This window comes from Streptomyces sp. NBC_01166, assembly GCF_045039765.1.
GTDB lineage: Bacteria > Actinomycetota > Actinomycetes > Streptomycetales > Streptomycetaceae > Streptomyces.
On sequence record NZ_CP108613.1, the window covers coordinates 2,510,377 to 2,732,135 of the forward strand.

Genomic DNA, 221,759 nt, shown 5'->3' on the forward strand with positions numbered 1-221,759 from the left:
GCCTGGGCGGCGACCGGCAGGACTATCTGAACTACCTGATCCCCGGCCTGATGGCGATGATGGGCATGAACATCGCCATGGCGGTCGGTTCGGGTGTCAACGACGACTTCCGCAAGGGAGTCATGGACCGGTTCCGCACCATGCCGATCGCCCGCTCCTCGGTGCTCATCGCCAAGATCGTGGTCGAGCTCGGCCGGATGACGGTCGCCACGCTGATCCTGCTGGGCATGGGCTTCGCCCTCGGCATGGAGCTCCAGGGATCGGTGCTCGGGCTGATCGGGGCGATCGCTCTGGCGGCCGCGTTCGGCGCCGCCATCATGTGGATCTTCATCCTGCTCGGGCTGAGCATGAAGACGGCCCAGGCCGTTCAGGGAATGGGGATGATCGTGATGATGCCGCTCCAGTTCGGTTCCTCCATCTTCGCCCCGACGCAGACGATGCCCGGCTGGCTCCAGACGTTCACCGACTACAACCCGCTGTCCAACCTGGCGGACTCCGCGCGCGGACTGATGATGGGCGGCCCGCTCGGCAACTCGGTCTGGCTGACGCTCGGCTGGACCGTGGTCATCACCGTGGTGATGGCCCCGCTCGCGGTGTCCAAGTTCCGCAAGAAGTCCTGACCTCCACTCAGTCCGCGGACGCGTCGACGAGGGCGTTGGCCTCCTCCAGGGAGAGGCCGACGCCCTCGGCGTACGCCGCCTCGTAGGCGGCGTCCCCGAGGACGCCGCGGACCACTTCCTCGGCCGCGGTGTAGTTGTCCCGCTCCATCGACGTCGGCACGTGCCCGTTCGGCAGCAGCGTCCTTCCGGCGGCCAGCAGCCGGGCTCCGTGGGCGGCCCGGCGCTCCCCGCCGAGCCCGCCCAGCGCCCGCGCCACGGTGACCAGGTAGTGCACGTTCATCTGCGGCGCCACCATCTGCGACAGCCGGTCGTCGGCCCGCGCCAGCGCCTCCCGGCTCCGGGCCAGGGCGTCCGCGTACAGCCCCTCCTGGCTGTCCAGCCAGGCCAGCCCGCCCAGCACGAACGCCTGGAAGAACTCCACCGAGGACTCGACGGCGAACTCACCCTGCAGCGTGACGAGTTGTTCACGGGCCTCGACGGTGCGCCCGGACGCCCCCAGCCACATGGCCAGGAAGAACCGGGCGAACGCCGTCCCCTCGTGGCCCGCGTGCCGCCCCTCGACGAGCACCTCCCGGAAGATCACCTCGGCCTCCGGGCCGCGGTCCAGCTCCACCAGCGCGGCGGCGTACCTGGTGCGGAGCACCAGCACCTGGGACTTGGCACCGAGCTTCTCCGCATAACCGATCGCGGCCTGGTAGTCCTCGGCCGCACGGGCGAAGTCGCCCTTCTTCTCGTTGGCCTCGCCGCGCGAGGAGAGCGCCTCCGCCGCGCCCCAGTCGTCCCCGAGACGGCCGAAGATCTCCAGGCTCTCGTCGGCGTCCGCATGGGCCTCGCCCGCCCAGTCGGGCCGGTTGGCCAGCACGTTGGCCCGCACCTGGAGCGCTGAGGCCAGCTCCCACTCGTATCCGAATTCCCGGGAGGCGCGGACCCTCTCGTTCAGCAGTTCGCGCAGGTCCGAGATGTCCCCGGTGAACATGACGGCGAAGAACCAGAGCGAACCCGGGCTGCGGCAGGTCTGCGGCTGCCCGGGCCGGTAGGTGGCGGCGATGACGCGCAGGCGATCCATGCCTCCCGCGTTCATCCAGGCGTCCATCGCGTCGTCCATGCCGGCCAGCTGGACCAGCGCCACCTGACGCCGCGCCTCCTCCAGCAGCTCGGGGCCCATCGGCGGGGGCGCGTCGGTGCAGCGCTCGTGGAGGGAGGGTGCGGGGCGGGCGGGCCCGGCGAAGGGGTCGGGGCCCAGCTCGGCGGCGGCCTCGGCCCACTGCAGGGCGTCGCTGCGCAGATCGCGCATCTGCCAGTACCAGGCGAGCGAGAGCACCATGCAGAACGATTCCTGCTCGTCGCGGGCGGCGATGGCGCGCCGCAGGGCGGTGCGCAGATTCTCGTAGTCGCGCTGGATCAGTTCGAGAGCGGCGAGCTGTCCGGCGCCCCGGAGTTCGGGGTCGGTCGTACGGGCCAGCTCCCGGAAGAACACGAGGTGCCTGCGTTCGACCAGGTCCCGCTCCCCCGCCTCGTCGAGCCGCTCGGCCGCGTACTCACCGACGGTCTCCAGGAGTCGGTAGCGCATCCGTCCGTCCGCGGCGGGGGCGGCGACGACGAGGGACTTGTCGACGAGCGAGCCGAGCACCTCCGCGACGTCGTACGCGTCCTCCGGCCGGTCCGCGCAGACCGCCTCGGCGGCGGCGAGCGTGCAGCCGCCGGAGAAGACCGACAGCCGGCGCAGGGCGGTGCGTTCGTCTTGGTCCAGGAGGTCCCAGGACCAGTCGACGACGGCCCGAAGGGTCTGCTGGCGCGGCAGTACGGTGCGGCTGCCGCTGGTCAGCAGACGGAAGCGGTCGTCGAGGCGGTCGGCGATCTGACGGGGGGTGAGCATGCGCAGCCGGGCGGCGGCGAGTTCGATCGCGAGCGGGAGACCGTCGAGGCGGTGGCAGATCTCGGCGCAGGCCGCCGCCGTCCGCTCGTCCGCGTCGACCCGGAAGCCGGACAGCGCGGCGGCGCCCCGCTCGGCGAGCAGGCGCAGCGCCATCGGGTCGGGCAGCGGGTCGACCGGCCGGACGAACTCGCCCGGTACGCCGAGGGGTTCGCGGCTGGTCGCGAGGACGGTGAGCCCCGGGCAGCGGGCCAGCAGATGGTCGGCGAGGGCCGCGGCCGCCTCGATGAGGTGCTCACAGTTGTCCAGGAGCAGCAGCATGCGCCGCCCGGAACAGTGATCGGTGAGGCGGGCGAGCGGTTCTCCCGCGCCGCGCTCCGCGGCCCGGAGCTCCTCGGCGCCCGCGCCGCGCAGCACGGTCTCGCGGCCGCCGAGCGCGGTGAGGACCGCCTCCGGCACCGCTTCGGGGTCGGCGACCGGCGCGAGCTCGGCCAGCCAGACGCCGTCCGGCCAGGCGGCGGGGTCGACGGATTCGGCGGCCTCCTGGGACAGCCTGGTCTTGCCGGCGCCGCCGGGGCCCAGGAGGGTGACCAGCCGGGCCCGGGTCAGGTCCTCGCGCAGGCCGGCGATGTCCGCGTCCCGGCCCACGAAGCTCGTGAGCCTGGCCCGCAGATTGCCCGGTCGCGCGGCGAGGGGGGCGGCGGGAGCGGGGGCCGGGGCGGGCGGGTCCTGGTGCAGCAGCCCGTCGTGCAGGGCGCGCAGTGCGGGGCCCGGGTCGGTGCCGAGCCGGTCGGCGAACAGGGTGCGCACCTCGTCGTACGCCGAGAGCGCCTGCGCGGTACGTCCGGCGTCCCGCAGCGCCCTGATCCGGAGGGCCTGCAGCGGCTCGTCCAGCGGGTGGTCGGCGCAGAGCCCGGCGAGTTCCGGCAGGGTCTCGTCGGCACGGCCCTGCGCGAGGACGGCCCCGATGCGGGCCCGGCGCGCGTCCAGCCGCCTGGCCTCCCAGCGTGCCGCCGCCACGGCGCGGTCCGGCAGGTCGGCGAGGGCGGGCCCGTGCCACAGGGCGAGCGCCTCGTCGAGGACGGTGGCGGCCTTCGCCGCGTCGCCGTCCTGCAGCGCCCGGGCGCCCTCGCCCGTGAGCCGCTCGAAGCGGTGCAGGTCGACGGCGTCCGGATCGGCGGCGAGGCGGTAGCCGTTCGCCGCCGATTCGACCGCGTCCCGGCCCAGCGTTCGCCGGAGCCGGCCCACGAGTGCCTGAAGGGCGCCGGGGGCGTCGGCGGGCGGGTCGCCGTCCCAGACCTCGTCGACGAGCACCCCGGCCGGGACCGTCCGGCCGGGACTGAGGGCGAGCACGGTGAGCAGGGCGCGCAGCCGCGCCCCGCCGAGGGCGACGGGAGTGCCGTCGGGGCGGAGAGCGCGGGTGGTACCGAGGATGCCGTAGTGCACGCGCCCATTGTCCGTGAAGGCCCCGTCCTCCGGGGAACTGCCACCCACCCGTGAGACGTTCTCGCGGTGTCACCCGTACTCTCGGGGGCTCCAGCCGCCGTCCAGCCCCCCAGGAGTGCCGCCGATGACCACCGCGTTCCGCCGACCCAGCGACCGGCGGGTCAGCCCGATCTTCCTCGGGATCGTCGCCGTCATGGCCGTCTCGGGCTGGGCGGTGTGGACGGGCTTCGCGGAGCAGACCGGCTTCGCGGTCTTCCTCTTCGTCACCGCGGCCTGGATCGTCTCGCTCTGCCTCCACGAGTACGCGCACGCGCGCACCGCACTGCACAGCGGCGACATCTCGATCGGGGCGAAGGGCTATCTGACGCTCAACCCGCTCAAGTACACCCACGCCCTGCTGAGCATCGTGCTGCCCGTGCTGTTCGTGATCATGGGCGGCATCGGCCTGCCGGGCGGGGCCGTCTACATCGAGCGGGGCCGCATCAGCGGGCGCTGGAAACACAGCCTGATCTCGGCGGCCGGCCCCCTGACGAACGTGCTGTTCGCCATCGTCTGCACGGCGCCGTTCTGGCTGGGCGCCCTGGACGGTGTTCCGCTGTCCTTCCGGCTCGCGCTGGCGTTCCTCGCGCTCCTCCAGGTGACGGCGGCGATCCTGAACTCCCTGCCGGTCCCGGGCCTCGACGGCTACGGCGTGATCGAGCCCTGGCTCTCGTACAGGATCCGGCGCCAGGTGGAGCCGTTCGCGCCCTTCGGCCTGATCGCGGTCTTCGCGCTCCTGTGGATCCCGGAGGTCAACGGATTCTTCTTCGACGCCGTGGACGCGCTGCTGCGGGGCCTGGGCGTCAGCGAGGTCGAGACCTACTGCGGGCTCGACACCTACCGCTTCTGGCAGGAGTGGTTCGGTGACCAGGACCCGGGCTGCGCGCTGATCCGCTAGGCGGTCTCGGCGTGGGACTCCGCCTTGTGCCTGCGCAGGTAGAACCACGCCATGTTCGACGAGAGGCCGGCCAGCAGCACCCATACGACGCCGAGCAGGATGCTGCCCTGGACGAAGGAGACCACGGCCGCGGCGACGGCGAGGACGCAGACGATGCTGGCGTAGAGAGCGAGGCGGGGCATGAGGGCTGGTGCTCCTGTCCGGGGATGGTGCGCGGTCCCGTCCAGTGTCCCTCATGCCCGATTCGGCTCCGGGCAGGGCCTCACACGTCGGTGGTGCGCAGCCCCGCGTGTGCCTTGTAGCGGCGGTTGACGGAGATCAGGTTCGCCACCAGCGACTCGACCTGGTGCGCGTTGCGCAGCCGGCCGGCGAAGATGCCGCGCATGCCGGGGATACGGCCCGCCAGCGCCTGCACGGTGTCGGTGTCGGCGCGCGCCTCCCCCAGCACCAGCACATCGGTGTCGATCTCGTCGATCGTCTCGTCCTGGAGGAGCACCGCCGACAGGTGGTGGAAGGCGGCGGTGACCCGGGAGTCGGGCAGCAGGGCGGCGGCCTGCTCGGCGGCGCTGCCCTCCTCGGGCTTCAGGGCGTAGGCGCCCTTCTTGTCGAAACCGAGCGGGTTGACGCAGTCGACGACGAGCTTCCCGGCGAGCTCCTCCCGCAGCGACTCCAGCGTCTTGGCGTGGCCGTCCCACGGCACGGCGACGATCACGACGTCGCTGCGGCGCGCGCACTCCGCGTTGTCCGCGCCCTCGACGCCGTGGCCCAGCTCTGCTGCGGCGGCCTCGGCACGGTCGGCGGCACGCGAGCCGATGACGACCTTCTGCCCGGCGCGGGCGAAGCGGTAGGCGAGGCCGCGGCCCTGGGGGCCGGTCCCGCCGAGCACTCCCACGGTCAGTCCCGACACATCGGGGAGGTCCCAGGGGTCCTTGGCGGGGGGCTTGGGGGCGCTGCCGGCGTCATTCGTAGTCATGGCGCCGACCCTACTGCCAGGTAGCGAGGCGGGACCCTCACCCCGCGTCTGTGCGACGCGCATCACGGCGGGAGGTTCCCGTTCGGGTGGATCGCACGCGATCGGGCGACCGAGAGGCCGGGAGCGCGGCATGATGCCGGGCCATGGATGCCGTACGTGTCGCGTTGCTGCGTGAGGTGCTCGCCGGGACGGAGTGGCCGGCCGCGGCCCGGGGGTTCGCCCGGACCCTGCGGGCGTCGGTCGTGCCGCAGGGTGGCGGGCTGCTGCTGGTGGGGACCGAGGTCTACGAGCCGTGGCACATGGCCGCGCACCTGGTGGACGAGTCAACGTGGTCGGGTCTGCCGCAGCTGAGGCCCACGCTCGTACGCCACCGGGTGGAGCCGGACGACCCGGTGCACCTGGCCGTCGGTCTGGGCCGGATCGAGAGGGCCGGGCGCGGCGAGACGCTGCTCGTGGTGGCGCCCGAGCAGCCGGACGGCGGCCTGCTGGAGCGGGTGCACGACGCGCGGCGCGCGGGGGCGACGGTGCTCGCGCTGGACGGCGGCGACCCGGAGGTGCGGGGCCTCGCCCATGAGGCGCTGACGGTCTCTGACGGCGACGACGTCGACCTGGACACGGTCCAGCACCTGGTCAGCGCGGCCGCGGGAGAGAACGGCGCCCCGTCCCCCCGGGGCCGCCGCACGTTCCGCGACCGTCTCTCCCGCCTGGCCGACCAGCTGACGGCCCCGCCCCCGGCCCGCTGGTGAGGGGCCTGCCCCCACCGCGGCGGAAATGGGTTGCCCGAAGGGCCGTGGGCGGCAGAGCATGATCCCCCGTGACCCCTCGCCTGCTGCCCGATCTGTCCCCCTGGCGTTCCTCCGCCGACTTCCGGCTGCTGTGGATCCAGGGGCTGATCACCTACTTCGGCAGCTTCATGGCCCTGATCGCACTGCCGCTGCAGATCAAGGACCTCACGGGGTCACCGCTCGCCGTCGGGGCCATGGGCGCCGTGGAGCTCGTGCCCCTGGTGGTCTTCGGGCTGTACGGAGGGGCGCTCGCCGACTCCGCCGACCGGCGCAAGGTCATCCTCGCCACGGAGGCCGGGCTCGGCCTGCTGGCCGTCGTGCTGCTGGCGAACGCCCTCGCACCCGAACCGGCGCTCTGGCCGCTGTACGTGGTGGCCGGCGGGGTCTCCGCGCTGGCGGGGCTGCAGCGGCCCGCGCTGGACTCGCTGATGGCCAGGATCGTCCCGCACGGCCAGCAGACAGCCGCCGCCGCGCTGAACTCCCTGCGCTGGCAGGTCGGCGCGATCGCGGGCCCTTCGCTGGCCGGCGTGGTGGTGGCCTACGCGGGGCACGCCACCGCGTACGGCGTCACCGTCGTCACGTTCGGCGTCTCGGTGCTGCTCTGCCTGAGGCTTTCGTCGGCGCCGCCCGCCCATGACGCCGAGAAGCCGTCGCTGCGCGGGATCGCCGAGGGTGCGCGGTACGCCTGGAGCCGCCCGGTGCTGCTGGGGACGTACGCGATCGACCTCGCCGCGATGTTCTTCGCCTTCCCGAACGCGATCTTCCCGTTCCTGGCGGACGAGCTGGACGCGGAGTGGTCCCTGGGCCTGATGTATGCGGCCGGGTCCGTGGGGTCGCTGCTGCTGGGTCTCACCAGCGGCTGGACCTCGCGGGTGCGCCGGCACGGGCTCTTCGTCGTGGGCGGCGCCGCGGTGTGGGGCCTGGCGATCGCGGCGGCGGGATGGTTCGGGAACATCTGGCTGGTGCTGTGCTGCCTGGGGGTCGCGGGCGCGGGCGACATGCTGAGCGGGCTCGGACGCTCCACGATCTGGAACCAGACCATCCCCGACGAGCTGCGGGGCAGGCTCGCCGGGATCGAGGTCCTCTCCTACAGCGTCGGCCCTCAGCTCGGCCAGGTCAGGGCGGGCGCGATGGCCGGCTGGACGGGCACGAGGGCAGCGGTCTGGTCGGGCGGCGTGGCGTGTGTCGCCTCGGTCGCGCTGCTGGCCGTCGCGCTGCCGAAGCTCCTCACGTACGACTCCGAGACGGACGAGGACGCCGCACGGCGGCGTGCCGTGGGCGTCCACCCGGAAGAGACTCCGACGGCCTAGTCGGGCGGCCTAGTCGGGCGCCTCGCCCGTCGGCCGGTCCGTGCGGTCGTGCCACTTCGGGTCGGTCTCCCACTCCAGGTTCCGCTCACGCGCCGTGTCCATCGCGCGCTGGGCCTCCCCCGGGGTGGCGTACGGGCCGAAGCGGTCCTTGCCGGGGCACTCGGGGCCCTCCTCGACCTTCTTGTGTTCCAGGCAGTAGTACCATTCGCCCGGTTTGCCCACCGTGCGCTTCTTGAACAGGGCCATCGCAGGATCCTTTCCTCTTTGCCATGGTGCCCCGAGGGCGCTGGTTAGACTCGCTGACATGTCTGGCCAGTCGCTCCTCGTACCAGGGGAGATCACTCCCGTCCGTTCCGTACCCGGAAAGATCCGGCGCCCCGAGTACGTGGGGAAGCCCGCCCCCACGCCGTACACCGGGCCGGAGATCCAGGACTCCGACACCGTGGAGCGCATGCGGATCGCGGGCCGTATCGCGGCGCAGGCGATGGAGGAGGCGGCGAAGCTCATCGCGCCGGGGGTCACCACCGACGAACTCGACCGGGTCGCCCATGAGTTCATGGTGGACCACGGGGCGTACCCGTCGACCCTCGGTTACCGGGGCTTCCCGAAGTCGCTCTGCACCTCGCTCAACGAGGTCATCTGCCACGGCATCCCCGACTCCACCGTGCTGCGGGACGGCGACATCGTGAACCTCGACGTCACGGCGTACATCGGCGGCGTGCACGGCGACAACAACGCCACCTACCTCTGCGGCGACGTCGACGAGGAGTCGCGGCTGCTGGTGGAGCGCACCCGGGAGTCGCTGAACCGCGCCATCAAGGCGGTGCGGCCCGGCCGGCAGATCAATGTGATCGGCCGCGTCATCGAGTCGTACGCGAAGCGGTTCGGCTACGGGGTGGTGCGCGACTTCACGGGGCACGGGATCAATTCCTCGTTCCACTCCGGTCTGATCATCCCGCACTACGACAGCCCGCACGCGACGACCGTGATGCAGCCCGGGATGACCTTCACCATCGAGCCGATGCTCACGCTCGGCACCCATGACTACGAGATGTGGGACGACGGCTGGACCGTGGTGACGAAGGACCGGAAGCGGACCGCACAGTTCGAGCACACACTGGTGGTGACCGAGACCGGAGCGGAGATCCTCACCCTTCCGTAGCGCGCCGCTTTTACCGACAGGCGGTCGGGAACCTGTTGACTTAGGTAAACCTAAGCAGGAGGATCTGCGTATCGGTGCGCGGCGGCGTGCACAGCCGCTACCGGTTCATACGTTTCTGTCCGGACTTCCCGTCCCCCTCGGTCCCCGGAGGCCCGCCTTGGACTCGACCGCCACCGCCACGCCCTTCTCGACTCTCATCCGCACCGCTTCGCACGAGCAGCACACGGAGGCCGAGTCCTCGACCTTCATGAGCGACATGCTCGGCGGACGGCTCGGGGTGGACGCCTACACGCGCTACACCGAGCAGCTGTGGTTCGTCTACCGGGCGCTGGAGGACGGCGCGGAGGCCCTGCGCGAGGACCCGGTCGCCGGGCCCTTCGTCCAGCCGGAGCTGATGCGCACGGCCGCGCTGGAGCGCGACCTCACCCACCTGCGGGGCGAGGGGTGGCGCGAAGGGCTGGAGCCGCTGCCCGCCACCGCCGCGTACGCCGCGCGGGTCGCCGAGTGCGCCCGCGAGTGGCCCGCCGGGTACATCGCGCACCACTACACCCGCTACCTCGGGGACCTCTCGGGCGGCCAGATCATCCGTGGCACCGCGGAGAAGACCTGGGGCTTCGACCGCAAGGGTGACGGGGTGCGGTTCTACGTGTTCGAGCAGATCTCCAACCCGGCCGCCTTCAAGCGGGAGTACCGGGAGCTGCTGGACGCGGTGAACGCCGACGACCTGGAGAAGCAGCGCATCATCGACGAGTGCAAGCGCGCCTTCGCGCTGAACACCGCTGTCTTCCGTGAGCTCGGCGAGGTCTTCCCGCTCAGCGCGTAGTCAGGACGCGGACACGAGAAGGACGCGGCCGCCGATCTCCATCGTGCCGTCCGGCGCGGGTGCGGTGAGGATCTGGGAGCCGCGCCCTTGTGTGATGTTGAGGGCCCGGCCGAGCTCGGCGCTCAGCAGCATGGCCGCCGCACCGGTCGCCTCGTCCTCGTCGATGTTGTCGTCCCGGCGCGGGAAGGCCCGTGCCCGTACGCGCCCGGCGGCCTCGTCCTCCCAGGCCCAGACGTAGAGCCAGCCCTCGCCGGGCGGCGGGCCCGTCAGCGCCTCGACCTCGGCGACGGACGCGTAGCGCTCCAGCGTCCTCGGCGGCGCCCATTCCGGGCGGGCCGTGATCCAGGTGAACTCGCCGTCCTGGCGGGCCGTCACGTCCCCGACGGGCAGCTCCAGCACCTCCAGGTCGAGCAGCCAGGCCGCGCCGACGAGCGGATGCCCCGCGAACGGCAGCCGCAGCCCGGGGGTGCGGATGTCGACGGTGCCGCGCTCCGGGTCGTCCACGAAGACCGTCTCGCTGAAGCCGAGCTTCCCCGCGAGCGCCTGCCGGGACTCGTTGCCGGGATACCTGCGCCCGTCACGCACGACGCCCAGCGCGTTGCCGTGGCGGCCGTCCGGGCCGCAGAACACACGCAGTACGTCGATGCCGTCGGGTACCTCGAAGTCGTTCACCTCCGCATTCAAGCACCGTGCACGGCCCACCGGCCCCGGGCGACGAGGCCGCCCGCGGCTCGGGGGGTCCCCCGGCCCACGGGCCGGAGCGCCGCTCGCCGCACCGAAAAGGCTTGCTTGACCCGCCCTTGACCCTCCTGTGGGCTTCCCATGAGAGTGCCGTGATCGGGGCGTTTCCGGTCCGGATGAGTGAGACCTGAATCACGCGACCTGGGGGGACGGGCGAGGTAAGGCCCGGTTAAGTTAGGCCCGCCTCACCTACTATTCGTCCGCACCACTTCCCGCTCTTTCACCCTTGTGGAGCCCCGCATGCGAGCCGTTCGTTCCTCTGTCGTCACCGCTGTCGCCACGGTGGCCGCACTGACCGCCGTCACGGGCTGCGCCGAGAAGAGCGACGGCAAGGGCGACGCCGCCGTCCAGGTGGTCGCCAAGGACGACTCCTGCGAGGTCTCTTCGAAGAAGATCCCGGCCGGCCACGTCGAACTCGCCGTCGAGAACAAGGGATCCAAGGTCACCGAGGTCTACGTCCTCTTCCCGGACGACCGGATCGTCACCGAGCGCGAGAACATCGGCCCGGGCACCAAGGCGAAGATCACCGCGGAGATCAAGGCCGGGACGTACGAGATCGCCTGCAAGCCCGGCATGAAGGGCGAGGGCATCCGTCAGACGGTCGAGGTCACCGGAGGGAAGGCCGCCGCGCGCAGCCCCGAGATGGACCGGGCCGTGGCCGGCTACCGCACCTATGTGCAGGCGCAGGCCGACGAGACGCTGCCCAAGGTGAAGGTCTTCACCGACGCCGTCGCCGCGGGTGACATCGAGGCGGCGAAGAAGGCGTACGCCGGCTCCAGGATCGGCTGGGAGCGTACCGAGCCGGTCGCCGAGTCCTTCGGTGACATCGACCCGAAGGTCGACGTCCGCGAGGACGGCCTGGAGGACGGACAGAAGTGGACCGGCTGGCACCGCCTGGAGAAGGCGCTGTGGCAGGACGGGAAGCTGGGCGCCGAGGAGAAGGCGCTCGCGCCCACTCTCCACGAGGACCTGCTGGACTGGCAGAAGCGGGTCGGCCGGGCGGACATCACCCCGACCTCGATGGCCAACGGCGCCAAGGAGCTCCTCGACGAGGTCGCCACCGGCAAGGTCACCGGCGAGGAGGAGCGCTACAGCCACACCGACCTCGTCGACTTCAAGGCGAACGTCGAGGGCGCGGAGCAGTCCTACGAGCTCCTCAAGCCGATCGCGTCCAAGAACGACGCGGCGCTGACCGCCTCCCTGGACAAGCAGTTCGCGGCGCTGAACACCCTGCTGGACAAGTACCGCACGGACAAGACCTCCTACGACTTCACCTCGTACGACAAGGTCGGCAAGGCGGACCGCAAGGAGCTCTCCGACGCCGTCAACGCGCTCGCGGAGCCGCTGTCCAAGCTGGCCGCCGCGGTCACGAAGTGAGCGGGGGCCCGATCATGACCGGGGACGAGGACTCCGACGGCGCCGCCGCCCCGTCGCGACGCGCGCTGCTCGGCTGGGGCGGTGCCGGGCTGGCGCTCGGCGCCGTGGCGGCGGGCGGTGCCGTCGCATCGGTGCGCTCCGACGGGGGCACGGATCCGGCCTCGGACAGCGGCGCGGCGGTGCCCTTCCACGGGGCTCACCAGGCGGGGATCGCCACCGCCGTCCAGGACCGGCTGCATTTCGCCTCCTTCGACGTGACGACGGAGGACCGGGCCGAACTGATCGCCCTCCTCAAGGAATGGACCCGGGCCGCGGAGCGGATGACAGCCGGGCGGGCCGTCGGCGAGGGGGCGTACGGGGGGCCGGCGGAGGCCCCGCCGGACGACACGGGCGAGGCGCTGGGCCTCAGGCCGTCCCGGCTGACGCTCACGCTCGGTTTCGGCCCGTCCCTGTTCGACAGGGGTCGCTTCGGCATCGAGGGCCGGCGGCCCGAAGCGCTGGTGGATCTGCCGAAGTTCCCCGGTGACAACCTGGACGCCGCCCGCAGCGGCGGGGACCTGTGCGTCCAGGCGTGCGCGGACGACCCGCAGGTCGCCGTGCACGCCATCCGGAACCTCGCCAGGATCGGGATGGGACGCACCGCCATCCGCTGGTCGCAGCTGGGGTTCGGCAAGACGTCCTCGACGACGCCCGGAGCACAGACTCCGCGCAACATGATGGGGTTCAAGGACGGCACCCGGAACATCTCCGGCACGGACGACGCCGCGCTGAAGAAGCACGTGTGGGCGGACGGGACGGGCGACGCCGGGTGGATGGCCGGGGGCTCCTATCTGGTGGCCCGGCGCATCCGCATGCACATCGAGACGTGGGACCGGGCTCCCCTGCAGGAGCAGGAGGACATCTTCGGCCGCGACAAGGGTGAGGGCGCCCCCGTCGGCAAGGCCAAGGAGCGCGACGAGCCGTTCCTGAAGGCGATGCTGCCGACCGCGCACGTGCGCCTGGCGCACCCGGACACCAACAACGGGGCGACGATCCTGCGTCGCGGCTACTCCTTCACCGACGGTACGGACGGTCTGGGCAGGCTCGACGCAGGGCTCTTCTTCCTGGCCTACCAGCGGGACGTCCGCACGGGCTTCATCCCGGTGCAGCGCAGTCTCGCGGCCTCGGACGCGCTCAACGAGTACATCCAGCACGTGGGTTCGGCGGTCTTCGCCGTTCCGCCCGGTGTCCGCGACCCGGACGACTGGTGGGGCCGGGCGCTGTTCTCATGACCGACACCGTGGAAGGACCGGCATGTTCGGCAACTATCTGATCGGTCTGCGCGAGGGGCTCGAGGCCGGCCTGGTCGTCTGCATCCTCATCGCCTACCTGGTCAAGTCCGGCCGCCGTGACGCACTGCGGCCGGTGTGGATCGGCATCGCCATCGCCTGCACCATCTCGCTGGGCTTCGGCGCCGCCCTCGAATTCGGCTCCCAGGAGCTGACGTTCGAGGCGCAGGAGATGCTCGGGGGGTCGCTGTCGATCATCGCCGTGGGGCTCGTGACGTGGATGGTGTTCTGGATGCGGCGTACCGCGCGGCATCTGAAGAAGGAGCTGCACGGCAAGCTCGACACCGCACTCGCGATGGGCACAGGTGCCCTGGTGGCCACCGCCTTCCTCGCGGTGGGCCGTGAGGGCCTGGAGACCGCCCTGTTCGTGTGGGCGTCGGTGCGGGCGAGCGGGGAGGGCTCCTCGTCGCCGCTGATCGGGGTGCTGCTCGGCATCGCGACCGCGATCGTGCTGAGCTGGCTGTTCTACCGGGGCGCCCTGAGGATCAACCTGTCGACGTTCTTCACGTGGACCGGCGGCATGCTCGTGGTGGTGGCGGCCGGTGTGCTCGCCTACGGCGTGCACGACCTGCAGGAGGCCCGTTTCCTCGGCGGCCTCGAGAACAAGGCGTTCGACATCACGACCACGATTCCGCCGGACAGCTGGTACGGCACCCTGCTCAAGGGGGTCTTCAACTTCCAGGCCGATCCGACCGTTCTTCAGGTCACGGTGTGGGCGCTGTACCTCATCCCGACGCTCGTGCTGTTCCTCGCCCCGGTAGGGTTCAGGCCGTCGGTGCGGATGACGGAGCAGAAGGCGCAGAAGGCGACGGATGACAAGGCTGGGGCGGCTGGCGGCGGGGCTCGCGACGACGACGGTACTGGTCGTGACGGCGAGCGGCTGCGTGACGGTGCACGGTGAACTGGAAGTCGTGCCGGGAGCGACGAAGTCCGAGGCCGCGAAGGCCCTGGAGGACTTCCTCGTCGCGTACAACGAGGCGGACAAGGCGTACGATCCGGCGCTCGACGAGGACCGGGTGACCGGTTCGCTCGGCGCGATCAACCAGGCAGGTCTGACCGCACGGCAGAAGACCAGCCCGGAGGGGAACCCGGACCACAAGCCTCTGGAGCTGACCGACGCCTCCTACGTCATTCCCAAGAAGGCCGGCTGGCCGCGCTGGTTCGTCGCGGACACGGACTCCAACCGCGACCAGGACAGCGGGAAGCAGGACACCCGCTGGCTGCTGACGTTCGTCCGCAGCTCGCCGGACGCGGTGTGGAAGGTCTCCTATCTGGCGGTCGCCTCCGCGTCCGAGATCCCGAAGTTCCGCAAGGACGCCGACGGCTGGGCGGAGCCCGTGCCCTCGGCGGACACGGACGCGGCGCTTGCGACCCCGCCGGCGGAGCTGAGCACCACGTACACGGGCTACCTCAAGGACGGTGCGCCGGACGTGTTCGCCCCGGGATCGATGACCTCGGGCTGGCGGGAGGCGCGGAAGAACACCCGCAGGGCGGGCTTCTCCTACCAGTACGTCGACCAGGCGCTGGATTCCGGGACGTTCGCGCCGTTGGGCCTGACGACGGAGGACGGCGGGGCGCTGGTCTTCTTCAGCAGCAAGCACTTCGAGCGGCAGACGGCGGCGGAGGGCCTGCGGCCGACCGTCACCGAGGACGTGGAGGCGCTGCTGACCGGCGAGGTGAAGAGCACCCTCACCAAGGAACGGGTCTCCAGCCAGCTGGTCTACGTGCCCAGGAAGGGCGCCGGCGGCGCGGACGGCAAGGTGCGCGTGCTGAACCGGCTGCCCGGTCTGATCGCGGCGCAGGGCTCCTGACCCCCGCGGCTGCGCTCACGCCCGGGGCGGATCCCGCCGGGCCGAGTCGCTGAGCCGTTCGGCGAAGGCTTCGACGAGGCCGCGGAGCTCGTCCGGGCGTTCGATGACGAACGGCCGGTCGAGCGAGGCGAGCACGGCGGGCAGCCAGTCGAGCCGTTCCACGCGCAGCTCGACCCGGGACCAGTGCTCGGTCCCCGTGTCCCCGTCTCCCGGGGACGGCGGTTCCTCCACGATCGCGATGCCGGCGGGAAGCCGTGCGTGGATGTGCTCGGCCGTGTCCTGGACGCGGAGGGTCACCTCGTGCCGGTACGGCGCCGTGGCGAGCGCCGTCAGTACGCGCTTCGCCGGGTCGAGTCCCTCGGGTGGCTCGAACGAGCCCGGCAGGGTCCTCACATCCGTGATCCGGTCCAGCCGGAACGTCCGGTCCTCGCCCGCCGTGAGATCCGCGGCCGTCACGTACCACTTGCCCGAGTGGGCGACGAGTCCATGAGGGTGCAGCGTGCGTTCGCTGCGGCGGCCGTCCGACGAGGTGTAGCGGATCGAGACCGGCCGGTGGTGGTTCACCGCGTCGGCCACCGGGAGCAGGACCCCGGAGTCCGGGGCGAGCGCTTCGCCGGGCGGAGCGGTGAAGGCGAGGGCGCCGAGCACGGCGTCGAGCCTGAGGCGCAGCCGCTCGGGCAGTACCCGCCGGATCTTGGCCGTCGCCGTGTCGCTCGCCGTGCCCGTGGTGGAGGTCAGTCCGGCCCGTCGCCCCGCGACGAGGCCGAGCAGCACGGCGAGTGCCTCGTCGTCGCTCAGCATGAGCGGGGGCAGGCGGTGACCGGGGGCGAGCCGGTAGCCGCCGTAGCGGCCGCGCACCGACTCGACGGGCACGTCGAGGTCGGTGAGGTGGCCGACGTAGTGCCGCACCGTGCGTTCGTCGACGCCGAGCCGGCCGGCGAGTTCGGAGGCGGTCCGGACGCCTCCGGACTGCAGGAGTTCCAGCAGGGTGAGCACGCGGGCGACTGGACGGGGCATGCCAGGAAGTCTCCCCCATATACCGGGCGGGTTCCGCCCGGTATCGGTCGTAGCGTTCGGTCAGAAGCACCGAACGACCAGGAGAGCACCCATGAACTTCGTCTCTGTCCGCATCATCACGGGCGACATCGTCCGCCTCGTCGACTTCTACGAGCGTGCCACCGGAGTGGCCGCCGACTGGTCCACCGAGGACTTCGCCGAGATCAGGACCGCCTCGGCCACCCTCGCGATCGGCAGCACACGCACGGTCCCGCTGTTCTCACCCGGTTCCGCCGGTCCGGCCGACAACCGGAGCGTCATCCTCGAATTCCTCGTCGACGACGTGGACGGCGTGCACGAGAACCTGACCGGGGTCGTGGAGGAGTTCGTCAAGGAGCCCACCACGATGCCGTGGGGCAACCGCTCGCTCCTGTTCCGCGACCCCGACGGCAACCTCGTGAACTTCTTCACCCCGGTCACGCCCGCCGCCGTCGAGAAGTTCGCCCGCTGAGGGCAGGGCGTCAGCGGCTGAGCGGCCAGGCCACCGCGTCGTGGTCGAGGTCGCTCGCGTCGGCCGTGTCCGCGTACTGCGCGCAGGCGTCGGTGAGCGTCTCGAGCAGGGTCAGCGGATCGGGGAGCGGGTTCTCCGGGCCACGGATCCAGTGCACGTCCAGCTCACCGGGAAGCCGCGCGGGCGGCAGGAGCACATAGCTGCCGCGGCAGTGCCAGCGGAGCCCGGGATGCTCGTCCATGGTCTCGGGGTGACAGTCCAGCTCGCAGGGCCACCACTCGTCCTCGTCGTCGGGGGTGCCGCGGGTGGCGGTGAAGAAGAGCATCCGGTCGCTGCCCGACTGGGCCACCGGGCCGACGTCGATACCCGCGGCGACGAGCCGGTCGAGGGCGGCGCGCCCCGCCGTGAGGGGCACGTCGAGGACGTCGTGGATCAGGCCCGTCGCGGTGATGAAGTTGGCCAGCGGCTGGTTGGCGGCCCAGCGCTCGATCTGGGCGCGGTCCGTCGTGGACTGCGTCTGCCAGGCGAAGGAGAGGGGGTGCCGCGCGGGGGTCGGACAGCCGATGCGCTCGCACGAACATCGGTATCCGGACGGGTGCGCTGCGGGTGAGATGGGCATTCCCGCTTCGGCGACGGCCAGGAGCAGCGCCAGCCGCGCCGCGTCGTCGGCTTCCGGCTGTGGTTTCGGCCGCCTGCGCAGCCACTGGGAAATCCTGCCCTCTGTGCCGCGATAGCGGCCGGAATCGGCGCCCATCTATCCCCTCACCTCAGCGGTTACCTCTCCATGGTCCCACCATCCTGCTCCTCGGGTGGCCAGAGTTCCGAAGCGGGGTGCTCGGGCGGTTGCGCAGGGGTCGGCGCGCTCGTACGGAATGTCATGGAATGCACCGCCGGGCTCACGGCTGGACCAGGAGCCCCCGCAGGGTGAGGTCGACGACCTGGTCCGCGTACGCGTGGGTGAGCGGAAGGGTCCTGAGCAGCCAGCGGTGGGTGAGCGGGGCGATCAGGAGCTCCAGCGCGATCCGCGGATCGATGTCCGCGCGCACCTGTCCGGCCTCCTGGGCGGCTCGCAGGCGTGTGACGTACAACTGGAGCTGCGGTTCGAGCAGATTTCCGACGAATTGTGCGCCGAGTGCGGGGTCGATGATCCCCTCGGCGGCCAGGGCCCGGGTGGGTGCCGCGCTCACCGGGTCGTTCAGCCCGTCGACCGTGGCCCGCAGGACCAGCTTGAGGTCGGCCGCCAGATCGCCGGTGTCGGGGATTCCGTACGCACCGTCCTCGCCGGCCTCGCCCAGCTCCTCCGAGCGGCGGGCGCTCTCCTCGAGGAACGCCTCCAGGAGTACGGCCGCCTTCGACGGCCACCAGCGGTAGATCGTCTGCTTGCCGACCCCTGCACGGGCGGCGATACCCTCGATCGTCGTCCTGGCGTAACCGATCTCGCCGACGAGTGCGAGCGCGGCGTCACAGATCGCTCGGTGGGAGCGGTCGCTGCGACGGCTGGAGTCCGGGGGCTTCTGAGCTGCCATCCGGCCATCCTAGAGCCGGACGGTCCGATACGTATCGTCTTGCCTGCGAAGGTCTTCTCCCGGCTGGGCGCGCGTCACCACGCGTGGCCCCGCCCGCGCGAACCACCCGAACGGATCACAGCGCATCGGCCCGGCACGGCGCACCATGAACTCACGCACACACCCGTGCGCATCCCACCGTTCCGCGGCCGAACGCCGCCGTTCGCGAGGAGCCTGCATTGACCCGTGACGCCACCCCTCGTCGCTATCTGATGTGCGCCCCGTCCCACTTCGAGGTCACGTACTCCATCAATCCGTGGATGGATCCGTCGAAACCCGTGGATCTGCCCCTGGCCACCACCCAGTGGGAGGACCTGCGCGACCGCTACCGGGCCCTCGGCCACACCGTGGAGCTCCTCACCCCCCGCCCCGACCTGCCCGACATGGTGTTCGCCGCCAACGGAGCCACCGTGATCGACGGCAGGGTGCTCGGCGCCCTGTTCGCCTACCGGGAGCGGTACGCGGAGGCCGAGGCGCACCGGGAGTGGTTCCGGGCCAACGGCTTCACGGAGATCCACGAGCCGGCCCATGTCAACGAGGGCGAGGGCGACTTCGCCGTGACCGCCTCGTACCTGCTGGCCGGGCGGGGCTTCCGGTCCAGTCCGCTCTCCCACGACGAGGCACAGGAGTTCTTCGGGCGCCCGGTGATCGGCCTCGATCTGGTGGACCCGCGCTACTACCACCTGGACACCGCGCTGTGCGTACTGGACGACGCGGCGGACGAGATCATGTACTACCCCGGGGCCTTCTCGCCGGGCAGCCGGTCCGTGCTGGCCCGGCTCTTCCCCGACGCGCTGCTGGCCGAGGAGGCGGACGCCGCCGCACTGGGCCTCAACGCGGTCAGCGACGGGCGCCATGTGCTGCTGCCGCAGGCCGCGACCGGGCTCTTCGACCCGCTGCGGGACCGGGGCTTCGACCCGGTCCCGATGGATCTGGGCGAGCTGCTCAAGGGCGGCGGCAGCGTGAAGTGCTGCACCCAGGAGCTGAGGCCCTAGCCCTCCTCGGGCGGCGGCCAGGCGTCGCCCCACGCGGTGTCCCGGGCGGCACGGTAGAGCGCACCGTGCCGCTTGGTGACCGTGGCGCGGCTCAGGCCCTCGTCCCTGGTGCAGAGCTCCAGGAGCACCTGCCCCTTGCGGATCTGCGGCCTTCGGATGACCCGTGCGCCGACCGGGTCGGTGGCGAACCTGGTCGCCACGACGTAGCTGAACTTCTCGTCCTCGTGGCTGAGCGAGCCGCCCTTGACCTGCCGGTGCAGCGAGGAGCGGCTGACCCGCGCCGAGAAGTGGCACCAGTCCGTGCCGCGCTCGATGGGGCACGCGTCGTCGTGCGGGCAGGGCGCCGCGACGCTCAGTCCCGCGGCGATCAGCCGGTCACGGGCCTCGATGATCCGGTCGTAGCCGTCGGGGGTGCCGGGCTCCACGATCACCACGGCCTGCGCCGCACCGGCGACGGCGTCCACCAGAGCGGACCGGTCGGCGGGGGTGAGCTCCTTGAGTACGTAGCTGACGGTCGCCAGGTCCGTGGGGGCAGGCTCCAGCGCCGTCCCGATCCTCGCCCGCTCCCAGGCGGCGTCCCGCAGCGCGGGGATGCCGGAGGCCTCGGCCAGCTCACGGCCGAGCGCGAGGGCCGGTTCGGACCAGTCCAGGACCGTCGTCCGCGGCCCGTCCCAGGCCCCGGCGACCGCCCAGCTCGCCGCGCCCGTGCCGCCCCCGAAGTCGGTGTGGGTGACGGGCGTCCAGTCCGGCGCGGCCTCACGGAGTGCGGCGAGGCAGGACCGTACGGCCTCGAACGTCGCGGGCATCCGGTAGGCGGCGTAGGCGGCGACGTCCGAGCGGTCCCGCAGGATCGGGGCGTCGGTCGGGGTGGTCCCGCGGTAGCTGGCGATCAGCCGGTCGACGGCCTGCGCGGCCTGCGTCGGGGGCAGCCCGTCGAGCAGGGCGGCCAGCGCGGCACGCAGGGCTTCCGCGGTGGGGAGGGTGGCGTTCACCGCCGAATTGTAGGCGCAGTGGACCCGTCCTCCGCAGTCCGGTGGTCCGGCACGGAACCGGGACGTAACGGGTACAGAACCGAACTGCTCTTCGCCCGGGGCCCGTTGCTACGCTGACCGCGCCGCGTCGGGAATCGCTCAGGGATCGGCCGGCTCATCGGGGGGACCTTGAGGCAGAGAATCGTGCGTCTGGCGCTGGTGGGCGGGGTGCTCGTGCTCGCCCTGCTCCTTCTGACGGCCACCTGCCGGGGTGGCGGGGCCGGCACCGAGGGAGACGACGGGCCGGAGAAGCCCGTGAAGAGGAGCACCGGCCCGGCGACACGGCTGGACGTCCCCGCGGAGTACACGACGGGGCGCGGCTGGGAGGTCGTCGGCGCCGGACCCGACTACGCCGTCTCGCACACGACGGGCCGGCTGGCCTATCTGGTGGAGGCGCCCGGGCACCGTTACCGGCTGCGGACCCTGGACACGGAGACCGGCCGGGCCGGCTGGAGCGGCGAGGCCTGGCGGCCGCCGGACCCGCTGAATTTCCCCGAGCTGCTCACCGTCGCCAAGGACGACCGCCAGTTCTTCGTGGCCTGGTCCTACGGGAAGACGGGCGACGGACCCGCACCCGAGGGGAGCCTCGTCTCCCTCGACGTGTACGACGTGGTGGACGGGGAACGCCGGCGCGTCGAGGTGCCCTGGACCGGGGCGCCGACCGTCACGGCGACCGGGCCCGGTGTGCTGATCAGCGACGGCCGGGCCAACAGCGCGGTCGTGGATCCGGTCAGCGGTGAGGTGTCGGAGATCGCCGCGTCCGCGGTGGCGTACCCGAAGGGCTGCACGGCCTGCAAGCGGCTCACCGAGGTGCGCGGGCAGACGGCGAAGGGCCTGCTGCTGAGCGGGGTACGCGAATTCTGGGTGCGGGGCGGCTGGTTCAGCAGGAGGACCGCGCCGAAGGGAGCGGACTCGGCGACCGGGGTGCCGACCTCCGTGGCACCGGGCCTGATCCTTGCGCGGTGGCAGCTCGCCGAGGGGGCGAAGCGGGCCGGCACCCACCAGTTGTGGGCGGTCCACGACGCGGTGAGCGGGAAGCCGGTCGCCTCCGTCGAGTGCCACGCGCCGGCCATGGAGCCGGGGCGTTATCCACGGGCCGTCGTCTCACCGTCGGGCGGCTACCTGGTCGCGGGGAACCTGGCCTTCGACCTGGAGGCGAAGAAGGGTTTCTGCTTCGAGGAGGCGGACGGTTCGGCGCGGCTGACGTTCGCCTCGGTGACGGACGGCGGCAGCGCCTACGGGGCGACGACCGCACGGGACGCGGACGAGGCGCTGGAGGGCGACGGGACCGGCCCGGTCACGATGAGCTTCGCGACCTGGTCCGTCGAGGCGCTGCCCCCGAGCACCCGGCTGCCGGAGATGGAGACCTCGGGCGTCGGCGTCTTCCGCTGGACGGACCGCAAGGACCGGCTGCACCTTCTGGGCTACCCGCGCGTGGGCTGAGCCGGCCGGGCCTCCGTGCGGCCTGCCGCCCCCTACTCGTACGGCCGGCGCCGCGAGGTCCTCGCCGGGTGCTCAGCCGAGCAGGGCACGGAGCCACTGGTCCTCGTGCCGCTCGGTGTATTCGGCGTCGCTCCGCCAGGCGTCCCCGTGGCCTTCCGCCCAGTGCCTCGCCCACGGCTGGTTGCCCAGGGCGGCCTGGTCGCGCAGGAAGTCGTGCATGGCGCGCGTACGACGGCCCAGCAGGGGGACCAGTCCGCGCCGTCCGGGCTCGTCCAGGCCGTACGCGTCGGCGAAGGCGCGCAGGCGATCCGCTGCGTCGGCGCGCTGCCAGTGGGGGTGCCCGGACAGCGGGACGAAGCCATGAGCGGCGTAGGCAAGGTCCCAGAGGCGCGTGCCGGGCGCGGCGTTGTCCCAGTCGATGAAGGCCCAGGCCTCTTCGCCGTCGGCGACGAGGTTCCACGGCGCCAGGTCGTGGTGGGCGATGATGTCGGCTCCGTCGGCCGGCACGAGCGCGTTCCAGCGGGCGTCCGACGGAGGCGTGAAACCGGCTACGGCGTCGTGGAAGTCCCGGATGAGACGCGCGACGCGTGCCAGCCCTTCCGAGGGGTCCACCAGGGCGAACCTGTCGGGCCAGATGATCTCGCCCCTCACGAAGCTCAGGACCTCCCGGCCCCGGTCGTCGATGCCCAGCGGGCGAGGGGCCGCCCGGAAGCCGGCCTCGTGGAGATGGGTGAGCAGTGCGTGCACCGCCGGCGTCCAAGGCCCTGCGGGGCGGCGTACGGTGTCGCCGACGCGGACGACGCCTTCGCTGACGTTCCCGCCGGACAACGGTTGTTCCTCTTCCTGGTACATCGCCGCAGTCTGGCCGTTCACCCCTGCGACAACAACAGAGTTGCCGCCCACCCGGGCATGAGAATGCCCGGGTGGGCGGCCCACCCGGGCATTCTCGTGCGGTCCGTCCCGCCGGGGATCCGGTCAGCGCTTGACCAGCCGCTCCCGCGCGGCGCGCGTGTTCTGCCACGGCCGGCACAGCAGCAGGAAGCACAGCGCCGCGGACAGGGCGCAGACCACCTGGACCACGGCCATCGGCACGGCGGTCTTCTCACCGGCGATCCCGACGAGGGGCGAGGCGATGGCGCCGATCAGGAACTGGGACGTCCCCAGCAGCGCGGAGGCGGAGCCGGCCGCGTGCCTGGTGCGCATCAGCGCCTGGGTGTTGGTGTTCGGCATCGCGAGGCCCATCGCGGACATGAGCACGAACAGCCCGACGGCCACCGGTACCAGGCCGACCTCGCCGAAGACCCCGGACGTCATCAGCAGCAGCGCGACCGCCGCGACCGAGATGACGGCGAGGCCGAAGCCGAGCGCCTTGTCCAGGCTGACCCTTCCGACGAGCAGCTTGCCGTTGATCTGGCCGACGGCGATCAGCCCGACGGAGTTGATCCCGAAGAGCAGGCTGAAGGTCTGCGGGGACGCGCCGTAGATCTCCTGGACGACGAACGGGGACGCGCTCACATAGGCGAAGAGCGCGGCGAACGCGAGGCTGCCCGCGACCATGTAGCCGGTGAACACCCGGTCGGCCAGCAGCCCGCGCATGGTGCGCAGCGCGTCGCCGACACCGCCGGTGTGGCGCTGTGCCGCCGGCAGTGTCTCGTGGAGCCACTTCCAGACGACGAGGGTGAGCAGCACGCCGATGAAGGTGAGGACGACGAAGATGCCGCGCCAGTCGGTGAACTGCAGCACCTGGCCGCCGATCACGGGCGCGATGACCGGCGCGACTCCCGAGATCAGCATCAGGGTGGAGAAGAACCGGGCCATCTCGTCGCCGTCGTACAGGTCGCGTACGACGGCCCGGGAGATCACGATGCCGGCGGCGCCCGCCAGGCCCTGGAGGAGGCGGAAGCCGATGAGGAGTTCCGCGGTGGGGGCGACGGCGCAGATCGCGGTCGCGAGGACGTAGACGACCATGCCGAGGAGCAGCGGCTTGCGCCGTCCCCAGCGGTCGCTCATCGGTCCGACGACGAGCTGGCCGAGCGCCATGCCGGTGAGGCAGGCCGTCAGGGTGAGCTGGACCGTCGCGGCGGGTGCGTGCAGCGCGTCGGTGACCTCCGGGAGTGCCGGGAGGTACATGTCCATCGAGAGGGGCGGCAGTGCGGTGAGCCCGCCCAGCACGAGGGTGACCAGGAGTCCGGCCCGTCGTGCGGTGGTCGTCGAGGCGGCCGGGAGTCCCGGCGCGGTGGTCGTGGAAATGGCCGGGACACCCGCAGCGGTGGGGGTGGCGGTGGCCTGGGCGCTGAGTGCGGCGCCCTTGCTGCTCGTCGGTATGTGCTCGTCTTCTTGCTGGGCCCGGCTCACGCCGTTGTCCGGCATCCTCGTCTCCGCTTCGTTGAATCCACATCTATGCTCTCAGCTCATCCGTAGTGGTCGATACCTTTTTGCGTGGGAGCGGGCGGGCATGAGTGGGACTGTGCGTTGGGGTGTACTGGCGACGGGCGGCATAGCCGCGACCTTCACCGGGGATCTGCTGGCGATGGAGGACTCCGGGGCCGAGGTCGTGGCCGTCGCGTCCCGGAGCGAGGCCTCCGCGAAGGCGTTCGCCGACCGGTTCGGGATCGAGCGGGCGTACGGCAGCTGGGCGGAGCTGGTCGCCGACGACACCGTCGACGTCGTCTACGTCGCCACCCCGCACTCGGCGCACCGGGAGGCGGCCGGGCTCGCTCTGCGGGCCGGCAAGCACGTGCTGTGCGAGAAGGCGTTCACGCTCAACGAGCGTGAGGCGCGGGAGCTGGTGGATCTGGCCCGGGAGCGCGGTCTGTTCCTGATGGAAGCCATGTGGACGTACTGCAATCCGCTCATCCGCCGGATGACCGAGCTGGTGGCGGACGGCGCGATCGGCGAGATCCGCACGGTGCAGGCCGACTTCGGCTTCGCGGGCGACTTCGGCGCCGAACACCGGCTGCGCGATCCGGCGCTGGGCGGCGGCGCGCTGCTGGACCTCGGGGTCTACCCGGTGTCGTTCGCGCAGCTGCTGCTGGGCGAGCCGGACCGGGTGCAGGCGGACGCTCTGCTGTCCCCGGAGGGCGTCGACCTGAACACCGGGATGCTGCTGGGCTGGGACTCGGGTGCCACGGCGCTGCTGAGCTGCTCGATCGTGGGGAACCTGCCGACCACCGCGTCGGTCACCGGCACGGCGGGACGCATCGACTTCCCGCAGGGCTTCTTCCACCCGGAGCACTTCCTCCTCCACCGGGCGGGCCGGGAGCCCGAGAAGGTCGCCACGGGTCCGGGCCCCAAGGGCCTGACGGGCATGCAGTACGAGGCGGCCGAGGTGACGCGCGCGCTGCTGGCCGGCGAGAAGGAGTCCCCGCTGGTGCCCCTCGAGGGCTCCCTCGCCGTGATGCGGACGCTCGACGCGGTACGTGACCGTGTCGGCGTCCGCTACCCCGCGGACGAGCGCGCCTGACCTCGTGCGGGGCCGGGGCCGGGTTACGCGGGGGTGAGCCCCGGGTTCCCGGCCTCGGTCACGAAGGAGGCGGCCGTGGTGACCGGCGCGCCGGGCGTGGTGACCGCCGACACCGTACGGAAGTCGGCACGCGCCTGCTCCGTGCCGAGGGTGACCAGCGCGTAGCCGCGGCGGCCGTTGTAGAACTTCATGTGCGGGTTGGCCTGGGTCAGGTTGTTCCAGTTGGCCGGCTTCTCGGAGCCGTCCTTGCCGCTGGCGATCGAGGTGGCCACGACCTCCGTGCCGACGGTCCGGGACGCCGGGTCGTCGAAGTCCTTCTTGAGGTCGAAGGCGTAACCGACGTGCACGTCGCCGGTCAGGACCATCAGGTTCTCGATCCCGGCGGCCTCCGCACCGTCCATGACGCGCTGCCGGGAGGCCGGGTAGCCGTCCCACGAGTCCATGGACAGCTTGTAGGCGTCGGTCGGCACGTCACGCCGCTGGGCGAAGGTGACCTGCTGCGGCACGACGTTCCACCGGGCGTCCGAGGTCTTCCAGCCGTCGAGCAGCCAGCGCTCCTGGGCGGCTCCCGTCATGGTGCGCGACGGGTCCTCGGACTCCGGTCCGGGGACCTTCCAGCCGTCGCCGTACGCCTGGTTGCTGCGGTACTGACGGGTGTCGAGGATGTCGAACTGGGCGAGCCGCCCGAAGCGCAGCCGGCGGTAGAGCCGCATGTCGGGGCCGGTGGGGCGCTGCGGCGTGCGCAGCGGCTGGTTCTCCCAGTACGCGCGGTAGGCGGCGGCCCTGCGCAGCAGGAACTCCTCCGGGGGGACGCTGTTCTCCGGGGTGTCGCCCGCGTAGTTGTTCTCGGTCTCGTGGTCGTCCCAGGTGACGACGAAGGGGTGCGCGGCGTGGGCGGCGCGCAGGTCCGGGTCGGACTTGTAGAGGCCGTACCGCATGCGGTAGTCCTCCAGCGTCAGCGTCTCCCGGTTGTAGTGGTCCGGCAGGACGCGGTCGGTGTAGTTGCGGGCGCCGCCGACGGCGGTGACGGCGTACTCGTAGAGGTAGTCGCCGAGGTGGAAGACCACGTCGACGTCCTCGTCCGCGAGGTGCTGGTAGGCGGTGAAGTAGCCGTCGTGGTAGGCCTGGCAGGAGACGGCGGCCAGGGTCAGGGAGCTGTTGCGGGCGCCCCGGGCGGGTGCGGTGCGGGTGCGGCCGGTGGGGCTGGTCCAGCTGCCGGCACGGAAGCGGTAGTAGAAGTTCCGGTCGGAGTCGAGGCCGTCCACGTCCACATGGACGCTGTGCCCGAATTCCGGGTGGGCGGTGGCGGCTCCCCGCCTGACGACCCGCCGGAAGCGCTCGTCGCGGGCGATCTCCCAGCGGACCTCGACGCGCCGGGCCGGCAGCCCGCCGTCGGCCTCGTACGGGCGGGGCGCGAGTCTCGTCCACAGGAGGACGGATTCCGGCAGCGGGTCCCCGGACGCCACCCCCAGGCTGAACGGGTCCTCCGTGATCCTCCGCGCGTCGAGCTCGGCCGCCGCCGCCGTGCCCGCACCGGGCAGGTCGACCGCGAAGGCCAGTGCCGCGGCGGCACCGGTGACGGTGAGGAAACGGCGGCGGCCCACACCGGATCCGAGCCGCTGCGCGGCGAGGCGCAGTTCGGCGGAATGGCCGTGCTGGCCGGGCGTCCTGCTGATCTGTGCGGGTGTCATATGCCCCTCCCCTGCCGGATGTTGTCAGAGGCATTGGAGTGCTGGGCGACGACCGGCCGTTGGCGGGTACACAACATCCTTATGGCGGTGTGATGAGCACCGGGTGCCGGCCGCCGCGAAACCTCCCGTACGCTGCCGGGCCATGAACGCTGAGCAGAGAATCGCTGTCGTCACAGGTGCGGGATCGGGGATCGGCAGGGCCGTCGCTGTCACCCTTACGGGTGCGGGCTGGACGGTGGCCCTGGCGGGCCGGCGGGCCGCCGCCCTGGAGGAGACCGCCGCCGCGGCCGGCCCGGGCGCCACGGTGTGCCTGCCCACCGACGTGAGCGACCCGGACGGGGTGGCGGCGCTCTTCGCCTCCGTACGCGACCGCTTCGGCAGGCTGGACCTGCTCTTCAACAACGCGGGCACGTTCGGGCCGCGCGCGACGCCCGTCGAGGACCTCGCGTACGAGGACTGGCGGACGGTGGTGGACGTCAATCTGACGGGGACGTTCCTGTGCGCACAGGCGGCGTACCGCCTGATGAGGGAGCAGGACCCGCAGGGCGGCCGGATCATCAACAACGGCTCGATCTCGGCCCACGCGCCGCGCCCGCACTCCATCGCCTACACGGCGACGAAGCACGCGGTGACCGGCCTGACGAAGTCGCTCTCGCTGGACGGACGGCCCTACCGGATCGCCTGCGGGCAGATCGACATCGGCAACGCGGCCACCGACATGACGGAGCGGATGAGCACGGGGATCCTCCAGGCCAACGGCGAGGTCGCCGCCGAGCCGGTCATGGCGGCGGACGACGTGGCCCGGACGGTCCTTCACATGGCGGAGCTCCCGCTGGAGGCCAATGTGCAGTTCGCGACGGTACTGGCGACGGCGATGCCGTACGTCGGCCGAGGCTGATCCACTCAGGTCCACCCGAATCCACGCTTGCCCGGACCGCGCCGGAACTCGCTCCCGAATGACAGAGTTTGCGAGTTTCCCTCTCCGCGTCCGGGCAAGCGCGTGCTGCACGTATGCTGCTGACCTTCACCGGATGCACACAGAAGGACCACAAAGCATGCGCATACGCACCGCCGCGCCCCTCGCCCTGGCCGCCGCCACCGCCCTGGCCGGCTCGCTCCTCGCCACGGCCCCGGCCTCGGCGGCCTCCCACCAGGGCGGTCTGCACCTCGGCAAGATCCAGTACGACAGCCCCGGCAAGGACACCCGGACGAACACGTCCCTGGTCGCCGAGTACGTGGACATCCACAACAACGGCAAGTCCAAGCTGCAGCTCAAGGGCTACAAGCTGAAGGACAACACCGGCTACACGTACACCTTCCCGAGCTTCAGCGTCGCCGCCGGGAAGACGGTCCGGGTCCACACCGGCAAGGGCAAGAACTCCGCGGCCCACGTGTACTGGAACCGTGGCTCGTACGTCTGGAACAACACCGGCGACAAGGCCCGGCTGATCAAGCCGAGCGGTGCGCTCCTGGACTCCTGCTCCTGGGGGAAGGGCACCGGCGTGAAGGTCTGCCACTGACCACAGTGAAGAAGGGGTCGCCGCGGCCGGGGGGTCCGCCGAGCGGCCGGGGGTGGCGGTCCGGGGGGTCAGGACCCCGGGCCGCCACCCCGTGGAACCGTGTGCAGGCGCTTCGACGGCCGCCGGCGGGAATGCGCGGCCGCGTCCCCGGGTTGAGGTGCGGCATGAGTTCACACACCGCCGCCGACGTCCTCCGCTACACCGCGTTCTCCGCCGATCCCGGCGGAGGCAACCCGGCAGGGATCGTCCTGGACGCCTCCGCGCTCGACGACGCGGCGATGCTCGCGGTGGCGGCGGAGCTGGGCTACAGCGAGTCGGCGTTCCTCACCTCGCCGGACGGCCGCGGCGGGTACACCGTCCGCTACTTCAGCCCGAAGGCCGAAGTCCCCTTCTGCGGCCATGCCACGGTGGCCGCCGCCATCGCGCTCGCCGAGCGGGACGGCCCGGGCGATCTGGTGTTCTCCACCCCCGCCGGCACGGTCCCGGTCACCGTCGTCCGCGAGGGCGACGAGCTTCGCGCCACCCTCACCAGCGTCGAGCCGCACACCACGGACGCCGCCCCCGAGGACGTGGCGGAGGCCCTGGCCGCCCTGGACTGGTCCGTCGCCGAGCTGGACGCCGCGCTGCCGGCCCGCATCGCCTACGCGGGCGCCCGCCACCTGGTGCTGGCCGCCGCGACCCGGGAGCGGCTGGCGGAGCTCTCGTACGACTTCGCCCGGCTGGAAGCCCTCATGCAGCGGCTCGATCTGACGACGGTTCAGCTGGTGTGGCGGGAGTCCGCCACGGTCTTCCACGTCCGCGACCCGTTCCCGGTCGGCGGCGTCGTCGAGGACCCGGCCACCGGTGCGGCGGCCGCGGCGTTCGGTGCGTACGCCCGCGAGCTCGGCCTCGTCCCGCACGACGCCGTCCTCACCCTGCATCAGGGCGCCGACATGGGCCGCCCCGGCACCCTCACCGTCGAACTGAGGCCGGGCGACGCACGGATCAGGGTGTCCGGGACGGGGACCCGTATCGGCTGAGTCCCTGAGCGGGGCTCAGCTCACGTACACGCCCGCCCGCGCCGCCACCACCGCCGCCTCGGCCGCACGGTCGGCGACCGCCTCGTCGAGGGGGTCGCCGCTGGCCAGCAACCGGTAGTAGAGGGGCGCCGACACCGCCCGGATCACCTCGCGGGCGTCGGTGCCCCGGGGCAGTTCACCCCGCTCGACCGCCGCGTCGACGCAGCCGGCCCACTCCTCGATGCGTACGGCGTAGAAGCGGTGCAGGGCCTCGGCCGTCCGGGCGTCGCACGTCGCCGCCGCGACGACGGCGGTGAAGAGGGGGCCCTGGCGCGCGTCGGTCAGCGTGCGCAGCACCAGCCGTGCGTTGGACCGGAGGTCCTCGTCCAGGGAGCCCGTGTCCGTACGCGGGACCGACTGCTCCGCCATCTCCGTCAGCAGGTCGGCGACCAGTCCCGCCGTGGTGGACCAGCGCCGGTAGACCGTCGTCTTGCCGACCTCGGCGCGGCGGGCCACGTCCGCGAGGTCGAGCCCGTCGAAGCCGTGCTCGACCAGCGCGTCACCGGCCGCGCGCAGCACGGCCTCCCGCACCCGGGCCGTACGACCGCCGGGTCTGACCGTGCCCGGCTCCACATCTCCTGCGTCCACGAAAGGCCTCCACTTCCGTCACCGGCCCGCGCCAGAAGACAGTACACACTAACGGGAACACAGGGCCGTTAGCCATCGGAGGTCCGCCGGGTGAGTCGGGCCCGGGTGGCGGGACGCGGGCGCGGCAGGATGACGGCATGGCACCACCGCTGACCGTTCCCAGCATGACCGCCGGAGCCGACTTCGTCCTGCGCCCCTGGGAGATGAGCGATCTGCCCCTCGTCCGGGAGGCGGCGGAGGACGACTACATCCCGCTGGTCACCACGATCCCCACGCCGTACTCCGACGAGGCGGCCGAGGCCTACGTCAGGCGTCAGTGGGACCGGGCAGCCGACGGGGAGGGATATCCGTTCACCATCGCGCGCACCCGGGACAGGCGGCCGGTCGGCTCCATCGGGCTCTGGCTCGCGGACGCGGACGCGGGCCGGGCGACCCTCGGCTACTGGATGACTGCCCCGGGCCGTGGCCAGGGCGTCGCGGGAGCGGCCCTGCGCACGGTCACCACCTGGGCCCTGCACGAGCTGGGCATCCCCCGGGTGCAGCTTCTCATCGAACCCTGGAACTCGGCCTCGGTGCGGACCGCCGAGAGCGCCGGCTACCGGCGCGAGGGTCTGCTGCGCGGCTGGCAGGAGATCGGGGGCCGGCGCCGGGACATGCTGATGTACGCCCGGCTGAACGGCGACCGCCCTTCCGATGACCGGTCACCCACCGCGAGCTGAACACGAGACGTTACGATCACGGGCACCGCGGCGGTGCCGCGATACCGCAAGCCACCGACGTCCCCGGGAGAGCCGAGCCTTGTCCGAACCGCGTATCGGCGTATCCATCGTGACCATGGGAGACCGCCCGCAGCAGGTCGAGGCGCTGCTGGCTTCGGTGGCCATGCAGGACGCGCGCCCCTCCCGCGTGGTCGTCGTGGGCAACGGCTCGCCGCTCCCCGACTACAGCTCCTTCCCCGGTCTGACGGGGCTGGCCGGCGGCGTGACCATGCTCGAACTCGACGAGAACCTCGGCTGCCCCGGCGGCCGCAACGAGGCCCTGGAGGCGCTCGCCGCCTTCGGCGACGTGGACGTGGTCATCGAGCTGGACGACGACGGCCTCCTGGTGGACAAGGACGTGTTCCGCAGGGTCCAGGAGCTGTACGCCGCGGACCCGCGTCTCGGGATCGTCGGCTTCCGCATCGCCGACGAACACGGCGAGACCCAGCGCCGGCACGTGCCGCGTCTCCGCGCCAAGGACCCGATGCGCCGCGGCCAGGTCACCGCCTTCCTCGGCGGCGGCCACGCGCTCTCCATGAAGATGCTCGCCGAGACCGGCCCCTGGCCGGCCGAGTTCTTCTTCACCCACGAGGAGACGGACCTGTCGTGGCGGGCGCTCGACGCGGGCTGGAAGATCCTCTACGAGCCCGGACTGCTGCTCCAGCACCCCAAGACGTCCCCGGCCCGCCACGCGGTCTACTACCGCATGACCGCCCGCAACCGCGTCTGGCTGGCCCGCCGCAACCTGCCCCTGCCCCTGGTCCCCGCCTACCTCGGCACCTGGATCCTGCTCACCGCGGCCCGCACCCGCTCGGCGAGCGGCCTGCGCGCCTGGGCGGCCGGCTTCGCCGAGGGGGTGCGCACCGAGTGCGGCGAACGGAACCCGATGCACTGGCGCACGGTGTGGCGGATGACGCGCCTGGGCCGCCCGCCCCTCGTCTGACCGCTCGGCCCCGGCCGGCCGCCGCTCAGCCGACGGCCGTCCACCGGTACAGCACGTCCGGCTCGTTCTCCTCGTTGCGTGCGCCGTCGTCGTACGCCTCGGCGACGAAACCGTGCCGCTCGTAGAAGGCACGCGCGGCGGAGTTGCGCTGGAAGGTGTACAGACTGAGCACGCCGCGCGAGGCCTCCTTCACCCGTTCCAGAAGCAGCGTCCCGACGCCGCGCCGCAGGATGTCGGGCCGCAGATAGAGCTGGTCGAGCTCGTCCCCGTCCAGCGAGGCGAATCCGAGCAGCTCCCCCTCCTCCCCCTCGGCCACCCACGCCCTGCAGCCGGGCAGCACGACATGGGTGATCCACGCGAGCGTGTCCTCGTCGCTGTGCACCCGCGGCAGGTACGGCAGCTCGGCGGCCCGTGAGGCCAGGAAGACCCGGGTCATCGCCTCCGCGTCCCCGGCGGTCGCCGCCCGCAGCCGTACGGATGTGTTCTGGTCCATGCTCCGCTCCCCCGTATCGGTGAACGCACAGATATAGCAGGGGTGTCGGCCGGAACGGCGGGTTCCGCCGCCGCACCGGGGCAAGCGTTGCATAATGCCGCCTTGAGGCACCACCAACCGCCCTACCGAGGAGTCCAGCCATGGCTTTGACCCGCACCGAGCGTGAACAGTTCCTGGCCGAACCTCATATCGGCGCCCTGGCCGTGGACGCGGCCGAGGAGGGGCGGGCCCCGCTCACCGTGCCGATCTGGTACCAGTACGCACCCGGCGGCGACCTGTGGATCATGACCGGGCGCGACTCCCGCAAGGGGGCCGCCATCGCCCGGGCGGGCCGCTTCAGCATCATGGCGGACCGCCTCACGCCGACCATCCGCTACGTCTCCGTCGAAGGCCCGGTCGTCGCCACGCTCCCCGCCACCCGCGAGCAGCTGGTGGAGATGTCCTCGCGTTACCTCCCGGCCGAGAAGGTCGAGGGTTACGTCGACTTCGCCTGGAAGGAGCACGGCGCACAGGTGGTCATCCACATGCGCCCCCAGCACTGGCTCAGCTCGGATCTGGGCCAGGTCTGAGCCTGCGGCGCACGGGCGTGGAGGCGATCGTTCCGGAAGATCTCCTTCGAAGCGATCTTGCGGCATAGATCGTTTAGGGTCTGGGCAGCATGAGGGCGCACATGATGAGCCATCAATTTGTGGCTCAAAACGTGCACTTCAAGTCAATGGGCGTCATTTTCGATCGCCCGGTCACGGGGCGGGGGCCTGTGAACTGTCTCAAGAGAGGACCCGCCACATGCCGCAGGACGTCACATTCGACCTCCCCTTCAAGACGCCGGTGAGCGAACACCTGGCGTACGCGCGGGAGCACCACCTGCGCTGGGTGTGGGAGATGGGCCTGGTGCGCAGCCAGGCCGGCTTCGAGGAGTACCAGTCCTGGGACCTGCCGCAGGCGGCGGCGCGTACGTACCCCTACGCCTCGGCCGAGGACATGGTCGTCCTGATGAACTGGTTCTCCCTGGCCTTTCTCTTCGACGACCAGTTCGACTCCGGGAGCCCGGACCGCGCCGACCGCATAGCGGAGGTCGCGCGGGAGCTGATAGCCACACCACTGCGCCCCGCCGGGACGCCTCCCCGCGTGCTCTGCCCCATCACCCTGGCCTGGGCCCAGGTGTGGGCCCGTCTTTCGGACGGCATGTCCCTGACCTGGCGGACGCGGTTCGCCGCCTCCTGGGGGCGCTTCCTCGTGGCCCACACCGAGGAGGTCGACCTGGCGGCCGAAGGCCGTGCGGGAACACTCGGGATCGAGGAGTACGCGGAGTTCCGCCGTCGCACGGTGGGCATCCACCACAGCATCGACGCGGGTGAGCGCAGCCGCGGCTTCGAGGTGCCGGCGCAGGTGCAGGCGCACCCGCTGATGGTCAGGATGCGGGACCTCGCCGCGGACACGATCGGCTTCATGAACGACATCCACTCCTTCGAGCGCGAGAAGCGCCGGGGGGACGGTCACAACCTCATCGCCGTCCTGCACCGGGAGCGCGGCTGCACCTGGGAGGAGGCCGCCGCCGAGGCGTACCGGATGACGAGGGCGTGCCTCGACGAGTACCTCGCGCTCGAGACGCATGTCCCGGGGATGTGTGAGGCGCTCAGCCTCCGCCCCGAGGAGCGGGCCCAGGTCCGGATGGGCGTGGAAGCCATCCAGCACTGGATCAACGGCAACTACGAGTGGGCGCTGACCTCGGGCCGGTACGCCGCCGCGAAGGAGGGTCCGGCCGCCACGGCGGAGCTGGCGGGCCGGGGATCGCTGGACGATCTGCTCACCGTCTGACACACGCGTACCGCCCGGCCGGAGGATCCGGCCGGGCGGTACGCGGGGCGCGGTCAGACCGCGGTGAACTCGACCGGGAGGGTGTCCAGACGCGCTTCCCAGGTGGAGGCGGTCGAGGTGAGTTCGTCGGCGGGTACGGACAGACGCAGTCCGGGCAGCCGGTGCAGCAGGGTGTCGACGGCGGTCTCGATGATCGCCTGGCCGATGTTCTGGGCGGGGCATTCGTGCGGACCGCCGCTGAACGCGAGGTGCGACTGGTTGCCGTGTACGGAGACACCCGAGTCGGGACGGATGTCCGGGTCGAGGTTGCCCGCGGCCAGCCCGAGCACCAGCAGGTCGCCCTCCTTGATCTGCGTACCGCCCAGCTCGACGTCCGCGGTGGCGAAACGCCCCGGGAGGACCGCCAGCGGCGGGGTGCTCCACATGACTTCCTCGACGACCTCGGAGACGGCCCGCTGGCCGCTGACGAGCCCCGAGAGACGGGCGGGGTCGGTGAAGACCGCCTCCAGCACCCGGGCCAGCAGGTTGCTGGTCGTGGTGTGCGCGGTGATCAGCACCAGACGCAGATGGCTGAGGATCTCGCCCTCGTCGAGTCCGGCGTCGTGCGCGAGCAGCCCGGTGGTGAAGTCGGGCCCGGGTTCGAGGCGCTTGCGCTCGGCCAGCTCTCCCAGGATCTCCATGATGCGGTCGTTGTGCGCGAGCGCGTCCGGACCGCCCTTGATGACCTGGGCACAGGAGACCGCCAGGCTGCGGCCCTCGGCGGCCGGGAGCCCGAACAGCCGCGTGAGCACGAGCATCGGCAGGTACTCGGCGTACTCACCCACCAGGTCGGCACTGCCCTTCCCGGCGAACGCGTCGATCTGCTTGTTCGCGAAGTGCGTGACATGGCGCCGGATACCGCGCCCCGCCAGGGTGTCCAGGTTGTCGGTGACGGCCCTGCGCAGCCTGCGGTGCGGTTCACCGTCCTGGGAGACGCAGTCCGGACGCCAGCCGAGCATCTGCATAAGCGGCGAGGTGTCCTCGACCTCCCCCTCCTTCCAGTCCCGCCAGATGCGCGAGTCCCGGCTGAACTGGAGGGGGTTGTCGAGCACGCGCCGGCTCTCGCGGTAGCCGAGGACCAGCCAGGCGCGGACGTCCCCCTCCAGGAGCACCGGCGCCACGGCTCCGTGTTCCTTGCGCAGCCGTCCGTAGATGCCCTGCGGGTCGATCGCCGCGTCCGGACCGTACAGCCGGGTCAGGTCGTCGGCGCCGCCGTGCATGACGGGGCAGCCCCGGGCGGATTCCCCGTCGGCCGGGTGGTCGGTCATCGGGGCTCCAGAGCGACGGCGGAGCGTGCCTTGAGGTGACGTATCAGCGCGATCAGCACGTCCCGGCTGGAGTTCCGGTCACGGGCGTCGCAGGTCACGACCGGCGTGTGCTCCGGAATGTCCAGGGCGTCCCGTATCTCCTCGACCGGATGGTCCTTGGAGTCGGGGAACACGTTCAGGGCGATGACGAAGGGCACGTCCTGCCGCTCCATCTCCTCGATGGCACGGAAGCTGGAGGCGAGCCGGCGGGTGTCCACCAGGACGACCGCCCCGAGGGCGCCCTTGAACAGGCCGTTCCACAGGAACCAGAACCGCTCCTGTCCCGGGGTCCCGAACAGGTACAGCACCAGCTCCTCGTTGATGCCGATCTTGCCGAAGTCGAGGCTGACGGTGGTCTCCTGCTTGTCCGCCACCCCGATCAGGTCGTCGACGTCCACGCTGGCCTGGGTCAGCGTCTCCTCGGTGGTGAGGGGCTTGATGTCGCTGACCGAGCGCACCAGGGTGGTTTTCCCGGTGCCGAAACCACCGGCGATCATCACCTTCACCGAGCGGGTGCCGCCTCCCGCCGTCTGCCGGTCGGGATGGTCAAAGCCTTTGAAGTCCACTGAGTACCTCCTCAAGGAGCGCGAGGTCGGGCCCGCGGCCGGCTCCTGACGCCGGGATGGGATCACGGGCTTCGACGCGGCCTGCGTCCAGCAGATCGGCCAGGAGCACCGCGAGAATGTTGAAGGGCAGTCCGAGGTGGGCGCCGAGTTCGGCCACCGACAGCGGATCGCGGCAGCGCCGGAGTATCTCCTCGTGCTCGTGCTGCAGACCGGTCCCGGCTGCGGCACGGGAGATGATGAGTGTCGCCACGTCCAGGGTCGACGCCGAACCACCCGGTCCGCTGCGCCCCCCGGTGAGGACGTAGTAGCGCTCGAGACCGGGCGGGTCCGTGGGCCGGCGGGGACCACTCATCCAGGATTCTCCTCCAGGCGCGGACTCGTGCCGAGGAGCTCACCCATCCTCCGCGCCAGATCCCTCATCTGATGGCCGAGCAGGCCCTGGTCGAGCCCTTCCCTGGCCAGCACCCCGAGGTACGTCTCCACACCGGCCCGCACCACGAAGAGATGGCCGCCGTCGACCTCGATCATCGCCAGGCGGAGCTGTCCCGCGTACGTGGGGAATTGCTCGGCCACCGGCTGCGCGAGCGCCTGCAGCCCCGCGACCACGGCGGCGAAGCGGTCCACGTCGTCGGGGTCGTCGGCGCCGTAGGAGGTGATGGCCTTGCCGTCGCTGGAGGCCACGAGGGCGAAACGTATCTCCCGGATGCTCTCCGTGAGATCGCGGAGCGCCCAGCTCACGTCTGTTCCCTGTTGCGTCATGTGGACTAGTCGCTCTCTTCAGTGCGGTTGGACTCACGGCCGGCAGTCGTCTCGCGGGCGCCCGGGTCGGCATCCGCGGTCGTCGCCCCTGGTGGCGCGCTTTCGCGCCCGGCCGTGGCGAAGGCGGCGAGGCCGGCGAACGAGGCGTCCGGCGGCACCGCGACCACGGACTCCGTGGTCCGGTCGGTTCCGCCCGGCCTGGCCGTCGGCGTGTCCGCCCGCCTGCTCCTGCGGCGCGGCAGGCCGCCGGGCGTGGTCTCCATGGCGTCGATGGCTTCGGTGCTTTCCACGGGCACGGCGGCCCGGGCCGGCTCGGGGACCGGCTCGGCCCTCTCCACGGCGGGCCTGGCCGGCTCGGTGACGGGGGCGGACAGATGGCTGAAGTACTTGTGGGGAACCACCACGACCACCGAGGTACCGAGCCACGGCGAGTCCGCGAAGGTGACCCGGATGCCGTAGCGGCGCGCGAGGGCGCCCACCACGCGCAGGCCGAGGTTGGCGTCCTCCGAGATGCCGCCCAGGCCGGGACCCTGCGAGGTACCCGCGATGGCCTGCTCCGCCTCGCGCTTGCGCTCGTCGCTCAGGCCCTTGCCCGCGTCCTGGATCTCGATGCCGACGCCGTTGGGCACCTCCTTGCCGGAGACGACCACGGGCTCGGTGGGCGGCGAGTAGCGCGCCGCGTTGTCGAGGAGGTGCGCGAAGATCAGCGTGAGGTGGTCCACCAGACCGCCGTCGACGCCGAGTTCGGGCAGATGACGCACCTGGATGCGGTTGAAGTCCTTGATGCGTCCGATGCCGCCGCGGACCACGCTGAGCAGTCGCTGCGGCTCCTGCCACTGGCGTCCGGGCCGGTCCGATCCACCGAGTACGCCGATGCTGGCGGCGAGACAGTCGGCGGGGCCGATCTCCTGGTCCAGCTCCATGAGGCCCTGGGCCACGGCGGGCAGCCGCCCGTGTTCGCCCTGCATCTCGTGGAGCCTGCCGCGCAGCCGGCCTGTCAGCACGTGGATACGGCTGCCGATGCCGACCACGGCCTGCTCGGCCGACGTGGAGCGGTTCAGCTCCTCCTCCACGGCGAGCAGCGCGGTCCGCTGGACCTTGCGCAGTGCGGCGCGCATCTCCGGGCTCGCGTCGGCCTCCTGTGCGGCCTCGGCCAGGATGTCGTCGATGGCCTCGCCGTCCCGGAGCCGCGCGACGGCTTCGGGGAGGTGGCTGTCGCCGAGCCTGACGACGACGGCCTGCTGGAGCGCGAGCCGCTCCTCCGTCGCGCGGGCCCGGTCGGCGATGCCGGCCTCGTACGCCTGGGTGTGCTCCGCGAGCCGGGCCTCGAAGGTGGCCGCCTGCTCGCCCAGCTGCGCCTCCAGGGCGGAGCGCTCGGCCGCGAATCTCTGTTCCCGGCCCCGCACATCCGCGTACAGCTGCTGGGAGTGCTCGGCCTGGGCCGAGCGGAATTCGTCGTTCGCGCGGCCGAGCCGGGCCCGGGTCCGCACGAGGAGCCGTACACAGACCGCGCCGGCGACGGTGACCGCGGCACCCGCGAACGTCGCGGGTATCTGGACCTCATCGGGTCCCGCCACTGCGGTGACGACGGTTCCGGCTCCTAAGGCCAGCGGCATCAGCCACCAGCCGTACCAGGCGACCGGTGTACGTGCCACCGGGGGTGGAGTGGCAAGTTCCATCTGCATCCTTCGAGAGCAAAACAATCGAACAGGGGGGAGTCGCGCACACGCCGCAACGCCGCACGCGGAGCGGGCAGCGCGGCGGCGGCCGAGTGAGTTCGAGTCAACTCGCCGCGCCGCAGGGGAGCCTATCGGGTTACGGACGCAAGTGATCAACTCCCCTCCGCATACCGGAAGGTATGAGATCGGCCTCTGGCCGGAAGACGACTGCGACCGTGACGCCGGTGCGGATGAAGGCGTCGGCAAGGGGTACGAAGCGGAGGAGGCGCGGACGGGTCCGCCCCGGGTGGGAAAGCCGCCGAATGACCGGAAAGGGCCTCAGGTGCCGGACGGCGGCTCTTCAGCCGTTCCACGGACGGGAGTTCGGGAGGGCAGACGGGCGGGGAAGAAGGGGCAGATTCCCCGCACCCCTCCGGGCATCCGGTCTGCCCCTGGGCCTGCTGACACGGGAACGGCCACGGCCCTACCGTCAACTGGTGGATCTATGGACTTCTTTGGAACCCGCGTCGACCACGGTGGATCCGGGCAGCAGTACGACCGTCCGGCTGCGGCTGCGGAACACCGGCGACGTCGTCGACGAGTACCGCTTCGAGCCCGTAGGCGGCATCGCCCCCTGGATGACCGTGGAACCGCAGACGGTCCGGCTCTATCCGGGTACGACCGCGACGGTGGAGCTGACGATCGCGCCGCCCCGCACTCCCGACGCGACGGCCGGGGCGAATCCGTACGCGGTGCGGATCACACCGACCGAGCACCCTGAGGCCACCACGGTCCCCGAGGGCAACGTCACGATCACCCCGTTCACCGAGCTCAGGGCCGAACTGGTCCCTCCCACGGTCAAGGGGCGTTTCCGGGCACGGCCCAAGCTGGCCGTCGACAACCTCGGGAACACCAAGCTCACCGCGTCGGTCAGCGGGAGCGACAACGGGGACTCCCTCTCGTACGACATCCGTCCGGGCAGCATCCAGGTCGAGCCGGGCCGTGCCGTCTTCGTCGACGCGACGCTGAAGCCCCGGCAGATCACCTGGTTCGGGTCGAAGGAACAACGGCCCTACACGCTGGCCGTCCAGAGGTCCGGGGCGCAGCCGGTCGATGTGGACGGCACCTACGTCCAGCGAGGGTTCCTGCCGGGGTGGCTCGCCACGGCACTCGGTATCGCCCTGGCCCTCGCCATCACGTTCGTCGTCATCTGGCTCGCCTACAAGCCGCAGGTACGCAGTCTCGCCACGGAGAAGGTCGCCGACTCCCCGGTCAGCGCCCTGCCGCCGTCCGCACCGCCCCCGGCCCAGCCGTCGACGCAGGCCGAATCCAAGGCGCCTTCTCCGGATCCCACACCGGAGAAGGAGGACTCCGGCGCGGGCGCGACGGAGGAGCCTCCCGCCGGCGGCGGCGCGGAGACCGAGCAACCGCCCGCCCCGGCCCCGGGTTCCCACATCATCAGCAAGTCCGCCGGCCTCTGCATCGAAGCCACGGGCCAGGTGAACGGCGAGGCCAGGGACGGCACGCATCTGACGGTCTGGAACTGCAAGGAGAGGGCCAACCAGAAGTGGGAGTTCCTCGGCGACGGCACCGTTCGCTCACTCGGCATGTGCATGGACGTGGCCTGGGGTGCCAAGGAGGACGGCACCGTGATCCAGCTCGCCCGGTGCAGCGGCAACCCGGCCCAGCAGTTCGTGCTGAGCGGCGAGGGGGACCTGGTCAATCCGCAGGCGAACAAGTGCGTGGACGCGAAGGACGGCGGCCGCGCCGACGGGGACGTACTGCGGCTGTGGACGTGCGCCGGAGTGCCTCATCAGAAGTGGCGGACCGAGGGCTGACCCGCGCGGCCCGCACCGCCCCGTCGCATGAACGGCGGTGCGGTGCGGGGCGGTTGCCGCCGGGTCACCAGTTCTTGTGCTGGACCTCGCCGAGGTCGCAGAAGGTGCAGCCGGGGCTCAGGAAGTCCTGCGTGCGGCGGAATTCCTCGTCGGCCAGGTGCCATCGGAGCCAGGCCGTGATGATGTGCTGGCCGTTGCGCGTGGCGAGGATGTGGTCGGTGCCGTCGAGGACGTCGAGCCACACCGGCACATCGGTGTTGGTGTAGTCGCGTCGTACGTTCTCGGTGGCGAAGTCCTCGTCACCGCCGATGTACAGGGCCGGATTGCGGAGGCTGTCGGGGCCGTTGCCGTCGAAGGAGCCGCCGGCCACGTGGACGGTCGTTTCCAGCCGCGGCTCGTCGGCCACGTCGAACGTGCCGATCGATCCGCGGGAATGGCCCCCGAAGGCCACCTCGGACAGGTCGAGGTGTGTGTACAGCGGACTGCTCGGGGCGGCGTTCTGGTCCTCCAGCCAGTCGAGGGCGTCGACCATGTAGTCACCGCTGCTGGACGAGACCTCGCTGTAGACGACGAATCCGTGCGAGGCCCACTGGCGCAGCATGTCCTCGTAGTCGGCGGGGTCGGATCCCGCGCCCGGGCCCCAGACGAAGACCGGGTGGCCCACACCGTCCCGTCCGGCGTCGGCCGGCCGGACCAGCCATCCGTCGTCGCCCGGGCCCGCGGATTCGTCGACGGTCACCGCGTACGGACCGGGCTCGGTGACGTCGTCCACCGGAGGCAGGGATCCGGCCGGAGGTTCGGTCGGGCCTCCGCCGTTCTCGGCTTCGACGAGCACGTCGTCCACGGTCAGCGTCTCCAGGAGACTGTTGGCGTTCAGTGAGAACCGAAGCCGCAGGTCACCGCCGTCGACCGCTGCCGGCAGGGGGAACGACACCGCGCCCGTGGCGGTGCGCGCCGATTCCAGTGCGGTGAACGGGGCGCCGTCGACGGAGTAGGCCACGGTGAAGGCCTCCCCGAGGTCCAGTCCTGAGGCCGCCCGGGTGTAGGACAGCGTCACGTCGCTCTGCCCGGTCAGGTCGACGGGCGCGGACACCAGGGCCGGACCGGAACCCGGCGACCCGCTCAGCCGGGCGCCGTAGGTGCCGGTCCTGACGGAACCGGAGGCGGTGAAGGTGCCGAGCCCGTCGGAGAAGTCCTCGCTGTAGACCGCGGTGGCGGCGGACGCGGGAGCCGCGGCCATACCCGTGGTCACGGTCAGGACGCCGACGGCCGCGACGCCGATCAACCGCAGGTGCCCTCTGGTACGAGACATGGATGGATCCCTTCTGGCCGCGCCGGCCGGCTGCGTCGGCGCACCCGTGTCGGTCGGGCGGGTGATGCCTGGTTCCGATGACCGAAGTGCGTACCGGCATCGGCTCATGCCGATTGAAGCGGGCATCGGGAAGGAAGGAATCCGTGAAATCACCGGGCCGGCCCACCGCCTGGGACCGGAAAGGGCCTCCGACGCGAGTCGGAGGCCCTTTCCACGGCGATGCCGAAGCTGCCGGCAGACGAGTCGGGCTGTACGCCGGGTTCTGTCGCCCGGTCGCCTCGCGGCGGCCGGGGAGACGGCCATCCATCTAGGACCGGCATTGCTGCCGGTCTCGTGCGGTCTACCCGCGAACTCGGGCGGGCAGCCCTCGGACGTTCGCGCAGGAGCACCGGGGTGCTCCCTCTTGACCTTGCTCCGGGTGGGGTTTACCTAGCCGCCTGAGTCGCCTCAGACGCTGGTGGTCTCTTACACCACCGTTTCACCCTTACCGAGGACCGAGGTCCCCGGCGGTCTGTTTTCTGTGGCACTGTCCCGCGGGTCACCCCGGGTGGCCGTTAGCCATCACCCTGCCCTGTGGAGCCCGGACGTTCCTCGGGAGGATCCGGGGATCCTCACGCGGCCGTCCGCCCGGCTCGTCTGCCGTGGTGACCATGCTACCCGGCGGGGCCGGCGGTGAAGGCCGCGATGCCGGCCTCCCAGGCCGCCGAGAGGTCGGCGCCCGGGGGGAAGCGGCCGTTGAGCTCCAGGACCACCATTCCGTGGGCGAAGGCCCAGGCCGCCCGGGCCCGGTCCTCGTCGCCCCCGGCGGCACGGAACAGCGGGGCCGCCGCAGCGTCCGCCGCCCCCGTGGCGGGGAGGGTGCGGCCCATGGTGAGGAGGTAGAGGTGCGGGTGGGCCAGGGCGTAGGTGCGGTAGGCGGTGGCGAGCGCGGAGAAGGAGCCCGGGGCCGCCGCCTCGGCTGCCGCCAGGACCCCGGCGGTCTCCCGGAGCATCTCGGTGGCCAGGGCCCCGACCACGGAGGACTTGTCCGGGAAGTGCTTGTACAGGGACGGCGCCTTGACGCCCACCCGGTCCGCCAGCCGGCGCATGGTGAGCGCTTCGGGGCCCTCCGCCTCCAGCAGGACGCGTGCGGCGGCGATGATCTGCCGGGGTCGGCCGGCCGCGGGGGCGGTGGCGAGGTCAGTCACGCATGAGACCTTCCCTGGTACGGAGTCGCTACGCAGTCCGCAGCCGAGGACGTGATCGTACGAGATGCGGACAAGCCGCCCTCACTCGGGCGCGAACAGCACCTTCGACGAGCCGGGGTCGGCCTGGACGAGGCGGACCCGCAGCCGTTCGCCGAGGGGGAGCGGGCCTTCGGACTCGATCCGGGCGACGATCGCCGGGTCCTCGATGTGGACGGTGCCGACGGCCGGTCCGTCGTCCTTGACGTCGATCACGTAACCGTCGAAGACTTCTCCGACCTTGTCCCCGAGCAGCGCCGCCTCGACGAGGTCGACGCATTCGCGCTCCACGGTGTTCGCGCGGCGGGTGCCCCCGGCCATCTCCTTCGGCAGTCCGGGCAGCGCCTGGAGCACCCATTCCGGCGGCTGCCGTCCGGCGACCGCGGCGAGGCACAGCTCGGCGGCGTAGCGGTCGACCAGGCGGCGCAGCGGCGCGGTGCAGTGGGTGTAGAGCTCGGCGACGGCGGCGTGCACGGCGGGGGTGGGGAGGTCTCCGTGTTCGAAGACGGAGTAGCCGGCGCCGCGCAGGAGCGTGGTGCACTCCTGGAGGAACGCCGCGTGGCTGCTCTTCGAGGGGTCCAGGGAGCGCACCACTTCGGCGTACGGGACGTGGTGCGGCCAGTCGATGTGCAGGGCTTCGGCGGAGCGCCTGAGCCGGGCGACGGCGCCGTCCGGGGCGACCGGCAGCGTGCGGAGGATGCCGGTGCCCGAGTCCCGCATGAGCCCCGCGGCCGCCATGCCCGTGAGCAGGGAGATCTGGGCGTTCCAGCCGTCGGCGGGCACGGGCGCGCGGTAGTCGAGGTCGTAGCCGCCGTCACGTTCGACGATCTCCTGCTCGGGCACGTCGAGCGAGATGCCGCCCCGGGCGATCTCCTGCTGTTCGCGCAGCATGCCGATGTCCTTGAGCAGGGCGAGGGGCTCCTCGGCCGTTCCGGCGTCGATCTGCCGCTGGACCCCTGCGTAGTCGAGCTTCGCGCGGCTGCGTACGAGGGCGCGGCGCACCTCGGCGGCGACCGTACGGCCCTCCGTGTCGAGGTCGATCCGCCAGAGGGCGGCGGCCCGGGTCTCGCCCGGGAGGAGGCTGGCGGCTCCCTCGGAGAGCACCGGCGGGTGCAGGGGGATCCTGCCGTCGGGGAAGTACAGGGTCGTCACCCGGCGGTGGGCCTCGGTGTCCAGTTCGCCGCCGGGGCGGACGAAGGCGGCTACGTCGGCGATGGCGTAGAGCACGCGGAAGCCGTGCGGACGCCGTTCCAGGTGCATCGCCTGGTCGAGGTCGGTGGAGGCCGGCGGGTCGATCGTGAAGAACGGCAGGTCCGTGGCGTCCAGGTGGCCGGAGACGTCCGGGGCCTTCGCCGCCTCCGCCGCTTCGGCGAGGACGGCGGGCGGGAAGGCCGTGGGCAGGCCTAGCTCAGTGCGTAGGGCGCGCAGGGCCGCCCGCAGCGGGGTGCCGTCTGCGCCGGTCATGTGGAGGTGGCGACGGGGCATGCCATCGAGCGTAGGCCGGGGCGGTGGGGTCGGCATCCCGGTCTCCGGGGCGGGCTCCGGGTGGACCGGCCCGTACCCTTGCCGGGGGCTCCCACGCGCCGCGGAGCCCTGTGCCGCGTGTGAAGGAGAACCCCGTGCTCGTGCTGTTGCCGCCCTCCGAAGGTAAGGCCGCTTCGGGGCGCGGGGCACCGCTGAAGCCGGAGTCCCTGTCCCTGCCGGGCCTCGCCGACGCCCGGGCCGCGGTCCTCGACGAACTGGTCGAGCTGTCGATGGCGGACGAGGAGAAGGCCCGTGAGGTACTGGGCCTGAGCGAGGGGCTGCGCGGCGAGATCGCGAAGAACGCGGAGCTGCGCACGGCCGGGGCGCGGCCCGCCGGGGAGATCTACACCGGGGTGCTGTACGACGCCCTCGGCCTGGCCTCGCTGGACGCGGCGGCCAAGCGGCGTGCCGGGAAGTCGCTGCTGGTCTTCTCCGGGCTGTGGGGCGCGGTGCGGGTGGGCGACCGCATCCCCTCGTACCGCTGCTCGATGGGGGTGAAGCTGCCGGGCCTGGGAGCCCTGAACGCGTACTGGCGCGCCCCCATGGCGTCGGTCATGCCGGAGGCGGCCGGGGAGGGGCTGGTCCTGGACCTGCGCTCGTCCGCGTACGCCACGGCGTGGAAGCCCTCGGGCGAGGTCGCGGAGCGCACGGCGAGTGTGCGGGTGCTCCAGTCCCAGCTGGTGGACGGGGTGGAGAAGCGGTCCGTGGTCAGCCACTTCAACAAGGCGACCAAGGGCCGGATGGTCCGCGATCTGCTGCTGGCCGGGGCCGCCCCGAAGAGCCCGGCGGAGCTGGTGGAGGCGCTGCGCGACCTCGGATACGTGGTGGAGGCGCTGGCCCCGGAGCGTGCGGGGCGGCCGTGGGCGCTCGACGTGGTGGTCACCGAGATCCACTGATCCACCGCCTGCCCGCAGCGGAGGCGTTGCAGCATGCGCAACGCGCGTTGCGCAGTGTGCGGTTCTCGCGGCAGGATGGCCCCATGACCTCCTCCGTGCCCGCCGCCGTGTCCGCCTCCGTCCTGGACCTCGCCCCCGTCGTCCCCGTCGTCGTGCTGGAGGACGCGGCCGACGCGGTGCCGCTGGCGCGCGCGCTCGTGGCGGGCGGGCTGCCGGCGATCGAGGTCACGCTGCGGACGGCCGCCGCACTCGACTCGATCCGTACGATCGCCGCGGAGGTTCCCGACGCCGTGGTCGGCGCCGGCACGGTGATCTCCCCGGCCCACGTGACCGGGACCGTCGCGGCCGGAGCGCGCTTCCTGGTCAGCCCCGGCTGGACGGACGCCCTGCTGGACGCGATGAAGGCGTCGGGTGTGCCGTTCCTGCCGGGCGTCTCGACGACGTCCGAGGTCGTCGCGCTGCTGGAGCGCGGGGTCACGGAGATGAAGTTCTTCCCCGCCGAGGCCGCGGGCGGCACCGCCTATCTGAAGGCGCTGGCGTCCCCGCTCCCCCAGGCCCGGTTCTGCCCGACGGGCGGCGTCTCGCTCGCCTCCGCGCCGTCCTATCTGGCACTGCCCAACGTGGGCTGTGTGGGTGGCAGTTGGATGGTCCCGGGCGACGCGGTGGCGGCGAAGGACTGGGCGCGCGTGGAGCGGCTGGCCGCCGAGGCGTCGGCGCTCGGCGGTCGCTGAACCGTACTACCGCAGGTGCGAGGTGTCGTTGAGGAGCCTCAGCGACGGGTTCCCGTCCGCGTAGTACGCCACCGTCGAGACGGACGCGGGCGAGAGCTCCATGCGGAACAGCGATTCGGGCGGTGCGCCCAGCGCGAGCCGGACCAGGGTCTTGATCGGGGTGACGTGCGTGACCAGGAGCGCCGTGCGGCCCGCGTAACGGGCGATCAGCCGGTCGCGTGTCACGGACACCCGCTCAGCCACCTCGGCGAAGCTCTCGCCGCCGCCCGTGGGCGCCGCGTCGGGGGACGCCAGCCAGGCGGTGAGGTCGGAGCCGTGACGCTCCCGCACCTCGCCGAACGTGAGCCCCTCCCAGACCCCGAAGTCCGTCTCGCGCAGGCCTTCCTCGATACGGACCTGAAGGCCGAGCCTGGCCGCCACGGCCTCCGCCGTCTCACGGCAGCGCCGCAGCGGGGAGCTCACGACCTCCTGGACGGTGCCCCGGGCGGCGAACGCCTCCGCCGCGCACGCGGCCTGGTGGCGGCCGGTCTCCGAGAGCTCCGGGTCGCTGCCACCGCTCCCCGAGAACCGCTTCTCGGGGGTGAGGGCCGTCTCGCCGTGGCGGAGCAGGATGAAGGTGGCGGGCGCGCCCAGGTCGGGTGCGCTCCCCCAGCCCACCTGCGGGGTCGCGGACGCGCTCTGCGGAGCCGCCTCCGAGGGGCGGGCGGCCGCCATCGCGGCGCGGACCCTCGCCGCCCCCGCCGCCGCGTCGCCGGGCGGTCCTGACCGGGGCGGCGGATCCGGGACCACCAGTGTGCGCACCGTCTCCACGTCGGCCGTCGAGGCCGCGGGGTCCCACCGCTCGCCCCGTTTGCCCGCGTCCATCGCCTCGTTGGCGAGCCGGTCGGCGTGCTTGTTCTCCGCGCGCGGGATCCACTCGTACGTGACCGAGGAGGCGGGCAGGACACGCCCGGCCTCGGCGGCGAGCGGCTTCATGTCGGGGTGCTTGATCTTCCAGCGGCCCGACATCTGCTCGACCACCAGCTTGGAGTCCATCCGGACACGGACCTGCACGTCCGTGTCCGGGAAGAGCTCCTTCACCGCCTTCAGGCCGGCGATCAGGCCCTTGTACTCGGCGACGTTGTTCGTCGCGACGCCGATGTACTCGGCCTTCTCGGCGAGGGTGTGGCCGTCGGCCGGGTCGACGACGACAGCGCCGTAACCCGCGGGCCCCGGGTTGCCCCGGGAGCCACCGTCGGCCTCGACGACCAGCTGGCGGGGAGCGGACATTACAGGCCCGACTCCGAGGTGCGGACGAGGATGCGGTGGCAGTTCTCGCAGCGCAGCACGGTGTCGGGGGACGCGGCCTTCACGTCGTTGACCTCGGTGATGTTCAGCTCCAGGCGGCAGCCCTCGCAGCGGCGCTGGTAGAGCCGTGCGGCGCCGACGCCGCCCTGCTGGGCGCGCAGCTTGTCGTACAGCTTGAGCAGGTCTGCGGGGACGGCACCCGCGACGACCTCGCGGTCCTTGGCCACGGTGGCGGCCTCGGCGTCGAGCTCCTGGGAGGCTGCTTCCCGGCGGGCGGTCGCGTCGTCGACCTTGGCCTGCACCGCGCTCACGCGCTCGGTCAGTTCGGCGACGCGCTCCTGGGCGGACTCGCGGCGCTCCATGATCTCGAGGACGACGTCCTCCAGGTCGCCCTGGCGCTTGGCCAGCGAGGTGATCTCACGCTGGAGGCTCTCCAGGTCCTTCGGCGAGGAGACCGCGCCGGAGTCGAGCCGCTGCTGGTCGCGGACGGCGCGCTGACGCACCTGGTCGACGTCCTGCTCCGCCTTGGTCTGCTCGCGGGTGGTGTCGCTCTCCTCGGTCTGCGAGGCGACGAGCAGGTCGCGGAGCTGCGCGAGGTCGCTGTTGAGCGACTCCAGCTCGGCGTGCTCGGGCAGCGAGGTGCGCTTGTGGGAGAGCTGCGACAGACGTACGTCGAGTGCCTGGACTTCGAGGAGTCGGATCTGGTCGGCGGGCGCGGCGTTCAGTTGGGGGCTCCAGAAGAGTGGTGGGTGGTCCAGGGGTCGGTGACCTGCTTCGAGACATGGACCCGCAGGTCCCATCCGTGGCGGTCGGAAATTGCGTCGAGCTGCGCGGCGGCCTGCTCGCACCAGGGCCATTCGGTGGCCCAGTGCGCGGCGTCGACGAGGCCGAGCGGCGAGTGCTGGACGGCCTCGGAGGCCGGGTGGTGGCGCAGGTCCGCGGTGAGGAAGGCGTCCACACCGGCTGCGCGTACGGCGTCGAAGAGGCTGTCGCCGGAGCCGCCGCTCACCGCGACCCGGCGCACGGGTGCGTCGGGGTCGCCGGCCAGCCGGACACCCTGCGCGGTGGCGGGCAGCCGGGCGGCCGCGCGGGCGGCGAAGTCGCGGAGGGTCTCGGGGTGGTCGAGCTCGCAGATCCGGCCGAGCCCGCGGCGTCCGCCGGGGTCGGTGGGGTCCGGCACGAGGGGGCCGGTGACCCGCAGGTCCAGGGCGCCCGCGAGGGCGTCGGACACCCCGGGGTCGGCGGTGTCGGCGTTGGTGTGCGCGACGTGCAGGGCGATGTCGTGCTTGATGAGCCCGTGCACGACCCGGCCCTTGAAGGTGGAGGCCGCGACCGTCGTCGTACCGCGCAGATAGAGCGGGTGGTGGGTGACGATCAGCTGGGCGCCGAGGGTGCGGGCCTCATCGGCGATCTGCTCGACGGGGTCGACGGCGAAGAGGACCCGGTCGATCTCCGCTCCGGGATCACCGCAGACCGTGCCGACGGCGTCCCATCCTTCGGCCCGCTCGGGAGGCCAGAGGGCGTCGAGCTCGGCGATGACTTCAGACAGACGGGGCACGTAGGAAAGGCTACCTGTCCGCCGTGGCCCGGCGCCCCTGGCCGCCGGGGCCCGTGCAGCGGGACCGGCGGCCAGGGGCGAATCGTTACAGGGCGAGGCCGTTCGCCGTCACTCGACGAGGCCGTTCGCCGTCACTTGACGAGGTCGGCGCGGAGGTCGTCGAGGACCAGGTTCGCGGAGGTGACTCCGAGGCCCAGGTACCAGGTCTCGTCGGAGACGTCCTTCGCCTGGCCGGCCTTCACCGCGGCGAGGTTCTTCCACAGCGGGTTGGCACGGGCGGTGTCGCGCTCGGTGGCCTTCGCGTCCCCGTAGACGCCGGTGAAGATCCAGTCGGCGTCCGCCTGGTCCATGTTCTCGGAGCTGATCTCCGCGGCGAGGTCGTCGATCTGCTGGTTCTTCGGCCGCGGCAGACCCACGTCCTGAAGGATCGTGCCGATGAAGGAGGCCTTGGCGTAGAGCCGGATCTTGTCCGGCATGTAGCGGACCATGGAGACGGTCGGCTTGTCCGGGCCGATGTCCGCGCCGAGCTTCTTCGCCTTCGCCTCGTAGGCCGCGAGCTCGGACTCCGCCTTCGCGGTCCTGTCGAGCGCGGCGGCGTTCAGGAGGTAGTTCTCCTTCCAGGTGAACCCCGGGCGGATGGAGAAGACGGTCGGCGCGATCTTCGAGAGCTCGTCGTACTTGTCCGCCGCGCGCAGCTGGCTGCCGAGGATCAGGTCCGGCTTCAGACCGGCGATCGCCTCCAGGTTGAGGCTGTTGATCGTCCCGACGCTCGCCGGGTTCCCCGCCTCCTTCTTCAGGTACGACGGGATGGCGTCGTCACCCTCGGACGGGGCGTAGCCGACGGGCTTCACACCGAGCGAGACGACGTTGTCGAACTCGCCGACGTCCAGCACGACCACGCGCTTCGGCGCGGCTTCGAGCTCGGTGGTGCCCATGGCGTGGGTGAGCGTACGGGGGAACTCACCGGCTTCCGCGTCGGTCCCGTACGCCGCCGTCTTCTTCGCGGCGTCGGCGAAGTCCTTGCCTCCCGTGGCGACGGCCGCCTTCTTGTCTCCGCCCGTGTCGCCGCCCGCCGCCCCGCCGGCCGTGTCGTCGCCGCCGCACGCCGAGAGGGAGAGGGCGGCCGCCACCGCGAGACCGATCGCGGCGGTGCCGCGGCGCCTGAAGGACATGTTCTGCTCCAGTTCGGGACATACACAGGAAATTCTTAGGGAAGGCTCACCTTAGCCCGCAGGGAATCAGCAGCACAGCCACCCCCGGCTCCGCAGGCAAACGGGGACATCGGCACCCTTATGTGTGAAGTGGCGTGGCTCGTGTTGTCCGGTGGGGAGTGCGAAACCTAGCTTCGGTTGCCGGAGGTGACCGGACCATGACTGCCTGTGCCATCGAGGACGAGACCGCCGGAGCCGCGAGGACCACCGCGGCGGCCGGCCCCACACCCGAGGCCGCGGAGCCCGACGGGCCGGCCGAGCCCGTGAAACCCCTCGGCGCGGACGCCCCGGACGAGGGCGCGGATCCGGCCGGAGCGGGTACGCCGGACGACGACGCCGATCCGGGCGGGGCGCGGACCGGCCCCGGAGGGGCTGCCGCATCCACCGGACCCGGTCCGCACGGCGTGCCCCACGGCGCGGCCGCCTCCGCCGGTACGAGCCCGCACGGCGTACCCGGCGGGGCAGCTCCCTCCGCCGTCACGGACCCGCGCGGCGCATCCGTACCGCCTGCCCCCTCCGCACCACCGGTCCCGTCCGTGCCGCCCGCTTCCCCCGCCCCCTCGGCACCACCCGCGCAAGCCGCGCCCCGTGTGAACCGTGCCGAAGCGCCCCGCCCCCCGACGCCGTCGCGCCTCGTGCCGCCCGCGCTCACCCTCGCCGCCGACCACACCTACGCTGCGCGGCTCACCCCGGCCGGAGAGGCCGAAGGGCCGGGCTGGTACCCCGAGCGCTGGACGCTGGACGGCCCGGAGCCCTACGCCGTGCCCCTCCCGCTGGACCAGCCGGAGGACGCCTCCTCCGACGTACTGCCGCTCTCGGACGGGCGGGTCCTGATCCGGCGGGAGGTGGAACCCGGCACGCACACGTTCTCCCTCCTCTACCCGACCGGGCCCGGCACGGGCGAGGTCTCGCTGGGCGCCCTCGACTGCCCGGAATTCGTGCTCCTCCCCCCGTCCCCGGACGGCATGAGCGCCTGTGCCCTGCTCCCCGGCGAACGCTCCACCGGCGTCTGGCTGGTGGCGGGCGGCGCGTTCGGTCCCGAGCGTGTCGCCGATGTCCCGGGACGCTGTTCGGGCGGCGTCTGGCTCGACCGCGAGGGCCGGCTGCTGGCCCTGGACCGGCAGATGCCGGGCGGCGGCCCGGTGAAGGCGGTCGTCGTGGACCTGGAGCGCGGCGGGGAAGTGACGCCGCTGCTGCAGATCGCGCCGGAGAGCAACGACCGGCTGCTGATGGCCGACGCGGACAGCGGCCTGCTGCTGGTCCGGTCGGACGCGCCGGGCCACGACCGGCTCGGCTGGGGCGTGCTCGGCAGCTGCCTCCCCATGCGTTTCCCGGAGTGCCTGCGCACACCGGACGGGACGCTGACACCGTTCGCCGTGCAGCCCGGCCAGATGCTGATGCCGGAGAGCTGCGCGGTGGCTCTGCGCGTCGACGGGGCGGCGGGCAGCTGGGTGGGGCTGTGGCGTCCGGCGGGGCGCCGGCTGCACCAGTTCGCGGCGCCCGGCGGGTGGCTGTGCGGATCCGGCTTCTGGACCCGGGAGGGGGTCCTGCACCTGCCGTACTCGCAGGAGGGCGCCCCCTGTGCCGTGGCGTTGCTGGAGGCTCCCGTGGACGAGCCCCACCCGGCCGTCGCGTTCGGAACGAACACGTCCGGCGCCACCCCGGCCCGCGGGGTGTGCACGCCCGTTCCACTGGGGCAGGCGCCTCTCACCGGGCGTACGGCACCTGGATAAACTCGGCCACGGGCTACGCAGTCGTTCCGCGCGGAAGCCGACGGTGACCGTGCCGGGGGGCGGCGGGCTGCGACACACACGTAAGCGATTGCAACGGGGAGACTTCCCACATGTCTGAAGCCCGAACCGACACGGCCCAGACGCGTCCGCCCGAGGCGGACGCGGAACGGGCCGAAGCCGGCGGCTACGGAAAGCACCGAGGAGGCGCATCTGCGGAGAGCGTGACCGCGCAGCCGCACGGCCGTCACCGCCGCCCCTCCGAAGGGGGTGGCAGCGCGGCGGCCTGAACCGCTCCGTACAGCATGCGGGAGCCGTCGCAGCCACCCGGCTGCGGCGGCTCCCGGCGTCACGGCGGTCGCATCCCGCTCCCAACAACGCGCGCACCCAGGACATTTGTCATCGCGGAGTCCGTACACACGCCCCTGCCGCCGGGGCGCCCCGGTCCGTAGCGTCGTCGTCATGACACGGACAACGGGGACCAAGGGGAACGGACCTGCGGTGGTGTTCACCGCGGCGGTCAAGACGTTCGGCCGGGCGGGGAGCACCGTCCGGGCGGTCGACGGTATGGATCTCACGGTCGGGCGGGGCGAGACCGTCGCCCTGCTGGGCCGCAACGGCGCGGGGAAGTCCACGGCCATCAGTCTGCTGCTCGGCCTGAACGAGCCCGACTCGGGCACGGTGCGCCTCCTCGGCCGCACCCCCGGCCGGGCGGTCCGTGCCGGGCTGGCCGGGGCGATGCTCCAGGACGGCCGTCCGATTCCCCGGGTGACGGTGGGTGAGCTGGTCCGCTTCGTCGCGTCCCTCTACCCGCGCCCGTTGCCCGTGGCCGACGCGCTGGCTCTCGCGGGTGTGACGGAGCACGCGGGCCGGCGCGTGGACAAGCTGTCCGGGGGGCAGATCCAGCGCGTCCGGTTCGCCGTCGCGCTGGCCGGCGGTCCCGAACTGGTGGTACTGGACGAGCCGACATCGGCTCTGGACGTGGAGGCGAGGCGCGCGTTCTGGGCGTCGATCCGGTCCTTCGCCGAACGCGGTAACACCGTCCTGTTCTCCACGCACCATCTGGAGGAGGCCGACGGGAACGCCGACCGGATCGTGGTCCTGCACAAGGGCCGGGTCGTAGCGGACGGCAGCGGCGAGGTGATCAAGCGGTCGGCGGGCGGCGGTCTGGTCTCCGTCGACCTGGCGGGCCGCTCGGCCACGGGATTGGAGGCGCTCCCCGGCGTCCTGGGCGTCGAGGTGCGCGGGGGCCGGGCACTGCTGCGTACGGACGACTCAGACGCGACGGTCGTCGAACTGGCGAGGATCGGCGCGGTACGCGGTCTCCAGGTCGGCAGGGCCACCCTGGAGGACGCGTTCCTCTCGCTCACCGCCCCGACGGCCGACCAGGTGAAGGAGGCCGCGTGATGTTCCCCTACATCGCCCTCGAGATCCGGCGGACCCTGCGGGACCCCACGTTCCTGGTCTTCGGGACGGGCATGCCGGTGATGATGTATCTGCTCTTCACCAATCTCGGCGGGAGCGGCACCTACGACGACTGGAAGGCCGCGTCGATGGTCGGCATGGCGGCGTACGGGGCGCTCGGCTCCGCCATGGCGATCGGCACGGGCATCGCGTCGGACAAGTCCCTCGGCTGGTTGCAGCAGTTGAGAATCACACCGCTGGACCCGTGGCGCGCGGTGGCGGGCCGCGCGATCAGCGGTTCGGTGACGGTCCTGCCGACCGTCCTGACCGTGCTGCTGGCCGGGGCGCTCGTCAACGGGGTGCGTCTGGCGGCCTGGCAGTGGGTCGCGCTGGTGCTGCTGCTGTGGATCGGCGCGCTGCCGTTCACCCTGCTCGGCATCGGCAACGGGTACCGGCTCACCCCCCAGGGCACCGGTGTGGTCAACGTGGCCTGCCTGATGGGCTTCGCGCTCGTCGGCGGGCTGTGGTTCCCACTCGGCGTGTTCCCCGGATGGCTGCGCGCCGTCGGCGGGTTCACCCCCGCGCACGGTTTCGCCGACCTGGGCTGGTCGACGATCGCCGGGCACGCCCCGGGGGCCGGGTCCGTGGCCGTACTGGGCGGGTGGCTGACGCTGTTCGGCGGTTACGCCGTGATGTCCTACCGTCGGTCGGCGAGGACCGTGTGAGTGGAGTGACCGTGTCCAGGAAGACGAAGAAGAGGAACAGGCGGCCCGGCCCGCCCGGACCTTACGCCCTGCTGCCCACTCTGCTGATGGGGCTCGGCGCGTTCTCCAACCTCCTGCAGGGCGAGACGTCGAACCCCTGGGTCGGCGGTCTCGGGCTGCTGGCCTTCAACTCCCTGTACATCTCGGTGGTGTTCCGGGGGTTCGACAGGAGGAGGCGGGAGAGCGCCACGTCCTACGCGCTGCTGGCGGCGATGGGGGCCATCACGTTCGGTCTCGCGATCGCGTACGGCGGCAACTGGCTGCTGTTCTTCCCCTTGTTCTCACTGGCCTGCGGGACGATCCTGCGCGGCCGGCGGCTGGTCATCTGCCTGATCGTCCTGGCCGGGTGTGCGTGCGCGGTGGCCGTGTGGCGAGGCGACCACGTGTCGGAGCCCTGGACGATCGGCTACGGCACCTTCATCTCCGGGGGTGTGACCGCCGCGATCCTCACCCTGTCCGAGACGGTGACGGAGCTGCGCGCGACCCGTCAGGAGCTGGCACGGAGCGCCGTCGAGCAGGAGCGGCTGCGCTTCTCGCGCGACCTGCACGATCTGCTCGGCCACACCCTGTCGGTGATCGTCGTCAAGTCCGAGGCGGCCCGCAGGCTCGCGCCGCACGACATGGACGCCGCGCTCGGCCAGGTCTCCGACATCGAGTCCGTGGGCCGCCAGGCCCTCACCGAGATCCGTGAGGCGGTGACGGGCTACCGCCAGGGCAGCCTGGCCACCGAGCTGGACCGGGCCGGCCCGGTGCTGGCCGCCGCCGGGATCGAGCAGGCCGTCCACCGCTCGGGGCCGCCACCGGCCGCGCGGACCGACGCGCTGCTGGGCTGGGTGGCGCGGGAGGCCGTCACCAACGCCGTACGCCACAGTGGCGCGACCCGCTGCGTGTTCGTCCTCGACTCCACATCAGAACGGGTCCGGCTGACGGTGACGGACGACGGCGCCGGCGCCGGACAGCTCGCGGGCCCGGCCGGCGGTACGGGACTGAAGGGACTGGCCGAACGGCTGACCGCCGCGGGCGGCTCCCTGGACTCGGGCCCTGGCCCGGACGGCGGCTTCGTCGTGACGGCGGAACTGCCGGCCGAGGCGCCGGACGGCCCCGGGGAGCGGGACTGCGGCTGAAGGGCGCGCCACCCGGCGAGGTGGTGGCGTCGGGCCTCCGGCGGTCTCCCGGCGGCCTACTCTGAGCCCGTGAACGAGATGCCGCAGGACCACCGCCCCACGGGGTCGGTACGCATCCTGCTCGCCGAGGACCAGGGCATGATGCGCAGCGCGCTCGCGCTGCTGCTCGGGATGGAGCCGGACTTCGAGGTGGTGGCCCAGGTGGCCGCCGGGGACAGGATCGTGGACGAGGCGCTCCTGTCACGCCCGGACGTGGCGTTGCTGGACATCGAGCTCCCGGGCCGCAGCGGCCTGGACGCGGCCGCCGATCTGCGTACGGAGGTGCCGGACTGCCGGGTGCTGATCCTGACGACGTTCGGCAGGCCGGGCTATCTGCGGCGTGCCATGGAGGCCGGAGCCTCCGGCTTCCTGGTCAAGGACGGCCCCGTCGGGGAGCTGGCGAAGGCGATCCGGCAGGTGCTGGGCGGCGAGACCGTGATCGATCCGGCGCTGGCCGCCGCAGCGCTGGGCGCGGGCCCGAGCCCGCTGACCCCACGGGAGCGGGACGCCCTGAACGCCTCGGTGGACGGGGCGACGGTCGCCGACATCGCCGCGAAGCTGAGCCTGTCGGAGTCCACGGTCCGGAACTACCTCTCCTCGGCGATCGGCAAGACCGGCACCCGCAACCGCATGGAGGCGATGCGCGCGGCGCGCCAGGAGGGCTGGCTCTAGCTAGGCCTCCGGGGAGTGCAGCGCCGCCGGCGTGGACTTCTTCCCGGGGCGGCCACCGGCCCGTGTGCCCGGGCGTCCGCCGGTGCGCCGGTCCCGGCGGCCCGGCAGCCAGAGCAGCATCATCGCCGCCCCGCACACCAGCACCACGGCGGACGTGCGGAAGGCCAGCGCGTATCCGGCGGTGATCTCCGCCGTCCCCGTCGAACCCGCCGTACGGGCCGCCGCGACCGTGGAGAGCACGGCGAGGCCCAGCGCGCCGCCCATGGTGCGGGAGGTATTGACCAGCCCGGAGACGAGTCCGGCGTCGCCGGGGGCCGCACCGGAGGTGGCGAGCGTGGCCAGCGGGGTGGAGGCCAGTCCGGCGCCGGCCATCATCAGCACGCCGGGGAGGCAGACCGCGGTGAGGTAGGAGCCGTGCACGCCCATGGTGGACTGCCAGCCGAAGCCCGCGGCGGCGACCAGGGTTCCGGCCACGGCCAGGGACTTGGCGCCGGCCCGCGCCATGAGCGCGGGCGCGGCCTTCGCGCCGATGAAGACGGCGGCGGAGCTCGGTACGAGCGCGAACCCGGCCTCCAGCGGCGTGTAGCCCAGCACGTTCTGGGCGTAGACGGTCATGAAGTACCACATGCCGAACGTCGCCGAACCCAGCAGCAGCATCGACACGTTCGCCGCCGAGACGGCGCGCACTCCGAGCACCCGCAGCGGCATCAGCGGCGCGGCCGTCCTGGCCTCCACCAGGACGAAGACGCCGAGCAGCGCCAGGCCGCCCAGGAGGGGCACCAGGGTGGCGGCTGCGGTCCAGCCGGCCGCCTCGGTCTGCACGATGCCGTACGCCGTCGTCGCCAGGCCCGCCGTGACGAGCACCGCGCCGAGCAGGTCGACGCGGCGGCGGTCGCCCGCCCTGCCCTCGGCCAGCCACACCGCCGCGCCGGCGATGACGAGGACGCCGACCGGCACGTTGATGAGCAGCACCCACCGCCAGGAGAGGAGATCGGTGAGCACTCCGCCGATCAGTCCGCCGGCCGCTCCGCCGCCCGCGCCGACGGCCATCCAGGTGCCGATCGCCCTGGACCGCGCGGGGCCCTCGGGGACGGCGGCGGTGAGGATCGTGAGGGTCGCCGGGGACAGCACGGCGGCGCCGAGTCCCTGCCCGGCGCGGGCCACGAGGAGCTGCCAGCCCTCCTGCGCGAGCCCCCCGGCCAGGGAGGCCGCGGTGAAGAGGGCGAGCCCGGTCAGGAACATCCTCTTGCGGCCGTATATGTCCGCGGCCCGGCCCCCGAGCAGCATGAAGCCGGCGAAGGCGATCGAGTAGGCGTTGACGACCCACTGGAGCCCGGGTGCGCTGAGGCCGAGGTCGGTGCGCATGGACGGCAGTGCCACGTTGACGACGGACACGTCGAGGACGACCAGGAACTGCCCGGTGCAGGCGGCCGCGACCACGGCCCAGGTACGGGTTCTCGATCGTGCGGGCGGCCGTGCGGGCGGGGTGACGTCATCCATGGGTGTCATACTCGCAGGCGTCTCATGCCCCGTACATCGGTTTCCGGGCCCCCTTCGGTCTCATCGCCTCTCCGCCTCCTGGCGTAGGTCCTCCGCCGACTTCCCCGTTTTTACGCCGCGTTCACCGGAATATCGCAGGCACAAGGAAGCGTTCAACATGCACACACTTGGCGGTCGGCGCTGCCCCTCGGCGCGCTGCCGCATGCTCCACCCAGCTCGATCTTCTGCTTCTTCCCCCTGCCCGGAGGCCACACGTATGCAACGGACGACGAACGGACAGCAGGGCTCGCGCGCAGCGCTCCCCGACCCGCGCAGGGGCAAGGGCGGCGGCGTCGTACCCGTACTCGCGTTCGCGGGGATCACCGTCGCGGTGATGCAGACCCTGCTCGTCCCCGTCATCAAGGACCTGCCGTCCCTGCTCGGCACCGATCCGGCGAACGCGACCTGGGTGATGACGGCCACCCTGCTCGCCGGGGCCGTCGCGACCCCGATCATGGGGCGGCTCGGCGATCTGTACGGCAAACGGCGCATGCTGCTGGCCAGCCTCGCCGTGATGGTGGTGGGCTCGCTGATCTGCGCGTCCACCGACAGCCTCGTGATCATGATCGTCGGCCGCGCGCTCCAGGGCTTCGCCATGGGCGCCATCCCGCTGGGGATCGGCATCATGCGCGACGTCCTGCCGCGCGAGAAGCTCGGCTCGGCGATGGCCCTGATGAGCTCGTCCATAGGCGTGGGCGGCGGACTCGCGCTGCCCGCCGCCGCGATCGTCGCCCAGCACGCCGACTGGCACGCGCTGTTCCTCGCTTCGGCCGGGCTCGGGGTGCTGGCCATGACCCTGACCGTCCTCGTCGTGCCGGAGCCGCCGCTGCGCGCGCCGGGGCGCTTCGACCTCCTCGGGGCACTGGGGCTCTCGCTCGGCCTGGTCTGCCTGCTGCTGCCCGTGACCAAGGGCGGCGACTGGGGCTGGACCTCTCCCCTGACACTCGGTCTGATCGCCGCGTCCCTGGTGATCCTGGTGCTGTGGGGCCTTTTCGAGCTGCGCTCCCCGGCGCCGCTGGTCGATCTCCGTACCAGCGCCCGCCGCGAGGTGCTGCTCACCAATCTCGTCTCGATCATGGTCGGGGTCGCCTTCTACGCCGTCTCCCTGGTCCTGCCGCAGCTGCTCCAGCTGCCCGCGTCGACGGGTTACGGCCTGGGGCAGTCCATGGTGGTGGCGGGGCTCTGTGTGGCACCGCTGGGTCTGACCATGATGTTCGTCGCCCCGCTGTACGCACGGCTCTCCGCCCGCCGCGGGCCCAAGACCACACTGATCCTGGGCATGCTGGTCATCGCCGTCGGTTACGGGGCGGGGCTCGGCCTGATGAGCGCCGCCTGGCAGACGGTGGTCATCGCGGTCGTGCTCGGCGCGGGGATCGGGCTCGCGTACTCCTCGCTGCCCGCCCTGATCATCGGCGCGGTCGACGCGTCGGAGACGGGCGCCGCCAACGGCCTGAACACGCTGATGCGGTCGATCGGCACCTCGCTGTCGAGTGCGGTGATCGGCATGGTGCTGGCGAACACCTCGGTGCGGATGGGCGCGGTGGACGTCCCCACCATGGAGGGCTTCCGGACCTCGTTCATGATCGCCACGGGAGCGGTGCTGATCGGCCTCGTGCTGGCGGCGTTCCTGCCGGCGCAGCGGAAGGCGCATCCGGTGCTGCTGGCCAGCAGCGCGGGCGACGCCCTCGCCGCGGCCGGGTCCGCCCCCGTGGCGGCGCCGGTCAGCGCGCCGGAGCGTCGAACCTCGGCTCCGTAGCGAGCAGCCGGGACACATCGGTTCCGGCCGCGAGCTCCTGCGGCCGGACCCCGCGGGTGAACAGCCGTGCGGGCCGCGCGCCCTGGACCGTGGCCGTGCCCTCCTCGACGCGGAGCCAGGAGCCCTCGCGCAGCCCGAGCACGGGGACGTCGTTCTCCTCGAGGAATTCGGTGAGCCGCTCCTCGCGGGTCTCGCCCTTGTGGGTGCTGTCCGGGTCCGGGTCCAGGTAGTGCGGGTTGATCTGGAACGGGACCAGGCCCAGCGCGTCGAAGGACGGCGGCTGCACGATGGGCATGTCGTTGGAGGTCCGGAGGGTGGGCGCGGCCATGTTGGTGCCCGCGCTGGCGCCCATGTAGGGCAGTCCGTCCCGTGCGGCGTCCCGTACCGCCTCGCGCAGGCCGGTGCGGTACAGGGCGTCGAGGAGCCGGAAGGAGTTGCCTCCGCCGATGAACACGGCGTCCGCGGCGGCGAGTTCGGCGAGGGGGTCGGCGCCCTCGTGGACGCCGCGCACGACGGTCCCGGACGGCTCCAGCGCCGCGCGGACACGTGCGGTGTACGCGTCGTGGTCGGCCAGGGCGTACGGCACGAAGGCCAGCCGCGCGTTCGCCGGAAGGAACGCGGTGACGGTGTCCAGGGCGTGTTCCAGGTAACCGCGGCCGTACTGGGTCGAGTTGGAGAGCAGCAGCAGATTCACAGAGGTTCCTCGTGCGGTGGGAGCGGAAAGCCGTTCGGGCGGCTCACGGGCGGGGGTCAGGTGGTACGCGGCCGTCCCGCGCGGGACTTCGGCCGCTGGGGCGGGTGGGTGAGCCGCTGCTCCAGCAGGTGGGCGGCGTGGCGCAGGGCTTCGAGCCGGTCCTCGGGGGCGCCCCGGAAGCGGTCCTCGCCTCCGCCGAGGCTGAGGCTGCCGTAGGGCTCGCGCCTGAGGAACACCGGCACGGCGACGGTGGCGATGCCGGTGTCGTACTCGCCGACCGTCCACGCGAAGCCCTGGGCGCGGACCTTCATGAACTCCTTCTCCAGCAGATCCGGGTCGGTGACGGTCCGGTCGGTGAACCGCGCCATGGGGCGGCCCCGGAAGAGCCGGTGGCGCTGGTCGTCCGGCAGGTAGGCGTAGAAGGACTTGCTGGTGGCCCCGGCGTGCGCCGGGTAGAGCTCCCCCACCAGCGGGTAGTAGCGCAGCGGCCCGGTCTCGCCCTCCTCGGCGGCCACGCACCGCATGTGGAAGTTGTCCGGCAGACAGAACAGGACCGTGTCGCCGGTGGTCCGGCGGAGCTCCTCCAGCACCGGGCCTGCCAGCAGCTCCAGTGACCCCGAGCGCTCCCAGAGCCGGCCGAGCCGCAGCACGGCGGGGCCGATGCGGTAGCGGCGGGTGACCGGGTCGGACACCAGGAATCCGCGGCCCGCGAGCGTGGCCAGCAGACGCTGGGCGACCGAGGTGTCCCAGCCGAACTCCTCGGCGACCTCGGTGACGCCCCAGTCGGGCCGGGTGCGCTCGAAGGCGAGCAGCACCAGGAGCGCCCGGTCGACGGTCTGCAGCGCCCCGGCGGGGGTCCGGCGGTCCGGATCGAAGTCGGCCATCAGCAGCATCTCACCATTCAGACCTGAATTGCAGATAACGGGAAAGCATTGCGTTCCACGGTAGCGGATCCCGAATGTTGCTCCAGCACCCCGCCCCGCGCTTCCCCGTAGGAGCGCCGGGCGGGTGTCCCGCTCCGGAGAAAGGCCCCCCATGCTCAAGTACGTACTGGACATCGTCGAGCTGCTGGACGACCCGCAGGTCAGCGGCAAGTCCGTCGCCGGATACCTCGACTCCGTCGCCGGGGCCGCGGGCTCGGCGGCCGAGGTCACGACGGTCACCGGCGACCGGGGGGCGACGGACTTCGTACTCGTCCGCATCCCGGGCACCCACGGGCGCACCTCGGGCGGCAGCGCCCGGACCCTCGGTGTGGTCGGCCGGCTCGGCGGCGTCGGCGCCCGGCCGGAGGTGACCGGGCTCGTGTCCGACGCCGACGGTGCGGCCTCGGCGCTCGCCGCGGCCGCCAAGCTGCTGGACATGCGCCGCCGGGGCGACGCGCTGCCCGGCGACGTGATCGTCGCCACGCACATCTGCCCGAACGCTCCGACCGAGCCGCACGACCCGGTTCCGTTCATGGGGTCCCCGGTGGACATCGCCACGATGAACCGGCACGAGGTCACCGGCGAGATGGAGGCCGTGCTCTCCATCGACACCACCAAGGGCAACCGGATCATCAACCACAAGGGCCTGGCCCTCTCGCCCACCGTCAAGGAGGGCTGGGTGCTCCGGGTGTCCGAGCAGCTCGGCGAGCTGCTCGCCGTGGTGACCGGTGAGCCGTTGGTCACGTACCCCGTGACCACCCAGGACATCACCCCGTACGGTAACGGTGCACACCACATCAATTCGATCCTGCAGCCCTCCACCGCGACCGCGGCTCCGGTCGTCGGTCTGGCGGTCACCTCGGCCGCCGCGGTTCCGGGCTGCCAGACGGGCGCGAGTCACGAGACGGACATCGCGTCCGCCGCCCGGTACGCCGTCGAGGTCGCCAAGGCCTTCGGCGCCGGAACCCTGGACTTCCACGACGCGGTGGAGTTCGACAACCTCGTCAACCGCTACGGGTCGCTGGCTCACCTGCAGACCTTCGGCCGCACCACCCAGGAGTCCTGATGGCATCCGACAGCCGGGGCGCCGCCACGGTCCCCGAGGCCAAGAGCATCGGCAGCGACGACTACTCGCTCTCCCGGGTGCCGCGCGACAAGCGCTTCGGCTTCTGGTCGATGCTCCTGCAGTGGCTGGCCCAGTCCGGGTCGATCTCCCAGTTCACGCTCGGCGCCACCATCGGTGTGGGCATGACCTTCGGGGACGCCTTCCTCGCCTTCACGCTCGGCGCGGTGATCCTGGAGATCGTGATCTTCGCGATCGGTCTGGCAGGGATGCGCGAGGGCCTGGCCACTCCGATGCTGACCCGCTGGGTGGGTTTCGGCCGCAACGGTTCGGCACTGGTCAGTTTCGTCATCGCGGTCAGCCTGGTGGGCTGGTTCGGTGTCCAGAACACGATCTTCGGCGACAGCGTCTCGGCGCTCGTCGGCGGACCGTCCTGGATGTGGTGCGTCATCGCGGGCGCCGCCATCACCGCCCTGGTGATCTTCGGCTTCCGCTGGATGGCCCTGTTCGCGAAGATCGTCACCCCGCTCTTCTTCGGCATGGTCGCCTGGTCGGTGATCACCACGCTGAACGACCACTCGCTCGGCGACCTGATCAGCTCGCCGCCGCCCGGTGAGACGATCCCGCTGGCGGTGGCCGCCACCGCGATCGCCGGCGGCTACATGACCGGCGCCATCGTCTCGCCCGAGATGACCCGCTACAACAGGAAGGGCTCGCACGTCTTCGTGCAGAGCGCCTCCTCGATGATCCTCTCCGAGTACATCGTCGGCATGGTCGGGGTGCTCCTCGGCCACCTGGTGAAGTCCAGCGAGGTCTCGCACATCGTGCTCTCCACCTCGGGCGCGTTCGGCGTGATCGTGGTCCTGATGTCGACCGCCAAGATCAACGACTGGAACCTGTACGGCTCCTCGCTCGGCGTCGTCAACTTCTTCCAGGTCGTCTTCGGCAAGCGGCTGCACCGCGGAGTCGTCACCGTCGCCCTCGGAGTCGCGGGCACCCTCCTCTCCGCGGTCGGCATCATGACCCACTTCACGGAGTTCCTCTCCCTGCTGGGCGTGATGATCCCTCCGATCGGCGGCATCATCGTCGCGGAGTACTGGTTCGTGAAGCGGATGCGGCGGCCGCTGGACGAGACCCGCGAGGCGCAGACCCTCCCCTCGGCCTCTCCCACCTGGGTGCCGATGTCGCTGGCCATCTGGCTCACCGCGTTCTGCGTCGGCAAGTTCTACGACGGCGGCATCCCCGCGCTCAACTCGCTGGCCACGGCCTTCCTCCTGTACTGCGTGCTCGGCCTGCTGGGCTGGGTCAGGCCGTACGGCACCTCCGCCCTGGACGACGACGCGCACACCACCCCGGCATCCGCCGCCACCCAGGTCACCACCCCGACAGGAGCAGCATGAGCATCGTCCCCGCGTCCGAGCAGGCCCAGGAGGAGGTCGTCGGTCTCTGCGCCGAGCTGATCCGCTTCGACACCTCCAACCCCACCAGCGACGAACGCGCCGCGGCGGACTGGGTGGTGGCCCGGCTCACCGAGGTGGGCATCGACTCCGTACTGGTCGAGTCGGCCCCCGGCCGGGCCAACGTCATCGCACGCGTCGCGGGCGCCGACACCTCGCGGGGCGCCCTGCTGGTGCACGGCCACCTCGACGTCGTGCCCGCCGACGCCTCCGAGTGGCAGGTGCCGCCGTTCTCCGGCGAGATCCGCGACGGCTACCTCTGGGGGCGCGGCGCGATCGACATGAAGGACACGGTCGCGGTCATGCTGGCCACCGCGCGGCACTTCGCCAGGACCGGCACGCGGCCGGCCCGCGATCTGGTCCTCGCCTTCCTCGCCGACGAGGAGGCCGGCGGGAAGTTCGGCGCGCACTGGCTGGTCGAGCACCGCCCCGAACTCTTCTCCGGGGTCACCGAGGCGATCGGCGAAGGAGGCGGCTTCTCCTTCGCGATCGACGACACCCGGCGGCTGTACCCGATCGAGAACGCCCAGCGCGGCATGGCGTGGATGGAGCTCACCGCCACCGGCCGGGCCGGCCACGGCTCCTCCCCGAACGACGAGAACGCGGTCACCGACCTCGCCGAGTCCCTCACCCGGATCGGCCGCGAGACCTTCCCCGTACGGCTCATCGAACCGGTCCGCGCCCTGCTGGAGGAGGCCGCGCGCCTCTACGGTGCGGAGTTCGACGAGGACGACATCGAGGGCACGCTGTCCCGGCTGGGTCCGGTCGCGGACTTCATGCAGGTGGTGCTGCGCAACTCCGCCAACCCCACCATGTTCGACGCGGGTTACCAGACCAACGTGATCCCCGGGAAGGCGACCGCCCGCGTCGACGGCCGCTTCCTGCCGGGCCACGAGCAGGAGCTGATCGACACCATCGACCGGCTGTTGCTGCCCTCCGTCAGCCGCGAGTGGGTCAACCACGACATCGCGATGGAGACGACGTTCGACGGCCCGCTGGTCGAGGCGATGTGTGACGCGGTCCGCGCGGAGGACCCGGACGGCCACCCCGTCCCGTACTGCAACCCCGGCGGCACCGACGCCAAGGCCTTCACCCACCTGGGCATCCGCTGCTTCGGCTTCAAGGGGCTGAAGCTCCCGCACGACCTGGACTACGGCCGGCTCTTCCACGGCGTGGACGAACGCGTCCCGCTGGAGGGCCTGCGCTTCGGCGTCCGGGTCATGACCCGGCTCTGGCAGAGCTGCTGACCTGACCCGGCAGCCCTGCCAGGGGCCCCGACCCGGGCCCACCCCACCCGTACGCCCCCGCCGATCCCTGTCGCGGGGGCGTACGGCACGATGGGACGCCGTCCGATCCACCGCCCCACCAGGAGGAACCCCGTGGCCGCCGAGTCGTCCGCCCGTCCCGACCCGGAGGTTCTCGCCGCCTTCGAGGCCGCCAAGGGCTTCATGCCGGTCCACGAAGGGCTCGCCCTGTACGCCGCCGCCGCCGAGGCCGCCGCGCTCGGGCTCCCGCTCCTGGAGGTGGGCACCTACTGCGGGCGGTCCACGATCCTGCTGGCCGCCGCCGCCCGCGCCGCCGGGCTGACGGCGCTCACCGTCGACCACCACAGGGGCAGCGAGGAACAGCAGCCCGGCTGGGAGTACCACGACACTTCGGTGGTGGACCCCGAGACCGGCCTGATGGACACGCTGCCCACCTTCCGGCGCACCCTGCACCGGGCCGGGCTGGAGGAGCACGTGGTCGCCCTCGTCGGACGGTCCCCGCAGGTCGCGGCCGTCTGGGGCGGGGCGCTCGGCCTGGTCTTCATCGACGGCGGGCACACCGACGAGCACGCGAACGGCGACTACGAGGGCTGGGCCCCGAAGGTCGCCCACGGCGGTCTGCTGATCATCCACGACGTGTTCCCGGACCCGGCGGACGGCGGCCAGGCCCCTTACCGCGTCCACCAACGCGCCCTGGCTTCCGGGGCGTTCACCGAGATCTCGGTGACGGACTCGCTGCGCGTCCTGCGGCGTACGGGGACGGGGATCTGAGGGTCACGGATAGCATCGCGGACGTGCGTCACGAAGACTTCCCTCCCCCCACGCCCCGCCGCGGGCCCGTGCTGGCCGCCGCGGCGCTGGCCGGTGTCTGTCTGACCGCCGCGGGGTGCGCGGGGGACGGCGGGCAGGGCCCCGGGGCCGGACCGGAGAGCGCGTCCCGGTCCGCCGCGTCCACCCCCTCGCCCCGTCAGTCGTCCGCCCCGGCCGCGACCCCGCCCACCGGGCCCACCTCCGCGAAGCCCGCCCCCCGGGGGCCGCTCACGGGTCGGACCGTGGTGATCGACCCCGGGCACAACCCGGGCAACCGCGACCACACCCGGGAGATCAACAGCCAGGTGGACATCGGCACCGGGCACAAGGAGTGCGACACCACGGGCACGGCGACCGACGCGGGTTACGCGGAGGCCCGGTTCACCCTCGACGTCTCCCGCCGGCTGCGCACGCTGCTGGAGGAACAGGGCGCGAAGGTCGTCCTCACCCAGGACGGCGACCGCCCCTACGGCCCGTGCGTCGACGAGCGGGCGCGGATCGGCAACAAGGAGCGGGCCGACGCGGTCGTCTCGGTCCACGCGGACGGTTCCGCAACCGGGAACCGTGGATTCCACGTCATTCTCCCCGCAGCGGTGAACGGGGACGGCTCGGACACCACGAAGATCGTTGCCCCTTCGCGTGAACTTGGAGAACGGATTGCCGGGAATTTCGTACGCGTCACCGGAAGCGCGCCTTCCAATTACATCGGCGACAACACGGGGCTGGACACCCGCGACGATCTCGGCGGCCTGAATCTGTCGACCGTGCCCAAAGTGTTCATCGAATGCGGCAATATGCGTGATCCGAAGGACGCCGCCCTGCTCACCAGTTCGGGCTGGCGACAGAAAGCCGCTCTCGGCATCGCCGAGGGCATCGGCAGCTATCTGAAGAGGTAGTTCTGCGGTGATAGTGGCGACATTGGGGGGATAGCCCGTCCGAGGTCCGGGCAGCATCACAACCCGCCCGGGCAGACGATAGATTCATCCGTACGATGGGGAGCCGCCCCCGAGCTTCGCGCCGTAACCCGCCGATCGGGCGGCATCGACGACCGCCCCGACGAGACGACCGACTAAGGACCTTCACGTGAATATCCGCTCCCTCACTCGAGGCGACGGCGTGGTGATCGGAGCAGCGGTCGTGCTGTTCGTCGCCTCTTTCCTCGACCTCTTCGGCGTCGACTGCCCCTCGGGCGTGGACTGCTCGAACTACAGCTCGAACGCCTGGGACTCGCTCTCCGTCCTGATGGGCATCTACCTGGCCGGCATCATCGGCGCCGCGCTGCTGATCGTCAGCCGCGCGATGCCGGGCCGCAAGGTGGCCGGCTTCGAACTCGGCCAGTTCGGCGCCGCGTTCACCGTGTTCTCCCTGTGGACCATGTTCTGGACGATCATCGACGCGGGTGACGCGGGCGCCGGCCTGATCCTCGGGCTGCTGGCGACCCTCGTACTGGCAGGCGGCGCCGTGGCCACTCCGATGGTTCCCGCGCTCCAGGCCCCGCTCCTGGGCGCACCGCGCCCGGCGCAGGTGCAGCCGGCATACGGCCAGCAGCCCGGCCAGGGTTACGGCTACCCCGGCGCCCAGCAGCCGTTCGGCACGCAGCCCGGCCAGCCCCAGCCGTACGGTGCCCAGCCGGGCCAGCCCGGCCAGCAGGGTCAGCCGGAGCACCAGCAGCAGGCCGCGCAGCAGGCTCCGCAGAGTGGTGGGGCACCGGCCGGTGACTTCACCCCGTTCTGGTTCGCGGTTCCGGTGGCCCGCCCGCTGTACGGCGAGGACGGCGCCCCCAACCCGATCGCGGAGCTCGCTCCGGGTACGTGGTACCTCGCGGTCGAGCAGCGTGGCCCCGGGCTCATCGCCCAGACGCAGGACGGCCGTCGTGGCGTCCTCCAGGACACCACGGGCATCCAGCGCGGCTGAGCCGTCATATGCGAGTGGCCCCCGCCCTTCCGGGCGGGGGCCACTCGCATGTCCGGGCCTCTCAGCCGAAGGACGACCTCTCCAGCCAGAAGTCCAGCAGCCCCCGGTCCCCCAGGACCTCCAGTCCGCCCTCGTCCGGCTTCTGCCTGCGGTTGAACGCCAGCATCAGATCGGTCAGCGGGCCGCGGAGGGCCACGGTCGCCTTCTCGTGGGCGTGACGCCAGGTGAAGCCCTCTTCGCCGAAATCGATGAGCCACTCCGCGCCGGGGACATCCGTGGCGTGCAGATGCAAGGACCGTCCGCCGCCGCGCAGTTCGGCTGCTTCCGGGTCGCCCTGCGCCTGGGCGAAGACGACGATCTGGAGCCACTCGGTGATCGTGTCGGCGGCCAGGCCGGGTGACACCTCGAAGACCGTCCCCACGGCGAGGGCCGCGTCCGCACCGTGGACGGCGGTCTCGTGAGCCATGCGCCGGGCCCAGAAGGCGGTCCGGCGCTCCCACCCCCAGGTCCAGACCTCGGTGTCCGGGCCCGCCTCGCGCAGGGCGTCCACGGTCGCGGCGGCGCCCGCCGTCAGCCATTCCGCCAGGGTCGTCGCCGGCCGGCCCCCCGGCGTCCGGCACCTGTTCCTCGGGGATCGCGCCGGCCGCCCGGCTGCGGACGATCTCACCGGCCCAGCGATGCGCACCTCCGACGTGGACGACGAGTTCGCGCAGGTTCCAGTCGGGGCAGGTGGGGACGCGCAGGGTCAGGTCGGCGTCCTTGACCAGCGCGCCCAACCGGTCGGTCTGCACCAGGATCTCGTCGCAGTACCGCACGTGTGAAAGGAGGGTCATCCTCGCACCCTATGCGGCGTACGGACATCCGTTCAGCTGGTTATCCGCCCAGCTGTGAGGTCGACGGGACCTTGTTCTTCACCTCGGCGCCCGCGCTCTTCCCGGCTTCCTTCACGCTGTTGATGACGCTCTCGAAGGCCCCCACGTCCCCGGCGCCCGCCTCACCCTTGCTCATCCTGGTGGCCACGTCCTTCAGCGAGGCGATCCCGGCGGTCAGCGGGGCCACGGCCTTCGACAGGAGCGGGTCGCCCTTGGCGTTCTCCGCCGCGGCGTTGAGCCGGTTGTACGCGAAGGCGCCCGCCACCCCCGCCTTGACCATGGCGAAGGTGCGCCCGTCCGCGCCCTTCTTGAACTTGCCGGCCCTGTAGGGCTTCACGATCCACTGGTACGCCGCCCCTGCCGCCAGGCCCGCGTTGGCCACGAAACGCGCCTTGGCGTACTTCTGCTTCTGCGCCGACGTCGTGGGGCTCGGGCTCGCGGAACTGCTGGCGGCCCGGTTACCGCCGTCGGCGTCCCCGCAGGCGGTGGCCCCCGCCAGCAGGACGCAGGACAGCGTCAGCGCCAGGACGAGCCGGCGGAGCGGTACGGAACGGGGCACTACGAGCCTCCCTGACCAGGGTCATCACGGTGAGTGACGCGGGCCGGCACTCTTCGCCAGGCTCACCCGTGCGGGTGCGGGCCGCCACCCGGCGCACGCCGTACGGGTTTCACCCAACGTAAAGCGGCAATCCGGAGAACATGTCTCCCAGAACAGGCACAGGAAGCAGCACCGCAGCACGCGTCATAGCCGTCGTCGCGGACATCATGGCCTTCATCATCATTCTGTGGATCCTGATGTACCTGCTCGACGCCAACCGGGGTAACGACCTGGTTCAGTTCGTCCAGGACTCGGCCCGCTGGCTGGCCGGCTGGTCGTACGACCTGTTCACCTTCGACGAGGCGTGGGCACGCGTCGTCACAGGCTACGGACTGGCCGCCGTCGTCTACCTGTTCATCGGCCACGCCGTGGCGGGCCGGGTCCGCCGCTTCTAGGGCCTTCCGTCCGGACGGAAGGCCCTAACCGACCCGGCAACAGTCCGGTTCCAGCCCCGTCGGCAGCCGTTCGCCGCTGAAGACCGCGGTGGTCGCCTCGTCCCCCCCGAGCGCGGCCACCGCGAGGAGCAGTGATCCGGCCGTCCAGGTGGTGAGTTCCTCGGGCCATATGGCCCGCTCGCCCTCGAAGACGTACCCCGTCCAGTAGAGGCCGCCCTCGGCCCGCAGGTGCTGGATGGACTGCAGGATCTCCAGGGCGCGGTCCGACTCCCCCGTCACCCAGAGCGCCAGGGCCAGTTCGCAGCTCTCGCCGCCCGTCACCCAGGGGTTGGGGAGCACACAGCGCACGCCGAGTCCGGGGACCACGAAGCTGTCCCAGCCGTCCTCGATCCGCCGGGTCGCGGCGGCGCCGGTGACCGCGCCGCCGAGGACCGGGTAGTACCAGTCCATCGAGTAGCGGCTCTTGTCCAGGAAGCGCTCGGGGTGGCTGCGGATCGCGTGGCCCAGGGCCCCGGCCGCCAACTCCCAGTCCGGCTGGGCCTCCTCACGCTGCTCCGCCAGTGCCAGCGCGCAGCGCAGCGCCTGGTACACGGAGGAGGAGCCGGTCAGCAGGGCGTCGCCGACGGGGGTGCCGTCGGCCTCGCGCTTCCAGCCGATCTCCCCGCCGGGCTGCTGGAGCCGCAGCACGAACTCGACCGCGGCGAAGACCGTCGGCCACATCCGGTCGACGAACGCGTCGTCGCCGGTGGCGAGGTAGTGGTGCCAGACGCCGACGGCCACGTAGGCGCAGAAGTTGGTCTCGCGCCCCAGGTCGGTCGGCCTGTCGGGGTCACCGTCGTGGTACGCGGCGTACCACGAGCCGTCCTCGTTCTGGTGGCGGGCCAGCCACGCGTAGGCGCGGGCGGCGGCCTCGTGCTCGCCGGCCGCGTCCAGCGCCATCGCGGCCTCGGTGTGGTCCCACGGGTCGAGGTGGTGGCCGCGGAACCAGGGCAGCGCCCCGTCCTCGCGCTGCACGGCGAGCACCGCGGCCACGGTCTCGGCGGCCTGTTCGGCGGTGAGGACGCCCGGCAGGACGAGGTGTTCGGTCTGCTCCGGCGTGCTCACGCCTCGGCCTTCGGCAGGTGCGGCTTGGTCGCGTACGCCACGAAGCTCTTGCCGACGACCGGGTTGAGCAGCTGCTCGGCGACCCGGGTGGCCAGGGGCTTCTTCATGATGTCCCAGACCAGCAGCTTGTGGTAGGCGCGCACGGGCAGCGCCTTGTCGTTGTCGACGCCGAACGCGCACTTCAGCCACCAGTAGGGGCTGTGCAGGGCGTGCGCGTGGTGGGTGCCGTAGGGCTTGAGCCCGGCCTCGCGGATCCTGCCGAGCAGCTCGTCGGCCTTGTAGATGCGGATGTGCCCGCCCTCGACCTCGTGGTACGCGTCGGAGAGCGTCCAGCAGACCTTCTCGGGGCCGTAGCGGGGCACGGTGATCGCGATCCGGCCGCCGGGCTTCAGGACCCGGACCATCTCGGCGAGGACGCCCTTGTCGTCGGGGATGTGCTCCATCACCTCGGAGATGATGACGACGTCGAAGGAGGCGTCGGGGAAAGGCAGGTTGAGGGCGTCGCCCTCCATCGCGGTGGCGGTCGCGCCCGCGGGCGCCTCACCGGCCTCCTTCATCGCGGCGAACCACTTCGCGACCTCGCGGATCTCCTCGCCGTTCTGGTCGAGGGCCACCACCTGGGCGCCGCGCCGGTAGCACTCGAAGGCGTGCCGGCCGGCGCCGCAGCCCAGATCGAGCACCCGGTCGCCGGCGGCGAGCGGGAAGCGGGTGAAGTCGACGGTCAGCACGGGGGCCTGCCTTCGAGGTCGGAGGTACGGATTCCGGGAGCCACGGGGGTGGTCACCTGCGGGCCCCCCGGGCTGCGATCGACTGACGGTACAGCTCGACGGTGCCGAGGGCGGCCTTGGCCCAGGTGAAGTTGGCCAGCACCCGGGCGCGGCCGGCCTCGCCGAGGCGGGCGCGCAGCTCTCGGTCGCCCAGGAGCCGGCCGAGGGCGGCGGCCAGTGCCCCCGCGTCGCCGGGCGGCACGGCGAGGCAGGTCTCCCCGTCGGGCCCCGTGACCTCCGGGATGGCGCCGCCGGTGGTGGCCACCAGCGGGGTCCCCGTGGCCATGGCCTCGGCGGCGGGCAGCGAGAAGCCCTCGTACAGCGAGGGGACGCAGGAGATCTGGGCGCTGCGGACCAGGTCGACGAGTTCGGCGTCGCTGATGCCCTTGACGAACTCGACGGCGTCCTGGAGCCCGTGGCGCGCGATCGCCTGGGCGACGGGGCCGCGTTCGGCCCGCTTGCCGACGACCACGAGGTGCGCCTGCGGGTTCTCGGTGCGGAGCTTGGCGAGGGCCTCCACGAGGTGGACGAGGCCCTTGAGCGGGACGTCGGCGCTGGAGGTGGTGACGATCCGTCCGGGGACCTCCGCGACCGAGGGGTCGGGCGACCAGAGGTCGGTGTCGGCCCCGATGTGCACGACCTGGATACGGTCCCGGCGCACCCCGAGGTGCTCGACGATCTCCTGCTGGGACGAGCCGGAGACGGTGAGGACGGACGGCAGGCGGCGGGCGACGCGCTTCTGCATGCGGGTGAAGCCGTACCAGCGGCGCACGGCGAGCCGGCGGCGCGCCGATCCGGCGGCGTCCAGGTCCAGCCGCCGGTCGACGGTGATCGGGTGGTGGATCGTGGTGACGAGGGGTGCGCCGATGTCGCCGAGCAAGCCGTAACCGAGCGTCTGGTTGTCGTGCACGACGTCGAAGTCACCGCGCCTGGCGAGGAGATGACGGCGTGCCCGCAGGCTGAAGGTGAGCGGCTCGGGGAAGCCGCCGGTCCACATGGTGGCGACCTCGGCGAAGTCGATCCAGTCGCGGTACTCGCCGCGTCCCGGGGTGCGGAACGGGTCGGGCTGGCGGTAGAGGTCGAGGCTCGGCAGCTCGGTGAGCGGAACGCCCTCGTCGAGCACCGGATAGGGCTGGGCACCGATCACTTCGACGCTGTGGCCGAGCCGGGCCAGCTCGCGGCCGAGGTGTCGGACGTAGACGCCCTGGCCACCGCAGAAGGGGTTGCCCTTGTAGGTCAGGAGTGCGATGCGCAGGGGCCGGTCACCGTCGGTGCCCGCCGTGTCGCCGCCCGCGAAGGGGCCCGTCTCTATGGCCTCAGCGGTCACACTCGGCCCCCTTCTCACTACGTTCGCCGGAGCGTAACCGGTCGCGCTAATCTAGAACAAGTTTCAGACTGGGCGGTTCAACCCGCATCGAATCTACCGGCAGGTAGCGTCGGCGTGACGGCCGGATCAGGTGATTCGCGCCACGGCGGTCACCCTGGCATGCTGTGCGCGCCCGGAAACAGACGCCCGGCCGGACAGGGAACCGGTTCTCCCTTTTTGGATGGGGACAGATGACAGCCGAAGCCAGGCCTGCGGAGCCTCCCCTGACGGAACGCCAGGAGGCCCGCCGCCGGAGCATTCTGCGGGCCGGCGCCCAGCTCGCGGGGCGCGGCGGTTTCGAGGCCGTCCAGATGCGTGAGGTGGCGGACGCCGCCGGGGTCGCCCTGGGCACGCTGTACCGCTACTTCCCGTCCAAGGTCCATCTGCTGGTGGCGCTCATGCAGGACCAGCTCCGGCATCTGCACGTCACGCTCCGCAGACAGCCGCCCGCCGGGGACGACGCCGCCGAGCGGGTGGCGGAGACCCTGATGCTGGCCTTCCGGGCACTCCAGCGCGAGCCCCATCTGGCGGACGCCATGGTGCGGGCGCTGACCTTCGCCGACCGCGGGGTGAGCCCGGAGGTGGACGCCGTGTCCCGGCTGACGACGGCGATCGTCCTGGACGCGATGAGGGTCGAGGACCCCACGCAGGAGCAGCTCTCCGTGGTCCGCGTCATCGAGCACACCTGGCACTCGGCGCTGATCACCTGGCTGTCGGGGCGGGAGTCGATCGCACAGGTGAGGCGGGACATCGAGACGGTGTGCGGGCTGATCGACCTCCCGGCGGACAACCGCTGACAGGGCCTTTCGGTCGGATCAGGCCGGATCAGGGAGCGGGGCCTGGCGCCGTGCGTCGCAAGGCGGAGGATTGAGGCAACGCGGAGCGATTGGGGTCTCCCCTGCTCAGGGGGTCCCCCCGCTCGAGCGAAGCCGAGAGTGGGGGAGGAGCCGAGAGCTTGGGGAGGATTGACGACAACGCCGCGAGGTGCGGTGCCAGGGCACGCGAGCCCGGCCTGATCACAACGAGAGGGCCCAGGTGCCCATGTGCGGTGCCCACACCGGCACCCGCCCAGGTGAGGTTCCCTGCACCATGTCGACGGCGCCACGGTGTTCGTACGGTTCGGCCGACATCACCCGAACCACGCCGAGGAGCCGGTCCCCATGCGTCGCAGAGCCGTAGGCACCGTCCAGAGAAGAACCCTGACCGCGACCGCTCTCGGCGCCGCCGGCCTGCTCCTGGTGGGATGCACCGCCGCCGGGCAGGCGGGCAGCGGGTCCGGGTCCGGGTCCGGGTCCGCCAAGGGTGGGGACGAGGCCGTGAAGGTGGGCCTCGTCTACTCCCGTACGGGACTGCTCGCCGCGTACGGGAAGCAGTACCGCGACGGGTTCATGGCGGGCCTCGACCACGCGACGAAGGGCACCGGCAAGGCGGGCGGCCACCCGATCGAGGTCACCGAGCAGGACGACGCGGGCGACCCCGGCAAGGCCGTCTCCGCCGCGAAGAACCTGATCGGCAAGGGCTACAAGGTGCTGGCCGGCACCACCGACTCCGGCGTCGCGCTCCAGATGGCCCCGCTGGCCGCCCAGAACAAGGTGCTGTATGTCAACGGCCCGGCCGCCACGGACGCGGTGACCGGGATCAACGCGTACACCTTCCGGTCCGGCCGGCAGTCCTACCAGGACATCCTGACCGCGGGCACCATGCTCGGCGACCCCAGGGGCAAGAAGGTCACCGTCCTCGCGCAGGACTCGACCTTCGGCCAGGCCAACGTCGCCGCCGTCAAGGCGGTCCTGGGCGCCGAGGGGGCGAAGGTGGGCTCCGTGCTCGCCCCGCCCAGCGCCACGGACCTCACTCCCTTCGCCCGGCAGGTGAAGGCGGGCGGCCCCGACCTGGTCTTCGTCGCCTGGGCCGGCGCGACCGCCCCCGCCCTGTGGACCGCGCTGGACCAGCAGGGTGTGCTGAGCGCCGGCAAGGTCGTCACCGGGCTGGCCGGGACGGCGTCGTACCCGGTCTTCGGCGCGGCCGGCACCAAGGTCTCCTTCCTCGCGCACTACTTCCCCGGCGCGGGCGGCGGCAACGCCGTGGAGAAGGCCATGCTCGACGGCGTCGAGAAGGCGGGCGGCACCCCCGACCTGTTCAGCACCGACGGTTTCACCGCGGCGCAGATGATCGTGCGGGCCGTCGAGGAGGGCGGTGCCACCGACACCGCCGCCATGGTGAAGGCCCTGGAGGGCTGGAGCTTCGACGGGGTGAAGGGCAGGCAGCAGATCCGCGCCGAGGACCACGCTCTGGTGCAGCCGATGTTCGTCGCCGAGCTCAACGGCACCGGAGCCGCCGCGAAGCCCGAGCTGGTGAGCACCCTGCCGATGGACGCGGTGGCCCCGCCCGCGAAGCCCTCGGCGGGCTGACCCGTGACCGTATCCGGCACCGCCACCGCGCGGGACGAGGGGGCGCGTACGGGCGCTCCGGTGCTCCGGCTGGACGGACTGGGGTGGCGCGTCGGCGGGGCGGCCATCGTCGAGGACGTCACGCTGGACGTCCGGGAGGGCGAGTTCCTCGCCTTCATCGGGCCCAACGGGGCAGGCAAGACCTCCCTGTTCAACCTGATCAGCGGGATCGTCACGCCCACCGCGGGCACCCTCGCGCTGGACGGCGCGGACCTCACCGGACTGCCCGTGCACACCCGTGCGCGGCGCGGGATCGGGCGGACGTTCCAGACGTCCAGCCTCTGGCCGCAGATGACCGTGGCCGAGCACGTCCGGCTGGCCGCGCAGGCCGGGGCGGGCGGTTCGCACCGGCTCTGGAGGCGCGCTTCCCCGTACACCGCCGAGGTGAACGGCGTGCTGGAGCGCACCGGCCTCGGCCACCGCGCCGGGGCCACGGCGGCCGAGCTCTCCCACGGCGAGAAGCGGAAGCTGGAGCTCGCCGTGCTGCTGGTGGGCGAGCCCCGGCTGATGCTGCTCGACGAGCCGATGGCCGGGGTGAGCGCCGAGGAGGTCCCGGCCCTCACGGAACTGATCCGGGCACTGCACCGCGAGGAGGGCCGCACCGTGCTCATGGTCGAGCACCACATGGACGTCCTGCTGGGACTCGCGGACCGGCTGGCGGTGATGCACCACGGCCGCCTGCTCGCCCTGGACACCCCGGGCGCGGTGACCGCCGACCCGGTCGTCCAGCAGGCCTACCTCGGGGAGGGACTGTGACGCCGCCCCCTGTGACGCCGCCCCCGGCGACCACGCCGCCCGCACTCCTCGTCGTACGTGACCTGCGCGTCCTGATCGGCGGCCGGCACATCCTGCACGGCGTCGACCTGGACGTGGCACGCCACGGCGTGACGGCTCTCCTCGGCCGCAACGGCGCCGGCAAGACCACGACCGTACGCGGCGTCCTGGGGCTCGTGCCGCGCGCCGGCAGCGTGCTCCTGGACGGCGAGGAGACCGTGGGCCTGCCCACCCACACCCTGGTCCGCCGGGGCATCGGATACGCCCCCGAGGACCGGGGAGTCTTCGCGGGGCTCACCGTCGCCGAGAATCTGCGGCTGGCCGAACGCCGGGGCGCCGACGGGCCCGCGTACGGCCTGGTCCACGAGCTCTTCCCCGAACTGAAACTTCGCGAGAAGCAGTTGGCGGGGACGCTCTCCGGCGGCCAGCAGCAGATGGTGGCCATCGGACGCACCCTGCTCAACGGCAACCGGCTGATCATCGCCGACGAGCCCACCAAGGGCCTGGCCCCCAAGGTCGTCACCGAGGTCGCCCAGGTGCTGGAACGCGCCGCCGAGGCGGTGCCGGTGCTCCTGGTCGAGCAGAATCTCGCCGTCGTCCGCAGGCTCGCCGACCACTGTGCGGTGCTCGCCGACGGACGGACGGCCCACCAGGGCGAGGCCGCCGCACTGCTGGGCGACGCGGAGGCCACCCGCCGGCTGCTCGGCGTCGGCAAGGGCCCGCTCACCCCGACCACCGCGGAGGCGGATTCCTGATGTCCACCATCGTGCTGCTGACCATGACCGGACTCGGCCTGGGGGCGCTCTACTTCCTCATCGCGTCGGGCCTCTCGCTGATCTTCGGCCTGATGGACGTGCTCAACTTCGCCCACGGGGCGCTGCTCTCCATCGGGGCGTACGGCACCTGGTGGGCGGCGTCCGGGAACCTCCCCGGCGCCGGCCCCGGCGGCTGGGGCTTCGCCCTGGCGGTCCTGTTCGGCACGGCGGTGGGGACCCTCGCCGCCGTGGTGCTGGAACTGGCCGTCGTACGCCCCCTCTACACCCGGCCCCGGGAGCAGGTGCTCGCGACGGTCGGGGTGGGGCTGGCCGTGCCCGCCCTGCTGTCGGGCATCTGGGGTTCGGACGCCCGGGCCTTCCCCGGGCCCGAGGCCCTGTCCGGCACCTTCCAGCTGCTGGGCGCGGACGTGCCGGTCAACCGACTGGTGCTCGTCGCGGCGGCCGTCGTCGTCCTGGCCGCGCTGCGGCTGTTCCTCGGCCGGACCCGGCACGGCCTGGTCGTACGCGCCGGGGTCGAGGACCGGGCGATGGTGACGGCGCTCGGCATCGACGTCCGCAAGGCGTTCACACTGGTCTTCGCGATCGGTGGCTGCGCCGCCGCGCTGGGCGGCGCGCTCGGCGGGCTGTACTTCGGCTCGGTCGACCCCCGGCAGGGCACCTCGCTGCTGATCTTCGCGTTCGTCGTCGTGGTCATGGGCGGCATGGGCTCGGTGACCGGTGCGGCCGTGGCCGCCGTCGTCATCGGCCTGGTCCAGCAGTTCGCCAACTACTACACCGCAGCGGGCCTCGGCGACCTGGCGGTCGTCGTCCTGCTCGCCGCGCTGCTGCTCGTCCGGCCGCGCGGACTGACCGGGAGGCTCGCGTGAGCACCGCCACCACACCCGCACCCGCCGCCGTGACCACGGCGCCCGGGCGGAACAGGCCCCGGCTGCTGCGCTGGTGGCCGGCCGCCGTCCTCGTGCTCCTGATCGTCGCGCCGTACAGCGCCCTGCCCGTCCCCGGACTGCTGGACGGCCCGCTCGGCAGCCCGGGCAGCCTGCAACTGCTGGCAACCTGCCTGCTGTTCGGCGCCCTCGCCACCGGCTACGACCTGCTGCTGGGCCGTACGGGGCTGCTCTCCTTCGGGCACGCGCTGTACTTCGCGGCGGGCAGCTACGCCACGAACATGTTCCTGCTGGAGGCGGGCCTGCCGTTCGCCGTCGCCGCGGTCCTCGGGCTGTGCTCCGGCACCGCGCTCGCCCTGGTGCTGGGCTCGGTGAGCCTGCGGGTCACCGGCATCGGCTTCTCCATGGTGACGCTCGCCTTCGCGCAGGCCGGCTCGATCCTCGTGTCCCGCAACCCGGGCGGCCTCACCGGCGGCGAGGAGGGCCGGGCCGCCCCGGCGGAGCTTCTGCCGTCGTGGCTGGTCGGCATCGACCACACCGCGAATCTGTACTGGATCGCGCTCGCCTACCTCGTCCTCACCCTCGGGGTCGTCCGATGGGCCGTGCGCTCCCCCACCGGCCGGGTCTGGGAGGGCATCAAGGAGAACGAGCGCCGGGTGGAGGTGCTGGGCCTGAAGCCGTACGGATTCAAGCTGACGGCGTTCGTCCTGGCCGGGGCGCTGGCGGCGGTGGGCGGGCTCGTCCACCTGCTGCTGACCGGCGGTTCGACGCCCCAGACGACGACCTCGGACTTCACCCTGTCGCTGCTGGTGATGGTGGTGCTGGGCGGCTCGGGCACCCGCTGGGGCCCCATGGTCGGCGGCATCCTCTACACCTGGGCCGACCACCGGCTCGGCGACCTCGCCGGCTCGGGCGCGGTCGCCGATCTGCCCGCGGTCCTGCGCGTGCCGCTCTCCCAGCCGCTGTTCCTGCTCGGGGTGCTGTTCGTGGCCGTGGTACACCTGCTGCCCGGCGGCCTGGCCCGTCTCCCGTCCCGTCTGCGCAGGACCCGTGAGGAGCACCGATGATCCCGTACGAGGAGATACGCGTCCCCGTCGCCGGCGGCGAACTGGCCGCCCTGCGCTGGCCCTCCCCCGATCCGGACGCGCCGGTGGTCGTGGCCCTGCACGGCATCACGGCCAACGCCCTGTCCTGGGGAGCGGTGGCCCGTCTGCTCGCCGGCCGGGCCACGCTGGTCGCCCCGGACCTGCGGGGCCGGGCCGGCAGCGCCGGGCTGCCCGGCCCGTACGGCATCGCCGCCCACGCGGACGACGCGGCCGCGCTCGCCGGGGCGCTGGGCCGGGAGCGGGTGGTGCTGGCGGGCCATTCGATGGGCGCGTTCGTCGCGGCGCTCGCGGCCGTACGTCATCCGGGACGCTTCGGCCCCCTGGTGCTCGTCGACGGCGGGTTCGGCTTCCCCGCGCCCACGCATCTCTCGGCGGACGAACTGCTGACGGCCGTGATCGGGCCGGCCATGGACCGGCTCTCGATGACCTTCCCCGACCGGGACGCATATCGCTCGTTCTGGCGTGCCCACCCCGCGTTCGGGGACGGGGACTGGTCGCCGGAGGTGGACGCCTACATCCAGCGGGACCTGACGGGCGAGGAGCCGGCCCTGCGGTCGGGCTGCCGGCTTGAGGCGATCCGCACGGACGGCGGTGGCCTGTTCCAGGACGAGGTGCTCGCTGCCGTGCACGAACTCCCCGGGCCCGCCACCCTGTTGTGGGCCGAGCGCGGGCTGATGGACGAGGAGCAGGGGCTGTACGACGAGTCCAGGCTGGCGGCGGCGGGCCAGCCCGGCACGAAGGTCAGCGCGGTGCGCGTCGAGGACGTCAACCACTACACGGTGCTGACGGGCGAGAAGGGGGCCGGCCGGATCGCCGACTCCCTGCTGCGGGCCGCGCTCCCCCGCTGAGGGCGGCGGGCGGCGGGGCTCAGCCCTCCCGGCCGCCCGACAGGAGGTGCAGCCGCAGGGCGAGCTGGAGCTCCAGCGCGCGGTCGGGCTCGTTCCAGTCGCGGCCCAGCAGGACCTGGATCCGGTCGAGACGCTGGACCACGGTGTTCACATGGACGTGCAGTTCGTCCTTGGCCCGGATCAGGCTGCCGCCCGCGCCGAAGTACGCCCGTAGCGTCCGTACGAGATGGGTGCCGCGCCGTTCGTCGTAGCGCAGCAGCGGGCCCAGCACCGCTGTCACGAAGCCGTCAACGTCCTTCGCGTTGCCCAGGACGACGCCCAGGAAGCCGAGTTCGCCGACTCCGGCCCCCTCGCCGCCGCGTCCCAGCACCCGCATGGCGCGCAGACAGCGGGCGGCTTCCGCGTAGGCGGCGGCGAGTTCGCGGGCCCCGCGCGCCGGGCCCGTACCGGCGACGGTGACGGGCTCCTGGACGAGGTGGCCGAGCTGCGCGGCCGCCGCGCGTGCGGCGGCGCCCGCCTGCGTGGTGTCGGCGTCGCAGTCGATCAGCAGCACGACGGTGCCCGCGTGTTCGGCGCTCACCCCGTGGATGTCGCCGCCGAACAGATACCTCATCGCGGCGCCGCCGAGTCTCTCCCTGGCGGACGCCTCGGCGACCAGTACCAGATGCGGCCGGTCCAGGTCGATGCCGAGTCTCCGGCCCCGCTCGGCCAGCCCGGCCGGATCGCGCTCCGGATCGCCGAGCAGGTCGCTGATCAGCTCGCCCCGTATCCGGTTCTCGGTCTCGGCGACCGTGCGGCGCAGCAGCAGGAGCAGCCCGGTGACGACGGCGGCGCGTTCGAAGAGCCGCCGGTCGGAGTCGTCGAGCCGGTCCGGCCGGTGCAGCACCAGGCTGGCGAGGAGCTCCTGGCCGGCGAGCACGGCGCAGACCCACCGGCCGTCGCGGTGCACGGCGCGCGCCCCGTGGCGGGACTCCTCGGCGGTGCCGGCGAGCCAGGCGGCGTCCATGCTGTCGGCGGCGAATCCGGTTCCGTCGGGCCGTACGGCGGCCAGCGGGCGTCCGCCCGGGTCGTGGATGGTGAGCGGGCTGTCGAGCAGTCCGGCGACGGACACGGCGACGTCCTTCACGTCGCCGCCGCGCAGCACCAGGTCGGTGAGCCGGTCGTGGGCCTCCTCGGCGCGCTGCATGGCGGCCGAGTGCGCGCGTACGGCGGCGTTGGCCTCGGCCAGTTCCGCGTTGGCGCCGGCGAGTTCCGCGAGGGCGGCCCGGGTGTCGTCCAGGGCCCGGGCGGTGTCGATCGCGATCGCGGCGTGCGCGGCGAGCGAGCAGAGCAGGGCCACCTCGTCGGGGCTGAAGACCCGCGCGGCACGATCGGCCGCGAAGAGCACCCCGATGACCTTTCCCGTGCCGCCCCGGCTGGAGCCGAGGAGCAGGGGGACACCGAGGATCGCGACGAGACCTTCGTCCAGCACACCGGCGTTGATGTTGCGGGTGTGGTGGAAGCGCTCGTCGGTGCGGTAGTCGGGGGTGGCGTACGGGCTGGCGGTCTGTGCCACCAGGCCGCCGAGCCCTTCGCCCAGCTCGAGCCGGAGCCGCTGGAAGAGCACGGACACCGATCCGTCGGTGACCCGCATGTAGGTGTCCCCGGCCTCCTCGTCGGGGAGCGTGAGATAGGCGGTGTCGGTGCCGAGCAGCATCCTGGCCCGCCGCACGATCGCCTTCAGCACATCGTCCAGGTCCCGGGAGGCCGCGAGGTCGCCGGCCGTGTCGAAGAGGGCGGTGAGCTGGAGCTCCCTGCGCCGGTGCTGGCGCAGGGCACCCCTGATCCGCAGGGCGGTCGCGGCCGCCCGCTCCACCTCGGCCAGGTCGGCCGCGGGCACACCGGCGGCCCTCGCCTCCGAGGCGACGGCGCCGAGCTCCTCGGCGGGCGCGTCGTCGGCCAGCAGGTCGAGGAGGCGTGCCAGGAGGGGCGCGGCGGAGGGGGACGGTTCAGACATGGGCGGCCATCGTTCTTCCGGCTTCCGTGGGCGGTCGGGCGTCAGTTGGCGGTCCAGCCGCCGTCCATCGTGAGGGAGCTTCCGGTGATGTGCGTCGTGCCGGGCCCGCACAGCCACAGGACGGCACCGGCCACGTCGCCGGGCTCGATCAGCGACTTGAGGGCGCTGCGTTCCAGCAGCACCCGGCCCACCACCTCCTGTTCGGAGATGCCGTGGCTGCGCGCCTGGTCCGCGATCTGGTCCTCGACCAGAGGAGTGCGGACGTAACCGGGGCTGACGCAGTTGCTCGTCACGCCGTGCGGCGCCGCTTCGAGTGCGACCACTTTGCTGAGCCCCTCCAGTGCGTGCTTGGCCGAGACGTAGGCCGACTTGTAGGGGCTGGCGCGCAGTCCGTGCACGGACGAGATGTTGACCACGCGGCCCCAGCCGCGTTCGTACATGCCGGGGAGCGTGCGGCGCAAGATGCGGAACGGTGCTTCCACCATGACGCGGTGGATCAGCGCGAAGGTGTCCGGCGGGAACTCGTGCACCGGCGCCACGTGCTGCAGCCCCGCGTTGTTGACCACGATGTCCGCGTCGGCGGGCAGTCCGTCCACCGCCTCGGCCACGGAGAGGTCGGCCACCCAGGCCGTTCCTCCGATCCGTTCGGCCAGGCTCTTGGCGGCGTCGCCCGCCTTGTCCACCACGTGCACATGGGCTCCGGCGGCGGCGAGTGCCTCCGCGCAGGCCAGTCCGATGCCGCTCGCGGCCCCGGTGACCAGGGCGGTGCGTCCGGCGAGGACGGAGGGGGCGAGGGGGTCGTGCCGGGGGGTCAGGGAAGTCTGCATGGGCGTCACCGTAAGGACGTCGCGGTCCGCATCACACGGGGTCGGTGCACACACCCCGGGGCAGCCGCATGGTGGCGGAGTACATGGTGCGGGCCGGCGGGCCCCGCGCGCACCGGCGGTCCGGGACGCGGGCGCAAGAGGAGCGCCGCACACAGCGGCACGCGGCCGGTGGCCGCCTGCCACATGGGCGCCTCCGCCCCCTGCTCATAGGTTCCGGCAGCAGTCCGCACGTCCGCCCGCACGTCCGACGAGGAGGCCCCACCGTGCGCCCACCGATCCTGCGACGCCTGCTCCGCCGCGTCGCCTCCGTCGCCGCCCTGACCCTGCTCGCCGCGCACCCGGTGTCCGCCGTGGCGGCACCCGCGGCCCCGGCGGCCGCCGGTCTCCAGCAGGTCACCGGCTTCGGCTCGAACCCCGGCAATCTGCAGATGTTCGCGTACACCCCGGACAACGTCGCCCCGGGCGCGCCCCTGGTGGTCGCGCTGCACGGCTGCACCCAGTCGGCCAACGCGTACTACACCAACTCGGGCTGGACCAAGTACGCCGATCTGTGGGGCTTCGACGTCGTGTTCCCGCAGACCACCTCGGCGAACAACGCCCTGTCGTGCTTCGGCTGGTTCGACCAGGCCGAGAGCACCCGGGGCCGGGGTGAGGCGGCGTCCGTCGTGCAGATGGTCGAGTACGCGAAGCAGACGTACGGCTCGGACGGCCGCCGGGTCTACGTCACCGGGCTGTCGGCGGGCGGCGGGATGACCGCCGATCTGCTCGCCGCCTACCCGGACGTCTTCGCGGGCGGGTCCGTGGCCTCCGGACTGCCCGCGCAGTGCGCGACCAGCCAGGCCGCCGCGCCGGGCTGCCAGACGGGCCCGCAGAAGCTCTCCCCCGCCCAGTGGGGCGACAAGGTGCGCAACTCCTACCCGGGCTGGACCGGCCCCTGGCCCCGGGTCGCGATCTGGCAGGGCACCGCCGACTACACGGTCTACCCGGCCAACGCCACGGCGCTGCGCGACCAGTGGACCGATGTCTGGGGCATCGGCCAGACCCCGTCGAGCACCCAGAGCCTGCCCGGCAACACCACCCGGAGCGTCTACGAGGACGCGTCGGGGCAGCCCGCCGTGGAGACGTTCTCCGTCTCCGGCATGGGACACGGCCTGCCGGTGAGCCCGGGGTCCGGCGCCGACCGGTGCGGGTCGACGGCCGCGTACTTCCTGAACACCATCTGCTCGGCGTACCACACGGGCGTGTTCTGGGGGCTCGACAAGGACGCACCGGGCGGTGGGGACGGGCTGCCCGCCCCCGCAGGCCTGAAGGTCACCGGGGTCACGGACAGCAGCGCCTCACTGGCGTGGAACGCGGTCGAGGGCGCGGCCTCCTACACGGTGCACCGCGACGGCGCGAAGGTGGCCACGACCGCGTCGACGTCCTTCACGGACACCGGCCTGACCGCGGGCACCTCCTACCGCTACACCGTGACGGCGGCCGACTCCTCGGGGGCCGCGGGGGCGGGCTCGTCCGCCGTGACCGCGACCACGTCCGGCGGTACGGACCCGGCGCGCTGCTTCACGGCGACGAACTACGCCCATGTGATGGCCGGCCGGGCCCACACCTCGGGCGGTCACGCCTACGCGAACGGTTCGGAGCAGGACATGGGGCTGTACAACGTCTTCGTCACCCACACCCTCAGGGAGTCGCCCGCGGGCCACTTCGTGATCGCCGACTCCGGCTGTCAGGCCGGGTCCTCGTAGTCGTCCCTGATCTTCTCCGGGATCCGGCAGCCGTCCTCGACGGCGGTGAGGGACACGGTCCGCCCGGCGTTCTCCACCGCGTAGTACCGGGCGTACAGCTTCCAGCCCCGCTTGGCGAGGGTGCGGTAGGTGACGTCCTGCTCGGCATGGCTGGAGACGATCTCCCAGTCGTGCTGCCGCAGCCGCATCACCGTCGCCTCGAAGGCGCCGGCGGCGTCCGCCGCCGGCGCGTAGCCCGTCCAGGGCGCGACGCAGCCGTTCCAGTCGCCCTCCGGCAGCCGGGCCGTGGAGGTGTCGCCGGGCGGCAGGCCCGCGGCCTCGGCGAAGCCGGCTATCTCGTCGGCGACCGTCGGCGTGGTGAACGGCGGGGTGGGGTCCGGGGAAGGGGGCGGTGCGCTCTCGCTGTCACTGATGAGGCCGCAGCCCGTGGTCACCGTCATGAATCCGGCCGCCACGGCGGCGACGGCCGCCGTCCTTCGTCTGCGCACTGGTGCTTCCCACGGTCGTCCCAACCCCACGGGCACGCGCCCGTGTGACCCCCCGCCGGAGTCTCGCATGGGGTCTGACCTGCTGGGAAGGCCCTTCGCCCAGGGAGTGCGGCTGTCCGCCCGGAGGGGTCCGGGAGCACCCCGGTAGAGTGGGCGGGTCGTCATCATGCCCGTACAGGGGGAAGCCGGTACGAATCCGGCGCCGACCCTTCCCCGAGCGCTCGGCCAGCTCGAGCAGGGGAGAAACCCCATTCGAGAGGCCCAGCCCGCCATGTCCGTACGCCGCCGCGCGGCAGCGCTCGCGATCACCGCCGTGCTCTGTGGAGCGGCCGCCCCGGTGGCGGTCGCCGCGCCGAGCCCGACCCCGTCCACGCCTGAACTCCCGGCTGGGCTGTACGGCACCAAGGACCCGACGTACGACGGGGTGTGGCGCCAGTCGCTCGCCTTCCTCGCCCAGAAGATCGAGCTGGTCACGCCCGCCACGCAGTCGGTGGACTGGCTCGTCGGCCAGCAGTGCGACAGCGGGGCCTTCCCCTCCTACCGCGACGCCTCCAAGCCCTGTGACGCGAAGACGGTCGCGGACACCAACGCCACCGCGGCGGCGGTCCAGGCCATGGTCGAGCTGGCCGTGCACCGTGAGGTCGTGGACAACGGCGTCAGCTGGCTGAAGTCCGTACAGAACGAGGACGGCGGCTGGGGCTACAACCCGGGCAGCCCGAGCGACGCCAACTCCACCGGCGTCGTGGCCGGGGCACTGGCGCGGGCCGGCGTGCCGCTCGCCGAGGTCACCAAGAAGGGCGGCAGGACGCCGTACACGGCGCTGCAGACCTTCGCGCTGCCCTGCGGGGGCAAGGACGGCGGGGCGTTCGCCTACCAGCCGGACAAGAAGGGCGAGCTCACCGCCAACGCGGACGCCACGGCGGCCGCGGTCCTCGGCGCGATGGGCAAGGGCATGGCCTCGGGGAACTACAACGCGGCGAAGGCACCCGTCTGTGCCGAGGGCTCCGGTCTCACCCCCGAGCAGTCCGCGCAGAACGGCGCCTACTACCTGGCGAAGACCCTCGCCGGGTCGGGTCATCTGGAACTGCCGCCCATGCCGGGCGCCGAGGAGTCGGCGCCGCAGCCGGACTTCGGCAACACGGCCGACGCGGTCGTGGCGCTGTCGGCGGCCGGCCACAAGGACAAGGCGGCCGGAGCGGTCGCGTATCTGGAGAAGCACGCACAGGGCTGGGCGAAGGAGGGCGGCCCCGCCGCCACCGCCCAGCTGGTGCTCGCCGCCCACGCGACCGGCACCGACGCACGTGACTTCGGCGGCGTCGACCTCGTGAAGCAGCTCAACGCGACGGGGCCCGCGCCCGCCGCGACCGCCGTGCCCTCGCCGACCGCGACGACACCGGAGAAGCCGGCGGACACGAGCAGTGACGACGAGGGGCTCGGCCTCTGGTGGATCATCGGCATCGGTCTCGCCTTCGGCGCCGGCATCGGCTTCCTGCTCAGCGGACGCCGGAAGAACCAGCAGCTGTGAGGCCCCCGCTGCGGACGGCGGCGGTGCTGGTCCTCGTCGGCGCCGTCCTGGCCGTGCTGGGCGTGGGGAGTGCGCAGGCGGCCGGTTACCGCTACTGGTCGTTCTGGGAGAGTGATGGCGGGAAGAGCTGGACGTACGCCACCCAGGGTCCTTCCGTGGTCCGGCCGGACGACGGCGCGGTGCAGGGTTTCCGCTTCTCGGTGAGCGCGGATTCCCAGGACTCGGCGCAGCCGCGCCGCGCGCCCGATTTCGGGGCCGTCTGCGCGGACACCCCGGCGAAGGACGGTCTGAAGCGGATCGCGCTGGTCATCGATCCGGGCACGGCGGCGGACGCGCCGGACGGCGAGAAGCCGCCCGCGCCGCGTACCGCCTGTGCCCGGGTCGCACCGGACGCGAGCACGGCGGAGGCCCTCGCGTCGGTGGCGAAGCCCCTGCGGTACGACAGCGCCGCGATGCTCTGCGCGATCTCGGGCTATCCGCGGTCGGGCTGCGGTGAACAGGTCGACGGGGGCTCCGACGGACCGGAGTCCAGCGTTCCGGCCACCGCGTCCACCGCCGGCGACGGCGGTGCGACGGACGGTGGTTCCGGGGGCGGCGGCCCGTCGGTGGGTGTGCTCACCGGCGTCGGCGCGGTGCTCGTCCTGGGTGTCGCCGCTGTGCTGCAGGCCCGCCGCCGCCGATGACCCGCTCCACCGGCCCGGCCCGGCTCCACCCTGCCCTGCGCGCCCCCGGGGCCACCCGGGGCAACGCGCTGCCGGCCGGGGCCTGGTGGCTGTGGGCGCTCGGGCTGGCGACCGCCGCGTCCCGTACGACCAACCCGCTGCTGCTCGGGCTGCTGGTGGGCGTGGCCGGCTATGTGGTGGCGGCGCGCCGCACGGACGCCCCGTGGGCCCGTTCGTACGGGGCGTTCATCAAGCTCGGGCTGGTCGTCGTCGGCGTACGGCTGGTGTTCTCCGTCGTCCTCGGCTCCTCGGTCCCCGGCACGCATGCCCTGTTCACGATGCCCGGGGTGCCCGTGCCCGACTGGGCGCAGGGGATCAGGATCGGCGGCCGGGTCACGGCGGAGCAGGTGGTGTTCGCACTGTACGAGGGCGCGAAGCTGGCCACCCTGTTGATCTGCATCGGGGCCGCGAACTCGCTGGCCAACCCGGCCCGCCTGCTGAAGTCGCTGCCCGGCGCCCTCTACGAGGTGGGCGTCGCCGTCGTCGTCGCGATGACCTTCGCGCCGAACATGGTCGCCGACGTGGCGCGGTTGCGGACGGCCCGCAGGCTGCGCGGCCGTCCGACCGGCGGGGTCGGAGCCGTGCTCCAGATCGGGCTGCCGGTGCTGGAGGGCGCGCTGGAGCGTTCGGTGGCCGTCGCGGCGTCGATGGACGCACGCGGGTACGGGCGCACCGCGCAGGTCCCGCCCGCCGTCCGCCGCACCACCCATGTGCTGACGCTCGGCGGGCTGCTGGGCGTGTGCGCGGGGACGTACGGGCTGCTGGCCGCGCAGGGCGCCGTGCACGGGCTGCCGTTGCTGCTGGCCGGGCTGCTCGCGGCGCTGGCCGGGCTGAGGCTCGGTGGGCGACGCTCGGTGCGTACCCGCTACCGGCCGGACCGCTGGGGCGTACGCGCCTGGCTCGTCGCCGCCTCGGGTGCGGCCGTCGCGGCGGCGATGGTCTGGGCGGGCGCCGCCGCCCCGGACGCCCTGCGCCCGGGCGTCGTCCCGCTCACCGCCCCCGTACTGCCACTGTGGCCGGCCGCCGCCGTGCTGATCGGGCTGCTGCCCGCCGTGGTGGCCCCGCTGCCGCCTTCCCCCTCGGACTCCAAGGAGCGCTCATGATCCGGTTCGAGAACGTCTCGGTGCGGTACGAGGGCGCGGAGCGCCCCACCCTGTCCGGGGTCGACCTCACGATCCCCGAGGGCGAACTGGTGCTGGCCGTCGGCCCGTCCGGTGTCGGCAAGTCGACTCTGCTGGGTGCCGTGTCCGGTCTCGTGCCGCACTTCACCGGAGGGGTGCTGACCGGCCGGGTCACCGTCGGGGGCCGGGACACCCGGACCCACAAGCCGCGTGAACTCGCCGACCTGGTGGGCACGGTGGGCCAGGATCCGCTCGCCCACTTCGTGACGGACACCGTGGAGGACGAGCTGGCGTACGGCATGGAGTCGCTGGGCCTCGCCCCGGACGTGATGCGCCGCCGCGTCGAGGAGACGCTGGATCTGCTGGGACTGGCGGAGCTCCGCGACCGGCCGATCGCCACGCTCTCCGGGGGCCAGCGGCAGCGGGTCGCGATCGGTTCGGTCCTCACCCCGCACCCCAGGGTCCTCGTTCTCGACGAGCCGACGTCCGCCCTGGACCCCGCGGCGGCCGAGGACGTGCTCGCGGTCCTCCAGCGGCTGGTGCACGACCTGGGCACGACGGTGCTGATGGCCGAACACCGGCTGGAGCGTGTGGTGCAGTACGCCGACCAGGTCCTCCTGCTGCCCGCGCCCGGCGCCGCCCCGGTGATGGGAGCTCCCGCCGACATCATGGCCCTCTCGCCCGTCCGTCCGCCGGTGGTGGCGCTGGGCCGGCTCGTGGGCTGGGATCCGCTGCCGCTGTCGGTGCGCGACGCCCGGCGCCGTGCGGTGGACCTGCGGGAGCGTCTCGCCGATGTGGAACCGCCGGCGCGCGAGGCCCCGGCGGCCGCCGCGGTGGCTCCGCTCCCCTCTCCCCCCGCCGTCCGCCCCGGTCTGCTGGGCCGGCTGCTCGGCCGCCGCCCGGCAGCGGCACCCGCGCTCCCCCCGGTCCTCGACGCGGTCACCCGGGTCGAGAAGCTCGGGGTCCGGCACGGGCGGGTCCAGGCGCTGCGCGGGGTGACGCTGGCCGTCGCGCCGGGCGAGACCGTGGCCCTGATGGGCCGTAACGGCGCGGGGAAGTCGACCCTGCTGACGACCCTTGTCGGGATGACCGAGCCGACCACGGGCTCCGTCCTGGTCGGTGGGTCGCACCCGTCCCGTACGCCGCCGCGCGACATGGTGCGCCGGGTCGGGCTCGTACCGCAGGAGCCGCGCGACCTGCTGTACGCGGACACGGTCGCCGCCGAGTGCGCGGCGGCCGACTCCGACGCGGGCGCGCCGGGGGGCACCTGCCGGGCGCTGGTCTCCGAGCTGCTGCCCGGGGTGCCCGACGACATCCACCCCCGTGATCTCTCGGAGGGCCAGCGGCTCGCGCTGGCCCTCGCCCTGGTGCTCACCGCCCGGCCCCCGCTCCTCCTCCTGGACGAGCCGACGCGGGGGCTGGACTACGCGGCGAAGGGGCGGCTCGTCGGCGTACTGCGCCGGCTGGCCGCCGAGGGCCACGCGATCATCCTGGCCACGCACGATGTGGAGCTGGCGGCGGAGCTGGCCGACCGGGTGGTGATCCTGGCCGACGGTGAGGCCGTCGCCGACGGCCCGACCCGGCAGGTCGTGGTCTCCTCGCCCGCCTTCGCCCCGCAGATCTCGAAGATCCTGGCGCCGCGGGAGTGGCTGACGGTGTCGCAGGTGCGCAGGGCTCTGGAGGCTCTCGCGTGACGGCCCGGTCCACCCGCCCGGTCCGGCTCGGTCCGCACGCCGTCGCCGCCCTCGTCCTGATCAGCGCCGTCGGGCTGGCCGCCTTCGGCTGGCCGCTGCTGGCGGGGGCGGACTCCGGTCTCGCCCACGCGCAGGACGCGCCGTGGCTCTTCGCCGTCCTGCTGGTGCTGCTCGTCGGGGTGGTCCTCGCGACGATCGCGGACTCCGGTCTGGACGCGAAGGCAGTCGCGATGCTGGGCGTCCTCGCCGCGGTCGGGGCGGCGCTGCGTCCGCTGGGCGCGGGGACGGCCGGCCTGGAGCCCATGTTCTTCCTGATGGTGCTGAGCGGCCGGGTTCTGGGGCCGGGCTTCGGCTTCGTGCTCGGCTCGGTCACGATGTTCGCCTCGGCGCTGCTCACGGGCGGGGTCGGTCCGTGGATGCCGTTCCAGATGCTGTCGATGGGCTGGTTCACCATGGGCGCGGGCCTGCTGCCGGGCCCGGACCGGCTGCGCGGCCGGGGCGAGCTGCTGATGCTGGCGGGGTACGGCTTCGCGGCGGCGTTCGCGTACGGCACGGTGATGAATCTGTACGGCTGGACGATCGTGCCGGGGCTCGGCTCGGGCATCTCCTTCGTCCCGGGCGACCCGCTCAGCGAGAACCTGGTGCGCTTCCTCGCGTACTGCACCGCCACCTCGATCGGCTGGGACCTGGGCCGCGCCGTCCTCACGGTCGTCCTGACGGCGGCCATCGGCCCGACGCTGCTGAGAGCCCTGCGCCGGGCCACCCGCCGCGCCGCGTTCGACGCGCGGGCGGACTTCGAGGCGCTCCCGGACTGATCAGTCGGCCAGTGCGTGCTGCGCGGCGAGCCTGACGGGGGCGTTCGTGGCGCCGTACCCGTCGTATCCGCCGTCGCGCTCGACGAGTTCGAAGAAGACGCGGCCGGTCGTCACGGTGTAGCAGTGCCGGAACTCGCCCTTCCCGTCCCGGTCGTAGAGGATGCCGAGTTCGCGGTAGGTCTCCAGCTCGCCCGGGGCGAACTCGTGGCGCGCGGCCAGGTCGTCGTAGTAGTTGGCCGGCACGGGCAGCATCCGGGCGCCGGCCGCGAGGACGCGGCGGACTGTGGTGACGAGGTCGTCGGTGGCCAGGGCCACGTGCTGGGGCCGTCCTCCCCGGGCCGGGTCCTCGGTGGGGGACGCCCCCACGCCCAGGGCGATGCGCACGGTGCCGTCCTCGTTGCTGACGGCCCGGCTGCGGAGCAGGCCGTACGGGTCGGCGAGGTCGACGCTCGCGTGCGGCTGGAGACCGAGCACGCCGCGGTGGAAGAGGGTCGCCTCGTCGAAGTGGTGCCAGGGCTGGGTCAGCGCCACATGGTCGACGCGGGTGATCCCGACGGGGCCGGGGGTGTGCGGGGCGGGCGCGAAGTCACCGGTCCAGCCGGCGCGCGCGGTGCCCTCTTCCGTGTCGTCGGGGCGGTCGGTGACGCAGAAGAAGAACTCGGTGCCGTCGGGCGCGGCCACCGCGTCCAGCGGGGCGTCACCGGGGGCGCGGCGGCGGGGCAGGACGGGGGCGAGCAGCGACTCGGCCCGTGCGGAGGCTCCCGCCGGGTCGGGGCTCTCCAGGCCCACCGCGGTGAGCGAGGGCTCCGGCCGGTGGCTGCCGGTGTCGGTGTTGAGCAGGATGCGGGCCTCACCCTGTTCCCAGAGGTCCACCGGCTTCCCGGAGTGCCTGGCCGTACGGGAGAAGCCCAGCGCGGTCAGCAGAGGCGCGATCCTGGCCGTGTCGGCCGTCGCGATCTCGACGAAGGCGAACCCGGTGGGGACGACCGGCTCCGGAGGCACGGTCAGCCCGGCCGACTCCTGGAGCAGCGTCAGCGAGCGCAGGGCGTCCACCGCGGTGCGGCCCGCGTCCGCCTGGCGGAAGACGTCGTTGAACACCTCGAGGGAGAGGGGCCCGTCGTATCCGGCGCGGACGGCGGCCCGCACGAGACCGGTGACGTCGAGGTCGCCCTGGCCCGGGAAACAGCGGTGGTGGCGGCTCCACTGCAGCACGTCGAGCGACATCTGCGGGGCGTCGGCGAGCTGCAGGAAGAAGATCTTCTCCCCCGGGATGGCCTCGATCCCCGCGACGTCGGAGCCCCGGGCCAGGATGTGGAAGCTGTCCAGGCAGACCCCGAGGGCGGGGTGGTCCGCGGCCTCGACTATGCGCCAGGCGTGCTCGTACGTGCTGACGTGGCGGCCCCACGCCAGCGCCTCGTACGCGACGCGGATGCCGGACTCCTGCGCGAGGTCCGCCAGCCGGCGCAGCTGCTCGGCGGCGAGGGCGTCGTCGTCGACGGCGTTCGGCGACACGCTGGAGCAGACCAGGACGGTGTCGGCGCCGAGCCGCCGCATCAGCCGGAACTTGTGCTCGGCGCGCCGCAGGTTGCGGGCGAACTCGTCGGCGGGGACGGCCTCGATGTCGCGCATCGGCTGGAAGAGGTCGATCGTCAGACCGAGGTCGGCCGCCCGTTCCCTGATCTCCTCGGGGCTCAGCGGGCTCCCGATCAGGTCGTTCTCGAAGATCTCCACACCGTCGAAGCCGGCGCGCGCCGCCGCGGTGAGTTTCTCGGTGAGCGTGCCGCTGAGCGAGACGGTGGCGATGGACGTACGCATGTCGGTCCTCCTGCGGGCTTCCTGCGCGATTCAGTGGGCGGACGTGAGGTCGGCGATGTCCGCGAGCATGCGGGCGGTGTCGGGTTCGCGGCCGGTGAAGAGCCGGAAGGCGTCGGCGGCCTGGTAGGCGGCCATGCCCCCGCCGTCCAGGGTGGGACAGCCGAGCGCGCGGGCGGTGCGGACGAGCGTGGTCTCCAGCGGCCGGTAGACGACCTCGGCGACCCACAGGCCGGAATGCAGCAGTTCCGCGGGGAGCGGGAGCCCGGGGTGGGCGGCCATGCCGATGGGTGTGGCGTTGACCAGGCCGTCGGCGCCTGCCGTCCGTGCCGCGATGTCCAGGAGGTCCGCCGCCACCGCCCGGCCCGGGCCGAAGTGGTGGTTCAGGGAGTCCGCGAGCGCAGCGGCCCGGTCGGGCAGGGCGTCCAGCACGGTGAGCCGGCCGGCGCCGAGGGCGAGGAGAGCGTGGGCGACGGCGGCTCCGGCACCGCCGGCTCCCAGCTGCACGACGCGCTCCAGCGGCGCGTCGGGCAGACCGCGTGCGAAGGAGGCGGCGAAACCGGTGGCATCGGTGTTGTGGCCGATCGCGAGGTCACCGTCGAAGACCACGGTGTTGACCGCGCCGAGCGCCTCGGCCTGCGGTGAGAGCGCGTCGAGGTGGGCGAGGACCTGCTGCTTGCAGGGGTGGGTGACGTTGAGGCCGTCGTAACCCATGTCGCGTGCGGAGCGGACGAGTTCACCGGTCTTCTCCGGCGGGACACCGAGCGTGCCGATGTCGATGAGGCGGTAGAGGTAGCGCAGGCCCTGCCGGTCCGCTTCGCGTTCGTGGAGCGCGGGGCTGAGGGAGGGGCCGATACCGGAGCCGATGAGGCCGACGAGATAGGAGTCCGGGCTCACCGGTGGTCCTCCAGGAGCTGGGCGAGGTGGGTGAGCGCCAGGGCGTATCCGTGGGCACCCGCCCCGCAGATGACGGTGTCGGCGACGGCCGAGACGTAGCTGTGGTGGCGGAAGGCCTCCCGCCGGTGGATGTTCGAGAGGTGGACCTCCACGACCGGCAGTTCCGCTGCGGCGAGCGCGTCCCGCAGGGCGACCGAGGTGTGGCTGTACCCGGCGGGGTTGATCACGATGCCCCGGTGTGCGGTGCGGGCTTCGTGGACGGCGTCGATGAGCACCCCCTCATGGTTGCTCTGCCTGCAGTCGGCACGCAGTCCGAGGGGCGCCGCCGTGTTCCGGCAGAGCTCGTCGACAGCGGCCAGGGTGTCCTTTCCGTACACCGCCGGCTCGCGCAGGCCCAGCAGGTTGAGATTGGGACCGTTCAGCACGAGGACCGGGACGCCAGGGGGCGGGGCCGGGGTGTTCGGCATCGTTCACTTCCTGTGGCTGCATCGACTTAATGTACGGACTGGTTAGTTAGTCATACCGAAAGATGGCCGCCCAGGGAAGACCCCGGGCCGAATCAGCCGCCCCGGGCACCCGCTCTAGAATCGCGAGCACGCACCGCCTGCCGCGAAGGATCGGGATGACAAGCACCGAAGGACCCGCCCAGCCCGCCGTGCGGACCCGTGACGCGGCGCGCACCAAGGACGAGATCCTCACCGTGGCGACGCGGGAGTTCGCCCGCATCGGCTACGCGGGTGCCCGGGTCGACGAGATCGCCGCCCGGACCCGGACCACGAAGCGGATGATCTATTACTACTTCGGCGGCAAGGAGCAGCTGTTCACCGCGGTCCTGGAGCGGGCGTACACCAGGATCCGGGAGGCGGAACAGCTGCTGGACGTCGAACACCTCGATCCCGTGGCGGCGGTGCGCCGGCTGGCCGAGGTGACGTTCGACCACCACGAGGACCACCCGGACTTCATCCGCCTGGTCAGCATCGAGAACATCCACGAGGCCGAACACATCGCGGCCTCGGCCGAGTTGAGCCGCATCAGCTCCCCGGCGATCGAGGTCCTGCGGCGCATCCTCGACACGGGGCGCGCGTCGGGGCTGTTCACGGCGGACGTCGACGCCGTGGACCTGCACGCGATGATCAGCTCGTTCTGCTTCTTCCGCATCGCGAACAGACACACCTTCGGCGCGCTCTTCGGCCGCGACCTGGTGGACACCGGACGGCGCGAGCACTACCGGACCATGCTGGGCGACATGATCATCGCGTACCTCACGGCCGACCGGGCGGAGTAGGGCCCGGACCTTTCGGGGAGGAAGGGCCGGATTTCGCGCGAACCCAGCACCTGGATTCTGTGCGAACTCTTGACAGGGGCGACAACTGCTCGCAACATCCGTAGCCATCCGCAACTAACTATCTAGTGCGTTAATTAGCCGGGTCCGCTCGCCTCTCCCCGCACGGAACGTCCCCCGAAGGAGCCCCGACGTGACCGCTCACGCCCCCTCCCCCGCTCCCCCACCGCAGGCCCAGCCCCGTAAAGCGGCGCTCGCCGCCTGGATCGGCAGCGCGCTGGAGTACTACGACTTCTTCATCTACGGCAGCGCGGCGGCGCTGATCTTCCCCGAGGTCTTCTTCGACGAGTCCGATCCGGCGAACGCGACCCTGATGTCGCTGGCCACCTTCGGTGTCGCCTACGCGGCCCGTCCGGTCGGCGCACTCTTCCTCGGGCACGTCGGCGACCGGCTCGGCCGCAAGAAGATCATGGTCTTCACGCTGATGCTGATGGGCCTCTCGACGTTCCTCATCGGCTGTCTGCCCACCCGGGAGCAGATCGGCGGGGCGGCACCCGTCCTGCTCGTCCTCCTGCGGATCCTTCAGGGCATCTCCGCGGCGGGTGAGCAGGCCAGCGCCAACTCGATGAGCCTGGAACACGCGCCCCAGCACCGGCGCGGCTACTTCACCAGCTTCACCATCAACGGGACGCAGGCCGGTCAGCTGATCGCGACCCTGGCGTTCATCCCGGTCGCCGTCCTGCCCGAGGAGCAGCTCCTCTCCTGGGGCTGGCGCATCCCGTTCTGGCTGAGCGTCGCCGTCGCGGTCACCGGTTACGTCATCCGGCGCACCCTGGAGGAGACCCCGGTCTTCACCAAGCAGGCGGCGACCGAGGGCGTGGCCAAGATGCCGCTGGCCGTGCTGCTGCGCGACCACTGGGCCGACGTGCTGCGGGTCGTCGCGGCCTCCGTGATCGCCACGGTCAGCACGATCTTCACCGTCTGGGCGCTGTCGTACGCCACCAGCGACGCCGTCGGCCTGAGCCGCACCGGCATGCTCTGGGTGGGCGCGCTGGCCAATGTGGTCGCCCTGTTCACCATCCCGCTCTGGGCGCGGCTCTCGGACCGCGTCGGTCGCCGGCCGGTCTTCCTCATCGGCGCCGTGGGCAGCGCGGTGGTGATGCCCCTGTACCTGTGGGCGATCTCCACGGGCAGCTATCCGCTGGTGCTGATCCTCGGCGTGCTGGTCTTCGGCGTCGTCTACAGCGCGGCCAACGGCATCTGGCCCGCCTTCTACGCCGAGATGTTCCCCACCCGGGTCAGGCTCTCGGGCATGGCGATCGGCACCCAGACCGGCTTCGCCATCGCCGGCTTCGCCGTGGCCTTCGCCTCGCAGATCGCCGGGCCCGACGGCGACAACTGGGCCGGGGTCGCCGTCTTCGCCGCCGCCCTCTGTCTGCCGCCGGTCGTCGCGGCGCTCTCCGCCCGCGAGACGGCACATGTGGACACGGAACAGCTCGGGGAGCGCGGCGCGGTCGCCGCGGAGCCCGGAGTGTCGGTCAAGGCCTGATCCCCCGCACGGCGCCGCCCCCGGCGCTGAGCCGTCCGAGTGGCGGACCCGCCGCCGCGGACGGACCCCGGGGGACGCGGCGATCCACCCCGAAGGGGTGCGGGGCCGGCTCGGGAGGGCCGCCCCGCACCCCTTCGGCCCGTGTGCCGGTCCGGCCGGTGTCCGCCCTACGCCTTGCTGCCGGCCGGTTCGGGGGCCGGCTCCCCGGCCGCGTCCCCGGCCTCGCGGTCCGGCCGCCCGGCCGCACCGGGGACGGCCTGGAGCCTGCGCGGCCCCGACAGGGCGTACGTCAGCCCGAAGCCCGCGGCCACCACCGCCGCACCGCCGACCGCGTCCAGCACCCAGTGGTTGCCCGTCGCGATGATCGCGGAGACCGTGAACAGCGGGTGCAGCAGCCCCAGGACCTTCATCCACGCCTTCGGCGCGAGCAGGGCGATCACCACACCGCACCACAGCGACCAGCCGAAGTGCAGGGACGGCATCGCCGCGTACTGGTTGGTCATCGCGGTCAGCGCCCCGAAATCGGGGCTGTCGAGGTCCTGCACACCGTGGACCGTGTCGATGAATCCGAGCCCCGGCATCAGACGCGGCGGTGCCAGCGGGTAGAGCCAGAAGCCGACGAGGGCGAGGACCGTGGCGAACCCGATGGTGCTGCGGGCCCAGCGGTAGTCCGGGGGCCGCCGCACGTACAGCACCCCGAGGATCGCGAGCGGCACGATGAAGTGGAACGTCGAGTAGTAGTAGTCGAAGAAGTCCCGCAGCCAGGGGATGCCGACGACGGTGTGGTTGGCCCAGTGCTCGATGTCGATGTGCAGCCACTGCTCCGCGGAGTGGATCTGCCGGCCGTGCTCCTCGGCGGTGGAGCGCCCGGCGGTGGCCGCCAGCCGGACCTTCGCGTAGGCGGAGTAGACGACCCTGATGAGCAGGAGTTCCAGCAGCAGGTTGGGGCGGCTGAGCACGCGCCGCCAGAACGGCAGCAGCGGCACCCACGCGTGACGCGCCGGCACCGGCTTCGCGTAGTCCGTGGGGATCGGCCGCTGCCAGTAGGGCGAGGTGCGGGAGAGGAAGGGCACGGCGCAGGCCGCGCCGAGCGCGGCGACGAGCAGGATGTTGTCGCGCACGGGCAGGACCACGCCGACGTTCGGCAGCAGCATCTTCCCCGGCAGGGTGAGGACGAGCACCACGACCGCCGGCCAGACCAGCCGGTCCGAGGCCCGGGTGCCGGCCCGGCCGACGACGGCGAGCAGCACCCAGAGAAGCTGGTGCTGCCATGCGGTGGGAGAGACGGCGACGGCCACGCATCCGGTGATCGCGACGGCCAGGAGCAGCTGCCCGTCCTGGGCGTAGTGCGCCGCGCGGCGCAGTCCGAGAAGGACGACGGCGGCGGCGAGGACGAGGAACAGGGCGATCTCGAGCGGACCCTGGAGACCGAAGCGCAGCAGTGCGCCGTGCAGGGACTGGTTCGCCAGGCTGTCCGGGCTGTCCCCGAGGCCGGCACCCGCGAGATGGTGCACCCAGTACGCCCATGAGTCACGCGGCATCACCGCCCAGGCCAGCGCCGTGCAGACGGCGAAGGTGGCACCGCCGCTCACGGCGGCCCTGCGTCTCCCGGTGAGCCAGAACAGGACGGCGAAGAGCAGGACGGCGGGCTGGAGGGCCGCGGCGACACCGGTCAGCACGCCCGGAAGGCGCTCACCGCGTGCCGCGAAACAGGCGACGAGCACCAGCAGGACCGGGAGGATGCTGGTCTGGCCCAGGTGCAGGGTGTTGCGGACGGGCAGCGACACCATCAGCAGGGTGATCGCGACGGGCGCCGCCAGGAACGCGGTACGCCGGCCCACCGGCGCGGGCAGGGCGCGGACGGCGACGAAGCCGAGTCCCACGACGAGCAGCAGCGAACCGAAGGTCCACACCACGCCGAGCGCCTGCTGCGCGGAGACCGTCAGCGGCTTCAGCACCAGCCCGGCGAAGGGCGTCCCGGTGAACCTGCCCGGGTCGTACAGGGACCCCGCGATGTGCAGGACCCCGGTCGCACCGGTCCAGGTCTCCAGATCGGTGAGGCGTTCACCCGGCGGCCGCCGGAGCACCACCGCCACCTGCCGTACCGCCAGGACGCCGACGAGCAGCCACAGGACAGCTCTCGCCGTAGCGGCTCTCGTCCCCGGATCCGCCGCCGCGTCCCCCCGCACACTGCGCTCCACATCTGTCACGCTGCGCCGACCCTCCCGTTTTCATGCACTGTCCCCTCGGCCCGGGTATGTGCGGATGAAGCCTCGCATTGCCCTATGAGGTAGACACCATCAACCCCCACTTAGCCTGACTGTCACCACTGGTTTGCCGAAAGAATGCCCGGACAGGACTCGGCGGCCCTTCTGGCGGCATCCGTCATCGGGCCGGGTCAGTCCTCGTACGCCGGTATGTCCGCCTGCCAGCCCGCGAAGAGGGGGACGTCCGAGGAGCCGTCCAGGACGACGATCCCGAAGGGCCGGTCGAAGGCGATGTGCCGCCCCCGTCGTGCGACCGCCGTCCGCAGGGCCACGACCGTGATCGCCGCGGCCTCCACACCCTCCTCCGCGACCTTCAGCACGGCTTCCTGGACCACGTCGGAGATACAGACGGGCTGCCGGGAGAGTCCCGAGAAGTCCGCCAGGGCCATCGTGGTCGCGCGACGTACACCGAGGGCCGGCAGCTGGTCGTCGACCTGAATGTTCGTACGCAGGGTGAATCTCGGAACGGCGACCGTCACTTCGTCGGCATCGAGCGGGGCACGCTCCTCGCCGGACGCCCACGCCGCGGGCAGGACCTGCGCCGCGCCCGCTCCCGGCTCCCCCAGGACCAGCCTGATCCGCGCCGGAGCCGCGGCGCCCCGCTCCGTACGGCAGCGCAGCTCCACGACGTGCGCGCCGGCGACCGTCCACGCGTCCCGCACCGGCACCGACGCGTGCATCGTCGCTGCCGGGCGTGTCCTGCCCGCATCGTCGGTGAAGGGGGCCTCGCGCGTCCGGTTCACCTCGAAAGGGGTCTCCCAGAGCGCTTTCAGGGCCAGCGCGTTGACGAGTGCGAAGGAGACACCGTCGAGCTCCATCGGCAGCCGTTCGATCAGGCCGCCGGTCCGCTCGCACACCCAGGCGTCGATCTCGTCCTGGTCGACCGGCCCGAACGCGATGTCGGGGAGCGCGTCCTTGTACTCCTGACGGATGGTCAGCCTGCTCCACACCCTGGTCGCCACATTCAGCGCCTCGGTGCGCTCCCACTCCCGCGCCGCGTCCGTCACCACGGCCGCGGCCCCCGGGCCCGCCACACCGAGCAGGGTGCGCAGCTCGGCGGCCGTCTCCGTACGGGCGCCCGCGGCGGCGGCCGCCAGGGCCAGCCACAGTCCGGCGGGCGAGCACACGAAGCCGCCCCTTCCGGGCCGCGCCAGCTCCCGGATCCACCGCTCCCCGAGCCGCTGGACGGCCGCCGTCGTGGTCGTGTCCCGCATGTTCACTGCCCCCTGCACGTATTAATGGTTCGTCATCCCGTCGCACCCTGGACAGAATGTACGAATGACGTGGACCGTGACCCCCGAACACTTCGGCAGCCCCGAGGCGACCCTGCTGCGGCGGGACTACTACGACGAGGTGGCGAGCCGCTACTGGGGCCGTCCGGCGACCACGGCTGAGATCGACGACGGGCTGAGGGACGACGGCGTCGACCGGCTCGCCCCGCCCACCGGGGAGTTCCTGGTGGGCCGGTACGACGGCAAGCCGGCGAGCTGCGCGGGCCTGCGGCTGGTGGACGCGGCGACGGCGGAGCTGACCCGGGTGTACGTCCGGCCCGCCTTCCGCTCGACGGGCGGTGGCGGCCTGCTGCTCGCGGGCATCGAGAGCGCCGCGCGGGCGTACGGGGTGCGGCGGATCCGTCTCGACACCCGTAACGACTTGGTGGAGGCGCGCGGGCTGTACGCGAAGCACGGTTATGCGGAGATTCCGGCGTTCAACCAGGGCCCCTACGCGGAGCACTGGCTCGCCAAGGAGCTCTGAGCTCCTCCGGGCGGGCCGTCAGCCCACCGAGTGGTCGCGGCGCGGTTCGGGCATGTGCGGCCGCTCCTTGCTCGACCCGCTCACCTCGGACGACAGCTCCGTCACCAGCCGGATCAGGTCGGTGGGCCGGTCCGGGCCCCACCAGTCGCCCAGGAGCTCGGCCAGCGACTCCTCGCGGGCGTGCGAGAGCTTGACCACGGCCTCCGCGCCCTTCTCGGTGAGCACCAGCTGCATGCCCTCGCGCCGGGCGAAGCCGTGCCCCTCCACCTGGCGGGCGGCCGAGGTGATCACCCGCAGCGGCACGGGGGCGACCTCGGCCAGCCGGCCCGGCTCGACGGTGCCGTGCCGTTTGATGCGCAGCAGCAGCCAGCTGGCGGCGGGCTGCAGGTCGTACCCGGCCTTCTCGGTGATCTTCTCGTAGATCTCCCGGCGCCCCTCGCGGGTGGCGAGCACCGAGAGGGCGCGGGCGCATTCGTCGTACGAGGAGCGCTGGACCGGGTTGGAGGCCAGGGTCTCGCTGGTGTCGGGCGCCGTCACCGATCCGCGCAGGGGCTCCTCCTTGAGGAACCAGGAGAAGACGAACGCGACGAGGACGACGGGCACGGCGTACAGGAAGACGTCGGTGATCGAGGTCGAGTAGGCGCTCAGCACCGAGGGGCGCAGATCGGCCGGGAGCCGGCCGATGGCCCGGGGGTCGGCGGCCAGTGCCCCGGCGTCGACACCGGGCGGCAGGGAACGGCCGCTGAGCGCCTCCTGGAGTTTGCCGGAGAGCCGGTTGGTGAAGATGGTGCCGAACACGGCCACGCCGAAGGACGCTCCGATGGAGCGGAAGAAGGTCGCCCCGGAGGTGGCCACGCCGAGGTCCTCGTAGCCGACGGAGTTCTGCACGATCAGCACGAGCACCTGCATGACCAGGCCGAGTCCGGCGCCGAAGACGAAGAAGCAGAGGCTCATCGTCCAGGTGGAACTGTTCTCGGAGAGGGTGTGGAGCAGCAGCAGGCCGACGACGGTGATGGCGGTGCCGGCGATCGGGAAGACCTTCCAGCGGCCGGTCCGGCTGACGATCTGGCCGGAGCCGGTCGAGGTGATCAGCAGCCCGAGGACCATGGGCAGCATGTGCACACCGGACAGGGTCGGGGTGATGCCGTGCACCACCTGGAGGAATGTCGGCAGGTAGGTCATGGCGCCGAACATGGCGAAGCCGATGACGAAGCTGATGACGGCGACGAGGGTGAAGGTCCGCTTCCGGAAGAGCTTCAGCGGCAGCACCGGTTCGGCCGCCCGTCGCTCGGCCGCGATGAACGCGACGAGCAGCACCACGGCGAGGACCGTGAGGACGATGATCTGCGGGGAGGCCCAGGCCCAGGTGGTCCCGCCGAGCGAGGCGACGAGGACCAGGCAGGTGGCGACGGAGGCGATGAGGAAGGTGCCCAGGTAGTCGATGGTGTGCTTGGTGCGGCGGACCGGGATGTGCAGGGCACCGGCGATGACGAGCAGCGCGACGACGCCGACGGGCAGGTTGATGTAGAAGACCCAGCGCCAGCTGAGGTGCTCGGTGAAGAAGCCGCCGAGCAGCGGTCCCAGCACGCTGGTCACCCCGAACACCGCTCCGAACAGGCCCTGGTACTTGCCTCGCTCGCGAGGGGCGACGATGTCGCCGACGATGGCCATCGACAGCACCATCAGTCCGCCGCCGCCGAGCCCCTGGAGGGCTCGGAAGCCGATCAGCTGCGGCATGTTCTGGGCCATCCCGCAGAGCGCGGAGCCCACGAGGAAGATGACGATGGCCGTCTGGAAGAGCTTCTTGCGCCCGTACTGGTCGCCGAGCTTGCCCCAGAGCGGGGTCGCCGCGGTCGCCGCCAGCATGTAGGCGGTCACCACCCATGACAGGTGGTCCAGGCCGCCCAGTTCGCTGACGATCGTGGGCAGAGCGGTGGACACGATGGTCTGATCGAGTGCGGCGAGCAGCATGCCGAGGAGCAGTGCGCCGATGGACACCAGGACGTTCCGCCGGGACCGCCCCTCACCTTCCGCCAGGGGTGGCGGGCTCAACTGCTGGGCCATGGGCATCTCCTCGGGTCCGCTTCCCCCCTATCCTGTCCGCTCTGTGACGTTATGGCCTGCCGAGCAGCGGTACGGGCGTTGGGCTTGCCTGTGGCGGCCTGCATAATCGCAGGCAGTTCGATGGGGAGGGGAACCCACAATGACCGGACACGTATGCCCGGAGTGCGGTGGCGAGCAGGGCGCGAGACCCGGGGCGGGGTGTGCCTGCGGTGCCCGTACGGCCGAGCGGGACGCCCGGTCGGCGGAAATCGCGGCGGCCGAGGACTTCGACCCGTTGCGGATCCGGCCTTATGTGACGCTGAACAGCGACGAGACCGAGGGCTCCGGCGCCCCGGCGGCGGAGACGACGATGCCGCTGTTCCTGGACGGCGCGGGAGGCGGAGCGCCGGGACCCGGGGTCTCGCCGGGTGCGCCGCCCGACGCGGTCACCGCGGACGAGACCCGCCGGCGTACGGCCGCCTCCTATGCGGGCGGCGGCCCCGACCCGGTGCAACCGCGCCGCCGGCGCCCGTTCGCCGTTGTCGCCGTGGGGGCGGCGGTCGCCGCGGTGGTGGGCACGGCTGCTTTCGCGAGCGGGCTGTTCGACGACGAGGAGCGCCGGGACACCGCGCTGCCCGAGGTCACGACGAGCGCGCCGGCCGCGAGCGACGAGCCGGCCGCGTCGGTGTCGGTGTCCCCGTCCGCGTCCCCCTCGGCCACGCCGTCCGGGTCCGCGTCGGCGTCGCCCTCGGCGTCCGCCTCGCCGTCGAAGAGCCCGTCGGCGTCGCGTTCGGCCACCCCTTCGACGTCACCGTCGCCGTCCGTGTCCGCGACGAAGGCGCCCGCCCCCACGACGGCCGCGGCGGCACCGCCCGTCGAGGAGGCGTCGGGGAGCACGCTGCGGCGCGGCGACCGCGGCGCGGAGGTCTCCGAGCTCCAGCGACGACTGCAGGAGGTCTGGGTCTACCGGGGGCCGGACGACGGCGACTACTCGGAGCGGGTGGAGGACGCCGTGGCCGAGTTCCAGAGGTGGGTGTCGGTCAAGGGCGATCCCTCGGGTGTCTACGGCCCGGAGACCCGCCGCGCCCTGGAGGCACAGACGAGCGGCCACGGGCGCCGGTCCTGAGCGTCCGGGTTCGGATACCGGTCGGCGCGGACTCCACGACATCTCCGACCGCGGGATTGGCGTTTCGGCGGAGGTTTTTGTATCGTGGAGGAACAAAGTAGCCTCCGCTCGTTCTCCCTGACCGGCGGGCGGGGCTACTTGTTTTCTTCACCGCAGCTACGAGCTGTTCCCCCGCGCTCTGGAGCATGCCGATGTCGGCCACCGTCCTCGAAGCCCGCGCCCTCCTGTTGGACATGGACGGCACCCTCGTGAACTCCGACGCGGTGGTGGAGCGCTGCTGGCGTCGCTGGGCGATCGCACAGGGGCTCGACCCCGAGGCGGCGCTCAAGGTGGTCCACGGCCGCCAGGGTTACGCCACGATGGCCGCGCTGCTGCCGGACCGTCCCATGGAGCAGAACTACGCGGAGAACCGGATCATGCTCGCCGAGGAGACCGCCGACACGGACGGCGTGGTGCCCATCGGCGGCGCCACCGCCTTCATGGCGTCGATCGCCGGCCTCCCCCACGCACTGGTGACCTCCGCCGACGAGGCGCTCGCCCAGGCCCGGATGACCGCCGCGGCCCTGCCGGTGCCGGAGACCCGCGTGACCGCGGAGATGGTCGGCGCCAGCAAGCCCGACCCCGAGGGCTTCCTCAAGGGCGCGGCCGAGCTGGGCTTCGACCCGGCGGACTGCATCGTCTTCGAGGACTCCGAGGCGGGCATCGCGGCGGGCCGTGCGGCCGGCATGCGCGTCGTGGGCGTCGGCCCGCGCGCGGCGGCGCTCTCCCCCGACGCCCATGTCGAGGACCTGACGCGACTCCGGGTGGAGGCGGGCGCGGACGGCTCGATCCGCCTGCACATCGACACCCCGTAACCCTTTCCCCGGTTCATCCTTCGAGGACGGCCCCGCTCGGCGTACAGCCCGAGCGGGGCCGTCCTCGTCTCACTCCCGGTGCAGCACCCCCCGGGCGACCAGCTCCAGCACCAGTGCGACGGCGACCGTCTGGACCGCCATCAGCGCCACCAGGACGAACAGCTGAACGGCGCCCGCCTCCACAGGTGAGGCGCCGCCCAGCAGCATGCCCACGAAGGCCCCGGGCAGGGTGACGAGCCCCACGGTCCGGGTCTGGTCCAGCCCCGGCAGCAGCGCGTCCGAAGCGGCGGGGCGGGCGATCTCCAGCCGGGCGTCCCGGTCGAGCAGACCGAGCGCCATCCCCGCCTCCACCTCCCCGCGCCGCACCTCGAGCTCGTCCAGCGCGCGGCGCCCGCCGAGCACGGTCGCGGTGAGCGCGCCCCCGATGAGGATGCCGGTGACCGGGATCAGGGTGATTCCCCGCGCCGGAAGGAGCCCGGTGAGCAGCAGCGCCACCACCACCGGCACGACGCCCGCCGCGATCGGCACGGCGGCCCACCACCAGGTGCGGTTACGGGTGATCCGCCGGCCCGCGGTGCGCACCGCGACCGCGAACATCAGCGCCAGGAAGCCGAGCAGGGGCCCCAGGGAGCGCACCACCCAGCCGATGAGCAGGGAGACGACGGCCAGCTGGACCGCGGCCCGCACCCCTGCGACGGCGATCTCACGCGACCTGCCCAGCGAGGCCCACGCGGCGACGGCGGCGGCGCACACCAGGAGCACGGCGAGCACGACACCGAGGGCGGGACCGACCGGAAGCAGCACGCGGCAACCCTAAGGGCTGCCGGGCCGTCAACCTCCGTACTCGAACAACCTTCGGACGGGACGTCAGACCGACCGTCCTACCTCTTGATGTGACGTGCGCATGTCGTCACTCTGTTACCTGGCGACCACCCCGACGAAACCCGGCGCCGCCACGATGGTCCGGCTCGACAGGTCGCCCGCTCGACATCCCCCCACACCAAGGGAGTTCACATGTCCGGTATCTACGCGCGTCGCATAGCCGTCGTCGCCGCCTCGGCCGCGCTCGCCGCCACCACCGGGCTCCTCACGGCCCCCACCGCCCAGGCCGCGATGCCCACCCCGGTCAGCGCCTCGACCGCCCGTACGTATCTGGGGCAGCTCACCGTCTCCACCGAGGGCTCCTCGTCCGGCTACAGCCGCGACAAGTTCCCGCACTGGATCACCCAGTCGGGAGCGTGCAACACCCGCGAGGTGGTGCTGAAGCGTGACGGCACCGGCGTCGTACAGGACTCCGCCTGCGCCGCGACCAGCGGCAGCTGGTACTCGGAGTACGACGGCGCCACCTGGACCGCCGCGTCCGACCTGGACATCGACCACATGGTCCCGCTCGCCGAGGCCTGGCGTTCCGGGGCCAGCGGCTGGACCAACGCGGAGCGCCAGTCCTTCGCCAACGACCTGACCCGCCCTCAGCTCATCGCGGTCACCGACAACGTCAACCAGTCCAAGAGCGACCAGGACCCGGGTGAGTGGCTCCCGTCACGCACCACCTACCGCTGCACCTACGCCCGCGCCTGGGTGCACGTGAAGCACTACTACGACCTCACCGTCGACTCCACCGAGAAGAGCGCCCTGCAGTCCGTCCTGAACGGCTGCTGACCGCCCTCCCGCCCCGGCGGGACCCGCCCTCCTCCGTCGCCCCGTACCCTACGGAGCCATCGACGACGGCGACGCGAGGAGGGCACACATGGCCGGGCTACGCCTCGGACCACTGCTGAGGTACGTCGACTGGGAGTCCGGCTCCCGGGCGACGGTCTGGGTGGAGGCGACCAGGCCCTGCACGGCGGAGGTCCGCTGCGCGGACGGAGCGGGCGGGGTCTCCCCCACGTTCGCCGTCCAGGGGCACCACTACGCCCTGGTGGTGGTGACGGGCCTGACCCCCGGCTCGGCCACACCGTACGAGGTGCTGCTCGACGGCCACCGCGTATGGCCGCCCGAGGACTCCCGCTTCCCGCCGAGCACCATCAGCACACCCCCCGTGGACCGGCCGGACGACATGGATCCGGTGCGGGTCGCGTTCGGGTCCTGCCGCTGGGCGGCCCCGCCCGCCCACGGGCACGACGCCATCGGCCCGGACGCGCTCGACGCGCTGGCCACCCGCCTCGCCGCCGACCCCGGCGCCGTACGCCCGGACGTCCTCCTGCTCCTCGGCGACCAGGTGTACGCGGACGAGACGTCGCAGGCCACGCAGAGACGGCTCGCCGCCCGGCGCGATCTCGACGAGGCTCCCGGCGCGGAGGTCGCCGACTACGAGGAGTACACCCACCTCTACGACGAGTCCTGGCGCGACCCGGACGTGCGATGGCTGCTCTCCACGGTCCCCAGCTGCATGATCTTCGACGACCACGACGTCATAGACGACTGGAACACCAGCGCCGCCTGGGTCCGGGACATGCGTCGCACGCCGTGGTGGCACGAGCGCATCGTCAGCGGGCTCATGTCGTACTGGGTCTACCAGCACCTCGGCAACCTCTCCCCCGACGCCCTGGAGGCCGACCCGGTCTACGCGGCCGTGCGCGCCGTGCCGGACGGCACCGAGACCCTGCGCGACCACGCGGCGGCGGCGGACGCCGACCCCACGCTGACCCGGTGGAGCTACCGGCGTGTTTTCGGCCGAGTACGGCTGCTGATGGTGGACACCCGGGCGGCCCGGTCCCTCGAGGAACAGCACCGGTCGATGCTCCGCGAGGAGGAGGAGAGGTGGCTGCGCGACGAGGTGCTCGCGGACCCCGGGGCGTACGACCATCTGTTGATCGGCACCTCGCTGCCATGGCTCCTGCCGCCTCTCATACACGAGGCGGAGACCTGGAACGCCGCACTGTGCCGAGGGGACCGGGGCGAACGCTGGGCGCGCCGCGGGGAGAAGGTGCGCCGGGCCGGTGACCTGGAGCATTGGGCCGCGTTCCCGGAGTCCTTCCGCCGTCTGTCGGAGCTGCTGAGGGAGGCGGGCAGCGGGCCGGACGCGCCCGCGACGGTATGCGTGCTCTCGGGCGATGTGCACCATGCGTACATCGCCGAACCCCAGTGGTCCGGTTCCGCCCCGGAAGGCACTCCCGACGCCCACGTCCTGCAACTGACCTGCTCTCCCGTCCACAACTCCATCCCCGGGTACGTACGCGCCGGCTTCCGCTTCGGCTGGAGCCGGGTGGGCCGGTGGCTCGGGCGCGCGCTGGCGCACCACGGACGGACGGGGAGCCCGCCGATGCGCTGGCGCAAGACGGGTGGGCCGTGGTTCGGCAATCAGCTGATGACCCTCACCCTGCACGGCCGGAAAGCTGCGCTGACATTGGTTCAGGCCAGAGCCAGGCCCGCTGGAGCACAGCTCGAGACGGTTCTGGAGCGGTCACTGACTTCGAACGAATGACCAATTTTCAGCCAGTCGACAGAATGTTGAACTTGCAAGCAATAGTGAGGTCACCCTAACCTGAGGGGCCCCGATCGGTTCACGTCCCCAGACCGAAGGAGCCCCACCCCCCATGTTCATACGTCTGAACCGGGCCCAGCCCTACGCACTCGGCCTTTTCCGCGTCGTCATCGGCTTTCTCTTCGCCTGCCACGGCGCCGCCTCGCTCTTCGGAGTCCTGGGCGGCTCCATGGGCGGCGGCACCGTCCCCACCGGCACCTGGCCGGGCTGGTACGCCGCGGTGATCCAGCTCGTCGGCGGCATCCTGGTCGCCCTCGGCCTCGGTACCCGCATCGCCGCACTCGTCTCCTCCGGCTCCATGGCCTACGCGTACTTCAAGGTGCACCAGCCCGAGTCGCTGTTCCCCCTGCAGAACGGCGGCGAGGCCTCCGCGGTCTTCTGCTGGGCCTTCCTGCTGCTGGTCTTCACCGGCCCGGGCGCCATCGCCCTTGACCGCTTGTTCTCCTCGCGCGGCGGCGCCGCGAACGAGAGCGAACCCGCTCCCGAGAAGGCCCGGGCCGTCTCGGTCTGACCCCACGCTCCCCACGCCCCGGCCCCCCTCCTCCCGAGGGGGGCCGGGGTCGTACGTGACCTGCGCGACATCGGCCGCCGGGCCGGTGAATACCAGGTGAACCGGGTGAACAGCAGGCGTACGCTGTACAGCTGGCCCTGCCGCCCCTGCCGCTCCCCTGCGACGTCGCGGCGTTGACACGGAACACGGGAACGGGGAGTAGAAAGTGCTCGAGAGTGTGGGTGCGCTGACAGGCAGCCCATGGATCTACGCGGTGGTCGCCCTCTCGGTACTCCTGGACGTCTTCCTGCCCGTCCTCCCCAGCGGCGTCCTGGTGATCGCCGCGGCCACCGCCGCCGCCGCGAGCACGACCACGGTCACCGCCGCGGCCGGTGAGGCCGCCCGGCACGTGCCCTCACTGCTGGTGCTGACCCTCTGTGCCGCCACCGCCTCCGTCCTCGGCGACCTCATCGCCTACCGCCTCGCCTGGCGCGGCGGCGAACGCCTCGACCGTGCCATCGCCCGGTCCCGCCGCCTCACCTCCGCCCAGGAGCGTCTCGGCGCGGCGCTGAGCCGCGGCGGAGGGGCGCTGGTCGTCGTCGCCCGCTTCGCCCCGGCCGGCCGCTCCGTCGTCTCCCTGGGCGCGGGCGCCGCTCACCGCAAGGTGAAGGAGTTTCTGCCCTGGTCGGCCGTGGCCGGAGTGGCCTGGGCGGTCTACAGCGTGGGCCTCGGCTACTTCGGCGGCCAGTGGCTGGGCGCGGGCTGGCTGGGCACGGCCGTCTCCGTCCTCGCCCTGTTCCTGGCGGGCGCACTCGCGGCGGTGGTCGTCCGCCGTCCCGCGCACGCCTCAGCCGCGCCGGTCGCCGGAGCCCCGGCCGGGACCTGACGCCCCGGTCCGCTCAGACCCGGGCGGCGCCCCGGATCTCCAGACCGTCCAGCAGCCGCTGGGTGGCCTCGGTGATCTCTTCGACCGCGCGGTCGAAGACCTCCTGGTTGTGCGCGGCGGGCGCACGGAAGCCCGAGACCTTGCGCACGTACTGCAGGGCGGCGGCTCTCATCTCCTCCTCGGTGGCCTCTTCGGGGATGGACGGCGGACGAAGCGTCTTGATGCTGCGGCACATGTCTCCAGTGTGCGACGCGCCACTGACAAAGCGCCCGGCGATCTATGGACGCAGCCGGTCCCCGAGCCGCTGGAGCGCCGGGACGACGTAATTCCCGTCGAGAACCGCCCGGCCGGGGACGTGGAGCCGCAGAACCGGCCGGAAGACGCCGGCCGGCAGCGGCAGCCAGTTGGCCGCACCGGCCGCGTCCGCCGGCGGATCCGCGGACAGGCGCAGCGTCAGCGACCCGTCGTCGCCGTGGACGAGCCCGGGTGTCCGGTCCCCGATCGCGTACCGGTCCGCAGCGTTCGTCACCAGGTGGCCCCCGGGGCTGTCGTACACGGTCAGCGACCAGAACGCCCCGACCGGCGGTGGCTGCGTGAGGCGCAGCGCATAGCTGTGCGCCCCGTCGAGCGGGCGTCCCCGGGAGTCACGGGACGTGTGGGCGTACAGCGCCTCGTACCCATGGGGCAGCCAGCGTCCCCGCCGGGCCGCCACCGCCCTCACCAGGTACGACGCCTCCCGGTCGGAGATCTTCCACTCCGGTGAGCGGAGCGTGCCGACGCCGAAGTGGTCCAGGTTGTAGTCGCGCAGGTGCGGAATCATCCGCCAGGCACCCGGGACGCCCTCGGCCGCGACGGTGTGCGGGCGGGCCGCCTCCTCCACCCGCAGCCTTCCCAGCGCGAGCCCCCGCCGCAGCGCGCGTACGAGGCCGGGCCCGGCCGAGACGTACGGCGAGATCCCCTCCTCCAGGAGCCCAAGGGGCTGGAATCGGTCCTGGTAGGCGCGATCGGCGGCGGCGGGCGGGAAGTCGGCCATCCAGACCCGGAGCTCTTCGAAGAACCGCAGCTCGCCCGGGACCCCGGTCTCGGTCGCCGGGAGCCCGGTCCGGTGGGCCCGGTCGCCCAGGTGCGTGAGTGTGAGCTCCTGCTGGAGCGCCCTGACCCGGGGCATGTCCTCCGGTCCGTCGCAGGCGAGGCGGCCGAGGACGGAGACGACGGAGGTGGGGGCGTCGATCACCCCGGACACCACGTCGGGGACGGTGCCGGCCCATCCGGGCGGCACGACCATCCAGTCACCCTCGTCCGTGCCGGTGGCCCGGGTGCCGAGGTAGGCGAAGGCGTTGCCCCAGGCGTCGACGAACTGGAGGACGTAGTACGCCCCGCCGGTGTCCGGGACGTGCAGCCGGACCGGCCCTCCGGAGAGGTCGAGCTGGGCGAGCGCGTCGACGAGGTCGGCCGGGGCGTACGGGGTGTGCGTGCCGGGCGTGGCGGGTCCGTCGGCATGGGCGAAGTCGTTGAAGGGTGCGGGTGCCAGCGTCCCGCAGCCCTCCTGGAGACAGGCCTGGACGGCCGACAGCTGACGGACGAGCGGGGATCCGTAGACGTAGGCGTCGGCGGCCAGCGCCGTGACCGCGTCCGGCTCCAAGCCGCCTCGCCCCGGGTTCACGTCAGATGACCGGCTTCGCCCGGTGGGCGCACAGGGCCCAGATCACGAAGGTGTCGAGCGCGATGGAGATGATCGCCCACACCGGCTGGTACGGCAGCCAGATGAAGTTGGCGATCAGGTTCAGGGCCGCCAGCCCGACGCCCACGCCCCACGCCCAGGCCGCACCCTTGAGGATGCTCCATCCGACGAGTACCAGGAGCACCCCGAGGATCAGGTGGATCCAGCCCCAGGTGGTGATGTCGAACTTGAACGTGTAGTTGCTGATGCGCGTGTACACGTCGTCGGAGGCGATGCCCGCGACCCCCTTGACGATGGCGAGGATGCCGTCGACGAGGAGCACGATCCCCGCGAACAGGACCCCGGTGGCCGCCCAGGGACTGCCGGGACCGGGGGCGGACGGGCGCGAGGAGCCGGGGGTGGATGCTGACTGGGCCATGGGACTCCTCCACTCGACGGGCCACGCGCATCACGGCGGGCAGATCCGACCCTGTGCGACGACCTCACCGGCCACGACCCGGACGCGCCCGTTCGGGTGACGGCCTTTCGCTGTCCCGCCGCCCGCTCAGGGCGCTCCCACAGTCACGACCTGACCCTGCGCGTCGACGGTGAGCACCACCCGCTCGACCTTGTTCGTCAGTGCACGGACCCCCGGACGACGCCCCGGAGGCAGCACGAGAAGACCGTCAGGAAGGCGTGCAGCACATGGTTGACCGGCTGCCCTCGAACCAGCACGGCCTGGCTTCCGGACCGCGACTCCACCCGCCATCCGGCGGCGACCCGCCGGCTCACCACCCAGTCGAGCATCAGGCCCCGCTGCGCGTCGTCGGGTGTTCCCGCGCTCGCCCCGTAGTAGCCGGGGGGCGGTTCGAGTGACGTCTCGTGCCGGTGTGCTCCACGACGCTTCACGGGGCTCACCCCCAGGTCTCGAGGTCTCCGCCCCGCCACTCGATCAACTCCGGCTGGTCCAGGTCGATCTCCTCGGCCCCCTGGGCGAGCCCGGCCCGCCGGAGGAACGAGGCCACGTCACCGCGCCCGTGCGCGAGCCCGACGATCTGCCCGCGCACGGTCACCCGTCGCCCACCGGTCGGTGAGGGCGGGTACACGATCACAGGCGGATGTCCGGACATGACTCCACGGTCCCCCGTGCCTCGTCGCCTCGCATCCCGGGACCCTCCGGAGCGGACGGGGACCGGCGCCGCAACAGGAACGGCGTGGTCAGCAGCAGGACCGCCGCTGCCGCGATGGCCGTCCGGGTGCCGACGACGGCGGCCAGCACACCCCATACCGCCGTCACCGCCGCGATCCCCGCCGTGCTCGTCACCGTCCAGGCGGTGAGGACGGGGCCACCCGGTCGGCCGGTACGCGTTCGAGCCGGTGGGTGGCGAAGAGCGGGTTGAAGACGCCCATGCACGCGACGGCCACGACCTCCGCCGCATCCCGGTCCGCGACCCGGCCCCGGTCTACCCCCACGCCCTGGTCCGCCGCCGGAGCAACCCGCACCCGGCGCTCGCGGCCCTGCGCGCGTACCTCGCGGCGGCACGGCCGAAGGCGGAGGGCGAGCTGTGGAAGCCGGGCTGGTCCACGACATGAGCCGGGACCGCGAACTACGTCCCGACAGCCGCTTGTCGTGACCTAGGGTCACCCGTATGAGTGCAGCCGTAGCAGCCATGGTCGCCGCAGTCGTCGGCGTGCTCGGCACGCTCTTCGCCCCGGTGATGACGAGTTGGGTGACGAGGCGCCAGCGCACGGCGGACGAGCTGGCCGAGGAGAGGCGGAGGAACTTCGAGGACCGGCGCACCGCGTACACCTCGATGAACCGGGCGACCCGCCATTTCCACACCCTCCTCAAGGACGCCCTGCACCGCGTGCGTGACGGGGTCTACAGCGACGACGACCGGGCGGGGCTGGAGGAAGCCCGGCGCGACTACCGCGACCGGTACGCCGAGGCTCAGATGATCGTCCCCGGTGTCGTCCTGGCCGCGTCCCGCGAGCTCAACGTGGTCCTCGCCGGGGTGGACTCCGCGCTCAAGCGCGTCGACCGCGGTCTGCCCCGCGAGGGCGAGACGGCCGGCCGGCTGATCCTGGACCTCAAGGCGGCTGATCCGCAACTCACCGCCATGCACCGCCTCATGCGCCAGGACCTCGGCATCTCGGACTGAGCGGCCCTCGGATCGGCCTGGCCGCGCCGGCCGCGCCGGCCGCGACGTGCTGGGCCTGCTGCATCCTGCTCAACCGCACGATGGGAGCCCGCCTGCCCGGTCTGGAGGGCTCGGCGGCCGCTGCGGCCGTCTCCGGCACCCTCTTCCTGCCGGTCGCCGTCGTGGTCTCCACCGCGCACCGTTCCACCGCCCGCCGGAGCGCGACATGACGTGCCGCCCAGCGGCGGGCGGCCGGCTCTAGGGTGGTGGTCGCGGAAGTACGCCGGCCGTCGGCTTCGCGGCGCTCGGGCGTGGAGGCGAGGGCCGGGTGGGCAGAACCGGACGCAGGGCGGAGAATACGGTGACAGCAGGCAGCCGCGGGGTGCTGGGAGTCGTGGGCACGGCCACCGACGGAGTGGAGACGCTGCGCACCGGGCTGGTCGAGCCGGCCATCGCGCTGGGCTGGCAGGTGGCCGTGACGCTCACGCCGAGCGCCGGGCGATGGCTCCGGGCGAACGGGGAGTGGGACCGGCTGGAGTCGCTGACCGGCCTGCCGGTGCGGGACACGCCCCGCCTGCCCACGGAGCCCCGCCCGCACCCGGTGGCCGACTGCTACGTCGTCGCACCCGCGAGCGCGAACTACGTCGCCAAGCTCGCGACGGGTATCGCCGACAACCAGGCCCTGACGCAGGTGGGCGAGGCACTCGGCACGGCCGGCGTCCCGGTGGTGGTGTTCCCCCGGATCAACGCCGCGCACGCGCGGCACCCGGCGTGGGAGGGGCACATCGGGACACTGCGGAGGGCGGGCGTCGAGCTCGTGTACGGGGCGGATGTCTGGCCCCTGTACGAACCTCGGCAGGGTCCGGAGGTACGGGAGCTCCCCTGGGCGGCGATCCTCGGACGCCCGGCTGTGGGCCCGCGTTGACGCCGGGCCTCCTTAGGATGGCCCGAAGTACACGGGCCGACGGGCGGGGTGGGACATGGCAGGCCGGGTCACAGCGGTGAGCAGCAACGGGACGTACGCGTTCAGCAAGCCCAACCGTCCCTCCATCACGCTGCTCGCGGGCCTCGGCGTCGAGGGGGACGTCCACGCGGGCGAGACGATCCGCCACCAGTTCCGCATGACGTACGAGCCGGACCTGCCCAACCTGCGTCAGGTGCACCTGATGCACGAGGAACTCTTCGACGAACTCGCCCTCAGGGGTTACGCCGTCGCGGCGGGCGGGCTCGGCGAGAACATCACCACCCGCGATGTCGACCTGCTCGGCCTTCCGACGGGCACCCTGCTGCACCTCGGCGCGGAGGCGGTGGTGGAGGTGACGGGCCTGCGCAACCCGTGCGCCAAGATCAACGACTTCCGGCAGGGGCTGCTCGGAGAGATGTTCGCCATCGATCCGGAGTCGGGGGACTTCACGTTCAGGTCCGGCGTCATGGCCGTGGTCCGCCACGGCGGCCCGGTCCGCCCGTCCGACGCGGTGGAGGTCGAGCTCCCACCGGCCCCGCACCGCCCGCTGGAGCGCGTCTGAAGGGGGGCGGCTTCTACGAGGCCGGCGCCGAGCCGGTCCGTCGCTCATGACGCACGCGTGCGAGGTGATGGGCCTCGCACAGCAGCCGGCGCACGGCCTCGTCGGTCCGCCCGCCCGGATTCACGACCGCGAGCCAGCCGACGGAACCGTAGACCGGGTGTGCGATCACGGTGTCGGTGACGCTCGGGTCGCCCTCCGGGGCCGGCTCGCGCGGCGCGTGGCCGGTCCATTCGCTGAACGTCTCCTTCCTGGCGGCGACGTTGACGCGGAAGGCGCCCGGGCGGTCCAGGCGCGACCGCTCGTCGCCGGGGTAGTTCTTCGTCACGATCGTCGCGAACGGTTGAGTCGCTTTCGGCGGGACGCCGTCGGGCGCGTACGAGAAGAACGTGTCTCCCCAGCTGATCTCGGGTGTTCCGTCGCCGGGTGCGGGCCTGACGGCCAGGACGCCGCCGAGGCCTTGCACGAAGTCGGTGATCTCGTCGATGGTCATGTACTCAAGCGTTTCATCAAGGTGCTTGTGGAGGCTTTGGACGGGAATCCGGAGGAGCGGCGGGTGGCAACCCTCAAGTCGTCGGCTATGCGCACGGTCGATGTCGCGCGGCGGGCGGGATACTCCGTCCAGCAGATCCGCAACCTCGAACGCGACGGTGTCCTGCCGCCGGCGACGCGTACGGCCTCCGGCTACCGGGTCCACGGGGAGGCGCACGTCCAGTCCGCGCTGGCCTACCGGGCCCTCGCTGCCGCCACGGGCCCGGTCGGGGCCAAGCGGATCGTGCGCGCTGTCCACGCGCGCCCGGTCACGGAGGCGCTCGCGCTGCTCGACGCGGCACACGCCCGGCTCGACCGGGAGCGTACGGACCTGGAACTGGCCAAGGAGGCCGTGACGGCGATCTCCGCCGAGCGGATCGAAGACGTACGCCCGTCGGACTCGATGGGTGTCTCCGAACTCGCCGCCGCGCTCGGGGTGCGCCCGTCCACATTGCGGCACTGGGACGCCGAGGGGCTCGCCGTTCCGGACCGGGTCCCTCCACGAGGGACGCGACGGTACTCACCCGCGCAGATCCGGGACGCCAGGATCGTGCACCAACTACGCAGCGCGGGCTACCGGATCGAGCAGCTCCGGGCCTTGATGCCGAGCCTGCGACGCGGGCCCGGCAGGGAGGAGACCGGAGCCGCCCTGACCGCCCGGGACGCGAGCATCGCGGCCCGCTCCCGCGCCCTTCTCGACGCCGCGGGGCCGCTCGGCGCACTGCTGACATCCCGTCAAAAACCGTGCTAGTGCGGCCGTTGCACCACAGAGGGCCCGACACCGTCCGGTGTCGGGCCCTCTGTGGTGGTCAACGCGTGAGGCGGGCGCCCGGCCGGCGCCTCACCTCACGCGTCAGGCGTGCGAACCTGCCTTGCGACGGCGCACGACGAACACCGCGCCCGCACCGATCGCCAGGGCCGCGCCGCTCGCGAGCGCGAGCTGCGAGGTGGCGGAGGACGAGCCGGTGGCGGCGAGGCTGCCGCCCGCGGGACTGGCCGACCCGGCGCTCTGCGGCTTGAGGTCCGAGGTGTTCGGCTTGGTCGCGCCGGGCTTGGCGTCGTCGACCTTGCCGGGCTTGCTGCCCGCGGCGGCGATCATGAACTCGTAGCCCTCGAGGTCCGGGCTCCCGCCGCAGGTGCCGTTGTCGTTCCAGTAGTCACCGGCGACGAAGGTGACACCGTTGCCCGCGGGGGCCGAGGCGTCGACCGTGAGGCGCAGCTTGATGTCGGCGTGGGCGCCGGCCTTCAGCGGGCTGATCTTCTCGATGTAGTTCTCGTTGTCGACGTTCTTCCACTTCGAGGACGAGGCGGTCGACCACTGCAGGTGCACCAGGTGGTCGAGGTCGTTGAGCCCGCTCCGGTCGGTCGCGTGGGCGTAGACGAACGGGAACACCTCGTCCATCGTCTTGTCGGTGCCGTTGGTCACCCGGAGCTTGAAGTTGACCTTGGTGCCGGCGACGACCGTGGACGGCAGGCCCGTGACGACCGTGGCGAGCTTGGGCTCGGGGACGCAGGTGTCGTCCTCCCCACCGTCCTCGCCACCCTCGGCCTCCTCCTCCTTCGCCTTGGCGAGCGCCGCGTCGGCGGCGGTCTTGTCGGCGAGTGCGGCCTCGGTGGCCTTCTTCGCCTCCCTCAGCTTCTGGCGGGCTTCGCTCTGGTCGACGGCGAGTGCGGTCCGCGCCTTCACGACCTCGGCTTCAGCGGCGTCCTTGGCCTCAGCGGCAACCTCGGCAGCGGTCTCGGCTTCGGCGAGTTTCGTCGTAGCGGCGAGCTTCTCCGCGTCGGTCGCCGTTTCCGAAAGTTCCTCGAACTCGGCCTTGGCCTTCACGAGCGCCTGGTCGGCGTCGGTCTTCGCCGTACCGGCGGCCGCGGCCGCGGTCTCAGCGGCCTTGGCGGCCACGACCAGGGGGGCGGTGTCGGACAGCGCCTCGTCCAGGGCCGCCTTGGAGGCGCTTTCGGCCGCCAAGGCGTCGTCGTACGCCGTCTGCGCTGCGGCGGCGGCCTTCTCCAGCTCCGCGACGGACGGCTTCTCCTGCGTCCGCGCTGCCGGCTTGTCGTCGGCGAACGCGGGGGTGACCGACAGCAGCAGCGCAGGCGTGGTCACTGCGGCGGCAACAGCTGTGGCAAGTATCTGGCGAATCTTCACTAGAGCCCTTCGAGGTCCGAAAAAGAGAGAAGGGGCCGCAGCGGAATGGGACACGCATACGCGACTTGATGTGATCGTATGACCGGAAGGGCGGTCAGTCGTCACACTTTCTTCACCCTCCTGTACCGGTGACACCACCCTGAGGCAGACAGAAAAGACGAATGGGTGCAGTTGCTTTCACTACCTGTGCTTTCGCTGTGAGGAACGCCACATACCCTGAATGCGCCCCCTCGGCCGACCGGCTCGGCAAAGGGCCCGTCGGCGCCGGTGTTCGTCGTGACCCCCGGCGGTACCGCAACGGAGATGATCGACGCATGGAAGGCGGTGTCTCCGGGCATCACCGAGCGCAACAAGGCGGCGCCCCCTCTCGGGCGCATGGCCGAGCCCCGCGAGGTGGCCGAGGCAGCCACGTGGCTGCTCAGCGGCGGCGCCTCGGTGGTGACCGGCGCGATGGTGCCGGTCGACGGCAGCGCCGACGCCCGAGTGCTTCCCGTCAGACGCGGGGCGGCGGTTGACCCTGCCCCTCCGTCACCAGGCCGCCGCCCACCCTCAGCTCAGACATGCAGGGTGGGCCGGTAGACGAGTTCCTGGGTGTGGCCGTCGAGCGTCCGGTGGTCGATCAGCTCAAGGTCGAAGTCGGCCGCCCCCTGGAAGATCGGGTCCAGCCCGGTCTGCCCGGTGATCACGGGGAAGAGAGTCACCTGGACGCGGTCGACCAGGCCGGCGGCCATCAGGGCCCGGTTCATCGACAGGCTGCCGTGCGAGCGCAACGGCACCTCGGACTCCTTCTTGAGCCGAGCGACGACGTCGACGGCGTCGCCACTCGCAACGGTCGCGTCCGGCCAGTCGAGGGGCCCGTCCAGCGTGGTCGACACCACCGTTGCCGGCAGACTCCTCATCCGTGTGACCCACGGGTCGTGTACGTCGGACTCCTCGCTGCTGGACGCCACCATCTGCGCGAACGCGCGATACGTGTTGGCCCCGAAGACCATCCGCTGGTCCTCGCGGTACAGATCGAGGCGGCGCTCGAGGAGCTCGGGGCCTTGCTTGCCCCAGTAGCCGGTCCAGTTGCCGCCGGCGGCACCGAAGCCGTCGAGGCTGGAAAAGACGTCGAATGTGTAGGTGGAGGTCATGGCGTTCTCCTCGGCTGCGATGGGTCGCGTATGTGGATAAAGACCGGAAACCACGGCGAAACTCATCGCTGCCGGACGCCTGGACGTGCGGATACGGCCGCCCCGGGTGCGGCCCCAGGAATTGATGCCGCACCCGGGAAGGGTTGAGGGTCAGCGCATTCAGCCAAATGGCGCGAGGGAAGAGGACGCCGGGAAACACCGAGTCACAGGAGACGTCAACGGTCCGAACGACCGCCATCCGCTCCGGACGCCCGGTGATCCACTTGTCACGGGCCCTCGGTGAAACGGACGGACCAGGCGTAGCCACTCAAGCTGTCGTGCGGTACTCGCCGGACCTCTCTGACCTGACACCTGTCGTGGGCGTACTTCAGGGCGAAGCGTTCGTGGCGCTGCGCGTCGGTGAGGTCCTCCATGGAAAGAGGTGCTCCGACAACGAGGTCCTCGTGAAGGACTTCGTCCGTGGCGGCCCCGTTCGAGCAGGCCGAGCAGTGATGCGTTTTCGGTAGGGCCATACGTTCAGTGTGCTCCTAACCCGGAGCCTCTGGCATTCGCAGCGCGTACGGCCGCACTACACAGCACCTCAGGGGCTGACGTTTCCGTCGACGCTGCCGGGCCCCGCCGCAGCCCTGGAGGGCCCCTCAGCCTCAGGCAGGGACGGAGAAATACCGATCAGATGCTCCTGATGACGGATGGAACCTCAACGCCACGCGTGGCGGATCTTCAACCGTCCGAATCCCATGGTTCCGGAGATCCGGATTTCCGGCCCACCGGGGCGTGAGCGCCGCGTGGTCCGGTAACGCGAGTCCTTCCACCCGGTCTGCAGATTCTCGAGGTCGACGATCGCGTCGCGGGGCACCGTGATCCGGGCCCTGCCGGTCCCGAGTTGCAGCTCGATGTCGACCACCGAATGCTCTATGACCGCCCGGGACAGATCCAGGCGCACCCTTCCGAATGCGGACTCGATCTTCAGGCTCCGAGGCACCCGCCATGCGCCGCGCCGCCGGATCCGTCCGCCGGCGGCGGCGATCGTGGACGTGGTGACCGCCTTCTCTGCCGGGAGCGAGGCCAGGGTCGACTTGAGCTCGCTGTGCGACCTGACGGTGAGCACCTGATGGAGGCGCTCGTCCAAATCCTCGTGCGAGATGTGCCCTTCGGCGTACGCCTCCTGCAAACGTCGCACGGCCGTGTCACGGTCGTCGTCGCTGATGAGTGGCGGCCGGTCTTCCGGCATAGCGGTCACCGTTGCACTCTACTGCCGTGCCGGCGACGCGAACGGGCCGAAGTCTGTAACAGGCAAGGCATCTTATCGAGAATGCTCATATGACTGAAGAACTGGTGAGGTTCCTGAAAGCGCGACTGGACGAGGAAGCCGACTTGGCCAGACGCTGCGACGGTGACGGATGCGGGGAGTGGTTTGCCCACGGACAAACGGTCGACTTCTGTCAGGTTGACCTCCCCGGCTTCCACCCCACGATTGCTCTACATGTGGCTCTTCACGACCCGGCCCGTGTCCTTCGCGAGATCGAGGCCAAACGGCGCATCCTGGCCCGCCATGCTCGCGACCCCTGGCCTTGCCACAACTTGCGCGACCTTGCTTCGCCCTACACCGACCATCCTGACTACCCCGCGCAGGCCTGAAGCAGCGCAGCAGACGTGCAGAGCGCGTGCCGAGGGTCGAGCCTGAACCGGCCCTGGCCCGCCGAAGGCCGTTTACCAGCCGGTTATTGCCCAGGAGATCGTTCAACGGCACCAGTACGCGGCAGCTGACAGGCTGCGGCGTACCAAGGGGAGTTCAGCCAGAAGCTGTGGGTTGAGGCTGAGATGAACTCGACGTTTTCGCCTCAGCCCAGGGCGAGATGGCCGCGCTATAGGGTTCGGCCGGGGGAGATCATGACCGATCGCGGCTGGCAGGACGATGGGGAGTACTACAACGCAGTCCGACGAGCCGAACGCGCAACTCGCCTCGGCTGGGCGGCGGTCGCCGGAACGGCAGGAACACTCGGCTGCGCGCTCATCGCCTTGCTCACGCTCTGCGCCGGCGCGGTCGTGGCGTGCCTGTACGCCGTGGTGGCTATGGACTACTGAAGGCCTCCTCAGGATTGCCCCGTAAATGATGGCCTCCTGCACCTGGGGCCCGCCCGGGGGATCAGGGACGGACAGGAAGGCGGCGGGCCGGGGATGAGCCGTCGGCTGGGATGGAGCCGCTCGTCGCGAGGACCTCGCCTGTGTCGGCGAACTCCCAGCGGGTCGCATACCGCCCGTCCTCGAACGGCCATGCGACGCGAACGACAGGGCGGCTCAACAGGCTCTCGAACCAGCCGGCGCACCGCTCCGCGAGCTCTTCCACAGTGCCGGACGCCCGGAAGAAGCCATGCTCAGGCGACTCGTAGAGATTGAACAACTGGTCGCAGACCCTCCCGGCCAGCACGTATGTGCCGTAGAAGTGCACGGCCCACTGACCGAGCACCAGTCGGCGCGCCTCGTCGAGAAGACTGATGTGGACGAGCAACGACGACTCGTCCTCGGGCCGTCCTACCTGGCTGGGAGCCCACGGCACCCGCCAGTCAACGGTCCGGGATTGCAGGGCGGCCAGGAAGGCGAGTTCGGCCTCGCGGAAGTCCCAGGGCTCCTCGCCGTACTCCTCCGGGTCCTCGACCTCGAACCAGCTGTTGACGACCACGGGGCGATTCTAGAAGCACGGGGTGCCTCGCGGATCACAGATGGATCCATAGGCGGATGGCACGGGCGTCCCCAGGGGCGGCCCTGCCTCGTCCACGGTCTCGCCGCGCACCGCGGCCCCAACTTGCCGAAACAGCAGCTCCGATGCCGTGATCACACCGGCCGCTCCAAGAGCATCTCAGTCATGACCAGGCGACATAGGGCGACACCTAAGGTACGCAGCATGACACTGCAGCTTGTTCAGGTGAACTTCAAGGCCCGGGACGAGTCGGCGCTCGGCCAGTTCTGGGCGGAGGCGCTCGGCTGGGGAGCTTCCAGCGAGGGCCCTGGAGTCGCCAACCTGGAGCCCGTGGGCTTCGACTGGCCGGACCCGTCCGCAGTCTGCGTCGATCTCGTCCGCGTCCCGGACCCGGAGACGGTGAGGTACCGCGTACACATCGAGCTCGCCACCACCTCGGACGCCCATCAGGCGGAGTTGGTCGCGCGCCTGAAGGACCTCGGGGCGACTCTCGTCGACGTGGGCCAGGGCGATGTGCCGTGGACGATGCTGGCCGACCCGGAGGGCAACGTGTTCAGCGTCCTGGAGCCCCGAGAGCTCTACCGGGACACCGGGCCCATTGCCGCCGTGGTCGTCGACTGCGCCGACCCACGGGGCATGGTCCGGTTCTGGGGCGAGGCGATCGACTGGACCGTCCATGAGATGACCGACGACCGCGCCCTGCTGCGCTCCGTCAAGGGCGTCGGACCGTACCTGGAGTTTCGCCGCACGCCGGATGACAAGGTCGTACGGAGCCGCATCCACCTCGACGTGATGTCCGACCCTGTCGAGGATCAGGCGAAGGAAGTAGCCCGGCTCGAAGGTCTCGGTGCGACAAGGGCCGACGTGGGTCAGGGTGACGTCTCCTGGGTCGTCCTTGCCGACCCGGAGGGCAACGAGTTCTGCGTCCTCGGCCGGGGCTGACGCGGAGCTCCGTCCGCTCCCTCGTGGCGGTGCGGCAGTGCGCACCGCCACGCGATACCGGGAACCACTGAGAGGTCCCGGGAAGGGTTCTGGTGCTGCGTTCGGCGATGTGAGTCAACTGGTGACAGCATTTCGGCACTGTGCGAGGCTGATCTTCGGCAAGGGGAGGCCGGCATGAATAACGCCTCGCACGAACGCGGCGACGGAGATTCCCACGGCGCAGAAACGGTGCAGTCAGCGGACCCGGCGGAGGTCGCGGGGCCTCAGGCCGCGTCAGAGGCTGAGCAGCCGCAGGCGAACGCCGAAGGGAAGAAGAATTCCGATGACTGGATTGCGCTCTCGTTCGCCGCGACGGCGTACACGGCCTTTTTCGTAAGCCTGCTGGGCGCCTTCGTCTGGTTGTGTCTCACGTCCGGGGACTACGCGGGCAGCGTCTCCGGGCGCATTGTCTTTGTGTCGGTTGCGTTGGTCCCGGCGGTACTCGCCTGCGGCGCGGTGGCATTTGTCGTCGGCATCGTCGCACCCTTCCTCGTCGGCCTGGTGCGGGCCGGGGTGAGGCTGGTTCGTTGGGCCGGGCGGAAGATCACCCCGCGTCCGGACCGGACGGACGGTGCTGGCCTCCCGGGGTGATGCTTGAGGGCAGGTGGTCAGCGGTCGCAAGGCTCGCCTAGGCCAGTCCCCCGACCCGGCGTAGAAACGCAGTTCGCCGGCCTCACAACCTGACCGACGCCCAGAAAGCCAACGGCGCTCTACTATCAGCCCCCTGGGGGCTGATCCCCCACCTCATGCCGAATATCACGGAGGGCGTCAGTTCACGCGGTTGGGTCCACGTTCCACGCCGCAGGCAGATCGCTGTCGCAGAAGACGCAGACGAAGTCACCCTCGCGCACGATGTTGTGTTCCCGGCAGTCGGGGCACCGCCGGAACACCACCTCATGGGTGAAGCCGGAGGGCCGTCCGAGCTCCACGTCGTCCAGAGCGCGGGCGACTGCCGGCCAGGAGGTGATGTCCGGGCAGTACCCGGTGGACTGGTTACTGACCTCGCTCACGGTCCACCGGCCCGCCTCGCGCATGAAGCTGATCTCGCCGGCACTCAGCACCATGTCTCCGTCGGCGCAGGCCACGTGCTCGCTTCGTCGTGACGCCAGCCGAAGCACACCATCTATACCGACCACGAAGGTGAACGGCTCGGTCGGCTCCGCCGCAGATTGCTCAGCGATCCAGCCACCGAAGTCAGCAGCCGAGCCGATCCGGCACCCGCCCCCACCAGGCCGGAGCGCAGCTTTCAGTTCGACCGGACCGACGTATCGGTATCCCCGTCCCCACTCACTCACGTCAGCCACCTGGACCACGATGAGGTGGTTGGTGATGCTTCGCAGCCAGATCCCTGGTCCTGGCGGACCGGTTCGGACAAGCTGCGGCACATGAACTGGATGCCTCTGCTCTCCACACTGGCTGGTGCCGTCATCGGCATCTCGGCAACTCTGATCGCGGATCGTAACCGGTGGCGGCGGGAGGAGGCCAGGCACGCGCTGGAGCTACGGCGCGAGGTGTACAGCGAGTTCGTCTCCGCCCTCAAAACCGCGGGTGAAGAGATACGCGCCGTCGCTTTGGGTGATCACATGTCCGACTCGGCGCGTGATGCCGCCGTGCGGGAAGCCTTCCGCGGCACCGGTGTCTACACAGCAAGTGAGCGCCTCTGGCTCGTGGGCCCGCCCCAGGTCGTGGCAGCGGGGAATGCAGCGTTTCACAGCTGGCGCACGATACGTGACGCCTACGCCCGGGGCCTGGCTGTCGGATCCACCGAGGAAGCGCCCCTCATCGCGCAACGGCGCACGGCCATGGCTGAGATGCGCCGTCTCATGCGTGAGGACCTGGGCATCGGGCCCCTCGAGATCGAGTGAGCATCCCACCGGAAAGCCCGCGCGGCTTTGGAAAGCCAGCCACACAACCGATTCCGGACACGGTGCTCATCATGGACGGCACCTGGTCCCGCCCCGGGATCAACGAACAAGGCCCAGGCTCCCGGTTCTGTACCGGTGACCTGGGCCTTCGTCGTGCTTCCTGCTGGTGGGCGCGGACGGTTTCGAACCGCCGACATCTGCTTTGTAAGCCTGGCGCCGACCACAAGACGGTCTTAGCTGGTCAACAGCCTTTCCGCAGCGCCATGCCAGTCAGCGCTTGCCTGCACCGCCTAACACCCCGATTGACCGTGACTGACTGCTCGATCTGGCACGGATCTGGCACGCGCAGCCTCACCACGCAACGACGGCACCACCGCCGTCGGGCTCGCCTGGTAGTACGCGTGCACGCAGATCATCCATTCACATGCTCAGCTCTCATGTATCTGTAGAGCCGAAGGAAATCTTGAGCGTCCCTGGCTGAAAGCCACGGAACTTTCAGCTCATCACCTAGCGGCAAGGGAACCTGTTCTTCAAGGGCCCGCCTCTCCTTCGCGGTCAAAACCGGCACCCTGATGTTGTAGGGCTCATCCCCAGGAAAGCTAACGAAATCAAGTTCTTTGAAGCGACAGCTATCAAAAGCAACACTCGACCCAGGCCCTACAACCACTCCACCAAAGGTCTGCATCTTGGCACCATCAGCGTAATGTATGTCCACCACCTGGCGCCATTGCGCGCTAATTTCACGATTCCTAAGGGCGGTGGTTATAATGTCATTCAAAATGGTGCGCTGAGTTCCAGCTAGTCCCCAAATAGCCAGCGAATCGTCCGTAACATTTGCAGGTATCCGCTCTTCACCAACAAATTTGACCAAGGACTCACGCCGTTGGGCGATCTGCCCTTCAGGGTGCGCATTGAGCGTAACGAACAAGGCGCTCCCAGGCTGCAGCCGGCCACACAAGAGCGATACGTCGTGAATCACTTCTTCGTCGAGGCGCTGCGTGTAGTCAAGCCACACAATACTGAGCCTCTCCCAGTTAAGTTCAGCCAGAACCTCACTGGCACGCCCGGGCAGGACCTGAACTGTCTTGAAAGGCCGATTAAAAGTATGCCGCTCTATCGACGAGACGTCACCTTCAATCGATACCATCTCATTGATATTTAGAGCGCGATGCATCAGGTGGAAATCTACGAACTCCAGAGCACCGAAACCTATGTACTGGTACTCCGCAACACTAGCCATCGCCGACAGGCGTCTACAGACATCGACGATCATGTGCCTCTGCACGGCCTTAGATGGCCGCAACTGATAGTCAATAGCAGGCACTAGTCATCCTCCCCGACTTGATTTCTGTAGAAGAAATCAAATGTTTGCCTGCCCACCTCGGAGACAGCCGAGGTGTTCAACGCATCCGCGACAGCGTCATACCTCTTCTTTTCGACCGAGTATTGTATTTTCCTCATACTCGGTCGCAGCGTCGGCTCTTTCGGAGCTGGGTAGGTGAAACGAGCTGACATGCGGATCTCCCGAAGGCGGACTTCGCGAGCATGCGAAAGAGCCTGCGCGATCGGCCTATCTTCCGGCATATCCGTGTTCTGCCGTTCAGACTTCACTCGATTTAGCATATGCACTACTTCGAGGCCGGCCTGCTTCACCTCTGAAGCGATTCTGCGCCAAACTCGGGAGTCCTGGTCAACACCGGTCTTAGTCGTATTCCACGGCAAAAGCTCATTGTAGGCGGAATCGATAAAAACATATCCCCTAAAGCGACGATACTGTGGGTGATAAACGGGAAGCCCGTCACCCCACCCGGTAAGTGTCGTTCGATCAGCAGCGATCAACAGACGATTGTTGCAAAAGACATACCAGCCAGCGTCTTTTTCTCGCGGGAAGTCCTCCGCCTGATCGTCTCCTTCGGGACCCAATGCCTCTGAAACACCGGCGTAGAGTTTGACATTCACGGTCTTCTGCCCCTCATTGACATTGATCTGCCTAAAGAGAGGGCGAACCGCATCGCTTTGTTGCAACTGAGGGATGAAAGGCGTTACTGCCTCATCCTGGAGAATTATACGCATCCCCCTGTCCATGGCGTCACGGTGACGCAGCCGCAGTTGATAGCGCAGATTGCCGACTGTCTGCGACGATGCAAAGTCTTCTGCAACCGTGTCATGCAGTTTCGATACGACGATTCGTGTTCCAGTATCCACATCACGAGTCGGCTTGTAATTCTCATCGACGTGACTCAACGTAAACGTCCAGTCGGCCCCGGAGGTTTGAGCCCATTCATCAACGTCAACATCCAAGCCAAAATTACTATTGTCAGACTTGGAGTGCACGCTAAAGTGGCCACCCAGCTTGAAGAGAGCCCGTTTCATTCCGACGCCGAATTGACCAACGGATCCGGGCGTTCCTTTTACCGACTGCGGACGACCGAAACGGAAGGCGTACTCGCGGGCCACATCCAGCGGAATACCGCCACAATTATCTTCGATCTCAAAACGATCGGGGCCAACCTTCAGGCGAACCTGGAGGCCCTCATATGTGCCGTCGCCTCGCAGTCGCCGCGCGCCATCGACGCTGTTATCCACCAAGTCGAGAATCGCCGGAAGCAGCTCAATGTCCTTGACCAACATTGCGATGAAGAACCGCTTCTCAGGACTCGCCTCAACGCGGGTAGACGCGGAAACACTATCGGTCATGCTCTCCCCCAGGTTTTCGACGTGGGCGTCTACACATGATGGCAACACCACGCCGCCCCCCGCGGCACGCCACGACGAAACCGCATGCTAGTCGCCCGTTCAGCTAGCGCACAAGGACGCGCGTGTGCGATCGTCAGGCCGGCTGAGGCGAGCAACTAGGTACAGTGGGTGGGGACATGAGACAGACAAGGAGCCGGCGCCGACCGGTAGCGATCGACCTGTTCGCCGGGGTCGGGGGCCTCTCTCTAGGGTTTGAGCAGGCAGGATTCGACGTACTGGCGGCGGTTGAGTACGACCCGGTTCACGCTGCAGCGCACCGTTACAACTTCCCTCTCACCGAGGTTCTCTGTCGCGACGTCAAGAACATAGGACGTACCGAGATCATCAGCGCTGCGCACCGAGGTTGGCGCTTGCACCACAGGTCAGGCCCAGCTTGGGATGGCGCAGTTGACGTGATCATCGGCGGCCCTTCCTGTCAGGGATTCTCAACGATGGGACATCGCAATCAACATGACGAGCGTAACGACCTCCTTCTAGAGTTTGTTCGAATTGTCACCGAGGTGCGCCCCCGCGCCTTCTGCCTAGAAAATGTGCCGGGTCTACTCCAGGACAAGTACTCCATCGTGCGGGAGACGGCTCTTACACGTCTGCGATCTGCTGGTTACCGAATTTCCGGGTTCGATAAAGTAGTTAACGCGGCGCAGTACGGTGTTCCGCAGAATCGCAAGCGAGTTGTCATCATGGGTGCGCTCGACACTGAAGTGGCCCCCCTAACTCCTTCTCCTACGCTGGTATCGGTTGCCGAATCGTTTGCACAACTCCCCGACGCCTCAGACAATGCTCGCCTTCTCGACGTTGACAAGGCGCCAATCTCCGATTTCCCTCAAAGCAATTGGATGTCAGAGAGTTCCGTCTATGCGGATTTCATAGGTGGCTGCAGGAAGGATCCTGCAGATCTTTCTCGCCCGCGCATCTGGGATTCTTCGATGCTAACAAACTCTCGGCTTTCAGCTCACACAGCCGAATCCATTCGGCGCTTTTCTCGTACAGCTCAGGGAACCGTCGAACCCGTCAGCCGGTTCTACCGTCTGTCCCTTACAGGTCAGTCGAGGACACTCCGAGCAGGAACAGGTAGGGAGCGAGGCGCTTTTACGTCACCTCGACCTCTGCACCCAATTAGGGATCGAGTAATCACTGTACGGGAAGCAGCTCGTCTACACTCATTCCCTGATTGGTTCGGCTTCCACATCACGAACTGGCACGGTCACCGGCAAATCGGAAATTCAGTTCCCCCTCTTCTAGCTCGGGCCGCAGGGCAGCGTATCGCCCAAGCTCTAGAAACCTCTCCAGTGCGTGGACGAGCTGAGATTCGCCTCGGTGACGAATCTCTGCTGCAGGTATCCATGGGAGAAGCCGCTCCACTTTTTAAGGCATTGCCGGAGGAGATCCCAGCTCAGCGGGCCCGCAGTAGCGCCAGGGTTCCGATAGCAAAAGAATGACAACCTTTCAGACAGCTGGCTAAAAGTCGCAGTGCACAGCTTTTGGACTGCGATCTGAAGTCGCTACCCGCCCGACCCACCACTCACCCCGGTTCCCATCCCGTCCGCCTTCGACCCACACACCGTGGAGCGGTCGTGGTTCAGGGCGTCAAGGTGGAGCGCGCCACTGTACGAACGACCTTGACGCCCTGGGCCGCGACTGCTCGGCTCTGCCTGGGTCGAAGGTGGTCGGGATGGGAACCCACAACGCTCACCACGAATCCGCCGGCACTCGCGAACGGCGCCCTCGCCATCCCGGTGCCGTAGCGCCCCCGCCGGAGGCATGTCTTGAAGCCGCGGGCTTTGGTCTCGACTCATGCCCAGCGGGCCTACCAACACGTGGGCGCGCGTCGGCGGCGGCAGCGCCGAGCGGGCCGAAGGCAGGAGCGCGGGCGCAGCCAGAGCCGGGAAGCGCGCCCGGCGGAGCGGAGCGCAGCCGGGTGCCTTGATGAAGTAGAGAAAGTCTTACCGCGCAGCGTCCTGGGGCGCATCGTCGCGTTCGGCGCGGAACTCGTCCAAGAGGCCGAAGAACATGTCCAGGGGCGCAATGCCCGCTGCTTCGGCTGCCCGTTCGATCTCGATTGCCCAGCCCAGGGAGCTTTCGTAGCCGAGACGTAGTCGCGGCCAGAGCCACTCGTTGAACGGCCCGCCGGGCTCGAAGTCCGTCGTCGACGGAAGCCCATGGATCTCGCATGCGACGCGGTACCCGTACAGAATCGAAGCGAGGTCAGTGATGGATCGGCCCCGCACGTACATGCCTGGCCGGAGACGCACTTCGTCAAGGTAGTCGTGCAGATCCTTCAACTCGGACAAGGGCCTTGGCCTGGGGATTTTGGCACTGCTGGTCATGCCGATGTCTCCAGAAATCGTTGGCCGTCGTGGCTCCGCACGTGGGGGCCGGCCCCGTCCAGGGCATCGAGTAGGCGGATCGCGTAGACCTCGGTCATGCGCTCGGTGATCTGCTCCGGCGTGAGCCAGTCAACCGCGGTGGACTCGGATGACGTGCGCTCGGTGCCCCCGGAAGGCTTGCAACGAAAGACCATGGCGACGACGCCCCTGGTGGTGTTCTTGTAGACCCCGGTGAGCTCGTCGACCTCGACGTGGATGCCGGTCTCTTCCCAGACCTCGCGGCTGACGCCCTGCTCCGGGGACTCCTCCAGCTCCAGCACCCCGCCCGGCAGCTCCCATGTCCCGTTGTCCGCGCGGCGGATCGCCAGGAGTCGGCCGTCCTCGCGCACGACAGCCCCCGCCACGGACACACTGTGCTTCGGCGTTGACGGGGCTTCTTGGGCGCTGTTACTCATGTACAGGAGCATAGGAGAGTGAGTAGGTCGATGGGAACAGCAGTAGGAGGTGGCAGGGCCGTACCTCGGTACGTTCAGATCGCCGACGAGATCGTTCAGCAGATCCGGGCAGGTGTCCTCAAGCCTGGTGACATGGTGCCGAGTGAGTCCGAGTTGGTCGACCGCTACGGCGTATCCGGCGGCACGATCCGCAAGGCCATGGTGGAGGTCCGCGCGAGCGGCTTGGTCGAGACCCGGCACGGCAAGGGGTCCTCGGTAAAGGCTCGGCCCCCGGTACGTCATCGGTCTTCGGACCGGTTCCGGCGCTCGCACCGCAAGGGTGGCAAGGCCGCGTACCTCGCGGAGTCGGAGCAGGCTGGCGCGACCGCCAAGGTAAGCGTGTTGTTCATCGGGCCGGCCGACGCGCCCGACGACGTCGCGGAACGCCTCGGCGTGGACCCCGGAGCCAAGGTGCTGGCCCGCCGCCGCCTCTACTTCCGCAACGGCACCCCGGTCGAGACTGCTACGTCCTACCTGCCGTGGGACGTCGTGAAGGACATCCCGGAGCTGTTCTCCGAGAACCCCGGCCCCGGTGGGATCTATGCCCGACTTGAAGACGACGGCCATGTCTTCGCGGAGTTCGTCGAGACTCTCCAGGCGCGGCCGGCCTCGAAGGCGGAGTCTTCCGAGCTCGCGTTGAGCCCCGGCTCTCCCGTCGTTCACCTCATCCGAGATGCCGTGACCGAAGAAGGCCGTGTGGTCGAGGTCTGCGACACCCTCATGGCCGCTGACCAGTTCGTCTTCAGCTACAGGATCCCCGCTACCGACTGACGCACAATCAACTCACCTCAGCCCGCTGCGATTTCTTCTTCGTAGCGGGTTGACTCATGTACAGGAGTGCTGCACTCTTCTTCATGTCACTCATGTACATGAGTGACGGAGTTGGGCACCTACAGAGGAGTGATCTGCTGTGCGTCAGATTCCCGTCGACACCACGAACGCGACCGTGATGGTCGCCAAGGCTCCGCAGCCGAAGGTCAAGGACCGCCGTACCGGTGAGATCGCGCTCGATAAGGACGGCGTGACGCTGATGACGGTGGAGGTCATGTTCTCCACGCCGGACGAGGTGGAGATCCTCAAGCTCACCGTTCCCCAGCCGGGCGTCTCCGATGACCTGGCCATGGGCACCCCGGTAGCGCTGACGGGCCTGGTCGCCTCGGCGTGGGAGAACGAGTTCAACGGGCAGAAGCGGCACGGGATCGCGTTCCGCGCGGTCGCTGTCACCTCGCTCGCCGCCGCTGCATCGAACTCGAAGGCGGCCTGAGCGTGACCGGCTTCACGGTCGCCCTGGTGCTGGTTGTCGCTACCGCAGTGATCCTGCGGTGGCGGCGCCCCGCCTGGTACTGGTTGGTCTTCGGCGCGGCCCTCGCCGCTGCGCGGGTCTTGGTCCGCTACGTCTCCGTGATGGACGCGTGCGGACTGACCGTCCCGCCTTCCCGCTGGCGCCTGGCGTTAGCCCGGATGACCAACCGGCCCGTGCCGGAGTCCCGCGCCCCGCGCATCCTGCGCGTCCACCCCACCCGCACCGGCCTGGTGCTCCGCCTCAAGCTCCGCCCGGGACAGGATGCCTTCGACGTCTCCGCTGCCTCGGACCGGCTGCGGCACTCGTTCGGTATGTACGGCGTGACCTCCCGCGAACTGCGCTCCGGCGTCGTCGAAGTGCGGATGACCGGCTACGACGTCCTCAAGCGGGTGCAGATGCCTGCGAAGACCGACTCGGCACCGATGCGGGTCCCGGTCGCCCTGCGTGAGGACGGTGCTGTCCACTACCGCGACTACCGTGCCGTGCCGCACGGGCTCACCCTCGGCGCCACCGAGTCGGGGAAGTCTGTCTACCAGCGCAACCTGGTGGCCGGCCTCGCACCGATGGACGTCGCGCTGGTCGGGATCGACTGCAAGCAGGGCGTCGAGCTCTTCCCGCTGGCCCGCCGGTTCTCCGCGCTCGCCGACAATCCCGACACCGCCTTGGAGCTCCTCGATGCGCTCGTCACGCACATGGAGGACGTCTACCAACTGATCCGGGCTGAACAGCGGATCACGGTGAACGTGCCGGATGCGGAAATCGCCGCTGACATCTGGGACCTGCCCGAACACCTGCGGCCGGTGCCGGTCGTGGTCCTGGTGGACGAGGTCGCCGAACTCGCTCTCTTCGCCACGAAGGACGAGGAGAAGCGCCGGGACCGGATCATCACTGCGCTCGTTCGGCTCGCCCAGCTCGGCCGGGCTGCCGGGATCTACCTGGAGATCTGCGGGCAGCGCTTCGGCTCCGAACTCGGCAAGGGCATCACCATGCTCCGCGCCCAGCTCACCGGCCGCACCGCACACCGGGTCAATGACGAGTCCTCGGCCAACATGGCCTTCGGCGACATCGCCCCAGACGCCGTCCTCGCCGCTATCCAGATTCCCACCGAGACGCCCGGCATCGCCGTCACCGGTGATTCCTCCGGCGGCTGGGCCCGCATCCGCGCCCCGCACACCTCGCTGCGTACGGCCGTGAACGTCTGCAACCGGTACGCCGACCGCACCCCGGACCTGCCCGTCCTCGCAGGCTTCCGCCCTGCCGTCGGTTCCCTGGCTCCGGCCTTTGAGCCGCTCACCAAGGCTGCCCCCGCGACGGCCTGACTCCTCCCGCATCCCGGTCGGCGTGACCGCATCGCGCCAGGTCCCTACCCGCTCCATGCCTCAAGGAAGGGAGAGCGACTCCCATGTGTGAGCACATCGAGGACTTCCACCGCACCGTCCTGATGCTCGGCGCCCTGGCCCTGTACGCCGAGATCCCCGGCGCCGACAACGACTTCATCGACACAATCGGCCAGTCCCTGGCCGTATCGCTCCCGGAGCCCCCGCCGGGCATGTTCCCGCCCGGCTACGACCCCATCGGCGACACCGACCACCCCGGGAGCGTCTGATGGCCCGCCCCGCCTTCCGGGTGGATGCCGTCCTGGTCCAGGCCGTCATCGCCGGTGCCCTGTCCTTCGCCCACCTGCACGACCTCGCCGCCGCCGCTGGCCAGGACGGCTGGAAAGCCTGGGCCTACCCGATCAGCGTTGATCTGCTCCTGGTAGCTGCCTGGCGTCGCCTGCGCAGTGAGGGCCCCTCCCGGCTGGCCTGGTGCTGGTTCCTCATCGCGCTGTTCGCCTCGCTCGGTGCCAACGTGGCCACCGCCGGATTCCTCGACCTCGCCCACCCGCCGGCCTGGCTGCGGTTCGGCATCGCGGGATGGCCTGCCCTCGCCTTCCTCGGCGGCACCCTCCTCGCCCACTCCCACACAACCGAGGAGCCGGAGCCCGAGCCGGTTCCGCCGGCGCCCGCAGCCCCGGAGCCCACTCCGGAAGTCGAGCTGGAGGCCGCCCCCGATCCTCGACCGGAGCCCGAGCCCATCGCCGCGGCTGCCGAGGACATCCCGGCGCTCGCCCCCGCTCCCGTCGCTCCGGCTGGTCCGTCGGTCCCGGCCGCGCTGGTCGACCATGCCCGCAAGCTCGCCGACGACCACCACGCCCGCACCGGGGCCCGGATCGACACCGACACCCTGCGCGCCCGCCTCGGCGTCCCGCCGGAGCTCGCCAAGACCATCGCCGCCCAACTCGCCTGACCAGAAGGGAGAACCGTTGCCATGCCCGCTCGTGACCACTTCCACTCCGTGATGCGGATCGGCCCCGTGCAGATCGGCACCCACCGCGACCGCCACGGCCACACCAAACACGCCGCCGTCTGCAGCGCTGACCGCTGCGGCTGGTCCGCCGACTACTCCAGCCAGAGCGCCGCCCAGCTCGCCTCCCGCACCCACCGCTGCACCGCCCGATAGGAGACCGACCCGTGGATGTCCCGCTCTGGCTCGCCCTGATCGTCGTCGGCGCTCTCGGCATCAAGCTCATCCGCCCGCCGCTGTGGCTGGTCGCCGTCCTGCTCCTGGGCGGCTACCTCCTGGCGGACAGCTTCCTCGCTCCCGCCATCGACAGCGTCACCAAGTAACCGTCCGCGAAGGGAGATCCACCATGTTCAAGCCCAAGGTCCCCACCATGCCTCAGCCCACCGGCCTCATCACCCCGCCGGCCGTCGTCGAGCCGACCGCCGTAGTTCAGCACATCCCGCAGAGCTCCACGCCGCTGGCTGCCCAGCCCACTACGAATCGGCCGACCGTCCAGCTCACGCCCGGCTCCGTCCTCGCCCTCGTGGGTGGTGGGGCGGCTGTCGTCCTGGTCGTCGGCGCGGTCCTGGTCTCGATGCTCCTCGCGGTCGCCATCACCGGCGCATCCGTCGCCATCTGCGCCCTGGTCATCCGCTCGCTCATCGCCTCCGACAACCAGCACCGCTGACCGGCCTCCGGGCGGTGCCACAAGCCGCCAAGCATCGCCACTGCCCGGACGGCCCACGCACTCCCTTCCAACCGCATCGAAGGAGAACCGTGGACACGCAAGCGCTCGCCCTCGCCTTACCGCTCATCGGCTGGGCCTCCCACACCGCCCTGCTCACCCACCGGCTCGCCACCGCCCGCCGGGACCCGCTCACCGGCCTGCGCACCCGCGCCGGATGGACCGCCCTCGCCGAGCGCATCATCCGCCGGCACCGGGACGCCATGGTCCTGCTGCTCGACCTCGACGACTTCAAGAACCTCAACGACTCCCACGGCCACGCCGCCGGGGACTTCGCCCTGGTCGTCACCGCCGAACGCCTCGCCGCCTGGTGCGGCCTCCACGGCATCGCCGGACGCCTCGGCGGAGACGAATTCGTCGCCATCGCCCGCCAGGCCCCCGACCTGGACCTGGAGAGCCTCCACCGCGCCCTGAACCAGCCGGTGGCCTACGCCGGGCGTCGGCTCCCGGTCTCCGTATCGGTCGGCTCCTGCCACGTGAAAGACCTGCCGGTCCGCAGCCTCTCCGACGCGCTCGCCACCGCCGACAGCGCGATGTACGCGGCCAAGGGAACGTCCGGCCGACGCGGCCCCCGCACGCTCAACCGCTGATCTCAGCGCTCTGACCGGCCTCCGGACGGCGCACAAGCCGCCAAGCATCGCCGCCGCCCGGACGGTCCGGCCCCTTCCAACCGCAATCGAAAGGACCACCATCATGGCCCAGCGCAGCCCTGCCCCGACGCGTATCTGCCCGGACTGCGACGGCTTCCCCGCCGTCGCCATCGACACCGGCACCCTCCTCGAGGACGGCACCCGCGCCACCCTCAAGGTCGCCTGCCGCCGCTGCCACGGCACCGGTACGACCCGCACCGCGGCTCCGGCCCCGGTCGTCCAGCGGGAGCACGCGTGACGGACACGATCCTTACGGGTCTGGACCCGGCCACCCTCGGCGACCTGCTGCGGGTGGCCGGGTCCACCGGCTTCGACCGTTGGCAGGACCAGATCCGCCGCACCGGCGGCTGCTCCAACCCCATCCACCTCTCCGGCTGGACCCTCACCAAGGACAAGACCACCGGCCAGACCCTGCACCGCTACTCCACCGAAACCGAGCCCGGAGGACGGCTCCGCGTCGCCTGCGGCAACCGCCGCGCCTCCCGCTGCCCGGCGTGCGCCTGGACCTACTCCGCCGACACCTACCACCTGATCCGCGCCGGACTCGCGGGCGACCAGGACAAGGACGTCCCCACCACCGTCCGCGACCACCCCCGCGTCTTCGCCACGCTCACCGCCCCGTCCTTCGGCCCGGTCCACAACCGCCCCGACACCGGCCGTTGCCGCTGCAGCACCACCCACGGCATCGACGACGGCGCCCTCGGTACGCCGCTCGACCCGGACTCCTACGACTACGCGGGGGCGGTCCTCTTCAACAACCACGCCGGGAATCTGTGGCAGCGCTTCACCAACCGGCTCCGCCGAGAGATCGCGGCCCGCGCCGGGCTCACCCAACGCGAACTCAAGGAAACCGCACGCGTCTCGTACGGCAAGGTCGCCGAGTTCCAAAAGCGCGGCGCCGTCCACTTCCACGCCGTCATACGCCTCGACGGCCCCGACGGAGCCGACAGCCCGCCACCCTCCTGGGCCTCCGTGCAGCTGCTCGACGACTCCATCCGCGCCGCCGTCGCGCACTCGTACACGACCATCACCGTCCCGGCCGCCGCCGGCCAACCCACCCGCGAACTGCGCTGGGGCACCCAGCTCGACATCCGCCCCATCCGCGCCTTCGACGCCGGGACCGACATCACCGAACAGGCCGTCGCCTCCTACGTCGCCAAGTACGCCACCAAAGCCGCCGAGACGACCGGCACCATCGACCGCCGCGTCGGCAACCGCGAGGCCCTGGTCCTCCTCGACGTACCCGACCACCCGCGCCGCCTCATCGAAGCCTGCTTCGACCTCGACCCGCTCTACCCCGACCGGCGACTACTGGCCTGGGCTCACATGCTCGGCTTTCGCGGCCACTTCTCCTCCAAGTCCCGCCGCTACTCGACCACCCTCGGCACACTCCGCCAGGCCCGCGCCGACTACCGCGCCGCCCAACAGCGCGAAGAACTCGGCCTGCCCGACCCCGACCAGGACCCAACCGTCCTCGTCCTCACGGACTGGCAGTACGCCGGACAGGGCCACAGCCCCGGCGAATCGATCCTCGCCGCCTCGATCGCCAGAGACCTGCAACTCAACCGCGACATCGCACGTGAAGCCCTCGCCCTGGAAGGAGACATGGCCGTATGACTGACCGACTGCTCACGGTGGAGGAGTCCGCGCAACTCCTCGGTACAACCGCTCGCTTTCCTCGGCGCCTGATCGCCGAACGGCGGATCGTGTTCGTGAAGGTGGGGCGCCATGTCCGCATCCCTGAGAGCGCGTTGGCTGACTTCATCTCGGCCAACACCGTCCAGCCCATCGTCACAAGCCGGCGGCGGTTCGGGGCGGTGGCCTAATGGCAAACCAGAGAGGGAAGCGTCGCCGGTTCGGTTCGGTCCGCAAGCTGCCATCCGGCCGCTTTCAGGCCCGGTATCCCGGCCCGGATGGTCTGATGCGTTCGGCGCCGGAGACCTTCCCCACTCAGACCGATGCTGATCGGTGGCTCGTCCGCAAGGAAGCGGAGATCCTCGACGGCCGGTGGAAGAACCCGGACGACAAGGTCCTCTTCGGGGTCTACGCCGACGCCTGGTTCAAGGAGCGCGACTATGCGGCCACCACCCGCGAACGCAACGGCAGCGCCCTACGTCTCCACGTCCTGCCTACCTTCGCGAACGTGGTCCTGAGCGAGATCACCACACCGCAGATCCGCCGCTGGCGCGCCTGCCTCCTGGAGTCCGGTGTCGGTGAGCCGACGGTAGCCAAGGCGTATCAGATCCTCCGCGCCATCATGAACACCGCGGTCGATGACGAGGTGATCCAGCGCAACCCCTGCCGTATCAAGGGCGCTGGGGCGGCCAAGACAGCAGAGCGGCCTTTCCTCGATGTCACCGAGGTCTTCCAGCTCGCCGACGCTGTGCCCTCGCGCTTCCGGGTGTTCATCCTCCTGGCGGCCTTCACCGGCCTCCGCTTCGGAGAGCTCGCCGCGCTCCAGCGCCATGACGTCGACCTCGAACGGCGAACCGTCGCAGTACGGCGTGCCCTGGCCGAGACCCGCTCGGACGGCATCCTGGTGAAGGCGCCCAAGAGCGCGGCCGGTGTGCGTACCGTCGCCTTCCCAGCCTCGCTGACGGAGAGCCTGGCTGCGCACCTCGCGGCCTACGCCGAGCCGGGTCGAACCGGGCTGCTCTTCACGGGAGCGAGGGGCGGACAGCTTCGCCGGAACAACTTCCGCCGTCTGTGGCTGCGGGCGCTGGAGACGACCGGTCTGGGAGACGTCCACTTCCACGATCTGCGCCACACCGGGAACACCCTCGCCGCGACCGGCGGTGCGACCACCCGTGAGCTGATGCAGCGGATGGGCCACTCGTCGGTGCGTGCCGCGCTGATCTACCAGCACCTGGTGAACGGCCGTGACCACGCGATCGCCGCTCACGTCGACGAGCAGATCAGGAAGGTCCGGCCGGCGGAGTCCGACGGGGCATGTGGCACGTAAGTGGCACGACGCCTCTCCCCCGCCCCCGCGGCTGAGAAACGAACAAGGCCCAGGCTCCCGGTTCTGCACCGGTGACCTGGGCCTTCGTCGTGCTTCCTGCTGGTGGGCGCGGACGGTTTCGAACCGCCGACATCTGCTTTGTAAGAGCAGCGCTCTACCCCTGAGCTACGCACCCGTGGATGAGGCAACAGGTTACATGGCCCACGCCCCCCGGCGGCAATCCGGTTCCTGCCGGGCACGGCCGGGGCCCCCGGACCCCGCGTACGGGGGTTACCCCCACCCCCGAGACGGTAGCCGTCCGGATCGTCGTGGGGGTGCGCCCGTACATACGGTGTAGCCACATCGCCGGCGCTCTCAGGGGGACCCGACACCATGACCATCCGTACACGACGCACCGACGCACTCGTGGCCGCCGCCGGGACCGTGCTCCTCGTGGCCGCGCTCAGTGGCTGTGGGAGTGCGGATGCGGAGGACGCCGCCGCAGAGCACAAGTCGTTCGCCTTCGGTGGGGACTCACTCACCATCGACGCCGAGAACTCGACCCTGGAGCTCGTGCCCGCCGACGTGGAGCAGATCGAGGTCACCCGCCGGGTCGACGGGTGGGTCATGCTGGGCAGTGGGCCGGATCCCGTGTGGAAGCTAGAGGGGGACGAGTTGCGGCTCGAGGTGAAGTGCCGGGCCGTGATCAGCAACTGCGAGGCGCACCATGAGGTGAAGGTGCCCCGCGGCCTGGCCCTGACCGTGCAGGGGGACAACGGGAAGGTCACCGCGGCCGGCTTCAGTGCCCCGCTCAAGATCTCCGCCGACAACGGCGGTGTCGACGTGCGTGACATCTCCGGGCCGCTGGAGCTGCACTCCGACAACGGCTCCGTCGAGGCCGAGCGCGTCTCGGGGAGTTCGGTGATCGCCCGCTCGGACAACGGGTCGGTGCGCATCGGGTTCACCCGGGTTCCGACCCTGGTGGACACGGTGAGTGACAACGGGAGCATCTCCATCGACCTGCCGGCCGGGAAGAGCGCGTACGCGGTGTCCGCCGAGGCCGACAACGGTGACGTCTCCGTCAAGGTGCCCCGCAGCGAAAGCAGCGAGCACGTGGTGAAGGCGCGCAGCGACAACGGTGAAGTCACCGTCCGAAGTGCGAACTAACCGGCCCGTGCGTTCGTCCTAACTGGTGCGAGAATGAACCGGGCAGGGCGAATCGGCACGGGAGAGGGATGTGACGGCGACACACACGCGGCCGCAGCCGAAAGCGAGTGTTGGTTCCGCCGTCAGGGACGTCCTGGTGCTGATGCTGCTGCCGGTCCCCCTGGTCGTCGCGGCGCTGCCCGGCGCCTTCGCCGGCGGGGGTACGCGCCGTTGGTTCGGGGGGCGGGGGGAGAATCAGCGCGCCGACGCGCAGGCGGCGAAGGACGCGGCGGCTGCCGCTTTCTACGAGCTGGACACCGCTCAGCGCGATCTGCGGATCTCGATCGAGACGATCACCGCCGTGGACAGTTCGCCCCGCGCCCGCAAGGCCGCGGACGACTTCGCGGCGCTGGGCCGGCGGATCGACGAGGTCAGCCACGAGTACATCACCGCGGTCGACGCCCATGACCTCGACCGGGACGATCTGGAGCCTTCGGCGGCGGCCGGTGCGCGCACCCAGCTGACCCGGGCCAAGGACGATCTCGTGCGGGTGAAGGGTGAGCTCGACCGGTTCGCCCAGGGGCTCGGGACGCTGCTCAGCAGCGTGGAGACCCAGCTCGCCCGGCTCGCTCCCGCCGTGGAGCGGGGCCGCCAGGCCCTGCTCGCCGCGAGCAACGCGCTGGACGCGGTGCGCGCGTCAGGGCTGCGGGCGGACGATCTCGCGGCCCGGCTCGCGGCCCTCGCCCCGGAGCTGACCAAGCTCAACCAGGGCGCGGGACAGCACGGTGTGGCGGAGACCCTGCAGCGTGCGGACAAGGTGCTGCGGGACGCCGAGGCGATCCGTGCGGAGGCGGACCAGCTTCCCGAGCGGGCCGCCGAGATCGACCGCAGGCTGGTGTCGCTGCGCACCCGGGCCCAGGCGCTGACCACGCGCGCCGGGCAGGTCGAGCCGGTGCTCAGCGAGCTGCGGCGGCGCTTCTCGGCGGCCTGCTGGCAGGACCTGCAGCCGGTTCCCGAGCAAGCGGCGGTCAATGTCCGGCAGGCGGAGGCGAAGCTGGCAGAGGCCGCCGAGGCGCGGTCCGAGCAGCGCTGGCCGGATGCGACGTCCCGGCTGAGTACGGTCCGGGCGCTGCTCAACGCGACCGACGAGGCGGTGTCCGCCGCCGGGGACCGGCTGCAGCGGCTCGACGCGGTGGCGAAGAATCCTCAGGCGGAGATCGACCGGACCCGGTTCGCGATCCGGGACGCCCAGCGACTCGCCATGGCCGGGCGCAACACGCCCGACCCGCGTCACGCCCGCCCGCTGGACGACGCCGTGGCGCGGCTGGAGCGGGCGATCGAGGGGCTGGACGGGCGCCACCCCGACTACTGGCACTTCCTCACGGAGACCGAGGCCGTGCGGCAGACGGCGACCCGTGTGGTCTCCGCGATCCGCGAGGAGCTGGGCGGCGGCACCTGAGCGCGCCCTGGGCCGCGGACAGGGGCTGAGTTGTCCCAGGCCGCCCGTGGGACGATCCTGGAGGTACGCAGCGGCTTCCGCTGAGGCGTCCCTGGCCGCCCACGGCCGAAGGAGGCCGTCATGGCCACTCACGTCCTGCATCCCACGCGCCGGCCCGGCAAGCCCGTCCGCCGCAAGGCCGTCCTCGACGACCACCTGCCCGTCGACCACCGCCTCAGCCGGGTCTACCGGGTGGGGGCGGGCCTGATGGGCCTGCTGCTCGTCGCCTTCGGGATCCTGGGGCTCATCGACCGTATCGGCTTCTTCGACACGGGCGGCGACACGGTGGCGGGCCTCAACACCAACGGTGCGCTGAGCATCCTGTCCATCTGTGTCGGGCTGCTGCTCTTCGTCGGCATGGTCATCGGCGGGAACTTCGCGTCGACGCTGAACATGGTCCTCGGCATCGCCTTCATCCTCAGCGGGTTCGTGAATCTGGCACTGCTGGACACCGGGATGAACTTCCTCGCCTTCCGCATGCAGAACGTGCTGTTCAGCTTCGTGGTCGGGCTGCTGCTGATGATGTTCGGCATGTACGGAAGGGTCACCGGCGGGCTGCCTCACGACAATCCGTACTGGCGCGCCCGCCACCCCGAGCAGGTCGCGAGGGAGGAACGCCGCCCCCGCGCCCCGATGCCCGAGGTGGCGAAGGGGAAGAGGCTCTAATCTGGGTCCATGCCTCGTTACGAGTACCGCTGCCGCCCCTGCGGCGAGACGTTCGAACTCAGCCGCCCGATGGCCGAGTCATCCGATCCCGCCTCCTGCCCCGCCGGGCACGAGGACACCGTGAAGCTGCTCTCCACCGTGGCGGTCGGCGGCGGTTCGGCCTCGTCCGCGCCCGCTGCCGCCCCCGCAGGAGGCGGCGGTGGCGGTTGCTGCGGCGGGGGTTGCTGCGGCTGACCCCCACCGGCTGACACCCCCACCGACTGAAACCCCCACCAGGGGGCCGCGCTACTTCTTGCGCGAGAGCGTCAGTCCGTCCGCCACCGTCAGCATGACGCTCTCCATCCGGTCGTCGGCGCGGACATGGTCGTTGAACCCCCTGATGGCGGCCGTGGCCCCGGTCGCCAGCGGGTCGGTGACGCCTCCGTGGAAGAGCACGTTGTCGGTGACGACGAGCCCGCCGGGGCGGATGCGCGGGACCAGCTCCTCCCAGTACGCGATGTAGCTGCCCTTGTCCGCGTCCAGGTAGGCCATGTCGATGTGCGGCTCGGCCGGCATCGCGCGCAGGGTGTCCACGGCGGGCGCGATCCGCAGGTCGATCCGGTCGGCGACGCCGGCCTTCTCCCAGGCCTCGCGGCCGTACGCCGTCCACTCCTCGGAGATGTCGCAGGCGATCAGCACGCCGTCCGCGGGCAGAGCCTGGGCCATCGACAGGGCCGAGAAGCCCGTGAAGGTGCCGACCTCCACGATGTGCCGGGCCCCCGTCAGCCCGACGAGGAAGGCGAGCAGCGGGCCCTGCTCCTGTGCGGACTGCATGCCCGCGTGGTCGGGCAGCTCGGCGTACGTGGTCTCCACGAGCTCGCGCTGCACCACGTCCAGCGGTGGGTTGTGGGCCAGTGTGTAGGCGTACAGCTCGTCGGTGATCTTGGTGTTGTTGCCTTTGGTCATGAGCGTCTCCTCCGGTCGGCGGCCCGACCAGCTTGCCGAAGATCGCTCGCGCGTGCTCAGCGATTCACCCGCAGGGGGTCGGCGGCGCGCAGAAAGCGGCGCAGGATCTCCTCGCCCGCCGCGCCGCCCCGCTCCCGGAGCACCTCCGTGTTGGGTGCACCCCAGCCGCAGTCGGCCAGCTCACCGTGGCCCGGGCGCCAGGCCCGGTCGGCGGCGAGCAGGAGGTCGGCGTCCAGGAGCGAGTCACCGGCGGCGAGCGTCAGCGTGGCACCGCTGCGGCGGGCCACCTCGTGCATGGCCGCACTCTTGGTGAGCGGCTTGGGGACGGCGTAGATCTTGCGGCCCTGGAGCGAGACGGTCCATCCCTTGGTGTCCGCCCAGGCGGACAGCTCCTTGACCCAGCCCTCGGGAAGGGCTCCGCGGTCGACGACGAGGTAGGCGAAGAGGTCCTCGGCGACCCGTTCCTTGAGCAGCCAGGAGGGGTCGCCCGCCGCCTGGAGGTGGGCTCGGACCTCGCCGAGGGAGGCGCACTCGCCGGCGATCCGGCGTGCCACGTGGTCCTGCCAGTCCGGGTCGGAGACGCCGTCGACCAGGATGTGTCCGCCGTTGGCACAGATGGCGTACCGGGGGGCGGGTCCGGGCAGGTGGATGCGGCCGTACTGCTCCCGGGTCCTGGTGGTGGTCGGGACGAACACCGTGGTGCGGGCCAGCTGGTCGAGCAGCGCGGCGGCCGTCTCCGTCATGTAGCAGAGGGGCGCGCCGCCGTACACCTCCACGCAGAGCAGGCGGGGGGCCTGATCGTCCGGCATGGTCAGCTGGAGGGAGGCCGCCGAGTAGATGAGGGTGCGGTCCAGGTCACTTGCCACCAGCGTCACGGAGTCGCCCCCGTGGGTGCCCGTGGTCGCGTCGTCAGGCGTGTTCACGGTTTCGCTCACTTCGCCGTCACCGCCGTGCCGTCCGCGCCGGTGGCGCCGCGGGTGTACTTGGGGTGGATCAACCCGACGCAGGTGTACGGGAGTTCTCCGACCTCCTCGACCGGGACGCCGCGCTGCTCGGCGAGCAGCCGTACGTGGTCGAGGTCGGCGCCGGCTCCCCGCTTGGCCAGGATCTTCCAGGGAACGCGGCGCAGCAGCACCCGGGTCGTCTCGCCGACGCCGGGCTTGACCAGGTTCACGTCGTGGATGCCGTACTCCTCGCTGATGCGTTCGACGGCGGCCCAGCCCTCCCAGGTGGGGGCGCGGTCCGCGGCGAGCAACTCCTTCGCCTCCGCGTCCACTGCGTCGCCGACCTCGTCGAAGCGGGCGGCGACCGTGTCCAGGAAGTGGCCTGAGACGTCGGCGTCGGCGAGCTCGCTGTAGAACTTCGCGCCGTGGAAGTCGTGCGGCCCGACCAGGTCGGAGCGCAGGACCGTACGGGAGATCAGCCCGGACACCGTGGAGTTGAGGCAGGCGGACGGGATGAGGAAGTCCTCGCGCGTCCCGTACGTCCGTACGCAGCCGCCCGGGTCGGCCAGTACGGCGATCTCCGGGTTGAAGCCGCCGAACTCCTCCAGCGCGGCGGCGAGTTCGCGGGTGATGGCGCCCTTCCCGGTCCAGCCGTCGACGAAGACGACGTCTGCCGGGTCGTGGTGGGCGGCCAGCCAGCGCAAGGCGTTGGCGTCGATGCCGCGGCCACGGACGATGGAGACGGCGTAGTGCGGCAGGTCGAGGCCGTGCCGGTGCTGGGCCCATCGGCGCATGAGGACCCCGACGGGGGTGCCGGCGCGGGCGAGGGAGACCAGGACGGGGCGGGGGCCCCTCTCCGCCAGGACGGTCTCGGTGACGGTGCCCACGGCCCGGGCGATACGGGCTGCCGAAGTGTCCAGGGCCGCCTTGAACAGCTCCTGGTACCGGGGGCTGGGCTGGTACTCGACGGGCAGCGACTCGGCGTAGTGCGCGCCGCCGCTCTGGATCGCCTCCTCGCGCTCCTCGGTGGGGGCTTCCAGGGCCGTGTCGGAGAGGTCCTGGAGCAGCCAGCCGACGTCGTCCGCCGGGTAGGAGGAGAAGGCGGGTCCCCGGAGGGGTTCGGGCAGCATGGCGGCTTCCTGCCTGTGTGAGGTCGGCACGTACGAGGGGACGACCGCGAGCACGACCTGGTCGGTGTGGCCGGCGAGCCGGGCCAGCAGCCCGTCCGGGGCGTGCAGGGCGGGGGTGTCGCCGGCGGAGTCGACCACCGCGACGACGGCGTCGAAGCCCGCGCCCGCGACGTTGTACGCGTACCGGTCGCCCGGACCGTCGGCGGGGTCGTCGTGGGCGGGGAAGACGAGGCGGCTGCGTATGGCGTAGCCGGGGTCGTCGACGGCGAGGACGGGCGAGCGGGTGGTGGTGGAGTAGCGCACCTCGGCCGTGGTGGCGTCCTCCAGCGCGGTGGCGAGCCTCAGGGGCGCGTACATCAGCTCCTCGAAGCCGAGGACGAGCACCCTGCGGGCGTCGCCCACGGCGTCGGCGATCCGGGCGGCCATGTCCGGCAGAGCGGCTTCCAGGGCCGCGCGGTGGACGGGGGTGAAGCCGTGGCGCCCGCCGTCGGGGACACCGGCCGGCCAGTCCAGGGCGACGCGTGCGGGGACGGTGCGCGGCGCGGGGGGCTCGTCCGGCGCGTGTCCGGCTTCGTGCGCGGCCACCAGGTCGCGGCCCTTCTCCAGGACTCCGTCGGGCAGGCGCACGGTGCCCCGGGCGCGGGCCACCAGGTCGACGCGCGCGCCGATCTCCTCGGCGAATTCGGCGAGCCGCCCCTGGTCGGCCTCGGAGCGCATGTCCACCAGGGCGACGATGACGTACCGGTCGCGGGGGTAGCGCGCGTGAAGAGCCCGGATGGTGTTGAGCACGGTGTTGCCGGTGGAGAACTCGTCGTCGACCAGAACCAGCGGCGAGCCCTCCGCCGAGGCGTTCAGCAGGTCCGGGTCCTCGGGCAGCAGCAGATGGGAGGTGGCGTGCGAGTGCGCCTCCTCGAAGCCGCCGGCCTGTGCGACGCCGGCGACGGGGCGCCGGGTCGAGTGGAGGTACGGAGCCACCCCGAGCCCGTCCGCGACGGCGTGGCCGAGGCCCGTGGCCGTCTCCGCGTAGCCGAGGACGACCGCGCGGCGGGCCTCCGCCTCCCCCAGCAGGTTCCGCACCCGCTCGCCGAGCTCGAAGCCCACGCCGTGGACGACGGACGGCCGCTGCGGCACGTGCTTGCCCAGGACGTTCGAGACGAGCAGATGGGCCCGCTTCGGATTTCGGCGCAGGGCGAGGCCCAGCAGCTCCCGGAGCTCCCCGTCGCCGACGAGCTCGACCCCGAGCCGCTCCGCGACCCACTTACCCGACCACTCCACGTCCACTGCCTCTTCTTCCCGTATCTGCTCGTCCGCTCGCCCGTGTACGCCCATGTCCGCGCTCAGGCCGTCACGCCGGCGGCCAGGAGCTCCACGAAGCCGACGTCCTCGCGGGCCACGCCGAAGACGTCGGCCCGCAGCAGGGTCCGCTCGGCCCAGGCGCGGTGGGGCTTCACTTCGTTCATCTTGTTCGTGTACGCGGAGCGCAGCACTCCGCCGCCGCCCCGCTCAGGCCGCAGGATGTCCTGCGCGTCGGTGTACTCCTCGTGGCTGACCACCGACAGCGCGTGCACGGGCAGGATGTGCGACGGATGGATGCAGGTCTTGCCCAGCAGGCCGTTGGCCCGGTCCAGCTCGATCTCACGCAGCAGCCCGTCGAGGTCGTGCTCGATGAGCGCGGTGCGCAGCTCCTCGGCCTGCCCGAAGGGGCTGCGGCGCAGCTGGGGCTTGAACATCCGCTCCTGGAGGCGGAAGTACTCCCAGACGGGCCCGGTGATGGTGAAGCCGGTGCCGTCCGACCGGCCCAGCACGTTGACGACGTCGCCGATGACGGCGCCGACGATCTGGACGTCGTACGCCGTCATGTCGGGCGCCCGGCGCAGACCGTAGGCGGAGCAGAAGTCGGTGACGCCGAGCCGCAGTGCCAGGACCCGGTCGCGGTACTTGTCGACGGTGCGGGAGATCCCCCGCAGGGTCTCGCCCCTGGTCTCCAGATGCAGCAGCTCGGGCGATTCGAGGACGGGCATCGCGAAAAGCCGGTGCCCGCCGCTCGCTTCGGCCGCGGTGAGCGCCTCCAGGAAGAGCTCGCCCCGCTCCTCCGTGAATTTCGGAAGTACGAATCCGGACAACAATCGGACGGAGCTGCCGAGCCGCCGTACGAGGTCGGTGATCTGCTCCGGCTCGCGGACCCTGATGAAGAGCAGCGGCACCTCGGCGTCCCGCGCCTCGAGGTCGGCGAACTGCCGGACCAGGTTGGCCTCGGCACCGACCACTTCGGCGTCGTCGATGGAATCCTCCAGGCAGAGCACCATGGAGACCACTCCCTGCCCGCCCTGCTTGATCACGTCCTCGGCCAGCTTGGGCCGGGTCGCGGGGCTGTAGAGCGTGGCTCCGAGGGCCGTGGACAGCAGGCGGGAGGAGGAACCCGCGTCGAATTCACACGGCTCCCTGAAGAAGAGATTCTCCCGGACAGCGGGCGAGATATGCCCGAAATGACGCATGTGATTCCCCCGTACTGCCTGATGGACCGGATAAACGTATGGCCGGTAATAGTACGTTCGGGGAGGTGTCGCCGGTTCCCCGTCCTTATGAACTTCAGGTGTCCCCGGCGTATCTCACACCCCGCGCGGCGCGCCTGCGTGCCCCTCGCGAACCCTGCCTGGCCTACTGGTTCGTACCCCCGCGTTGTCCGGACACCACCCCAGCAGGCAGGATGACCGCCATGACGCACGCGATGCTGAAGGGCTCGAACGTCCCTCTCGACGCCATGGCCGTACGGGCCGTGCTGCGATGGACCCCGGGGGCCGGGGTCCCAGACGTGGACGCCTCCGCCCTGCTGATCGGCCCCTCCGGGCAAGTGCGTTCCGACGAGGACTTCGTCTTCTACAACCAGCCGCGGCACCCTTCGGGCCTCGTGCGGCGCCTGCCCAAGCGCAGTGCCCCCGAAGGGCTCACGGACACGATCGAGGCGGACCTGTCCGCGCTCGACCCCTCCGTGGAGCAGGTGGTCATCGCCGCGTCCTGCGACGAAGAGGCGTTCGAACGCGTGACGGACCTGCGGATATCGCTGTACGACGCGGCGTCCGCCGACGGTGAGCCGCTCGCGGTGTTCGATGTGCGCGCGGAGACCGGCGAGGAGACCGCCGTCATCTGCGGCGAGCTGTACCGGCGCGGTGACGGCTGGAAGTTCCGGGCGGTGGGGCAGGGCTACCCGACGGGCCTCGTCGGGCTGGCCACCGCCTTCGGGATCTCGGTGGACGAGGCGGAAGCCGCCTCCGAGCCCGGCCCGGCGGCCGTGCCCAGCACCCCCGACGCGTCCGCGCCCTCCCCTGAGGCCACGGCGCCCGCGCCCGACTCCCAGGCCACGGTCCAGCACCAGCAGCCCGCGTACGGCTACCCGCATCCGTCCGTGACACCCCAGCCCGCCTACGGCTATCCGCAGCAGCCCGCGGCGGCCCCTCAGCCCGCCTATGGCTATCCGCAGCCCGCCCCGGCGCAGCCGGCGTACGGCTACCCGCAGCCCGCCGCGGCGGCGGCGCACGCCGCGGACCCGAATTTCGTGCTCCCTCCGCAGGGCCCGCAGTTCCTCCGGTCGTGAACCGGAGGCGCGGACGCCCTTCACGGTGCGCACTCAGGCCCGCGTCTTGTAGCCGCGTCCCCACTGCATGCCGAAGCCGTACATCCGGTCCAGCTCCGACTGGAAGCCGTACACGAACTTCACCTCGCGGCGCACGATCAGCTCGCCCTTGACGTTCTCCACCGTGAACACGGCGCAGGAGCGGGCCTGCGGGGCCCGTTCGTCCAGCTCGATCTCGATGCGCGGGCCGTTGCCCGGATAGAGCGTCACCTTGGCGTGCGTACGGTCGAAGGCCGGGGTCTGGTCGTAGATGTACACGAAGAACAGCAGGCGCTTTATCTCGTCGCGCTTGTCGAGGTTCACGTAGACCGTCTCGCCCGACGGCGCCCCGAAACGGTCGTCGCCGCTGAGCCTGATGTACGGCGCCGCGTTCAGGTCGCCGATGAGGTTGCCCAGGGGCTGCACAACGCCCTTGCTGCCGTCCGCCAGTTCGTACATGCAGCCCAGGTCCAGGTCCACGTTGACCATGCCCTGGGTGTGCGCCTGGACCACGTCGGGCTGGAAGAACTTCAGCGGACGCAGCAGCCGGCCGCTCTGCCGCGACCTTCCGCCGAAGTCCGACGTACGCATCCGCCACGACAGGTTGACACGCAGGTTGCCCGACAGGGCGCCCTGCTTGTTCAGCGAGACCGTGGCGTTGCGCTTGGAGAGCACGATCGAGTTCGTCGCGGAGTTACCCGACTCGAACTGCGCGGCACGCCGCGGAAACAGGCCGTCCCAGAAGGCCATCCCAACCCCCATATGTATCGGTGGTAACGCCCGACCCCCACCTGCGGCTCACACGCCCCGCACGTCACTGCGGGGCGGCCGCCGGGCCGGGTCCGGGTGTTCCCGGAGAACCGCCACCGTGGCCGCCCCGCAGAGAGAGCGTTCCTCAATCCTTACCGGGTCACACCCCGGAGGACACTTCCGCCTTGGAATCGGAGCCGTCGCCGCCTGCCGCAGCGATCGCCTTGTTGCGCCGCACCGAGGACCAGAAGGACCAACCGATCAGGATGACCCCGACGGAACCGGTGATGAGCTCGTTGATCTCGTACTGGATGGTGACGAGCAGGATGACCGCGAGGGCGCCGATCGCGTAGTGCGCGCCGTGCTCCAGGTAGACGTAGTCGTCCAGGGTGCCCTGGCGGACCAGGTACACGGTGAGCGAACGGACGTACATGGCGCCGATACCGAGGCCGAGCGCCATCAACACGATCTCGTTGGTGATGGCGAAGGCGCCGATGACGCCGTCGAACGAGAAGGACGCGTCGAGGACCTCGAGGTAGAGGAACATGAAGAACGCGGCCTTGCCGGCGAGGACAACCGCGGAGGGGGACTTGCCGGACTTCCTGGCCTCTTCCTCGGCCTCGTGCTCGCGCTCCTCCTCCTCCTCGAGCTTGTTCTCGAAGAACCCGGAGAGGCCGCCGACCACGAGGTACGTGATCAGACCCGCGATGCCCGACAGCATGACGGTCGACGCCTTGTCGGCATGCCCGCCACCGTGCTGGTGGGCGTGGGTCGCGAACGTCATGGCGGAGATCAGCAGGACGATGAGCGCTACGCAGACCGACAGCATGTCGACCTTGCCGAGCTTGGCGAGCGGGCGCTCGATCCAGCGCAGCCACTGGATGTCACGGTCCTCGAAGATGAAGTCGAGGAAGATCATGAGCAGGAACATTCCACCGAAGGCGGCGATGGACGGGTGAGCGTCCGTCACCAGTTCCTTGTACCGCTCGGGGTCATTGAACGAGAGATCAATGGCCTCGATGGGTCCGAGCTGGGCGCTGATGGCCACGATCACGACGGGGAAGACCAGCCGCATACCGAAGACGGCGATGAGCACACCGACGGTGAGGAAGATCTTCTGCCAGAAGGCACTCATCTTCTTCAGGATTCCGGCGTTGATCACCGCGTTGTCGAAGGACAGCGAGATCTCCAGGATCGACAGGATCGCGACTACGCCGAATGCCTGCCACCCCCCGTAGAACACCGCTGCGACCAGGCCGAGCGCGGTAACCGCGAACGACCAGCCGAAGGTTTTCAGAAGCACTGGCTACCCCATCGTGTATGTAACGGGTCTCCCCCGGTTGAGTACGGGGCTCCCCCGCGCCGTGCGCGGCTTTACGAAACGTTGACCCCGAAGTCTAGAGCGATGCCCCGCAGCCCTGACGCGTACCCCTGTCCGACTGCACGGAATTTCCACTCGCCGCCGTAGCGGTAGAGCTCACCGAAGATCATCGCCGTCTCCGTCGACGCGTCCTCGCTGAGGTCGTACCGTGCCAGCTCCTGGCCGTCCGCCTGGTTCACCACGCGGATGAAGGCATTGGCCACCTGCCCGAATGTCTGCCCACGATTGTCGGCTTCATGGATCGAAACCGGGAAAAGAATCTTGTCGCAGTGCGCCGGCACCTGCGTGAGGTTCACGATGACGGACTCGTCGTCGCCGTCGCCCTCCCCCGTGAGGTTGTCGCCGGTGTGCTCGACGGAGCCGTCGGGGCTGGTGAGGTTGTTGTAGAACACGAACCACTCGTCGCCGAGGACCCGGCCCGACTGGCACAGCAGTGCGCTGGCGTCGAGGTCGAAGTCGGCTCCCGTCGTGGATCGTGCGTCCCAGCCGAGCCCGACCAGCACCTGCGTGAGATTGGGTGCGGCCTTGGAGAGGGAGACATTGCCTCCCTTGGCGAGCGTGACGCCCATGGTGTGTCCTCCCCGAGTCGATGGACGGTATGGCGGCCCGGCAGGGCGCCTGACGGACGCGGGGCGCTCTGCCGAGCGCGTCCGGCGCCGCACATGGTGCGGCGCCGGACGCGATGGAGCTGCGGGTGTCCGGAGGATTCTCCGGACCGGCTCAGACGTTGACGCCGAAGTCCTGCGCGATGCCGCGCAGACCCGAGGCATACCCCTGGCCGATGGCACGGAACTTCCACTCCGCGCCGTTGCGGTAGAGCTCGCCGAAGACCATGGCGGTCTCCGTCGAGGCGTCCTCGCTCAGGTCGTAGCGGGCGAGCTCGCTGTTGTCCGCCTGGTTCACCACGCGGATGTACGCGTTGCGGACCTGGCCGAAGCTCTGCTGACGGCTCTCGGCCTCGTAGATCGAGACCGGGAAGACGATCTTGTCGACGTCGGCCGGGACACCGGCCAGGTTGACCTTGATGACCTCGTCGTCGCCCTCGCCCTCACCGGTGAGGTTGTCACCGGTGTGCTCGACCGAGCCGTCGGGGCTCTTGAGGTTGTTGAAGAAGACGAAATTCCCGTCGCTGCCGACCTTGCCCTCGGCGTTCGTCAGCAGCGCGCTGGCGTCGAGGTCGAAGTCACCGCCGGTGGTCGTCCGGGCATCCCAGCCCAGACCCACGATGACCGCGGTCAGGTTCGGCGCGGCCTTGGTCAGCGAGACGTTGCCGCCCTTGCTGAGGCTGACTCCCACGAGTCCTCCAAAAGTTTTGAGAGGGCCGGCAGACACCAGCGCCCCCGTCGTGCGTTGGCATCGGATCAACGATTGGATCCTAGTGACCGGTTCCCGGCCAAAACAGGCTTTTGGCCGGTCGCCGCCAGGAGATCCCCGGATCCGGCAGGTCGCAAACCCCGGATCCCGTACAAGCCGTACCAGCTCGGGCCGGATCAGATCGCGTCGAGCGCCTTGATGTAGTCGTTCAGGTCACGCGCGTCCGGCAGGCCGTTGACGACGGTCCAGCGGACCACGCCCTCCTTGTCGATGATGAACGTGCCGCGCACCGCGCAGCCCTTTTCCTCGTCGAAGACGCCGTACGCCCGCGAGGTCTCCCCGTGCGGCCAGAAGTCCGAGAGCAGCGGGTACTCGAGGCCCTCCTGCTCGGCGAAGACGCGCAGGGTGTGGATCGAGTCGTTGGAGACGGCGAGCAGCTGGGTGTCGTCGTTCTCGAACTTGGGCAGCTCGTCGCGGAGCGCGCACAGCTCCCCCGTGCAGACACCGGTGAAGGCGAAGGGGTAGAAGAGCAGCACCACGTTCTTGGCGCCGTGAGAACCCTGGAAATCAGAGAGCTTCACGGTGCGCCCGTGGTTGTCCTTCAGCTCGAAATCCGGAGCCTTCGTGCCGACCTCGATCGCCATGTAAAACGCATCCCTTCACGAACGTCACACTTCCCCGGCCTGGGCCGTCCGGGTGACACCCACCCTACGCAGCGTCCCGGGCGGGACCTGGGCAGGTCCGCACCGGCGCGTACGAAGGCCCCCGGCGGCGCGATGCCGTCGGGGGCCCAGGTGGTGAAAGAGTTCTCAGCGCTTGGCCGGGGCCCCCTTGGGAGTGACCAGACGGCTGCCCGTCCAGTCCTTGCCCGCGCTGATGCTCTTGGTCTGGGCGAGACCAGCTGTCTGGGCAGCCTCGTTGATGTCGCTCGGTTCGACGTATCCGTCGCGGCCGGTCTTGGGCGTCAGCAGCCAGACCGCCCCACCGTCCTCGATCAGACCAATGGCATCCACCAGCGCGTCCGTAAGGTCGCCGTCCTCGTCACGGAACCAGAGCAGGACGACGTCAGCGACGTCGTCGTAGTCCTCGTCGACGAGTTCCTGGCCGATTGTGGCCTCAATGCCCTCACGGAGCTCCTGCTCGACGTCGTCGTCGTAGCCGATCTCCTGGACCACCTGTCCGGGTTCGAACCCAAGCCTTGCGGCCGTGTTGGTCCGTTCCTCCGCGTGGTCCGCGGTCGCGCTCACGGGTTGCCTCCTGATCATGTTTCGGAAAATGCTTCAGCCACGCGCGTGCGCGGGGCATTGGCCGTAGTCCACACGGGCTCGGCGAATCGCGCAAGTACCCGGCGTCCGAGACCGCCTAAACGGTGACGTTCCCTGCCACGTCGCCGCAACTACCGGCATGTCTCCTGCGGGGCCGGAAATGGTGTCCGGACCCTTTACGTCCTTCCTCAGCTTATGCCGTTTCGCTCCGCCATTCGGATTCGAACGGGCTTTGGGAACGCTTGGCCGGGTTGGGCGTATGGTTGCGGTTTGGGCCGGACTGCTCTCCCGCTGCTGGTACTGGTGCCCGGACACGGCGTCCTGGAACCCCGTGTTACCCCACAGTAGAGATGACGTCCAGCTCCTCGCGGTACACGATGGAGGCGGCGTACAGCAGCCGCCCGGGGGGTACCTTCCCCGCATACAGGCCCCGAAGAGCACCACCGAACAGCGAAGGAACAGCGTGGCTTCCGGATCCGATCGCAACCCGATCATCATTGGCGGCCTTCCGAGCCAGGTCCCGGACTTCGATCCTGAAGAGACCCAGGAATGGCTCGACTCCCTCGACGCCGCCGTCGACGAGCGCGGCCGTGAGCGGGCCCGCTATCTGATGCTCCGGCTCATCGAGCGTGCGCGCGAGAAGCGCGTGGCCGTGCCCGAGATGCGCAGCACCGACTACGTCAACACGATCGCCACGAAGGACGAGCCGTTCTTCCCGGGCGACGAGGAGATCGAGCGCAAGGTCCTCAACGCGACCCGGTGGAACGCCGCGGTGATGGTCTCCCGCGCCCAGCGTCCCGGGATCGGTGTCGGCGGCCACATCGCCACCTTCGCCTCCTCCGCCTCGCTGTACGACGTGGGCTTCAACCACTTCTTCCGGGGCAAGGACGACGGCCTGGGAGGCGACCAGATCTTCTTCCAGGGACACGCGTCCCCGGGCATCTACGCCCGCGCCTTCCTGCTCGACCGGCTGAGCGAGGCCCAGCTCGACGGCTTCCGCCAGGAGAAGTCGAAGGCGGGCCACGCACTCTCCAGCTACCCGCACCCGCGGTCGATGCCGGACTTCTGGGAGTTCCCGACCGTCTCGATGGGCCTCGGCCCGCTCGGCGCGATCTACCAGGCGCGGATGAACCGCTACATGGAGGCGCGCGGCATCGCCGACACCTCCAAGTCGCACGTCTGGGCCTACCTCGGCGACGGCGAGATGGACGAGCCCGAGTCGCTCGGCCAGCTCTCCATCGCCGCCCGTGAGGGCCTCGACAACCTCACCTTCGTGGTGAACTGCAACCTGCAGCGCCTCGACGGCCCGGTGCGCGGCAACGGCAAGATCATCCAGGAGCTGGAGTCGCAGTTCCGGGGTGCCGGCTGGAACGTCATCAAGCTGGTCTGGGACCGCACCTGGGACCCGCTGCTCGCGCAGGACCGCACGGGCATCCTGGTCAACAAGCTGAACACGACCCCGGACGGCCAGTTCCAGACGTACGCGACCGAGACCGGGGCGTACATCCGTGACCACTTCTTCGGTGACGACCCGCGACTGCGGGACATGGTCAAGGACATGTCCGACGACCAGATCCTGCACCTGGGCCGCGGCGGTCACGACCATCGCAAGGTCTACGCGGCGTACGCGGCGGCCAAGGCCCACAAGGGCCAGCCGACCGTGATCCTGGCGCAGACGGTCAAGGGGTGGACGCTCGGACCGAACTTCGAGGGCCGCAACGCGACCCACCAGATGAAGAAGCTCACGGCGGACGACCTGAAGCGCTTCCGTGACCGCCTGCACATCCCGATCGCGGACAAGCAGCTGGAGGACGGCAACCCGCCGTACTACCACCCGGGCCGCGACTCGGAAGAGATCCAGTACATGCACGACCGCCGCCAGAGTCTGGGCGGTTACGTCCCGACGCGTGTGGTGCGGGCGAAGCCGCTGCCCCTTCCGGACGAGAAGGCGTACGCGACCGCGAAGAAGGGTTCGGGTCAGCAGTCGATCGCCACGACCATGGCGTTCGTCCGCGTGCTGAAGGACCTTATGCGGGACAAGGAGATCGGCAAGCGTTTCGTGCTGATCGCGCCCGACGAGTACCGCACCTTCGGCATGGACGCGTTCTTCCCGAGCGCGAAGATCTACAACCCGCTGGGTCAGCAGTACGAGTCCGTGGACCGTGAGCTCCTCCTCGCGTACAAGGAGTCGCCGACCGGTCAGATGCTGCACGACGGCATCTCCGAGGCCGGCTGCACGGCCTCGCTGATCGCCGCGGGTTCGGCCTACGCCACGCACGGTGAGCCGCTGATCCCGGTGTACGTCTTCTACTCGATGTTCGGTTTCCAGCGGACCGGTGACCAGTTCTGGCAGATGGCCGACCAGCTCTCGCGCGGCTTCGTCCTGGGCGCGACCGCCGGCCGTACGACGCTGACCGGTGAGGGCCTGCAGCACGCGGACGGCCACTCGCAGCTGCTCGCCTCGACGAACCCGGCCTGTGTCTCCTACGACCCGGCGTTCGGGTACGAGATCGCGCACATCGTCAAGGACGGCCTGCGCCGGATGTACGGCGGGGCCCCCGACGAGAACGAGGACGTCTTCTACTACCTCACCGTCTACAACGAGCCGATCCAGCACCCCGCCGAGCCCGCCGACGTGGATGTCGAGGGCATCCTCAAGGGCGTCCACCGCTACCGCGCCGGCGAGCAGGGCGAGATCCCGGCCCAGATCCTGGCGTCCGGCGTGGCGGTCCCGTGGGCGGTCGAGGCCCAGCGGATCCTCGCCGACGAGTGGAACGTGAAGGCGGACGTCTGGTCGGCGACCTCCTGGAACGAGCTGCGCCGTGAGGCCGTGGACGTGGAGCGCCACAACCTGCTCCACCCGGAGGAGGAGCAGCGCGTCCCCTACGTGACGCAGAAGCTCTCCGGCTCCGAGGGCCCGTTCGTGGCGGTCTCGGACTGGATGCGTTCCGTGCCCGACCAGATCGCGCGCTGGGTGCCCGGCGCCTACCAGTCGCTGGGCGCGGACGGCTTCGGCTTCGCCGACACCCGGGGGGCGGCCCGCCGCTTCTTCCACATCGACGCGCAGTCGATCGTGCTCGCGGTGCTGACGGAGCTGGCCAAGGAAGGCAAGATCGACCGTTCGGCGCTGAAGACGGCGCTGGACCGCTACGAGCTGCTGGACGTGGCCGCCGCGGGCCCCGGCCCTGAGGGCGGCGACGCGTAAGGAACCCACGGTTCCGGAAGAAGGGCGGCGGGCCCCGGGCCCGCCGCCCTTCGGCGTTCGCTCAGCTCTCCCAGATCTTGAAGGCCCGGACCGCGTACGGCGACCGGGGCACCCAGGTGCCGCCTCCCGGGTACGTCTCGAACTCGCCGGTCTCCGCGCACTCGGCCGACTGGTAGGTGGTGACGGGGCGGCCGGTGCGGTTGACGAGCGCCTGGGCGTGGCGTCCCTCCGGAAGGGGGACGCAGCTCTCGATGTCCACGGTGGACAGCTCATGGACCTGCCTGGCCCCGGTGAAGTCGGACTTCGCCCAGAGGCAGAGCTGCCCCGCGCCGCACGGCGCAAGCCCGGCCGGGGCGGACTGCGGCGCGCTGCGGGAGCGCTCCTGTCCGGGGGGCCCGTGGTGGGCGGCCGGCGCGGCGCCGGAGGACAGGGCCGTGGCCGGGACGAGTGCGGTGGCCGCCAGGGTGGCGGCGAGGACGGTCTTGCGCATGGTGGATCAACCCCCGTGGTCCGGCAAGCCGGGCGGCTCGCCGATGTCCGCACTCTGACCTGCGGAAGTACGGGCCGGGAAGGGGCCGGGCGGCGGACCACCCTGATAGGCGACAGCCCCGCCGGAAGCGTCCGGCGGGGCTGTCGGTTGCACTGTGTTGACGCCTGGGGCCCAGGTGCGGCCCGGGGCGGGCCAGGTGTCTTCGAGGGGTCAGATGTGGCCTGCGCCCATTCCTGCCTCGGCGTTCTTGCCCCGCTTGGTGAGCGTGGCGACCAGGGCGGCGGCCACCGCGACGATGCCCGCGACCATGAAGGCCGCGCTCATGCCCGACACGAAGGTGTCATGGGCGACGCCCGTGATCTTCGCCGCGATCTCCGGCGGGGTGTCGGGTGCGACCGGCGGCATACCGACCTTGATGGCGGCGGACGCCTGGTCCAGCTGTGCCGGGTCGACCGGCGGGAGCTCCGCGGCCTTCCAGTTGTCGTCGAGCTTCGCGTCGACCTGGGCGGCCATGACGGCGCCGAGTACGGCCGTACCGAGGCTTCCGCCGACCTGCATGGCGGCCTGCTGGAGTCCGCCCGCGACACCGGAGAGCTCCATCGGGGCGTTGCCCACGATGACCTCGGTGGCGCCGACCATGACCGGCGCGAGGCCGAAGCCGAGCAGCGCGAACCAGAGCGACATGGTCAGCGTGCCGGTGCCGATGCTCAGCTGGGACATCCCGAACATGGCGATGGCGACGGACACCATGCCGCCCACCAGCGGCACGCGCGGCCCGAACTTGGTGATCGCGGCGCCGGCGAGCGGTGAGCCGACGATCATCATCCCGGTCAGCGGCAGCAGGTGCAGGCCGCTGTCGACGGGGCTCATGCCATGGACGTTCTGCAGGTAGAAGGTGACGAAGAACAGGCCGCCCATGAAGGCGAACGCCATCAGCACCATCAGGACGACACCGGCCGACAGCGGCACGGAGCGGAACATGGCCAGCGGGATCAGCGGCTCGCGGACGTTCTTCTGGGAGAGCGCGAAGACGAAGAACAGGACGAGGGCGGCGCCGAGGAAGCCGAGGGTCTTCCAGTCGCCCCAGCCCCACTCGGATCCCTTGATCAGCGACCAGATCAGGCAGAACATCGCCTGCGACAGAAGGACGATGCCACCGATGTCGAAGGACTTCGGCGCGTTCGCCGCGCGGTGGTCCCTGAGGATCACGAGGCCGAAGAGGAGCGCGATCACTCCGACGGGGACGTTGATGAAGAAGACGGACTCCCAGCTCACGTGCTCCACGAGCACGCCGCCGAGGATGGGTCCGCCCGCGGTCGAGGCGCCGATCACCATGCCCCAGATGCCGATCGCCATGTTCAGCTTCTCGGCGGGGAAGGTGGCGCGCAGCAGGCCGAGCGCCGCCGGCATCAGCAGTGCGCCGAAGAGGCCCTGCAGCACCCGGAAGAAGATCACCAGGGACACGCTGCCGGAGAAGCCGATGGCCGCCGACGCGGCGGCGAACCCCGCGATGCCTATGAGGAACGTCTGCCGGTGGCCGAAACGGTCACCGAGCTTGCCCGCGGTGATCAGGGAGACCGCGAGGGCGAGCATGTAGCCGTTGGTGATCCACTGGACGTCGGCGAGCGAAGCGCCGAGGTCCTGCTGGATGGCGGGGTTGGCGATCGCGACGATCGTGCCGTCGAGCGCCACCATCATCACGCCGATGGCGACGGCGAAGAGCGTCAGCCAGGGGTGGCCGCGCAGCCCTTTCACCGGTGCGGGAACAAGGGTGTCTTCAGGCTCCCGCGGTGCCTTCTCGACAGTGGTCTGACTAGTCATGCGCAGGACGTTATGTCAGCTACTGACAGTTGACAAACCAATTCACAAGACAGTAACTGTCACGTAGCTCACAGGTAGGCTGATCAGGGAAAAGCAGGGAGAAGAGGTCCGGTACGTGACAGGCAGGCAGACATCCGGGGTCCCCGTGCCGGGGGCACCGACAGGGTTGCGCGAACGTAAGAAGAGGCGCACCCGCGAGGCCCTGCTGCACACCGCCCTCAGGCTCTTCACCACACAGGGCTACGACCGGACGACGGTCGACGAGATCGTCGACGCCGTCGACGTCTCCCAGCGCACCTTCTTCCGCTACTTCGCCAACAAGGAGGCCGTCGCCTTCGCCGTCCAGGAGGCGGTGGACGCGCGCTTCCTCGCGGAGCTGCGTCAACGTCCCGCCGCGGAAGACCCTTTCGAGGCAATGCGCCGCGCGGCTCTGGCCGCCTGGAGGACCATCGCCGAGACCGACGACGACGTCACGGTCGAACTCCAGATGCGCGCCTACCGGGTGATCGAGTCGACCCCCGCGCTGCACGCCGCCCATATGCGCCGCCACATCGGCCTGGAGCACCAGACCGCGCTGCTGATCGCGGAGCGTGAGGGGATCGACCCGGAGGCGGATCCGCGCCCCCGGGTCGCCGTCGCCGCGTTCTCCGGGGTGATGCGGATGACCGGACAGCTGTGGGGACGCCGGAAGGACGCGGGGGTGGAGGCGCTCCAGGAGCTGACCGAACTCCACCTGGACCAGCTCGGACCTGCGCTCTCCGGGGGCTGGCGCGCAGCGTAGGCGCGCTTACGCGGATCGCACAGCTGTGCCGCACCCCTCATCGCTCCCGCATGGCCGAACTCACAATGCCCCTGCTCCGCACGCCGATTCGCGTACGCGACGGGCTTCAACCGCGTCGGAATGTGGATCCGGCGCACACGGAGCGTAAGAGAAGGACGGCCAATTCCCCGCGGTCGAGTGATCCGTGTCACCCCTGCCACGGCGTCACGCGCGCGTCTCCTAGGGTGGGGCGCAGTGACTTCCTTCGACTCCTCCCCCACTCTCACCGCGTGGCGCGCTCTGCTCGCCATCGCGGTCGTGTTCGTGATGCTGGCGACCACCGGATGGACCGCCGTGCGTCATCAGCAGTCGTCAGCGCCGCGCGAGACGGCGCTCGCGTCCTGGGCGAAGGACCGGATAGCCGGTCACGCCCTTCCGGACGTGAGCGCCCCGGCCTACCGGCTGGCGCACTTCTTCGCGACGCTCACGGCGGGCCAGCAGGTCGCCCTGGCCGACAAGTACCCGCTGGTGGTGGGGAATCTGAACGGCGCTCCGGTCACCCTGCGCTACCGGGCCAACCGGCACGCGCTGGCGCAGGCGGAATCCGCGGAGGAACGGCGCACACAGGACACACGTCTCTCACCGGACGGGCGCCATCAGGCCGCGCTCCGGCTGGCGCGTTTCCGGTCCTTGCTCTCCGGTGACCGGCAGATCCTCGCCTTCGATCCGTCGGGCCGCGGCCGGGCGGCCGAGGTCCTCGGCGACCTCGACCGGGCCGAGCGGGTCTCGGTCGTCGTCCCCGGGGTCGACACGAACCTCCTGACGCTGGAGCGCACCGGCATCAAGAAGAACGCGGCACCCGTCGGCATGGCGCAGTCGCTGTACGCCGCGGAGCGCTCGGCGCGTCCCGGTTCGCGTACGGCGGTCATCGCGTGGGCGGACTACACGGCGCCCGTCGGGATCGGCATGGACTCCGCTCTGGGCGGGCTCGCGGCGGAGGGGGCGAAGCGGCTGAACAACCTCCTCGACGCGCTGCCCGGCGCGTCCGACGTCTCGCTGTTCTGCCACAGCTACGGCTCCGTGCTGTGCGGCGTGGCCGCGGACGACCTGCCGTCCAGGGTCTCCGACATCGCGGTGGCCGGCAGCCCCGGGATGCGGGCGGACACCGCCGACGCCCTGCACACCGGGGCCAGGATCTGGGCGATGCGTGACAGCGACGACTGGATCGCGGACGTGCCGAACATGGCGTTCGGCGGGCTCGGGCACGGTGCCGACCCGGTCGACCCGGCCTTCGGGGCGCGGATCGTGTCGGCGAACGGCGCGATCGGGCACAGCGGCTATTTCGAGCCGGGCACGGAGAGTCTCGACAACTTCGCCGCGATCGGCGTGGGCGCCTACGACTCGGTCAGCTGTGCGAGCTCCGACGGTGCGTGCCATCGGGAGATTTCCGGCGAGTCAGAGGCCTGACGCGCGTAGAAACACGTCTGACGCGCGTAGAGAGCGGCGAACGGCCTGTCTGCCTGGCCGCGATTCTGCCGGTACCGAAGGGGGACGTGCGGGCCTGTGCCACATACGATGAGGCACATGGGTGATGTGCTGGCCGGAATTCATGCCACCTGGGAGTTCGACACCGACTCCGTGCTCATCCGCTTCGAACGGGGGATCCGCACGCCGAAGCTCTTCCAGAGCCTGCGTGAACGCCGCATTCCGTACGCGGCGTTGTCCACGGTGACGCTGACCCCCGGCAAGCGGGGCACGGTGGTCCTGCGCGCGGTGCCGAGACCAGGCGCCGATCCGCTGCTCGCGGCCGCGGCCGGGCAGCTCAAGGAGGGGAACGACCCCTACCGCCTGGTGCTGCCCGCCGAGCGCGAGACGCTCGCCGAGTACTACGCCGACGAGCTGCGCGCCGTGCTCGGGTCCGAGGCGTCCCTGCCCGCCGAACGCTTCATGGTGACGGCACCCGAGGCGCCCATGCACTTCAAGGCGTACGACGGCCGGGCAGGCTTCGACGGGTCCCTGGTCTCCTTCCGGTGGTTCTGGACGGGGGCGTCGAGCGCCAAGTGGAAGGCGGGCGACCAGACGTTCCCCGTGGCGGAGCTGGGCGGGATCGAGTGGCGTTCGCCCGAGGCCTTCGAGGGATATCTCCGGCTGCTGCCACGCGGCGCGGTGTCGGACGCCGACGCGGACGGCCCCGGGCCGGACCCGGTGGCCGGCGGGCAGACGCCCGTCCGTGCCCAGCCGGACCAGGATCCCGCCGCCGTGGTGTTCGGCCTGGGCTACGGGCCGGTGCACGAGTCGCTGCCCTTCGCCGCGGCGGTCCTGGAGTCCGTCCGCCGGACCCAGTCGGTGCCGGTCGCGACCGCGCCGGTCCCGGTGGGCGGCGCGCGGCGCGACCCCGCGGACATCGCGGAACGGATACGCCACCTCGGGGACCTGTACCAGGCGGGCCTGGTGACGGACGCGGAGTACAGCGCGAAGAAGGCGGAGCTCCTCGCCGAGCTGTAGGCCGCACCCCGCCGCCCCACTCCCGGAACGGGCCGTCCCCTACCCGGGTACGGGGCCGGCGGCCCGTGGTCCACCCCCCGGTATGACGCCGCCCGGCACACTCCGCGCCTACTCTGACCCGATCATGCCCCCTTCTCCCACCGGGCCCCCGCCCGCCGACGGTCTGCTGAGCGCCGCCCGCCGCAATCTGCGCGAGCTCGCCCACGGGCTGTCCCACGCGTCCCATCCGCCGACACCGCTGTTCGCCGACTCCCCGAGGCGCTGGCTGCGGCTGCTGCCGTACGCGGTCGTGCTCGCCCTCGCCGCCGCCTTCATCCCCGTCACGATCCAGGTGCTGACCGACGACTACGGCGTACACGGTGTGGTCGCCGGGGCGCTGGCCGTCGGGCAGGCCGTGCCCCTGCTGATGCTGGCGCACCGGCCGCTGCAGGCCTGGTGGATCGTCTTCACCTCCGACATCGTGGGCGCTCTGGTGCTGCTGGCGCGGCCCGAGCAACCGGGCAACATCTGGCCGTGGACACCGCCGGTCATCATCGGCTACCTCTTCGTGCTGCTGGCCCTGGGACTGCGCGAGAGCAGGCACACCGTGATCGGCGTGTGGCTGGCGACAGGCGCGGCCGGGGCGCTGCTGCACCTCATCGCGCCCGTGCGCAGCGACGGCGGCGCGCTCCTGCTGTTCGTTCTCGGCGCGGTGGTGCTGGTGATCGGGGCCTCGGTACGCGAACGGGGCGAGGCCCAACGCCGGTTGGCCGAGCAATCGAGCATCAGCGAGGCCGAGCGGGCGCAGCGCACGCTGCTGGAGGAGCGCACCCGGATCGCCCGGGAGCTCCACGACGTGGTCGCGCACCACATGTCGGTGATCACCGTGCAGGCCGACTCGGCGCCGTACCGGGTCGGCGGGCTTTCCGAGGAAGCGCAGGCCGAGTTCGCCTCGATCGCGGCCGGGGCCCGGGAGTCCCTGGCCGAGATGCGCCGACTGCTGTCGGTGCTGCGCAGTGACGGCAGCCCGGGCGAACTCGCCCCGCAGCCCGGGCTCGACCGGGTGCAGCAGCTGGTGGAGGCGACGGTTCGGGCGGGGCTCCCGGCCGAGCTGTCGATGACGACGGACGTGCGGGAGGCGCTGGAGCGGGGCGGAGTGCCGCAGGCGGTGGACCTGTCGGCATACCGCATCGTGCAGGAGGCGCTGGCCAATGTGGTGCGGCACGCGCCGGGCGCGCGGACCCGGGTGTCGGTCACGGCGCGCGACGGTCATCTGACGGTGCTGGTCGTGAACGAGGAGGCGAGGAAGCCGGGTTCGCCGCTGGAGACGTCGGGGACCGGACACGGGCTGGTCGGCATGCGGGAACGCGTACGGTTGACCGGCGGCACACTCGACACCGGCCCCCTGCCGGACGGGGGCTTCCGGGTGGCCGCGCGGCTCCCGCTGCCGCCGGACCGGCCGCCCTCTCCATCCGTGACTCCGGAGGAATCGTGACCATCCGCGTGATCATCGTCGACGACCAGGCCATGGTGCGGGCCGGGTTCGCCGCGCTGCTGGCGGCGCAGAGCGACATCGACGTGGTGGGCGAGGCCCCGGACGGGCGCCAGGGTGTCGAGGTCAGCAGGTCGGTGCGTCCGGACGTCGTCCTGATGGATGTCAGGATGCCGGAGATGGACGGGCTGGCCGCCGCCCGCGAGCTGCTGAGCCCGCCGAAAGGGGTGGTGCACCGGCCGAAGGTGCTGATGCTCACCACCTTCGACGTCGACGACTACGTCTACGAGGCGCTGCGCGCGGGCGCGTCCGGGTTCCTCCTGAAGGATGCCCCGCCGGCGGATCTGATCTCGGCGGTGCGGGTCGTGGCGGCGGGGGACGCGCTCCTCGCGCCGTCCGTGACGCGGCGGCTCATCGCGGACTTCGCACGGCAGCGCCCGGCTCCGCCGACCGGCGGGCCGGCGCTGCGGCTGAACGGCCTGACACCGCGCGAGACGGAGGTCCTGGAGCTGATCGCCCGGGGCCTTTCGAACCAGGAGATCGCGGCGCGGCTGGTGCTGGCCGAACAGACGGTGAAGACGCACATCGGCAAGGTGCTGGCGAAGCTCGGGCTCCGGGACCGGGCACAGGCCGTGATCTTCGCGTACGAGTCGGGGCTGGTGGCTCCGGGCGAGGCGTAGCCGCCCCCCGCCGACCCCCTGCTCGACGGGGGGCTGTCCCCCCGTACACCCCCTACCCCGGTAGCACCGGACAGTTGGCTCCCCGGTGTGACGCCCTGTCACCCACCGTCTTCCTACCTTCCTCTCCGGCACACCGAACGGTGCGCCGGATCCGTAAGGGGAGGGCACGATGCGCCGATTCGCGCGGACGCTGGCCGCGGTCGCACTGGCGACCACCGTGGTGGCGGGGACGGCCGGCTGGGCGTCCGGGAACACCCAGCGGGCGGTGACGGGGCCGCCGCCCGGCAGTGCCTCGTGGCGTGCCGACGGGGTGCTGGGGCGGGAGCTGCCGGACCCGGGCCGCGCGACGCCCAGGCAAGTGCGGGCGTTCTTCCGGGGTTTGAGTGCGGCCGAGCAGCAGGTGCTGCTGGAGCGGCACCCGTCGGTCGTCGGCAATCTGGACGGGGCACCGCTGGAGCTCCGCTACCGCGCCAACGCCCTTGCGCTGCGCGCCTCCGACGACGCCCGGTACGCCGGACTCGCCGCGTCCGGCCGGCAGATCCTCGCCTTCGACCCGCGAGGTCGTGGCCAGGTCGCCGAGGTGTTCGGTGACCTGCGCTCCGCGCGTCATGTGTCCGTCGTGGTGCCCGGGTCGGACATCGACGCGGGCACCTTCGACCGGCGCGGCGACGTGTACGGCACCCCGGCGGGCATGGCCAAGTCCCTGTACTCCGGGACGGGTCAGGGCAGTGCGGTGATCGCCTGGGCCGGTTACACCACCCCGGTCGGCCTCGGGCTGGACGCCGCGACGGGCACGCTGGCCGAGGCCGGGGCGGAGCGGCTGACCCGGTTCACGGCGGGGCTGGCGGCCGACGGGCTGCCCGCGCCGGTCGTGTTCTGCCACAGCTACGGCTCGGTGGTGTGCGGGCTCGCGGCCTCCGCTCTCGGCGCCACGGACCTGGTCGTGCTCGGCTCCCCCGGGATGCGCGCGGACGATGTTGCCGGTCTGCACACCGGGGCACGTGTCTGGGCGGCCAAGGACGAGACCGACTGGATCGACGACGTGCCGCACGTCCGGGTGGCGGGTCTCGGCCACGGCGCCGACCCGGCCGACGAGGAGTTCGGGGCGCGACGGGTGTCCGCGGAGGACGCCGAGGGCCACACCGGCTACTTCGCCCCCGGCACGGACTCGCTCCGCGCCTTCACCGCCATCGCCGAGGGGGCCTCCCGATGAGCGTGCGGCAGTTGGTCTCCCGGATCGACGCGAGCACTCCCGCCCACCGCGACCGCGCGGTCGACGGGCTGCGCGCCCTGGCGCTGATGGCCGTACCGGCCGGTCACTGGCTGCTCGGCGGGTTCGGCCTGGACAGCGAGGGCGGCCTGCACAACGCCAGCCCGCTCTCCACGTTCGCCGTGTTCTCCCCGGTGAGCTGGGTGCTCCAGATGCTGGGGGTGTTCTTCCTGGTCGGCGGCTACGCCTCCGTCCTCTCCTTCCACCGCCGGCCGTCCACCACCGGCGCGTGGCTGCGCGGCCGGATGGTCCGGCTGGGCAGGCCCGTGCTCGGTGTGACCGCCGTGTGGGCGCTGATGATCCCGGTGCTGTACGCCGCCGGCGTCCCCGAGGACACCTTGCGTACGGGGGCGAAGCTGGTGATCCAGCCGCTCTGGTTCGTCGGGGTGTACGCCGTGGTCACGGCACTCACGCCGTGCTGCGTACGGCTGGCCCGGCGGCTCGGCGGCTGGGCGGCCGCCCCGCTGATCGGCTCGGTCGCCGCGGTCGACTTCCTGCGCTACGGGCCGTACGCGGACGCCGTGCCGTCCTGGCTGAGCCTGCTGAACATCCTGCCCGGCTGGCTCTTCGCGTATCAGCTCGGCGTCAGCTGGGGCGAGGGCCGCCTCTCCCGGCGGGGTGCCCGGCTCCTGCTCGTCGGCGGCACGGCCCTGTTCGCCGTGTTGCTGCTCGCCTTCCACTACCCGGCCTCGATGGTCGGCGTACCGGGCGAGGCCCGGACCAATTCGCATCCGCCGTCGCTGCTGGTCCTCGCCCTGGCCTCCGCGCAGAGCGGTGCGGCGGTCCTGCTGCACGGCCAGATCGGCCGGGCGCTGCGCCGCCCCGTGCTGTGGGCGCCCGTGGTGGTCATCAACCTGTCGGCGATGACGATCCTGTGCTGGCACCAGACGGCGATGCTGGCCGCCGCCGTCCCGGCCTCCTTCGCCGGCGCCGTGCCCGGGCTGACCACCGACCCGGACTCGCTCGGCTGGATCCTGGCCCGGCTGGCGTGGATGCCGGTGTTCGCCGCCCTGCTCGTGCTGATCTCCCGGTACGCCCGCAGGTTCGAGGCGCCCTGGCAGACCGCCGGCCGGACGGCGAACACCCGCCGGGCAGCGGCCGGGCTGCTCGCGGCGGGCTTCGCGGTCTTCGCGCTCCGGCTGGCCTGAGGTGCTACTCCCGCGCGGTGGCCGTGTTGCTCATGTCCGGGTAGCGGTCCCCCGCCACCTGGCCCGCGATGGGCTCCAGCAGCTCCAGCTCCTGCTCGGTCAGCGAGAGCCGGGTCGCCGCCACGTTCTCCAGCAGACGGCTCCGCTTGCGCGTACCGGGGATCGGCACCACGGTCAGGCCGTGCACCTGGGCCCGCTGCTGCACCCAGGCCAGGGCGACCTGCGCGGCCGTCACGCCGTGCGCCGCCGCGATCTTGTGCACCGGCTCCAGCAGCGCGGCGTTGGTCTTCGCGTTCTCCCCGGTGAAGCGCGGCTGGTGCTTGCGGAAGTCGTCCTCCCCCAGGTCCTTGGCCGCGTCCGCGAACGCCCCGGTCAGGAAGCCGCGGCCGAGGGGCGAGTACGGCACGAGGGTCACCCCGAGCTCGACGGCCGCGGGCACGGCGCTGCGCTCCACGTCCCGGCTGAAGAGCGACCACTCGGACTGCAGGGCCGCGATCGGGTGCACGGCGTGCGCCTCGCGGAGCTCGTCCCCGGTCACCTCGCTCAGCCCGAGCTGCTTGACCTTGCCCTGCTGTACGAGCTCGGCCATCGCACCCACCGATTCGGCGAACGGGACGAGCGGGTCGCGGCGGTGCATGTAGTAGAGGTCGATGACATCGGTGCCCAGCCGGCGCAGGCTGGCCTCCACGGCCTGGCGGATGTACGCGGGGTCGTTGCGCACACCCCGGTAGTGCGGGTCGTCGTCCCTCCGCTCGATGGCGAATTTGGTCGCCAGCGTGATCTCGTCGCGGTGCGCCCCGACGAACGGCGCGAGGAACGTCTCGTTGGCACCGCTCCCGTAGATGTCCGCGGTGTCGAAGAGGGTGACGCCGGCCTGCAGCGCCGCCTCCAGGGTGTCCCGGGCGGCGGGCTCATCGGTGGTTCCGTAGAACTCGCTGATCCCCATGCAGCCGAGCCCCTGCACACCGACCTGCGGGCCTCCGTCGGCGAGCTGTACGGTCGCGATCTTTCCGGTCTCACTCATATCGTCAGGCCCTTTCCGATTCCGACGCCGCGCGGGCGCCGCCATAAAAGTCGATCTTGAAGTCGAGCACGGCGAGGGTCCCCTGGAGTTCCGCGATCCGTGTCTTCACGTCGCGACGGGTCGCCTCCAGCAGTTCCTGCCGCTCGGCGAAGGTGTGGTCGCCCTCCCTGAGCAGTTCCGCGTACCGGACCATGTCGGCGACCGGCATTCCGGTCAGCCTCAGCTTGCCGACGAAGGTCAGCCAGTCCAGGTCGCGGTTGCTGAAGCGGCGTTGGCCCGTGTGGGAGCGGTCGACGTGCGGCATCAGGCCGATCCGCTCGTACCAGCGCAGCGTGTGGGCGGTGAGCCCGCAGAACGCGACGACCTCGCTGATGGTGTAGTGGTCCTGGCCCTCGGGGCGTGGATGCGCCTTCGGGGCGGAAGCGCGGGTGTCCGTCCGTGCGGAACTGCTCTCCATCACCGTCATGGCCTCCACGCTAGAACGTTGGAGTGCACTCCAAGCAAGCGTAATCGGGTCGCGACCCCGGATTCGGCTCCCGTTAGGCTCATACGCATGCAGAGCCTGGCGATGATCGAGAACTGGCCCGTCCCCACCGCGGCAGCCGCCGTCGTCACCTCGGACGGCACGCTCCTGGGTACCCATGGTCCCACCGCGCACCGCTTCCCGCTGGCCTCGGTGACCAAGCCGCTGGCGGCCTACGCGGCTCTGGTGGCGTACGAGGAGGGCGCCGTCGAGCTGGACGAGCCGGCCGGCCCCGAGGGCTCGACCGTCCGCCACCTCCTCGCGCACACCAGCGGCCTCGCCTTCGACGAACACCGGGTCACCGCGCCTCCCGGCACCCGCAGGCTGTATTCCAACGCCGGCTTCGAGGTGCTCGGCGACCACATCGCGAAGGCCACGGAGATCCCGTTCGCCGAGTACGCCCGCCAGGCCGTCCTGGAACCCCTGGGCATGACGTCGACGACCCTGGAGGGCTCCCCGGCCAAGGACGGCGTCTCGACCGTGGACGACCTCGTGCGCTTCGCGGCGGAGGTGCAGGCCCCGCGCCTCCTCGACCCGCGTACGGTCCTGGAGGCGCAGACCGTCGTACATCCCGGCCTGAAGGGCGTGCTCCCCGGTTACGGTCACCAGAACCCGAACGACTGGGGGCTCGGCTTCGAGATCCGCGACTCCAAGTCACCGCACTGGACCGGGCTCTCCTCATCCCCCGCCACCTTCGGCCACTTCGGCCAGTCCGGCACGTTCCTCTGGATCGACCCGGCGGCGGGCGCGGCCTGCGTCGCGCTGACGGACCGGGCCTTCGGACCGTGGGCGGCCGAGGTCTGGACGCCGTTCACCGACGCGGTGCTCGCGGAGCTCGCCGCGTCCCGCTGAGCGCACTCGAACCACACCGTCTTCCCGCACCCGTCGCGGCGCTCCTCCACGCCCCACTTGTCGGCGACGGCGTCCACCAGGAGCAGCCCCCGGCCGCCCTCGTCGAGCACGTCCCCGTCGACGGGGCGGGGCAGCCGGGGGCACGCGTCCGCGACCTCGACGCGCACGCCCCCGGCGGGGAGCAGGAAGATGAGGGTCTGGCAGCGCCGGCCGGGAACATGCCGTACGACGTTGGCGATCAGCTCGGTGAGGGCGAGCTCCGCCGCGTCCGCCACATCGAGCAGGCCCCAGCGGGTGAGGTAGATCCGCAGGATGCGGCGCAGATGACGGGCCGAGTGCGCGCCCATCGCGAGATCGGCACGGTAGACCGCTTCCATGTCACCGGTCCGGGTGCCGGATACGTGATTCATGTCACCAGGATGCAGCGGGTTGATTACTCTCGGCTACGACTTGGAACAAACGCCGCCAGGCGTTGGAGCGAGAGGCACCCTCCGTGGCCCATGTGCAGTCACTCGACCCGAGCGCATCCCCCTTGGACTTCTACGGCTGGGAGCTGCGCCGCCGACGGGAGGCCGTCGGCCTCAAGCAGGGCCAGCTCGGCGAGATCATCTTCTGCACGGGTTCACTGATCGGCCAGATCGAGACGACGAAGAAGGTCCCGACCCGCGACTTCTCGGAGCGCCTGGACGCCGCGCTCGGCACGGACGGGGTGTTCTCACGGCTGGTCGGCCTGGTCCTGCGGAGCCAACTGCCGACGTGGTTCCAGGCGTACGCGGACATGGAGGCGCGGGCGACGTACATCTCCACGTACCAGGCGCAGTTGGTGTACGGGCTGTTGCAGACGGAGGAGTACGCGCGAGCGGTCCTGGCCACCGGTATGCCCGACGACCTGGAGGGCCTGGTCGCGGCCAGGATGGAACGCCAGCGGATCCTGGAGCGTGAGCAGCCGCCGCTGGCCTGGGCGATCCTGGACGAGGCGGTGCTGCACCGGCCGATCGGCGGGCGCGAGGTCATGCGGAACCAACTGGCGCGCTTGTTGGAGTTCACGAGGCACCGGTGGATGCGGATCCAGGTGCTGCCGTTCTTGACGGGTGAACACACGAGCCTGGCCGGGTCGTTCACTGCGATGCGGTTCGCCAACGACCCGGACATCGTCTACACAGAAGACCTCATTTCCGGCCACATGACGGCCAACCCCGAAACCACGAGAGAGGCCGCGCGCCGCTACGCTCACTTGCAGGCCGCAGCCCTCTCCGTCGAGGATTCCGCGGCGCTGATCGCCCGTGTGATGGAGGAGCGTTATGGCAACCAGCCCGAACCTGAAGAGCACGCCGTGGCGTAAGTCCAGCTACAGCGGAAACACCGGCGGCGAATGCGTCGAGTGCACCGTCACCGGCGGCGCCGCCTGGCGGAAGTCCTCGTACAGCGGCAGCACCGGCGGTGATTGCGTAGAGGTCGCCGACGGCTGCTCCGCATCCGTCCCCGTCCGCGACAGCAAGAACCCCGCCGGCCCCGTGATCGTCATGAGCACCGACGCCTGGCAGGCCTTCGTGGACGGGCTCCGCTGACACCCGCCGGTCACTCGTCCAGGGGGACCCAGGCGGGGCCCTCGCCGGTCCGTCGGACGTGCCCGAACGGTACGTCGGCGAAGTGGATACCGAAGCCGATCGTGTCGGAATCCTCCAACTCGGCCACGAGAGCACGCCGATGGTCGGCGGCGCGGGCCGGGTCGTGGTCGAACGCGGACGACCATTCGGGATGACCCACCTGGACCGGCGAGTGCAGGGCGTCACCGAAGGCGATCAGCCGGCGGCCGCCCGAGGTGATGACGAACTCGGCGTGGCCCGCCGTGTGACCGACGGCGATCCGGACCCGTACGCCTGGGAAGATCTCCTTCCCGTCGGCCACGGTGCGGACGCGCGGAGCCAGACCGTCGACCTCCTTTGCCATGCCCTGCTCCTCCAGCAGGGCACGCTCGGCCCACTCCGGCTCGGCCACGAGATACTCGGCTTGGGCCAACGCGGGCCGGGACTCCCCCTGGGCGGGAAGCCAGGCCCAGCCGATGTGGTCGGGGTGCAGATGGCTGAAGGCCACTGCCTCGATCTCCTCCGGCCTGCGGCCGAGTTGGGCCAGACTGTCCAGGAGCGCGCCTCCGTGAATGGCGCCGCGTGGACCGGTCGGATCGGCCTCCAGCGCCTGTGGCCCGAACCCTGCGTCGATCAGGAGTGCGCGGTCACCGTTCTCCACGAGCAGGCCTCCCAGGCTCCCCGCGAGAGTGCCGGACGCGTCCAGGAGCTCAGGGTGCGCGGCCCACACGTCGTCGCTGGTGTCGGGGAGCAGCGCACGCGGCCTGAGCCGCACGACACCGTCCGGGACCACCGACACTTTCGTCTCCCCGAGCCACACCGAGCGAACAACGCCCGCCCGCCGGAACCGCTCGATCTCGTCAACTGCCTTACCACTCATGACCCTTGCCCCTCCCACTTGGCGACGACCCCAACCATAAACATCAAGCTAGAATCATGCAAGCTTGAAATATACTGTCTTGATGGAATCGCCTATGATGCGTCCATGACGACATCACCGGACGCGCACGCCATCGCCGAGCGGGAGCTGTGCGGCCTGGTGAGCGGACTGGCCCAGCAGATCGCCGATCACGTACGCACGCGCGCCGTACCCCTGGGTCTCACTGCGGCCCAGGCCACCGCCCTGCGCGAGATGACCGGCCCGATGTCCATGCGCGAGCTAGCCGAACGCATGAGCTGCGAGCCCTCCAACGCGACGTTCGTCGCCGACAAGCTGGAGAAGCAGGGGCTGGTCGAGCGCCGCGCGCACCCCACGGACCGCAGGGCCAAGCACCTGGTGCTCACCCCCGAAGGCGGCGACCTCCGCGAGCGGCTCCTCGAATCCCTCGCCGAGGACTCACCGCTGGCCGGACTCACCGTGGAGCAGCAACGCGCCCTCAAGGGCCTGCTCGAACAGGCTGTCCTCCATCGCTGAGAGCGGATGTGCAGCCGGAAACATCGCGGTGCACCCGCGCCCGAACGCCGGTACCGTGCAGGCGTGTCCGCCTCCGCGCCCCCTGTCCTGTTCCTCGATGTCGATGGTCCGCTGATCCCGTTCGGCGCGACCCGGGAGCAACTCCCGGACGGATATCCCACCTTCGGCGAGAGCGGCCCGAATCCGCTGATCGCGAGAATCGATCCCGACCACGGACGCCGGCTGAGGGCGTTGCCGTGCGAGCTGGTGTGGGCCACGACGTGGATGTCCGACGCGAACGAGTGCGTCGCGCCGTGGCTCGGTCTGCCCGAACTCCCCGTCGTGACCTGGCCGGAGCCGTCCCACGCGGGCGGGACGTCCGGGCTCCACTGGAAGACTCCGGCCCTCGTCCGGTGGGCCGCCGGGCGCCCCTTCGCGTGGGTCGACGACGAGATCGCCGAGGCCGACCGCGCCTGGGTGGAGGCACACCATCCGGGGCGGGCACTCCTCCACCGCGTCGAGGCCTGGCGCGGCCTCACCGGCGCGGACTTCGCCGTACTGGAAGCGTGGCTGGGGCGCTTCCCGGACTGATCCCGCTGGTCAGGCCCGGCAGACCGGCCGTGCGCGGGCTCCGATAGGTTCGACGGCTATGCGATCGAACTATTACGACATGGACTTCCGGGACCGGGCAGGGAAGACCCGCACCTGGGGCCTGGTCCTGCTGGCCCTGGCCGCGATCCTCTGGATCTGGTGCGCCATGCTGCTGATGCTTCCGTACGAGGCCGACACCACCGACTGCAAGGCCCCGCTGTTCACGGAGAGGGGCACGGCCAACACGGGCGAGGCCGGCAGTGACTGCGCGAAGGAACGCGACTGGCCCGAGGTCCTGGCCGTGCTCGGGGCCTCCGTACCGGTCTCGGTCGTCGGCGGATCACTCTTCGCGATCGGCACGGTCTCGCGCCGGATGAGCGCCCACGCCCAGGCCATACGTGAACTGGACGAACTGGCGGAGAAGCCGAAGAGTTAGGGCGCCCACGGCCGCAGTTTCTCCGGGTTGCGGACCACCCAGATCCGGGTGACGCGGCCGTCGGCGACGTCGAACGAGGCCACGGTCATGACGGCGCCGGCACGCCTGGCCACCAGGCCCGGCGCCCCGTTGACCGACCGCTCGACGAGTTCGAGCCCCGGAGCCATGTCGGCGATGGCGACCATGTACTGGGCGATGCGGGCACCGCCTTCGACCGGGCGCAGGACCGTGCCCACCATGCCGCCACCGTCGGCCGTCATCACGGCGGCCGGGTCGAGAAGGTCGACGAGAGCCGCGATGTTCTTGGTCTCCCACGCCTCCTTCACCTGCCGTACCGCGTCGGCCTGCCCCGCCCCCGTCACCGGTTCCCGCTCTCCGCGCACCCGCCGCCGGGCGGAGGCCGCGAGCTGTTTGCAGGCCGCGGGGGTCCGGTCGAGGATGCCGCCGATCTCGGCGAAGCGGTAGCGGAAGACGTCGTGCAGGACGAACGCCACCCGCTCGGCCGGGGTCATCGACTCCAGGACGACGAGGAAGGCCATCGTCACCGATTCGTCCAGGACCATCTGGTCGGCGGGGTCGGTGCCGTGGCCGTGGTCCCATTCGGCCCGGGTGGGCAGCGGATCGGGCAGCCACGCCCCGACGTAGTGTTCACGCCGGGCGCGTGCCGAGCCGAGCACGTCCAGGCAGATGCGGCCGGTCACCGTCGTCAGCCACGCCCCTGGGGACACGATCTCGTCCCGCCGGCTTCGCGGCAGCGCGTACCAGCGTGCGTAGGCCTCCTGCACGGCGTCCTCGGACTCGGCCAGCGAACCGAGCAACCGATAGGCGACATTGATCAGCTGGCGCCGCTCGCCGGCTACCTCGTCGGCACTCGTCCCCGCCGTCCCCATGCCCCGGCCGCCCCCTCGCCTTACCTTTCGCGGGCCCGCGTCGTCGGGCTGGTGAGACCTTATCGATCTACTGCCCCCAGGGCGGGAAAAGGGGACCGATCCATGGCAACCCAGGCGACGGCACAGCACCGCTTCTCGTTTCTGCGGATCGCGATCACCCTGCAGACCCTGACCATCTTCCTTCAGGCGGTCTCCGCCGGACTGCTGCTGACCGCGTCCTACGGGGAGACCCTGCACAGCGTCGGGGCCCGCGTCATGTACGGGGCGTCGATGCTGTATCTGCTCGCGGCGGTGCTGGCGTGGAAGCCGGGCGGCGGCTCGCTCCGGCCCGTTCTGCACGCGACCGGCTTCCTGGTCCTCGCCTCGGCCCAGGTCGTGCTCGGCATCGCGCACATACCGTCGGTCCACCTCCCCCTGGGCGTGCTGATGTTCGGGCTGAGCATGCTGGCGCTGGCACGGCGCTGACCCCGGGGCCGGGGCACGCGCCGTCTCTCACGACGGCGCGACGACCGCTAGCGCGCCCCGCGCAGCCGTACCGTCCGGCCAGGTCCATCCGGCGACGAGGCCTCCGGGAGGCGCCTGCTCGGCCTCCGTGGGCCGCAGGACGCGGTTGACCCGGACGTCGTGGCCGTCGTCGGGGCCGGCTCCGTGCACCGTGACGGTCGGGTCGGGGGTATCGCTCCGGGTCAGGTGCTGCGGCATCGTGTCGCCGCGCAGGAGCGCATGCAACTGCGCCGTCACGACCGGGTCGTGGACACCGTCGTAGATCCACCGGGTGCCGAGCACCCCGTGCTCGGAGGTACCGATCAGCGCCTCGGCCGGGGCGCGTTCCAGCACCTCGCCCCGGTAGCCCAGCGGGACCGCGTACGCCACGCGGTCCGGCGCGGTGGTGTCCACCACGACCATGAACTCGATCCCGACGGCGCCCCCCGGGTCGTCCAGGCGGAAACCACCGACCCGGGCCAGTTCCGGCGTCTCCGTTTCGCCGACGTACCAGTCCTGCCGGGGCAGCCAGCCGGTGAGCAGCTCCAGCTTGGTGGGCGCCATGGTGGTGCGGTGGACAACGGCCATGCGAACTCCCTCAGATCACGTAGGTCCACATCCTCCCCGCTGTCCGCGGGCGGTCACGTACCGGTGGAACCACGAGGTGTGGCGCGGGTGAAGAGATTGTGCCGCCGATGATGTTCAAGGGGCGCCGGGTCACGGGTCTGTCCCAGCAGCCGGCACCCACGGCCAGGCGTCCGGAAACCGCCGGCGGGTGCATGACGACGCACCGCTCCCCGGGGCGCCCGGGCCCCATTTCACGGGCCTGGCAGCGCTGCGCGACCCGGGGCCCCGGGCGGTGCGCGACCGGCGGCCGCACCCCGCCCCGCGCAGTCGCGTGTAACGGGCATGTATTAGGCGGCGGCCGGGAGGAACGGCCCAGGGGCCGCTGCGGGTCTTGATGATCAGCAACGCTCGCTCGCACCGGGCGGACGGCACCGACCGCAAGGAAGAAACGATGCGCACCAAGAACCTCACCCTCGCCGCTCTGGTCCTCACCGCGGGTCTCTCGCTCACCGCCTGCCAGGGGAACGAGGGCTCCGCCGCCACCACCAGCGACTCGGGATCCTCGGCCGCCTCGTCCTCGTCCGAGGCCTCCGGAACCTCTGGGGGCAGCGGCGACTCCGACGAGAACACCTCGACCAGCGGTGGCGACTCGACCACGACGTCCGCCGCCGGCAGCGGCAACGGGCAGATCACCACCGGCACCTGCAGGACGGCGGACCTCGACTTCGACACCTCCCCCGGCATGGGTGAGGGAACCCTCCTGGTCAGTCTCACGAACACGGGTGGCGACACCTGCTCGCTCAAGGGCTTCCCGGGAGTCGACCTCAGGTCCCAGGACGCCTCCGGGCCCCTCAGCGCCAAGCGCAGCGACCTCGCCGCCCCGGCCGTCGCCATCGGCCCCGGCGAGGCCACCCGCTTCACCCTGCACTACCCGCAGGCCGAGGGCACGGGCGCGTACGTCAGCGCCATCGAAATCACCCCGCCCAACGAGACCCACTCCAAGGCCCTGTCGGTCTCCCTCCGCCTCCAGATCGCCGACGGCGCCGACCAGAAGGTCGTGGTCGACCCCGTCGGCACCGGCAAGCAGTGACGTCCGCGACGGACCGACCACCGCTGACAGCACCCCTGTTGTCCACCGGTCGGTGGACACGAGGTTCAACCGGGAGGTCGTGTCGGGGGCAGTCCCCCTCCGGCCAGGCTTTCCGGCATGAGACAACTACCTGTACGCATGGCCCGATGGAGTGCCCGGCACGCCGGGCGGGCGATCGCCGGGTGGTTCGCCTTCGTCGTCCTGTGCCTCGGCGCCGGCATCGCGATGGGAACCGACCAGGCCACCACCGAGGACTTCTGGGTCGGTGAGGCGGGACGCGCCGAGGCGATGGCCACCGAGGGCGGCCTGGAGCGCTCCCCCACCGAGCGCATCATGATCCGGGCCAGGTCGGGGCAGCTGGACATGGCAGCCGCCGGCGCGGCGGCCCAGGACGTGACCGCGCGGATGCGCGACCTGCCCGAGGTGGAAAGCGTGGCCGCTCCCGTCCGCTCGGAGGACGGCGAGGTCCTGCTGGTCTCGGTGGTCCTGAACGGCCCCGAGCTGGAGGGGAAGAAGAACGTCGTACCGCTCCTGGAGCAGACGGCGGCGGTGGGCGCCGACCACCCGGACCTGGTGGTGGAGGAGACCGGGTCTCCCGCGATCAGCAAGGGCGTCAACGACCAGCGCGGTGAGGATCTCGCACTCTCCGAACGCATCAGTCTGCCCGTCACCGTCATCACCCTGCTGATCGTGTTCGGCTCGGTGACCATGGCGGGCGTGCCGTTGCTTCTGGCGCTCTCCTCGATCGCCGCGGCGATGGGGCTGTCCATGGTCGCCTCGCACGTCATGCCCGACGCCGGCGTCGGGATGAACCTCATCCTGCTCATCGGCCTGGCGGTGGGCGTCGACTACACGCTCTTCTACCTGAAGCGTGAACGTGAGGAACGGGCACGCGCGGGCGGGCGGCTCAGCTCGGAAGCGCTCGTGGAGCTGGCCGCGGCGACGGCGGGCCGGGCCATCGTGGTCTCGGGGCTCGCCGTGATCGTCTCCACCGCCACCCTGTATCTGGCCACGGACGTCATCTTCTCCTCGCTGGCGACCGGGACCATCCTCGTCGTGGCCGTCGCCGTGGCCAGCTCGCTCACCGTGCTCCCCGCGCTGCTGGTCACGATAGGCCGCCGTACGGAACGTCTCGCCCCCCGGAGAGCCGCCCGCCGGGCGAAGCGCGGCAAGCCGGCCCGGGCCGGGAAGCCGGAGACCGGGCGGGTGTTCGGCGCCCTTCTGCGCCCCGCCCGGACCCGGCCCGCCCTCACCCTGTGCCTGTCGGTCCTCGTCATGCTCGGCCTGGCGGCACCCGCGCTCGGCCTGAAGCTCGTCGACCCGGGCAAGGACACCTTCTCCCGCGACATCCCTGCCATGCAGGTCTACGACCGGCTGACCGGGAGCTTCCCCGAACTCTTCGTCACGCACGAGGTCGTCAGCCGCTCCACCCCGGAGCGGGCCGCGGAGGTGAAGCAGGCGCTGGTGGACCTCGGCCGGCGCGTCCAGGCGGATCCGCTGTTCACGGAGCGGGCGGAGGACGCGGAGCCCACGGTGCGTACGTCGACAGACGGCCGGATCAGCGTGCTGGAACTCTCGGTCCCCCACCCCGCGCCCTCCGCCGAGGCGATCGAATCGCTCGGACACCTCCGCCAGGACCACATCCCCGCGACCGTCGGCCAACTGTCCGGCGTGGAGACGGGGGTGAGCGGCGACGTGGCCCGGGGCCGCGACTACGTGACCCACGAGAGCGACAAGCTTCCGCTGGTCCTCGGGTTCCTGCTGCTGATGACCTTCCTGATGACCGTGTGGGCGTTCCGCTCGGTGGTCATCGGCGCCATCGGCGTCGTGCTCAACCTGCTGTCCGCCGGCGCCTCGCTCGGCATGCTCGTCCTCGTCTTCCAGGGGACATGGGCGGAGGGCCTGCTGGCCTTCGACTCCCTCGGGGCGATCGCGTCCAGGGTGCCGCTGTTCCTCGTCGTGATCCTCTTCGGCCTGTCGATGGACTACCAGGTGTTCGTGGTCAGCCGGATCCAGGAGGCCGGACAGAACGGCTTGTCCGCCCGGGAGGCGGTGCTGGAGGGCATCAACCGGTCGGCCAAGGTGGTGACCAGCGCGGCGATCGTGATGGTGACGGTGTTCGGCGCGTTCGTGGCCCTGCACCTCACCGAGATGAAGCAGATGGGCTTCTGCCTGGCCGTGGCCGTCCTGCTGGACGCCGTGGTCATCCGGCTCATGGTCCTCCCGTCGGTGCTGCTGCTCCTCGGCGAACGCGCCTGGTGGCCGGGGCGCCCCGGACGGACGGAGCGGTCCCAGGAGCCTGTTGCCGGTCAGCCGGCGGAAGTAGGCTGACGCGGTGAAGCAACGGCCGCAGCCCGAAACCGAGTTGGACGTACCGTCGCTGCACCGGTGGAACGCCGTGTTCTGGGTGCTGCTGGGCGTGGTCCCTCCGGCCATCGCGGTCGCCGACGCACCCGGCGCGACGAGGTATCCGGTACTGGTGCTGCTGGTCGTGCTCGCCCTGTCGTACGGCGCGGTGGGGCTGTTCCCCGGCAGCCCCGTCCTGCGCCCCCGCCCCTACCTGTACGTCCTCGTCGTGGGCCTGGGCGCGATGTCGTACCTCCTGGACGGCGGCGCGGCGCTCTTCGTGGTGACGCTGCCGCACTTCTGGATCTACACCACGAGCGCGCGTGCCGCGATCGCCCTCAGCGGGGCCGCCGCGGCGGGGGTCGTGGCCGGCAACGTCCTACGCCAGGGCTGGGACGGGGAGTTCTTCACCGGCAACGTGATCTTCACGGTCATCGGCTACGCGGCCGGCGTGCTGATCGGGCTGGGCGTACGCCGCATCACCGAGGACGCCGACGCGCGGGCCCGCCGGCTGAACGCCGAACTGGAGGACGCCCGGCTCCGGCTGGTCGAGGCGCACCACCGCCAGGGGGCGGCGGACGAGCGCGAGCGTCTCGCGAGGGAGATCCACGACACGCTCGCCCAGGGGTTCGCGTCCATCATCGTGCTCGCGGAAGCGGCCAGATCCGGCCTGGAGACCGACCCGGGCCGGAGCGGGAAGCAACTGCTCGCGATCGAGAACACCGCCCGCGAGAACCTGGCCGAGGCGCGCGTCCTCGTCGGTTCCGCCCCGCGCAGCGGTGTCGCCGCCGGCTCGGTGGCGGACACCCTGCGCCGGACCCTGGACCGCTTCACCGAGGACACCGGGATCGGCGTCGTCTCCGAACTGCCGGACGTCGCCTGCGACCAGCAGACCCGGATCGCCCTCCTGCGCTGCACCCAGGAGTCCCTCGCCAACATCCGCAAGCACGCGGCGGCCTCCGCCGTGGAGGTGGTCCTCACCGCGCAGCCGTACGGGGTGGAGCTGGAGATCACCGACGACGGCCGCGGCTTCGTGGCGGAGGACTCCCACGGCTTCGGGCTGCACGGGATGCGCAAGCGGCTGGCCGAGCTCGGCGGCGAGCTCACCGTCACCAGCTCGGTCGGCGACGGCACGCGCGTCCTGGCCATGATTCCCACCGACGGACAGGGCTGAGATGACGCAAGGGGCGGCGGAGAAGAGGCTCCGGATCATCGTGGCGGACGACCATACGGTGATGCGCGCCGGGGTCGTCGCCCTGCTGGCCGACGAACCCACCATCGAGATCGTCGGCGAGGCCGAGGACGGCCGGGCGGCCGTCGGGCTCGTCGAACGGCTGGAGCCCGACGTGGCGCTGATGGATCTGCGGATGCCCGTCCTCGACGGGACGAGCGCCACCACGGAGATCGTCGCCGGGCCCGCCCGGACCCGGGTGCTGATCCTGACCACGTACGAGACCGACGCGGAGATCGAGCGCGCGGTCGAGGCCGGCGCCATCGGCTACCTGCTCAAGGACGCCACCCGCGAGCAGCTGGTGGACGCCGTCCACTCCGCGTCCCGGGGCGAGACGGTGCTGGCTCCGCGCGTCGCGGCGCGGCTGGTGGCCCGGATGCGGATGCCGGCCCCGGTGACGCTGACGAGACGGGAGGTGGACGTGCTGGGCGCGGTGGCGGACGGGCTGTCCAACGTGGAGATCGGCCGCCGGCTGGTCATCACGGAGGCCACGGTGAAGACGCATCTGCTGCGGGTCTTCGCCAAACTGGACGTCGGCGACCGCACGCACGCGGTGGTCAGGGCACTCGAACTCGGGCTGCTGGAGAGGCCGTAGCCTCACACCTCGGCGAGCTCCCAGAGCAGCGTCTCGGCCGGTTCCAGCGCCTCCAGCTCCAGCCCCCGGGACTCCGTGATCCGGGCCGAGTCGCCCGGCCCCAGCTCCTCGCCCGCGAGGAGCACGCGGCCCCGCACGACGTGGACGTAGACACCCGCCGCGTCGGGCACGGCGGTCCGCTCTCCCGCGGCCTGCCTGCGCACATGGAGCATGGCGCCCGCCTCGGGGAGGGCGTAGGGGGTGGAATCGGCGATCCCGGCGACGTGCGTGTAGGAGGGCTCCCCACCGGCCCGCAGAGGGGCCAGCCACATCTGGATGAACGTCAGCGGGTGTTCCCCGTCGTTGCGCTCGACATGCCGCACCCCGGCGGCCGAGCTGAGGTGCTGGACGTCCCCGGCCCGTACGACGGTGGCGCGGGAGGCCGAGTCGCGGTGGGTGAGTTCGCCCTCCACCACCCAGGTGACGATCTCGGTGTGGCTGTGCGGATGCTCGTCGAAGCCGGCGCCCGGGGCGAGACGCTCCTCGTTGCAGGCCAGGATCGGCCCGAAGCGCAGATTGTCCGGGTCGTAGAACCGCCCGAAGGAGAATGCGTGCAGCGTCTCGATGCCCGCGGAGTCACCCGTGGCCGGGTCTCCGCCGCGGAACCGGTCCCCGGAGCGGCGTACGTACATCACGCCACCAAGGTATCCCCGTCGGCCGGTCTTCCGCCCCGGCCCTCCGGGCACCTGTCCCGATAAGGCAGTCTTGTGTGCGTGCCCCGACCCGATCCTGAGCAGCCCGCCTCGCATGACGCCCATCTCCACGCCGCGACCCTGAAACGCCTGGAGCAGTCCTCCGGCCGGCTGGCCGCGAACGCCATCGCCCGCATGGACGAGACGCTGCCGTGGTACCGGGCGATGCCACCGGAGAACCGGTCCTGGATCGGCCTGGTCGCCCAGGCCGGTATCGCCGCGTTCACCGAGTGGTTCCGGCACCCGGAGACTCCGCAGGCCATCTCCACCGATGTGTTCGGCACGGCTCCGCGCGAGCTGACGCGGGCGATCACCCTGCGGCAGACCGTCGAGATGGTGCGTACGACGATCGAGGTCATGGAGACCGCGATCGAGGAGGTCGCGGCGCCCGGCGACGAGTCGGTGCTGCGTGAGGCGCTCCTCGTCTACGCGCGCGAGATCGCGTTTGCGACCGCGCAGGTCTACGCGCAGGCCGCGGAGGCCCGCGGCGCGTGGGACGCCCGCCTGGAGTCGCTCGTGGTGAACGCGGTGCTGTCCGGCGAGGCGGACGAGGGTGCCGTGTCCCGGGCCGCCGCCCTCGGCTGGAACTCCCCCGAGCATGTGTGCGTCGTCCTCGGCACCGCCCCCGAGGGCGACAGCGAACTCACCGTGGAGGCGATCCGGCGGGCGGCCAGGCACGCGAAGCTCCAGGTCCTGACCGGGGTCCTCGGTCATCGTCTGGTGGTGATCGCGGGCGGCAGCGACAACCCCCTGAACGTCGCGAAGTCGCTGATCGGACCGTATGCGGCCGGTCCCGTCGTCGCCGGGCCCGTGGTGCCCGACCTCCTCGCGGCCACCCGGTCCGCGCAGGCCGCGGCCGCCGGTCTCAAAGCCTGCTCGGCGTGGCAGGACGCTCCGAGGCCCGTCCTGTCGGACGATCTCCTTCCTGAGCGTGCGATGGCGGGAGACCCCGCCGCGCGCGATCAGCTGGTGGAGGAGATCTACAGACCGCTCGAAGAAGCGGGTTCGGCACTTCTGGAGACGCTGAGTGTGTATCTGGAGCAGGCGAGCAGTCTTGAGGGCGCGGCACGGATGCTGTTCGTGCACCCCAATACCGTGCGCTACCGGCTGCGACGTGTGACCGACGTCACCGGCTGGTCACCCTCCGACGTCCGTTCCGCGTTCACGCTGCGGATCGCCCTCATCCTGGGGCGCTTGGCCGCCGGGGACACTCAGTCCTAGACTTTTGTCGAACTTCAACAATTCCCCTGACGGTTCTTCGTCCCTGTCCCCACGGGCATCCGGGGCCGTCCACAAGAGAGAGTGTGAGGGTGCTCGTACTCGTCGCTCCCGGCCAAGGCGCTCAGACGCCCGGCTTCCTGACTCCCTGGCTCGAACTCCCCGGTGCCGCCGACCGCATCGCGGGATGGTCCGACGCCATCGGGCTCGACCTTGCCCATTACGGCACGAAGGCCGACGCTGACGAGATCCGCGACACGGCGGTGGCTCAGCCGCTGCTGGTCGCCGCGGGTCTCCTCTCCGCCGCCGCCCTGGACGCCTCCCCCGGCGTCGTCGCCGGACACAGCGTCGGTGAGATCACCGCCGCCGCGCTGGCCGGTGTCATCGACGACGAGGCGGCGCTCCGTTTCGTACGCACCCGGGGTCTCGGCATGGCCGAGGCCGCAGCGGTGACCGAGACCGGCATGGCCGCGCTCCTCGGCGGGGACCCGGACGTCACGGTCCCGCACCTGGAGAAGCTGGGGCTCACCCCGGCCAATGTCAACGGCGGCGGGCAGATCGTCGCCGCCGGCACCACGGCGCAGATCGCCGCGCTGGTCGAGGACAAGCCCGAGGGCGTGCGCCGTGTGGTGCCGCTCCAGGTGGCCGGCGCGTTCCACACGCACCACATGGCTCCGGCCGTGGACAAGCTGCGTGAGGCCGCCACCGCCCTGACGGTCACCGACCCCAAGATCACATACGTGTCGAACGCCGACGGGAAGACGGTCGCCACCGGCGACGAGGTCATCTCGCGGCTCGTCGGCCAGGTCGCCAACCCGGTCCGCTGGGACCTGTGCATGGAGACCTTCGCCGAGCTCGGTGTCACCGCCCTCATCGAGGCCGCGCCCGGTGGGACCCTGGTCGGGCTCGCCAAGCGCGCGCTGCCCGGTGTGAAGACCCTCGCGCTCAAGACCCCCGACGACCTCGACGCGGCCCGCGCGCTCATCTCCGAGCACGCAGGCGCCTAAGGAGCCCGAGAGCATGTCGAAGATCAAGCCCAGCAAGGGCGCCCCGTACGCACGGATCATGGGTGTGGGCGGCTACCGCCCGACCCGTGTCGTGCCCAACGAGGTGATCCTCGAGACGATCGACTCGTCCGACGAGTGGATCCGCTCCCGCTCCGGTATCGCCACCCGGCACTGGGCCTCCGACGAGGAGACCGTGTCCATGATGTCCGTGGAGGCCTCCGGCAAGGCGATCGCGGACGCCGGCATCGATCCCGGGCAGATCGGCGGAGTCATCGTCTCCACCGTCTCGCACTTCAAGCAGACCCCCGCCGTCGCGACCGACATCGCGCACCGGGTCGGCGCGGGCAAGCCCGCCGCCTTCGACATCTCGGCCGGCTGCGCGGGCTTCGGCTACGGCCTCACGCTCGCCAAGGGCATGATCGTCGAGGGCTCGGCGGAATACGTGCTCGTCATCGGCGTCGAGCGGCTCAGCGACCTCACCGACCTGGAGGACCGCGCGACGGCCTTCCTGTTCGGTGACGGCGCGGGCGCGGTCGTGGTCGGCCCGTCCCAGGAGCCGGCCATCGGCCCCACGGTCTGGGGCTCCGAGGGCGACAAGTCCGAGACCATCAAGCAGACCGTGGCGTGGAACGACTTCCACATCGGCGACGTCTCGAACCTGCCGCTCAACGAACGGGGCGAGGTCAAGTTCCCGGCCATCACGCAGGAGGGCCAGGCGGTCTTCCGCTGGGCCGTCTTCGAGATGGCGAAGGTCGCCCAGCAGGCGCTGGAAGCGGCCGGGATCTCCCCGGAGGACCTGGATGTCTTCATTCCGCACCAGGCAAACATGCGGATCATCGACTCGATGGTGAAGACGCTCAAGCTGCCGGAGCACGTCACGGTCGCCCGTGACGTGGAAACCACCGGCAACACGTCGGCCGCCTCGATTCCGCTCGCAATGGAGCGGCTTCTGGCGACCGGTCAGGCCAAGAGCGGCGACACGGCGCTCATCATCGGCTTCGGGGCGGGTCTCGTCTACGCCGCGACGGTCGTTACCCTCCCCTAGGCACACCGGACCTTTCGGTCCGCACGCCCGAACCCTGCAGAAACATATCGAAGGAGCGCCAACATGGCCGCCACTCAGGAAGAGATCGTCACCGGTCTCGCCGAGATCGTCAACGAGATCGCCGGTATCCCGGTCGAGGACGTCCAGCTGGACAAGTCCTTCACCGACGACCTGGACGTCGACTCGCTGTCCATGGTCGAGGTCGTCGTCGCCGCCGAAGAGCGCTTCGACGTCAAGATCCCCGACGAGGACGTCAAGAACCTCAAGACGGTCGGCGACGCCGCCGACTACATCCTGAAGCACCAGGGCTGATCCCAGCCCGTCCCGTGTGTCGCCACCCGGCGGTGGCGCCGCTGATTCACGACCCTCTACACGTGGAGAAGATTTTCCAGTGAGCCCGACCAATCGCACCGTGGTCGTCACCGGTATCGGCGCAACCACTCCGCTGGGTGGCGACTCCGCATCGACCTGGGAAGGTCTGATGGCCGGCCGTTCCGGCGTCAAGCCTCTCGAGGGCGAACGTTTCGCCGAACTGCCCGTCCGGATCGCCGCCCTCGCGGCGGTCGATCCCGGCGAGGTACTGCCCCGACCGCTCGCCCGCAAGCTGGACCGTTCGGCGCAGTTCGCGCTGATCGCCGCCCGCGAGGCGTGGGCGGACGCCGGCTTCACCGGCAAGGCCGGTGAGGACGAGAAGATCCAGCCCGAGCGCCTGGGTTCGGTCATCGCCTCCGGCATCGGCGGCGTGATCACCCTGCTCGACCAGTACGACGTGCTGAAGGAGAAGGGCGTACGCCGCGTCTCCCCGCACACCGTTCCCATGCTCATGCCCAACGGCCCGGCCGCCAACGTCGGCCTCGAGGTCAACGCCCAGGCGGGTGTCCACACCCCGGTCTCCGCCTGCGCTTCGGGCGCCGAGGCCATCGGGTACGCCGTCGAGATGATCCGCACCGGCCGTGCCGACGTGGTCGTCGCCGGTGGCACCGAGGCGGCCATCCACCCGCTGCCGATCGCGGCCTTCGCCAACATGATGGCGATGTCCAAGAGCAACGACGAGCCCGAGAAGGCCTCGCGTCCGTACGACACGGCCCGTGACGGCTTCGTCCTCGGCGAGGGCGCCGGCGTCGTGATCCTGGAGTCCGCGGAGCACGCCGCCGCGCGTGGCGCCAAGATCTACTGCGAGGTGCTCGGCCAGGGTCTGTCCGCGGACGCCCACCACATTGCGCAGCCCGAGCCCACCGGGCGCGGGATCGCCGCCGCGATGCAGAACCTGCTGGACTCCACGGACCTGAAGCCGTCGGAGGTCGTGCACCTGAACGCGCACGCCACCTCCACGCCGCAGGGCGACATCGCGGAGATCAAGGCGCTGCGTGCGGTGCTCGGCGACGACCTGGACCATGTCGCGATCTCCGCCACGAAGTCCATGACGGGTCACCTGCTGGGTGGCGCGGGCGGTATCGAGACCGTGGCGACGGTCCTGGCGCTGCACAACCGGATGGCGCCGCCCACCATCAATGTCGACGACCTCGACGAGGCTGTCGACGCGGACGTCGTGCGCGGTGAGCCGCGTGCGCTGCCGGAAGGGTCGATCGCCGCGATCAACAACTCGTTCGGCTTCGGTGGCCACAACGTGGTGCTGGCGTTCCGTTCGGTCTGACCGGCTGATCCTGCCGCGAGGCCCGCTTCCCCGTCGGGAGGCGGGCCTCGCGCATGTGCGCGCCGTCACGGAGGCGGCGCACCGACACGGCCGACCGGCGTGTCGCAGGGCGGCGCACCGACACGGCCGGTCGCCGGGCACATGCCGACCAGCCCCTTCACGCTCGCGTACCCGAAGGAGAGGGCCAAACGTTTCTGCGCAGTCTGCGGCCGGGGCTCGGGGCCGGAAGAGGCCCCTGCTACACCACCTGGTGGAGCCACCTGACGGGCGCGCCCTCGCCGGCGTGACGGAAGGACTCCAGCTCGTCGTCCCACGGCTTGCCGAGGAGCTTGGCGACCTCGGCCTCCAGGTCCGTCTCGCCGTTCAGGGACCGCGCCAGGGCCGCCCGCAGCCGGTCCTCCGGGACCAGGATGTCCCCGTGCATGCCGGTGACGGCGTGGAAGATGCCGAGACCCGGCGTGGAGCTGTAGCGCTCGCCCTCCGCCGTGGCGCACGGCTCCGCCGTCACCTCGAAGCGCAGCAGGTCCCAGCCGCGGAGGGCCGAGGCCAGCTCCGACGCCGTGCCCGCCCGGCCCTTCCAGGAGAATTCGGACCGCCAGGTGTTGGGCGCGGCCGGCTGTCTGGTCCAGTCCAGCTGGACCCTCACACCGAGTACACCCGCCACCGCCCATTCGACATGCGGGCACAGCGCGCGCGGTGCGGAGTGAACGTAAAGGACTCCACGTGTCGTCACCGGGACCTCCAGTGTGGGACGAGGTTCGCCTTCCCCAGCGGCCTCGCGCCCGTACGGTCTCTTCCCGGCCGGCTCCCGAGGTTGTCATCAGTAAACAGCATCGGGAGTGAATCTCCAGAAAAGGGACAGTATGTGACGTGAGATAACTTACCGGACCCGCTGATTTCGTCCGCGGGCCGGTCGGGCGCCACTGGTTCGACGGGGAAAAGCTACCGTGCGCCGGGGTCGGGTGTGTGACGTACCGTCGGTCCCGGGCCCATGATTCGCTCAGCATTCACCCGCGAGGGCGCGAGGGCCCGCCACCTGGGGCTGTCCGGGTGTGCCAGGGGCACAATCACCCGTGTGACCGAAGGGGAAACAGGGATGCCTGAGCGTTCGCCACGCCGCCGCGCCCGCGGCGCCGCGGTCACTCTGGCGGCGGTCGCGCTCGTCGCCACGGCCGCGCTCACGGGCTGCACCTCCGACGGGGGCACGGAGTCGCGGAGCACCACGGGCCCACGGAGCCCCTCCCCGTCGCCGGCGTGGGACGCGAGCCCCGCTTCCATCGCGGCCGTCGGGGATTCCATCACCCGGGGCTTCGACGCCTGCTCGGTGCTGGCCGACTGTCCCGAGGTGTCCTGGGCGACCGGGACCGACGGCGGGGTGCGCAGCCTCGCCGTACGCCTGCTGGGGGCGACGAAGGCGGGCTCGCACAGCTGGAACCACGCCGTGTCGGGTGCCAGGATCGCGCAGCTGCCGGAGCAGATGGCGCTGGCCGCGAAGGACCGGCCGGAGCTGGTCACGGTGATGATCGGCGCGAACGACGCCTGCCGGGACTCGGTGCGGCTGATGACTCCGGTGGCCGACTTCCGGGCCTCCTTCGAGGCGTCGATGCGGCAGCTGCGGGCCTCGGCCCCGAAGTCGCAGGTGTATGTGTCGAGCGTGCCGGATCTCAAGCGGCTCTGGTCCACCGGGCGGGAGAACCCGCTGGGCAAGCAGATCTGGAAGCTGGGGATCTGCCGGTCCATGCTGGGCGACGCCGACGACATGGGGACGGCGGCCGTCGCACGGCGCGACGCGGTGCTGGCGCGGGTCGTCGCGTACAACGAGGCGCTGCGGGACGTCTGCGCGCGGGACGAGCTCTGCCGCTACGACGGCGGGGCGGTCTTCGACTACCGGTTCACCGGTGCGCAGCTCAGCGAGTGGGACTGGTTCCATCCGGGCCGCAACGGCCAGGCCAGGCTGGCAGAAATCGCTTACCGCAACGTCACGGCTGCCGGTCGGCCTTAAGGTTATTGATCATGACTACGGGTGCAGCGGTACACAGCGAAGACTTCTCCACGCTCGAGGACGGCACACCGGTCCGGCGCTGGACCCTGGAACGCGGGGGCGTGCGGGTGCGGGTGCTGACGTACGGCGCCGTGGTGCAGTCCGTGGTGGTGCCCGGGCGGGACGGCACCCGCGCCGAGGTGGCCCTGGGGCTGCCGGATGCCAAGGCGTACGAGACGCACACGGGCCCCTACTTCGGCGCCACCGTCGGGCGGTACGCGAACCGGATCGCCGGCGGCTCCTTCGCCATTGACGGGCGTACGCACCGGGTGACGCGGAACGAGGGCCGTAACACCCTGCACGGCGGCGAGCGCGGCTTCGACAAGCGCGTGTGGGACGCCGAGGAGGCGCCGGACGGTGTGCGGCTCTCGCTGGTCTCCGAGGACGGCGAGGAGGGCTTCCCGGGGCGGCTGGCGGTCTCGGTGACGTACACCCTGGACCAGGACGGCGCGCTGCGGATCGGTTACCGGGCGACGACGGACGCGCCGACCGTGGTGAACCTGACGAACCACACGTACTGGAATCTGGCCGGGGCGGACAGCGGGAGCGCGCTCGGGCACGAACTGTGGCTCGCGGCAGGGCGGATCACGCCGGGGGACGAGGAGTCGATCCCCACGGGCGAGCTCCTGCCGGTGGACGGGACCCGGTTCGACTTCCGGGAGCCGAAGCCTGTGGGGCCCGGCTACGACACCAACTACGTGCTGGAGGAGACCGGCGACGGTCCGGTCGCCGAGCTGTACGACCCTTCGTCCGGACGCCTGCTGACAGTGCGTACGACGGAGCCCGGGCTCCAGCTGTACACCGCCGACCACATCGACGACGGTCCGTTCGGGGCGTGCGCGGGGATCGCGCTGGAGACGCAGCACTTCCCCGACTCGCCGAACCACCCGGAGTTCCCGAGCACGACGCTGCGGCCGGGTGAGGAGTTCGTCTCCACGACGGTGTACGGCTTCTCCGTGCGCTGAGCCTCAACTCCCGCTGATCCGGCGAGGGTCAACACCGATCGACCAAGATCACCACCGGGTGAATCAGAGCGGTGGGCGCGCGTCCGCGACGCTCTCGGCCGGTCCCGCACAGCAGGGTGATCAACATGACCTCACCTGTTGATGAACCGTCATCCGCCCTGCCTTCCCGCCGTGCCGTGATCGCGGGCGCCACGGCCGGTGCCGCGGCCCTCGCCGTGACCGGCGCCGCCCCCTACGCAGGGGCCACGGCGCCCCGGGCGACGGCGGCCGCGCCGGGAGCGGCGCCCGGATCCGACCGGGAAGCCGCTCTCCTCGTCGCCCGCGCCATCCTCGTGCGCGACGAGAACGACCTCGACCTGGTGCCCGGTTACCGTGAGGTCCTGCTGGGCAAGGGCCTGCCCCGCACCCGCGCCGCGCGTAAGAAGGTGCTGGTCGTCGGCGCGGGACCGGCCGGACTCACGGCCGCGCGGCTGCTCCACGAGGCCGGTCACGACGTCACCGTGATCGAGGCCAACGGCAACCGGGTCGGCGGCCGTATCAAGACCTTCCGGGCCGGCGGCCACGAGCGGTCGGAGCCGCCCTTCGCCGATCCGAAGCAGTACGCGGAAGCCGGCGCCATGCGCATCCCGGACAGCCACCCGCTGGTCACCGGGCTGATGGCCCATCTCGGGCTGAAGACCCGGCGCTTCCACCTGACCGACGTGGACACCGAAGGGCGTCCCGCCAACCGCACCTGGCTCCATGTCAACGGCGTCCGCGTCCGCCGCGCCGACTACGCCGCGAAGCCGCAGGCGGTCAACCGCTCCTTCGGCGTCCCCGCGGCCTACGAGAACACCCCCGCCTCGCAGATCGTGCGGGACGCGTTCGCTCCCGTACGCGCGGAGATCGAGGGCAAGGAGGGCAGCGCCCTGGTACAGGGCTGGGCGACCGTCCTCCAGCGTTACGGGCACTGGTCGATGTACCGGTACATGACCGAGGTGGCCAAGCTCGACGAGCGCACCATCGACCTCATCGGCACCGTCGAGAACATGACCTCGCGGCTCCATCTCGCCTTCCTGCACAGCTTCATCGGGGCTTCGCTGATCAGCCCGGCGACCTCCTTCTTCGAGCTGCCCGACGGCACCGCGACCCTGGCCGACGCGATGTACGCGCAGGTGAAGGAGCTGGTGCACCTGGACCGCCGGGCCACCCGGATCAGCCACTCCGAGGACGGGGTGAGCGTGGAGACGGTCTCCGAGGGACGGGGCGGCCCCGTCGTCCGGGAGACCTTCACCGGCGACCGGGCCATCGTCACGGTGCCCTTCTCCGGGCTGCGGCACATCCCGGTCGTCCCGGCGCTCTCGTACGGCAAGCGGCGCGCGATCACCGAGGTCCACTACGACGCGGCGACCAAGGTGCTGCTCGAATTCAGCCGCCGCTGGTGGGAGTTCGACGAGGCGGACTGGAAGCGCGAGCTGGGAGCGGTGCGGCCGGGGCTGTACGAGGAGTACCGGGCGGGGAAGGCCCCGGCCGACGGTTCGCTGCTGGGGGCGCACCCCTCCGTGCCGCGCGGCCACATCCCCCCCAACCAGCGGGTGCACTACGCGGCCTGCCGGTCCACCGCCCGTGACCAGCCCGAGGCGGCCCATGTCACCGGCGGCGGCTCGGTGACCGACAACGCCAACCGGTTCATGTACCAGCCCTCGCACCGGATCGAGGGCAGCGAGGGCGGGGTCCTGCTCGCCTCCTACAGCTGGGCCGACGACGCCCTGAAGTGGGACTCACTGGAGGACGACGAGCGCTATCCGCACACCCTGGGCGGCGTCCAGGACGTGTACGGGCAGCGGATCGAGGTGTTCTACACGGGCGTCGGCCGCACCCAGTCCTGGATGCGTGACCCGTACGCGTACGGCGAGGCGTCCGTGCTGCTGCCCGGGCAGCACACCGAGCTGTTCCCGGATGTGCGGACGCCTGAGGGCCCGCTGCACTTCGCCGGCTGCCACACGTCCATCAAGCCGGCCTGGATCGAGGGCGCCCTGGAGTCCGCGGTCCGGACGGCGCTGGAGGTCCACGGCGCCTGACCCGGTTGCGGGCCCCCGGACCGGCCGGTCCGGGGGCCTCCTCAGTCCTTGTGGAGGGTGTACGGCGACGAGGGGACCGGCTCCGGGCCGGGCGAGGGCGGCGCCGTGAGCTCGCGGGCCAGCAGCGTGGCTCCGGCGACGGCGCCGGGCATGAGGAGCACGGCCACGAAGGGGACGAGGAAGGCGAGCACGAGCGGGACCCCGAAGCCCAGGACCATCATGCGGCGGCCCCGCAGCAGCGCGAGCCGGTCCTTCAGGACCATGCCGCGGCGCTGGAGGGCGACGCCGGTGAGCTCCTCGGACAGGAAGTAGCCGGAGACGCAGAAGCCGAGCACGGGGATCACGGTCTGTCCGATGACGGGGATGAACCCGAGGGCGAAGAGCAGCACCCCGTAGAGCGCGACGCGCAGCAGGATGCGGACGGAGTCACGGGCGGAGATCCACAGCTCGTGCCAGAGCGGCAGACCCGACTCGGGCACCTCGCCGCCCTCGCTGCGGTCGACCTCCTCGGAGAGCGACTCGTAGAAGGGCTGGCCGACCAGCAGGGTCACCGCGGTGAACGTGATGACCGCGAGGAACGTCCCGAACACGAAGACGAGGACGACCAGGGTGTTGCGCAGGAGCCCCAGCCAGGGCGAGGACCAGTCGTCGGCGAACGGCGTGGCCCAGGCGACGAAGTCGTCGGCGCCGTAGCCCAGTCCGACCAGCGCGCCCGCGTAGATGACGAGGGTGACCAGCGCGGGCAGCAGGCCGAAGCCGAACCACCGGCCGTGTCCGAAGACCCAGCGCTGGCCCTTGATCAAGTACCCGAAACCCGCCCCGAGATCACTCATGGCGTCAGAGTACTTGCGCGAACCATTGACACGTCCCCCAGCCCGTCATTACCGTCACGCCAGCATTTCGAACGAGTGACGAAATACCGAACACGTTGAGAGGCATCCCTCGTGCGCATCACCGGAATCAGTACGCATGTCGTCGGCACGCCGTGGCGCAACCTCACCTACGTCCAGGTCCACACCGATGAGGGTCTCACCGGAGTCGGCGAGACCCGGATGCTGGGCCGCACCGACGCACTGCTCGGCTATCTGCGTGAGGCGTCGGCCAACCACATCAACGGCTCCGACCCGTTCGCGATCGAGGACCTCGTCCGCCGGATGAAGTACGGCGACTACGGGCGCGCCGGCGAGATCGTGATGTCCGGCATCGCGGTCATCGAGATGGCCTGCTGGGACATCAAGGGCAAGGCGCTCGGCGTCCCCGTGTGGCAGCTGCTCGGCGGGAAGGTCACCGACCGGGTCAAGGCCTACGCCAACGGCTGGTACACCACCGAGCGCACCCCGGAGGCGTACCACAAGGCAGCGCAGGGAGTCGTCGAGCGCGGTTACCGGGCGCTGAAGATCGACCCCTTCGGGACGGGACACTTCGAGCTCGGCCAAGAGGAGACGCGTTACGCCGTGTCCCTCATCGAGGCCGTGCGGGACGCCATCGGGCCCGACACCGAGCTGATGCTGGAGATGCACGGGCGGTTCAGCCCGTCGACGGCGGTGCGGATCGCCCGCGAGATGGCTCCGTTCACGCCGGCCTGGCTGGAGGAGCCGGTGCCGCCGGAGAACCTCAAGGCGCTGAGCAAGGTCGCGGAGAAGGTCGACATGCCGATCGCGACCGGTGAACGCATCCACGACCGGATCGAGTTCCGCGAGCTCTTCGAGTCGCAGGCCGTCGACATCATCCAGCCGGACGTCGGCCACATCGGCGGCATCCTGGAGACCCGCAAGCTCGCGGCAACGGCGGAGACCCACTACACGCTGATCGCCCCGCACAACGTGGGCGGTTCGGTGCTGACCGCGGCGAGCCTCCAGGTGGCCGGCTGCACCCCCAACTTCAAGATCCTCGAGCACTTCAACGACTTCGCGGACGCCGACATCAAGAAGGTCGTCAAGGGCGCCCCCACGGTCGACCCGGCCACCGGCTGCTTCGAGCTCTCCGACGCCCCCGGGCTCGGCGTCGAACTGGACGTGGACGCGGCGGCGGAATTCCCGCAGCAGCAGGCGCGGTTCGACCTGTGGGCGGACGGCTGGGAGAAGAGGCAGCCCAAGTGACGTCGCGCTCCCGCTCGTTGACCGTCGAGCGGCCCGGCAGCCACACGCTGGCCGAGGGGCCGCTCCCGGAGCCGGGCCCCGGTGAGGTCAGGGTGCGGGTCGCCGCGGCCGGGATCTGCATGAGCGACCGCGAGGTGTACGACGGCCACCGCGATCCGGCCTATGTGCGCTACCCGGTGGTTCCGGGTCACGAGTGGTCGGGGACCGTCGACGCGGTGGGCGAGGGAGTCGATCCCGCGCTGACCGGACGGCGTACGGTCGCCGAGGGCTTCCGGGCCTGCGGACGCTGCGAGCGGTGCCGTTACGGGGAGACCTCCCTGTGCACGGCGGGATACGACGAGACGGGGTTCACCCGGCCCGGCGCGTTCGCCGACCACCTGGTGGTCCCGGCGCGGCTGCTGCACCCGCTGGCCGACGACGCCGATCTGCGCGCGGCGGCGCTGCTGGAGCCCGCCGCGGTGATCGCGGCGGCGGTACGGGCCGGGGCGCCCGAGCCGGGTGAGCGGATCGCAGTCCTGGGGGCGGGCACGCTCGGCCTGCTCGCGGTGCAGCTGCTGGCGGCGGTCTCGCCCGCCGAGCTCACCGTCATCGACCCGAGGGAGGGACGGGCCACGCAGGCCCTGGACTTCGGGGCGAGCGAGGCCCGGGTCCCCAAGGAGGCCGAGGAGGTGCGGGGCCGCTACGACCTGGTCGTGGAGACGGCCGGAGCGCCGTCCACCGCGGCCGACGCGTGCCTGCTGGCGCGGCGCGGCGGGCGGGTGGTGCTGACCGGGATGTTCACCCCGGGCGCCGTGGGCATCGACCCGGTGCACCTGTCGCTGAGCCAGCTCACCGTGCGCAGCGTCTTCGGCGCGCCCTCGGCGGCCTGGTCCTACGCGGTGCGGGCGTTCACGGCCGGGCTGCTCGATCCGGCGCCGCTGATCACCCACGAGTTCCCGCTGGAGCGGTTCGCCGAGGCGGTCGCGCTGGTGGGGTCCGGGGATCCGGAGACCGGGAAGGTGCTGCTGCGGCCGTGACGGGCCCGCCCTGATCGTGTGCCGGTACGGCGGCGTCCTGACCGCCTCCGTACCGGCGCACTCCCAAAGATCCGAATGTCGTCCGAAATACCGAACATGAAGGACCAGTCGTGAACGACGCCCCTGTCTCTTCCCCCGGTGCCGCCGGCGCCCGCCGTCCCGGTGACGCCGCGCTCACCGCGCTCGGTCTCGGCCCGGCGCCACTGTCCCCGGCCGACGCCTCCCCGCACTCCTTCCCCGACGGCGGGAGCTGGCGCACCGAGGTGCCGTCCGTGGAGGGTCCGGAGGCCCTCGGCGTCGTACTCAAGGAGTCCGCGAGGCTCGACGTCCCGGTCCACCGCATCAGCCAGGGCAGCGGCATCTGGATGCTGACCGACGCGGAGATCACCGAGATGGTGGAGGGCTGCGCCGAACGGGACATCGAGCTCTGCCTGTTCACCGGCCCGCGCGGCACCTGGGACACCGGCGCGTCCGTCCGTACGGACTCCGGCGGCGCCGGGCTGCGCTCCCGGGGCCACGACGCCCTGGCGGGCTGCGTGGAGGACGCCCTGCGGGCCACCGGGCTGGGCGTGAAGTGCCTGCTCGTGGCCGACGAGGGCGTGCTGTGGACCCTCCACCGGCTGCGTGAGCAGGGCGCCCTGCCCGCCGACACCACCTTCAAGGTGTCGGCGCTCATCGGGCCGGTGAACCCGGCCTCGTACGCCGTGTTCGAGCAGCTCGGCGCGGACTCCATCAACATCCCGTCGGACCTGACGCTGGCCCAGTTCACGGAGATCCGCCGGGTCTCCCGGGCACCGATGGACCTCTACATCGAGGCTCCGGACGACCTGGGCGGTTATGTGCGGATGTACGAGGTCGCCGAACTGATCCGGCGCGGCGCGCCGCTCTACCTGAAGTTCGGGCTCTCGAAGGCCCCCGGGATCTACCCGTACGGCCAGCACCTGCGGGAGCTGGCGCTGGCCACCGCGAAGGAGCGGGTGCGGCGCGGCCGGCTCGCGCTGGACCTGCTGGCGCGACACGGGGCGGACGGCGACATGGCCGCGCTCGGCAGCCGGCTGCCGGGCCCGCTCAACCGGTTCGGAATCTCGTCATAACGCTTCGGAAACACTCTCCCCAAAAAAAGACACAGCCGCGCACAATCCCACAACACCTGTTCTCGGTCGACCGCCCTCAGCCTTCCGGCACCACCGGACCGAGTCCTGACCCACATCAAGGATGATGACTATGCGCAACCGCAGAGCCGCACTTGCCGCCATAGCCTCCGCCGCCTCCCTCGCACTCACTCTGACCGCCTGCGGCCAGAGCGGCGAGGGCGGCAGCGAGGAGAAGAAGGGCGGTGCCGACGGCGCCACCATCGGCATCGCGATGCCGACCAAGTCCTCCGAGCGCTGGATCTCCGACGGCAACAACGTCGTGAAGGAACTGAAGGCCAAGGGTTACAAGACCAAGCTCGTCTACGGCGAGGACGACCCTGACCAGCAGGTCTCACAGATCGAGAACATGATCACGCAGGGCGTGGACGCCCTGATCATCGCCGCGATCGACAACAAGTCCCTCAACAACGTGGTCCAGCAGGCCAAGGACTCCGACATCCCGGTGATCTCCTACGACCGGCTGATCCTCGGCACGGAGAACGTCGACTACTACGCCTCGTTCGACAACGAGAAGGTCGGCGAGCTCCAGGGCACGTACATCGCGGACAAGCTCGGCCTGACGGACGGCAAGAAGGGCCCCTTCAACATCGAGCTGTTCGCCGGCTCCAACGACGACAACAACACCAAGTACTTCTTCCAGGGCGCGATGAACATCCTCAAGCCCTACATGGACAAGGGCGAGCTGGTCGTCAGGTCCAAGCAGACCGCGCTCAACCAGGTCACCACCCTGCGCTGGGACGGCGGCACCGCGCAGAAGCGCATGGACGACCTGTTGACGTCCAGTTACCGCAGCGCCAAGGTCGACGCCGTGCTCTCGCCGTACGACGGCATCTCCATCGGCATCCTCTCCGCCCTGAAGTCGGACGGTTACGGCTCCAAGGCCAAGCCCATGCCGGTGGTCACGGGTCAGGACGCGGAGCTCGCCTCCGTGAAGTCGATCATCGCGGGCGAGCAGACCCAGACCGTCTACAAGGACCTGCGCAAGCTCGCCAAGGTCGCCTCGAACATGGTCGAGGCCTCCCTGAACGACAAGAAGCCCGAGGTCAACGACTCCAAGACCTACGACAACGGCTCCAAGGTCGTCCCCGCCTACCTGCTGCAGCCGGTCAGCGTCGACAAGGCCAACTACAAGGAGGCCCTCGTGGACAACGGCCAGTACACCGAGAACGACCTCAAGTAACCGGGCCCCCTCAAGGATTGGAAGGCAAGACCATGGCGGGACCCGTCCTGGAAATGCGCTCGATCGTCAAGACCTTTCCCGGTGTCAAAGCGCTTTCGGACGTCACACTGACGGTCCGTCAGGGCGAGGTCCACGCCATCTGCGGTGAGAACGGCGCCGGCAAGTCGACCCTGATGAAGGTGCTCTCAGGAGTCCATCCGCACGGCAGCTACGAGGGGGACATCCTCTTCGACGGCGAGGCCTGCCGGTTCAAGGACATCCGGGCGAGCGAAGAGCACGGCATCGTGATCATCCACCAGGAGCTGGCGCTGGTGCCGTACCTCTCCATCGCGGAGAACATCTTCCTCGGCAACGAGCACGCCAAGCGCGGACTGATCAACTGGAACGACACCCTCAGGCACGCCGGCGAACTCCTGCGCCGGGTCGGCCTCGACGAGCACCCCGAGACCCGCGTCGCCGACATCGGCGTGGGCAAGCAGCAGCTGGTGGAGATCGCCAAGGCGCTGTCGAAGAAGGTGAAGCTGCTCATCCTCGACGAGCCGACGGCGGCGCTCAACGACGAGGACAGCGGCAAACTCCTCGGCCTGATCCTTCAGCTGAAGGAACAGGGCATGACCTCGATCATCATCTCGCACAAGCTGAACGAGATCCGCCGGGTCGCCGACTCGGTCACGATCATCCGCGACGGACGCTCCATCGAGACGCTCGACGTGAAGGCGGCGGAGACGACCGAGGACCGGATCATCAGCGGGATGGTCGGCCGCGACCTGGAGAACCGCTTCCCGGAGCGCACCCCGCACCACCCGGAGGAGGGGAGCGCTCCCGCACTGGAGATCCGCAACTGGACCGTGCACCACCCCATCGACCAGCAGCGCAAGGTCGTCGACGACGTCTCGGTCGAGGTGCGGCGCGGCGAGATCGTCGGCATCGCCGGGCTCATGGGCGCCGGCCGCACCGAGCTGGCGATGAGCGTCTTCGGCCGCTCCTACGGCCGTTACGCGGGCGGCACCGTCCTCAGGGACGGCGTCGAGATCCGTACGAAGACCGTCCCGGAGGCGGTCAAGCACGGCATCGCGTACGCCACCGAGGACCGCAAGCACTACGGCCTGAACCTCATCGACACCATCAACCGGAACATCTCGCTGACCGCGCTGGGCAAGGTCGCGAAGCGGGGTGTGGTCGACGAGCACGGGGAACGGCAGGTCGCCGAGGGCTTCCGCAAGTCCATGAACATCAAGGCGCCGACCGTCTTCGAGCCGGTGGGCAAGCTGTCCGGCGGCAACCAGCAGAAGGTCGTCCTCAGCAAGTGGATCTTCGCGGGTCCCGAGGTGCTGATCCTGGACGAGCCCACGCGCGGCATCGACGTGGGCGCCAAGTACGAGATCTACACGGTCATCGACCAGCTGGCCGCCCAGGGCAAGGCGGTCGTCTTCATTTCCTCCGAACTGCCGGAGCTGCTCGGTATGTGCGACCGCATCTACACGATGGCCGCGGGACGGCTGACGGGTGAGTTCTCGCGGGCCGAGGCCTCGCAGGAAGCGCTGATGCGTCAGATGACGAAGGACAAAGAGGTAACCCGATGAGCACGGACACGACCGCCAAGACCCCGGCCCCCGCGCCGCCCGGCAGAGGCGGATCGGCCTCCGGCGACGGCCTGCTGCAGCTGATGATCGGCGGCATGCGCCGCAACATGCGCCAGTACGGCATGCTGATGGCCCTCGGCCTGATCGTGGTGCTGTTCGCGGTGTGGTCGGGCGGCGACCTGCTGCTGCCGCGCAACGTCTCCAACCTGGTGCTGCAGAACAGCTACATCCTGATCCTCGCGATCGGCATGATGCTCGTCATCATCGCGGGCCACATCGACCTCTCGGTCGGCTCACTCACCGCGTTCATCGGCGCCATGTCCGCCGTGCTGATGGTCGAGAACGATCTCTCCTGGCCGCTCGCGGTGGTGCTGTGCCTGGCCATCGGCGCCGTCGCCGGATCGGTCCAGGGGTTCTTCATCGCCTATCTCGGCATACCGTCGTTCATCGTGACCCTCGCGGGCATGCTGCTCTTCCGCGGTCTGACGGAGATCTTCCTGAAGGGCCAGACCCTCGGCCCCTTCCCGAAGGACCTGCAGAAGATAGCCAACGGCTTCCTGCCGGAAGTCGGCCCGAACACCAACTACCACAACCTCACCCTGCTCCTGGGCTTGGCGCTGATCGCCTTCGTGGTCTTCCAGGAGGTCCGCGACCGCAAGCGGCAGCAGGAGTTCGCCCTCGACGTGCCGCCGGTCAAGCTGTTCCTGCTGAAGCTGGTCGCCCTGGTCGCCGCCGTCCTGGTCGTCACGCTGCTCCTCGCCAGCTACAAGGGCGCCCCGGTCGTGCTGCTCATCCTGGGCGTGCTGGTCGTCGGGTTCGGCTACCTGATGCGCAACGCGATCATCGGCCGCCACATCTACGCGATCGGCGGCAACCTGCCCGCGGCGAAGCTGTCGGGCGTGAAGGACAAGAAGGTCACCTTCCTGGTCTTCCTGAACATGGGCATGCTCGCGGCCCTGGCGGGTCTGGTCTTCGCCGCCCGCTTCAACGCGGCCTCGCCCAAGGCCGGCCTCAACTTCGAGCTGGAGGCCATCGCCGCCTCGTTCATCGGCGGCGCGTCGATGAGCGGCGGCGTCGGCACGGTCCTCGGCGCGATCATCGGTGGTCTGGTCCTGGGCGTGCTGAACAACGGCATGAACCTCGTCGGCATCGGCACCGACTGGCAGCAGGTCATCAAGGGCGCGGTGCTGCTGGCCGCCGTCGGCTTCGACGTCTGGAACAAGCGCAAGGTCGGTTCGTAACACCCCTTCTCACGACAGGAGTTGTTTCATGACCGGAACCAGCAGACGCACCGTCCTGGCGGCCACGGCCGCCGCCGGGCTGGCCGTGGCGGCCGGCGCACCGGCCGCACACGCCGCGGCCACCGGGCGCACCCCGTCCAGGGAGCTCTTCGGCACGCTGGCCGACGGCACCAAGGTGCACCGCTGGACCCTCGCCAACGGTGGGACCCGGCTGAAGGTCCTGTCCTGGGGCGGTGTCGTCCACTCCCTGGAGACCCCCGACCGCAGGGGCCGCACGGAGAACGTCGCGCTCGGCTTCGACAACCTTCCGGACTACGTGGCGAAGTCCCCGTACTTCGGCGGGCTGATCGGACGGTACGGCAACCGCATCGCCGAGGGGCGTTTCACCCTCGACGGTGTCACGCACCAACTGCCCGTCAACGACGGCCCCAACAGCCTCCACGGGGGCGACCAGGGCTTCGACAAGCGGGTCTGGGACGTGGAGCCGTTCACCGCACGCGGCGACGTCGGGCTGGTCCTGACCCGGACCAGCCCGGACGGCGAGGCCGGCTACCCCGGCGCGCTCGCCGTCCGTGTCGTCTACACCCTCACCTCCCGGGGTGAGTGGCGCATCGACTACACGGCGACGACGGACCGAGCCACGGTCCTCAATCTGACCAGCCACACCTATTTCAACCTGGCGGGCGAGGGCAGCGGCAGCGTCGACGGGCATCTGCTGGAGCTGGCGGCGGCGCGCTACACGCCGGTCGGCTCGACATTGATCCCGACGGGCGAGCTGGCGCCGGTGGCGCGCACGCCGTTCGACTTCCGGCGGTCCCGGGCCATCGGGGAGGCAGTCCGCACCCCGCACGAGCAGGTCGGCTACGGACAGGGGATCGACCACAACTACGTGCTGGACAAGGGGATCACGGCCCGCCCCGAGTACGCGCTGACCGTGACGGACCCCGGCTCCGGCCGGGTGATGAAGATGTACACGACGGAGCCCGGCATGCAGGTCTACACGGGGAACTTCCTCGACGGCACGCTGACGGGCACCTCGGGGCGGGTCTACCGCCAGGGCGACGCGTTCTGCCTGGAGTCCCAGCACTTCCCGGACTCCCCCAACCAGCCGTCGTTCCCCTCGACGGTGCTGCGGCCCGGCGAGACGTACCGCTCGACGACGGTGCACGCCTTCTCGGCCCGCTGACCGGTCACACGTACGGCGCCCTCCCCCGAGCGGGGAGGGCGCCGTACGGCGTTGTCACACCAGCCGGATCATGTTCCAGGAGAGCGGCTCCAGCACTGCCTTCAGCGTGCCGCCCGTCAGCTCCGTGCCCTCGGCGGCGTGCGGGACGACCCGCTCGGGCTCGGCGAGGGTGTTACGGGCCTCCGGGTCGGCGTCCGCGACGACCTGGTGCTCGGCGACCCGGTCCAGCTCCAGTCCCGTCAGGGCGACTTCGAGCGGCAGCGCGGCGTCCTGGCTGCGGTTGACGGCGAACACGGTGACGGCGCCCGTCTCCGGGTCGCGTACGGCGGTGGCGTGCAGCAGGTCCGTCTCGCCGTACTTCGCCGTCCCGTACGTGGGAGAGTCCACCCGTACGTCCAGGACCTGGCCCCGTCCGTACCGCGCGGCCTGGGCGAAGGGGAAGAAGGTGGTCTGCCGCCAGGCCGGCCCGCCGGGCTCGGTCATGATCGGCGCGATCACGTTGACCAGCTGCGCGAGGCAGGCGACGGTCACCCGGTCCGCGTGGCGCAGCAGCGCGATGAGCAGGCTGCCGAAGACGACGGCGTCGGTGACGCTGTAGTTGTCCTCCAGCAGCCGCGGCGCCTCGGGCCAGTCGAGGGGGTTCTCCTCCGTCTCCTGCTGGAAACGCTTCTGGTACCAGACGTTCCACTCGTCGAAGGAGAGGTTGATCTTCTTCGTGGACTTCAGGCGCGCCCCCACGTGGTCGCAGGTCGCGACGACGCTCTCGATGAAGGACTCCATGTCGACGGCCGAGGCGAGGAAGGAGTCACGGTCGCCGTCGGTCTCCTCGTAGTAGGCGTGCAGCGAGACGTAGTCGACGAGGTCGTAGGTCTCGGCGAGCACCGTCGCCTCCCAGGCCGCGAACGTCGGCATGGCGCGGCTGGAGGACCCGCAGGCGACGAGCTGGACGGAGGGATCGATCTGCCGCATCGCGCGTGCCGTCTCGGCCGCGAGCCGCCCGTACTCCTCGGCGGTCTTGTGGCCGGTCTGCCACGGGCCGTCCATCTCGTTGCCCAGACACCACAGCTTGATACCGAAGGGGTCCTTGTCGCCGTGGGCGGCGCGGCGGTCGGAGAGCTCCGTGCCGGACGGGTGGTTGGCGTACTCCTGGAGCTGGATGGCCTCCTGGACGCCGCGGGTGCCGAGGTTGACCGCGAGCATCGGTTCGGCCTGCGGGCCGATCTTCCTGAGGAAGTCGATGTACTCGGAGAGGCCGAAACGATTCGTCTCGGTGGAGCGCCAGGCGAGGTCGAGGCGGCGGGGGCGTTCGTCGGCGGGGCCGACGCTGTCCTCCCAGCGGTAGCCGGAGACGAAGTTGCCGCCGGGGTAGCGGATGGCGGTGACGCCGAGTTCGCGGACGAGATCCAGGACGTCGGTGCGCAGTCCGGCCTCGTCCGCCGACGGGTGGCCGGGCTCGAATATGCCGTCGTAGACGCAGCGGCCGAGGTGCTCGACGAAGGAGCCGAAGAGCCGGGGGTCGACGGCGCCGACGGTGAAGGCCGGGTCGAGGGTGAAGCGCGCGGTGCGGGTCATGGCTTCCTTACTCGTTCGATATTTCGAATGCTGCTCGTAACCTCGAACGGGACCGTAGGGTTCAACCTCCACGGCCGTCAATGCCTCTGCGCGCTTTTACGGACACGGGCGGCCGCACACGGCCGAGGGCCGCACCCCTGTGACGGGATGCGGCCCTCGGACGTACGCGGTCGGACTCAGCCGACGGACAGATCGACCTTGATGTTGCCCCGGGTGGCGTTCGAGTACGGGCACACCTGGTGCGCCTTCTCGATGAGCGCCTGCGCGGTGGCGGTGTCGACGTTCGGGATGGAGGCGCTGATGGCGACCTCCAGGCCGAAGCCGCCCGCCTCCGTCTTGCCGATGGAGACCGAGGCGGTCACCGTCGAACCGGAGATGTCGGCCTTCTCCTGACGGGCGACCACGCCGAGCGCGCCCTGGAAGCAGGCGCTGTAGCCCGCCGCGAAGAGCTGCTCGGGGTTGGTCCCCGCGCCGCTGCCGCCCATCTCCTTCGGCGGGTTGACGACGACGTCGAGCTTGCCGTCGTCGGTGGAGACGCGGCCGTCGCGGCCGTTCTCAGCGGTGGCGACGGCGGTGTAGGCCACGTCGATGCTCTGGATGGTCATGCGGTCATTCCTCCTGCTGGTGCGCCGCGACTCGCGCCCACGATCGCGACGGCCTGCGCCGAGCCTAGCGGGTGGCGTCGGCGGGCACCCGGGCGCGGACGCGGTAGGCATGATTCATGCAGACTTTCCTGCCGTACGCCGATTTCTCCCGGAGTGCCCTCACACTGGATCCCCGACGGCTGGGCAAGCAGCGGGTCGAGGCGATCCAGGTGCTGCGAGGACTCACCGTCCCCGGCTACGGCTGGCGGCACCACCCGGCCGTCCACATGTGGACCGGGTACGAGGAGGCGCTCGTCCGCTACGGCCTGGACATGTGTGCCGCGTGGACCGCCGAGGGCAGGGCCGACACCTGCGCGGCGACCCTGCGCAAGGACCTCGCCGCCTCGCTCGGGCGCACCGCCGTCCGCTCGGCCGCGGAGCTCGCGGCTGCGGCCGAACTGCCCCCGTGGCTGGGTGACGAGGCGTTCCACCGGAGCCATCGCTCCGCGCTCGTACGCAAGGACCCGGCGTACTACCGCCCGCTGTTCCCCGGCGTGCCGGCGGATCTGGCGTACGTGTGGCCTCCCTCGGACCGCGAAGGGCGGTGAGGGGCGGCCCCGGGTGCCGGTGGCGGGCCCGTGTCCCCGGGCCCGCCACCGGCAGGGAGCCGTCAGGCGTCCAGCGAGACGATCATCTTGCCGGTGTTCTCGCCGCGCAGCAGGCCGACGAAGGCGTCGTAGCCGTTCTCGATGCCCTCGACCTTCGTCTCGCGGTACTTGAGCTCACCGGAGGCCAGCCAGCCGGCCACGTCCTCGACGAACTGCGGCTGGAGCGCGGAGTGGTCGCCGACGAGCATGCCCTGCAGACGCAGCCGCTTGCCGATGACGAGCGCCAGGTTGCGCGGGGCCGGGGTCGGCTCCGTGGCGTTGTACTGGGCGATCATTCCGCAGATGGTGGCGCGGCCGTGGACGTTGAACGAGGAGATCGCGGCCTCCAGGTGCTCACCGCCGACGTTGTCGAAGTAGACGTCGATGCCGTCGGGGGCGGCCTCGGCGAGCTGATTCCGGACGGGGCCGTTCTTGTAGTTGAAGGCCGCGTCGAAGCCGTACTCCTCGGTGAGGAGCTTGACCTTCTCGTCGGAGCCGGCCGAGCCGATCACCCGGGAGGCGCCCTTGATCTTGGCCATCTGGCCGACCTGGCTGCCGACCGCACCGGCGGCGCCGGAGACGAAGACGGCGTCACCCTCCTTGAAGGAGGCGACGTCGAACAGGCCGGCGTAGGCGGTGAGCCCGGTCATGCCGAGCACGCCGAGGTAGGCGGAGAGCGGGGCGAGCGAGGCGTCGACCTTCACCGCGTGCTTGGCGGGGACGTCGGCGTACTCACGCCAGCCGAGGCCGTGCAGGACGTGGTCGCCGACGGCGAAGCCCTCGGCGTTCGACGCGACGACCTCGCCGACCGCGCCGCCTTCCATGGGGTGGTCGAGCTTGAAGGGCGGGGTGTACGACTTCACGTCGTTCATCCGGCCGCGCATGTAGGGGTCGACCGAGAAGTGCAGGTTACGGACGAGGACGCGGCCCTCACCGGGAGCGGAAACCGGCGCCTCGCGCAGCGCGAAATCCGAGGCCTCGGGCCATCCGTGCGGACGGGCGACGAGGTGCCATTCGCGGCTGGACGTGGGAAGTGCGGACATGGGCTCGGTTCTCCTCGATGTCGTGCGGGGCGGGAAGCGAAAAGCTTCAGGACGTGAAACAACCATGCGTCCAGATATTTCACCTTGTCAAGTAATTCGGTACCCTGGGTGTCATGGCCACCTCGCGCACGGATCCGCTCACCCTCGACGTCATCCAGCTCATCGGCGGAGTCGTGGCGCGCTACCACGAGGAGTACGAGCGGGCCGCGGCCACACACGCGCTGACCGGCGCACAGGCCAGGGTGCTCGGACTGCTCTCCCTGGAGCCGATGCCCATGCGCAAGGTTGCCCGGAAACTGAAGTGCGAACCGTCCAACATCACGGGCATAGTCGACCGGCTGGAGCTCCGCGGCCTGGTGGAACGCCGCCCGGACCCGGCCGACCGGCGGGTGAAGCTCGCCGCCCCGACCGAGGAGGGCGTCCGGACGGCCCGGCAGCTGCGGGACGCGCTGGACTTCGCCCGGGAGCCGCTCGCGGAGCTGTCGGAGTCGGAGCGGACGGTGCTCCGTGACCTGCTGCGCAGGATGCTCGGCGAGGACGCCGCCTAGGACCTTCGCGGCGTCAGAAGCAGAAGATCCACAAGTGACAGGTCTCCGTCGGCGACGGGGTGGGTGTCGGCTCGTCCGACGGCTCCGGCGGCGTCGGGCCCGCGGTCGGCTTCCCGGAGCCCGAGGGCTCGGCCGGCGCTTCCGTCTCCTCCGGGTCCGCGGGCTCGGAGGCGGGCGGCGAGGTGTCCTCGGGAGCTGAGGGCGACGGGGGCACCCCGGGCGCCGTGGTGCGGGCCGGGCCGCCCGTCGCGGTCGCGGAGTGGGAGTCGGTGACCGGCACGACGGTGGGCACCTCCACCGGGCCGGGATCGTCGGGCTCCGTGCTCGACGACGCGGACGGGACAGGCTCCGTGGCGGCGGTGGTGGCCTCGCTCACGTACTCCGAGGCACCGCTGTCGCCCTCGGGCTCCATGGCCAGCTCGGCGAGGCTCAGCGCGCCCAGCGCCAGCACCACGCCCGCGGCCGTCAGCAGCAGCGCGCGGCCACGCCGCCGGTGCCCCCTGCGGCGGCGCGGCCGCGCGCTGCCCCGGGCACGGCGGCGGTGACCGGCGGCCCCGGACGCCTCCAGGGTCTCGCCGGGCGGCTCCGGGTCACCGCCGGAGGAGCCCACGACGGCATAGGGGACCAGCGCGTCTGCGGGGGTCCCGCAACCGGCACAGGCCAGCGCCCCGTTGAGGTGCCGTTGGCACGGGTGGCAGTAATCCATGGCGCCCGCAGACTAGACGTGCACGGAACGGCACAGGAAGCCGCACAGGTGAAAATCCTGTGTGGAATCCAGGAATCCGGAGTACGCCGCCCGATACGTTCGGCAATCGGCAGGATGGGACCCATGACCGCTCCCGCCCCGTTCGGGCCGCTCCAGTTCCAGCTCGTCCTGCTGCGCCGGATGGCCGACCACCAGCCGGACCTCGTCGAGGACGCCCGTCATGAACTGAGCGCCTCCCTCGCCGAGATGCGGGAGGCGAACCGCCGCTGGCAGGCGATGCTGCGCGCCCCGCGCGGCCGGGGCGCGCTGCGCCGCTACCGCTCGGTCCTGGGCGAGCCCGAGTCGTCCGTACGCCGCAAGGTCGGCGACCTGGAGTGCGACGCGCTGCTGTGGCCGCTGCCGCTCTGGCCGGACCTGCGGTTCGAGGTGATGGCCGGCCCCGGCGGCGCCGTGTGGAACGAATGGCTGGTCCGCGCCCCGGGCGCGGCGGGCCCCGAGCTGCGTACGGCCGCCGACCTGGCCCCCTGGTCGTGCACCGTCGACGAGGTGGCCCGGGCGTTCGCCCCGGCGCGCCCCATGGAGGGCAGCGCGCCGACCCGCTGGGCACTGGCCTTCACCGATCCGGCCACCCCCGGCGGCCCGCCACGCGTCGCCGAGTTCACCTGGGGGCTGTTCCAGCGGCTGCTGCCTGACGGCCCCTGAGATCTGTCACCCCGTCAGCTCGGTTCCCCCCTACGGCTCACCCAGCGCGCGCCGCCCCGGCCACGGCGCGACGATGCCAGGACAGCCGGCTGCCGCCGGTGCCCCCCGTCAGCGCTCTCGGGAGAACCTGCCGTGACCGTCAGTCTCGAACAGTTGCGCCGTTGCCATGTCGCCGTCGATCTCGGGGCCGCGAGGACCCGTGTGTACATCAAGGGAGTGGGGCTCGTCGTGGACGAGCCCAGTGTCGCCGCCGTGAACACGCGCACCGGCTCGCTCATCGCCGTCGGCTCGCTCGCCGAGCAGATGACGGGTCGTACGCCCGCGTACATCCGGGTGGCCCGCCCGGTCTCCGGCGGAACCGTCGTCGACATCGACATGGCGCAGCGGATGCTGCGCCATCTGCTCGGTGAGAAGCTCCGCCGCCAGCTGCGCCGCAAGCCGCGGCTGCGGGCCGCCGCCTGCGTCCCGCACGACGCCGATCCGCTGGCCCAGCGGGCGGCCGTCGAGACCCTCGTGGGGCTCGGCGCGCGGCGGGTGGAGCTGGTCGACACCCTGATCGCCGCGGCCATCGGCTGCGGGCTGCCGGTCGAGCAGCCGACCGCCACCATGATCATGGTCTGCGGGGCCGCCACCACCCAGATCGCCGTGCTCTCGCTCGGCTCGATCGTGACGGCCGTACGCATCCCGATCGGCGGCGAAGCCATCGACCACGCGGTCATCCAGCATCTGCGCCAGCACCACGAGCTGCTGCTGCCCAGCCAGTCCGTGCGCCCCCTGCAGCTGGCGCTCCGCGGCAACGGCCTCACACTCTCCGGCCCCGCGATGACGGAGATCCACGGCCGTGACGTGGCGACCGGTCTGGCGCGTTCGGTCCAGGTCGACACAGCCGCCGTCCGCCAGGCGATCCACGCACCGCTGACCGCGGTGCTCGACGGGCTGGGGAAGGTGCTGCGTGACTGCCCGCCCGACCTGGTGGCCGACATCGCGGAGTCCGGGATCATGATGGTCGGCGGCAGCGCCCTGCTGCCGGGGCTCGACCAGATGCTGCGCGACGCCACGGGCGTGCCGGTGCACATCGCCGAGCGGCCCGACATGTGCTCGGTGCTGGGGCTCGGCGCGATGCTGGACGGCACGGTCCAGCCGCTGGTCCTCGCCCCGATCGCCGGCTGAGCGCCGGCGGGCTCGCCGGTGGACGGGACGAATCTCGACCTGCGGACCACCCTCCAGCACATCGTGGACACCGCGACGGCGCTGGCCGGGGCCCGCTACGGCGCCCTGGCCCTCCTCCACGGGGAGGACCGCCATGTCACCGACCTGTTCACCACGGGCCTGTCCGAGGACGAACGCCGCGCCGCGAGCCCCCTCCTGGACGGGCGTACGGGGATCCTCGGGGCCCTCGTGGACGAGGCGCAGGCCGTGCGCGTCGACGATCTGACGGCCGGTCCGCACCCTCGCACCCTTCCGGAGCCGCTCCTCCCGATGCGTTCCTTCCTCGGGGCGCCCGTCCGGGTGCACACCGAGGTGCTCGGCAGCCTCTGCCTCACCGCCGGGGAGCCGGGGCGCTTCACGGACACCGAGTCGGCGCTGTTGCGGCTGCTCGCCTCCCAGGCCGCCGCGGCGATCAGCGGCGCCCATCTGTACGAGGCGGCGCGGCAGCGGGAGCACTGGATCGAGGGGGCGGCGGCCGTCACCCGGGCGCTGCTGACCGGAGCGGGGACGACCGACGCCCTGACGACCGTCGCCGAGCGGGCCAGGGTGCTGGCCGACGCGGCGGCCGGGGTGATCCTCCAGCCGACCCCGGGCGGCGGGATGGAGATCGTCGCCGCCTCCACGCTGGACGATCCGGCCGGACTCGTCGGCACCGCCATCGAGCCGGGCTCCCCCGTCCTCGTGCAGCTGCTGGGCGGGGAGGAGGTCTTCATCGAGGACTCCGCGACGGACGACCGGATGACGACGCCCGTGCGGTCCCGGTTCGGCCCCAGCATGATGCTGCCCCTGGAGAACGAGGGCAGGCTCATCGGCACGCTCGCCCTCCCCCGGCGGCGTGGCGAGGCCCCGTACACGGCGATGGACCGGCAGCTCGCCTCCCAGTTCGCCTCCCAGGCGGCGCTGGCCCTGGTGATGGCGGACGCGCAGCACTACAGGGAGCAGCTGGCGGTCTACGAGGACCGCGACCGCATCGCCCGCGACCTGCACGACCTCGTCGTACAGCGGCTGTTCGCGACGGAGATGATGCTGGAGTCGACCCGCCGCAAGGACCTGGCGGGCGACACCGGGACCGCCGAACTGCTGGGACACGCGGTCGACGAGCTGGACTCCACGATCCAGGAGGTCAGGACCGCGATCTTCGCTCTTCAGCAGCCGCCGGCCGAGGCCCCCACGACCTTCCGCGGCCTGGTCCTGCGCGAGACGGGCGGAGCGGCGGCGGTGCTCGGCTTCCAGCCGTCCGTTCAGTTCACCGGACCGGTGGACGCCCTGGTGAGGGAGCCGGTGGACGGGGAACTGCTCGACGTGCTGCGCGGCGCCCTGGCGGCCGCGCACCGGCGGGCGGGGGTGTCGGCCGTCGAGGTCGAGGTGGACGCGACGGCGCGGCTGCCCGACGGACGTGCGGCGGTGCGGCTGGTGGTCGCGGACAACGGGCACGCCGAGGACGGCGAACGGTCGCCGACCGTCACCTGGCAGGCGCCGCTCTGAGGGCGATCCGGGTGTTGGAGTGGGCGACGCCCGCGTCCTTCTTCAGCCGTCGCAACAGCGTGTCCAGGGAGCCGGGGTCGGCCGCCGTGGCGCGTACGAGGTAGTCGTGGGGGCCCGTCACGTGCACCACCTCGGTGATGCCGGGGAGGGTCAGCACCGAGCGTTCGAACTCCTCGTTCGTCGTGTCGAGACGCAGCGACACGTCGATGAAGACGACGAGGCCCGAACGGGTGTCGGCGGCCGGGTCGACGATGACCGTGAAGCCACGGATCACCCCGTCGCGGCGCATCCGGCGCACGCGGTCGCCCGCCGCGTTGGCACTGAGCCCCACGCGTAGGCCCAGATCGCGGTACGAGATCCGGGCGTCCTCCTGGAGAATGCCGAGGATCTCTCTGTCCAACCGGTCCATACCGGTGATTCTCGCAGCCCGGGGCGGGAAACGGCGGGTGAGAGGCCCGTCCCGGGGCCGCCGGGAGGCCCTCCGCCCATGGGGCGTCTGCCGTGCGACGGCCTTACCCGGATGGCGCAGCCCACCGTGCCGCGCCCTCCCCTCCCCCCTTGACTTGCGGTGTGGAGACAACCGCCGAGCAGCCCCCCGCCCCGGACCGGAGACAATCCTTCGCCGCCTACCGGAACCTGATCATGGCCACGATCGGATTCACGCTCACCTTCTGGGCGTGGAACCTGATCTCCCCCCTGTCCGGTGACTTCAAGGAGCGGCTCGGCCTGAGCTCCTTCCAGCAGTCGCTGCTGGTGGCGGTGCCCGTGCTCGTCGGCTCGCTCGGCCGGATCCCGGCGGGCGCGCTGACCGACAAGTTCGGCGCCAAGCTGATGTTCCCGGTCGTCTCGGCGCTGACGATCGTCCCGGTGCTGCTGCTCATCCCCGCGAAGGACTCCTACGGGGCGATGCTGGCCGTCGGCTTCCTGCTCGGGCTCGGCGGCACCACGTTCGCGATCGGCATCCCCCTGGTCAACTCGTGGTTCCCGCCCGCGAAACGGGGTCTCGCGCTCGGCGTGTTCGGTATGGGCATGGGCGGCGTCGCACTGTCCGGCTACTTCACCCCGAGGATCGCCAAGCACAGCGAGAACCTGCCGTTCTGGATCGTCGCCGGGGCGCTCCTCGTCTACTCGCTGCTCGCGGCGGTCCTCATCAGCGACCACCCGGAGCGCAAGATCCCGGCGGACTCGCTGGCCCACCGGCTGGGCGAGGCGAGCCGGCTGCGGGTGACCTGGGAGCTGTCCGCGCTGTACGCGATCGGGTTCGGCGGCATCGTCGCGTTCGGGGTGTATCTGCCGACGTATCTGAAGACCTGGTACGAGATGTCACCGACGGAGGCGGGCACCAAGGCGGCGGGGTTCGCGCTGGTCACCGTCATCTTCCGGCCGATCGGCGGCTGGCTGTCGGACCGGGTCCACCCCGCCCTGGTCACGGCCGGGGCTCTGCTGGTGGCCGCGCTGATGGCCATCGTCCAGGCCTTCGACCCCCCGCTGGATCCGCTCGGTACGACCGCGCTGCTCTGCATGGCGGCCGGGCTCGGCACCGCGAGCGGAAGCGTCTTCGCCCTGGTCTCGCAGGTGACCCCGCAGGCCAAGGTGGGCAGTGTGACCGGCATCGTCGGCGCGATGGGCGGGCTCGGCGGCTTCGTGCCACCGCTGGTCATGGGGGCGATCTACAGCGCGAAGGGCTCGTACTCGATCGGCTTCATGCTGCTCTCCGACCTGGCGCTGGCGGGCGCCGTCTACGCCTACGGCCGGATGCGGACCGTCCGGCGCGACGGCTGACGGCCTCTTCGGGACTTCGCGGATACGGCCTAGGCTTCGCCGCGTGACCTCTCTTCTGCCCGCGCTGCGCGGAGCGTCCGGCCGGACGGACTCCCCCGAGGCTGTCCGGTTCGGCGAACACGTCCTGACCTACGCACAGTTGGCCGATGCGACCGCCTCCCTCGCCGCCCGGATCGCGGGGGCGGGGCGTGTCGCCGTCTGGGCCACGTCCACCCCGGAGACGGTGGTCGCCGTCGTGGCGGCGCTACGGGCGGGGGTGCCCGCCGTGCCGCTCAACCCGAAGACCGGAGAGCGGGAACTCACGCACATCGTCGCCGACAGCGCGCCCTCGGTGGTGCTGGCCGGGGCGGACGACGCACTGCCGGCCGCGCTGGGCGGCCTGGAGCGGCTGGATGTCGACACGGCCGCCCGCCCGACGGAGGCCGGCCTCCCCGAGCCCTCCGCGGACTCCCCCGCGCTGGTCGTCTACACCTCCGGCACGACGGGCCCGCCCAAGGGCGCCGTCCTGCCCCGCCGGGCGATCGCCGCGACGCTGGACGCGCTGGAGGACGCCTGGCAGTGGACCGGCGAGGACGTCCTGGTCCACGCCCTGCCGCTGTTCCATGTGCACGGGCTGATCCTGGGCGTTCTCGGCCCGCTGCGCCGGGGCGGCTCCGTGCGTCACCTCGGCCGGTTCTCGGCGGAGGGGGTGGCCCGGGAGCTGCGTTCCGGGGGGACGATGCTGTTCGGGGTGCCCACGATGTACCACCGGCTGGCAGGCGCGCTGGACGGCCCTGCCGGGTCCGGCGACCTCGCGAAGGCCCTGGCGGGCGCCCGGCTGCTGGTCTCGGGCTCGGCGGCGCTGCCGGTCCACGACCACGAACGGATCGCCGCCGCCACCGGCCGGCGGGTCATCGAGCGGTACGGGATGACGGAGACCCTGATGAACACGGGCGTACGGGCCGACGGCGCGCCGCGCGCCGGGACCGTCGGCCCCCCGCTGCCGGGCGTGGAGCTCAGGCTCGTCGAGGAGGACGGCACCGTACTCCAGGACACCACGTCCATCGGCGAGATCCAGGTGCGCGGCCCGAACCTCTTCACCGGCTATCTGAACCGGCCGGACGCCACGGCCGCCGCGTTCACCGAGGACGGCTTCTTCCGTACGGGCGACATGGCCACGGTCGACCCCGACGGCTATGTGCGGATCGTCGGGCGCAAGGCCACCGACCTCATCAAGAGTGGCGGCTACAAGATCGGTGCCGGTGAGATCGAGAACGCCCTGCTCGACCACCCCGGTGTGCGGGAGGCCGCCGTCACCGGCGAGCCGGACGCGGACCTCGGCGAGCGGATCGTCGCCTGGGTGGTGCCCGCCGATCCCGGATCACCCCCGGGTGAGCGGGAGTTGGCGGACCATGTGGCGGACCTGCTGGCACCGCACAAGCGGCCGCGCGTCGTCCGCTACCTCGACGTACTGCCCCGGAACGAGCTGGGCAAGATCATGAAGAGGTCGCTCGGTGTCTGACCCCACGTGCGCCCGTCTGTCGGCGCGGGAAGCGATCGCCGCCGTCACCGGGAGCTTCACGGAACACCGTCCGGCCGAGCGGCCGGTCCCGCCGGACGGCCCGCTCGGCTGGAGCGGTTACGCGGAGTCCAGGGCACGCGCCTCGGCGCGGACCGGCGAGGAGGAGTCCGTCCTGTACGGGACCGCCGCCGTCGGCGGCCGGGAGTGCGTGCTGGTCTCGTTCGAATTCGGCTTCCTGGGGGGCTCGTTGGGCGGGCACACCGGGGACCGCCTGGAGGCCGCGTACGCGCTGGCGGGCGAGCGGAGGCTGCCGCTCGTCTCGCTCGTCGCCACCGGGGGCAGCCGGATGCAGGAGGGCATGATCGCGCTGATACAGCTTCAGCGGGTGGCCCGCGCGTCCACGCGGCTGAGGGCCGAGGGGCTGGCGCAGATCGCGGTGCTGCGGGATCCGACGACCGGGGGCGGCTGGGCCACCGTGGGAGCGGGCTCCGACGTGGTGCTGGCGCTGCCCGGTGCACAGATCGGCTTCGCGGGTTCCCGGGTGCGGCCCGTCGACGCGGACCCGTACGCGTACACCGCCGAGGGGCAGCTCGCGGCGGGCCAGGTCGACGCGGTCGTCACGCCGGAGGAGCTGCCGGGGACGCTGGGCCGATGGCTGGCCGCGCTGACTGCCGTGGAGCCGGTGCGGGCCGCCCCGGTGCCGGGCGCGCTGTCCGCCACGGGTCTGCCGGCGACCGGCTGGGACGCGGTGGAGCAGGCCAGGGCGGCGGCGCGGCCACGGGCCGAGGCCTATCTGGACGCGTACTTCGAGGACCGGCTTCCGCTGAACGGCGACCGGTGCGGCGGCAGGGATCCGGGGCTGCTCTGCGGGGTCGGTCTGCACGCCGGGCGCCCCGTGGCGTACGCCGCGCAGTGCGGCACCGCGACCCGCCCGGCGGGCTACCGCACGGCCGCCCGGGTGATCCGGCTGGCGGACCGGCTCGGTCTCCCCGTGCTGACCCTGATCGACACCCCTGGCGCGGCCAACGACGCGGAGGCGGAACGGGCGGGCGCGGGCGCCGCCATCGCCGACGCCTTCGCGGCGGTCGCCGGGGCCCGGGTCCCCGTGACGACGCTCGTGATCGGCGAGGGCGGCTCCGGCGGTGCCCTGGCGCTGGCCGCGCCGGACAACACCCATGTCACGGCGGACAGTTACTTCTCGGTGATCGCGCCCGAACTGGCGGCGGCCATCCTGAAGCGCGGCCCGGACGAGGTGCGGTCCACCGCCGACCAGCTCCGGCTGCGCCCCCAGGACCTGGTGGAGCTCGGAGTGGCCCGTTCAGTGGTCGGCCCCGCCGGGCCGGAGGACTGAGACGTACTCGGCGCGCCTCTCGGACGACGGTTGGCTAGCGTGACAAGAAGGACCGATCGTCGAGTGAAGAGAGGGCCGACTCATGGCCGCAGAATCCGAAGGCACTCCGTGCTGGGCCGACGGCACGTTCGGCGATCTCGAAGGGGCGAAACGTTTCTACGGTGAGCTCCTGGGCTGGACGTACGCCGACTCGATGCCGGAGTACGGCGACTACACCCAGGCCTATGTGGACGGCAAGGCGGTCGCCGCGCTGTCGCCTCCCATGCCCGGTCAGGAGGCACCGAACGCCTGGTGTCTGTACCTCTCGTCACCGGACGCCGCCGCCACCACCGAGAAGATCCGCGAGCACGGGGGCCAGGTACTGGTGGAGCCGATGCAGGTCGGCGACTTCGGGACGATGGTGCTGGCCACCGACCCCGGCGGGGCTGCGTTCGGGGTGTGGCAGGCCGGCACCCACGAAGGGTTCCAGGCCCGGGCGGTGCCCGGCGCCTTCGCCTGGGCCGAGATCTACACCCGGGAGCCGGCGAAGGCGGACTCCTTCTTCCGGTCCGTCTTCGGATACGGCGTGAAGCACCTGGACGACGACGCGATCGACTTCTCGCTCTACGACCTGGGCGCCGACCCGGTGCTCGGCCGGATGAAGATGGGTGAGGAGTTCCCGCCCCAGGTGCCGGCCCATCTGAACGTCTACTTCGGCGTGGCCGACTGCGACGCGGCGGTGGAGAAGGCCAAGTCCCTCGGGGCGGAGCTCCGCTTCGGCCCGATGACCATCCCGTTCGGCCGGTTCGCGTCCCTGACGGACCCGCAGGGCGCGGTGTTCTCGCTGTTCGACCCCACGACGACCGGGGGCGAGATGCCGGGCGTCACGGACGCCTGACCGGTACCCCGGCCCCTACGGCTGCGGATCGCGTGCGTCGTACCGGGCGAAGCCGCGCCAGCGAAGCCCCAGCAGGCACACCACCAGCATGCACGCGATGCCGCCGCCGGTCACCGCCACGGCCGGCGAGGCCAGGTCGGCCACGGAGCCGGCCACGAGATCGCCGAGCCTTGGGCCGCCCGCCACGACGACGATGAACACGCCCTGCAGCCGGCCGCGCATGTCGTCCGGCACGGCCGCCTGGAGCATGGTGTTGCGGAAGACCATCGAGACGGAGTCCGCGCCCCCGGCCAGCGCGAGCAGGATCAGCCCGGGCCAGAGCTGCCGGGTGAGCCCGAACGCGGCGATGGCTCCGCCCCAGCAGGCCACGGCGATCAGCACCGCGAGCCCGTGCCGGTGGACGCGGCCCAGCCACCCGGAGAAGACATTGCCGAGCAGCGCCCCCAGCGCAGGGGCGGCGACCAGGAGTCCGGTGGTCTTCGCGTCGCCGCCGAACCAGACCACGGCGACCACGGGGAAGAGGGCGCGGGGGTGGGCGAGCACCATGGCGCTCAGGTCGGTGAAGAAGGTCATCCGGAGATTGGGCCTGGTGCCGAGGAAGCGCAGGCCGTCCATGACGGACGCCCGCCGGGCACCCTTCTCCCCCGCGGCCCGGTCGGGCAGCATCGAGGGCAGCCGCCACATCGCGTACAGCGAGGCCGTGAAGGTGACGGCGTCGACGGTGTACGCCGCCCGGTAGCCCCACCAGCCGACGATGAGGCCGCCGAGCATCGGGCCTGCCAGGCCGCCGGTGGTGGACGTCATCGCGTTGAGCGCGTTGGCGGCGGGCAGCTGTTCGGCCGGGAGCAGCCGGGCGATCATCGAGCTCCGGGCAGGGGAGTTGAGCGCGAAGCACACGGCCTGGAGGGCGACGACCGCGTAGAGCAGCCCCACGTGCTCGACCCCGGCGAAGGTCACCGCGGCCAGCACGAGGGAGAGCAGGAACGACCCGGTGGCGCTGAACAGCCCCAGTCTGCGCCGGTCGACGGTGTCGGCGACGGCTCCGCTGTACAGACCGAGGAGCACCAGCGGGACGAGTGAGCAGAGACCGATCAGCCCGACGGAGAACGCGGACCCGGTGATGTCGTAGACCTGGAGGGAGACGGCCAGCGCCGTCATGCCCTGCCCGATCCAGGAAACGGTGTTCCCGAACCAGAGCCGCCGGTAGTCGGGTGAGGAACGCAGCGGCGTCAGGTCGGCGAGTATGCGGGTGCGAGATACACCTTGTTTGGCTGTTTCGGTCACAGGGGATGGTAACGGCCCCCTCCGGAGCGGGTGCGGTGGCGGTCTCCGCCCCCGGCCGGCGGCTGAGCATGCGAAGGGCCAGGAGGCCGCCGACGCCGGGAACGACCGCGACGGCCCTCACGGCGGTCGTGGCGTGTCCGAGACGCCAGGTCGCGATGACGACGAACAGGTAGGCGCAGCCGTGGGCGGGGCCCATCAGCGAGGAGACGGGTCCGAGGTGGACAGTGGCCACGTTGGCCAGCAGGACGGCGAGCGAGACGAGTTCGGCGTGTGCGGCGATACGGAGGGGGCGCGGGGGCACGTTCATGCTCCTGTGGTGGAACCGGGGCGGATGATCATCAGGACGGTGACCGTGGCCCAGAGCAGGTTGAACACCCCGGTCGACATGGCCAGGCGGGCGGAGGCCCTTGGGCCGGGGCCGGGCGTCTGTACGGCGGTGAGGGCGGCGTCCTGGGCGGGGAGGATCCGCAGGACCAGCAGACCGGCGGCCGCGGCGGTCAGGAGGACCGAGGTGATCAGCCAGGGGCTGCCGAGGACGCCGAGGCTGCTGCCCGTGGCGAGCCCGAACACGGGTACCGCGATGCCGACGGCGCCGTAGACGCGGCAGATGCGGTGCAGCGTCCTCAGCGTCGTCAGCGCTTCACCCCCGCCTTCGCTGTGTTCGCCGGGTGCGGTGCGGAGGATTTTGGGAAACATGCTGGCGGCGACGGCGACCGGGCCGATGGCCAGGACCACGGCCAGGACGTGCAGGGAGAGGAGGAACTTCGTCATGGTCAGTGCTCCACGGCCGCCGCCACGGCGCGGCGCCGGCCGATGACCTTGGACGCGGGCAGGCGCCCGGCCCTCGACGTGCCGGCCAAAGTGTCGCCGGCGACGGTCACGGCGAAGGCCAGGTTCAGACGCATGGGCTTGGTGACGGCCTGCTTCCAGCTGAGAAGGTCGCCGTCGAGGGCGACGTCACGGAGTGGCACCTCCTCCCCCGCCCCCCGGGCGACCCCGCACAGGAAGCCGTCCTCGCGGCGGAGTTCGACGGCGGCCTTGATCGTGCCGACGGGTGTGGAGACGGAGAGGTCCCAGGTGCCTTCGACGTGCATGTGCGCTCTTCCTTCTGTGGTGTGGGGCCGGGTGTACGGAGCAGAGGCGCCGGCGTGCGTCAGAAGGCGACGACCGCCGGCCCCCGGTCACGCCAGACGATGCCGCGCCGCTCGTGGGCGAAGAGTTCCTCGACGGCGTGGGCGATCCGCGGTCCGACCTCGCGCTCCAGGAGGTGGAGTGCCAGGTCGAGTCCGGAGGTGACACCTGCCCCGGTGACGACGTCACCGTCGTCGACGACCCGGGCCCGCACCGCGTGGACACCGGTGGCGTCGAGCATGTCCAGACCCATGTGGTGGGTCGTGGCGTGCCGGCCCTCCAGAAGGCCGGCCATGGCCAGGACCAGCGAACCGCCGCACACCGCGCCGACGGTCACGTCGGGGGCGTCCATCGTCGCCTTCAGCAGCGCGGGCAGCTCGGTGGTCAGGGTGCGGCCCAGCAGCACCGGGATGTGCTCGTCCTGCCCCCTCTGCCCGGCACCGAAGTCGTGGTCCGGGACCTCACCGGGGTCGCCGACGCGCCCCGAGGCCCCGGGAACGAGGACCAGGCCGGCCCTCGCGGGGTCCAGACCGGCCGTGGCGCGCAGCGTCAGGGCCCCGGTCCCGCTGACCACCTCGCGCGGCCCCTCGGCGGAGACGAGCTCCACACTCACCAGTCCGCCGGAGGCGGCGCCGCCGGCGTGGAGCACTTCGTACGGAGCGATGACATCGAGGGGGTCGAACCCGTCGAACAGGACGATCTGGGCGTGCATGGGAATGTCCTCATGATCCGGACGGCCCGGTCCGCGCCGGGTTCGCTCCTGACGCTAACCGGCCGCGCACCCGCCTCCCATAGGCGTGAGTGCCAGGTATCAACGGAAAAATGCCAAGCCTTGATCTAACCGTCCGAGCTGGGAAAAGAGAGCCCCGTCCGGCTCCGGAGGCGTGGCGGTCATCCGGTGGAGAGGTACGTTTACGCCATGCATACCGTCGCCGTCCTGGCGCTGGACCAGGTGATCCCGTTCGACCTCTCCACCCCGATCGAGGTCTTCACCCGCACCCGCCTCCCGGACGGCCGACCCGGGTATCAGGTCCGTGTGTGCGCCGCGCGGCAGGAGACCGACGCGGGTTCCTTCACCCTGCGCGCGCCCTGGGGGCTGGACGGGCTCAGGGGCGCGGACACGATCATCGTGCCCGGCACCGCCGACCCCACCGCCCCGCTCGATCCCGCCGTCAGTGACGCACTGCGGGCCGCCGCAGAGGACGGCACGCGCATCGCCTCCATCTGCTCGGGCACCTTCCCGCTGGCCGCCACGGGGCTCCTGGACGGGTTGCGGGCCACCACTCACTGGATCGCGGCCGACCTGCTGGCAGCCGCCCACCCGTCCGTCGAGGTCGACCCCGCCGTCCTGTACGTCGACAACGGCCAGATCCTCACCTCGGCGGGGGCGGCCGCCGGCATGGATCTCTGCCTGCACATGGTCCGCAAGGACTACGGCTCCGCCGTCGCCGCCGACGCGGCCCGGCTCTCGGTGATGCCGCTGGAACGCGAGGGCGGTCAGGCGCAGTTCATCGTCCACGACTACGCGCCCACCCCTCAGGGCAGCACGCTGGAGCCTCTCCTCGCCTGGCTCCAGGACAACCTGGCCGGCGACCTCACCCTCGCCGACATCGCGGCCCACGCCGGAACCAGCACCCGGACGCTGATCCGGCGATTCCGCGAGCAGACGGGCACGACGCCCCTCCAGTGGCTCCACCGTGCCCGCATCCGCCAGGCCCAGCACCTCCTGGAGTCCACCCACCACACGGTGGAACGCATCGGCGCCCAGGTCGGGTTCGGCTCCCCGACAGCCTTCCGTGACCGCTTCAGGAAGACGACCGGTGTCAGCCCGCAGAGCTACCGGCGCGCCTTCAGCTGACGCGTTCCCGCGGGCAGGCACCCCGAGCAGGCACCGCGGTCGCACGGCGGAATCACCGACGCCGGACCCGCACCACGGGTGACCGGACGTGAGCAACGATGGGTTGACGGACGGGTGTCGCAAGGGAAAGGATCACCGAGCTCGAATTTGACAACGTTGTCGTACGAGAGGACCGGGATGAGAGTGCTGAAGCGCGCCTTCACCGCCTTGTTGATCACCACAACCATGGCCACGGTTTCCGTCACCTCCGGCGTCGCCGACGCCAGGGAACAGGGACCGAAGTTCGCCACCGACCCCACCACGCTCGTCGACACCTCGATCGGCAACAACGGCGACGGAACCACCTTCCCGGGCGCGGCCGCCCCGTTCGGCATGGTGCAGCTGAGCCCTGACACGCAGCTGAACAAATACGCGTCCTACGACTATGCACAGGACACCATCCTCGGCTTCAGCCACACCCACCTCTCGGGCATCGGCTGTCAGACGATGGGCAACTTCCGGTTCATGCCGACCACCGGTGCGGTCACATCGTCCGACCCGGCGCAGTACGGTGCGAAGTTCAGCCATGACAACGAGACCCGCGCACCCGGCTCCTACGGCGTGAAGTTCGACAACGGCATCCAGGCCGAACTCGCAGCGACGGAGCGCACCGGCCAGCACCGCTACACCTTCCCCGCCGGATCGGGGCAGGAGAACGTCCTCATCGAGACCGGCGAGAGCAACGGCAGCACCTATGCCGGGGACATCAAGGTGGTCGGCCAGGACACCGTGGAAGGCTGGCTCCAGGGCGGCAACTTCTGCGGTGAGACCGGCAAGGAGCGCTACCGGATCTTCTTCAGCGCCAAGTTCGACCGGAAGTTCTCGAAGTTCGGCACCTGGTCCGACGGCACCCTCACCCCGAACCAGCGCGAGGCGTCGCGCGGCACCAAGCGCGCCGGCGCCTGGCTGACCTTCGACCCGGCCGGGGGCGATCAGGTCGGTACATCGGTGGGCCTGTCCTACACCTCGGTCGACGGCGCGCGCCTCAACCGCCGGGCCGAGCAGCCGAAGTCGTTCGACAAGGCCCGGACAGGCGCGCACGACGCCTGGCAGGACGAGCTGAACCGCATGCGCGTGGCAGGCGGCAGCACCGCCGACCAGCGCACCTACTACAGCGCGCTCTACCACTCACTGCTGCACCCGTCGATCGGGTCCGACGTCGACAACCGTTACCGCGGCTTCGACGACAAGGTCCACCGCTCGGATGCCACGTACTACCAGATGTTCTCGCTCTGGGACACCTACCGCTCGCAGAACCAGCTGGTGGCCCTGCTGCACCCGGACAAGGCCGCTGACATGGCCAGGTCCGTGCTGCACATCTACCAGGACGGCGGCTGGCTCCCGCGTTGGGGGCTCGGCAACGGCGAGACCAACGTGATGAGCGGCGATCCCGTCACCCCGTGGATCGTCGACATCCACAACCGCGGCCTGCTCGACGACCGCACCTCGCGTCAGCTGTTCGACGCGCTCTGGAAGAACGTGAACGAACTCCCGTCCGACCAGTCGGCCTTCCGCGGCCGCGACGGCAACCCGACGTATGTGAAGAACGGCTGGGTCGGTTACCAGGACCTGCCCGGCTACTTGTACGGCGACAGCCGCCAGGCGGGATCGGCCACGCTCGAGTACTCGCTCGCCGACTGCGCGCTGTCCACGATGGCCGACGACCTCGGCTACAAGGACAAGGCCGCGGCACTCGCCCCGCGCTGCGACAACTTCACCAAGCTCTGGGACAGCGACGTCACGTCACAGGGTTTCTCAGGGTTCCCCGTCACGAGGAACGCGGACGGCACCGTCGCCGGTGACCCCGACCCCACCCAGCCCGGCGCGTTCCACGAGGGCACCGCATGGCAGTACCAGTGGCTCGGCCAGCAGGACCCCCAGACCCTTTTCGGTCTCATGGGCGGTCAGGCCGAGGCCGAGCAGCGGCTCGACACGTTCTTCGACATGCCGACCGTGCTCACCGACCCGGCGAAGGCCGCTTCGGAGTCGTGGGTGACCGGCGCATACGACTACCACAACAACTTCGCCTTCAATCCCAACAACGAGCCCGATTTCCACGCGCCGTGGATGTACTCCTGGACCGGCGCACCGTGGAAGACCTCAGCCGTGCTGCGGGCGATGCGGACGCTCTTCACCGACAACGCCTACGGCATGCCCGGCAACGACGACCTCGGCTCCACCTCGTCGCTGCTCGTCTTCGCCATGGCCGGCGTCTTCGAGGCCCAGCCGGGTTCCGCCAACTACATCGTCAGCGCCCCCATGTTCGAGAAGGTCGAGATCCGGCCCGAGCACGGACGCAGGATCAGCATCGAAGCACCGGGCGCAAGCGCTTCGAAGCTTCAGTACGTGTCCTCCGCGGCGACGAAGAAGGGCGAGCTGCGCCGGAGCTGGCTCTCCCACAAGGACCTGCTCCGCTCCGGCTCGATCAAGATCAAGCTCTCCGACCGGCCGACGAGCTGGGGCGTGGACGCCGCCCCTCCGGCCATGGCACCCCAGGGCTGACGCTTCGGGGTGCGGCCCTCTCCCCCGGGAGGGGGCCGCACCCCGGGCGGGGACCCGCAAGGTCGGCGTCGCGTTCGCGCCACGCGGCGTGAACGTGGCGCAATCACGCGTTGCCGCCCCGTGCCGCGACGCGCAGCCTGGTGCGGGAGCGCTCCCATGCCGCCGCTGCAGCGGTCCGGCCGCGCTCGCTCTCCATGGAACCGCCACCGCGTGCAAGCACCACCGACGTGCGAAGACCACCGCTGCGCAAGCGTCCCCCACTCTGGAGCCGACACATGTCAAGACGCCGCTGGGCAGGGCCAGTTCTGCTGGCCCTCCTGCTGACCGCCCCCCTCTCGCTCCCCGCCACCTCCGCCGATGCCGTGCCGCCCCGGGCGGGAGCGGCGGAAGCCACCTCGCTCGTCCCCCTCCCCTCTCTCAGCGCGACCACCACCCAGGTCGCCTCCGGACTGAAACGGCCCACCGCGCTCGTCGCCCCCGACGACGGCACGGGCCGGCTGTTCATCACCGAGAAGTCCGGCACCGTCCGCGCCTACCGGCCGGACACCGGCCTGGCCGCCACTCCGATCGTCGACATCAAGTCGTCCGTGGACGAGTCCGGCAACGAGCGCGGGCTGCTCGGCATCGCCGTCCCGCCCGACTTCGCCGCCAGCCAGGACCTGTACCTGGCGTACACGGCGCTGCCCGACGGCGCGGTCACCCTCGCCCGCTACCGGCTCGACGAGTCCCGCCTGGAGGTCCTGCTCTCGCAGGAGCACGCCGAGAACAGCAACCACAACGGCGGCCAGCTCGCGTTCGGCCCGGACGGCGATCTGTACTGGAGCATCGGCGACGGCGGCGGCTCCGCGGACCCCCTCCGCGCCGCGCAGCGGCTGGACACCCTGCTCGGCAAGATCATGCGTATCGACGTGAGCCGGAGCTGCGGCGAGCTGGCCTACTGCGTTCCCGGCGACAACCCCTTCGTGGGTACCCCGGGCGCCCGCGAGGAGATCTGGCTGTACGGGCTGCGCAACCCGTGGCGGTTCTCCTTCGACGACGCCGACGGCTCGCTGTGGATCGGTGACGTCGGCCAGGGGCGATGGGAGGAGGTCGACCACCTCGCACCCGGAAAGGGAGGGCTGAACCTCGGCTGGTCCTGCTACGAGGGCCTGGAGAAGTTCGAGGGCGGCGACTGCGTGCCCGGCGAGACGTACACCGAGCCGGTCTTCACGTACTCGCCGTACACCGGCGGCTGCTCGGTCATCGGCGGCCGCGTCTACCGGGGCCAGGAGTACGCCGACCTGGTCGGCGGCACGTACATCGCCACCGACTACTGCTCTTCCACGGTCTGGGCCCTGCGCCCCGACGGCGCGGGCGGCTACGAGCAGGCGGAGATCGGGGAGATGCCCACCCAGGTGACGTCGATCGGGGCGACCGCCGACGGGGAGTTCTACGTGGTCAACGACCTGCCCGGCGGACTGCACCGGGTGTCGTTCGCCCAGGAGGAACCCACCTGCCGGGTGGACCGCACCGTGAAGGCCTGGGGTACGGGCACGACGGTCGACCTGACGGTGACCAACACGGGCACGACACCCGTGAACGGCTGGACGCTCGAATTCCCGCTGGCTCTCGGACAGACCGTCATCTCCGACTGGAACACGGACCTGACGCAGGGGAGCAACACGATCGAGGCGGTCAACGCCGCGCACAACGCCACGATCGCCCCGGGTGCGAGCATCACCCTCGGCTATCTCGTCGAGCACACCGGTGACGCGTCGTCACCGCCGCGGTTCATGCTCAACGGGGACGCCTGCGCCGTCGGCGACTGAGCAGCCGACGGGAAGCGAGGCCCCTCTCCGTAGCGTGCGGGCCAGGCGCCCCTCGACCGGCCCCCACGACGGGGACCAGGTGCCGCGTCAGGGACGGTGCAGGGCGTTGGCCACGAGTTCGCGTGCGTAGTCGGCGCCCTGCCCGCCCGGGCGGAAGAGAATGCGGTACATGATCGGCGCCACGACGCGGTCGATCACCAGTTCCGTGCCGGGCACCGGCTCGCCCCGCAGGACCGCACGGTTCAGGACCACGTCGATCTGCTCCGCGGCGTAGGCGGAGCACCGGCCGGCGTTGCTGCCGTCCGGGTCTCCCAGGAGCGCGTCCCTGATGTAGGCGCGCCCGGACGGAGAGGCCATCTCGTCGAGGAACTGCTCCGCCCATGCGTCGAGGTCGGCCCGCAGGCTCCCGAGATCGGCCGGATCGGTCTCGGGGCGCAGCCGTTCGACGGCGACGTCGGACAGGAGTTCCTGCAGATCACCCCAGCGGCGGTAGATCGTGGACGGCGTCACACCGGCCCGCGCCGCGACCATGGGGACGGTCACCGCGTCGCGGCCCACCTCACCGACGAGGTCACGGACCGCGGCATGGACGGCCTCCTGCACGCGCGCGCTGCGCCCACCGGGGCGGGTCATGGGCTTGGGGCTCATGCTCCCCACCTTAATGCGAATCCGTTGCTTCTAGCCGCC

The 221,759-nt window shown here is 71.2% G+C and carries 226 protein-coding genes, 1 tRNA gene, 1 other RNA gene and 3 pseudogenes (1 of these 231 running past the window's edge); 137 read left to right on the top strand and 94 right to left on the bottom strand.

From position 1 onward, the window contains the following. Nucleotides 1-620: the 3' portion of an ABC transporter permease gene (locus tag OG379_RS11560; RefSeq protein WP_405661801.1), read on the top strand. The gene continues 238 nt to the left of window position 1, outside the view; the window shows 620 of its 858 coding nt (coding positions 239-858); the start codon falls outside the window, past its left edge; it ends in the stop codon at nucleotides 618-620. Between the two features lie 7 nt (nucleotides 621-627). Here OG379_RS11560 and OG379_RS11565 read toward each other — a convergent pair whose 3' ends face one another. Continuing rightward, nucleotides 628-3,939 (bottom strand): BTAD domain-containing putative transcriptional regulator, encoded by a 3,312-nt coding sequence (locus OG379_RS11565; RefSeq protein ID WP_405661804.1) that lies wholly within the window; start codon nucleotides 3,937-3,939, stop codon nucleotides 628-630. Between the two features lie 124 nt (nucleotides 3,940-4,063). Here OG379_RS11565 and OG379_RS11570 point away from each other — a divergent pair, with 124 nt between their 5' ends. After that, nucleotides 4,064-4,876 carry a site-2 protease family protein gene (locus tag OG379_RS11570; RefSeq protein WP_393765174.1) on the top strand — a complete coding sequence of 271 codons (813 nt, stop codon included), beginning with the start codon at nucleotides 4,064-4,066 and terminating at the stop codon, nucleotides 4,874-4,876. Here the strand turns inward: OG379_RS11570 and OG379_RS11575 are convergent. Continuing rightward, a complete protein-coding gene (locus OG379_RS11575; RefSeq protein WP_405661807.1) occupies nucleotides 4,873-5,058 on the bottom strand; it encodes a hypothetical protein in 186 nt (61 codons plus the stop codon). The two genes, OG379_RS11570 and OG379_RS11575, sit on opposite strands and share 4 nt — an antisense overlap. Nucleotides 5,059-5,138: 80 nt before the next feature. Further along, nucleotides 5,139-5,849: an NADPH-dependent F420 reductase gene (gene npdG, locus OG379_RS11580; RefSeq protein WP_405661810.1), complete on the bottom strand. Its 711-nt coding sequence runs from the start codon at nucleotides 5,847-5,849 to the stop codon at nucleotides 5,139-5,141. 143 nt (nucleotides 5,850-5,992) lie between these two features. Here npdG and OG379_RS11585 point away from each other — a divergent pair, with 143 nt between their 5' ends. Next, on the top strand, nucleotides 5,993-6,595 hold the full coding sequence (locus tag OG379_RS11585) for a hypothetical protein (RefSeq protein WP_393765180.1): 603 nt from the start codon (nucleotides 5,993-5,995) through the stop codon (nucleotides 6,593-6,595). Between the two features lie 68 nt (nucleotides 6,596-6,663). Further along, entirely contained in the window at nucleotides 6,664-7,944 is a 1,281-nt protein-coding gene (locus OG379_RS11590; RefSeq protein WP_405661814.1) for an MFS transporter, read from the top strand. Between the two features lie 9 nt (nucleotides 7,945-7,953). Here the strand turns inward: OG379_RS11590 and OG379_RS11595 are convergent, their stop codons facing one another. Then, complete coding sequence (locus OG379_RS11595; RefSeq protein ID WP_405661816.1) at nucleotides 7,954-8,190, bottom strand: hypothetical protein; 237 nt, start codon at nucleotides 8,188-8,190, stop codon at nucleotides 7,954-7,956. A gap of 58 nt (nucleotides 8,191-8,248) precedes the next feature. Here OG379_RS11595 and map point away from each other — a divergent pair, with 58 nt between their 5' ends. Together map and OG379_RS11605 are read left to right on the top strand one after the other, a co-directional pair. Next, nucleotides 8,249-9,106 (top strand): type I methionyl aminopeptidase, encoded by an 858-nt coding sequence (map, locus tag OG379_RS11600; protein WP_393765185.1) that lies wholly within the window; start codon nucleotides 8,249-8,251, stop codon nucleotides 9,104-9,106. Between the two features lie 157 nt (nucleotides 9,107-9,263). Continuing rightward, the gene (locus OG379_RS11605) at nucleotides 9,264-9,929 is read left to right on the top strand and encodes a heme oxygenase (biliverdin-producing) (RefSeq protein WP_405661818.1); all 666 of its coding nucleotides are present in this window, start codon (nucleotides 9,264-9,266) and stop codon (nucleotides 9,927-9,929) included. Here OG379_RS11605 and OG379_RS11610 read toward each other — a convergent pair whose 3' ends face one another. Beyond that, a complete protein-coding gene (locus OG379_RS11610) occupies nucleotides 9,930-10,601 on the bottom strand; it encodes a PhzF family phenazine biosynthesis protein (protein WP_393765189.1) in 672 nt (223 codons plus the stop codon). A 309-nt stretch (nucleotides 10,602-10,910) separates the two neighbouring features. Between OG379_RS11610 and efeO the strand changes: the two genes are divergently transcribed. The 4 genes from efeO to OG379_RS11630 are packed head-to-tail and all read left to right on the top strand — an operon-like array spanning nucleotide 10,911 to nucleotide 15,186. Beyond that, nucleotides 10,911-12,047, top strand: coding sequence for an iron uptake system protein EfeO (efeO, locus tag OG379_RS11615; protein ID WP_393765191.1), 1,137 nt, complete (start codon nucleotides 10,911-10,913; stop codon nucleotides 12,045-12,047). Between the two features lie 14 nt (nucleotides 12,048-12,061). After that, complete coding sequence (gene efeB / locus OG379_RS11620; protein WP_405661822.1) at nucleotides 12,062-13,318, top strand: iron uptake transporter deferrochelatase/peroxidase subunit; 1,257 nt, start codon at nucleotides 12,062-12,064, stop codon at nucleotides 13,316-13,318. Between the two features lie 22 nt (nucleotides 13,319-13,340). Next, the gene (gene efeU / locus OG379_RS11625; RefSeq protein ID WP_393765195.1) at nucleotides 13,341-14,276 is read left to right on the top strand and encodes an iron uptake transporter permease EfeU; all 936 of its coding nucleotides are present in this window, start codon (nucleotides 13,341-13,343) and stop codon (nucleotides 14,274-14,276) included. Further along, nucleotides 14,188-15,186: a hypothetical protein gene (locus OG379_RS11630; RefSeq protein ID WP_405661825.1), complete on the top strand. Its 999-nt coding sequence runs from the start codon at nucleotides 14,188-14,190 to the stop codon at nucleotides 15,184-15,186. Before efeU ends, OG379_RS11630 begins: the two co-directional genes overlap by 89 nt. 15 nt (nucleotides 15,187-15,201) lie before the next feature. Here OG379_RS11630 and OG379_RS11635 read toward each other — a convergent pair whose 3' ends face one another. Beyond that, a complete protein-coding gene (locus OG379_RS11635; RefSeq protein ID WP_405661827.1) occupies nucleotides 15,202-16,203 on the bottom strand; it encodes a helix-turn-helix transcriptional regulator in 1,002 nt (333 codons plus the stop codon). Between the two features lie 91 nt (nucleotides 16,204-16,294). Here OG379_RS11635 and OG379_RS11640 point away from each other — a divergent pair, with 91 nt between their 5' ends. Beyond that, on the top strand, nucleotides 16,295-16,693 hold the full coding sequence (locus tag OG379_RS11640; RefSeq protein ID WP_393765202.1) for a VOC family protein: 399 nt from the start codon (nucleotides 16,295-16,297) through the stop codon (nucleotides 16,691-16,693). Nucleotides 16,694-16,703: 10 nt separating this feature from the next. On the opposite strand, the gene OG379_RS11645 is transcribed toward OG379_RS11640, so the two are convergent. Then, on the bottom strand, nucleotides 16,704-17,447 hold the full coding sequence (locus tag OG379_RS11645; RefSeq protein ID WP_405661830.1) for a bifunctional DNA primase/polymerase: 744 nt from the start codon (nucleotides 17,445-17,447) through the stop codon (nucleotides 16,704-16,706). A 142-nt stretch (nucleotides 17,448-17,589) separates the two neighbouring features. Next, the gene (locus tag OG379_RS11650; protein ID WP_405661832.1) at nucleotides 17,590-18,219 is read right to left on the bottom strand and encodes a TetR/AcrR family transcriptional regulator; all 630 of its coding nucleotides are present in this window, start codon (nucleotides 18,217-18,219) and stop codon (nucleotides 17,590-17,592) included. A 155-nt stretch (nucleotides 18,220-18,374) separates the two neighbouring features. Between OG379_RS11650 and ddaH the strand changes: the two are divergent. Beyond that, a pseudogene (gene ddaH, locus OG379_RS11655) lies at nucleotides 18,375-19,253 on the top strand (dimethylargininase); the annotation flags it as partial. Here the strand turns inward: ddaH and OG379_RS11660 are convergent. Further along, nucleotides 19,250-20,245: a small ribosomal subunit Rsm22 family protein gene (locus tag OG379_RS11660; RefSeq protein ID WP_405661834.1), complete on the bottom strand. Its 996-nt coding sequence runs from the start codon at nucleotides 20,243-20,245 to the stop codon at nucleotides 19,250-19,252. The pseudogene ddaH and the gene OG379_RS11660 sit on opposite strands and share 4 nt — an antisense overlap. Before the next feature lie 168 nt (nucleotides 20,246-20,413). Between OG379_RS11660 and OG379_RS11665 the strand changes: the two genes are divergently transcribed. Further along, the gene (locus OG379_RS11665) at nucleotides 20,414-21,727 is read left to right on the top strand and encodes a hypothetical protein (protein ID WP_405661836.1); all 1,314 of its coding nucleotides are present in this window, start codon (nucleotides 20,414-20,416) and stop codon (nucleotides 21,725-21,727) included. A 72-nt stretch (nucleotides 21,728-21,799) separates the two neighbouring features. On the opposite strand, the gene OG379_RS11670 is transcribed toward OG379_RS11665, so the two are convergent. Beyond that, a complete protein-coding gene (locus OG379_RS11670; RefSeq protein ID WP_405661838.1) occupies nucleotides 21,800-22,579 on the bottom strand; it encodes a phosphotransferase enzyme family protein in 780 nt (259 codons plus the stop codon). Between the two features lie 123 nt (nucleotides 22,580-22,702). Continuing rightward, nucleotides 22,703-24,097 carry a Bcr/CflA family multidrug efflux MFS transporter gene (locus OG379_RS11675; RefSeq protein ID WP_405661840.1) on the bottom strand — a complete coding sequence of 465 codons (1,395 nt, stop codon included), beginning with the start codon at nucleotides 24,095-24,097 and terminating at the stop codon, nucleotides 22,703-22,705. Between the two features lie 85 nt (nucleotides 24,098-24,182). On the opposite strand from OG379_RS11675, the gene OG379_RS11680 reads away from it, so the two are divergent. After that, a complete protein-coding gene (locus OG379_RS11680; protein ID WP_405661842.1) occupies nucleotides 24,183-25,190 on the top strand; it encodes a Gfo/Idh/MocA family protein in 1,008 nt (335 codons plus the stop codon). Nucleotides 25,191-25,213: 23 nt separating this feature from the next. Here OG379_RS11680 and OG379_RS11685 read toward each other — a convergent pair whose 3' ends face one another. Beyond that, on the bottom strand, nucleotides 25,214-26,881 hold the full coding sequence (locus OG379_RS11685) for an alkaline phosphatase D family protein (protein WP_405661844.1): 1,668 nt from the start codon (nucleotides 26,879-26,881) through the stop codon (nucleotides 25,214-25,216). A gap of 142 nt (nucleotides 26,882-27,023) precedes the next feature. Here OG379_RS11685 and OG379_RS11690 point away from each other — a divergent pair, with 142 nt between their 5' ends. The 3 genes from OG379_RS11690 to OG379_RS11700 all read left to right on the top strand — a co-directional run bounded on the left by OG379_RS11690 (nucleotide 27,024) and on the right by OG379_RS11700 (nucleotide 29,420). Continuing rightward, entirely contained in the window at nucleotides 27,024-27,779 is a 756-nt protein-coding gene (locus OG379_RS11690; RefSeq protein ID WP_405661846.1) for an SDR family oxidoreductase, read from the top strand. A 157-nt stretch (nucleotides 27,780-27,936) separates the two neighbouring features. Beyond that, nucleotides 27,937-28,401 (top strand): lamin tail domain-containing protein, encoded by a 465-nt coding sequence (locus OG379_RS11695; protein WP_393765221.1) that lies wholly within the window; start codon nucleotides 27,937-27,939, stop codon nucleotides 28,399-28,401. A 164-nt stretch (nucleotides 28,402-28,565) separates the two neighbouring features. Further along, nucleotides 28,566-29,420 carry a PhzF family phenazine biosynthesis protein gene (locus OG379_RS11700; protein ID WP_405661848.1) on the top strand — a complete coding sequence of 285 codons (855 nt, stop codon included), beginning with the start codon at nucleotides 28,566-28,568 and terminating at the stop codon, nucleotides 29,418-29,420. Nucleotides 29,421-29,435: 15 nt separating this feature from the next. Here the strand turns inward: OG379_RS11700 and OG379_RS11705 are convergent, their stop codons facing one another. Beyond that, the gene (locus OG379_RS11705; RefSeq protein ID WP_393765225.1) at nucleotides 29,436-30,047 is read right to left on the bottom strand and encodes a TetR/AcrR family transcriptional regulator; all 612 of its coding nucleotides are present in this window, start codon (nucleotides 30,045-30,047) and stop codon (nucleotides 29,436-29,438) included. A gap of 137 nt (nucleotides 30,048-30,184) precedes the next feature. On the opposite strand from OG379_RS11705, the gene OG379_RS11710 reads away from it, so the two are divergent. Both OG379_RS11710 and OG379_RS11715 read left to right on the top strand, forming a co-directional pair. Beyond that, nucleotides 30,185-30,766 carry a GNAT family N-acetyltransferase gene (locus tag OG379_RS11710; protein WP_405661850.1) on the top strand — a complete coding sequence of 194 codons (582 nt, stop codon included), beginning with the start codon at nucleotides 30,185-30,187 and terminating at the stop codon, nucleotides 30,764-30,766. A 79-nt stretch (nucleotides 30,767-30,845) separates the two neighbouring features. Continuing rightward, entirely contained in the window at nucleotides 30,846-31,748 is a 903-nt protein-coding gene (locus OG379_RS11715; protein WP_393765229.1) for a glycosyltransferase family 2 protein, read from the top strand. 25 nt (nucleotides 31,749-31,773) lie between these two features. Here the strand turns inward: OG379_RS11715 and OG379_RS11720 are convergent, their stop codons facing one another. Then, nucleotides 31,774-32,241, bottom strand: coding sequence for a GNAT family N-acetyltransferase (locus OG379_RS11720; protein WP_405661853.1), 468 nt, complete (start codon nucleotides 32,239-32,241; stop codon nucleotides 31,774-31,776). 140 nt (nucleotides 32,242-32,381) lie between these two features. On the opposite strand from OG379_RS11720, the gene OG379_RS11725 reads away from it, so the two are divergent. Together OG379_RS11725 and OG379_RS11730 are read left to right on the top strand one after the other, a co-directional pair. Continuing rightward, a complete protein-coding gene (locus tag OG379_RS11725; RefSeq protein ID WP_405661856.1) occupies nucleotides 32,382-32,810 on the top strand; it encodes a pyridoxamine 5'-phosphate oxidase family protein in 429 nt (142 codons plus the stop codon). A 217-nt stretch (nucleotides 32,811-33,027) separates the two neighbouring features. Further along, nucleotides 33,028-34,059: a 7-epi-alpha-eudesmol synthase gene (locus OG379_RS11730; RefSeq protein WP_405661859.1), complete on the top strand. Its 1,032-nt coding sequence runs from the start codon at nucleotides 33,028-33,030 to the stop codon at nucleotides 34,057-34,059. Nucleotides 34,060-34,112: 53 nt separating this feature from the next. Here OG379_RS11730 and OG379_RS11735 read toward each other — a convergent pair whose 3' ends face one another. Genes OG379_RS11735 through OG379_RS11755 form a run of 5 tightly spaced genes read right to left on the bottom strand, consistent with a single transcriptional unit; the run spans nucleotide 34,113 to nucleotide 38,409 of the window. Then, nucleotides 34,113-35,366 (bottom strand): cytochrome P450, encoded by a 1,254-nt coding sequence (locus OG379_RS11735; protein WP_405661862.1) that lies wholly within the window; start codon nucleotides 35,364-35,366, stop codon nucleotides 34,113-34,115. Beyond that, complete coding sequence (locus OG379_RS11740) at nucleotides 35,363-35,971, bottom strand: ATP/GTP-binding protein (protein ID WP_362931294.1); 609 nt, start codon at nucleotides 35,969-35,971, stop codon at nucleotides 35,363-35,365. Before OG379_RS11740 ends, OG379_RS11735 begins: the two co-directional genes overlap by 4 nt. Further along, nucleotides 35,952-36,323 carry a DUF742 domain-containing protein gene (locus OG379_RS11745; protein ID WP_383567003.1) on the bottom strand — a complete coding sequence of 124 codons (372 nt, stop codon included), beginning with the start codon at nucleotides 36,321-36,323 and terminating at the stop codon, nucleotides 35,952-35,954. Before OG379_RS11745 ends, OG379_RS11740 begins: the two co-directional genes overlap by 20 nt. Beyond that, nucleotides 36,320-36,730, bottom strand: coding sequence for a roadblock/LC7 domain-containing protein (locus OG379_RS11750; RefSeq protein WP_356707453.1), 411 nt, complete (start codon nucleotides 36,728-36,730; stop codon nucleotides 36,320-36,322). The genes OG379_RS11745 and OG379_RS11750 overlap by 4 nt, the downstream gene beginning before the upstream one ends. Before the next feature lie 5 nt (nucleotides 36,731-36,735). Beyond that, nucleotides 36,736-38,409, bottom strand: coding sequence for an ATP-binding protein (locus tag OG379_RS11755; protein WP_405661866.1), 1,674 nt, complete (start codon nucleotides 38,407-38,409; stop codon nucleotides 36,736-36,738). Between the two features lie 476 nt (nucleotides 38,410-38,885). On the opposite strand from OG379_RS11755, the gene OG379_RS11760 reads away from it, so the two are divergent. Continuing rightward, complete coding sequence (locus OG379_RS11760; RefSeq protein WP_405661868.1) at nucleotides 38,886-40,226, top strand: ricin-type beta-trefoil lectin domain protein; 1,341 nt, start codon at nucleotides 38,886-38,888, stop codon at nucleotides 40,224-40,226. Nucleotides 40,227-40,290: 64 nt separating this feature from the next. Here the strand turns inward: OG379_RS11760 and OG379_RS11765 are convergent, their stop codons facing one another. The 4 genes from OG379_RS11765 to OG379_RS11780 all read right to left on the bottom strand — a co-directional run bounded on the left by OG379_RS11765 (nucleotide 40,291) and on the right by OG379_RS11780 (nucleotide 44,246). Next, nucleotides 40,291-41,538 (bottom strand): hypothetical protein, encoded by a 1,248-nt coding sequence (locus tag OG379_RS11765; RefSeq protein WP_405661870.1) that lies wholly within the window; start codon nucleotides 41,536-41,538, stop codon nucleotides 40,291-40,293. A 235-nt stretch (nucleotides 41,539-41,773) separates the two neighbouring features. Beyond that, an RNA gene (gene rnpB, locus OG379_RS11770) (RNase P RNA component class A) lies at nucleotides 41,774-42,173 on the bottom strand. Between the two features lie 18 nt (nucleotides 42,174-42,191). After that, complete coding sequence (locus OG379_RS11775) at nucleotides 42,192-42,725, bottom strand: TetR/AcrR family transcriptional regulator (protein ID WP_393765246.1); 534 nt, start codon at nucleotides 42,723-42,725, stop codon at nucleotides 42,192-42,194. An 81-nt stretch (nucleotides 42,726-42,806) separates the two neighbouring features. Further along, the gene (locus tag OG379_RS11780; RefSeq protein ID WP_405661874.1) at nucleotides 42,807-44,246 is read right to left on the bottom strand and encodes an RNB domain-containing ribonuclease; all 1,440 of its coding nucleotides are present in this window, start codon (nucleotides 44,244-44,246) and stop codon (nucleotides 42,807-42,809) included. 134 nt (nucleotides 44,247-44,380) lie between these two features. On the opposite strand from OG379_RS11780, the gene yaaA reads away from it, so the two are divergent. Together yaaA and eda are read left to right on the top strand one after the other, a co-directional pair. Continuing rightward, complete coding sequence (yaaA, locus tag OG379_RS11785) at nucleotides 44,381-45,181, top strand: peroxide stress protein YaaA (protein ID WP_405661877.1); 801 nt, start codon at nucleotides 44,381-44,383, stop codon at nucleotides 45,179-45,181. An 83-nt stretch (nucleotides 45,182-45,264) separates the two neighbouring features. Continuing rightward, on the top strand, nucleotides 45,265-45,912 hold the full coding sequence (gene eda, locus OG379_RS11790; RefSeq protein WP_405661880.1) for a bifunctional 4-hydroxy-2-oxoglutarate aldolase/2-dehydro-3-deoxy-phosphogluconate aldolase: 648 nt from the start codon (nucleotides 45,265-45,267) through the stop codon (nucleotides 45,910-45,912). Between the two features lie 6 nt (nucleotides 45,913-45,918). Here the strand turns inward: eda and OG379_RS11795 are convergent, their stop codons facing one another. The 4 genes from OG379_RS11795 to OG379_RS11810 all read right to left on the bottom strand — a co-directional run bounded on the left by OG379_RS11795 (nucleotide 45,919) and on the right by OG379_RS11810 (nucleotide 49,929). Continuing rightward, the gene (locus OG379_RS11795; RefSeq protein WP_405661882.1) at nucleotides 45,919-47,181 is read right to left on the bottom strand and encodes a bifunctional RNase H/acid phosphatase; all 1,263 of its coding nucleotides are present in this window, start codon (nucleotides 47,179-47,181) and stop codon (nucleotides 45,919-45,921) included. After that, a complete protein-coding gene (locus OG379_RS11800; RefSeq protein ID WP_393765290.1) occupies nucleotides 47,181-47,924 on the bottom strand; it encodes a zinc ribbon domain-containing protein in 744 nt (247 codons plus the stop codon). Before OG379_RS11800 ends, OG379_RS11795 begins: the two co-directional genes overlap by 1 nt. Next, nucleotides 47,921-48,757 (bottom strand): Nif3-like dinuclear metal center hexameric protein, encoded by an 837-nt coding sequence (locus OG379_RS11805; protein ID WP_393765256.1) that lies wholly within the window; start codon nucleotides 48,755-48,757, stop codon nucleotides 47,921-47,923. The genes OG379_RS11800 and OG379_RS11805 overlap by 4 nt, the downstream gene beginning before the upstream one ends. 131 nt (nucleotides 48,758-48,888) lie before the next feature. Further along, complete coding sequence (locus tag OG379_RS11810) at nucleotides 48,889-49,929, bottom strand: ABC transporter substrate-binding protein (protein ID WP_405661884.1); 1,041 nt, start codon at nucleotides 49,927-49,929, stop codon at nucleotides 48,889-48,891. A 197-nt stretch (nucleotides 49,930-50,126) separates the two neighbouring features. Between OG379_RS11810 and OG379_RS11815 the strand changes: the two genes are divergently transcribed. The 6 genes from OG379_RS11815 (at nucleotide 50,127) to OG379_RS11840 (ending at nucleotide 55,701) form a co-directional block, all read left to right on the top strand. Further along, nucleotides 50,127-51,701 (top strand): hypothetical protein, encoded by a 1,575-nt coding sequence (locus OG379_RS11815; protein ID WP_405661886.1) that lies wholly within the window; start codon nucleotides 50,127-50,129, stop codon nucleotides 51,699-51,701. A 110-nt stretch (nucleotides 51,702-51,811) separates the two neighbouring features. Further along, nucleotides 51,812-51,988: a hypothetical protein gene (locus OG379_RS11820; RefSeq protein ID WP_405661888.1), complete on the top strand. Its 177-nt coding sequence runs from the start codon at nucleotides 51,812-51,814 to the stop codon at nucleotides 51,986-51,988. Between the two features lie 211 nt (nucleotides 51,989-52,199). After that, nucleotides 52,200-53,105 carry an ABC transporter ATP-binding protein gene (locus OG379_RS11825; RefSeq protein WP_405668480.1) on the top strand — a complete coding sequence of 302 codons (906 nt, stop codon included), beginning with the start codon at nucleotides 52,200-52,202 and terminating at the stop codon, nucleotides 53,103-53,105. Continuing rightward, complete coding sequence (locus OG379_RS11830; protein ID WP_405668482.1) at nucleotides 53,105-53,827, top strand: ABC transporter permease; 723 nt, start codon at nucleotides 53,105-53,107, stop codon at nucleotides 53,825-53,827. Before OG379_RS11825 ends, OG379_RS11830 begins: the two co-directional genes overlap by 1 nt. A gap of 11 nt (nucleotides 53,828-53,838) precedes the next feature. After that, nucleotides 53,839-54,990 (top strand): sensor histidine kinase, encoded by a 1,152-nt coding sequence (locus OG379_RS11835; protein ID WP_405661890.1) that lies wholly within the window; start codon nucleotides 53,839-53,841, stop codon nucleotides 54,988-54,990. 78 nt (nucleotides 54,991-55,068) lie between these two features. Continuing rightward, nucleotides 55,069-55,701: a response regulator transcription factor gene (locus OG379_RS11840; RefSeq protein WP_362931405.1), complete on the top strand. Its 633-nt coding sequence runs from the start codon at nucleotides 55,069-55,071 to the stop codon at nucleotides 55,699-55,701. Here the strand turns inward: OG379_RS11840 and OG379_RS11845 are convergent, their stop codons facing one another. Continuing rightward, a complete protein-coding gene (locus tag OG379_RS11845; RefSeq protein ID WP_405661893.1) occupies nucleotides 55,702-57,201 on the bottom strand; it encodes an MFS transporter in 1,500 nt (499 codons plus the stop codon). Nucleotides 57,202-57,457: 256 nt separating this feature from the next. On the opposite strand from OG379_RS11845, the gene OG379_RS11850 reads away from it, so the two are divergent. Next, a complete protein-coding gene (locus OG379_RS11850; RefSeq protein WP_405661895.1) occupies nucleotides 57,458-58,996 on the top strand; it encodes an MFS transporter in 1,539 nt (512 codons plus the stop codon). Here OG379_RS11850 and pepE read toward each other — a convergent pair. Further along, entirely contained in the window at nucleotides 58,962-59,690 is a 729-nt protein-coding gene (pepE, locus tag OG379_RS11855) for a dipeptidase PepE (RefSeq protein ID WP_362931329.1), read from the bottom strand. The genes OG379_RS11850 and pepE overlap by 35 nt on opposite strands. Nucleotides 59,691-59,746: 56 nt before the next feature. After that, on the bottom strand, nucleotides 59,747-60,574 hold the full coding sequence (locus OG379_RS11860; protein WP_405661897.1) for an IclR family transcriptional regulator: 828 nt from the start codon (nucleotides 60,572-60,574) through the stop codon (nucleotides 59,747-59,749). Nucleotides 60,575-60,725: 151 nt separating this feature from the next. On the opposite strand from OG379_RS11860, the gene OG379_RS11865 reads away from it, so the two are divergent. From OG379_RS11865 to OG379_RS11890, 6 genes are all read left to right on the top strand, one after another. Further along, nucleotides 60,726-61,679 carry a DUF1177 domain-containing protein gene (locus OG379_RS11865; RefSeq protein ID WP_393765274.1) on the top strand — a complete coding sequence of 318 codons (954 nt, stop codon included), beginning with the start codon at nucleotides 60,726-60,728 and terminating at the stop codon, nucleotides 61,677-61,679. Further along, on the top strand, nucleotides 61,679-63,076 hold the full coding sequence (locus OG379_RS11870; protein ID WP_405661899.1) for a cytosine permease: 1,398 nt from the start codon (nucleotides 61,679-61,681) through the stop codon (nucleotides 63,074-63,076). Before OG379_RS11865 ends, OG379_RS11870 begins: the two co-directional genes overlap by 1 nt. Then, entirely contained in the window at nucleotides 63,073-64,380 is a 1,308-nt protein-coding gene (locus OG379_RS11875; RefSeq protein WP_405661901.1) for a M20/M25/M40 family metallo-hydrolase, read from the top strand. The genes OG379_RS11870 and OG379_RS11875 overlap by 4 nt, the downstream gene beginning before the upstream one ends. A 132-nt stretch (nucleotides 64,381-64,512) precedes the next feature. Continuing rightward, entirely contained in the window at nucleotides 64,513-65,169 is a 657-nt protein-coding gene (locus tag OG379_RS11880; RefSeq protein WP_405661903.1) for a class I SAM-dependent methyltransferase, read from the top strand. Between the two features lie 23 nt (nucleotides 65,170-65,192). Continuing rightward, nucleotides 65,193-66,104, top strand: coding sequence for an N-acetylmuramoyl-L-alanine amidase (locus tag OG379_RS11885; RefSeq protein ID WP_405661906.1), 912 nt, complete (start codon nucleotides 65,193-65,195; stop codon nucleotides 66,102-66,104). A 187-nt stretch (nucleotides 66,105-66,291) separates the two neighbouring features. After that, complete coding sequence (locus OG379_RS11890) at nucleotides 66,292-67,122, top strand: DUF5336 domain-containing protein (RefSeq protein WP_405661908.1); 831 nt, start codon at nucleotides 66,292-66,294, stop codon at nucleotides 67,120-67,122. Between the two features lie 61 nt (nucleotides 67,123-67,183). On the opposite strand, the gene OG379_RS11895 is transcribed toward OG379_RS11890, so the two are convergent. Further along, nucleotides 67,184-67,807: a maleylpyruvate isomerase family mycothiol-dependent enzyme gene (locus tag OG379_RS11895; protein ID WP_405661910.1), complete on the bottom strand. Its 624-nt coding sequence runs from the start codon at nucleotides 67,805-67,807 to the stop codon at nucleotides 67,184-67,186. 188 nt (nucleotides 67,808-67,995) lie between these two features. Next, nucleotides 67,996-68,553 carry a hypothetical protein gene (locus OG379_RS11900; protein WP_405661912.1) on the bottom strand — a complete coding sequence of 186 codons (558 nt, stop codon included), beginning with the start codon at nucleotides 68,551-68,553 and terminating at the stop codon, nucleotides 67,996-67,998. Between the two features lie 140 nt (nucleotides 68,554-68,693). On the opposite strand from OG379_RS11900, the gene OG379_RS11905 reads away from it, so the two are divergent. Continuing rightward, on the top strand, nucleotides 68,694-68,987 hold the full coding sequence (locus tag OG379_RS11905; protein ID WP_104785126.1) for a hypothetical protein: 294 nt from the start codon (nucleotides 68,694-68,696) through the stop codon (nucleotides 68,985-68,987). 24 nt (nucleotides 68,988-69,011) lie between these two features. Here the strand turns inward: OG379_RS11905 and OG379_RS11910 are convergent, their stop codons facing one another. The 3 genes from OG379_RS11910 to OG379_RS11920 are packed head-to-tail and all read right to left on the bottom strand — an operon-like array spanning nucleotide 69,012 to nucleotide 72,185. Next, a complete protein-coding gene (locus OG379_RS11910; protein WP_405661914.1) occupies nucleotides 69,012-70,091 on the bottom strand; it encodes a prenyltransferase in 1,080 nt (359 codons plus the stop codon). Further along, entirely contained in the window at nucleotides 70,088-70,819 is a 732-nt protein-coding gene (locus OG379_RS11915) for a class I SAM-dependent methyltransferase (RefSeq protein WP_033299793.1), read from the bottom strand. Before OG379_RS11915 ends, OG379_RS11910 begins: the two co-directional genes overlap by 4 nt. A 52-nt stretch (nucleotides 70,820-70,871) precedes the next feature. Then, the gene (locus OG379_RS11920; RefSeq protein WP_393761521.1) at nucleotides 70,872-72,185 is read right to left on the bottom strand and encodes a glycosyltransferase family 4 protein; all 1,314 of its coding nucleotides are present in this window, start codon (nucleotides 72,183-72,185) and stop codon (nucleotides 70,872-70,874) included. Nucleotides 72,186-72,415: 230 nt separating this feature from the next. Between OG379_RS11920 and OG379_RS11925 the strand changes: the two genes are divergently transcribed. The 7 genes from OG379_RS11925 to OG379_RS11955 all read left to right on the top strand — a co-directional run bounded on the left by OG379_RS11925 (nucleotide 72,416) and on the right by OG379_RS11955 (nucleotide 79,059). After that, nucleotides 72,416-73,021: a TetR family transcriptional regulator gene (locus OG379_RS11925; RefSeq protein ID WP_405661918.1), complete on the top strand. Its 606-nt coding sequence runs from the start codon at nucleotides 72,416-72,418 to the stop codon at nucleotides 73,019-73,021. 363 nt (nucleotides 73,022-73,384) lie between these two features. Next, nucleotides 73,385-74,632 (top strand): substrate-binding domain-containing protein, encoded by a 1,248-nt coding sequence (locus tag OG379_RS11930; protein ID WP_405661920.1) that lies wholly within the window; start codon nucleotides 73,385-73,387, stop codon nucleotides 74,630-74,632. Between the two features lie 3 nt (nucleotides 74,633-74,635). Then, on the top strand, nucleotides 74,636-75,427 hold the full coding sequence (locus OG379_RS11935) for an ABC transporter ATP-binding protein (RefSeq protein WP_405661923.1): 792 nt from the start codon (nucleotides 74,636-74,638) through the stop codon (nucleotides 75,425-75,427). Next, complete coding sequence (locus OG379_RS11940) at nucleotides 75,424-76,200, top strand: ABC transporter ATP-binding protein (protein ID WP_405661926.1); 777 nt, start codon at nucleotides 75,424-75,426, stop codon at nucleotides 76,198-76,200. Before OG379_RS11935 ends, OG379_RS11940 begins: the two co-directional genes overlap by 4 nt. After that, complete coding sequence (locus OG379_RS11945; protein ID WP_405661928.1) at nucleotides 76,200-77,087, top strand: branched-chain amino acid ABC transporter permease; 888 nt, start codon at nucleotides 76,200-76,202, stop codon at nucleotides 77,085-77,087. The genes OG379_RS11940 and OG379_RS11945 overlap by 1 nt, the downstream gene beginning before the upstream one ends. Continuing rightward, nucleotides 77,084-78,172, top strand: coding sequence for a branched-chain amino acid ABC transporter permease (locus OG379_RS11950; protein WP_393761534.1), 1,089 nt, complete (start codon nucleotides 77,084-77,086; stop codon nucleotides 78,170-78,172). The genes OG379_RS11945 and OG379_RS11950 overlap by 4 nt, the downstream gene beginning before the upstream one ends. Next, the gene (locus OG379_RS11955) at nucleotides 78,169-79,059 is read left to right on the top strand and encodes an alpha/beta fold hydrolase (RefSeq protein ID WP_405661931.1); all 891 of its coding nucleotides are present in this window, start codon (nucleotides 78,169-78,171) and stop codon (nucleotides 79,057-79,059) included. Before OG379_RS11950 ends, OG379_RS11955 begins: the two co-directional genes overlap by 4 nt. Nucleotides 79,060-79,078: 19 nt before the next feature. Here OG379_RS11955 and OG379_RS11960 read toward each other — a convergent pair whose 3' ends face one another. After that, nucleotides 79,079-81,055, bottom strand: coding sequence for a helix-turn-helix domain-containing protein (locus OG379_RS11960; protein WP_405661933.1), 1,977 nt, complete (start codon nucleotides 81,053-81,055; stop codon nucleotides 79,079-79,081). A 41-nt stretch (nucleotides 81,056-81,096) separates the two neighbouring features. Beyond that, nucleotides 81,097-81,882 (bottom strand): 3-hydroxybutyrate dehydrogenase, encoded by a 786-nt coding sequence (locus tag OG379_RS11965; protein ID WP_393761540.1) that lies wholly within the window; start codon nucleotides 81,880-81,882, stop codon nucleotides 81,097-81,099. 263 nt (nucleotides 81,883-82,145) lie between these two features. On the opposite strand from OG379_RS11965, the gene OG379_RS11970 reads away from it, so the two are divergent. Then, nucleotides 82,146-83,627, top strand: a complete 1,482-nt coding sequence (locus OG379_RS11970; RefSeq protein ID WP_405661936.1) for a PHB depolymerase family esterase — start codon at nucleotides 82,146-82,148, stop codon at nucleotides 83,625-83,627. On the opposite strand, the gene OG379_RS11975 is transcribed toward OG379_RS11970, so the two are convergent. Beyond that, entirely contained in the window at nucleotides 83,609-84,115 is a 507-nt protein-coding gene (locus OG379_RS11975) for a hypothetical protein (protein WP_405661939.1), read from the bottom strand. The two genes, OG379_RS11970 and OG379_RS11975, sit on opposite strands and share 19 nt — an antisense overlap. Before the next feature lie 271 nt (nucleotides 84,116-84,386). Between OG379_RS11975 and OG379_RS11980 the strand changes: the two genes are divergently transcribed. The 5 genes from OG379_RS11980 to OG379_RS12000 are packed head-to-tail and all read left to right on the top strand — an operon-like array spanning nucleotide 84,387 to nucleotide 89,992. Continuing rightward, nucleotides 84,387-85,640, top strand: coding sequence for a prenyltransferase/squalene oxidase repeat-containing protein (locus OG379_RS11980; protein WP_393761546.1), 1,254 nt, complete (start codon nucleotides 84,387-84,389; stop codon nucleotides 85,638-85,640). Next, nucleotides 85,637-86,323: an SCO2322 family protein gene (locus tag OG379_RS11985; protein WP_405661942.1), complete on the top strand. Its 687-nt coding sequence runs from the start codon at nucleotides 85,637-85,639 to the stop codon at nucleotides 86,321-86,323. The genes OG379_RS11980 and OG379_RS11985 overlap by 4 nt, the downstream gene beginning before the upstream one ends. Next, on the top strand, nucleotides 86,320-87,465 hold the full coding sequence (locus OG379_RS11990) for an energy-coupling factor transporter transmembrane protein EcfT (protein WP_393761550.1): 1,146 nt from the start codon (nucleotides 86,320-86,322) through the stop codon (nucleotides 87,463-87,465). Before OG379_RS11985 ends, OG379_RS11990 begins: the two co-directional genes overlap by 4 nt. Continuing rightward, entirely contained in the window at nucleotides 87,462-89,177 is a 1,716-nt protein-coding gene (locus OG379_RS11995) for an ABC transporter ATP-binding protein (RefSeq protein WP_405661944.1), read from the top strand. The genes OG379_RS11990 and OG379_RS11995 overlap by 4 nt, the downstream gene beginning before the upstream one ends. Beyond that, nucleotides 89,174-89,992 carry an ECF transporter S component gene (locus OG379_RS12000; RefSeq protein ID WP_405661947.1) on the top strand — a complete coding sequence of 273 codons (819 nt, stop codon included), beginning with the start codon at nucleotides 89,174-89,176 and terminating at the stop codon, nucleotides 89,990-89,992. The genes OG379_RS11995 and OG379_RS12000 overlap by 4 nt, the downstream gene beginning before the upstream one ends. Here the strand turns inward: OG379_RS12000 and OG379_RS12005 are convergent, their stop codons facing one another. The 3 genes from OG379_RS12005 to aroQ are packed head-to-tail and all read right to left on the bottom strand — an operon-like array spanning nucleotide 89,993 to nucleotide 93,168. Continuing rightward, a complete protein-coding gene (locus tag OG379_RS12005; RefSeq protein WP_405661949.1) occupies nucleotides 89,993-91,807 on the bottom strand; it encodes a bifunctional sugar phosphate isomerase/epimerase/4-hydroxyphenylpyruvate dioxygenase family protein in 1,815 nt (604 codons plus the stop codon). 30 nt (nucleotides 91,808-91,837) lie between these two features. Beyond that, nucleotides 91,838-92,701, bottom strand: a complete 864-nt coding sequence (locus OG379_RS12010) for a shikimate dehydrogenase (protein WP_405661951.1) — start codon at nucleotides 92,699-92,701, stop codon at nucleotides 91,838-91,840. Further along, nucleotides 92,698-93,168: a type II 3-dehydroquinate dehydratase gene (gene aroQ / locus OG379_RS12015; RefSeq protein WP_405661953.1), complete on the bottom strand. Its 471-nt coding sequence runs from the start codon at nucleotides 93,166-93,168 to the stop codon at nucleotides 92,698-92,700. Before aroQ ends, OG379_RS12010 begins: the two co-directional genes overlap by 4 nt. 155 nt (nucleotides 93,169-93,323) lie before the next feature. Between aroQ and OG379_RS12020 the strand changes: the two genes are divergently transcribed. Then, nucleotides 93,324-93,986, top strand: a complete 663-nt coding sequence (locus OG379_RS12020) for a TetR family transcriptional regulator (RefSeq protein ID WP_104785160.1) — start codon at nucleotides 93,324-93,326, stop codon at nucleotides 93,984-93,986. A gap of 190 nt (nucleotides 93,987-94,176) precedes the next feature. Beyond that, nucleotides 94,177-95,532: an MFS transporter gene (locus OG379_RS12025; RefSeq protein WP_405661956.1), complete on the top strand. Its 1,356-nt coding sequence runs from the start codon at nucleotides 94,177-94,179 to the stop codon at nucleotides 95,530-95,532. A gap of 167 nt (nucleotides 95,533-95,699) precedes the next feature. On the opposite strand, the gene OG379_RS12030 is transcribed toward OG379_RS12025, so the two are convergent. Further along, on the bottom strand, nucleotides 95,700-97,721 hold the full coding sequence (locus tag OG379_RS12030) for a bifunctional glycosyltransferase 87/phosphatase PAP2 family protein (RefSeq protein WP_405668483.1): 2,022 nt from the start codon (nucleotides 97,719-97,721) through the stop codon (nucleotides 95,700-95,702). Between the two features lie 209 nt (nucleotides 97,722-97,930). Then, nucleotides 97,931-99,013: a serpin family protein gene (locus tag OG379_RS12035; protein ID WP_405668485.1), complete on the bottom strand. Its 1,083-nt coding sequence runs from the start codon at nucleotides 99,011-99,013 to the stop codon at nucleotides 97,931-97,933. A gap of 64 nt (nucleotides 99,014-99,077) precedes the next feature. Between OG379_RS12035 and OG379_RS12040 the strand changes: the two genes are divergently transcribed. Continuing rightward, complete coding sequence (locus OG379_RS12040) at nucleotides 99,078-99,554, top strand: GNAT family N-acetyltransferase (RefSeq protein ID WP_405661958.1); 477 nt, start codon at nucleotides 99,078-99,080, stop codon at nucleotides 99,552-99,554. An 18-nt stretch (nucleotides 99,555-99,572) separates the two neighbouring features. Here OG379_RS12040 and OG379_RS12045 read toward each other — a convergent pair whose 3' ends face one another. After that, nucleotides 99,573-101,618 carry a DHA2 family efflux MFS transporter permease subunit gene (locus OG379_RS12045; protein WP_405661960.1) on the bottom strand — a complete coding sequence of 682 codons (2,046 nt, stop codon included), beginning with the start codon at nucleotides 101,616-101,618 and terminating at the stop codon, nucleotides 99,573-99,575. 139 nt (nucleotides 101,619-101,757) lie between these two features. Here OG379_RS12045 and OG379_RS12050 point away from each other — a divergent pair, with 139 nt between their 5' ends. Together OG379_RS12050 and OG379_RS12055 are read left to right on the top strand one after the other, a co-directional pair. Beyond that, nucleotides 101,758-102,723, top strand: coding sequence for a peptidoglycan-binding protein (locus OG379_RS12050; RefSeq protein WP_405661961.1), 966 nt, complete (start codon nucleotides 101,758-101,760; stop codon nucleotides 102,721-102,723). A 191-nt stretch (nucleotides 102,724-102,914) separates the two neighbouring features. Next, entirely contained in the window at nucleotides 102,915-103,577 is a 663-nt protein-coding gene (locus OG379_RS12055) for an HAD-IA family hydrolase (protein ID WP_405661963.1), read from the top strand. Nucleotides 103,578-103,646: 69 nt separating this feature from the next. Here the strand turns inward: OG379_RS12055 and OG379_RS12060 are convergent, their stop codons facing one another. Beyond that, nucleotides 103,647-104,381 carry an ABC transporter permease gene (locus tag OG379_RS12060; RefSeq protein WP_393761577.1) on the bottom strand — a complete coding sequence of 245 codons (735 nt, stop codon included), beginning with the start codon at nucleotides 104,379-104,381 and terminating at the stop codon, nucleotides 103,647-103,649. Between the two features lie 210 nt (nucleotides 104,382-104,591). Here OG379_RS12060 and OG379_RS12065 point away from each other — a divergent pair, with 210 nt between their 5' ends. From OG379_RS12065 to OG379_RS12080, 4 genes are all read left to right on the top strand, one after another. Next, a complete protein-coding gene (locus OG379_RS12065) occupies nucleotides 104,592-105,236 on the top strand; it encodes an HNH endonuclease family protein (protein WP_405661966.1) in 645 nt (214 codons plus the stop codon). An 88-nt stretch (nucleotides 105,237-105,324) separates the two neighbouring features. Further along, the gene (locus OG379_RS12070) at nucleotides 105,325-107,001 is read left to right on the top strand and encodes an alkaline phosphatase D family protein (protein ID WP_405661969.1); all 1,677 of its coding nucleotides are present in this window, start codon (nucleotides 105,325-105,327) and stop codon (nucleotides 106,999-107,001) included. A gap of 112 nt (nucleotides 107,002-107,113) precedes the next feature. After that, nucleotides 107,114-107,572, top strand: a complete 459-nt coding sequence (locus OG379_RS12075) for a DoxX family protein (protein WP_405661971.1) — start codon at nucleotides 107,114-107,116, stop codon at nucleotides 107,570-107,572. A 205-nt stretch (nucleotides 107,573-107,777) separates the two neighbouring features. Then, a complete protein-coding gene (locus tag OG379_RS12080) occupies nucleotides 107,778-108,437 on the top strand; it encodes a DedA family protein (RefSeq protein WP_405661972.1) in 660 nt (219 codons plus the stop codon). Nucleotides 108,438-108,450: 13 nt separating this feature from the next. Here OG379_RS12080 and OG379_RS12085 read toward each other — a convergent pair whose 3' ends face one another. From OG379_RS12085 to OG379_RS12110, 6 genes are all read right to left on the bottom strand, one after another. After that, a complete protein-coding gene (locus OG379_RS12085; RefSeq protein WP_104785181.1) occupies nucleotides 108,451-108,672 on the bottom strand; it encodes a DUF2277 domain-containing protein in 222 nt (73 codons plus the stop codon). A gap of 42 nt (nucleotides 108,673-108,714) precedes the next feature. Further along, nucleotides 108,715-110,100: a DUF1254 domain-containing protein gene (locus tag OG379_RS12090; protein WP_405661974.1), complete on the bottom strand. Its 1,386-nt coding sequence runs from the start codon at nucleotides 110,098-110,100 to the stop codon at nucleotides 108,715-108,717. Between the two features lies 1 nt (nucleotide 110,101). Then, nucleotides 110,102-110,536 carry a hypothetical protein gene (locus tag OG379_RS12095; protein WP_405661976.1) on the bottom strand — a complete coding sequence of 145 codons (435 nt, stop codon included), beginning with the start codon at nucleotides 110,534-110,536 and terminating at the stop codon, nucleotides 110,102-110,104. 197 nt (nucleotides 110,537-110,733) lie between these two features. Next, on the bottom strand, nucleotides 110,734-111,006 hold the full coding sequence (locus OG379_RS12100) for a hypothetical protein (protein ID WP_405661978.1): 273 nt from the start codon (nucleotides 111,004-111,006) through the stop codon (nucleotides 110,734-110,736). A 5-nt stretch (nucleotides 111,007-111,011) separates the two neighbouring features. After that, nucleotides 111,012-111,227: a hypothetical protein gene (locus OG379_RS12105; protein WP_393761595.1), complete on the bottom strand. Its 216-nt coding sequence runs from the start codon at nucleotides 111,225-111,227 to the stop codon at nucleotides 111,012-111,014. After that, complete coding sequence (locus OG379_RS12110; protein WP_405661981.1) at nucleotides 111,206-111,421, bottom strand: hypothetical protein; 216 nt, start codon at nucleotides 111,419-111,421, stop codon at nucleotides 111,206-111,208. Before OG379_RS12110 ends, OG379_RS12105 begins: the two co-directional genes overlap by 22 nt. A 53-nt stretch (nucleotides 111,422-111,474) precedes the next feature. Here OG379_RS12110 and OG379_RS12115 point away from each other — a divergent pair, with 53 nt between their 5' ends. The 5 genes from OG379_RS12115 to OG379_RS12135 all read left to right on the top strand — a co-directional run bounded on the left by OG379_RS12115 (nucleotide 111,475) and on the right by OG379_RS12135 (nucleotide 113,764). Further along, a complete protein-coding gene (locus OG379_RS12115; protein WP_405661983.1) occupies nucleotides 111,475-111,690 on the top strand; it encodes a hypothetical protein in 216 nt (71 codons plus the stop codon). A 56-nt stretch (nucleotides 111,691-111,746) separates the two neighbouring features. Then, a complete protein-coding gene (locus tag OG379_RS12120; RefSeq protein ID WP_393761599.1) occupies nucleotides 111,747-112,259 on the top strand; it encodes a hypothetical protein in 513 nt (170 codons plus the stop codon). Between the two features lie 80 nt (nucleotides 112,260-112,339). Continuing rightward, complete coding sequence (locus tag OG379_RS12125; RefSeq protein WP_405661985.1) at nucleotides 112,340-112,468, top strand: hypothetical protein; 129 nt, start codon at nucleotides 112,340-112,342, stop codon at nucleotides 112,466-112,468. A gap of 131 nt (nucleotides 112,469-112,599) precedes the next feature. Continuing rightward, entirely contained in the window at nucleotides 112,600-113,163 is a 564-nt protein-coding gene (locus tag OG379_RS12130; protein WP_393761601.1) for a flavoprotein, read from the top strand. Between the two features lie 55 nt (nucleotides 113,164-113,218). After that, nucleotides 113,219-113,764: an MOSC domain-containing protein gene (locus OG379_RS12135; RefSeq protein ID WP_405661987.1), complete on the top strand. Its 546-nt coding sequence runs from the start codon at nucleotides 113,219-113,221 to the stop codon at nucleotides 113,762-113,764. Nucleotides 113,765-113,777: 13 nt separating this feature from the next. On the opposite strand, the gene OG379_RS12140 is transcribed toward OG379_RS12135, so the two are convergent. Further along, on the bottom strand, nucleotides 113,778-114,254 hold the full coding sequence (locus OG379_RS12140; protein WP_405661989.1) for a DUF6194 family protein: 477 nt from the start codon (nucleotides 114,252-114,254) through the stop codon (nucleotides 113,778-113,780). 63 nt (nucleotides 114,255-114,317) lie between these two features. On the opposite strand from OG379_RS12140, the gene OG379_RS12145 reads away from it, so the two are divergent. After that, nucleotides 114,318-115,043, top strand: coding sequence for a MerR family transcriptional regulator (locus OG379_RS12145; RefSeq protein ID WP_405661992.1), 726 nt, complete (start codon nucleotides 114,318-114,320; stop codon nucleotides 115,041-115,043). Between the two features lie 102 nt (nucleotides 115,044-115,145). Here the strand turns inward: OG379_RS12145 and OG379_RS12150 are convergent, their stop codons facing one another. Continuing rightward, complete coding sequence (locus tag OG379_RS12150; RefSeq protein ID WP_405661994.1) at nucleotides 115,146-116,438, bottom strand: LAETG motif-containing sortase-dependent surface protein; 1,293 nt, start codon at nucleotides 116,436-116,438, stop codon at nucleotides 115,146-115,148. Between the two features lie 276 nt (nucleotides 116,439-116,714). Between OG379_RS12150 and OG379_RS12155 the strand changes: the two are divergent. Further along, a pseudogene (locus tag OG379_RS12155) lies at nucleotides 116,715-116,918 on the top strand (SDR family oxidoreductase); the annotation flags it as partial. A gap of 74 nt (nucleotides 116,919-116,992) precedes the next feature. On the opposite strand, the gene OG379_RS12160 reads toward OG379_RS12155, so the two are convergent. The 3 genes from OG379_RS12160 to OG379_RS12170 all read right to left on the bottom strand — a co-directional run bounded on the left by OG379_RS12160 (nucleotide 116,993) and on the right by OG379_RS12170 (nucleotide 118,811). Continuing rightward, the gene (locus OG379_RS12160) at nucleotides 116,993-117,571 is read right to left on the bottom strand and encodes a dihydrofolate reductase family protein (protein ID WP_405661997.1); all 579 of its coding nucleotides are present in this window, start codon (nucleotides 117,569-117,571) and stop codon (nucleotides 116,993-116,995) included. Nucleotides 117,572-117,837: 266 nt separating this feature from the next. Beyond that, entirely contained in the window at nucleotides 117,838-118,083 is a 246-nt protein-coding gene (locus OG379_RS12165; protein WP_405661999.1) for a hypothetical protein, read from the bottom strand. 185 nt (nucleotides 118,084-118,268) lie between these two features. Next, complete coding sequence (locus OG379_RS12170) at nucleotides 118,269-118,811, bottom strand: DUF1707 domain-containing protein (protein ID WP_405662001.1); 543 nt, start codon at nucleotides 118,809-118,811, stop codon at nucleotides 118,269-118,271. Between the two features lie 80 nt (nucleotides 118,812-118,891). Between OG379_RS12170 and OG379_RS12175 the strand changes: the two genes are divergently transcribed. Continuing rightward, nucleotides 118,892-119,209, top strand: coding sequence for a DUF6221 family protein (locus tag OG379_RS12175; RefSeq protein ID WP_405662004.1), 318 nt, complete (start codon nucleotides 118,892-118,894; stop codon nucleotides 119,207-119,209). Between the two features lie 252 nt (nucleotides 119,210-119,461). Then, nucleotides 119,462-119,656 carry a hypothetical protein gene (locus tag OG379_RS12180; RefSeq protein WP_405662006.1) on the top strand — a complete coding sequence of 65 codons (195 nt, stop codon included), beginning with the start codon at nucleotides 119,462-119,464 and terminating at the stop codon, nucleotides 119,654-119,656. Nucleotides 119,657-119,717: 61 nt separating this feature from the next. On the opposite strand, the gene OG379_RS12185 is transcribed toward OG379_RS12180, so the two are convergent. Beyond that, nucleotides 119,718-120,251, bottom strand: a complete 534-nt coding sequence (locus OG379_RS12185) for a hypothetical protein (RefSeq protein WP_405662009.1) — start codon at nucleotides 120,249-120,251, stop codon at nucleotides 119,718-119,720. Nucleotides 120,252-120,473: 222 nt separating this feature from the next. Here OG379_RS12185 and OG379_RS12190 point away from each other — a divergent pair, with 222 nt between their 5' ends. Both OG379_RS12190 and OG379_RS12195 read left to right on the top strand, forming a co-directional pair. Beyond that, nucleotides 120,474-121,211 carry a VOC family protein gene (locus tag OG379_RS12190; protein WP_405662012.1) on the top strand — a complete coding sequence of 246 codons (738 nt, stop codon included), beginning with the start codon at nucleotides 120,474-120,476 and terminating at the stop codon, nucleotides 121,209-121,211. Nucleotides 121,212-121,385: 174 nt separating this feature from the next. After that, nucleotides 121,386-121,841 carry a hypothetical protein gene (locus OG379_RS12195; RefSeq protein ID WP_405662015.1) on the top strand — a complete coding sequence of 152 codons (456 nt, stop codon included), beginning with the start codon at nucleotides 121,386-121,388 and terminating at the stop codon, nucleotides 121,839-121,841. Nucleotides 121,842-122,023: 182 nt separating this feature from the next. Here the strand turns inward: OG379_RS12195 and OG379_RS12200 are convergent, their stop codons facing one another. Next, nucleotides 122,024-122,545, bottom strand: a complete 522-nt coding sequence (locus OG379_RS12200; protein WP_405662017.1) for a hypothetical protein — start codon at nucleotides 122,543-122,545, stop codon at nucleotides 122,024-122,026. 90 nt (nucleotides 122,546-122,635) lie between these two features. Between OG379_RS12200 and OG379_RS12205 the strand changes: the two genes are divergently transcribed. Next, nucleotides 122,636-123,115 (top strand): hypothetical protein, encoded by a 480-nt coding sequence (locus OG379_RS12205; RefSeq protein ID WP_405662019.1) that lies wholly within the window; start codon nucleotides 122,636-122,638, stop codon nucleotides 123,113-123,115. A gap of 412 nt (nucleotides 123,116-123,527) precedes the next feature. On the opposite strand, the gene OG379_RS12210 is transcribed toward OG379_RS12205, so the two are convergent. Next, nucleotides 123,528-124,439 carry an O-methyltransferase gene (locus tag OG379_RS12210; RefSeq protein WP_405662022.1) on the bottom strand — a complete coding sequence of 304 codons (912 nt, stop codon included), beginning with the start codon at nucleotides 124,437-124,439 and terminating at the stop codon, nucleotides 123,528-123,530. Further along, nucleotides 124,439-125,812: an ATP-binding protein gene (locus OG379_RS12215; RefSeq protein WP_405662024.1), complete on the bottom strand. Its 1,374-nt coding sequence runs from the start codon at nucleotides 125,810-125,812 to the stop codon at nucleotides 124,439-124,441. Before OG379_RS12215 ends, OG379_RS12210 begins: the two co-directional genes overlap by 1 nt. Before the next feature lie 176 nt (nucleotides 125,813-125,988). Between OG379_RS12215 and OG379_RS12220 the strand changes: the two genes are divergently transcribed. Then, the gene (locus tag OG379_RS12220) at nucleotides 125,989-127,311 is read left to right on the top strand and encodes a DNA cytosine methyltransferase (protein WP_405662027.1); all 1,323 of its coding nucleotides are present in this window, start codon (nucleotides 125,989-125,991) and stop codon (nucleotides 127,309-127,311) included. Between the two features lie 504 nt (nucleotides 127,312-127,815). On the opposite strand, the gene OG379_RS12225 is transcribed toward OG379_RS12220, so the two are convergent. Together OG379_RS12225 and OG379_RS12230 are read right to left on the bottom strand one after the other, a co-directional pair. Continuing rightward, on the bottom strand, nucleotides 127,816-128,199 hold the full coding sequence (locus OG379_RS12225) for a hypothetical protein (protein ID WP_405662030.1): 384 nt from the start codon (nucleotides 128,197-128,199) through the stop codon (nucleotides 127,816-127,818). Beyond that, the gene (locus OG379_RS12230) at nucleotides 128,196-128,666 is read right to left on the bottom strand and encodes an NUDIX hydrolase (RefSeq protein ID WP_405662033.1); all 471 of its coding nucleotides are present in this window, start codon (nucleotides 128,664-128,666) and stop codon (nucleotides 128,196-128,198) included. The genes OG379_RS12225 and OG379_RS12230 overlap by 4 nt, the downstream gene beginning before the upstream one ends. Nucleotides 128,667-128,684: 18 nt before the next feature. On the opposite strand from OG379_RS12230, the gene OG379_RS12235 reads away from it, so the two are divergent. The 13 genes from OG379_RS12235 (at nucleotide 128,685) to OG379_RS12295 (ending at nucleotide 136,678) form a co-directional block, all read left to right on the top strand. Beyond that, the gene (locus OG379_RS12235) at nucleotides 128,685-129,464 is read left to right on the top strand and encodes a GntR family transcriptional regulator (protein WP_319353488.1); all 780 of its coding nucleotides are present in this window, start codon (nucleotides 128,685-128,687) and stop codon (nucleotides 129,462-129,464) included. 139 nt (nucleotides 129,465-129,603) lie between these two features. Further along, complete coding sequence (locus OG379_RS12240) at nucleotides 129,604-129,957, top strand: hypothetical protein (RefSeq protein ID WP_364619431.1); 354 nt, start codon at nucleotides 129,604-129,606, stop codon at nucleotides 129,955-129,957. Nucleotides 129,958-129,959: 2 nt separating this feature from the next. Further along, complete coding sequence (locus tag OG379_RS12245; protein ID WP_405662037.1) at nucleotides 129,960-131,315, top strand: FtsK/SpoIIIE domain-containing protein; 1,356 nt, start codon at nucleotides 129,960-129,962, stop codon at nucleotides 131,313-131,315. Nucleotides 131,316-131,398: 83 nt separating this feature from the next. Next, complete coding sequence (locus tag OG379_RS12250; protein WP_405662039.1) at nucleotides 131,399-131,602, top strand: hypothetical protein; 204 nt, start codon at nucleotides 131,399-131,401, stop codon at nucleotides 131,600-131,602. After that, complete coding sequence (locus OG379_RS12255) at nucleotides 131,602-132,285, top strand: DUF2637 domain-containing protein (protein ID WP_405662041.1); 684 nt, start codon at nucleotides 131,602-131,604, stop codon at nucleotides 132,283-132,285. The genes OG379_RS12250 and OG379_RS12255 overlap by 1 nt, the downstream gene beginning before the upstream one ends. Nucleotides 132,286-132,306: 21 nt before the next feature. Then, entirely contained in the window at nucleotides 132,307-132,498 is a 192-nt protein-coding gene (locus tag OG379_RS12260) for a mobile element transfer protein (protein WP_405662043.1), read from the top strand. An 11-nt stretch (nucleotides 132,499-132,509) separates the two neighbouring features. Continuing rightward, nucleotides 132,510-132,665, top strand: a complete 156-nt coding sequence (locus tag OG379_RS12265) for a hypothetical protein (protein ID WP_106972736.1) — start codon at nucleotides 132,510-132,512, stop codon at nucleotides 132,663-132,665. Nucleotides 132,666-132,688: 23 nt separating this feature from the next. Further along, nucleotides 132,689-133,009: a SpdD-like protein gene (locus OG379_RS12270; protein ID WP_405662045.1), complete on the top strand. Its 321-nt coding sequence runs from the start codon at nucleotides 132,689-132,691 to the stop codon at nucleotides 133,007-133,009. Nucleotides 133,010-133,098: 89 nt separating this feature from the next. Beyond that, a complete protein-coding gene (locus tag OG379_RS12275; protein WP_405662047.1) occupies nucleotides 133,099-133,656 on the top strand; it encodes a GGDEF domain-containing protein in 558 nt (185 codons plus the stop codon). A 103-nt stretch (nucleotides 133,657-133,759) separates the two neighbouring features. Next, nucleotides 133,760-133,954 carry a hypothetical protein gene (locus OG379_RS12280; RefSeq protein ID WP_405662049.1) on the top strand — a complete coding sequence of 65 codons (195 nt, stop codon included), beginning with the start codon at nucleotides 133,760-133,762 and terminating at the stop codon, nucleotides 133,952-133,954. Beyond that, nucleotides 133,951-135,333: a replication initiator protein RepSA gene (repSA, locus tag OG379_RS12285; protein ID WP_405662051.1), complete on the top strand. Its 1,383-nt coding sequence runs from the start codon at nucleotides 133,951-133,953 to the stop codon at nucleotides 135,331-135,333. Before OG379_RS12280 ends, repSA begins: the two co-directional genes overlap by 4 nt. Further along, nucleotides 135,330-135,542 carry an excisionase family DNA-binding protein gene (locus OG379_RS12290; protein ID WP_307515600.1) on the top strand — a complete coding sequence of 71 codons (213 nt, stop codon included), beginning with the start codon at nucleotides 135,330-135,332 and terminating at the stop codon, nucleotides 135,540-135,542. The genes repSA and OG379_RS12290 overlap by 4 nt, the downstream gene beginning before the upstream one ends. Next, nucleotides 135,542-136,678 (top strand): tyrosine-type recombinase/integrase, encoded by a 1,137-nt coding sequence (locus tag OG379_RS12295; protein WP_405662053.1) that lies wholly within the window; start codon nucleotides 135,542-135,544, stop codon nucleotides 136,676-136,678. The genes OG379_RS12290 and OG379_RS12295 overlap by 1 nt, the downstream gene beginning before the upstream one ends. A 100-nt stretch (nucleotides 136,679-136,778) precedes the next feature. On the opposite strand, the gene OG379_RS12300 is transcribed toward OG379_RS12295, so the two are convergent. Next, nucleotides 136,779-136,853, bottom strand: a tRNA-Val gene (locus OG379_RS12300). 197 nt (nucleotides 136,854-137,050) lie between these two features. Between OG379_RS12300 and OG379_RS12305 the strand changes: the two genes are divergently transcribed. From OG379_RS12305 to OG379_RS12320, 4 genes are all read left to right on the top strand, one after another. Next, on the top strand, nucleotides 137,051-137,824 hold the full coding sequence (locus OG379_RS12305; protein WP_405662055.1) for a DUF4097 family beta strand repeat-containing protein: 774 nt from the start codon (nucleotides 137,051-137,053) through the stop codon (nucleotides 137,822-137,824). 70 nt (nucleotides 137,825-137,894) lie between these two features. Continuing rightward, nucleotides 137,895-139,262 carry a hypothetical protein gene (locus OG379_RS12310; protein ID WP_405662058.1) on the top strand — a complete coding sequence of 456 codons (1,368 nt, stop codon included), beginning with the start codon at nucleotides 137,895-137,897 and terminating at the stop codon, nucleotides 139,260-139,262. Nucleotides 139,263-139,382: 120 nt separating this feature from the next. Then, nucleotides 139,383-139,967, top strand: coding sequence for a DUF4383 domain-containing protein (locus OG379_RS12315; RefSeq protein ID WP_405662060.1), 585 nt, complete (start codon nucleotides 139,383-139,385; stop codon nucleotides 139,965-139,967). Nucleotides 139,968-139,976: 9 nt separating this feature from the next. Beyond that, entirely contained in the window at nucleotides 139,977-140,201 is a 225-nt protein-coding gene (locus OG379_RS12320; protein WP_393761629.1) for a zinc ribbon domain-containing protein, read from the top strand. A 51-nt stretch (nucleotides 140,202-140,252) separates the two neighbouring features. On the opposite strand, the gene OG379_RS12325 is transcribed toward OG379_RS12320, so the two are convergent. From OG379_RS12325 to OG379_RS12340, 4 genes are read right to left on the bottom strand one after another with little or no spacing between them, the layout of a single operon-like run. Beyond that, nucleotides 140,253-140,912, bottom strand: a complete 660-nt coding sequence (locus OG379_RS12325) for an O-methyltransferase (RefSeq protein ID WP_405662063.1) — start codon at nucleotides 140,910-140,912, stop codon at nucleotides 140,253-140,255. A gap of 56 nt (nucleotides 140,913-140,968) precedes the next feature. Continuing rightward, the gene (locus OG379_RS12330; protein WP_405662065.1) at nucleotides 140,969-141,847 is read right to left on the bottom strand and encodes an HAD family hydrolase; all 879 of its coding nucleotides are present in this window, start codon (nucleotides 141,845-141,847) and stop codon (nucleotides 140,969-140,971) included. Further along, entirely contained in the window at nucleotides 141,844-144,315 is a 2,472-nt protein-coding gene (locus OG379_RS12335; protein ID WP_405662067.1) for a phosphoribosyltransferase, read from the bottom strand. Before OG379_RS12335 ends, OG379_RS12330 begins: the two co-directional genes overlap by 4 nt. Nucleotides 144,316-144,323: 8 nt before the next feature. Continuing rightward, complete coding sequence (locus OG379_RS12340) at nucleotides 144,324-145,481, bottom strand: HpcH/HpaI aldolase/citrate lyase family protein (RefSeq protein WP_405662069.1); 1,158 nt, start codon at nucleotides 145,479-145,481, stop codon at nucleotides 144,324-144,326. A gap of 212 nt (nucleotides 145,482-145,693) precedes the next feature. Between OG379_RS12340 and OG379_RS12345 the strand changes: the two genes are divergently transcribed. Beyond that, nucleotides 145,694-146,578, top strand: a complete 885-nt coding sequence (locus tag OG379_RS12345) for a TerD family protein (protein WP_405662071.1) — start codon at nucleotides 145,694-145,696, stop codon at nucleotides 146,576-146,578. Between the two features lie 33 nt (nucleotides 146,579-146,611). On the opposite strand, the gene OG379_RS12350 is transcribed toward OG379_RS12345, so the two are convergent. The 6 genes from OG379_RS12350 to OG379_RS12375 all read right to left on the bottom strand — a co-directional run bounded on the left by OG379_RS12350 (nucleotide 146,612) and on the right by OG379_RS12375 (nucleotide 151,288). Continuing rightward, nucleotides 146,612-147,346, bottom strand: coding sequence for a Tellurium resistance (locus OG379_RS12350; RefSeq protein WP_393761641.1), 735 nt, complete (start codon nucleotides 147,344-147,346; stop codon nucleotides 146,612-146,614). 160 nt (nucleotides 147,347-147,506) lie between these two features. Further along, a complete protein-coding gene (locus tag OG379_RS12355) occupies nucleotides 147,507-148,649 on the bottom strand; it encodes a DUF475 domain-containing protein (RefSeq protein WP_393761643.1) in 1,143 nt (380 codons plus the stop codon). 71 nt (nucleotides 148,650-148,720) lie between these two features. Further along, nucleotides 148,721-149,296 carry a TerD family protein gene (locus tag OG379_RS12360; RefSeq protein ID WP_104785332.1) on the bottom strand — a complete coding sequence of 192 codons (576 nt, stop codon included), beginning with the start codon at nucleotides 149,294-149,296 and terminating at the stop codon, nucleotides 148,721-148,723. Nucleotides 149,297-149,447: 151 nt separating this feature from the next. Continuing rightward, a complete protein-coding gene (locus tag OG379_RS12365) occupies nucleotides 149,448-150,023 on the bottom strand; it encodes a TerD family protein (RefSeq protein ID WP_124276684.1) in 576 nt (191 codons plus the stop codon). A gap of 194 nt (nucleotides 150,024-150,217) precedes the next feature. Beyond that, a complete protein-coding gene (locus OG379_RS12370; protein WP_405662075.1) occupies nucleotides 150,218-150,685 on the bottom strand; it encodes a peroxiredoxin in 468 nt (155 codons plus the stop codon). Between the two features lie 165 nt (nucleotides 150,686-150,850). After that, on the bottom strand, nucleotides 150,851-151,288 hold the full coding sequence (locus OG379_RS12375) for a DUF3052 domain-containing protein (protein WP_031092598.1): 438 nt from the start codon (nucleotides 151,286-151,288) through the stop codon (nucleotides 150,851-150,853). Between the two features lie 481 nt (nucleotides 151,289-151,769). Here OG379_RS12375 and aceE point away from each other — a divergent pair, with 481 nt between their 5' ends. Continuing rightward, nucleotides 151,770-154,511 carry a pyruvate dehydrogenase (acetyl-transferring), homodimeric type gene (aceE, locus tag OG379_RS12380; RefSeq protein WP_393761648.1) on the top strand — a complete coding sequence of 914 codons (2,742 nt, stop codon included), beginning with the start codon at nucleotides 151,770-151,772 and terminating at the stop codon, nucleotides 154,509-154,511. Between the two features lie 61 nt (nucleotides 154,512-154,572). On the opposite strand, the gene OG379_RS12385 is transcribed toward aceE, so the two are convergent. Further along, nucleotides 154,573-155,001 carry a peptidase inhibitor family I36 protein gene (locus OG379_RS12385; protein WP_405662078.1) on the bottom strand — a complete coding sequence of 143 codons (429 nt, stop codon included), beginning with the start codon at nucleotides 154,999-155,001 and terminating at the stop codon, nucleotides 154,573-154,575. Nucleotides 155,002-155,211: 210 nt separating this feature from the next. Then, a complete protein-coding gene (locus OG379_RS12390) occupies nucleotides 155,212-156,699 on the bottom strand; it encodes an MFS transporter (RefSeq protein ID WP_405668487.1) in 1,488 nt (495 codons plus the stop codon). A 238-nt stretch (nucleotides 156,700-156,937) separates the two neighbouring features. Between OG379_RS12390 and OG379_RS12395 the strand changes: the two genes are divergently transcribed. The 7 genes from OG379_RS12395 (at nucleotide 156,938) to OG379_RS12425 (ending at nucleotide 164,656) form a co-directional block, all read left to right on the top strand. Continuing rightward, nucleotides 156,938-157,603: a TetR family transcriptional regulator gene (locus tag OG379_RS12395; protein WP_405662080.1), complete on the top strand. Its 666-nt coding sequence runs from the start codon at nucleotides 156,938-156,940 to the stop codon at nucleotides 157,601-157,603. Between the two features lie 234 nt (nucleotides 157,604-157,837). After that, nucleotides 157,838-159,049, top strand: a complete 1,212-nt coding sequence (locus tag OG379_RS12400; protein ID WP_405662083.1) for an alpha/beta hydrolase — start codon at nucleotides 157,838-157,840, stop codon at nucleotides 159,047-159,049. Nucleotides 159,050-159,166: 117 nt separating this feature from the next. Beyond that, the gene (locus tag OG379_RS12405; protein ID WP_405662084.1) at nucleotides 159,167-160,087 is read left to right on the top strand and encodes a DUF4429 domain-containing protein; all 921 of its coding nucleotides are present in this window, start codon (nucleotides 159,167-159,169) and stop codon (nucleotides 160,085-160,087) included. A 124-nt stretch (nucleotides 160,088-160,211) separates the two neighbouring features. Continuing rightward, nucleotides 160,212-161,561 (top strand): sensor histidine kinase, encoded by a 1,350-nt coding sequence (locus tag OG379_RS12410; protein WP_405662087.1) that lies wholly within the window; start codon nucleotides 160,212-160,214, stop codon nucleotides 161,559-161,561. Next, nucleotides 161,558-162,238, top strand: coding sequence for a response regulator (locus tag OG379_RS12415; protein ID WP_405662090.1), 681 nt, complete (start codon nucleotides 161,558-161,560; stop codon nucleotides 162,236-162,238). Before OG379_RS12410 ends, OG379_RS12415 begins: the two co-directional genes overlap by 4 nt. Nucleotides 162,239-162,407: 169 nt before the next feature. Continuing rightward, nucleotides 162,408-163,451, top strand: coding sequence for an alpha/beta hydrolase (locus OG379_RS12420; protein WP_405662093.1), 1,044 nt, complete (start codon nucleotides 162,408-162,410; stop codon nucleotides 163,449-163,451). Next, nucleotides 163,448-164,656 (top strand): acyltransferase, encoded by a 1,209-nt coding sequence (locus OG379_RS12425; RefSeq protein WP_405662095.1) that lies wholly within the window; start codon nucleotides 163,448-163,450, stop codon nucleotides 164,654-164,656. The genes OG379_RS12420 and OG379_RS12425 overlap by 4 nt, the downstream gene beginning before the upstream one ends. 4 nt (nucleotides 164,657-164,660) lie before the next feature. On the opposite strand, the gene OG379_RS12430 is transcribed toward OG379_RS12425, so the two are convergent. Beyond that, entirely contained in the window at nucleotides 164,661-165,680 is a 1,020-nt protein-coding gene (locus tag OG379_RS12430) for an aldo/keto reductase (RefSeq protein ID WP_393761666.1), read from the bottom strand. 4 nt (nucleotides 165,681-165,684) lie between these two features. Further along, complete coding sequence (locus OG379_RS12435; protein ID WP_393761668.1) at nucleotides 165,685-166,146, bottom strand: MerR family transcriptional regulator; 462 nt, start codon at nucleotides 166,144-166,146, stop codon at nucleotides 165,685-165,687. Nucleotides 166,147-166,233: 87 nt separating this feature from the next. Between OG379_RS12435 and OG379_RS12440 the strand changes: the two genes are divergently transcribed. Further along, nucleotides 166,234-167,055 (top strand): serine hydrolase domain-containing protein, encoded by an 822-nt coding sequence (locus tag OG379_RS12440; RefSeq protein WP_405662099.1) that lies wholly within the window; start codon nucleotides 166,234-166,236, stop codon nucleotides 167,053-167,055. A gap of 2 nt (nucleotides 167,056-167,057) precedes the next feature. Here OG379_RS12440 and OG379_RS12445 read toward each other — a convergent pair. Continuing rightward, nucleotides 167,058-167,465, bottom strand: a pseudogene (locus OG379_RS12445) (ATP-binding protein); the annotation flags it as partial. 83 nt (nucleotides 167,466-167,548) lie between these two features. On the opposite strand from OG379_RS12445, the gene OG379_RS12450 reads away from it, so the two are divergent. Both OG379_RS12450 and OG379_RS12455 read left to right on the top strand, forming a co-directional pair. Next, the gene (locus OG379_RS12450) at nucleotides 167,549-168,397 is read left to right on the top strand and encodes a helix-turn-helix domain-containing protein (RefSeq protein ID WP_405662100.1); all 849 of its coding nucleotides are present in this window, start codon (nucleotides 167,549-167,551) and stop codon (nucleotides 168,395-168,397) included. Next, nucleotides 168,357-168,623 carry a DUF397 domain-containing protein gene (locus OG379_RS12455; protein WP_405662102.1) on the top strand — a complete coding sequence of 89 codons (267 nt, stop codon included), beginning with the start codon at nucleotides 168,357-168,359 and terminating at the stop codon, nucleotides 168,621-168,623. The genes OG379_RS12450 and OG379_RS12455 overlap by 41 nt, the downstream gene beginning before the upstream one ends. Before the next feature lie 10 nt (nucleotides 168,624-168,633). On the opposite strand, the gene OG379_RS12460 is transcribed toward OG379_RS12455, so the two are convergent. Then, nucleotides 168,634-169,521, bottom strand: a complete 888-nt coding sequence (locus tag OG379_RS12460) for an MBL fold metallo-hydrolase (RefSeq protein ID WP_405662104.1) — start codon at nucleotides 169,519-169,521, stop codon at nucleotides 168,634-168,636. A 105-nt stretch (nucleotides 169,522-169,626) separates the two neighbouring features. Here OG379_RS12460 and OG379_RS12465 point away from each other — a divergent pair, with 105 nt between their 5' ends. Genes OG379_RS12465 through OG379_RS12475 form a run of 3 tightly spaced genes read left to right on the top strand, consistent with a single transcriptional unit; the run spans nucleotide 169,627 to nucleotide 171,061 of the window. Then, nucleotides 169,627-170,055, top strand: coding sequence for a MarR family winged helix-turn-helix transcriptional regulator (locus OG379_RS12465; RefSeq protein WP_405662106.1), 429 nt, complete (start codon nucleotides 169,627-169,629; stop codon nucleotides 170,053-170,055). A gap of 6 nt (nucleotides 170,056-170,061) precedes the next feature. Continuing rightward, the gene (locus OG379_RS12470; RefSeq protein WP_405662109.1) at nucleotides 170,062-170,625 is read left to right on the top strand and encodes an HAD domain-containing protein; all 564 of its coding nucleotides are present in this window, start codon (nucleotides 170,062-170,064) and stop codon (nucleotides 170,623-170,625) included. A gap of 58 nt (nucleotides 170,626-170,683) precedes the next feature. After that, the gene (locus tag OG379_RS12475) at nucleotides 170,684-171,061 is read left to right on the top strand and encodes a hypothetical protein (protein ID WP_405662112.1); all 378 of its coding nucleotides are present in this window, start codon (nucleotides 170,684-170,686) and stop codon (nucleotides 171,059-171,061) included. Here OG379_RS12475 and sigJ read toward each other — a convergent pair. Further along, a complete protein-coding gene (sigJ, locus tag OG379_RS12480; protein WP_405662114.1) occupies nucleotides 171,058-171,951 on the bottom strand; it encodes an RNA polymerase sigma factor SigJ in 894 nt (297 codons plus the stop codon). The genes OG379_RS12475 and sigJ overlap by 4 nt on opposite strands. A gap of 102 nt (nucleotides 171,952-172,053) precedes the next feature. Between sigJ and OG379_RS12485 the strand changes: the two genes are divergently transcribed. Continuing rightward, nucleotides 172,054-172,416 carry a hypothetical protein gene (locus OG379_RS12485; protein ID WP_405662117.1) on the top strand — a complete coding sequence of 121 codons (363 nt, stop codon included), beginning with the start codon at nucleotides 172,054-172,056 and terminating at the stop codon, nucleotides 172,414-172,416. A 27-nt stretch (nucleotides 172,417-172,443) separates the two neighbouring features. On the opposite strand, the gene OG379_RS12490 is transcribed toward OG379_RS12485, so the two are convergent. Beyond that, complete coding sequence (locus OG379_RS12490) at nucleotides 172,444-173,022, bottom strand: maltokinase N-terminal cap-like domain-containing protein (protein ID WP_405662119.1); 579 nt, start codon at nucleotides 173,020-173,022, stop codon at nucleotides 172,444-172,446. A 430-nt stretch (nucleotides 173,023-173,452) separates the two neighbouring features. On the opposite strand from OG379_RS12490, the gene OG379_RS12495 reads away from it, so the two are divergent. From OG379_RS12495 to OG379_RS12510, 4 genes are all read left to right on the top strand, one after another. Further along, the gene (locus OG379_RS12495; protein ID WP_405662121.1) at nucleotides 173,453-174,091 is read left to right on the top strand and encodes a DUF4232 domain-containing protein; all 639 of its coding nucleotides are present in this window, start codon (nucleotides 173,453-173,455) and stop codon (nucleotides 174,089-174,091) included. A 117-nt stretch (nucleotides 174,092-174,208) separates the two neighbouring features. Continuing rightward, a complete protein-coding gene (locus OG379_RS12500; RefSeq protein ID WP_405662123.1) occupies nucleotides 174,209-176,422 on the top strand; it encodes an MMPL family transporter in 2,214 nt (737 codons plus the stop codon). Between the two features lie 4 nt (nucleotides 176,423-176,426). Further along, a complete protein-coding gene (locus OG379_RS12505; RefSeq protein WP_405662126.1) occupies nucleotides 176,427-177,611 on the top strand; it encodes a sensor histidine kinase in 1,185 nt (394 codons plus the stop codon). A gap of 1 nt (nucleotide 177,612) precedes the next feature. Beyond that, entirely contained in the window at nucleotides 177,613-178,263 is a 651-nt protein-coding gene (locus OG379_RS12510) for a response regulator (protein WP_405662127.1), read from the top strand. A 2-nt stretch (nucleotides 178,264-178,265) separates the two neighbouring features. Here OG379_RS12510 and OG379_RS12515 read toward each other — a convergent pair whose 3' ends face one another. Continuing rightward, nucleotides 178,266-178,934 (bottom strand): pirin family protein, encoded by a 669-nt coding sequence (locus OG379_RS12515; protein WP_405668489.1) that lies wholly within the window; start codon nucleotides 178,932-178,934, stop codon nucleotides 178,266-178,268. An 81-nt stretch (nucleotides 178,935-179,015) separates the two neighbouring features. On the opposite strand from OG379_RS12515, the gene OG379_RS12520 reads away from it, so the two are divergent. The 5 genes from OG379_RS12520 to fabF all read left to right on the top strand — a co-directional run bounded on the left by OG379_RS12520 (nucleotide 179,016) and on the right by fabF (nucleotide 183,918). After that, nucleotides 179,016-180,215: a CdaR family transcriptional regulator gene (locus tag OG379_RS12520; RefSeq protein WP_161198863.1), complete on the top strand. Its 1,200-nt coding sequence runs from the start codon at nucleotides 179,016-179,018 to the stop codon at nucleotides 180,213-180,215. Between the two features lie 89 nt (nucleotides 180,216-180,304). Further along, the gene (locus tag OG379_RS12525) at nucleotides 180,305-181,219 is read left to right on the top strand and encodes an ACP S-malonyltransferase (RefSeq protein ID WP_405662129.1); all 915 of its coding nucleotides are present in this window, start codon (nucleotides 180,305-180,307) and stop codon (nucleotides 181,217-181,219) included. Nucleotides 181,220-181,232: 13 nt separating this feature from the next. After that, on the top strand, nucleotides 181,233-182,264 hold the full coding sequence (locus tag OG379_RS12530; protein ID WP_393761698.1) for a ketoacyl-ACP synthase III: 1,032 nt from the start codon (nucleotides 181,233-181,235) through the stop codon (nucleotides 182,262-182,264). 63 nt (nucleotides 182,265-182,327) lie between these two features. Then, a complete protein-coding gene (locus tag OG379_RS12535) occupies nucleotides 182,328-182,576 on the top strand; it encodes an acyl carrier protein (RefSeq protein ID WP_014045780.1) in 249 nt (82 codons plus the stop codon). Nucleotides 182,577-182,655: 79 nt separating this feature from the next. Further along, complete coding sequence (fabF, locus tag OG379_RS12540; RefSeq protein WP_405662131.1) at nucleotides 182,656-183,918, top strand: beta-ketoacyl-ACP synthase II; 1,263 nt, start codon at nucleotides 182,656-182,658, stop codon at nucleotides 183,916-183,918. 238 nt (nucleotides 183,919-184,156) lie between these two features. On the opposite strand, the gene OG379_RS12545 is transcribed toward fabF, so the two are convergent. Further along, a complete protein-coding gene (locus OG379_RS12545) occupies nucleotides 184,157-184,651 on the bottom strand; it encodes a DUF3145 domain-containing protein (protein WP_393761703.1) in 495 nt (164 codons plus the stop codon). 363 nt (nucleotides 184,652-185,014) lie between these two features. On the opposite strand from OG379_RS12545, the gene OG379_RS12550 reads away from it, so the two are divergent. The 3 genes from OG379_RS12550 to OG379_RS12560 all read left to right on the top strand — a co-directional run bounded on the left by OG379_RS12550 (nucleotide 185,015) and on the right by OG379_RS12560 (nucleotide 188,984). Next, nucleotides 185,015-185,920, top strand: a complete 906-nt coding sequence (locus OG379_RS12550; protein WP_405662133.1) for an SGNH/GDSL hydrolase family protein — start codon at nucleotides 185,015-185,017, stop codon at nucleotides 185,918-185,920. Between the two features lie 11 nt (nucleotides 185,921-185,931). After that, nucleotides 185,932-186,924 carry an aldose epimerase family protein gene (locus OG379_RS12555; protein ID WP_405662135.1) on the top strand — a complete coding sequence of 331 codons (993 nt, stop codon included), beginning with the start codon at nucleotides 185,932-185,934 and terminating at the stop codon, nucleotides 186,922-186,924. A gap of 125 nt (nucleotides 186,925-187,049) precedes the next feature. Continuing rightward, on the top strand, nucleotides 187,050-188,984 hold the full coding sequence (locus OG379_RS12560) for a flavin monoamine oxidase family protein (RefSeq protein ID WP_405662137.1): 1,935 nt from the start codon (nucleotides 187,050-187,052) through the stop codon (nucleotides 188,982-188,984). A gap of 41 nt (nucleotides 188,985-189,025) precedes the next feature. Here OG379_RS12560 and OG379_RS12565 read toward each other — a convergent pair whose 3' ends face one another. Further along, complete coding sequence (locus OG379_RS12565) at nucleotides 189,026-189,817, bottom strand: EI24 domain-containing protein (protein WP_405662139.1); 792 nt, start codon at nucleotides 189,815-189,817, stop codon at nucleotides 189,026-189,028. A gap of 111 nt (nucleotides 189,818-189,928) precedes the next feature. On the opposite strand from OG379_RS12565, the gene OG379_RS12570 reads away from it, so the two are divergent. From OG379_RS12570 to OG379_RS12600, 7 genes are all read left to right on the top strand, one after another. Then, nucleotides 189,929-191,083, top strand: coding sequence for a mandelate racemase/muconate lactonizing enzyme family protein (locus tag OG379_RS12570; RefSeq protein WP_405662141.1), 1,155 nt, complete (start codon nucleotides 189,929-189,931; stop codon nucleotides 191,081-191,083). Next, nucleotides 191,080-192,099, top strand: coding sequence for a zinc-binding dehydrogenase (locus OG379_RS12575; protein ID WP_405662144.1), 1,020 nt, complete (start codon nucleotides 191,080-191,082; stop codon nucleotides 192,097-192,099). Before OG379_RS12570 ends, OG379_RS12575 begins: the two co-directional genes overlap by 4 nt. A gap of 110 nt (nucleotides 192,100-192,209) precedes the next feature. Further along, on the top strand, nucleotides 192,210-193,193 hold the full coding sequence (locus OG379_RS12580) for a hypothetical protein (RefSeq protein ID WP_393761717.1): 984 nt from the start codon (nucleotides 192,210-192,212) through the stop codon (nucleotides 193,191-193,193). Between the two features lie 130 nt (nucleotides 193,194-193,323). Beyond that, a complete protein-coding gene (gene chvE, locus OG379_RS12585) occupies nucleotides 193,324-194,433 on the top strand; it encodes a multiple monosaccharide ABC transporter substrate-binding protein (protein ID WP_405662146.1) in 1,110 nt (369 codons plus the stop codon). Nucleotides 194,434-194,465: 32 nt separating this feature from the next. Next, nucleotides 194,466-196,016: a multiple monosaccharide ABC transporter ATP-binding protein gene (gene mmsA, locus OG379_RS12590; RefSeq protein WP_405662148.1), complete on the top strand. Its 1,551-nt coding sequence runs from the start codon at nucleotides 194,466-194,468 to the stop codon at nucleotides 196,014-196,016. Beyond that, nucleotides 196,013-197,257 carry a multiple monosaccharide ABC transporter permease gene (gene mmsB, locus OG379_RS12595; protein ID WP_405662150.1) on the top strand — a complete coding sequence of 415 codons (1,245 nt, stop codon included), beginning with the start codon at nucleotides 196,013-196,015 and terminating at the stop codon, nucleotides 197,255-197,257. Before mmsA ends, mmsB begins: the two co-directional genes overlap by 4 nt. A gap of 28 nt (nucleotides 197,258-197,285) precedes the next feature. Then, nucleotides 197,286-198,443 carry an aldose epimerase family protein gene (locus tag OG379_RS12600; protein ID WP_405662152.1) on the top strand — a complete coding sequence of 386 codons (1,158 nt, stop codon included), beginning with the start codon at nucleotides 197,286-197,288 and terminating at the stop codon, nucleotides 198,441-198,443. A 54-nt stretch (nucleotides 198,444-198,497) separates the two neighbouring features. Here the strand turns inward: OG379_RS12600 and OG379_RS12605 are convergent, their stop codons facing one another. Together OG379_RS12605 and OG379_RS12610 are read right to left on the bottom strand one after the other, a co-directional pair. Next, nucleotides 198,498-200,015, bottom strand: a complete 1,518-nt coding sequence (locus tag OG379_RS12605; protein ID WP_393761727.1) for an alpha-N-arabinofuranosidase — start codon at nucleotides 200,013-200,015, stop codon at nucleotides 198,498-198,500. Between the two features lie 176 nt (nucleotides 200,016-200,191). Further along, nucleotides 200,192-200,620, bottom strand: coding sequence for an organic hydroperoxide resistance protein (locus tag OG379_RS12610; RefSeq protein ID WP_405662154.1), 429 nt, complete (start codon nucleotides 200,618-200,620; stop codon nucleotides 200,192-200,194). A gap of 116 nt (nucleotides 200,621-200,736) precedes the next feature. On the opposite strand from OG379_RS12610, the gene OG379_RS12615 reads away from it, so the two are divergent. Beyond that, the gene (locus tag OG379_RS12615) at nucleotides 200,737-201,207 is read left to right on the top strand and encodes an MSMEG_6728 family protein (RefSeq protein WP_405662156.1); all 471 of its coding nucleotides are present in this window, start codon (nucleotides 200,737-200,739) and stop codon (nucleotides 201,205-201,207) included. A gap of 62 nt (nucleotides 201,208-201,269) precedes the next feature. Here OG379_RS12615 and OG379_RS12620 read toward each other — a convergent pair whose 3' ends face one another. After that, nucleotides 201,270-202,289: an NADP-dependent oxidoreductase gene (locus tag OG379_RS12620; protein ID WP_393761733.1), complete on the bottom strand. Its 1,020-nt coding sequence runs from the start codon at nucleotides 202,287-202,289 to the stop codon at nucleotides 201,270-201,272. 113 nt (nucleotides 202,290-202,402) lie between these two features. Between OG379_RS12620 and OG379_RS12625 the strand changes: the two genes are divergently transcribed. Continuing rightward, a complete protein-coding gene (locus OG379_RS12625) occupies nucleotides 202,403-202,837 on the top strand; it encodes a MarR family transcriptional regulator (RefSeq protein WP_356707579.1) in 435 nt (144 codons plus the stop codon). Nucleotides 202,838-202,850: 13 nt separating this feature from the next. On the opposite strand, the gene OG379_RS12630 is transcribed toward OG379_RS12625, so the two are convergent. Beyond that, the gene (locus OG379_RS12630) at nucleotides 202,851-203,543 is read right to left on the bottom strand and encodes a hypothetical protein (RefSeq protein ID WP_405662160.1); all 693 of its coding nucleotides are present in this window, start codon (nucleotides 203,541-203,543) and stop codon (nucleotides 202,851-202,853) included. Between the two features lie 123 nt (nucleotides 203,544-203,666). Here OG379_RS12630 and OG379_RS12635 point away from each other — a divergent pair, with 123 nt between their 5' ends. From OG379_RS12635 to OG379_RS12645, 3 genes are all read left to right on the top strand, one after another. Then, on the top strand, nucleotides 203,667-204,245 hold the full coding sequence (locus OG379_RS12635) for a hypothetical protein (protein ID WP_393761738.1): 579 nt from the start codon (nucleotides 203,667-203,669) through the stop codon (nucleotides 204,243-204,245). 132 nt (nucleotides 204,246-204,377) lie between these two features. Beyond that, nucleotides 204,378-205,415 (top strand): rod shape-determining protein, encoded by a 1,038-nt coding sequence (locus tag OG379_RS12640; protein WP_405662163.1) that lies wholly within the window; start codon nucleotides 204,378-204,380, stop codon nucleotides 205,413-205,415. 18 nt (nucleotides 205,416-205,433) lie between these two features. Further along, nucleotides 205,434-206,939 carry a GAF domain-containing protein gene (locus tag OG379_RS12645; protein WP_405662166.1) on the top strand — a complete coding sequence of 502 codons (1,506 nt, stop codon included), beginning with the start codon at nucleotides 205,434-205,436 and terminating at the stop codon, nucleotides 206,937-206,939. Here the strand turns inward: OG379_RS12645 and OG379_RS12650 are convergent. Then, entirely contained in the window at nucleotides 206,917-207,348 is a 432-nt protein-coding gene (locus OG379_RS12650) for an Lrp/AsnC family transcriptional regulator (protein WP_405662168.1), read from the bottom strand. The genes OG379_RS12645 and OG379_RS12650 overlap by 23 nt on opposite strands. A 161-nt stretch (nucleotides 207,349-207,509) precedes the next feature. Between OG379_RS12650 and OG379_RS12655 the strand changes: the two genes are divergently transcribed. From OG379_RS12655 to OG379_RS12670, 4 genes are all read left to right on the top strand, one after another. Next, nucleotides 207,510-208,721, top strand: a complete 1,212-nt coding sequence (locus tag OG379_RS12655; RefSeq protein ID WP_405662171.1) for a nitrate/nitrite transporter — start codon at nucleotides 207,510-207,512, stop codon at nucleotides 208,719-208,721. Between the two features lie 43 nt (nucleotides 208,722-208,764). Beyond that, nucleotides 208,765-210,222, top strand: a complete 1,458-nt coding sequence (locus OG379_RS12660; RefSeq protein ID WP_405662173.1) for an acyl-CoA synthetase — start codon at nucleotides 208,765-208,767, stop codon at nucleotides 210,220-210,222. Further along, a complete protein-coding gene (locus OG379_RS12665) occupies nucleotides 210,215-211,573 on the top strand; it encodes a carboxyl transferase domain-containing protein (protein WP_405662176.1) in 1,359 nt (452 codons plus the stop codon). Before OG379_RS12660 ends, OG379_RS12665 begins: the two co-directional genes overlap by 8 nt. Before the next feature lie 82 nt (nucleotides 211,574-211,655). Next, a complete protein-coding gene (locus OG379_RS12670; protein ID WP_405662179.1) occupies nucleotides 211,656-212,450 on the top strand; it encodes a VOC family protein in 795 nt (264 codons plus the stop codon). A 15-nt stretch (nucleotides 212,451-212,465) separates the two neighbouring features. Here the strand turns inward: OG379_RS12670 and OG379_RS12675 are convergent, their stop codons facing one another. From OG379_RS12675 to OG379_RS12690, 4 genes are all read right to left on the bottom strand, one after another. Beyond that, complete coding sequence (locus tag OG379_RS12675) at nucleotides 212,466-213,734, bottom strand: MFS transporter (RefSeq protein ID WP_393761754.1); 1,269 nt, start codon at nucleotides 213,732-213,734, stop codon at nucleotides 212,466-212,468. Between the two features lie 303 nt (nucleotides 213,735-214,037). Continuing rightward, nucleotides 214,038-214,505, bottom strand: coding sequence for a hypothetical protein (locus OG379_RS12680; protein ID WP_405662181.1), 468 nt, complete (start codon nucleotides 214,503-214,505; stop codon nucleotides 214,038-214,040). 2 nt (nucleotides 214,506-214,507) lie between these two features. Beyond that, on the bottom strand, nucleotides 214,508-214,828 hold the full coding sequence (locus OG379_RS12685; RefSeq protein ID WP_405662184.1) for a hypothetical protein: 321 nt from the start codon (nucleotides 214,826-214,828) through the stop codon (nucleotides 214,508-214,510). Between the two features lie 59 nt (nucleotides 214,829-214,887). Then, nucleotides 214,888-215,577, bottom strand: coding sequence for a DJ-1/PfpI family protein (locus OG379_RS12690; protein WP_405662186.1), 690 nt, complete (start codon nucleotides 215,575-215,577; stop codon nucleotides 214,888-214,890). A gap of 207 nt (nucleotides 215,578-215,784) precedes the next feature. Here OG379_RS12690 and OG379_RS12695 point away from each other — a divergent pair, with 207 nt between their 5' ends. The 3 genes from OG379_RS12695 (at nucleotide 215,785) to OG379_RS12705 (ending at nucleotide 221,072) form a co-directional block, all read left to right on the top strand. Next, a complete protein-coding gene (locus OG379_RS12695) occupies nucleotides 215,785-216,723 on the top strand; it encodes a GlxA family transcriptional regulator (protein WP_405662188.1) in 939 nt (312 codons plus the stop codon). Nucleotides 216,724-216,900: 177 nt separating this feature from the next. Continuing rightward, nucleotides 216,901-219,264, top strand: coding sequence for a GH92 family glycosyl hydrolase (locus OG379_RS12700; protein ID WP_405662191.1), 2,364 nt, complete (start codon nucleotides 216,901-216,903; stop codon nucleotides 219,262-219,264). Nucleotides 219,265-219,539: 275 nt separating this feature from the next. Further along, complete coding sequence (locus tag OG379_RS12705) at nucleotides 219,540-221,072, top strand: PQQ-dependent sugar dehydrogenase (RefSeq protein WP_405662193.1); 1,533 nt, start codon at nucleotides 219,540-219,542, stop codon at nucleotides 221,070-221,072. A gap of 87 nt (nucleotides 221,073-221,159) precedes the next feature. Here OG379_RS12705 and OG379_RS12710 read toward each other — a convergent pair whose 3' ends face one another. Further along, nucleotides 221,160-221,720, bottom strand: coding sequence for a TetR/AcrR family transcriptional regulator (locus OG379_RS12710; protein ID WP_322985378.1), 561 nt, complete (start codon nucleotides 221,718-221,720; stop codon nucleotides 221,160-221,162). Nucleotides 221,721-221,759: the final 39 nt, after the last annotated feature.

Bases quoted from the DNA above. Each gene is read 5' to 3' on its own strand.
- OG379_RS11570 (WP_393765174.1), top strand. From the start codon at position 4,064: ATGACCACCGCGTTCCGCCGACCCAGCGACCGGCGGGTCAGCCCGATC.
- OG379_RS11575 (WP_405661807.1), bottom strand. From the start codon at position 5,058: ATGCCCCGCCTCGCTCTCTACGCCAGCATCGTCTGCGTCCTCGCCGTC.
- npdG (WP_405661810.1), bottom strand. From the start codon at position 5,849: ATGACTACGAATGACGCCGGCAGCGCCCCCAAGCCCCCCGCCAAGGAC.
- OG379_RS11585 (WP_393765180.1), top strand. From the start codon at position 5,993: ATGGATGCCGTACGTGTCGCGTTGCTGCGTGAGGTGCTCGCCGGGACG.
- OG379_RS11595 (WP_405661816.1), bottom strand. From the start codon at position 8,190: ATGGCCCTGTTCAAGAAGCGCACGGTGGGCAAACCGGGCGAATGGTAC.
- map (WP_393765185.1), top strand. From the start codon at position 8,249: ATGTCTGGCCAGTCGCTCCTCGTACCAGGGGAGATCACTCCCGTCCGT.
- efeO (WP_393765191.1), top strand. From the start codon at position 10,911: ATGCGAGCCGTTCGTTCCTCTGTCGTCACCGCTGTCGCCACGGTGGCC.
- efeB (WP_405661822.1), top strand. From the start codon at position 12,062: ATGACCGGGGACGAGGACTCCGACGGCGCCGCCGCCCCGTCGCGACGC.
- efeU (WP_393765195.1), top strand. From the start codon at position 13,341: ATGTTCGGCAACTATCTGATCGGTCTGCGCGAGGGGCTCGAGGCCGGC.
- OG379_RS11630 (WP_405661825.1), top strand. From the start codon at position 14,188: ATGACAAGGCTGGGGCGGCTGGCGGCGGGGCTCGCGACGACGACGGTA.
- OG379_RS11635 (WP_405661827.1), bottom strand. From the start codon at position 16,203: ATGCCCCGTCCAGTCGCCCGCGTGCTCACCCTGCTGGAACTCCTGCAG.
- OG379_RS11640 (WP_393765202.1), top strand. From the start codon at position 16,295: ATGAACTTCGTCTCTGTCCGCATCATCACGGGCGACATCGTCCGCCTC.
- OG379_RS11645 (WP_405661830.1), bottom strand. From the start codon at position 17,447: ATGGGCGCCGATTCCGGCCGCTATCGCGGCACAGAGGGCAGGATTTCC.
- OG379_RS11650 (WP_405661832.1), bottom strand. From the start codon at position 18,219: ATGGCAGCTCAGAAGCCCCCGGACTCCAGCCGTCGCAGCGACCGCTCC.
- OG379_RS11670 (WP_405661838.1), bottom strand. From the start codon at position 22,579: ATGTACCAGGAAGAGGAACAACCGTTGTCCGGCGGGAACGTCAGCGAA.
- OG379_RS11675 (WP_405661840.1), bottom strand. From the start codon at position 24,097: ATGCCGGACAACGGCGTGAGCCGGGCCCAGCAAGAAGACGAGCACATA.
- OG379_RS11680 (WP_405661842.1), top strand. From the start codon at position 24,183: ATGAGTGGGACTGTGCGTTGGGGTGTACTGGCGACGGGCGGCATAGCC.
- OG379_RS11685 (WP_405661844.1), bottom strand. From the start codon at position 26,881: ATGACACCCGCACAGATCAGCAGGACGCCCGGCCAGCACGGCCATTCC.
- OG379_RS11690 (WP_405661846.1), top strand. From the start codon at position 27,024: ATGAACGCTGAGCAGAGAATCGCTGTCGTCACAGGTGCGGGATCGGGG.
- OG379_RS11695 (WP_393765221.1), top strand. From the start codon at position 27,937: ATGCGCATACGCACCGCCGCGCCCCTCGCCCTGGCCGCCGCCACCGCC.
- OG379_RS11700 (WP_405661848.1), top strand. From the start codon at position 28,566: ATGAGTTCACACACCGCCGCCGACGTCCTCCGCTACACCGCGTTCTCC.
- OG379_RS11710 (WP_405661850.1), top strand. From the start codon at position 30,185: ATGGCACCACCGCTGACCGTTCCCAGCATGACCGCCGGAGCCGACTTC.
- OG379_RS11720 (WP_405661853.1), bottom strand. From the start codon at position 32,241: ATGGACCAGAACACATCCGTACGGCTGCGGGCGGCGACCGCCGGGGAC.
- OG379_RS11725 (WP_405661856.1), top strand. From the start codon at position 32,382: ATGGCTTTGACCCGCACCGAGCGTGAACAGTTCCTGGCCGAACCTCAT.
- OG379_RS11730 (WP_405661859.1), top strand. From the start codon at position 33,028: ATGCCGCAGGACGTCACATTCGACCTCCCCTTCAAGACGCCGGTGAGC.
- OG379_RS11735 (WP_405661862.1), bottom strand. From the start codon at position 35,366: ATGACCGACCACCCGGCCGACGGGGAATCCGCCCGGGGCTGCCCCGTC.
- OG379_RS11745 (WP_383567003.1), bottom strand. From the start codon at position 36,323: ATGAGTGGTCCCCGCCGGCCCACGGACCCGCCCGGTCTCGAGCGCTAC.
- OG379_RS11750 (WP_356707453.1), bottom strand. From the start codon at position 36,730: ATGACGCAACAGGGAACAGACGTGAGCTGGGCGCTCCGCGATCTCACG.
- OG379_RS11755 (WP_405661866.1), bottom strand. From the start codon at position 38,409: ATGGAACTTGCCACTCCACCCCCGGTGGCACGTACACCGGTCGCCTGG.
- OG379_RS11765 (WP_405661870.1), bottom strand. From the start codon at position 41,538: ATGTCTCGTACCAGAGGGCACCTGCGGTTGATCGGCGTCGCGGCCGTC.
- OG379_RS11780 (WP_405661874.1), bottom strand. From the start codon at position 44,246: ATGCCCCGTCGCCACCTCCACATGACCGGCGCAGACGGCACCCCGCTG.
- eda (WP_405661880.1), top strand. From the start codon at position 45,265: ATGACCTCCTCCGTGCCCGCCGCCGTGTCCGCCTCCGTCCTGGACCTC.
- OG379_RS11795 (WP_405661882.1), bottom strand. From the start codon at position 47,181: ATGTCCGCTCCCCGCCAGCTGGTCGTCGAGGCCGACGGTGGCTCCCGG.
- OG379_RS11810 (WP_405661884.1), bottom strand. From the start codon at position 49,929: ATGTCCTTCAGGCGCCGCGGCACCGCCGCGATCGGTCTCGCGGTGGCG.
- OG379_RS11815 (WP_405661886.1), top strand. From the start codon at position 50,127: ATGACTGCCTGTGCCATCGAGGACGAGACCGCCGGAGCCGCGAGGACC.
- OG379_RS11820 (WP_405661888.1), top strand. From the start codon at position 51,812: ATGTCTGAAGCCCGAACCGACACGGCCCAGACGCGTCCGCCCGAGGCG.
- OG379_RS11830 (WP_405668482.1), top strand. From the start codon at position 53,105: ATGTTCCCCTACATCGCCCTCGAGATCCGGCGGACCCTGCGGGACCCC.
- OG379_RS11840 (WP_362931405.1), top strand. From the start codon at position 55,069: ATGCCGCAGGACCACCGCCCCACGGGGTCGGTACGCATCCTGCTCGCC.
- OG379_RS11845 (WP_405661893.1), bottom strand. From the start codon at position 57,201: ATGGATGACGTCACCCCGCCCGCACGGCCGCCCGCACGATCGAGAACC.
- OG379_RS11850 (WP_405661895.1), top strand. From the start codon at position 57,458: ATGCAACGGACGACGAACGGACAGCAGGGCTCGCGCGCAGCGCTCCCC.
- OG379_RS11860 (WP_405661897.1), bottom strand. From the start codon at position 60,574: ATGGCCGACTTCGATCCGGACCGCCGGACCCCCGCCGGGGCGCTGCAG.
- OG379_RS11865 (WP_393765274.1), top strand. From the start codon at position 60,726: ATGCTCAAGTACGTACTGGACATCGTCGAGCTGCTGGACGACCCGCAG.
- OG379_RS11870 (WP_405661899.1), top strand. From the start codon at position 61,679: ATGGCATCCGACAGCCGGGGCGCCGCCACGGTCCCCGAGGCCAAGAGC.
- OG379_RS11875 (WP_405661901.1), top strand. From the start codon at position 63,073: ATGAGCATCGTCCCCGCGTCCGAGCAGGCCCAGGAGGAGGTCGTCGGT.
- OG379_RS11905 (WP_104785126.1), top strand. From the start codon at position 68,694: ATGTCTCCCAGAACAGGCACAGGAAGCAGCACCGCAGCACGCGTCATA.
- OG379_RS11925 (WP_405661918.1), top strand. From the start codon at position 72,416: ATGACAGCCGAAGCCAGGCCTGCGGAGCCTCCCCTGACGGAACGCCAG.
- OG379_RS11930 (WP_405661920.1), top strand. From the start codon at position 73,385: ATGCGTCGCAGAGCCGTAGGCACCGTCCAGAGAAGAACCCTGACCGCG.
- OG379_RS11945 (WP_405661928.1), top strand. From the start codon at position 76,200: ATGTCCACCATCGTGCTGCTGACCATGACCGGACTCGGCCTGGGGGCG.
- OG379_RS11955 (WP_405661931.1), top strand. From the start codon at position 78,169: ATGATCCCGTACGAGGAGATACGCGTCCCCGTCGCCGGCGGCGAACTG.
- OG379_RS11960 (WP_405661933.1), bottom strand. From the start codon at position 81,055: ATGTCTGAACCGTCCCCCTCCGCCGCGCCCCTCCTGGCACGCCTCCTC.
- OG379_RS11965 (WP_393761540.1), bottom strand. From the start codon at position 81,882: ATGCAGACTTCCCTGACCCCCCGGCACGACCCCCTCGCCCCCTCCGTC.
- OG379_RS11980 (WP_393761546.1), top strand. From the start codon at position 84,387: ATGTCCGTACGCCGCCGCGCGGCAGCGCTCGCGATCACCGCCGTGCTC.
- OG379_RS11990 (WP_393761550.1), top strand. From the start codon at position 86,320: ATGACCCGCTCCACCGGCCCGGCCCGGCTCCACCCTGCCCTGCGCGCC.
- OG379_RS11995 (WP_405661944.1), top strand. From the start codon at position 87,462: ATGATCCGGTTCGAGAACGTCTCGGTGCGGTACGAGGGCGCGGAGCGC.
- OG379_RS12005 (WP_405661949.1), bottom strand. From the start codon at position 91,807: ATGCGTACGTCCATCGCCACCGTCTCGCTCAGCGGCACGCTCACCGAG.
- aroQ (WP_405661953.1), bottom strand. From the start codon at position 93,168: ATGCCGAACACCCCGGCCCCGCCCCCTGGCGTCCCGGTCCTCGTGCTG.
- OG379_RS12020 (WP_104785160.1), top strand. From the start codon at position 93,324: ATGACAAGCACCGAAGGACCCGCCCAGCCCGCCGTGCGGACCCGTGAC.
- OG379_RS12035 (WP_405668485.1), bottom strand. From the start codon at position 99,013: ATGCGGGACACGACCACGACGGCGGCCGTCCAGCGGCTCGGGGAGCGG.
- OG379_RS12040 (WP_405661958.1), top strand. From the start codon at position 99,078: ATGACGTGGACCGTGACCCCCGAACACTTCGGCAGCCCCGAGGCGACC.
- OG379_RS12045 (WP_405661960.1), bottom strand. From the start codon at position 101,618: ATGGCCCAGCAGTTGAGCCCGCCACCCCTGGCGGAAGGTGAGGGGCGG.
- OG379_RS12050 (WP_405661961.1), top strand. From the start codon at position 101,758: ATGACCGGACACGTATGCCCGGAGTGCGGTGGCGAGCAGGGCGCGAGA.
- OG379_RS12055 (WP_405661963.1), top strand. From the start codon at position 102,915: ATGTCGGCCACCGTCCTCGAAGCCCGCGCCCTCCTGTTGGACATGGAC.
- OG379_RS12065 (WP_405661966.1), top strand. From the start codon at position 104,592: ATGTCCGGTATCTACGCGCGTCGCATAGCCGTCGTCGCCGCCTCGGCC.
- OG379_RS12070 (WP_405661969.1), top strand. From the start codon at position 105,325: ATGGCCGGGCTACGCCTCGGACCACTGCTGAGGTACGTCGACTGGGAG.
- OG379_RS12075 (WP_405661971.1), top strand. From the start codon at position 107,114: ATGTTCATACGTCTGAACCGGGCCCAGCCCTACGCACTCGGCCTTTTC.
- OG379_RS12085 (WP_104785181.1), bottom strand. From the start codon at position 108,672: ATGTGCCGCAGCATCAAGACGCTTCGTCCGCCGTCCATCCCCGAAGAG.
- OG379_RS12095 (WP_405661976.1), bottom strand. From the start codon at position 110,536: ATGGCCCAGTCAGCATCCACCCCCGGCTCCTCGCGCCCGTCCGCCCCC.
- OG379_RS12105 (WP_393761595.1), bottom strand. From the start codon at position 111,227: ATGTCCGGACATCCGCCTGTGATCGTGTACCCGCCCTCACCGACCGGT.
- OG379_RS12120 (WP_393761599.1), top strand. From the start codon at position 111,747: ATGAGTGCAGCCGTAGCAGCCATGGTCGCCGCAGTCGTCGGCGTGCTC.
- OG379_RS12125 (WP_405661985.1), top strand. From the start codon at position 112,340: ATGGGAGCCCGCCTGCCCGGTCTGGAGGGCTCGGCGGCCGCTGCGGCC.
- OG379_RS12135 (WP_405661987.1), top strand. From the start codon at position 113,219: ATGGCAGGCCGGGTCACAGCGGTGAGCAGCAACGGGACGTACGCGTTC.
- OG379_RS12140 (WP_405661989.1), bottom strand. From the start codon at position 114,254: ATGACCATCGACGAGATCACCGACTTCGTGCAAGGCCTCGGCGGCGTC.
- OG379_RS12160 (WP_405661997.1), bottom strand. From the start codon at position 117,571: ATGACCTCCACCTACACATTCGACGTCTTTTCCAGCCTCGACGGCTTC.
- OG379_RS12165 (WP_405661999.1), bottom strand. From the start codon at position 118,083: ATGGCCCTACCGAAAACGCATCACTGCTCGGCCTGCTCGAACGGGGCC.
- OG379_RS12175 (WP_405662004.1), top strand. From the start codon at position 118,892: ATGACTGAAGAACTGGTGAGGTTCCTGAAAGCGCGACTGGACGAGGAA.
- OG379_RS12180 (WP_405662006.1), top strand. From the start codon at position 119,462: ATGACCGATCGCGGCTGGCAGGACGATGGGGAGTACTACAACGCAGTC.
- OG379_RS12190 (WP_405662012.1), top strand. From the start codon at position 120,474: ATGACACTGCAGCTTGTTCAGGTGAACTTCAAGGCCCGGGACGAGTCG.
- OG379_RS12195 (WP_405662015.1), top strand. From the start codon at position 121,386: ATGAATAACGCCTCGCACGAACGCGGCGACGGAGATTCCCACGGCGCA.
- OG379_RS12205 (WP_405662019.1), top strand. From the start codon at position 122,636: ATGAACTGGATGCCTCTGCTCTCCACACTGGCTGGTGCCGTCATCGGC.
- OG379_RS12215 (WP_405662024.1), bottom strand. From the start codon at position 125,812: ATGACCGATAGTGTTTCCGCGTCTACCCGCGTTGAGGCGAGTCCTGAG.
- OG379_RS12220 (WP_405662027.1), top strand. From the start codon at position 125,989: ATGAGACAGACAAGGAGCCGGCGCCGACCGGTAGCGATCGACCTGTTC.
- OG379_RS12225 (WP_405662030.1), bottom strand. From the start codon at position 128,199: ATGACCAGCAGTGCCAAAATCCCCAGGCCAAGGCCCTTGTCCGAGTTG.
- OG379_RS12230 (WP_405662033.1), bottom strand. From the start codon at position 128,666: ATGCTCCTGTACATGAGTAACAGCGCCCAAGAAGCCCCGTCAACGCCG.
- OG379_RS12235 (WP_319353488.1), top strand. From the start codon at position 128,685: ATGGGAACAGCAGTAGGAGGTGGCAGGGCCGTACCTCGGTACGTTCAG.
- OG379_RS12250 (WP_405662039.1), top strand. From the start codon at position 131,399: ATGTGTGAGCACATCGAGGACTTCCACCGCACCGTCCTGATGCTCGGC.
- OG379_RS12255 (WP_405662041.1), top strand. From the start codon at position 131,602: ATGGCCCGCCCCGCCTTCCGGGTGGATGCCGTCCTGGTCCAGGCCGTC.
- OG379_RS12260 (WP_405662043.1), top strand. From the start codon at position 132,307: ATGCCCGCTCGTGACCACTTCCACTCCGTGATGCGGATCGGCCCCGTG.
- OG379_RS12270 (WP_405662045.1), top strand. From the start codon at position 132,689: ATGTTCAAGCCCAAGGTCCCCACCATGCCTCAGCCCACCGGCCTCATC.
- OG379_RS12280 (WP_405662049.1), top strand. From the start codon at position 133,760: ATGGCCCAGCGCAGCCCTGCCCCGACGCGTATCTGCCCGGACTGCGAC.
- OG379_RS12290 (WP_307515600.1), top strand. From the start codon at position 135,330: ATGACTGACCGACTGCTCACGGTGGAGGAGTCCGCGCAACTCCTCGGT.
- OG379_RS12295 (WP_405662053.1), top strand. From the start codon at position 135,542: ATGGCAAACCAGAGAGGGAAGCGTCGCCGGTTCGGTTCGGTCCGCAAG.
- OG379_RS12305 (WP_405662055.1), top strand. From the start codon at position 137,051: ATGACCATCCGTACACGACGCACCGACGCACTCGTGGCCGCCGCCGGG.
- OG379_RS12315 (WP_405662060.1), top strand. From the start codon at position 139,383: ATGGCCACTCACGTCCTGCATCCCACGCGCCGGCCCGGCAAGCCCGTC.
- OG379_RS12320 (WP_393761629.1), top strand. From the start codon at position 139,977: ATGCCTCGTTACGAGTACCGCTGCCGCCCCTGCGGCGAGACGTTCGAA.
- OG379_RS12325 (WP_405662063.1), bottom strand. From the start codon at position 140,912: ATGACCAAAGGCAACAACACCAAGATCACCGACGAGCTGTACGCCTAC.
- OG379_RS12335 (WP_405662067.1), bottom strand. From the start codon at position 144,315: ATGGGCGTACACGGGCGAGCGGACGAGCAGATACGGGAAGAAGAGGCA.
- OG379_RS12340 (WP_405662069.1), bottom strand. From the start codon at position 145,481: ATGCGTCATTTCGGGCATATCTCGCCCGCTGTCCGGGAGAATCTCTTC.
- OG379_RS12345 (WP_405662071.1), top strand. From the start codon at position 145,694: ATGACCGCCATGACGCACGCGATGCTGAAGGGCTCGAACGTCCCTCTC.
- OG379_RS12350 (WP_393761641.1), bottom strand. From the start codon at position 147,346: ATGGCCTTCTGGGACGGCCTGTTTCCGCGGCGTGCCGCGCAGTTCGAG.
- OG379_RS12360 (WP_104785332.1), bottom strand. From the start codon at position 149,296: ATGGGCGTCACGCTCGCCAAGGGAGGCAATGTCTCCCTCTCCAAGGCC.
- OG379_RS12370 (WP_405662075.1), bottom strand. From the start codon at position 150,685: ATGGCGATCGAGGTCGGCACGAAGGCTCCGGATTTCGAGCTGAAGGAC.
- OG379_RS12385 (WP_405662078.1), bottom strand. From the start codon at position 155,001: ATGCGCAAGACCGTCCTCGCCGCCACCCTGGCGGCCACCGCACTCGTC.
- OG379_RS12390 (WP_405668487.1), bottom strand. From the start codon at position 156,699: ATGATGGTGGCGCTCGACGGCACGATCGTCGCGATCGCCAACCCCGCC.
- OG379_RS12405 (WP_405662084.1), top strand. From the start codon at position 159,167: ATGGGTGATGTGCTGGCCGGAATTCATGCCACCTGGGAGTTCGACACC.
- OG379_RS12410 (WP_405662087.1), top strand. From the start codon at position 160,212: ATGCCCCCTTCTCCCACCGGGCCCCCGCCCGCCGACGGTCTGCTGAGC.
- OG379_RS12420 (WP_405662093.1), top strand. From the start codon at position 162,408: ATGCGCCGATTCGCGCGGACGCTGGCCGCGGTCGCACTGGCGACCACC.
- OG379_RS12425 (WP_405662095.1), top strand. From the start codon at position 163,448: ATGAGCGTGCGGCAGTTGGTCTCCCGGATCGACGCGAGCACTCCCGCC.
- OG379_RS12430 (WP_393761666.1), bottom strand. From the start codon at position 165,680: ATGAGTGAGACCGGAAAGATCGCGACCGTACAGCTCGCCGACGGAGGC.
- OG379_RS12435 (WP_393761668.1), bottom strand. From the start codon at position 166,146: ATGACGGTGATGGAGAGCAGTTCCGCACGGACGGACACCCGCGCTTCC.
- OG379_RS12440 (WP_405662099.1), top strand. From the start codon at position 166,234: ATGCAGAGCCTGGCGATGATCGAGAACTGGCCCGTCCCCACCGCGGCA.
- OG379_RS12455 (WP_405662102.1), top strand. From the start codon at position 168,357: ATGGCAACCAGCCCGAACCTGAAGAGCACGCCGTGGCGTAAGTCCAGC.
- OG379_RS12460 (WP_405662104.1), bottom strand. From the start codon at position 169,521: ATGAGTGGTAAGGCAGTTGACGAGATCGAGCGGTTCCGGCGGGCGGGC.
- OG379_RS12465 (WP_405662106.1), top strand. From the start codon at position 169,627: ATGACGACATCACCGGACGCGCACGCCATCGCCGAGCGGGAGCTGTGC.
- OG379_RS12470 (WP_405662109.1), top strand. From the start codon at position 170,062: ATGTGCAGCCGGAAACATCGCGGTGCACCCGCGCCCGAACGCCGGTAC.
- OG379_RS12475 (WP_405662112.1), top strand. From the start codon at position 170,684: ATGCGATCGAACTATTACGACATGGACTTCCGGGACCGGGCAGGGAAG.
- sigJ (WP_405662114.1), bottom strand. From the start codon at position 171,951: ATGGGGACGGCGGGGACGAGTGCCGACGAGGTAGCCGGCGAGCGGCGC.
- OG379_RS12485 (WP_405662117.1), top strand. From the start codon at position 172,054: ATGGCAACCCAGGCGACGGCACAGCACCGCTTCTCGTTTCTGCGGATC.
- OG379_RS12490 (WP_405662119.1), bottom strand. From the start codon at position 173,022: ATGGCCGTTGTCCACCGCACCACCATGGCGCCCACCAAGCTGGAGCTG.
- OG379_RS12495 (WP_405662121.1), top strand. From the start codon at position 173,453: ATGCGCACCAAGAACCTCACCCTCGCCGCTCTGGTCCTCACCGCGGGT.
- OG379_RS12500 (WP_405662123.1), top strand. From the start codon at position 174,209: ATGAGACAACTACCTGTACGCATGGCCCGATGGAGTGCCCGGCACGCC.
- OG379_RS12510 (WP_405662127.1), top strand. From the start codon at position 177,613: ATGACGCAAGGGGCGGCGGAGAAGAGGCTCCGGATCATCGTGGCGGAC.
- OG379_RS12515 (WP_405668489.1), bottom strand. From the start codon at position 178,934: ATGTACGTACGCCGCTCCGGGGACCGGTTCCGCGGCGGAGACCCGGCC.
- OG379_RS12530 (WP_393761698.1), top strand. From the start codon at position 181,233: ATGTCGAAGATCAAGCCCAGCAAGGGCGCCCCGTACGCACGGATCATG.
- OG379_RS12535 (WP_014045780.1), top strand. From the start codon at position 182,328: ATGGCCGCCACTCAGGAAGAGATCGTCACCGGTCTCGCCGAGATCGTC.
- OG379_RS12550 (WP_405662133.1), top strand. From the start codon at position 185,015: ATGCCTGAGCGTTCGCCACGCCGCCGCGCCCGCGGCGCCGCGGTCACT.
- OG379_RS12555 (WP_405662135.1), top strand. From the start codon at position 185,932: ATGACTACGGGTGCAGCGGTACACAGCGAAGACTTCTCCACGCTCGAG.
- OG379_RS12560 (WP_405662137.1), top strand. From the start codon at position 187,050: ATGACCTCACCTGTTGATGAACCGTCATCCGCCCTGCCTTCCCGCCGT.
- OG379_RS12565 (WP_405662139.1), bottom strand. From the start codon at position 189,817: ATGAGTGATCTCGGGGCGGGTTTCGGGTACTTGATCAAGGGCCAGCGC.
- chvE (WP_405662146.1), top strand. From the start codon at position 193,324: ATGCGCAACCGCAGAGCCGCACTTGCCGCCATAGCCTCCGCCGCCTCC.
- mmsA (WP_405662148.1), top strand. From the start codon at position 194,466: ATGGCGGGACCCGTCCTGGAAATGCGCTCGATCGTCAAGACCTTTCCC.
- mmsB (WP_405662150.1), top strand. From the start codon at position 196,013: ATGAGCACGGACACGACCGCCAAGACCCCGGCCCCCGCGCCGCCCGGC.
- OG379_RS12600 (WP_405662152.1), top strand. From the start codon at position 197,286: ATGACCGGAACCAGCAGACGCACCGTCCTGGCGGCCACGGCCGCCGCC.
- OG379_RS12605 (WP_393761727.1), bottom strand. From the start codon at position 200,015: ATGACCCGCACCGCGCGCTTCACCCTCGACCCGGCCTTCACCGTCGGC.
- OG379_RS12610 (WP_405662154.1), bottom strand. From the start codon at position 200,620: ATGACCATCCAGAGCATCGACGTGGCCTACACCGCCGTCGCCACCGCT.
- OG379_RS12615 (WP_405662156.1), top strand. From the start codon at position 200,737: ATGCAGACTTTCCTGCCGTACGCCGATTTCTCCCGGAGTGCCCTCACA.
- OG379_RS12620 (WP_393761733.1), bottom strand. From the start codon at position 202,289: ATGTCCGCACTTCCCACGTCCAGCCGCGAATGGCACCTCGTCGCCCGT.
- OG379_RS12625 (WP_356707579.1), top strand. From the start codon at position 202,403: ATGGCCACCTCGCGCACGGATCCGCTCACCCTCGACGTCATCCAGCTC.
- OG379_RS12630 (WP_405662160.1), bottom strand. From the start codon at position 203,543: ATGGATTACTGCCACCCGTGCCAACGGCACCTCAACGGGGCGCTGGCC.
- OG379_RS12635 (WP_393761738.1), top strand. From the start codon at position 203,667: ATGACCGCTCCCGCCCCGTTCGGGCCGCTCCAGTTCCAGCTCGTCCTG.
- OG379_RS12650 (WP_405662168.1), bottom strand. From the start codon at position 207,348: ATGGACCGGTTGGACAGAGAGATCCTCGGCATTCTCCAGGAGGACGCC.
- OG379_RS12670 (WP_405662179.1), top strand. From the start codon at position 211,656: ATGGCCGCAGAATCCGAAGGCACTCCGTGCTGGGCCGACGGCACGTTC.
- OG379_RS12680 (WP_405662181.1), bottom strand. From the start codon at position 214,505: ATGACGAAGTTCCTCCTCTCCCTGCACGTCCTGGCCGTGGTCCTGGCC.
- OG379_RS12685 (WP_405662184.1), bottom strand. From the start codon at position 214,828: ATGCACGTCGAAGGCACCTGGGACCTCTCCGTCTCCACACCCGTCGGC.
- OG379_RS12690 (WP_405662186.1), bottom strand. From the start codon at position 215,577: ATGCACGCCCAGATCGTCCTGTTCGACGGGTTCGACCCCCTCGATGTC.
- OG379_RS12695 (WP_405662188.1), top strand. From the start codon at position 215,785: ATGCATACCGTCGCCGTCCTGGCGCTGGACCAGGTGATCCCGTTCGAC.
- OG379_RS12700 (WP_405662191.1), top strand. From the start codon at position 216,901: ATGAGAGTGCTGAAGCGCGCCTTCACCGCCTTGTTGATCACCACAACC.
- OG379_RS12705 (WP_405662193.1), top strand. From the start codon at position 219,540: ATGTCAAGACGCCGCTGGGCAGGGCCAGTTCTGCTGGCCCTCCTGCTG.
- OG379_RS12710 (WP_322985378.1), bottom strand. From the start codon at position 221,720: ATGAGCCCCAAGCCCATGACCCGCCCCGGTGGGCGCAGCGCGCGCGTG.